Genomic DNA, 227,611 nt, shown 5'->3' with positions numbered 1-227,611 from the left:
GAACTCGGGGAGATCCTGCGGTACTTCGGCCAGTTTCTCAGCGAGGAGCGGCTGCTGCCGAAGTACGGATACGCATCGCCGGGCTCGCTCTACGCGACGCAGATGTACCTGGAACTGAGCGGGGTCGGTGAGCTGCGACCGGGGCACTACTACTACCACCCCCTGCACCACCAGTTGGTGCTGATCCGGGAGACGCCCGATGCCGGACCAGCGGACGAGGCACGGCTCACGTTCCATTTCGTGGGCAAGAAGCGGGCGATCGAGCCGGTCTACAAGAACAACATCCAGGAAGTCCTGCACATCGAGACGGGCCATATGGTGGGCCTCTTCGATGAGGTTCTCCCCGCGTACGGACTGAGCATCAGGGAGCTGGAGCTCACTCCTGAGGCGAAGGACTTCCTGGAGTGCGCGGACGAGGACTACTACCTCGGCACTTTCGAGATGGTTCCGTTCACGGGGCAGCAGCAGGACGACACACTCGACATATGTGTGCAGGCGCACCCGGGGAAGATCGTCGACCTGGCGGCGGGCCAGTACCGGTACCGGGACGGTGAACTGGAGCGCATATCAGGCGAACTCGTCCGCAAGAGGGACGTCATCGCCATCAACCAGCGGGTCTACGAGCGGTCGAGTTTCGGGATCACGGTACTGAGCAGGCCCGAGCGTGGCTGGCAGGGCTACGTCGATCTGGGCCGCAAGCTGCAACGCCTGCAGATGAACGACCTGGGCCTGGGATTCATGTCCTCCGGCTACAGCTCGGAGACCGGCAGTGACCTGCCCTCAGCGAAGCGGATCGCAGGCATCCTGGGAGCACGCGGCGACCGTACGGGCCCCTCCTACTTCTTCGTCTGCGGTCGGGTGAGTGCCGAGCAGGTCCGCAGCGAGGGCATGAAGGAGGACATGATCCATATGCAGGGCCCGGCGGAGATGATCAAGGAGGACCTGGTCAACTTCCTGCCGGACTACATGGTGCCGAACAAGGTCGTCATCCTGGACCAGCTGCCTCTCACCGCCAGCGGGAAGATCGACGTCAAGTCGCTGGAGGCGTCGGACAAGACCGACTTGGATTTCGCCGACCGCCCCTTCGTCCCGCCACGCACGAGGACGGAGCAGCGGATCGGGGACATCTGGAAGACGCTGATGAAGCGTGACGCCGTCTCGGTGCGGGACGACTTCTTCGCGTCCGGCGGTAATTCGCTCATCGCGGTCGCGCTCATCAACAGGGTCAACAAGACGTTCAGGAGTGCGCTCCCGCTCCAGGCGCTCTTCGATTCACCGACGGTCGAGAAGCTCGCGCGCCGGATCGACGGCGACCATGCCGGCACCACCTCGCGGCTGATACGGCTGGGAGGCTCGGGCTCCGGGAATCCGGTCTATTGCTGGCCCGGTCTCGGGGGTTACCCCATGAACCTGCGCCTGCTCGCCGGCAAGCTGGACATGGAACGCCCCTTCTACGGCGTCCAGGCGTACGGCATCAACCCGCTGGAGACGCCGTATCCCACCATCCGGGACATGGCCGCAGAGGACATCAGGGCCATCAGACGTGTACAGCCCACGGGTCCGTACACGCTCTGGGGTTACTCCTTCGGTGCCCGGGTGGCCTTCGAAGCGGCTCATCAGCTGGAGCAGGCCGGGGAACAGGTGGAGAACCTGGTGCTGATCGCACCGGGGTCACCCAGGGTCCGGTCCGACGACGCAATGGTTCACGGCGACGAGCCGACGTACCGCAACAGGGCGTTCGTGACGATCCTCTTCTCCGTGTTCGCGGGCGGCATCAGCGGTCCCCTGCTGGAGGAGTGCCTGCGGCAGGCCGCGGACGACGAGACGTTCGCGACGTTCATCAGCACGGCATTCAGTGGCCTCGACCGCGAACTGGTGCAGAGAATCGTCCGGATCGTGCGTCAGACGTACGAGTTCACCTACACCTTCCGTGAATTGGCGGAACACCGGATCGAGGCCCCGGTGACCATCTTCAAGGCGCAGGGCGACGACTACTCGTTCATCGAGAACCGCAGCGGCTACTCCGCGGAGTCGCCGACCGTCATCACTCTCCAGGCGGACCACTACAGCCTGCTGCGAGACCCTGACATCGACGAGCTGGTCCAGACGATCCGTCGCCGGCTGCACGGTCGGCAGCCACGGCTGGAACAACGACAGGAACAGAAGAAGGAGTTCACCTTGCCTCACGTCAACATCAAGCACTTCCCCGTCGCGCTCAGCGAGGAGCAGGAGTCCGAGCTGGTCGCCGCGGTGGCCAAGGCGGTGCAGTCGGCGTTCAAGTGCGACGAGGGGGTCATATCCATCGCGCTCGAACCGGTCGATCAGGACGCCTGGAACGAGCAGGTCTACGTCCCGGAGCTGGTGGAGCGCAAGGAACTGCTGCGCAAAACCCCCAACTACTGAAGACGCCATATCGCAACATCGAAGTACGACAACGAGGATCGGAGACGCATGACGACGCGCCGCCACCCCGGCGACATCCCCCTGGTGTTCAGCGAGGAGGTCTCGGAGGCACTCCACTCCGGTGCACCGGTCGTGGCACTGGAGTCCAATGTCATCACGCACGGCCTTCCCTACCCTGACAACGCTGCCACCGCCCGGAAGGTGGAGGCGGCCGTCCGCGCCGGTGGCGCGGTCCCGGCCACGATCGGCATCGAGAACGGCGGCATCCTCGTCGGGATGACGGATGCGGACATCGAACGCTTCGCATCGACACCCGGCATACCCAAGGTCAGCAGCAGGGACATGTCTGTCGTCCTGGCCCGGGGCGGCATGGGCGCCACCACCGTGGCCTCCTCCGTGGTCGCGGCGGAGCTGGCGGACATCCCGTTCTTCGCCTCCGCCGGTATCGGCGGAGTGCACCGTGGTGCGGAGACCACCATGGACATCTCCTCGGACCTGATCCAGTTCACCCGGTCCAAGGTGGCGGTGGTCTGCGCCGGTGCGAAGAGCATTCTGGACCTCGGCCTGACCATGGAGTTCCTGGAGACGCACTGTGTGCCGCTGGTCTCCTACCAGTTCGACGACTTCCCGGCCTTCTACTGCCGTACCAGCGGCATACGCAGCCCGCACCGGCTGGACGACGAGGCGGTGATCGCCAGGGCCATCGAAACCCACTGGGCGCTCGGCAACCGCAGTTCCTTCCTCGTCGCCACACCCATCAAGGAAGGGGACGCGATCGACAGCCGGGAGGTCGACGCCGCGATCGCCGACGCGATGATCGCCGCCGAACGCGACGGTGTCAGGGGCAATGGCCTCACCAAGTACCTGATGCGCGCCGTCGACAAGGTGACCGAGGGCCGCTCCGCCAAGGCGAACATGTCCGTCCTCATCAGCACGGCCGAACTGGCGGGCCGGCTCGCCCTGGCGCACGCCCGACTCCGCGCCGAGGGCCTGTCGGACGGTACGTCTGCGCCGGAAGGAGGGCGATGACCGCCGTAGCCGTCTTCGACCTCGACGGAACACTCATCGACACACCACGCGGGATCGTGGACACGTTCACGGCCGCCTTCGCCGCCATGGGACTCGACACCCCTGACCCGACGGAGGTCCGCGCGACGATCGGCCTCCCCCTGGAGCAGGCGTTCGGCAAGCTCATGGGCGTCACACCCGACGACGAGCGGGTGGCCGAAGGAATACGGCAGTACCAGAGGAAGTTCCGCGACATCGTGCTGCCCAGGGCGGTGGAACTGCTCTTCCCCGGCGTCGCGGACGGCCTCGCGGCTCTGCGCGACCAGGGGCTGCCCCTCGCCGTGGCAACGAGCAAGTTCTACGCCAGCGCAGATGCGCTGCTCACGGCGGCGGCGCTGCGGGACCTGTTCGAGGTCGTGGTCGGCGCCGACCAGGTCACCCACCCCAAGCCCCACCCGGAGTCGGGTCAGATGGTCCTGCGCGAGCTGGGGGTAGTGGCCGAGCGGGCGGTGATGGTCGGGGACACCACCCACGACCTGCTGATGGCGAAGGCCTGCGGTATGCGGTCGATCGCCGTGACGTACGGCGTGCACAGTGTGCACGAACTGCGGACGGCCGGCCCCACGTGGCTGGCGGACACCTTCGACGACGTACTGGCGCGCCTCACAGCCGCATCGGCGCAGAGCTGACGGGTGGTCACAGTGTTCGGACGTTCGACCGACTGGCTGCTGGGCATTGCGGGAGGTGTGCTTCTCGCGCTGATGATCCACTACAACAGCCTTCTGGCGAAGTACACGACGCCCACGTTCGCGTCGTGGGTGGCCCACGGCCTCGGCGCGGTGGTGGCTCTGCTGCTCGTGATGCTGGCGGCCTCTCGGCTGTTCCGCCGGACGCGTGCGAGTGAGGGGCCGGAGCGCGTGAAGGCGCCGCTCTGGTTCTATCTGGGCGGTATCCCGGGCGCGTTCACGGTGATACTGGCCGCGATCACGGTGAACGGAAGTCTGTCGCTGTCCGGCACGATCGCACTCATGCTCGTGGGTCAGATCGTCTTCGGACTCGTGTCGGACCACTTCGGGCTGTTCCGCACCCCGAAACGGCGCCTCGTGGCCATGGACGCCGTCGTGGCGCTCTGCGTTCTCACCGGCAGCGCTCTCATCATCTTCGGCGGAGCGTGACCGTGATCCTCTACGTAGTCCTCGCCTTTCTCAACGGCGCGGTCATCGGAAGCAGTCGCGCGATCAACGGGCGGCTCAGTGCGACGATCGGCCCTTTCCGTGCATCGCTGTGGAACCACGTCGTGGGTTTTCTCCTCCTCACCGTGATCCTCGCAGCCCTCGGCCAATGGGAGTTCGGCTCCTCCCCGCCCCTGGCTGCCTATCTGGGCGGTTTCTTCGGCGCTTTGTTCGTGGCCGTCAGCAGCTTTGTGTTCCCCCGGCTCGGCGCGATGAACGCCGCTCTTATGGTGATCAGCGGCCAGATGATCTCCGCCGTCCTGATCGACTGGCAGAGCAAGGGAATGACTCCCAACGGACTGCGGTGTCTAGGGGTGGTCATCGTACTGCTGGGCATCTACCTGTCCAGGTTGTCACAGTCACACCGCGAGAAGGAAAAGGTGCAGTGATCAATTCACCGGTGATCGAGCAACTGTTGGACGACCGGAGTTACCACATCGAGTTCAACGGGCATCTCAGCAATCACTCGAAGCACGCAGTGGTCGCACTGGCTCTGCTCGGGGCGTCTCCGGATCGAATCAAGGAGTATTACGACAACTATGCGAAGCTGACGACGTACGGATACGGCCTGGAACCGCCGAGGCCGTCCAAGTACGTCATTACGGAGGAGAACTGGAAGGAGTTCTTCGGCCAGCGCACCAGCTTCTCGTCCTACTGCGAGTTCTTCGACCGCAAGGAGCGGGAACTCGGCATGGACGAGGTGCTGCGGCGCTATGTGCCGACGCTGCTGCCGGGCTGGGTCGGTGCCTTCACGCACGCCACCATTCACCTGGGGTGGGCCCTGGAGGCAGGCAGCCGGTGGATGACCGTCGAGGGTCTCGCGTACATGGCGTTCTCGTACGTGTCCTGTTACCCGGAACGAGCGTCCTCCGCGGACGCCGGCGCGTCGGGCGTTGATTCCCTGCTGCGTATCGCCGACGCGTGGGACGCCGACCGCGAGCAGCTCCGCAGGTGGGCGCAGGAACTCGGCACCGTCCCCGAATCGGGCGTGCCGGAGGGCATTCACCCCGAACTCGCCCGGTCCGGACTGCAGTACCGCAACGCCAGGATGCTGGCGGAGGGCCATCCGCTGATCTACGACACGCCGTCCTGGATCGCCGACCAGGACGTCGCCACGAGCTGGGAGCAGCTGTACTACACGGCCACGCTGCTGTATCTCTCCCGCCCGGGAGATTTCGTGCTGCTGCATCTGATCACCTCCCTGCACGCGATGGAACAGATCGCCGCGCGCCTGCCCGAGGACATGCACCGGTACGTCATCACCTGTTACTGGACGGCAATGCTCGGCGTTGTCTTCGCCCTCGCCGACTTCCCGAAGCGGGCGAAGCTGGAGGCCCTGCACTCCGCGTTCGAGGACACGGTCGACGCGGGGGGCAACGAGACATGGCGCCCGGACTGGGAGCTGACCGTCGCCCGGTCCTTCGAGGAAGAGGAAGAGCACAATCCCAAGCTCGTCCATGTCATGCGCAGGATGTGGGAGCGAACGGGCGGTCGGTCCATCTACCGGACCGCGGCCGCCCAGTTCACGGCCACGCCTGCGCTGCCCCCGTCCTTCGAACAACCGCCGACCGAGTGACTTCGAACGTTGGAGACCTGAACACCATGCTGAGCACGAAATTACCGTCGATCGAGGAATACCTCGGCAGTAACGTCCATCTACTTCCACAGACCGATTACCTGCGGTCTCTGCACACCGTCATCCGTGACCGGAACGCACGCCGTGACGACTTCGTCCTCACGTCGGAAAGCATCATTCGGATGCTGATTGAAGCCGGCCTCAATCTCCTGCCATTGGAGAAGTGCGAGGTCACCACACCGGTCGGCGCGACCTACGAGGGCCTTCGTCTTCCCTCGCGCATCTGCGGGGTGTCCGTGGTCCGTGCCGGAGAGAGCATGGAGGGGCCGCTGCGTGCCGTCTGCCCATCCATTCGTATCGGCAAGATACTCATGCAGCGGGACAAGAAGACGAAACTCCCACACCTTTACTACACATCACTTCCCAGCGATATCGCCGAGAGTCAGGTGCTGCTCCTCGAGCCCATGCTGGCCACCGGCGGAACCGCGCTCGCCACGATTCAGCTCCTTCTCGACAAGGGCGTCGCGGAGGAGAACATCGTCTTCGTCAACCTGATCACCGTGCCGGAGGGCATCAGCGCGGTCTGCCGGCGCTATCCGAAGGTGCGGATCGTCACGTCCTCCATCGAGGAGCGGCTCAACGAGAACGCCTACATGGTTCCCGGCATCGGTGACTTCGGCGACCGGTTCTTCGGCACCGACATATGACCGAGGTGATCGAGAAGGTGGCGTGGGTCCGGCTGGAGAACGGCCGGATTCTCGTCGTCCGCTCCCGGGGAAAGGACGCCTATTACCTTCCCGGTGGCAAGCCGGAGCCCGGTGAGAGCGATCACGAGAGCCTGATCCGGGAGGTGCGGGAGGAACTGGGCGTCGAGCTGGTTCCCGGGAGCATCGCTCCGACGGTCACCGTCCGGGCCCCGGCCCATGGCGAGCCGACAGGAACCATCGTCCGTATCGCCTGCCACACCGCCGACTACCGGGGGGTGCCGGCACCGCACAGTGAGATCGCCGAGATCGCCTGGCTCACCCATGGCGACCGCCATCGGGTGAGCGAGGCGGCCAGAATCGTCCTGGACCGGCTCGCCGCGAACGGTCGGCTGAGCGGCGGCTGAGCGGACGTCCCGTCAATTCAGTGGTGGTGGCCGCCAGAAGGCGTACCCGACGGCCGGCTGATCAAACGTGCTGCCGTTCGGCGGACCGGGAGCGCGACCGTGTCGGCGTCACGGCGCGCGAATCGCTCGACGGCCCGGCCTCCGGGTGATGCCATCGACGCGGCTACTCGAACCGCGCGGTGTCGCCCGCACCTCGGCGTACGATCTCGACTTCCCCGCCGGAGAAGTCGATGACCGTGGTCGGCTCGGTGCCGCAGTCGCCCGAGTCGACCACGGCGTCCACCACGTGGTCGAGCCGTTCCTTGATCTCCCAGCCCTGTGTCATCGGCTCGTCCTCGTCGGGGAGGAGCAGGGTGCTTGAGAGCAGCGGCTCGCCGAGGTCGGCAACCAGAGCCTGAGCTACGGCATGGTCAGGAATCCGGACTCCGACCGTCTTCTTCTTCGGGTGCAGCAGCTGGCGCGGCACCTCCTTCGTCGCGGGGAGGATGAAGGTGTAACTGCCCGGCGTCGCTGCCTTGATCGCGCGGAACACGTCGTTGTCGACGTGTACGAACTGACCGAGCTGCGCGAAGTTCTGGCACACAAGGGTGAAGTGGTGACGATCGTCGAGGTTCCGGATCGACCGGATCCGGCTGATGCCGTCACGACTGCCCAGCTGGCATCCCAATGCGTAACAGGAGTCCGTCGGGTACGTGACGAGCGCGCCGGAACGGATACTGTCAGCCACACTGCTGATGGTGCGCCGCTGAGGATTCTCGGGGTGCACGTCGAAATACTTCGCCATTCGCCGAGTCTAGGTGATCAGGACATCCGCGCTCGGGTGCCAGGACGGCGCCGCCATGCCGACAGTGTCCCGAGGAGACGGACCTGCTCGGTCGGGGCCGGGCGCTCGCCGGCCGGTGACACGTGAGGGCCCCTGGGGCGGCACGACACGGCTGGGAGCCGGTCCACCTGGGCATCCACCCCGCGTCAAGAGGCGTGCCTGTGCGTCATCCGCTGTCGGACCGGGAAGCCATCTACCGAGTCCGAGTCCATGTGCGAAATCGGCCCGTCGGCGAGGTAGTTGAGGGAGCATCAGCAATGAGGACGATGACGGACGGCAATGGCCAGCCGGGGCGAATACGGCCCGATGGGATCGGCCGATGGAGGGTCCGGAGGGGCCGCCCCGCATCCGTCGGCGAAGTGGGCGGCGCCGTGCCGGGCAGGATATTCCGGCAGGCGGTCAAGTGGATCCCAGCCCCATGGGTGGCAGCCCTTACGCAGCAAGACCGTCACGACCACCCCGGACCGGAAAAGCAGACGTCTGTTCCGTTGACGCCCCAACACGCCGCCGGGAACACCCGAACGTCGGCTTCGGATGACGTCCCACCATCGACAGCGACGATGTATGAGTTTCACCTGCCGCACCTCCCAAGCCGACTTCCCGCGCGCTACCATCCCCAGTCCCCCGAGCTGCAGAAGAACTCCGGAAGCTGGTCCCGCGCGCATCTCCCGTTCGCCGGAGCCGAGGAGCGGCAGCGATTCCTCGAGTACGCCTGCCTCTTCCCGTGTCTGGTGTGGCCGCAAGCCACCTATGACAGGATGCGCGACCTCTGCGACCTGTCCGCGGTGATCTCCCGCATCGATGATGTTCTGCCCAACCCGCACGATGCCGGCCGAAGTGAAGCACACGCCGCGGAATTCGCCCGAGAGTTGGACGCCGTTCTGCAGGGCGAGCCAGTGCCATCCGCTGAGGGGCCCGGGTACGCGTCCGCTCTTTCGGACGTCTGGGGCCGTATCACGGCCAAGGCGGCTCCCGGCGTGCGGCAGCGTCTGTTCGCGTCGCTGCAAATCCTCTTTCGCAGCTTCGTGGCAGAGGTGGCCTCACGGCACGGGGGCGGGTTCACGGACCTCCCCAGCTATTTGGAGCTGCGTGCCCACAGTGTGGGTGCCGACCTGTGCAGCGCGATGGCCGAGTACGGAGTGGGCGTCGACCTGCCCGAGGCCCTCTTCGCCGAGCCGGAACTCCGGGATCTTCAGCGGGAGGTGGCAGAACACCTCACCTTCGTCAATGACTTGTTCACCTTCGCCTACGAACAGCACCGGGGCGAGGCCATGAACGCCGTCCTCATCCTGTGCGACAGAGGCGGCGTGGCTCTGCAGGAGGCCGTTGACCGGATATGCCGGAGGATCGAGGAGGCAGAGCGCCGATTCCTAGTGCTGCGGGACCACCTGCTCGCCGGCACCGCTCGCACTGCGGAGGTTCACACGTACCTGGATGCCCTGGAAAACATGCTCGCCGGCAACTGGCACTGGTCGTGCACCAGTCCTCGCTACCACGGATCCGCCTTCGTCTGGAACCCGCTGACCACGGGAACCGTCACCCTGCGCCCTGGTGGACCGACGTCGTTCACCGCTTCCCCGGGCACGTAACCCGCCAGGGGTGACGTCAGTTCTTGGGGAGGCGGACACCACCCCTCCCCTCACTTGCCCGCCCCCGGCCCGAAGGCCTCCGGGCCGGCCGGATCCGCGCGGGAGGGAACAAGGCTCAGCGATCTGGGTGCCGGCAGCCTAAGAGCCCGCCGCAGGCCGGCTCTGTCCGTCCCGACCTTTCTGTACACGGAGGACAACAACCGGGCCACCTCCGTATCGTCCATCCGCAGTTCCTCCGCGATCAGTTCATTGGAACTGCCCAGCGCGGCCCGTTCGGCTGCCTCCCGCTCCTCCTGGTTCAGTGCCTCCGCCGTCGTGTCTCCGCGCAGTTGTCGCGGTCGCAGCCCGAGGCCGGCAAGCTCGCGACTGGCCGTCGTAACCAGCGCTTCGGCTCCGCACTGCGCCGCCAGGTCCATCGCCAGATGCAGCTGCTCCGCGCATTCCTCGATCCGCCCGGCATGCCGCAGAGCTGCGCCCTGATCCGCCAGTGCCCGTGCGTACTCATAGGCTGCCGGCGACTGCTCGAGGCAGGATACGGCCCGTTCCAGCAGGCGCAGGCCTTGCGGACCTTCGGTGAGGCTTGCCGCGACGCGCAGGGCCATCCCCACCTGTGAGGCGATGCCCGCACGCTCGGCGCGGTCAACCTCCTGCAGGGCCAGAGCCCGTGCTTTTTCGAGGTCTTCCTCGGCCTCGGCCAGCGCCAGATGGCCGAGCCAGGGGCTCAAAGCCGGGTTGATCATCTCTCGTGCTGTGAGCCTCTGCCCCGCTGCCGCGAGGTCCAGCGCCGCTTCCCTGGTGCGGCCCTGGGCGAGGTGCAGCTCCCCGCGCACCGCCTGCGGTGGCGGCAACATCATCGCCCTCGGGAAGTCATCTCCGAAGGCATGGCTCCGGGCCAGCTCCTGTGCGGCGCCGATCTCGCCTTTGGCCAGCAGCACTTCGATGAGGATGGCCACGGCGTTGCACCGCGCGCTCACGCCCTCGCCCACCCGTTCGGCGACGTGCAGCCCCTTCCTGGCGAAGTCCTCCGCCTCGGCGAGCCGGCCCCGTCGGTAGCGGACGTAGCCCAGCAGTGCGTAGCCGTAGGACAAGTGCGCGCCGCGCCACCCTGCGGCCTCGAACTCCGCGATACCCGCGGCGAACAGCTCCTCCGTGCGGTGTGGCCGGTCACAGTACATAAACGTCAGTGCCACCAGGACCGGCACCTCGAAGCCCCAGTCCGGGTCGGTCCAGCTCATCCCGTCACGCAGGGCTCGCTCGGCATAGTCCACAACGGTGTCCGCCCGCTCACCGCGCACCATGGCGTCCCACGCCCGCAGGCCCAGAATATAGCGCTCCGTAAGATCTCGGCCGGTCAGTCGATCAGCAAGGCGGGCCAGGCGACGAGAGCGCGCGGCAGAGTCCGGCTCGTCGACACGGAAGGCGGACCAGATGAAATGCCAGGCCTGCATCCGCAGCCGGGCCCGAGAGTCGACCGCCTCGTGCGCCTCCTTGGCAACCGTCTCGGCCGCCTCCGCGAGCCGGTCGGTGTGTGCCAGAACCTGGGCCAAGCGCAGGGTGATCCCCTCGCGCAGGGCAGGTGGCACCTGCGGCTCCTCCAACGCCGACTGCAAATGATTGACCGTGGCTACGGGCGAGTGCAGCAGCGATGAGCAACCCAGCTCGTAGAGCACGGCAGCGCGCACATCGGCCGGGGGAGGCTCCTGCAAAGCCCTTGCCAGGCAGCGGCGGGCTGCATCCGGCGCGCCGGCCCGCAGATAGGCCCGTGCGGCGTCACGCAAGTGTTTCACCACCGCCGGATCCCGCTCCGGCTGCGTCTCCAGCAGGTGACGGGCCGCCGCGACCGGGCCTTGACCGGCGTCGAGGAGCGCCCAGGCGGCCTGGCCGTGCATGGCCACCCGCACCGCTCCCGGGATCGCCCGGTAGACCGCGGTGGCGATCAGCGGGTGGACGAACTCCAGGGTGTCGCTGCCGGTGAGAATGCGGCCGGCCCGCAGCCGGTCGGCGGCGTCGGCCACTTCCGCCGGGCCCAGGCTCGCGATGTTCGCGGCCAGTTGGGGTGGGGCCTCGGTGCCCAGCAAGGCCACCGCCCAGGCCAGCCGCACAGCCGTCGGGCCCATCCGCCGCAGGCGGGCGACCAGACCGCTGCCTTTGACAGCAGCGGCCAGATCGTGCAGCAAAGGGCTGCTTTCCTCGGTCGGCAGGATGCCGCGCTCCAGTACCTTGGCGGTCAGCTCCACCGCCTCGTACGGGTTGCCACCGGTGACGACCCAGCACTCGCGGCAGAACCCGTACTCGGCATCCTCACCGAGTTCCCGGCGCAACAGTTCGGCGACCGCTTCCTGGGTGAGGGCGGCCAGGCCGAGCGGCCGCACACCGTTCCTCCCGGCCATCCGGCGGAGTCCTTCGGCCTCTTCGGAAAGCTGGTCGGGCCGGTAGGCCAGCACCATCAGCAGCGGCAGGTCCTCAACCTTGGAAACGAAAGAGGCCAGCCAGGCCAGCGACTCGCCGTCGGCCCAGTGCGCGTCGTCCACGATCAGCACGAGCGGCGCGTCGCGCATCGCCAGACGGGTCACCACCCAGTCGAGGCCGTCCCGCACTCCCTGCGGGTCGGGCAGCGCGGCTTTCTCGCCGTCCTTCCCGTGCGCCGCATCATCCGGAGCCGCGAACAGCCCCAGTGCCGGGCCGACGATCTCGTACCACGCGCCCAGGAGTTCACGGCGTTCCACTTCGGACAGCGCGGCCAACGCAGGCTGGAGCAGGCGGCGGACCACGTGGAAGGCGAGACCCTCCTCCTGTTCGCCGCCCCTGGCGAACAGGGCCCCGCAGCCGCGCTCCAGGGCCATCCGCCGTACTTCCGAGAGCATGCTGGTCTTGCCGAGCCCGGCCGCCCCGGTGAACACCACCAGCCTGCCGCCCTTGCTTCTCGCGGCCTTCTGGCCGCAAAGGCCGGCCAAGGCGTCGCTGACGGCATGCAGTTCGCTCTCACGTTCCAGCAGGAGCCCAGATTCAGGCCCCCGACCCCGGCGCCGTCCAACCGCGCCGCCGCCCCGCTGGGCTGCCCTGTCTCGTTCCTTCACGCACGCCCCTCCGCACACTCCCTCGGCACCGAATCAGGGCCCGGAAGCCGGCCCGTCACCAGCGAAGCACTACCCACTGGGCGACGGTACTGGTATGACGTCCCATCAGGTGCAAGATCGACGGTCTTGTCATCCGAAGGGTGGGATTGCAGGCACACGTCCTGTGGCAGGCGGCTTGCCGGCGTGATCGAGGAAGGGCAGTTTTCTTACGCGTTGGGAGGTTGGGCGAATTTCCTCTGCCGAACATCATCCGTGGTCACTGTTTCAGGTGAACGAGCCGGAACTGCTTTTTTACGCAAGGGCCTTGAGGCGACTCGTGATCGCCGAGGCAACGCTCATCGGGCGCAGCCTCCCGCTTCTGGGCCGGGTCGCTTTGAAGTCGCTGGTCCTGGCGGACGGTAAGGCTGAACTCGCCTACTGGATGGTGCCGTCAGCACGCGGCGCTGGACTGTGCCCCAGCGCCGTCATGGTGCTGACGCGCTGGGCCCTGGGGCAGGGCAGGTTCCACCGGATCGAACTTGAGCACTCGACCGCCAATCGGGCGTCTTGCCGCGTCGCGGTCAAGGCTGGGTTCGAGAAGGAGGGCGTCCGTCGCGGGGCGTGGCTGCATGCGGACGGCTGGCATGACGTGCACCTTCACGCCCGTATCCGCGGCGATGAGCGGTCCGGCGCATGTTCCGCTGCCCGGACCGCCTGTGTACCGGGCCAGAACTGAACACCGCCCCGCCGCCGTCAGCGCGCGGCTTCGAGAAGTGCAACGCGGCGAAGAACTGCCCCTGGGACGTTGGGGGTTATGCCGTCCCGCCCACGCGTGCGATTCTGGCGGGCGGTCCGGCCTCGACCGGTCACCATCACGTTTCGCACTGAGCCGAGAGGAAGAAAAGCAGGTGGGACGCACGCCCGGAAGCCTCTTGGGTATCAGTGACCTCCATATCTCCTACCCGGAAAACCGCAAGATCGTCGCCGATCTGCGCCCCGAGTCGGAGGACGACTGGCTCCTTGTCGCGGGAGACATCGGCGAGATGTCGGAGGACATCACCTGGGCACTGCGCACCCTCGCCTCGAACTTCGCCAAGGTCGTCTGGGCACCCGGCAACCACGAACTGTGGACCCCGCACGAGGACCCGCTCCAGCTCCGCGGCGTCACACGCTACGAGTATCTGGTCGAGCTCTGCCGAAGCCTGGGCGTCGTCACCCCCGAGGACACGTACCCGGTCTGGCGCGGCCCCCAGGGTCCGGTGACCGTGGCCCCGCTCTTCCTGCTGTACGACTACACGTTCCGCACCAGCCCCGGACTGAGCAGGGAGGAAGCGCTCGCGGCGGCGTACGAGCAGGGCGTGGTGTGCACAGACGAGTTCCTGCTGCATCCCGATCCGTACGAGAGCCGGGAGGCATGGTGCCAGGCCAGAGTGAAGGACACCGAGGTACGGCTGGCCGCCCTGGACCCGGCGATACCCGTCGTGCTGGTCAACCACCACCCGTTGGTCCGTGAGCCGACGCGCGTGCTGCACCACCCCGAATTCGCCCTGTGGTGCGGTACGGAGCGGACCGCCGACTGGCACCGCCGCTTCAATGTCGCGGCGATGGTCTACGGCCACCTGCACATCCCCCGGTCGACGGTGTACGACGGGGTCCGCTTCGAGGAGGTCTCGGTCGGCTACCCGCGTGAGTGGCGCCGTCCCGGCCACCCACGCACGGTGCCGCCCCGCCGAATCCTTCCGGTCTCGTCCTGAGGCGGATACTGCCGGACGGTGTCGTCGCCGCCGAGTCGACAGGAAGAACGGCAACCGGGCACCACGAGACGGTGAATGCCGAGAGCGCGTGGGCGCGGGTGCCGAAGTCACCCGAGCCGGCCGGGGCGAACCCTGAGCTGATCGCGTGGGCGGGCGGACGCCGACGCGGACATCCTGTGCTGGGCCGCCTCGGGTGACGAGCCGGAATCCGTGACACAACGAGGCCCCTGGCCACTGCTCCCTGGTTCCCCCGTCATGGGCTCGGCTGCGCCGTACTCCTTACAGGCTCGCGCCACAGGCGCACGCTGGGCACCCCCCACATACCAGGCATAGGCTGGCAGAAAATGATGAATACGACATCTGGAGGCCGTCATGGGGGCTCTCCGCTTCGTAATCGAACCGGCCGAGGGCAAGTCGATCTGGCTCGCGGGCATAGGGGTCGACTTCAAGATCTGGGGGGAAGAGACCGGCAACCAGTTCTCGGTCGTCGAGCACCCGATCGAGCCGGGTCGTCTCGTACCGCCGCACGTGCACAGTCGCGAGGACGAGTTCTCGTACGTCCTGCAGGGCAACGTCGGTGCGCGGGTGGGTGACCAGGAGGCCACGGCAGGCCCTGGCTCGTACATCCTCAAGCCGCGAGGGATCCTGCACACCTTCTGGAACGCCGGACCGGAACCGGCGAGGATTCTGGAGATCCTCTCCCCCGCCGGCTTCGAGCGGTTCTTCGAAGAGATGGGTACGGTCGCGGAAACGGCGGCCGATCCTGCCGAGTTCGTCCAGCGGCGCGCCGAACTGGGCGAGAAGTACGGTCTCGGGTTCTCGGACGAGTGGGTCGCCGAACTGACCGAAAGGTACCGGCTCAAGCTCGTCGGCGAGTAGTTGCCCAGACCCGGCACGGTGACACAGCACAGCACGGCTGGCGATGAGCCGAGGCCGCGCGCCGCGAGCGGAGCGAGCCGCCGGCCCAGAAGGCGCCCGCAGGCCTTGGACCGCCTGCCTGCCGGTCCTAGGCCGCCCTCCGTCGTCCGGCTCAGTGCTCCTCGGCCGTCGGCTCCACCACGAAGACCGGGATCTCGCGGTCCGTCTTCTTCTGGTAGTCCGCGTAGTCGGGGTAGGCCGCGACCGCGCGCTCCCACCACAGGGTCTTCTCGTCCCCCGTCACCTCACGGGCCTCCATGTCCTTGCGGACCGGGCCGTCCTGCAGTTCCACCCGTGGGTCGGCGACGACGTTGTGGTACCAGACCGGGTGCTTGGGCGCACCGCCCAGCGAGGCGACCACCGCGTACGTGCCCTCGTGTTCCACGCGCATCAGTGGGGACTTGCGGATCTTGCCGCTCTTTGCGCCGCGGGTGGTCAGGACGACGACGGGCATGCCCCGCATCGTCGTGCCCTTGGTGCCGCCGGAGCTCTCGTACATCTCTACCTGGTCACGTACCCACTTCTCCGGGCTCGGCTCGTACTCACCCTCAAGCGGCATGCCATCCCATCCCATCGTCGAAGACTTCCCGTGGCAGGCTCAACGCCCTGGAGTCAGGCAATCATCCCTGGGGGCGTTCGTAGCGGAGCAGCACCGTCCGCGAGTCGAACGAACGCGAATCGACGAGCTGAAGGGTCAGTCGCTCCTTCGGCTTGCGGAACAGCGGCCTGCCGCCGCCGAGGACCACCGAGTGTACGACGATGTGGTACTCGTCGATCAGGCCGAGCTCCGTGAGAGCGCCCGCCAGGGTCGAACCGCCCGTGAGAAGCAGGTCCTTGCCCGGGCTCTGCTTCAGGGCGGTGACCTCTTCGGCGAGGTTGCCGTCGATCACGCGCACGTTCCCCTCGGGCTGTTGCAGCGTCCTGGAGAAGACGATTTTCGGGGTGCGCCGCCAGACAGGGGCGAAGGCGAGGTCGTGCGGGTCGTTCGACATCGATTCCGCGTTGGGCCAGAAGCCGGACATCATCTCCCAGACCACGCGGCCGTAGAGAAAGGTGTCTACGCGCGCGTTGAGGGCGTCGCCGTAGGCGGCGAGGCCGGGTCCGAGGACGGGCCAGTCGAAGGCTCCGCCGGGGCCGTCGATGTGTCCGTCGAGCGAGGTGTGGACCCAGTAGATGATCTTCCGCATGGCGCTGTTCCTCCAGGTGCGTGGCGCGCCCCCACGGGCGCTCTCACAGGTATGTCGAACGGGATCACGCGCATTCGACATCCCCGGGGAGAAATCCTCCGCGAACGGGCCGCAACGGCATTGCAACCTCGCCGGTGCTCTGCTGGACGGATGACACAGTCCCCGCGCGTGAAGCTGACCCCCGCAGCCGCCGGTCTGTTGCGGCGGCTGCGGACGGCCCACGGTCCGCTGATGTTCCACCAGTCGGGCGGCTGCTGCGACGGCAGCGCACCCATGTGCTACCCGGACGGGGAATTCCGTACGGGCGAGTCCGACGTCCTCCTGGAGATCCTCCGGGTGGAGGGCGTCGAGGAGCCGGTCTCGTTCTGGATCTCCAGAAGTCAGTACGAGGTGTGGAGTCACACCCGGCTCGTCGTAGATGTCGTCGAGGGCCGGGGCAGCGGCTTCTCGCTCGAGGCACCGGAGGGGGTGCGGTTCCTGATCCGGTCGCATGTGGTGGAGGGCTGAGCCTCGGCCGCGACCCAAGTCCCGGACCCGGTCCCGTACCGCCACGATGACGTTGAAGACCTCGGCATGGGCGCCGCGCTGGCCGATGGTGAAGGCGACGGCGGCCGCGCGCCGGCTGACATGCTGGGAGACGTGAACGCCCCCACTCGCGGCGCATGGCTGCGCGCCGGAATCAGCCGCAACAACGGACCGCTGCAGGAGAACGAGCACGTGGTCTGGCTCCAGGTCGACGCCTATTACGCGGACAACCGCGGCTTCGCCGGGGTCACCACGTACGACGGCGAACGGGTCCACTTCCACCATGACGTCGGGGAGCCGGGCGAGGATGCGGGAACGCTGGAGCGGTCGGACGACCGGATGATCGAGACGGGTGTGAACCCCGACGGCAGTACGCTCCTCGAGGTGTGGACGCCGATGCCGGACGGTGAAGGCGCCTGCGGCTCCTGGCGGGTGGGGCCGGCGCAGATCGTCCGCGTCGGCAGGCACGTGGTGCACGTGGACGACGTCGGCGGCAGCTACTTCGAGCTGCCGGAGGACGTCACGGCCTGAGGCTGCCGACCACGTTGGCGGTGGCCGCGATGCCGTCCTGGATGGTCGGCGCCATGCTCGTGCCCGCGAGGAAGAAACCGAGCAGGGCGCAGACAATCGCGTGGGAGAGCTTCAGTCCGCCGTTGCGCAGAAAGATCACTGCGAGCACCAGCAGAAGCAGCACCATCGAGATCGAAATGGCCATCGCCAACCTCCTCCGCCGCGCGGAATTGCGGCATTCGGCGGTCAGTCTGGCGCAGCGGAGGGCCCGTACGGCCGACTGGCGTGTCCGCGTACGGGTGATGTGTGGCGGGGATTGGACGCGGGCTCCCGACTACCGGCCGCGGGCGCGGAGGAAGCGCTCCAGGCCGACCAGGTCGTCCGTGTTGATGTGGTCGACGCGGGCGGCGAGCAGCTCGGTCCACAGAGCGTCGCGCTCCCGCCCGGCGACGTCGGGGGTGGCCCAGAAGCGGACGCGCTGGCCGCGGTCGTGGGCGGCGGCGGCGATCGCGTGCAGCTTCTCCCGCTCGGCGGCGGGAAATTGGCCGACACCGAGCCAGCTGAAGCTCTGCGTCCAGTTGCTGGAGATCAGCGGGATGAAGGAGGCGGGGGCGGCGCTGCCGAGGTCGTCGAGCCGGCCGTCGTAGAAGGCGTACCGGACACGCTGGGCCTCCATGGGAACGCGGGCCGCGCGGTCGCCGGAGATGACGGGGGTGACGGCGCCGAGGCGGACGTGGCCGTGGGAGTAGCTGCTCAGCATCCGCCGGTAGTGCCGCAGCTGACGGTCGAGTTCGAGATAGGCGGCGACGCCGTCCGTCTTGATGTCGATCAGCAGCTGGAAGCGTCGGTGGTAACCGCGGTACACGGAGCCGTGGTTGGCCTTCACGCGCGCGAGCAGCGGGTCGAGGTAGAGCGAGCGCAGCGTGCGGGCCGGGTCGAGGTCCGCGGGCTCGTGGGCGACGAGCAGGTCCCCGTCGACCAGGAAGATGTCGGCCTCGACGCTGGTGAAGCCGTGCGACAGGGCGTCGTGGAGGGGCTGTTGGTGGAGATAGTCGTTGTGGGCGTGGGCTCGGCGGAGGGGGCCGTGTCCCCTGCTCTCGGCCGCGTGGGCGTACGCGGGTGCGGCGACGGTTCCCGCCAGGGCGGTGGCGAGGATGGTGACGGCTCTGCGACGGGTGGGGAGCGGCATCGTGACTCCGGGCGGGACGGGTGGGACGGGACACCGTGGAGTATGCGTGCCGGGGCGGCCAAGGGGCGGAGTCTGGGGAAGAGTTCGGCCATCTGTCACCGGGGCGTCAGCCTGGCGAGGAGTTCGTCGGTGAGGCCGACGGCCTGCGCCAACTCGCTTGCGTCTAGGGCTGTTTCGGCTTCGCCGACCCTCGAGCGCAGCGGCTCTGCGATCAGCTCGCGCAGCGGCGGTCGTGGGTCGGCGGCGAGCCTCGGCCGCTGGAAGACGACGCCGATGGCTGTGCGCTGAGACCGGGCACGGTGCCGCCGGCTGTGGGCCGGGGCGCAGTCGATGGCGACGTGGCCGGCATCCGGCCGGTGGATCTCAGGCTCGTAAGGGCTCTCGGGCTCGTACGCGACGCGACGCGACGCGACGCGACGCGACGACAGCCGAGTCCCTCGCGCCCCTACTGCCGACCGTGCCGCTGCCCGGGTTCGAGCAGGCCGCCGCGCCGGTGGTCAGCGCGGCGGCCAGAAGGGATGCGACTGCCTCCGGCCCCTACGGAGCCTGGAGACCGATCAGTTCGGCCAGTGCCTCCTTGTGACGTCCCGGCGTGCCGAGGGCAATCTCGTCGGCCTTGGCACGCTTGAGGTACAGATGCGCGGGGTGCTCCCAGGTCATGCCGATTCCGGCGTGCAGCTGAACACATTCCTCCGCAGCGTGCACGGCGACCCGGGAGCTGTACGCCTGTGCGACGGCCACCGCCAAAGGGGCCTCCGGGCTGCCGGTGGCAAGGGCGTCGGCGGCATTGCGCGCCGCGGCGCGGGCCGAGACGACCTCGAGCCACACCTGCGCCATACGGTGTTTGAGCGCCTGGAAGGACCCGATCGGCCGGTTGAACTGGTGCCGCTCGCGGGTGTGACGGACCGTCTCCTCCAGACACCACTCGGCGAGCCCCAGCTGCTCGGAGGCGAGCAGTCCGGCCCCGGCGAGCAGTCCGCGGCGTACGGCCTGCTCGGCGATTGCCGCGTCCGCAAGGCGGGTTGCCTGCGCGATGTCGCCGACAGTGACGGCAGCGAGTGGACGGGTCAGGTCGAGCGGGGTCTGCACCTCGACGGTGACGCTCGCCCTGTCGACCGCGTACAGCCCATCGGACTTCAGCACGAGCAGCACATCGGCGACGGCGACGTCCGCGACCCCGGTGATCCTGGGTGCGTCGACGGGAAGCGGCCCGTGCGGAGAGGCCGACAGTGGCACGGCGAGTACGGCAGTCTTGCGGCCGGTCGCCAACTCCTCGAGCAGACCGCCCGCTTCGGGGGCATGAACGTCAAGGGCGAGCAGAGTCTCGGTCGCGATCACCGAGCTGGTGAGGTACGGCGCAGGCGTGACGCTACGGCCCAACTCCTCCAGGACCACCGCGGCCTCCCGGTGCGAGGCTCCCTGCCCGCCGAGCTTCTCCGGTACGAGCAGACCCGCCGCGCCGATGTCACCGGCGAGCGCCTTCCACAGCTCGGGGTCGCACGGCGCGCCCGCCTCGGCGCGCACCAGTACCGACGCGGTGTCGCCGCGGTCGGCGAGCAGGGAGCGTACGGCGGCGCGCAGGTCGTCCTCGGCCTCGGAGTACAGCAGATCGGTCATCGGGCCAGGTCCTTCCAGGCGACGTCCTTGTCGTTGCGCGGCTCGGAGGGCAGACCGAGTACGCGTTCCGCGACGATGTTCAGCAGCACCTCGCTGGTGCCGCCCTCGATGGAGTTGCCCTTGGAACGCAGATAGCGGTAGCCGGCGTCGCGCCCGGTGAAGTCGACGAATTCGGGGCGTCGCATGGTCCAGTCGTCGTACAACAGGCCCTCTTCGCCGAGGAGTTCCACCTCCAGACCGCTGATCTCCTGGTTGAGGCGGGCGAAGGCGAGCTTCATTCCGCTGCCCTCGGGGCCGGGCTGTCCGGCGGCGAGCTGCTGGCGCAGCCGTTCCCCGGCCAGCCGGGCGACCTCGGCCTCCACCCACAGGGTCAGCAGCCGCTGGTGCACATCGTGCGTGCGCAGCTCGGGGCGTTCGCGCCAGGTCTGCGCGATCTGGCCGATCATGCCGCCCTCGCGCGGGATACGGCTGCCGCCGATCGAGACGCGCTCGTTCATCAGGGTGGTCTGGGCGACCTTCCAGCCCTCGCCGACCTCGCCGAGCCGGTGCGCGTCGGGTATCCGCACATCCGTGAGGAAGACCTCGTTGAACTCCGCCTCACCCGTGATCTGGCGCAGCGGCCGCACCTCGACGCCAGGGTCGGTCATGTCGCAGATGAAGTACGTGATGCCGCGGTGCTTGGGCAGATCGGGGTCGGTGCGAGCGATGAGGATCGCCCAGCGGGCCACATGGGCGCTGGACGTCCACACCTTCTGCCCGTTGATGATCCAGTCTCCGCCACTCTCGGCTCCGCTCGAGCGGGAGGTGCCCCCATCGGCCCGTACCGCGCGGGTGCTGAGCGCGGCCAGGTCCGACCCCGCGCCGGGCTCGCTGAACAGCTGGCACCACACCTCCTCGCCGACCCACAGTGGCCGCAGGAAGCGCTGCTTCAGCTCTTCGGAGCCGTACTTGAGGATGGTCGGCGCGGCCATGCCGAGGCCGATGCCGATACGGCCCGGATCGTTGTCAGGCGCGCCCGCGGCCGTCAACTCGGCGTCCACGACGGCCTGCAAGGTGCGCGGGGCGTCGAGTCCGCCCAGCCCCTTCGGGTAGTGCACCCAGGCGAGGCCCGCGTCGAAGCGTGCCTTCAGGAAGTCCGTACGGTCCGTGTCGGCCGGTGGGTGTGCGGCGAGCAACTCCTTGGTACGGCTGCGCAGTTCGGAAGCGTCCGTCATCGACTCTCTCCTTCCGGGATGACGACCAGGCGGCCGGTGGTGGTGCCGTCGGCGACCCGCTGGACGGCGTCGGCGGCGTCCTTCATGGCGACGCGCCCGCTGATCAGCGGCTTGACCACGCCCTTGGCCGCGAGCTTGGTGAGCTCCTCGTGGCAGCCGCGGACGGCTGCCGGGTCCATCTGGTTGTACAGACCCCAGTGGAGGCCGACGATCGAGTAGTTCTTCACCAGGGCGTGGTTGAGACCCGGGGTGGGGATCGCGCCGCTCGCGAAGCCGACGATCACGATGCGGCCCTCGAAGGCGATGCACTTCACGGACTTGGCGTACGCGTCGCCGCCGACCGGGTCGTAGACGACGTCCGCGCCGCGGCCGCCGGTCGCCTCCTTGACCGCGGCGACGATGTCGTCCTCGCGGCGGTCGACGACGACGTCGCAGCCCAACTCCCGCGCGGCGCGTGCCTTGTCGGCCCCGCCGACGACACCGATCACCCGCGCGCCCGCCGCCTTGCCGAGCTGGACGGCCGCGCTGCCGACGCCGCCCGCCGCCGCATGCACCAGCAGGGTCTCGCCCTCCTGGAGGTGGGCGCGGCGGTGCAGACCGAACCAGCCGGTCTGGTAGCCGATGTGCAGGGCTGCCGCCTCGGCGTCGTCGAGGGCATCGGGTGCGGGCAGCACGGCCGCGGCGTCGGCGACGACATAGTCGGCGAGTCCGCCGTTCGGCAGCGCGGGGTTGGCGATCACACGGCGGCCGTCCTCGGTCTCACCGCAGATCTCCACGCCCGGCGTGAACGGCAGCGGCGGCCGGACCTGGTACTGACCGCGGCAGAGCAGCGCATCGGGGAAGTTGATGTTCGCGGCCCGGACCCTCAGCAGCAACTGCCCCTCGCCCGGCGTGGGCCGTTCCACCTCTTCGAGCCGCATCACCTCGCTCGGCTCGCCGTTCCGGTGCACTCGCCATGCCTGCATTTCGGGGCCTCCACAAACCATAGGCAGTACCACGCTCAGTCGCATACTAAGCGGTCGCTTGTCTCTTCGGGAAGACCCTGTCAGCCGCGCTTCGGCCTGGCCCGCACATGCATGCGCTCGCCCTGCGGGCCGAACAGGCTCAGAAACTCCACCGGCCCCTCGTCCGTCGGGCCGAACCAGTGCGGCACACGGGTGTCGAACTCCGCCGCCTCGCCGGCGCCGAGCACCACATCGTGGTCGCCGAGCAGCAACCGCAGCCTGCCGGACAGGACGTACAGCCACTCGTACCCCTCGTGCGTGCGCGGCTCCGGCTCACCGCTGCCGGGTTGCTGCACCACCTTGTACGCCTGGAGGCCGCCCGGCTGCCGGGTGAGCGGCAGCATCGTCCTGCCGTGCCGGACGATCGGCTTCGATCGCACCCGCGGATCACCGACCGGCGGCGCGCCGACCAGCTCGTCGAGCGGCACCTGATGGGCCCGGGCAATGGGCAACAGCAGCTCCAGGCTCGGCTTGCGCCGCCCCGACTCCAGTCGGGACAGGGTGCTCACGGAGATCCCGGTCACCTCCGAGAGCGCTCCGAGCGTGGCTCCGCGCTCCCGTCTGATCCTGCGGAGCCGCGGCCCCACCTCGTCCAGTACGGCATCCAGCCGTGCGTCGTCGTCCATGGATCCATTTGCGGAAACAGCAACGTGGTTTGTCAATCCCACCGGTCCGGAGCGACTGTCGGTGTCGGAGGTGGTCAGATGTACGACGTAGTGGTGATCGGCGGCGGAACCGCGGGCCTGAGCGCAGCGCTGATTCTGGGGCGCTCGCGACGCCGCGTCCTGGTGATCGACGCGGGCGAGCCCCGCAACGCGCCGGCCGCGCACATGCACGGCTATCTGTCGCGGGACGGGATGAGCCCGGCGGAGTTCCTGGCGGTGGGACGGCGGGAAGTGGCGGCGTACGGCGTGGAGTTGTGGGACGACCGGGTGACTGGGGTGTCGGCAGACGGGGACGAGTTCTCGCTGACGGTCGCGAGCGGGCGCAGCGCGCGGGCGCGCCGGCTGATCGTGACGACCGGGCTCGTCGACGAGCCGCCGGACATCGAGGGGGTCGCCGAGCGGTGGGGTCAGGATGTGCTGCACTGCCCGTACTGTCACGGCTGGGAGGTCCGGGACGAAGCCTTCGGGGTGATCGCCTCGCCCGTGAAGGGTGCGTACCAGGCGCTGCTGGTCTCGCAGTGGTCCGACGACGTCACGCTCTTCCTGCACACGGTGGACAAGCTCCCGGACGAGGACTGGAGACGGCTCGCCGCGGCGGGAATCTCCGTGGTGACGGGTGAGGTGGCCGGGCTGGTCGTCGCCGAGGACCGGCTGTCGGGCGTCCGGATGGCCGACGGCCGTGTCTTTCCCCGTTCCGTGGTCTTCGTCGGCCCGCGCTTTCGGCCGCAGGACGGCCTGCTGACGTCGCTGGGCGCCGAGACGGACGACACACCGTTCGGGCGGTTCGTGACGGTGGACGAAACGGGGCGGACGAGTGTGCCGGGGGTATGGGCGGCGGGGAACGCGGTAGGGGCGGGAGAACAGGTCGTGAATGCGGCGGGGGCGGGGTACCGGGCGGGAGTGACGGTGAACAACGAGCTGGTCTTCGCGGAGGTGGACGCGAGGGCGTAGGGGTACGCGGCGGGGTGGACGTGAGGGCGTAAGGGTGTGCGGCGCGGGGCCGCCGGGCGCGGGCAGGGGCCTTTGCCGCAGGAGCGGGTGCGGGGCGTCCGGCGTCGCGCGGCCGACGGCCCGGTCAGGCATCCCCGCGCGCGAGGGCGAGCAGCCGGTCCAGCACGCGGGATCCGCTCGCCCGCACCCCGTCGTGCTCGTACTCGTCGGTGACCCAGGTGCGCAGTCCGCGGATGGCGCGGGCGGTGCGCAGCGAGTGCTCCGTGTCGACGTACATGTCGTCGTGGTAGACGGCCGCGGCGACCGGAACCTCGTTGGCGGCGAGCCGGGCGGGGTCGTACAGCGCGGTCCAGTCGGTGCGGGCGGCCAGCAGTTCGGCGGTCTCGCGCAGCGGACGCAGCGCGGGGTCCACCTCGAAGTGCCAGGGGTGGACGGTCTCCCCCGTGAACAGCAGCGGCCCGTCGCCGGCCAGCGTCTTCGCCGCGTCGAACTGCGGGAATTCGGCGCGCACCCGCTCGGCGGCCCAGGCGGTCGGCCGTGCGCCCTGGGCGTAGATCGCCTCGTGCAGCACGGCGTACAGCGGATGTGCCGCGTGCGAGAGGGCGGCGAGCACGCCCTGCTGGAAGCCGTCGGAGAGTTCGTGGCCCTGTCCCGTACGGACGAAGGCGTCTTCGAGCAGATAGTGCAGCTGGTGGCTGCCGTCGCCGCCGCCGAGCAGGATCCCGAGGGACTGGAAGGCCTCGGGCGTGAGGGCGTAGCCGCCGGGCAGCACGGGCCGGTACTCGGCGAGGTGTTCGGCGATGCGGCGGGCCCGTCGCACATCCTGCGGATAGCGGTCGTAGTGCGCCTCGACCTTGCGCTGAATGCGGGGGTACGCGGCCCGGTAGACGTCATCGGCAGGGGCGTCCAGGGCGGGCAGACCGCCGGTGACGATCACCGTGCGCAGCCCTTCGGGGGCGGTGGAGAGATAGTGCGTGGCGCAGAATCCGCCGAAGCTCTGGCCGAGGACGGTCCAGGGTGCGCCGCCGGTGACCTGCGGTCTGATGGTCTCGCAGTCGCGCACGACGCTGTCGGCGCGGAAGTGGGCGAGGTGCTCGGCCTGGGCCTGTGGTCCGCCGCGCTGCGGCAGGGTCTGCCGGTTCTGGGGTGTGGAGCGGCCGGTGCCGCGCTGGTCGAGGAGCAGTACGCGGTACTCCTGCACCGCCCGCCCGAGCCATGCCTGCTTGCCGATGAAGCGGCGGGCGCCGAAGCCGGGGCCGCCCTCCAGATAGACCAGCCAGGGCAGATCCGCGCCGGCCCGCGCGCTGGAGACGACCTCACGGCCGTAGATCTCCAGCTGCTCCCCTGCTGGGTCGGCGTGGTCGAGCGGGACGGTGAAACGCCGGTCCGTGAGGACGACTCCCGGTTGGCGATAGCTGGTCAATGCTGCTCCTGTCTCCGTGCGCCCCCGCCCGCCCATGGGATCACACGGGCGGGCGCGAGTCGTACGGAACCGGGGTCAGCTCGTCGGGAAGTCGTCCGGGGTCCTGGTGCGGTCACGGACCCAGACGCCGGCGGGCTTGAGCGGCCCGGTGCCGGTCCAGGGACCGTTGTTGTCGCAGGTGCCGCCCTTGAAGACGGCGCCGGAGCGGCTGTCGTCGGAGTAGTTCCAGTTGGACCAGCTGATCTTCTTGCTCGCCATCAGATCGATGTACTGCTGAGCTCTGGTGAAGTTGTTGCCGCCGTCGCCGGATGCGGTCTGGGTACCGAACTCGGTGACGAACATGGGGAGTTTGTCGGCGGCACGGGAGAGGGTGTTGAGGTATTCCGTGCCGTGGGATGCCGCGTAGAAGTGGAACGTGTACATGATGTTGGACGCGTTGACCGGGCTGTTCACGATCTCGGTCTCGTCCGAGTCCTCGGAGACGCCGAGGGAGGACCAGGCGCGGGTGCCGACGAGGACGGGAGTGTCCGGGTCGTTCTGCCGGATGACCGGGATGAGCTGCTCGGCGTAGCTCTTGATCTTCGACCAGCTCACGCCGCTGGGCTCATTGGCGATCTCGTAGAGCAGGTTGTTCTTGTTGGCGTGGCGCTGCGCGATTTCGGTGAAGAAGGTCTTGGCGCGGGAGAGGTTGTAGTTCGGGTCGCCGGGGCTGAGCATGTGCCAGTCGACGATGGCGTACATGCCGCGCGCGGTGGCCTGTTCGATGATCGAGTGGACCAGGTCGGTGAACTTGCGCGGGTTGGTCTCGTAGCCGCCCTCCTGGATGTACATGGAGATGCGCAGGACGTCGGCGTTCCAGTCGGTGGCCAGGGCGTCGAGCGAGCCCGAGGTCACACACTGGCTGTACCACTGCAATCCGTGGGTGCTCATGCCGCGCAGCTGGATGGGCTTGCCGTACTGGTTGCAGAGCTTGGTGCCGCACACCTTGAGCTGCCCGTTGATCTCGACGGGGGTCTTGCCGCCGGGGGCGGGGCCGCCCGCGTCGATCGCGAGATGGTCCACGTTGGGGCCGCCGTTGGCAGTGGTGGCGGTGGCCCGGACGGTGTTGGCGCCGGCCTTGAGATTCGCGGTGATGGTGGTCGTCGTCCAGGTGGTCCAGGCGCCGGTGCCGGGGAATGCGCGGGATGTGGCCGCGGCGGCGCCGTTGACGGTGATGTCCATCGCGCGGTTGGTGGTGGTGCCGTTGGCGTAGCGGATGGTGAGCGACGCGCTCCCCGCCTGGGCGGCGTTCACCGTCCACTGGACGTAACTGCCGGTGTTGTTGTTGTAGTTGACGAAGCCGGTGCCGGTGAAGCCGGTGTGGTTGGACTCCACGACTCCTTGTGAGATGACCGCGTTCTCGGCCTCGTGGGTGACGGCTGCGGCGGGGGCCGCCGCCGGGGCCTCGGACGCTGTGGGGGCGGCCGGGGCGGTGGGTGCCGCGGTGAGGCCGAGGAGCAGGGCGGCGCTGAGCGTGCCGACGCCGCCGAGCGAGCGTAACCAGAACCGTGCCGGTCTCATGGGGGTCTCCGTTGCCTGGGCTGGTGGTGCGGACTCACTTCAAGGACTGGAAGGAAACTTTCCTAACCGGATGGAATAGCAGCGTCCGCCCCGCCCTGCAAGGGCCATGACAAGAATGATCGACGACGGTGGTGAGATCGGGCGCGCCGTGCCGCCGTGGCGCTGAGGAGTGAACGCCCGCTCCGGACAGGCGTGGCGGGGTGAGGACCACACCGTAGGGAGCGCTCGCTGTCTGCGACGTCGGCTACGGTGCTGGGTGTGGTGATCACCGGAGGGGACACAGCGGCGCCGGGGACCGCGCTGCTGATCGCGGCCGCGCCGGTCGGCAAGGGGCGTCTGATCGACGCGAGTTCCGTGCTGCCCGCGCTCGCGGCCGTCCCGCCCAGCGCGCTGACCGGCACACCGGCCGCGACGGTGATCGAGCTCGCCGATCCCCTCGATCCGCAGACCGTCCTGACCCGGATCCGGGCGACGGCGGCCGCGGAGGGGCCGCTGTTCCTGTACATCGCCGGACAGCTCCAACTCGACCGTAAGCAGCGGCTGCTGCATCTCGGGCTCGCCCGCACCACGCCGACGACGATGCGTTACACGGCGCTTCCCTGGCACTGGCTGGCCTCCGAAACGGCGATCCGGCCACCCGGCACCACGACCGTGGTCGTCGACCTGGTCGCCGACGCCGAGGCGTGGCAGCACGTCGCGTCGCAGGGCCTCGCCCTGGGGCGCGGCATCCGTCTGTACGGGCGTGTCGCCCCGGCACCGCAGCGGCGGGGCGCAGCGGCGCCCGACTATCTGAAGGCGTGCGCCGCGATCTGGCGCAGTGGAGCACGGCCGGACCTGGCCGCGCTGCACGAACAGGCCGCTGCGCGGGCCGGCGGCGATGAGGCGCTGCTGCTGACGGCCGGCACACCCGCGGCCGGACAGCAGGTCGCGGCCATGTGGAGACCTGCTACGCAGGTCGCGAACGCCTCGAGCCCGACTACGCAGGTCGCGGCCGTCCCGAGCCCGGTTACGCAGGTCGCGGCCACGCGGCAGGCCACGACCCCGCGGGACGCGACCGCACAAGCCCTGCCCTCGCCCGACGACCCTCATCCGGCGATCCTCGCTGCCGCGCAGGCCGGGCGGCACAGCGAGGCCGCCGCCGCTGCCGCCGCCTGGGAGCAGCAGGAGCTGCGGACCCACGGGCCCGGATCGGTGCAGGCGATCCACTGGCTGGAAGTACGCGCCGATCTCGCCCGGCTCGCCCGGGATCCGGGCCTCAGCTGCCAGCTGTGGATGGCCGCCGCCGAAGCCCGGCTGACGCGTCGGCAGGCCCCGGACGACCCGGACGTCGAAGGCGCGGTCGACCGCGCCCATCACCAGTGGGAGCAGATCCGGGACCTTCCGCGGGCGCGGGCGCTCGCGCCGAGTCTCGTCAGGCTGCGCCGCAGCGTTCCCGGCCGTCAGCGCGGGGCGCTGCAAGTGTTGCAACGGCGGCTCGAAAGCCTGCACTCCGGCCGCCCGGCCTAGGGCCGTCCGGCCTAGTTACACGGGACTGCCTCCGGAGCCGTCGATCCACTTCCTCGGCCGCTTCGCCCTGACCGTGCGGCTGCTGCCGCTGCTGCTCGCCGCCGAGGCGCCGCGTGGCCATCATGAGCAGCGGCACGGCTGTGGACCGAAGCCGAACGCCTCACTGGCGTCGCCCTGCCCGCAGCCGTTGCCGGAGCGCGAACCCCCAGGTGCCAGTACGCAGGCGCTGCTCCAGCTCGGCGCCGTCACCCTCCCCGCGGCCCGACCCGGGCCCCGTCTCGTTTCCTCCGCACAGGCAAAGAGCCAACGAAGACTCTGCTCGATTGGCGGAGCCCGTACCCCGTTCGCACCATCAGTGGGCCGCACCTTAAGCACTGGCCAAGGCTCGCGATCACCGCGGCCCCAGAGCCGCTGCCCCCGGGAAGTACATGCTCGGCATCCCGGCGAACCACCGGTCCGTACCTGCCCGCCCTGCCAGTCGGCCGGGGCACGGCACGCGGCCGGGCTCGGCATGCGGCGTGCGGCCTGCCGGAGCACCCTGGTCCTGGAGCTGCCTGTCCCCCCGGCCGGCAGCCGGGCAGGAAAGGGTTGGCAGCGATGTTCGCGAGGCTGAGCACCTATGAGGGGTCACCAGTTCCTGCGGAGGGAGACCTGACCGCGAACTGGGAGGCGATTCTCAATCAGATCCAGGAGGTTCCCGGCTTCCGTGGCGTCTTCTACCTCGTTGACCGAGCCTCCGGGAAGGCCAAGTCGCTGACCTTGTGGGATGACAAGCAGGCCATGCAGGCCAGCGAGGACCGGGGAACCCGGCTCCGCGAGGAAGTCGCACACCGGGAAGGCCAGCAGATTGTCTCGGTCGAACGCTTCGAGGTGGGATTCAGTCACGTGGAGCCGTAACAGCGCAGCTTCAGCGCCGGACGAGTCACGCCGCCGTCAGCTCACCGACCGCAGCTGGTCCAGTTCCGAGCCGATCGCCTCCCGCAGGACAACGTGCTGCGGGCCGAGCGCGAACCGCCCGTCGCTCCATCTTTCGCGCGGATAGAGCCACACCGGCATGCCCACCAGATCGGGCGGCTCCCACTGGAATCGCGGCCACACATGCGCATGCAGGAAGCCGTCTCAGTTACCGAGGATCTCAAGATTCACCCGCCGGAATGCGGGGTCCAGACGGCGGCAGGCCCGCTCGACTGCCTCTCCGAGCCGATCCATGTCTGACAAGAACGACAGCCGTTTGGCCCTCGGCAGGTCCGACAGCCGCTGCACATCCGGTTCATCCACCAAGAGCACCGAGTATCCCGGCAGGAACTGAACGTCCCCGATCACCGCGAACCCCGCGTCCAGGCGCCGCAGCACAGCAGGGTTCTCCCCCCTCAGCGCACTGCCGATCCGGTCCATCCGCCAGTCATCAGCCATGTCGGGAACCTACACAGCAATGATCACGACGTAGCGGCGCGCGCCGGACCCTGGACGTCGTCGCGCGTCATGGATGCTCACTCATGGGGTATACGAGTGGCCTGGATCCGTTTTCGATCGCGGCCGAGATGGGTTCCTCCGGCTCGCTGACGCACCCGGGGAGCGGTGTTGAGCCGTTCGTGTTGTGATCGATGGCGGAGGACACAACGCTGAAGAGGCCAGGAGGAAATCATGGCTGAGAAGCTGCGAGCCCGAGACATCATGTCCAGTAACGTGCAGTGCGTCGGTGCGCACCAGTCGCTGTTCGAGGCGGCGAAGATGATGCGCGATCTGGACGTTGGCTGCCTGCCCATCTGCGGCGACAACAACAAGCTCACAGGCTTGATCACCGACCGTGACATCGTCGTCAAGTGCTGCGCCGAAGGCGTCGACCCGGCGACCGTGCAGGCCGGATCCCTCAATGCCAAGGTGCACTGGATCGATGCCGAAGCGGGCGCCACCGAGGTCCTGACGACCATGGAGGAACACCAGATCAAGCGGCTGCCGGTGATCGACGTCCAGAGCGGCCACCGTCTGGTCGGCATGATCACGGAGGCCAATCTCGCGAAGAACTTGAGCGATGCACAAATCGCGGAGTTTGCGAGCCGCGTGTACTCGACTGCTCGGATGTCTGGTCAGTCCGGAGGCTGAGGCGACTCTCCGACCAGCTGCTCGACCATCGTTGCCGACCTCGCGCGTGTTCGGTGACGATGTCATGCTCGGATGCCGAGAGCATCATGCGCAGCGTCCACTCAGCGGCCTCCATCTTGTAAACCGATCGCCGCTGCGCAATTGTCTCCGCGTGATGCTGCGCGGCCACCTGCAACTGCGTGGCCTTGAATTGAGTGCGCGCTTGGGTACGGGCGCCGGCCCATCCCATGATCGCGGCTCTCGGCGTTCCCAGGCGAGAATCGGCGAGGCCCCTCGGGATCACAGTGACGGCTACCAGTCCTTCTCGATGCCACCCATCTTGGCGCCGGCGAGGACGCTCACTCGGCCCGTGTCGTCGTACACGTCCTGACGCCACTTGGCGAACGCATCGGCCACCCGCTGCATGTCCTCAGACGTTCCGGAGCCCGCCTGCATCCTGATCTGCGCCTCATTGGTGCCGCCCACCTTGCGGATGATGACCTTGCCGGCCATCGGGGCCAGGACGTCGTCGGTCCTGACGCCGTTCGAGGCGAGGTAGTCGCGGAAGTCGGCCTTCGCGTCGTACCAGCCCGCCATCTCCTCCTCGGATGTCAGAACCGGCTCGCCGTCGCCCTCAGTCGTCAGGTCGGGCTGTTGCGCTCCGGACTCGTCGGTCGTCTCATCCGTACCCCCCTCGGCCGTTCCCGACCGCCCCTGGACGGCACCGTCGTCGGCCACCACCAGACCCGGCTCCGGCCGCTCCTGCCCGCACGACACCAACAGCCCACAGCAGAGCAGGACCACCGCTGTCACAGCACCCGCGCGGCGCGCACCTTGGCCCGTCGTCATCAGGACTCGCCCCCATTCACTCACTGTTCCCCGCAGTCCAGATGCGTACAGCGCCGGTTCCGTTCCACGCGCGGGCCGAGGCCACTGATGAAGTCATTCAGTGGACGAGGGTGTAGCTGCGCCACGCGGGGGCGCGGGGCGCGATGCGGTCGGACGTCGTCGTCGCCAGATACGTCGTCTCATCCCCGGAACAGTCGTGGTTGGGATACAGGACGATGTCGACCAGAGTGTTGTTGGTGACCCAAGTCGCGCCGGTGGACCCGAGGCGGTGGCAGCCCTTGACCGAGGGGTTGGACACCATCACATGGCGGTCCCCCTCGGTTAGGTAAGAGATGGTGCCCACAGCGTCGCGGCCGAGGCCGGAGCAGCCCGCAACGGCGATGGTCAGGAGCGCTGCCCCGGCGGCAACGCCGAGGCGCCGGTGATCGGTCACGGACATGGGCAGTCCTCGTCTGTGCGGAAAGTCCTGCTGGAGGCCACCCTGCCGGGTTCCCGGTGGGGCGGCATCCGGTGAGCGGCCGGCCGGGCTACAGCGCCGCCGCGGCCGGCTCACGTTCGGTGTGGTGCTCAGTGAGGGTCGCGCCCGATCAGACCGAGCAGCCGGTCCTGCAGCGGGGCGTCCCCTGGGACCGACACCTCCGGGCCGAAGACCTTCACGCCCGGACCGAACGCTTCCGGGGTACGCAGCATCTCCAGCACTTCCTTGGGAAGCGCCGAGGTGGACGACCACATTCGCTCGACGTCTGCCGGGTCCATGGTGTCGTCCTGCCCTGTGGCTCGGGCGAGGTCCCACCCGTGAAGCACCATGTCGTCGCTGATGACCTGGTCGATCTGCTGCTCGACCGTCATACGGCCGTTGGGGGTGTCGCATTCCGTCCCGGCGCTCTCGGGGTCGTCGAGTACGGCTTGGACGTCGGCGCGGGCGGACTTGAAGGCTCCCAGCGGGTCGTCCTTCAGCAAGGGTGCAGGGCTGAGAGAGCGGCCTAGGGGGCGCAGCATCACTGCGTGCATGTCGATGATGTGGCCCACGACGTCCCGGGCCGTCCAGTCCTCACACGGTGACTGGTTGGACCACTGATCGGGCGCCGCGGCGGCGACCTTGCGCTCGAAGGCGTCGGCGTGTCGGCGGTAACGGTCGGCGATCGCGTTCATGTTCCTTCTCATTCCTTCGGGCGGGCAGGGGTTGGAACGGTATTGAGGGTGCAGCAGTTGGACTGTGGCCGTGGCCAAGACTCATCGGTCGAACGGCGCAGAACTTGTGAGTGCGACGGGAGCGGGGAAGAGGCCCCCGGGGCGGTGGATCTGGCCGCTGGTCGGTGGCGTGCCGCGCGACAGCCCCCGGAACCGAAGTCAGTGTTGCCTCATCCCGCCGACCGGCACATGCACCCGTGACGTCGGAGCTCACCGGACGTTGACCAAGTCATGAAGAAGCGAAGCATGGCCGCTGTTGCGTCTCTCGTCACCGGCGTCGTGGCATCCCTCATCGCCCCCTCCCCCAGCGCGCACGCCGACACGCTCGACCACCCCTTGGGGCTCCCACTCGCCGTGCCGACCGTCATGGACGGATCCCTTGAAGATGTCGAGGAAGTCCTCTCGTCCGAGTAACCGAGCCACCGCGACCGCCAACGCCGATTCGTCAGTTGACGATGGCGGCAGACCGGCCGTCGCTCTTCGCAACGTGGGACCTCGCGCAGCAGTGCCGCCGCGGCCGCACTTGTCGGGATTGGCGCCAGTGGTGATCCCGATTCCGGGCTCTTCGCGCCCCGAGACCATCCGCGATTCGGTTGCCGCGGTGGATCTGAAGCTGTCCGCCGAGGAGTTGGCCCGCCTCGACGCGGCGTGATGAACCGACGAGGAGCGGGGGCGGCTTTCTCGCAGCCATCGTCCGACCGAACCGGCCGACACGGGGCAAGCCGCCCTGGCCCGGCACACCCGCACAGCACGGACCGGTCTCCTCACACCGTGATGACGACCTTGCCGCATGCGTGACCGGCCCTCAGATACTGAATGGCCTTGGGAACTTCACTCAGCGAGTACGTCCTGTCGACGACCGGAGTGAGTTTGCCGGTCTCGATCAGTTTCCCCAGCAACTGGAGGTCCTCCGCCCGCTCCATGGACACCAGCATCCGCAGACTCTGACGTACGAACGGTGACAGCAGCGCCGCCCGGAGCGCGCGGTCGATGCCCTGCACCCACCGTCCTCCCGCTTCGGATCCGACGATGACGAGAGTTCCCCGCGGGCTGAGAGCACGCCGTAGGTGGGACAGCGAACGACCACCCGCGGTGTCAAGGATCAGGTCGTAGCGGCGCGGGCCGTCCGCGAAGTCCTCGCGTGTGTAGTCGATGACGTCGTCAGCGCCGATCGAGCGGACCAGGTCCGTCTTCTTCGTGCTGCACACACCGGTGACGTTCGCTCCGAACTCCTTGGCCAGCTGCACCGCGAACGTCCCGACGCCTCCGCCCGCACCGATGACCAGCACCTTCTGCCCCGCCTGGATCTGTGCACCGCCGCGAAGCCCCTGAAGGGCGGCGAAAGCGGAGGTGGGGACTGCCGCCGCCTGCTCGAAGGTGACGTTCGCCGGCTTGGGCGCGAACTTGTCCTGGCGCGCGCAGGCGTACTCGGCGTAGGAGCCCGCAGAGGTGCCGAACACCTCGTCGCCGGGCTGGAACCGGATCACGTTCCGGCCGACTGCCTCTACACGCCCTGCGACATCCAGACCGGGAACACGGGTTCTGGGTCTGCGCAGCCCGAATCCCACAATGCGAAGGAGGTACGGCAGGCCCGTGACGAGGTGCCAGACGCCCTGGTCGACACCGGCGGCGTGAACGCGTACGAGCACGTCGTCATCGCCGACAACCGGCTTGTCGATCTCCTTGAGTTCCAGGCCATCGGGTGACTGGTACTTCTCTTGGACTATTGCCTTCATGGCGTCTTTCCTTCGCTGTCCGGGTACTGGAACACAGTGTCGAGCGGAACGCTGAACACCCTGGCGATCTGAAATGCCAATTCGAGTGAAGGTGAATACCTGCCCTGTTCGATGGCAATGACGGTCTGGCGTGACACACCGATGCGTTCTGCAAGATCCGCTTGAGTCATCTCTCCGTGCGTGAACCGGAGGGCGCGGATCGCGTTCGTGACCCTGGTGGGCTTCACCATGACTGAAAACCTCGGCGATACGCGACGATCTTGGCCGTGGAACCGAGGATCGCCGACAGTACGAACGCCAGGTAGACGGCGTTGGCGATCCAGAAGTGATCCAACTCGGCCATCGACATGCCGAGCGCCGCTACTCCCCCGATGACGACGAATGACTGGCCGATGTGTTCGCCGAACCGATTGATTTCCCTGTCGCGCTGGTCCTTCTTGTAGGTGTCCTTCGACCAGAACATCCCGATGAGCATATGGAGCACGATCGACGCTGCGATCGAGACGCCCAGGGCCCACAGCAGCGCCGCCACGTACGGCACGTCGACGAGGGGGGTGTCCCCCGCTCGCCCAAGAATGACGACGAGGTAGCCCGTATACGTACCGACCGCGAGCACCCCCATGACCCATGCGCTCTTCTCTTCGTATGGCATTCCATGAATGTAAAGCAACACAGACATCGTGTCAAAGATTCTTCACATCCGTGCGCAGTGGGACCAACAAGGAGGCCGCCGCCTCCCGGACACCCGGGAGGCGGCGGCCCCTTTTCGTTTGCGGCCCGCTCGGGCCGGGTGGCGCTCAGAGCCGGAGCTGCCAGCTGATGGTGGACTTCAGCGTCCTGGCGATTCCCCGGTCACGCACTGACGGCGTACGGTCCTCGGCGGTGACCGACAACTTGTGCGTGCGCAGGTCGAGCAGCCACAGGGCAACGTCCGACACCCGCACCTGAGTACGGCCCGCGAAGGGCTTCAACTCCCTGCCGTCCAGATACCAGCGGATCCTCAGCTGACGCCCGTCCGCGCCCGTCAGCCGGGGTACGGCGGCCTTCGCGGTGTCTCCCATCCGGAGGGTGCGACCGGTGGGGGTGACCGCGGTGACGACCCTCGCATGCCGGTAGAAGCCGGCGATCATCGCCTCGACACCGGGCAGGTTGAAGGGCTTGCCGAGGACACGCATCAGGGAGTTGTCGGTGGGCCGGTACAGCCCCGTGACGTAGTAGCCCCCGCCCTCGTACGCGCCGACCGTGCCGCCGTCGGGCGACTCCTCGCCGAGCCAGAGGTGCCACTTGGCGCGCTGCCCGGACATGTCCTCGGCTGCCAGTGTGGAGATATTGGAATCGGCGGGCTCGGGGCCCGTGTACTTCTCGTAGTCCGGGTGGCCGGGGTAGTAGTACTCGTCGGCGAGCTTGCCCAGCGAGTGACCGGTCTCGTGGATTGCGACCTGGCCGGACTTCTCGTTGCCCGCCGAGGCGGTCGAGATGCCCTCGTAGCCGAGGGTCGCGCTCGGCTCGTTGTAGCCCGCGCCGCCGTACTTGGCGCTGTTGGCGAGGACGAGCACCAAGTCGGCCTCCGGCGCCTTCGCCACGTACCCGTCGACCTTTTCCTGGTCGATGCACAGCAGCCGCTCGATGTCGTCGCACCAGAAGTACGAGCCCAGGGCGGTGTCCCGGACGATGGCCGGCCCGGGGTCGCCCGAGACGCCGGACTCGTTCGACACGGCGTCCACCGCCCAGACGTTGAAGAGGCTCTGGTACGTCGTGTACGGCTCGACGGCCGCCAGCTCGGCCCATTTCTCCTTGGCGTCGGTGTGGAACTGGGCCAGCTCGGCGGCGGTATAGCCGTCCCCTACGACGACGATGTCCAGCCGGTCGTCGGTGGAGCCGTTGTCCACCAACTTGGTGACCTCGCCGTCGGCGGCCTCCTCGGCCGCCGAGAGCCGGGAGGACGGCTGGTCCCGGCCCTCCTGCGGTACACGCGTGTGGCCGGATCCGGCGACTGTGCCGTGTTCCGGCCCGGGTATCTCGACCTCGACCCCGGCCCTGCCGGGCATCACCGGATCCGCGGCCGCGCCGCCGGGTGCGGCGGCCAGTACGGCCGCGAGGGCCGCGGCCACGCCGACCGCCGCCATAACTCTGCGTCGTGCTGAACGCATGAAGTCCTCCCCCTGATACGGAAGTTAAGTGGCCGAGTAAACGCGATGAACGAGTTGCTTAAACTAGGGGGAGGAACAGGACGTGCGCAATGCCTACTGCCCCTGAATACTGGGGAGTTCGAGAACCAGGGGGGTTCCCATGGACGAACCGGCCGAGATCGGCCGCCGGGTGCAGCAACTGCGTAACCAACGCGGCCTGACACAGCGGCAGTTGGCCGAACCCTCGTACACGCCCGCGTACGTCTCGACACTGGAGTCCGGCAAGGTCCGGCCCTCCGAGACCGCGCTGCGTTTCCTCGCGGAACGGCTCGGCACGTCGTTCGAGGAACTGTCCACCGGACGACCCGCGCATCTGGCCACCGAGTTGCGGCTCGCCCTCACCGACGCCCAGCAGCAGCTCGCCACGGGCGCCGCCGACGAGGCTGCCGTCCGCTACCGCCGGCTCCTCACCGACGCGGAACACCTCGACCTCGCTCCTGAGCAGGCCGAGGCGCTGCTCGGACTCGGTGAATGCGCACTGGAGACAGGTGAACTTGCCAATGCGGGACGGCACTTCGAGGCGGCGGAACGGCTCCTGGCCGGTGAACCGCTGCCACGCCGTGCCCGCGCGATCCGGGGCCGCGCCATCGCGCACCTCCTGGCCGGGGAGCTGCGCTACGCCTGCTATCTCCTTGAGTCCACCATCGACGAGCTCGGCGCGAGCGGCCTGGCCGACCCCGAGGCACTGGTCCTGCTGTACGCCGCCGTCATCGGCCCGTACATCGACATGGGCGCCCACGCCCGTGCCGCGCACGCCGCCGAGCTCGCACTGGCCCTGGCGCCGCAGGTCAACGACCCGGTGCTGGTGGCGGGCATGCACCGGCAGGTGGCCCGTACGTTCCTCGCCGAAGGACGCACGGCCGACGCCGACGCCTCGCTCGCCAAGGCCCAGGCGATCTACCGGCAGCTGAGGCTGAGGACCGATCTCGCGCACTGCCACTGGATGCGCGGCTACGTCCAGGCACAGAACGGCGAACTCGCCCTCGCCGAACAGGAGTTGCGCACCGCCCGGGACATGCTGACCGCCAAGCGCGCCGTGCTCTACACCGCCCAGGTGGAGGTGGAACTGGCCGATGTACTACGGCGGCTCGGGCGGCACGACGAGGCTGCCGGCCTGCTCTCGGCGCTACTGGAACTCGGCGACCGGCACGGCGCGGTGCACGCAGGCGGCGCGCACCGGCTGCTCGGGCTGATCGCCGAGGAGCGGGGCGAGGCCGAGGCCGCCGAGGAGCACTACGTCTTGGCGCTGGCCCTGCTGGAGCGCAGCGGAGCCAGCGGCGACCTGGCCGACCTGTGCCGTCTGCTGGGCGATCTGCTGCGCCGCAGCGGCCGCACCGAGGCCGCTCTGGACGCGTACCGCACGGGACTGGGCCACCGGGCGGCCCCCGGCACCACGACCCTGGGACCGGCCCCGGCGGCTCCGTCGTTCCCGCAGCGCTGAAGGCGGTCCGGCCAATGGCCGGCGGGAACTACCGGACGGCCTCGGCGTCCCGAGCCGGCCCCGCATCGCGCAGGCGGCGGGCCCGTAACACCAGTTCCAGCTTGAAGCGCCGGTCCGGATCGTCCACCTCGTCGCCCAGCAGTGCGCGGATCTGGCGTAATCGGTAGCGCACGGTCTGCGGATGGACGCCGAGTCGTGCCGCGACCTCGGGGGCGCCGCCACGTGTCTCCAGCCAGGCGAGCAGCGTCTCGACGAGTCGTCGGCTGTGCGCGGGGGTGCACTTGTCGAGCGGTGCCAGGCAGCGACGGGCCAGGTCCTCGATCAGCTCCTCGGGCGGCAGCAGGACCAGCGCCTCTGTGTGCTCCGTGCAGTGCAGGACCTGGCCGGCCGGGAGCAGCCCGCGTTCCATCAGGCGTACGGCGGCGAAGGCCCAGTGCAGAGACTTGGCGGCCTCGGCGAGCGGAACCGGCGGTCCCATCGCACCGGACCAGCCCGTCATCGCGCGCTCCAGGAGTTCCGGCCGGCCGGCCGCGTCCGGCTCGGGGACGACCATGCGCGGCTGCTCGTACTCCATGTCCAGCAGCACGTCCTGACCCACGGCCGGGGCGACGGACTCCGGGGCCGGTCGCATCAGTACTCCGACGGCGACCTGTTCGGGCAACGGCCAGCCGATGCGCTCGGCATGCTCGGCAAGGGCATCGGTGGGATCCGTGCGGTGCTCGCTGAGCATCAGGCTGATCAACCGCCGCTGCAGTCGCAGCCGTTCGCCGGCCTGGCGAGCGGCGGCTTCGGCGTAGCCGCGTACGGACTGTGCGACGAGCCCTTCGAGATACTCGAAGCCCGACTCCACCAGCTCGTACATGGCCGGCGGCGGGATCTCCACCTGCTGCCCGATCTCGGAGAAGCGACGCCACGCGAGCCGAACACCGAGCCGGTAGATGGCCTGGAGCGAGTCCAGACTGCGGCCCTGCAGCACTTCGCCGCGGCCGAACTCCTGGAAGACCTCCAGCTGACGCCCGTGCGGCCGGTTCTCCTCCACCACGAGGTGGTCCACGAAGTCCTCCAGCGCCCCGCGGATGCCGATCAGGGCCATGGGCTCGCCCGAGTCGTCGACGACGAGTGGCAGGCCGGGGTACTCCCTGCGGATCTCTTCCAGGATGGCCTGGGCGAGTGCGGGCACCTCGGCCATGGCCAGGGATGCGAATCTGCGTGCCCGCGGGCGGGGTACGTCCCGCCAGGCCGTGCGCACGGCCATGGGTTCCTCCCTCGCTGCTGGTCGGGCTACGGCTGCGGGGACGCCGTCGGCCCGCCCGTCTCGAAGGAGACGAGAGGCACATTGGGCTGCTCGGGTGTGGCGTTCAGTGCGGCGACGATGCCGAAGGCGGCCCCCACGGCGAGGGCGGCAGCGGCCATGGTGGTCAGCACGGCGGCGGTCAGTCTGTGCATGGTTCAGCGAGCCTCTCGGTCGGAAGGCACCCCGCCCCACGGCACCGGCTCGGCGACTGCCCAGTCTGTGAGGGGCATTGACACTTCGTCAAGAGGGCGCCTACGGTCCCGGCCCGTACAGACGCGCACCGTCCTGAATCCACCCTCTGTCCGGGAGTGCCCCCCATGCGTCGTACCGCTTCGCCGTTGTCGCTGGTCCTGTTGGGTATCGGCGTCTTTCTGCTCGTACTGGCCCCGATGCTCGCCTGGTACGTCGAGCCACGCGCCAAACGCACCCCGACCGATGTCGATGTCACCACGGTGTTCACCGGCACCGGCGAATACTTCGACACCAAGAGCCTCCGACCCGTCAAGGAGAAACCGATCACCATCACCCGACGAGTGCTGGGCGATGTCGCCGCGAGCGAACGCAGCGGGCGGGCGGTGTGGGACGTGTCCACGGCCATCGACACCCCCGGCACGCTGGCCTTCCGCGACCCGCGCAGGTCCTACCAGTGGACGCTGGAGCGCTGGGTGACCGACCGCCGGACCAACGCTCCGGTGCACTGCTGCGGGGAGACGCCGGAGTACCAGGGCGAGGCCTACCTCAAGTTCCCCTTCGACGTGCAGAAGCGGGGTTACACCTGGTGGGACAGCACGCTGGGAGCCACGGTCCGGTTGGAGTTCAAGGGCACCAAGAAGGTCGCGGGCTACGAGGGTTACCGGTTCACCGGATCCGTGAAGGACACCAGGACGGGCACCCGGCAGGTACCGGGGCGGCTGGTCGGCCTGCCGAAGCAGAGCCAGGTGCATGCCGAGGAGTGGTACGCCAACGACGGCATCGAGCTCGTAGTCGACCGGCGGACCGGCCGCGTCATGAACGCGAGTATCGCTCCCCGCAAGACGCTGCGCGCGCCCGGTTCCGATGAGGCGAAGGTGGTCCTGCTGGACAGCGCGGGGCTGGAGTTCACCCCGGAGACCCAGCACGGGCAGGTGGCTCTGGCGAAGGCGGACAGCGGCAGACTGCGGGCGCTGGGTGACACGGCGCCGATCGGCGCGGGAGCGGCCGGGCTCGTGCTGGCGGCTGCGGGTGTCGTGCTCGTCGTGCGCGGCAGGGAACGCCCGAATCCCTAGAAATGAGCACAATGTGATGGAGCGTCAGCTCCAGGGCAGGCCAAATTTGTCACCGCCGTGAGTAGCGGCGTCGAACAGCCGGGCGGACACTACCAACCCCACCCCGCCGCCAGCCGCTCGTGCCACCAACATCCCCCACCGTCCCGCACCCGAGGCGAGTTGGAGCTCGAATGCCCCAGCACGTACCCCCCACGTTGCGCGCGCCACTCCCCCACCATCCGCCGAAGTCCCCGCAGCACGGCCCTCCGTCCGGCCGTCCTCCGCATCCCCGCCGGATCGTCTTCCTCGCCCGCCGCGACCTCGGCAATCCGGCCGCCGGTGGCTCCGAACTGCTCATCGACCGTATCGCCGACGGGCTCACCGCTCATGGACACCAGGTCACGCTCCTGTGCGGCGGTCCCGCTGCCTTCCGCGACTACCGTGTGGTCTCGGCCGGCTCGGACGCCGGACACTTCCTGCGCGCCCGCCGCGCCTTCGATCGGCAGGTCGGTGACTGCGACCTGTTCGTCGAGGTGTGCAACGGCATGCCGTACCTCGCCCCGCTGTGGCACCGCGGACCGACGCTCTGCCTGGTCAACCATGTCCACACCGACATCTGGGGCGAGCGTTTCCCCGGCCCCGCCGCCAGGCTCGGCAGAAGGCTCGAGCGCTGGGCACTGACCCGCGCACACAGCGGCAACCTGCTGGTCGCCGTCTCCCCTTCGACGGCCGACGCGCTCCACGGCCTCGGAGTCCCGCGTGAGCGGATCCGGCTCGTCCACAACGGTGTCGAGGAGCCGGGCCCGCTCGCCCCCACATCGGCAGAGCCGCTGTTTCTCGCCGTGGGACGCCTCGTCGAATACAAGCGGATCGAGCTGCTGCTGCGTCTGTGGGAGAGGGTCAGACCGGTCACCGGGGGCCGGCTCGTCATCGTGGGTGACGGGCCGGAACGGGCCGGGCTGGAAGCCCTCGCCGGGCCCGGCGTGACCTTCACCGGCCGGGTCTCGGAGGCCGAGAAGCACCGACTGCTGTGCGCCGCCTGGATTCTGTTGCACCCCTCGCTCGTCGAGGGCTGGGGGCTGGTGGTGACCGAGGCGGCGGCCCGGTCCACGCCTGCCATCGGCTTCGACGTCCCCGGGCTCAGGGATTCGATCGAGGACGGCGTCACCGGCCTCCTCGCCCGCGGCGAGAGCTCGTTCGCCGCGGCCTGGTGCACGCTGGCGCTCAGCCCCGAGCGGCGTGAGGCGCTCGGCCGGGCGGCCGGGCGGCGGGCCGCGGACTTCCGCTGGGGCGCCACGGTCCGGCAGTTCCGGGCGGCGGCCGCGGAGGCCGCCATGCAGCGAAGGTGATGCGGCTGTGAAAGATCCCTCCATACGCAGGTCCATCACGCTCTTCCGGGCGTTCATGGGCGAGCAGACCGACCCGGACCGGTGCTACAGCCTGCTCGCCCAGGACGCGGCCGACCAGCTGGAGCGGCATACGCCCCTGCACGACAGGCTGGTGGTGGATGTGGGCGGCGGACGCGGCCACTTCACCGAGGAGTTCCGGCGGCGCGGCGCGCAGAGCTATCTCTTCGAACCCGATCTGCGGGAACTGGGCGCGCGGGGCACCATCCCCGCGGGCTCGGTGGTCGCCGACGGCTATCTGCTGCCCCTGGCCGACGGCGTCGCCGACGTCTGCTTCTCCTCCAACGTGCTGGAACACGTCGCCGACCCGCAGACCTTCCTCAGCGAGCTGATCCGCGTCACCCGCCCGGGCGGGCTGATCTACGTCTCGTTCACCAACTGGCTCTCCCCCTGGGGCGGTCACGAGTGGGCGCCCTGGCACTACCTGGGCGCGGACCGCGCCCGCGCCCGCTACCTGAGACGGACCGGGCGCCCCGCCAAGCACGCGCTCGGCGAGAACCTCTTCGCGATCCACATCGGTCCGACCCTGCGTCAGGTGCGCGCCCGCGAGGACGTGTCCCTCGTAACGGCCCGCTCGCGGTACTGGCCGTTCCTCGCACAGGCCGTCACCCGCGTCCCTGGCCTGCGCGAGATCGCCACCTGGAATCTCCTCCTCATCCTCCGGCGCCGAACAGAAACGGCAGCAGCGATGAACAGTCCACTGCGAGCCACCCGTGGCTGAGACGACGTTAACCCTCCCGCCGAGCCGGCCCGGCCGGCCCCGGCCCACCGCGCCGCCGCCCCAGCCGGCGGATCGGCCGCGCCACAGATCGTGGCTGCTGGCCTTCTGGGCGGCAATCTTTGTCGCGTTCCTCTCCGTCTCACCGGGCAGGATGACCTTCGAGACCAAGCTCGGAGTGGTCGCCGACCCATGGAAGTTCATCGGCGACCTCGGGGAGCTGTGGCAGAGCCGCGCCGGATTCGGCGGACTCTCCAACCAGTACGCCGGATACGCCTTCCCGACCCTCCCGTACTACGCACTCACCGACCTCGTGCACATCCCGGTGTGGCTGGCCGAGCGGCTGTGGCTCTCGCTGATCGTGGCCACCGCGTTCTGGGGCGCCCTGCGGCTCGCCGAGCGCATGGACATCGGCAGCGCACGGACCCGGCTGCTCGGCGCCGTCGGCTACGCGCTGTGGCCCACCTTCACCATCGTCGTCGGCTCGACCTCGGCGGCCGCGCTCCCCGGCGCGCTGCTTCCGTGGGTGCTGCTGCCGCTCATCGGCACCCGCACCAGCCCACGGGTGGCCGCGGCCACGTCCGCCCTGCTGATCCCCTTCATGGGTGGGGTCAACGCGGCATCGACGCTCGCCGCCCTGCTGCCTGTGGGGCTCTACCTGCTCAGCCGCCCGGCAGGTCCCCGCAAGCGCGCCCTGATCGCCTGGTGGGTTCCCGGTGTCGTGCTCGCCACCGCCTGGTGGGTGATCCCCCTGCTGCTGCTCGGCGTCTACGGCGAGGACTTCATGCCGTACGTCGAGCAGGCCGACACCACCACCGGCACGATGTCGGCGACCGAACTGCTGCGCGGCGCCGGCAACTGGGTCGCCTACCTCCACTTCGGCGAAGCCTGGCTGCCCGCCGGCTGGACGGTGGCGACGGCGACGGTCACCATTCTCGGCTCGGCGTTCGCCGCCGCGCTGGGGCTCGCGGGCCTGGCCAGGCGCGATCTGCCGGAACGCCGCTGGCTGCTGCTCACCGTGCTGGCCGTGGTCCTGATCGCCCTGGCCGGATACGCCGGTTCCTTCGGCGCGCCCTTCCACGACGGGGTCCGGGACTGGCTGAACGGGTCGCTGCGGCCCTTCAGGAGCATCTACAAGTTCCAGCCCGGGCTCGCACTCGCTCTCGCCTTCGGGCTGATGCACCTGGTGGCGGCGGCGAGCGAGAGCCGCGGGGCCCGGCCGTTCCCCGCGCGGCGTTACGCCCCCGTGATCGCCGCGCTGCTGGTGCTGCCCGGTCTGGCCTGGCCGTACGTCAACGGGACGATCCTGCAGCCCGGCGCCTTCAAGAAGCTGCCCGGCCAGTGGACGCAGGCCGCCGACTGGCTGGAGAAGAACTCGCCCGACAGCCGTGCCCTCGTGGTCCCCGCCACCGCCCACGGCCTCTACACCTGGGGCTCCCCCATCGACCAGCCCTTCGACGTGCTCGCCGACTCCCCTTGGGCGCAGCGCGACTTCGTGCCCTTCGGGACGCCCGGCTCGCGACGGGCGATGGACGCGGTGGAACAGGTGCTCATGAGTGGCAGCGAAGTTCCGGGCCTGCGCGACTACCTGTCACGCGCCGGTCTCTACTTCGTCGTCGTACGCAACGACCTCGACCCGGACCAGATCGGATACGTCCCGCCGATCACCGTGAAGCGCACCCTGGAGGCATCCGGCTACCGGCGAGTCGCCGGATTCGACCCGGTACTCACCGGCGGCCGGATCCCCAGCGGCACACCGTTGCAGGTCCAGGGCATCTTCCCGCGGATGCAGGCCGTCGAGATCTACGAGCCGGCCGGCAACACCCGGCGGCCCGGCCAGGTCGGCCTTCAGGCAGTCGCCGACACCGCGGTGGTCAGCGGCGGCCCCGAAGCGCTGCTGCAACTGTCCGCCGATCCGCGACTGCGGAACAGGCCCACCGTGCTCACCGGGGACAATCACCCGGGGCTCGGCACACCCGCGGCGCAGTACGTCGCGGACGGGCTGCGCCGCGCCGACACCCGCTTCGGACTGGTCAACAGCAACACCTCGTACACCTACACCGCGGACGAACGGAACCCCACCGGGAGCCTGCAGGACCCGGGCGAGCGACCGCGGCAGATCCTGCCGATGAAGGGCACCGGGCACCAGACGACGGCCGTCCTGCGGGGCGCCGCCTCGGTGACCGCCTCCAGCAGTGGCAACTGGCTGTTCCACCTGCCGCAGTACGATCCGGTGAACGCCTTCGACGGCAACCCCGGGACCGCGTGGGCTGAGGGCAGTGCCAAAGACGCCGCAGGCCAGTGGCTCCGTATCGGCTTCTCCTCGCCCACCGACATCCCCGCCTCGCTTCAGCTCACTCCGCTGCCCGGCGACGGAATGCGAGCCGCCCCCACATTCGTACGGGTCGAGACCGACCACGGCTTCGAGGACAGCCCGCTGGCACCGAACGGAAACCCGCAGCCGGTCAAGGCACCCGCGGGGCAGGCCAAGTGGCTGAAGATAACCGTCCTCGCGGCCCAGTCCCCGAAGGCCGGACTGGGCGGCGCGGGCTTCAGCGAGGTCTCCGTCCCCGGCGTCCAGGTGACCCGGCTGCTCCGGCTTCCCACCGACGCGCGCGACACCGAGGCCCGGGCGGAGGTGTTCTCGCTCCACCGCGGCAGCGACCCGGGCGGTCTCTCGCCGGCCTCGGCAGAGGAGGGGCTGCACCGCCGGCTCAGCGTCGGCCGGGGCGGAGATTTCGCCGTCACCGCACAGGCGCTGCCGGTGCCCGGCGAGGCGCTGGACCGGCTCGTCACGGGTGCCGATCCGCGGCAGGGGCGGCGGATCACGGCGACCGCCGACTCGACCAGCCGGCTCGGGAACGGTCTCAGCCCACGCAATCTCGTCGATGAGGACCTGACCACCGCGTGGATCGCCGGCGACCGGCCGGTCATCCATCTGCGCTGGCCCGGCCGGAAGACCATCGACGAGATCGTCCTCGCGGCCGCGGGCGGACTCTCGACCCGACCCGAGCAGGTGCTGATCAGCACCCCGAACGGCGCCGTGACGGCCGCCGTCGACGAGAACGGCCTGGCCCGCTTCGAGCCGATCACCACGGACCGGCTCGACATCACCATCAGCCGGGCCGCGCCGATGACCGTCCACAACCCCGTTGCCGACAACCGGATGCAGTTGCCGGTCGGCGTCAGCGAGGTCTACGTTCCGGCGCTCGCCGACCTTCGCACACCGCCCCCGGCCTCGCACTTGAGGTTCTCCGTGCCATGCGGAGAGGGCCCTCCCGTCGCCGTCGACGGCACGCTGCACGCCACGAGCGCGTCCGGTACGGTGCGCGACCTGACCGAGCGCCGGCCGGTCGAGGTCAAGCTCTGCCGGACAGCGGACGGCACTCTTCCGTTGGGCCGAGGGCTGCACCAGGTGGAGGCGGGCGACGAAGGTCCTCTCGCCCTCACCGACATCACGCTGACCCGCGGCGAGGTCCGGCCGCCCGCGGTGAGCGAACAGCGGGAGGTGAAGACAACCGACTGGCGTGGCGACCGGCGGTCCGTGACCGTCGGCGCGGGCGAGGCCGGCTACCTCCAGATGTACGAGAACGCCAACGACGGCTGGAAAGCCACCCTGAACGGCCAGAAGTTGATCCCGTTGCGGATCGACGGCTGGCAACAGGCCTGGCTGATCCCCGCAGGCGCGGGCGGCACGGTCGAGCTCGAGTACGAACCCGTGCTGATCTACGACATCGGGCTGATCGGCGGCGCGGTGGCGGTGGCCCTGCTCGCGGGTCTCGCACTCGTACGCCGCCGGGGCTCCACCCCGGCCTCCGCGGCAATGGCCCCGCCGGCGCCCGGATGGGTTCTGGGCTGCGTGGCACTGACCCTCGTGGTCGCGGTCGTGGCGGGTCCCTTCGCACTGATCGTCCCCGCGCTGGCGGTAGTTGCCCGCCTGCGGCACTCCCTACTGGTGCCGATCGCGGCGGTGGCGATGGCCGGCGCCGGGATCGCGGCCGCGACGGGGGCGGGCGATCCGGTCTCCGCCGGCCAGGGTGCGTTCGGCCCGGCGGCCCAACTGCTGGCGCTCATCGCGCTGTGCGCGGCCGTGGTCACCGTGGACCGGCGGGTTCGGGGCACGCATGCGTCGGCGGCTCCGGACCCGCAGACCCTGCCCCAGCGGGTGCGGTCGGCAAACGGCCCTGCCGAGCGTCCCGGGCCGGGCCCGGCGCCCGACCCTGATCCGCCCGGCATCGCACCGCTCAACACAAGGGAGACCCCTCCGAGATGACCGCCCTGCAACCCGCCCGGCCCGGGCCGCCGCCCGAACCCGCTCCGGGCCGGATTCCGTTCCCGGTCGTCGATGAGATCTCCCGGCACTGTCTCCGTGAGGAGGAGCCCGAGACCGTACACATAGAGGTGCGCCTGCCCCGGCAGCCGGATCCGGAACGGCTCCGGGCCGCGTTCTGCGAGGCCTTGCGCCGGCACCCGCGGATTCTGGTGCGCGAGGCACCCGGCCCCTGGTACCGGCGCCGCTACGAGTGGGAGTTGACCGGCACCCCGGACGTGGATCCAGTGAGCTTCCCCGAGCCGGGGCCCGGTGCGCTGGAGCGGGCGAGAGCCAGAGCGCTGTCCGAAGCTCCGCCGCTGTCCGTTTCCCCGCCCGTCCGGCTGGACGTGGTGAGGCCATCGTCTACGGGCAGCCCGTGTGTGCTGCTGTTGACGCTCAACCACACTGCCCTGGACGGGCCCGCCTGTCTGCGCGTGCTGGCCACGGCCGCCGAGTTGTACGGCGGCGCCGCCGTCTCCTCCACGTCACCCGTACGCAATCCGGTCGGCGCGCCGGGGCGGCCGGTTCCACCGCCGCCCGCACGCACGGTCGGCCCGGCCCGGCCCGCTCGTGTGGCACCCGCGACCGAGATCCGGGGTACCGGCGGAAACGGCATGCTGCTGGCCGATCTGCCGGTGCCGCGCCGGCCGGCCGGTGCCGGCTACACCGTCAACGACCAACTCCTCGTCGCCACCTGCCTGATGATCACCCGCTGGAACCGGCTGCACGATGTCCCGCCCCGCCCGGTGCGCATCACCATGCCCGTCGACGACCGGCCCCGCGGCGCCGAGATGCCCATCGGAAACGGCACCCGTCTCGTGGAGGTCGGATTCGGGGCACAGGAGTGCGCGCGGGAGCCCGGCCCCGAGGTTGTCGCCGCCATGCTTCACCGCACCGCGGAACGCACCCGCGCCCTGAAGTCGGCACCCCGCCCTCAACTCGGCCACGCCGCCGCCCTCCTCACCGCACCCGCCCTGCCCGTCGGTCTGCGGGCCGCCCTGACCCGTGGCGTACGGTGGGCTGCCGCTCCCTGGACCTCGACCACGCTGCTCAGCAATATCGGGCGCATTCCGTACCCGCTGGACTTCGCCGAGGCGGGCCGGGCGGAGGCCGTCTGGTTCTCGGCTCCCGCCGCGATGCCGCGCGGGCTGACCGTGACCACCGCCAGCACGGGGGGACGGCTGCATCTGGCGCTGCGCTGGTCGCGCGCCCTCCTCGACGACGCGGCGGGGCAGCGGCTGTGCGATTTCTTCACGGAGTATCTGGCGGCCATGGCGGCTCTGCCGGCCACGTCAGGAGGTGACGGGCCATGACGGGAACTCTCCCCGCGGGACTGCGCGCGTTCTACGAGAACCCGGCCGTCCCCGTCGCCTCCGGAGACGAGCGCAGCCGCCGCCAGGCACTGATGCTGGCCCGAGTACTGCCCTCTGAGCCCTCCCTCGTCGTCGACGTCGGCTGCGGCGACGGCTCCGCGGCGGCCACCGCGGGTCCCCTCCTCTCCCATCACCGGATCGTCGGTGTCGACTGGTCCCAGGACGCGCTGCGCCGGGCCGCCACCCGGATGAACCATGTCGTGCGGGGTGAACTGACGTCGGGCGGGCTGCCGTTGGCCGACGCTACCGCCGACGCCGTGCTCTTCAGCGAGGTGATCGAGCATCTGGTGGATCCCGACAGTGCGATGGACGAGCTGCGCCGCATCCTCAAACCGGGCGGCCATCTGATGCTCTCCACCCCGAACCTGGCCGCCTGGTACAACCGGTTGCTGCTGGCCGCGGGAGTGCAGCCCGTCTTCTCGGAGGTCAGCCTGCGCGGTATTCACGGCCGGCCCGGATCCCAAGTGGTGGGCCATCTGCGCCTGTTCACCGCCCGCGCCCTGCGGGGATTCCTCACCGCCGCGGGCTTCGAGGTGGTCACCCTGGCCGGCGCGCCCTTCCACGGTATTCCGCGCCCACTGCGCCTTGTGGACCGGGCCGCCTGTGCCGCGCCGTCCGTGGCCTCCATCCTCCTGGTGCACGCCAGGCGGGTGTAGCGCCGTGTGGTGGGGGGTGGCCTCAGCCCTGTTGGCCAACGTCTTCTACAGCACCGGCTTCGTACTCGAGAAGCGGGCACTGTCCGGCCTGCCGCCACTGAGCTCGGGGCAACCGGCCCGAGTCGTACGGCTGCTCATCGGCAGCCCGTTGTGGCTCGGCGGTTCGCTCGCGCTCGCCGCCGGCTTCGCGGCACAGCTCGCCGTCTACCGAACCCTTCCCATCGCAGCCGCGCAGGGCATCTTCGTCTCCGGTCTCGTGCTGCTCCTGCTGCTCTCCGCGGTCGTGCTCGGTGAGCGCCCCAGCGGCCGCGAGCGACGCGGCGTGGTCATGATCACCCTCGCCCTGCTGATGGTGGTGGCCTCCCTCCAGGACTCCGACGCCGTGGGCGAGCATGCCTCGGCCGGCCGTGTCCTGCTGATCTGCCTACCCGCGCTCGCAGCGGGGCTGTGGCTGTACCGGTCCGTGGAACTCCGGACCCGCCGCCGTCACCGGCTGCCGACCGCGGGCGTCGAATACGGCGTCGCCGTCGGGCTGTTGTACGGCGTCAGCTCGCTCGCCATCAAGGGCGTCTCCAGCCATCTGACGACCCGCGGTATCGGGGACGCGGTCGTCGACCTGCTGAGGTCCCCCTATCCGTACATCCTGCTCTTCACCTCAGTCACCGGCCTGGTCCTTTCCCAGACCGCACTGCAGCGCTGCCGGGCATCTCTGATCGTGCCGGTGTGCACCACCGTCACCTGTCTGTTCACGGCGGCGCTCGGCACTTTCGTCTTCGGCGAGTCGCTGCCGGAACACCCGCTGCGGCTCGCGCTGCGCCTCGGCGGCACCGCACTCGCCGTCTCCGTCCTGCTGATGCTTCCGCGTCATGACGAACCCCCCACCCCGGCAAAGGAATTGGCCCATGAAGCATGACGACCCCCTGCTCCGGATCATCGCCTGTCCGATCGACAAGGGGCAGCTCACGCTGCTCCTGCCGGAGGAGTTCCTCTACAACCCGCGGCTGCACCGCCGCTATCCGATCATCGACGGGATCCCGCAGCTGCTTCCCTCCTCGGGTGCACGGGTACCCGACGATGAGCACGAGCGGATCCTCAGGCGGATGAGTCCGTGACACTCGCCGCCCGGATCGCCCCTCATCTGCCGCCCCCACTGGTCGCCACGGGCGTCGATCTGCTCTATCCGCGGTATGAGCCGGAGCTGCGCCGACTGGCCGACTTCTGCCCGCCCGGCGGCTCGGCGGTGGATGTCGGCGGCTGGTACGGCCCGTGGTCCCGGCGGCTGGCCCGGCGGGCCGGCCGGGTGGTGGCAGTCGAGCCGGTCCCCCACCTCGCCCGCCTGCTGGCCGCCACCACTCCCGCCAATGTCGATGTGGTGAACGCGGCTGCCACGGACCGCGACGGCGGCACGGCGCAACTGTGGCTGCCGCCGGACGACCGCGGCCACCGTGGCGTCTCGTCGCTCGTGCGCAGGGACATGCACAGCAGGTCGGTACCGGTGCACTGCGTACGGATCGACAGCCTCGGTCTGCACGGCGTCACCCTGATCAAGATCGATGTGGACGGAAGCGAACTGAACGTGCTCCGCGGCGCGGAGGAGACCCTGGCCGGAGACCGCCCCGTTCTCTTCATCGAACTGGAAGCCCGCATCGGGCCACTGGAACCGGTGCTGAACCTGCTCGCCCACCACGGCTACCGGGGCTGGGTGCTGCCGGGCCGCGACTGGCTGCCGCTGTCCGATTTCGATCTTTCAGGCCACCAGTCGCTGACGGCGCACGTCGCCGAGCACGGCCTCCTGCGCCGAAGCCTCACCCCGTTCCGGCGGCGGTACGTCAATTCGGTGCTCTTCCTCCACGGCTCCCGGCAGCCCGGCGGCGCGGCGGCAGCGGCTCCCGTACGCGGTCGGCGAGGTTGACCGACTGCGGCACGGGCGCATCAACTGCGAGACAGGTGAGCAGTCCGGCGCGCAACGGGAAATGAGCGCCCCATGGGTACCGGTTCGCGCCCCTTGACCCGACTTCGGGGCGGGAGGAACCTGAGAGGGCTCGACGGGTCGCGCGGACATGAGGATGCCGCCGCCGCTCGCGGGCGGGGGGATTTGTGAGACTGAATGTATCGCTGAACGTTGCTGCGACGTGGGTCGGCACCACCGCGCTCGGTCCCGGCGTCCGCTCCGTCGTATGGGTGCAGGGCTGTCCCTTCAGTTGCCCCGGCTGCATGTCTCCGGACTGGATACCGGACGTGCCCGCTCGGCCGGCCGAGGCTGCCGGACTGGCTGCGGAGCTGCTGGCCGACCCCGCAATCGATGGGCTGACGTTTTCGGGCGGCGAGCCGATGCAACAGGCCGCAGGACTGGCGCAGCTGGCCAGGTGCGCCCGCCGCATCCGCGACGTGACCCTGGTCTGTTTCACCGGATACCGACTGGAGCGGCTGCGTGCCCGTCCGCCCGCACCGGGGGTGGCCGAGCTGCTCGCCGAAGTGGACGTGCTCGTCGACGGGTTGTACATCGCGGGGCGCGACGACGGACACGGACTGCGCGGCAGCACGAACCAGCGGGTGCACCAGCTCTCCGGACGACTGGCGGACAGCGGCTACGACTTCACCGGCCGCGCCCGTACGGCAGAGATAGCCATGGACGGCCCCGAGGCGCTGCTCATCGGCGTTCCTCCGCCCGCTCTCCTCACCGTCTTCGACACCGCCGTCGACCGGACACGCCGGGCACGGCGCGACAACGCCGCGCACACCAGGGGGGCACATGAGCGGTAGGAAGCGCATCCAGGTCGAAGAGTCGGAGTGGTACCGGCTGCAGCGCGAGGCATCCCGGCTCAAGGACATCCAGCGGAGTCTGCCAGGCCTGATCAAAGAGGTACGCCGCCAGACGCACGACGACCTGGAGCGGGTCTTCGGTGTCATCGAGGACCGCCAGCGCTCCGTGGAGCAGGTGGTGGAGGGTCTCAGCGAGCAGACGCGCCGCCTGGAGACCGAGACCCAGCAGCGCCTGCAGGCACAGGCGCGCCGCTGGGCAGAGGAGCTCAGGGCCTCCGCGGGCGAACTGCGCAAGGAGACCCGAGAACATCTCGCCGAGCAGACACACAGGCTGCGGGGCGAGATCGCGGACGAGCGACGTCGGCGCCAGGCGGACGTACAGCGCCTGGCGACCGAACTCGGCGAACTGGTCCAGGATCAAGAACGCGCCGCCGTCATCGCCCGCGACGCTCTCTCCGACGCACGCGCCATGCACCGGCTGATCCGGGACACACTGCCGCACCAGCGGTACGCCGCCGGACGTCTCGCGAGTCTGGAGCAGAACCTCGACCGCGCGGACGGCAATATCGCGCAGGCCAGGTTCGACGCGGCCCTGGCCACCGCCCAAGGGGCATATCAGGAGCTCAGCGAACTCCGCCTGGACCTCGAGCAACGCGACCGCGAGCAGCGTTACCTGCAGGTGCAGGCCAGTGAGCAGATCCTGGTCATACAGCTGCAGATCAAAAACAGTGCCTCACAGCCGGTGTACGGAGCCGAAGGTGAGGTGCTCGATGATGTGGACCTCGATGTCGACTACTGGTCGCGCGGCGAACTGACGGCGCTGCGAGCGGAGACGACCGCCCTCGAACAGCGCGTCAAGGACGAGAAGCAGCCCCTGGAGGCGCAAGAGCTGCGCGACATCGTGGAGCACAGGGCACCGGCCCTCGAGCAGCGCCTCGCGGCTATCGTCGGACGGGCCGGTCAGCGGCTGATCGCCTCCCAGCAGCGCGTGAACCTGGCCGAGGCCGTCGTGCAGACCCTCGAAGACATGACCGCCTATGAGCTGGACGAGGTCACCTATCTCGGACAGGACCAGCGGGAGGCGTACTTCGCCAAGCTCGTCCACCGCAACCAGAACGAGATGGTCATCGAAGTCGCCCCCGCCGAGGGCGACTCGGGCGGGTCCGTGCTGCGCGTGCTGTCGTACGACCACGACACCACGGCCCGTGACGAACTGGACGACCGGGGACGAGCGCTGAGCCGGCAGTTACAGGCACACGGCATCCAGGCCTCCGAACCACAGGCCGAGGAAGGAGACCCTGACCCTGCATACCGCGACTTCAAGGCCCTCGGACAGGCACCGACGCAGCCCCAGGGCCAGGCGCTGCCGAGCACCGCCACGGAAAGCTGAGACGGGCGGACCCGGAAATGTCGATGCACGGCCGTCACGGCGCTCTCGTCGAGCGCCTCGAAGGGTTCCGGCTCCCCGTCGGCGACTCGCTGTTCATCGTGCACGGCCGGGGCATGGACGACGTCTTCGTCGGTCACGACTACCGCGGCCGCGGCATCGAGGAACTCCTGTGGGAGCTGCTGCATGCGGCGGGCTTCGAGCGGGTCGTGTACTCGACGCTGTCCCGGCCGCTGTACTTCAGGGACACCCGGTCGCGGGATCTGTCCCGACGGCGCAAACCGGCACCCGCGGCCACCGGCCGCAACCTGATGCGTCCCGAGTTCCAGGGCCCGCTCGGTAGGCGCCTCCTGCCCGAAACGGTTGCCGGCTCGGGGGACGGGCCCAGGGCGCCCTCCCCCGACCCCGGCCCCGTGCACCCCGCACCGGTCACACTGACCGACCAGCACCGTGTGATGATGCTCGACCACTTCATGCGGCAGAGCGGGGTTCGCACCGCCGTCGTCCTCAGCCACGCCGAGGAGTCCCTGCGCTACGACCGGGCGGATCGAGCCCTCGCCGGAGCGCTCGCGGGCTGGGCCGAGCACAGCGACGACCACAACCTCTGCGTCCTCCTCTTCCGCAAACACACACTTGAAGAGGTGCAGCAGTTCGTCGCCGACCTGCGCAGCGTCCCGCGGCTGGAGAGCTACTTGCACGACCAGCGGCAGCGCTCCACCGGCCGCGCCACCGCGGCGATCGGCCATCCGCACGCAGCGGAACTGGACAGGCTCGTCCATGCCACGCGGATCAGGAGCGGACTGCGCATCGGCGACTGGCGCGAACTTCCGCTCGTCGTACGGGCCATGGCCGCAGAGCCGATGCCCGCCAAGAACTGGCAGTCGCTGCTTCGGCAACTGGCCGGCGAGAAGTGCCCGCTGGGCCTCGCCGATCTGCGGAAGCGACAGTGGGTCGGCGGCAGCACGCAGGATGAACTCAGCGTCTCCGACCGGATCGACCGGATGGTGGGCCTCGGCTCGGTGAAAGAGCATCTGGAGGACCTGCGCTGGCGCGTCACCACGGACGCCGCACTGCGGGCCCAGGGTCTCGGCCTGAACGCGGAGCCCGGCTCACCGCATCTGGTGTTCACCGGCAACCCCGGCACCGGCAAGACCACAGTCGCGCGCCTGGTCGGCGAGATCTACCGCGACCTCGGCCTGCTGCGCCGTGGGCATCTTGTGGAGGCCGAGGTCCCCGACCTGGTCGCCGGCGTGGTGGGCCAGACGGCGATCAGGACCAACGAGACCGTGGACCGGGCGCTGGACGGGGTGCTGCTCGTCGACGAGGCGTACCGGCTCAGCGACCAGAGCGGCCGCGGCTTCGGACAGGAAGCCATCGACACACTGCTCAGCCGTATGGAGAACGACCGCGGCAGATTCGTACTGATCGTCGCCGGCTACCCCGACAAGATGGAGGAGTTCCTCGGCTCCAACCCCGGCCTGCGCAGCCGAGCCTCCGCCGCCAATATCATCCACTTTCCCGACTACGAGCCGCCCGAGCTGCATGCCATCCTCCTCGGTCAGATGCGCGACCTCGGCCTGAGCTGGACCCCGGAACTGGAGGACCGGCTGCGCGAGGTCACGCAGGGCATGCATGCCACGCGCGGCGCGGACTTCGGCAACGGCCGAGCCATGCGCGACCTCGCCGACGAGCTCAAGACACGTTGGGCACGGCGCGTACGGGCCGTGGTGAGCGAGCCCATGGAACCGCGGGATCTGCCCGACAGATACCGGACCCATCTGCGGCAGCCCACTCCCCCGGTCGATGAACTCCTCGCCGACCTCGACGGTTTGGTGGGGCTGGAACCCGTCAAGGAGCTGATCCGGGACCTGGTGGGACGGCTGCGGCTGCGCCGGCAGCAGGGCAAGGAGTCCTTTCCGCCGCCCCATCTGCTGTTCGTCGGCCCGCCCGGCACCGGGAAAACAACCGTGGCGCGACTCGTCGGTGGCCTCTTCCACGCACTCGGGCTGCTCAACCGTGGACACATGATCGAGGTCACCCGGGCCGAACTCGTCGCGGGCTACGTCGGACAGACGGCCCTCAAGACGAAGGAGGCGATACGGTCCGCTCTCGACGGAGTGCTGTTCATCGACGAGGCATACAGCCTCTCCCGCCGCGAGCACGGCGGAGACTTCGGCACAGAAGCCATCGACACCCTGACACGCGAGATGGAGGACCTGCGCGGCCGCCTCGTGGTCGTCGCTGCCGGATATCCGGCGCCGATGGACGACTTCCTCGCCGAGAACCACGGACTGCGCTCCCGGTTCACAGAACGGGTGATCTTCCCGCATTACTCGGGGCAGGAACTGGTCGAGATCCTTCGCCGCACGGCCGAGCAGCAGGGGTACGCCCTTCCCGCGCCGGCCGCCCGGCAGGCACGGACCTGGCTGGATCGCCAACGCGTCGCGCACCCACAGGACTTCGGCAACGGAAGAACCGTACGAGTCCTGCTGGACCGTATGGAGGCACGCCTGGCCCGGCGCCTCGGTGGCGGCGAAGGTCCCGCCGCCGGCCCGCTCGCCTTCGCCCCGGAGGACGTGCCCGATGGCGACGACTGATTCCGTCACCACCGCCGCGCCCTTGGCCGACGAAGCGTGCCCCGTCTGCGCCGCGCCGATCGGCGACGGGCCGGAGTGCGGCGGCTGCGGCTGGCTGCTGAGCGGGAAGCTCATCCTCGGCCGCCTCACTCCGAAGATCCGAAACGACTTCGACGATCGGCTCGCAGCCGCCCGACGCCGCTTCGACCTGACCGCCGCGGCCCGTGCGTCCGGCGCGCCGTGGCGGACGGATGTCGTACGCCTCGACCGGCTGGAGGCCCTGGTCCGGGAGGGGCCGCCGCGGCCGGGCGAACGGGAGGAGGTACTGCGCGAACTGGAAGAGGAAGGGAAGCGGCTGGCGGCCGCTTCGCCTGACAGCGCCGGCGGGCAGAGCGATGCGGCTGACGCACGGACGCTGCGGGATCTGGCGCGCGCAGCCCTCGCCACCGGACCCGGGCGCTCGCCGGATGTCATGCTCGCCGAGATCACGGCGAGCGGGCTGACCGCCACCGTCTTCGGCCGCGGGCATGACGGTGAGACCACCGAGCAGGCCGAGGTGCGCACCTGGAGCTGGGCCGAGCTGCTGGCAGGACTGCCGAAGGACCTTGACGCGGCGCTTTTCATCCTCGCGGGCGGCATCGGGCAGTGGACGGGACCGCGGGCAGATACGGACGATTTCGTCATACCCGGGACACTCGAGCACATGGCGGAGCGGACCGTCCTGGTGAACCGCGTATCCGGCTGGCCCCTGCCCGAGTCTCTGCTCGGGTTGCTGGAGCAGCGGCTGCCGGACGCCGAATCCGTACGGCTGCCGGGCGAGGCGCCGCCGCCGGACACGCTGCGGCACGCGGACGGGTTCACCGCGGCGGCCTGGGAACGGGATGCGGACGCCATGCGGCTCGCGGGCGGTGGCGCGGACGGCTCGGTCCGCGTATGGCGGCTGTGGGACCCCGAGCCGGTCGCCGTCCGGTCCCTGCACCAAGGCCGGGTGACCGCCGTCGACATCGCCGACGAGGGCAGAACGGTGGTGAGCGGAGGCAAGGACGGTGTCGTACGGCTGTGGTCGTTCGGCGGCTCCGGGCGGGCGCGGGCATTGGCCTGGCACCAGGGCTGGGTCGACGCCGTACGGATCCGGGCCGGCGTCGTGTTCAGCCTCGGCGACGACGGAATACGCAGATCCACGCTGTTCACGGAGCCGGACGATGCCGCCGCCGGGTTTCCGCTGCGCGTCGCCTGGTCGTCGGCCGCCGCCCGGCTGGCCGTCACCTCCGACGCCCGGATCCTCGTGGTCGGCGGCGCCGTGGAGGCGGTCGTCTGGGACGCCACAAACGGCACCCGGCTGTTCTCCGTGACCACCGGCTCCGCCGTCACCGCCCTCGCCCTGGACGCCGGGGACCGGCTCCTCGCCATCGGTTGCGCCGACGGCACCATCCACATCCACGACCTGCGCGAACGCGACCCAGTCGGCCAATGGACCGGCCACAGCGGCCCGTTGCGCGCCCTCGCCTTCGGGCCCGGCGGGTCCCTGGCGGCCGCCGACGACACCGGAGGCATCCGGGTGCGCAGCGCCGACCCGCGCGGGGCGCCGCCCGGCGAGGTCCAGAGCCTGGCCGTGGGGGCGCACTCAAGCCCGGTGCGTGCACTGGACTTCAACCGGCTCGGAGAACTTCTGAGCGCGGACGGCGACGGGCTCGTTCGGGCCTGGCGCCTCCCGTGCCTGCACTGACACCCGGTACCGCCTCTGCCCGAAAGGAGGGCGCCGTGACCGAAGGCTTCCTGACCTCGGCCTTCAAGCACCAGCGGCCCCAGCTCGAAATGCGCCTCGACGACAACGCAGGCACGGACACCGTGACCGCAGCCCTGCGCGAAGTCCTGGAGCGCCTCGACGCGGCGTCCTACGGCGCCTCGTACCGGGCGCCGGGACAGGCCCCGGACGGCACGCTTCCGGACGCCGCCCGCCAGCAACTCGTCGCCACCGTGGATCTACTGCGCGCCGCCGTCGTCGGCACGCTCTCCACCGTGCGCGCCCCCGCCGTACCCCCGCCCAGACAGCGTCCGCCGGCGCGCCGCTCACCGTTCCCGCGCATCGCTTTCCTCGGTCTGGGCAGCGACGATGAGGACAGGTACGAGGCAGAGGCGCGGGAGGTTGAGGAACAACGCCGACGGCAGTTGTCCCGCCCTACCGTGCACACGCTCTCACTGCTCGACCACGTACAGGCCGCCGTCGAGGCCGCGGACCGACTGCTCGCCGAGGCCGAGCCACCGCCCCCGGAGCGCGTGGCGCTGCCATGGTCCGAGGACGCCGAACTCCTCAATCTGATCAGGGACTTGATGGCAGCGCATGCCGAGTGGGACGGCGAACTCGCGCTGCGCCACATCGACCGGCTGCGCAAGAACCTGGCGCTGCTGCACGACATCAAGGTCGTGGACTTCGACGGAACCAACGAGAGGCTGTTCGCCTTCGGTACCCATCCTGATCCGGAGGAGGAACGGGTGGTGACCGTACAACCGGCCCTGGTGACGGCAGACGGCCGGGTACTGCGCCGGGGAGAGGTCCATGAGCCCGCCCCGCCGCCGCCGGGACCACCGGGCGGCGGGGCCCCTGCCCCTGCCCACGAGCACCCGGACCACGGGGAGCAGGGCGACGAGCACAAGGAGCGCAACAATGGCTGACACGTCCGGCACCGTGGTGGTGGGCTTCGACCTCGGGCACGGCGAGAGCGCACTCGCAAAAGCTCACACCAGCACGACGCTGGCGCCCGAAATCGTCGACATCGGATCCACCGGAGGCGGCAGGCAGCATGTCACCGTGGTTGCGGAACACCCCACCCGCGGTGTCCTCGTCGGCCGGGAGGCCGCCGAAGCCAAGGGCGTCACGTCGCTCTATCTCGCCTTCAAGTCGCCCGAATTCAGCCGTGAGGAAGTACGCCACCCTGTTCTTCTCTTCGTCGCCAAAGTGAAAGCGGATGCCGTCGCCCGCGACGGTGAACTGGGCGACAAGCACCGGGTGCGCTGGGTGTTCGGAGCACCCTCGGGCTGGAGCGGTGACCTGCGCCGCGCCTATGCCGACCTGCTGAGGTCCGCGGGCCTGCAGCATGTGGACGTGGTTCCCGAGTCGCGGGCCGCCATGCTGTATGCCAGAGAGTCCATGGACATCACCATCGGCCAGGACGAGTTGTCGGGAAGCATCGTCGTCACGGACGTCGGGTCCTCCACAACCGACTTCACTCGCGTCCTCGGCTATCACACCGGACCCCCCATCGACACCGGCGTCCAGCTCGGCGCCGGGCTCATCGACCGGACCATCCTGGAGCGCCAGCTCGAACGGCACTCCGAGCGCAAGGCACTGGAGGAGCTGCTCCACAACAACCGGCTGCTGCGGCTGAGGCTGGAGCTGCTGTGCCGGGAGGTGAAGGAGATGTACTTCCGCACCGACCCCAGCCGGTTCGCCGACGACCCCGACGCCACGGTGGGCGGAGTCCACCGGGTCCAGATCGACAAGAAGTCCTTCTATTTCGACATCGAACTGACGGCAGCCGACATGGAGGCCGTGCTGGACGCGCCCCAGCCCAGTCTTGAGGGCCGCTCCTGGCGCCAGGCGTTTCGCGACGCCCTGGACGAGGTCGCCCAAGAGGTGGGCGGGCAGCCGGACGCCGTCCTGCTCACCGGAGGCGCATCGCGCATGCACTTCGTGCAGGAGCAGACCCGGGAGGTGTTCGGGGCGGACAGGGTGCTGCTCGGCCTGGAACCGGAGGTGGCGATCGCTCGCGGACTGGCCCTGGCCGGCCGGATGAGCCTGCGGGCCGCGGGTTTTCGCGCCGACATCCGCAAGCTCCTCGAGGGCGACCGGATCGGATCGCTGGTGCAGGACAGGCTGCCGTCGCTGGGCGCGAAGCTGGGTGAGTCGGTCGCGGACGGAATGACCGAACGCCATGTGATCCCCGCCTTCCGGCGCTGGCAGGCCGGCCAGATCGCGACGCTCAACGACATGGCGGCAGGCATTACTTCGGCGCTGCACGCCGAGCTGACCGATCCCGACAACCCGCGGCTCAAGCAGGTGATCACCGACTGGCAGAACGAACTGCGCCCCGATCTCGAGGAGTTGACCAGACCCATCTGCCGACGCTGGCACATTCCCCCGTCAGCGATGGCACTGCCCGCTGTGGAGGTGAGCGGCGGGCAGCTGGAGGTGCCGTTCGACTCGGCGGCCGCCACGCAGGTGCTGGACAACATCGCCAAGGTCATGAACGTGGTGGTCGCCGGAGTGGTCGCGACGACTCTGTTCGGTGCCGGCACCGCCATCATCGCCGCGACCGGACCGTTCGCCGTGATCATCGCCTTCGTCGTGGTGCTGGTCGGGCTCAGTGAGGGCAAGGAAGCGGCGATGCGCAAGGCGCAGGAGGCCAATATTCCGATGTGGATGCGCAAGGTCGGCGGCGAGAACCGGCTCGTCAACAAGCTGCGGCAGGGGGCAGGGCCCCAGGAGGCGCAGCTGGCCGCGGCGTTCAGCGCACAGTTCCTGGACGACGGTGGACAAAAACTCATGAGTGAGATCGCCAAGGGCATCGCCGATGACCTCGACGCCCTCGCAGAAGCGGCGGAACTGCTCGTCTCCTGAGCATCGAGCTGCTTTTCGCCGCTACGCCGCTCAGCGACGCCCGGCCGGGTCCTCGCCGCTCCAGGCGACGACAGCCCGGCCGGGACCGGCGGCCCGGTCGCCGACCTCCAGCGCGCGGCTCAGAGCCGTGTCGACCTCGTGCAGCCGCTTCTCGATGCCGTCGATCAGCACCCGGGCCCGCTCCAGAGCGGTGAGCTGCCTGCCGTCCGCATGGGCGGCGCCCTCGAACGAGGCCAACGCCTCCATGAGTCGCCGGTTGGCGTCGGCGTGAGCCCCCAGTTCCGCCAGCCGGGCCGAGGCCGCGGCCACCTCCGCTTCGGCGCCCGCCAGCGACTTCTCCTCCGCGGCCAGTTCCGCCTGTTTGCGTGCGGCCTCTTCCAGCGCCGTACGCGCCGAGGGGGCGAGCCGCGACAGCTGATCCTGTGTCAGCCGAAGCAGCTCGGCACTTCCGCGCTCCAGGGTCTGCTCTGTACCGTTCGCCCGCTCCCGCAGCAGCAGAAGCCGTTCCTCGACGACGAGACGCTGCCCCTCGATATCGTCCAGTACCTCGACCAGCCGTACCAGGCGGCGCAGTTCGGTGACCCGTGCCCGCAGCGCGTCGTGTTCGGCGAGCCGGTCCCGCAGCTCGTTCTCGTCCTTGGCCGCCGCGTCCATATGCTGCCTGCATTCGGCAATCCGCCGCCGCACCTCCGCGATCTCACGCTCCCGCCGCTGGACGTACTCCCCCACATCCGGGCCCGGATCCGCGGCCGCGAGCAGCCCGGGCACGGCCCGCGACACGACCTCGGTCTCACTGAGCGCGTCATCGAGGAGAAACACCGCCTCTACAGGGGTCGCGGACTGCTCCCGTGACAGTCGGCCCATGGCCTGTGCCGACCACATCAGGCTCCAGCGCAGGGCGTGGAGGGCGTCGAGGTCGTCACCGCGCCCCACCGCCTCGGCGAGCCGTTCCTTCGCTTCCTCGCTCAACGTCCTGCCTCCGTAGTCGTCACGCCGCGGCCGACGGGCCCGCCGAGCGGCAGCAGAACGGACTCCCCGCCTCCCACCGGACGGAAAACCAGCACTCCGAATCCGGTTCCCGCCGGATGCAGTCCCACCTGGGCGCTGCCCGCAGGCAGTCCAGGGCAGGGCAGTTCTAGGGCTCGGTGCGGCCCCTGCCCGTACTCCTGTACGTCGATCCCGACCCGGAAGCCGCCCGCTGTGGGTACGTCCACGGTCAGGGGCTCGCCTCCGTCGGTCACCGTCATGGGCACGGCCGCTCCGGTCACGGTGAGCGGGATGCGCACTTCCGCCGGCCTGCCGCGGCGGAGCCGGTGGGCGAACAGGGTCAGCGAGTGCCGGGCCGTCTCGGGTGCCCGGACCACGCCTTGGGCGATCCGCAGTGCGCCGAGCGCCGTCGCATGAGGATCGAGCACCTGCGGGCCCGGCTCCGGGGTGGGTTCACCGAGCGAGTCCCGTACTGCGACGAGCGTCAAGGGATGGGCGTTCAGGTCACCACTCACCAGGACCCGGTGCTCTGCCGACGGTCCGGGACCGGGGGGACACCGGTCGAGAAGACCCGTGACCGTAGCCCGAAGGGCCTCCGCGACCGTTTCGAAGTCGTCGATGACAGCTCCGGCCGTCATTGTCCTGCGTCCTTCGGCGGTCTCACAGGCATGCACCGGGGCGGTTCGGTAGCGCGGAAAGGTCCTCGCACGGGCGAGCAGCAGAGCGGCCCTTCGCCCACGGTCACTCCCGGCATCCCGATGGGCCCGGGCGATGGCCACCAGCTCGGCCCCATGGCCGGATACGGGGCGGCTCTCGGTTGCGACGAGACCGACGGAAGGACCGGAGACGCGGCACAGCCCCGCGCCGACCTCGTCCGTGCCGATGCGCAACACCAGTCGGTCGGGGCCCGCGGCGGGCGCGTCCTGAACGCCGAAAGCCGTGGCGGCCACCGTCTGAGGCACGAACTGACGTAACGGAAGCCCCAGTTGGGCGATCAGCTCGCCGTACAGCGCCTCCCGCCGGGCGACACCGTCGCCATCGCCGTCGAACCAGCTGTCCGGCACAGCGAGTACGAGACTCTCGACCTGCTCCGGGGTCCGGCGCAGAAACTCTCCAAGCCGCCGTGGCGCGAACTCCGACGGCCGATCGCCGTCCGCGTCGCCTGTCACGACCGCCCCCGTGCCGACGTCCATGCCCACGAACACGGCCCCACCGCCCGCCCGCCGCCCCGCGCGCCCGCGCGCCTTCCCTTTGGCCGGCTGCTCGCGCACCGGTCCCGCCCAGATTAGCGAGCGACGGCCAACTTCCGGCAGTTTCAAGGAAGATGGTCTCATTTCAGAATCCATGCCGATGATACGGACTACACTCGTGGCGCACTTCGGCCGAGGGGCCGACACCGGGGCTACGGGGGCGGGCGTATGAGCGATCTGGTGCGGTTCGAGACGCGGGACGGCTCGGCAATGATCGTGGAGGTCGAGGACACCGCGCCGGGGCTGGAGAACGTTTCGCGCGACGACAACGGCGTACTGGAGGCCGGCCGACGTCTCGACCAGATCCTTTCCGGAGCCCGGCCGACCATCGAAGCGGTGCTCGGGCTGCTGAGGGGACTGGCGCCCGACGAGTACGAAGTCGAGTTCGGCATCAAGCTCAACGCCGAGGCGGGTGTCGTGGTCGCCAAGACCGCCACCGAGGGTCACTTCAATGTGCGCCTCGCCTGGCAGCGGTCCGAACGGCGGGAGGCTGACGGGCCTGCCGGTGCCGCCGGGACAACCGGCTCGCGTGCTCCCGCAGCCACCGGCTCCACCGGGCCGGAGTGACCCGTCATGGTGCTCTGGGAGAAAGCACCCTGGCTGGTGAGCATCCGACGAGCGCATGACCGGGCGCCCAACGGCGCAGGTGTGCTCGTGACCGACCGTCATGTGCTGACCTGCGCCCATGTCACGGTCCCGAACAATCGGCGACAGCCGCCCGAGGGGCCCCTGTTCGTTCACTTCCACCACGCAGACCCGCACGAACCGATTCCCGCCGTCGTCGTCGAGGGCGGCTGGCACCCTCAGGACAGCGTCCTGCGGACGGGCGACCTGGCCGTACTGGAACTGCAGAACCCGCTGCCGAGAACCGCCGTCGTCGCGCCCCTGGTATCCACCGAAAATGGCGTCTGGGGCCACCGCTTCCATGTGTACGGCTACCCGGAGGGCGACCACAGAGCGGGCGGCGTATCCGCGAACGGCACGATCAGCGGGCGCGCGGGGCCGGACTGGATCCAGCTCGAGTCGACGTCCACGCTCGGCCATGGTCTGGCTCCCGGTTTCTCCGGTTCGCCCGTGTGGGACATCACGCTCGGGGGTGTCATCGGCATCGTCGCCGCCCGTGACAAGCCCGGTGAGAAGCACGATCCCAGGACCGGGTACGCGATCCCCGTGGAAGCGCTCGCTGGATTCTGGCCGCCGCTTCGGGAGTTGATCCGCGAGCCGGTCGCGGAGGAACAGCGCGCCGAGGTCGAGAACCTGCTGGCGCTGGCGCTGCGGCCGGACGGAGAGCTGCCCAAGATCCGCGACGTCCGCATCTACGACATCGGCGTGACGCCCTCCAAGAATCTCGCACGCGACCCGGACCCGCCGTATGTGCCCCGGCAGAACGAAGACGGGCTCCTCGAAAGCGCCTTGGACACCGAGCCGTTCATCCTGCTGGCCGGGGACTCCAAGGCCGGCAAGTCCCGCACTCTGATCGAACTGCTGCGTCGCGCGTGCCCGGACGCCCGGCTGATCGTTCCCAAGGACACTCCTTCGGCGCCCGGCGACCTGGGCAGGTTGTCACTGCCCACCGGCGGGGACCGCGCGGTGCTCTGGCTCGACGACATCCACGAGTACCTGCGGCCGGGCGGCGTCGACCTGAAGGTCCTCGAGGCCTTCGCACGGCACCAGCCGGCCGTCACCGTGGTCGCCACGATCACGTCCGAGGCGTACAGCCGGCTCAAGGCCCCCAAGGGGGAGGTGAATCGCGCGGCACGCCAGGTGCTCGGCAGGGTGACGCCGATCATTCTGCCCCGTCTGCTGCGCGACGAGGACCGACCCGAGGCACAACGCCTCTATGAGCACGAGGACTTCACCGACCGTGGCATCGGCGAGCAGATGATCGCCGCTCCCCTCCTCGAGGATCGGCTCAACGGGGGCAGGGAAGAGTGCCCCGAAGGCTGGGCCGTGGTGCGGGCCGCCGTCGACTGGCAGCGGATGGGGTGCGAGGCATCACTCACCAGAACCGCCCTGCGGCAACTCTTCGTCCACTATCTGGCGGCGGGACCGAGTCACCGGGCCGCCACGGACGCGGCCTTCGACACCTCGCTCGACTGGGCGACCAAGGACGTGGCCGGCAGCATCGCCCTGCTGAGCGAGTACCTGGGAAGCGGAGACGACGGCGAAAACCATTACGAGGCATTCGCCTATCTGCCGGGCTACGTCGACGGCCGCGGCGACCCTGAAACGACACTCGTCCCGCGCTTTGCCTGGGATTACGCGGTGCAGTACGTACCGCCAGACGACCTGCTCGGCATCGCCTTCGCCGCGTTCACCCGCGAGGAACCCGACATCGCCGTCAGCGCCCTGGAGCGCGCCCACGACAGCGCGGCACGCCGCGAAGTCATCGCCTGGGCGGCTCTGATCCTGGGCGAAGTGGCGATGCGCAACGAGGACCTCGAACGCGCCAGGACACTGCTCGAAGAAGCCCATGCCTCACAATCGCCCGACGTTGTGCCGCTGGCGCAGGTCGACCTGGCCGCCCTGTTCCAACTCGTCGGAGAGATCGAGGACGCGCGGCACATGCTGGAGTTGGCGCTCGCGTCCCGCGACCCACAAGCGGCGCCGCTGGCCCAGGCCAGTCTCGGCGGGCTGCTGCTCGCCCAGGGCGAACTCGACCGCGCACGCGAACTCCTGGAATCCGCGCTCAACTCGGGAGACCCGCAAATCGTCCCGCTCGCCGCCGCGAACCTCGGCGGACTCATCGTGCAGCGCGGTGAGATGTCGGCGGCGCGTGCACCCTCCCAGGACAAGCGCGAACCGTCCGCTCCTCCGCACACGTCACCCACCTCGCCGGGACGCCCGGGCAGCGCCGGTGGCGGACCACTGAGCCTGCCGCGCGCAGTCCGTGAATCGGCGATCTCCCAGGCCGTGCCACTCGCACAGGCGAACCTCGCCGCACTTCTGATCGACACAGGCGACCTGGAACGCGCCGGCGACCTCCTCCACGCCGCCATATCCTCCGCCAACCCCCTGGTCGTACCGCTGGCCCAGGCCAGTCTGGGCGGGCTGTTCATCCAGCAGGGCGACTTCGACCAGGCCCGCGAACTCCTCGAATCCGCCGTCCGTTCCGACAACCTCTTCGCCGCGCAGCATGCCGAGGTCACCCTCGGCTGGCTGCTGTGCCTGCAGGGCGAACTGACACAGGCCAGGGAACTCCTGGAACGCTCCCTGGGTTTCAGCAATCCGGAGGTAGTGCTGCGCGCCCGCTGCCTGCTGGGCGGAGTCCGGGCGACCGAAGGGGATCTCGAGGGCGCCGTCGAAGCACTCCAGACGGTGGTCGACTCCAGGCATCCTGGCTGGGCGGTGGCCGCCCGGGCTGATCAGGCCACCTACTGGGCACAGGCCGGCGACTACGAGCAGGCCCGCGCCGCATTCGCCGAGATCGCCGGCTCGGACCACCCCGAACAGGCCCCGCGCGCCGCCGACCTGCTCGGTGACGTGCTGGCCGCCCAGGAGGACTGGGCAGGTGCAGAGACGGCGTACAGGGAGGCCATCAACTCCGGCCACTCTGTGTGGGCCTCCATCGCTCGTATGGACCTTGCAGTGATGCTCACCAGGCTCGGCGACGAACGAGGCCTCGTCATGCTTACCCGAATCGCGGACTCCGCCGAGACGGACCAGGGCCCGCGCGCCGGGGATCTGCTGGGCGACGCGCTGGCCGCCCGGGGCGACTGGGCAGGAGCGGAAGCGGCTTATCGGAAGGCAATCGACTCCGGGCACGAGTACTGGGCCGCGGTCGCCCGCGTGGACCTCGCACTGATGCTCGCGGACATCAACGAGATTCCTCGGTCCGAGGCCCTGCTGGCCGAGGAGGTCAGGACGGAGTCGTCGCTCGCCGACATCGCCGCGAGCTTCCTGGGCATCCTGCGCATCCATCAGGGACACGCCGACGAAGGCCGTGAACTCCTCGAGCGGGCCGCTGCGTCGGACTCGGCCGAGGCTGTGGACCTGGCTGGTATCCAGCTCGCGAAGCTGGCGGCCGACGCGGGTCGGCTGGACGAAGCGGCGGCGCGTTTCCAGGCCCTGCTGGCCTCCGACAGTGGCGTCGCGACCGAGATGGCTCCGCTGGCCCGCGCCCACCTGGGCGCACTTCGGCTGCGCCAGGGCGAGGTTGACGCGGCCCTGGAACTGCTCGACGAAGCGGCCGCCTCCGACCGCCCCGATGCGGCGGCGATCGCCCTGGTGGGCCGCGGTGAGTATCTGCTGGAGGCCGGGGACACCACGGTCGCCCAGCAGTATCTGCATGCCGCACTTGACATGGACGACCCGGAAGCCTCACCCAGGGCCGTCGCGCTCATCGGAGTCGCCCTGCTCGCCGAGAACGACCTCGAGGGAGCGAGGGAGGCGCTCGCGGAGGCGCTCGCCTGCGAGGTGGCCGCGATCGAACCACTGGCCAGGCGCTACCTCGGCAGCGCGCTGGCCCAGCTCGACCGCTGGGCCGAGGCGCAGGAGGTACTGCTTCCCCTGGCCCGCTCCGACGACACGGAACACCGGCCACAAGGCCTCGTCGTACTCGGCCAGTTGGCTGTGTTGGGGGGACGGCCTGACGAGGCACAGGAGTACTTCGAGGAAGCCGCCGCCTCGGTCGACATGGACGCCAGAGCCCAGGCGCTGCTGGCACTGGAGGATTCGGGACACGCGGTCGGACACCGGCCCCCCGTGCGCGCCCTGCCACCGAGCACCAATCCCTGGGCCGAGCCTGCTCCAGAGCTCGCAGCGGGGACATCGGGCAAGGCGGACCTGACGACTGATGCCCGGGTCACAGGGGCGGCCCCTGCGGCCGCCCCTGCCCTGGGGCCGAAGGGGACGGCTTCGCTGCTCGGGCTCCCGCTCGACCTGCTCGTCCTCTTGGGTCGGGCCGCCGAAGGAGAAGGCCTGCCCGACGAAGCGCGTTACTGGTTCGACAAGGCCATCGCCGGCGACCACGGTGCGGATGACACCGTACTGCGCCGGGCAAGGACCCTCCTTGCCGAACTACCCACCGGGGCTTCGGCCGTGTCCGATCCCGGGGACAAGGACGAGGACAAGGACGGATCACGCTGACGCGAAGCGGCTCAGCTCACGGTTGAAGCGTGCCGCATCGTCGTAGAAGGGGCCGTGTACGGACGTTGCGTAGACCGACAGCGTCGCGTGGCTGTTCAGATCGAGAAGGCGCCTCGGCATCTCGGGGCGTGTAATGGCGTCCTTCGCGCCGTAGGTGACGGACATGCGCATCGGCTCGCCGAACGCCTCGCCGACCCCGTCAGCACCGACGCGGCCATAGCCGGTCGCTTCAGGTAGTGCCCGACGGTCCGCCGAACGACCGGAGTCGATGCCCTCCAGGGGACGGCCCGCCGCCCGTGAGGGCGCCAAGCCATCGGCCCGGTCGCGACCCGTTCCTGAAGATCAGCGGCAGTTCGATGTCCATCACAATCGGAAAGACCGTAGTCGGATCCGGGTGGGCGGTTGCGTGAACCGTCACCGGTACCAGGCGTTGCGCCATGGTTCTCTTCCCTTCTCGGGTGTGTCGGCCTGGGGTTACCAGACGACCGGGCCGGTCTTGTCGAAGAAGCCGCCGGTCGGGCCGTCGGCGCCGATGGCCGCCATGCGGACGATGATGTCCGCGCCCGCTTCGACCGTGTTGGTGCCCTGGTGACCGTTGAGGTCGGTGGCGGTGTAGCCGGGGTCGACGGCGTTGAACCTGATGGCCGGGTACGCCTTGGCGTACTGCGAGGTGATCATGACCAGGGCGGTCTTGGAGGAGTTGTAGTCCAGCAGCGCCACGTGGAACTCGATGCGGCCCGGGTCGGAGGTCGCCGCCAGCGAGCCCAGGCCGCTGCTGACGTTGACGACGACCGGGGCGCTGCTGGCCTCCAGGAGCGGCAGGAAGGCGTGCGTGACGCGCACGACACCGAAGACATTCGTGTCGTAGGTGGTCTGCATGTCGGACCCGGTGACCTCGCCGACCGGCTTGCCCGCACCCGCGATCCCGGCGTTGTTGATCAGGACGTCGATGCGGCCGGCGTCCTCGCGGACGAATTCGGTGGCGGCCTTGACGGAGTCCTCGTCGGTGACGTCGATCTGGACGAAGCGGGCGCCGAGCTTGGCGGCCGCCTCCCGCCCGCGCCGGGCGTCGCGTGCCCCGATGTAGACGGTGTGCCCGGCCGAGATCAGGCGGCGGGCCGTCTCGAAGCCGAGGCCCTTGTTCGCTCCGGTGATCAGTGTGGTGGTCATGCGTTCGCTCCGGTAATCGGTGGGGTGGTGATGCCTCCAGCCTCACGGCACCAGGGACGTACAGGCAGTACCCGCCTTTGCCTGTGGACTGCCAGTACCAGGCTGTTCGGGCGCGGTGGCGGGATACTGGGGGCGTGAGTGAATCCAGGGAGCTAGGCACAGCACTGCGCGGCTGGCGCGACCGGATAGCCCCCGCCACGGTCGGACTGCCCACCGGCGGTGTACGGCGGGCAGCGGGCCTTCGGCGCGAGGAACTGGCTCAGCTCGCCTGCCTGTCGGTGGACTACATCACCCGCCTCGAACAGGGCCGGGCAACCTCGCCGTCCCCGCAGGTCCTGTCCTCGCTCGCCCGCGCTCTGCGGCTGTCGGCGGCCGAGCGTGAGCATCTGTTCCTCCTCGCGGGGCAGCCGGCGCCCGGCCCCGGACAGCTGTCGGCGCACATCCCACCCGGTGTCCGGCGGCTGCTCGACCAGCTGGACGGCGCACCGCTGAGCGTGCACGACGCCGCCTGGAACCTGATCCTCTGGAACCCAATGTGGGCCGCGCTGTTCGGGGACGCGTCCTCGCTGCGCGGACGCGAGCGCAACATCGTGTGGCGGCACTTCGCCGGCCTGCCCGGCCGGGTCAGCCACACCCCTGAGCAGGAGGCCCGATTCGAGGCGGCCGTGGTCGCCGATCTCAGAGCGGCGACCGCCCGTTACCCCGCCGACGCCGGCCTGCGCTCACTGATCAAGGACCTGCGGGGCGTCAGCACCGACTTCGCACGCCTGTGGGACACCGGAATCGTCGGAGTCCACGAGACGGACACCAAGACCATCCACCACCCCGACATCGGAACGCTCACTCTCGACTGCGACGTGCTCATCGCCCCCGGCAGCGATCTGCGCATCGTCACCTACACCGCCGCGCCCAACAGCGACGCCGCCGACAAGCTCAAGCTCCTCGTCGTCATCGGCACCCAGGCCATGACCGAGGGCAGCACCCCGGCATAGAAGTCGGCGGCGAATCCGGGACGGCGGCTGCCGTGCCTCGGAGCTGAGCCGAGGTGGGGTCAGCCGCGGCGCGGACGACCACATGCGGCAGGATGGGCGATCGCGTCGGACCGGTCGGTCCGTATGTCCCGACGTGACCGCACACCCGAGAATCGAGCAGACAACAAGGTGACGAAACATCACATCCGGTGCTCTGCACCGAATGCCACCGTCAGGCCTCTCCCCCGTACGACGGGAGCAGGCCGATGAACCGGGCCCTCACGCTGCACGACCTGATCGTCGCCGGGATCGCGTTGGCCGCGGGCATCGCGGCAGGCCTGCTGCTGCGCGCGACCTTGCGATGGCTGGGAGAACGGGCGCGCAGAACGCGATGGAGCGGAGACGACTTCGTCGTCGACGCCTTGCGGACCCTGGTCCCCTGGACGGCGATAGCTGGGGGCGCGGCGGTGGCGGCCACGGTGCTTCCGCTGACCGCCAGAGTCGGACACAACGTCAATATGACGCTGACGGCGCTGCTCATCCTGGCCGCGACCCTCACGGCGGCCCGCGTGATCACCAGTCTGGTGCGGTCCCTGGCACAGTCCAGGTCGGGGGTGGCCGGATCGGCCACCATTTTCGTCAACATCACGCGCGTCGTGATTCTGGCGATGGGCTGCCTTGTCGTTCTGCAGACCCTGGGCATCTCCATCGCGCCGCTGCTCACCGCGTTGGGGGTGGGCGGTCTGGCGGTCGCTCTGGCCTTGCAGGACACCCTGGCCAATCTGTTCGCAGGCGTGCACATCCTCGCCTCGAAGACGGTGCAGCCCGGCGACTACATCCGGCTCAGCAGCGGCGAGGAGGGCTATGTCGTCGATATCAACTGGCGTAACACCGTGGTGCGTCAGCTGTCGAACAACCTTGTGATCATCCCCAACGCCCAGCTCGCCGGCACCAACATGACCAACTTCAACAGGCCGGAGCAGCAGCTGTCGATCATGGTCCAGGTGGGGGTCGGCTACGACAGCGACCTCGAGCACGTCGAGCGGGTGACGACCGAAGTCGTCGAGAACGTGATGACCGATATCACCGGCGCCGTTCCTGACCATGAACCGGCCGTCCGTTTCCACACGTTCGGGGATTCCAGGATCAACTTCACGGTAATCCTCGGGGTCGGCGAGTTCAGCGACCAGTACCGGATCAAGCACGAGTTCATCAAGCAGTTGCATCAGCGATATCGGAAGGAGGGCATCACGATTCCCGCTCCGACGCGAACCGTGACGGTACAGCAGAGGGATGCGCCTGTAGCGTTCCCGCACCAACGCGAGGCGACGGAGTCTGTGCCTTAGCGGGGCGGGCCAGGCGTACGCCGCGTACTCTCCGCACGCCGGGTCCGGCAGCGCACCTCATCGGCTCACATGGTCTCCATCTTGTAGTAGCGCCATGCCTCGGGTAGTTCCGAAAGGACGATCGCGGTCGCCGCTACGGCCAGAGCGCCCACGACGACGCGAACCACGCCGGCCGGAATGAAAATACCGTTCTTCACAGAGACTCACCTTTTCTCGACTCGTTCTTCGTTCGGACCGCCGCTCTTTCAGGAGGTAGGTCGCCGAACCCTCGTACGGGCTCTTTCAGCAGGGCGTCGACGACGGACGCGACGAGCGGCACAGCACGCGCGACGGCGTCCCGCACCGGCTCGCTGAGTCCCACCACGACATCCGGTTCTTCGCCCGTCATGCGTACCTGTGGCTCGCAGCCCAGGACGAGTACCCGCGGGAGGTGTCCGTCGCCCAGCCGCCGAGCCAGAGCAAGCACCTTTACGGGATCCATTGCGTGTGCCTCGGGCAGACCCGCCTCCGGGGGGAGGTCCGGCTCGATGACGGTGAGGGTGCCCGGTGCTTCGCCCCGGGGCGCCGCGTCGACCAGCAGTGCGGCGTCGTAGCCGTCGAGCAGCCGATAGGCCAGGTCCATGCCCCGGATGCCGAAATCCACGACGTGCACGCCCACCGGAACCGGCCACTCCCGCAGGGCGGCAATCACCTCGGGTCCGAACCCGTCGTCGGCGAGGAAGATGTTGCCGATGCCTGCGACCAGTACTCGGGAACGATGCGACACGCTCTCGTGGTCGGGACTCAGAGGTTCCACCTCCTCGGGAGTGAAGAAGAAGCGATGTCCGATCTTCCCGCTCGCTCCCAGATCCCGCCCGGGATCGTCCTGCACCAGCACAGCGAGGTGGAGCCGGCCTTCGAAGTCCTCCTCGACGGCGTCGACTTCGGCCTCACGGCCGACGAGCGCCAGGTCGAGGATGTCGGCCCTGCGCGAGGGCTTGAGTCGCACCCGGGTCCCGCGCCCCACCGTCACACCGTCCACCAGGACGGTCGTCGGAACGGCCTCATCTGCCGCGACCGGCTGTCGTCGTTGATTCATGCGTCCTCCAGCGAGGGGAAGGCCGGCGATGCGGCTGAAGGGCGGAATTCGCGGATCGCGCCGTGCAGCGCCGCCATCGCGCCGGGGTCGAGTCCGGCGCACCGGTCCAGAATCTCCCGGGCCCGGGGGTCGCAGGCTCTGGCCTCGGCCTGCTCCTCCTCGGTCAGGCTGAGCACGCTGAGCACGAGAAGCTGGTCGATCTCCGTACCGTCGAAGAGATCGCCGGGGCTTTCCGGGGCCACCGTGGGGAAGTCGTACAGGGTGATGGGGGAAGCCAGCACGGTGTGCGAGGTGTGCCCGCTCCCCTCCCCGGCGAGGACCGGCCACACACCCCGGTTGACGCACCTCGCGGCGGCCCCGCGCAGCCGCTCCGGCGGGTCCAGGAGCGAGACGAACCGGCCTTCGTCGCTGTGCAGGATCACATGGGTGGACGAGAAGGCGTACGAGGCGGCCCGCTCGCGGGCATCCCGGTCGGCGGGCTCGGGCGCCGGGCAGGCGGTGGTGTTCTCCACTCGCACGGTGAGCCTGTCAACGCCGTGCACTGTCGGCTGCGACTCAAAGGTCAGGATCCCGGTCAGCCGCCGCCAGCTCCGGATGACGCTGCCGACTCGGCACCCGGAGGAATCAGTCAAGTGCTCGGTCTGCGAGCCCTCGGGGATGTCGACGGCGGTGTTCCGGGGCCCGCCGGGAACGGTGACCGTGATCAGGGCTTCCCGTTCGGTGGCCTCCTGCCACGCGAGATGCCGTTCACCGTTGACGGTGAGTTCGTCCACCGGCTCCGGCCCGTGCGGGCCTTCGCGCACCACCTGCCGGTCCACGACCTGGAGGAACCGCAGTCGTACGGCCACCGCTCGCGGCGTGCCGCCGTGCTCCAGCAGCACCTGGGCAGTGATGGACGCGGGCTCACCGAGCACCTCGGCGCACTCGCCCCCGGGAAAGACTCCGCCGAAGGTCCAGCGTTTGGTGTTCTTGAGCGCGGATCTGCGATACGGCCACAGCAGATAGCCCTCGTACAGGCAGGTGCGGGCGATCGTGTCGACGGATGCCGTGGCAGAAGTGGCAGCGGTGACAGCAGTGTTCATGGTGCTCCTGAGCGGTCGAGCAGAGCGCGTACGGCGTCGCCGACGCTGCCCAGTGTGTGCCGTGCGCGGTAGTCGTCGAGCCGGTCGTGGATCTCCCGGGGCAGCCGTAGCCACGGTGTGGTGCCGTGGTAGCGCTCGATGAGCTCGTGCCAGAGGCCGGCGGGCATGTGGCAGAAGGTCTCCGCGGACGAGGGGACGGGAGCGGTCCGCAACATGCCACCCGGCGGCGGACCGGAAGCCTGGTAGAAGACCATGCCGTTGAAGAGGAACCCGAGAGGCACCTCACCGTCCTTGACCGCGCGCAGATACTTCGTCACGGCCAGCTCGGTCTCCGTACCGCACGGCACAAGCAGCGGCACGGACGTGCGGTCGTCGAAGGGCGGCACCTGCACGGTGGTCCGGGCCCACTGAAGCGGCCTCATGGTGCGGCTCCACTCCTCGGGAAGTCCGAAGAGCTCGGTCAGCGCCCGGTGCGCGTCCGGCGCGTACGTCCGCCGGGTCACGTCGATCCGCACCGTGGTCGTGAGAGCCATGCCCCGGACCGGTCCGCCCCCCTCCCGGGCGACCTCCAGCGTGAACCGGAGGGTCGGTACCGCCGCGAAGGGTTCCGCCTCCACGGCGGTGACCGCGAACGTCAGATCGGGACAGGCCCGGGTGACCACGGCATCCTGCTGCGATGCGGTCATGCCGGGGAGAGATTCGGCATATCGGGCATGATCGGCTCGCGGTGCCTGGCGTTGATGCCCGTGGAGCGCCGCGCGGTCGATGTGTCGTCGGGCCGGTGGCCCGGCTGGCGCTTGACAAGACCGCGGTGATTGCCGCGGCGCACCCCCGCGACGTGCGCGGCTCTGTCGGTCCGTACATCCGGCTTGCCTACGGTGATGCCCATGACGCCTCCTGGGTGTCGGGGGAAGGGCGGGTGGAAAATGCCCGGAAGAAACCGTCGACCTGCTGCCACACTTCGGGTCCCCCACCCAGCCCCTTCCAGTGTGCGCGCACCAGGGCGGCGAGGCGGTAGCAGTCGTCGAGCGGCACCAGCCAGTACTGCGGTTCATGGGAGCCGCCGCCGTGGGCGCGGTGAACCAGCAGCGCCTCGACCTCGGGAGCCATGGCGGACAGGGCGGGATGGGCTGCCTCCACTCGCGACCAGTCGGCAAGGTCGACGACGGACCGCATCAGCCCCAGAGGGCTGGGGTAGGCGGCGTTCACCAGCCCAGACGTCGCGGACCGGGTGAAGAACGCGAGGTCGACGGGAACACCGAGCCCCGCCCACACCATGTCGTCGATGCCGCAGCCCTCCAGCCGTCGCCGGGCGGTCGGCAGCAGCAGATACCGTGCTCCCCCTGCTTGCCCGCGGTCGAAGAGCAGCGAGCAGGCAGGACATGCGCAGGAGACCGTGCCCGCGCCCGGGTCGAGCAGATGCCGGTGGTCCGGCGGGATCGGTTCCGCGCACAGGTCGCACCGCTCGTCGTCGGCGCCCTCCGACGCGGTGCGCCGGGCTCGGGACGGCGTCCCTCCCTGAGCCAGTCGGCGCAGTCGGCGGGCGGCGAACGTCGGTGTCGTCATCCCGTCTCCCGGCCGGCCGTGACGGGGCTCCGGAAGAGCGAGTCCACCGGAATCAGCGCCTGGGGTTCGGAGGCCCGTACGGTCTCGATCTCGACCTGCTCGATCTCGGGAGCGTGGCCCATGACCGCGTCCCGCACGGCGGCGTCCGGCGGCTCGGCCGAACAGCCGCAGCCACCGCCGCCGCCTTCCGTCAGCCGTACGCGCGCGACGGCGCCGTCCAGGCCCAGCAGCTCGATGTCACCGTCCTTGCGCCGCAGTACGGACCGCATCTCGGCGATGGCCGCCTCGACACGGGCTGCCACTGGGTCCGGGTGGAGGTCGTGTACGAGGAGCAGATGGCCGACCAGTTCGTCGCCGGCGAGCCGTCGCACGGCCTCGGCCCCGTCCGCGAGTTGGCCCATGATCCGCCGCAGGCACTCCCCGTACAGATCCACGAGCGCTTGAACGGCGTCGTTCGCGCGGGCCGCCGCCGCGTGGTCCGGCAGGCCGCCCAGCGCGGCGAGCAGTTCTTCGAGCCTCAGCACATGGCGGCGGGCTTCTTCATCGTCCCAGGGCATGCCCCGCCTCCTAGGAGAGTGCGCCGAAGGTCGGCGAGTGGGACTGCTTCAGGGTCCGTCCGCCGCCCAGGTACATGTGCACGCCGCACGGCAGACACGGGTCGAAGCTGCGCACGGTGCGCATGATGTCGATGCCCTTGAAGTCCTCGGGGCCGTTCTCCTCGAAGATCGGGCAGCCCTGCACGGCATCCTCGTACGGCCCGGGCGTGCCGTACATGTCCCGCGGGCTGGCGTTCCACGGGGTGGGCGGGTACGGGTGATAGTTGGCGATCTTCTTGTCGCGGATCACCAGATGGTGGGAGAGGACACCGCGGACGGCCTCGTGGAAGCCGACGCCGATCGCCTCGTCGGGGACCGTGAAGTCCTGGAAGACCTTCGTGCGCCCGGCCCGTACCTCCGCGAGGGCCTTGTCCACGAAGTGAAGCGCCATCCCGGCGGCGTAGGCGACGAAGTACATACGGGCGCGGTTGCGCTCGATGGTGTTGGGGAATGCGGGCGGCTTCCACTCCAGCCGCACCTCGGGACTGCTGGGCGTCTTCGGCAGGTCGATCTCGACGCTGTGCCCGGTGGAGCGGACGTAGGGGGTGTGGACCTTGTTGGCGAGGGCGGTCGCCCACAGCCGGGCGATGGGGCCGCCGCCGGTGTCGAGGGCCAGATGGTCGCCGGTGCGCTTGTCGTACCAGCGGGGGCTCATGACCCAGCTGTAGTTGCCGCCGTCGAGATCCCGCTTCTGCGGTGCCGGAAGCGTGGTCTGGTTCCATGGATGGCGCTTGTCAACGGGGTTGCCCAGCGGGTCCTTGTCGACGAAGGTCTCCTCGGCCGTCCAGTCCTCGTAGTAGGAGCTGCCGAGCAGGATGCGCATCCCGAGGTTGATGTCGACCAGGTCGGTGGTGACCAGCTGGTTGTCGACGATAATGCCGGGGGTGACGAACATGGAGTTCCCCCAGGTGTTCATCGTCCGGTAGTCGTAGTCGACGATCTCGGGGTCCTGGAATGCGCCCCAGCATCCGAGCAGCGTCCGTCGGCGCCCGACCTCCTCATAGCCGGGCAGGGCCTCGTAGAAGAAGTCGAACACGTCGTCGTTCATGGCGACGGCCCGCTTGACGAAGTCGAGACAGCGGGTGAGCCGGACCAGGTAGTCGGTGAAGAGCTGCGGCGTGGCGACGGTACCGACCCCGCCCGGGTAGAGGGTGGAGGGGTGGACGTGCCGGCCCTCCATCAGGCAGATCATTTCCCTGGTGAGGCGGCTCATCACGAGCGCTTCCTTGTACGTCGCCCCCTCGAAGGGGTTGTACGAGCGCATGATGTCGCCGATGGTGCGATTGCCGTGCAGTTCGGCGTGCGGTGCCGGAGTGCGCTCGGCGCGTTCCCACACTCCGGGGTTGGTCTCCTTGACCATGCGTTCGCAGTAGTCGACGAAGACCATGTTGTCCTGGAAGATCGTGTGGTCGAACATGTACTCGGCGGCCTCGCCGAGGTTGATGATCCAGTCAGCGAGCGGCGGCGGCTTCACCCCGTACGCCATGTTCTGCGCGTACACCGAGCACACGGCGTGGTTGTCACCGCAGATGCCGCAGATCCGGCTGGTGATGAAGTGCGCGTCCCTCGGATCCTTGCCCTTCATGAAGACGCTGTAGCCACGGAAGATCGACGAGGTACTGCGGCACTCGACCACCTCACGGCGAGGAAAGTCGATCTTTGTATAGATGCCGAGGTTGCCAACGATCCGGGTGATGGGGTCGAAGGCGACATCGGTGAGGTCGCGTTGCTCGGGCGGAACGGTCTCACTCGACAAGGCACAGTCCTTTCGGGGCGTCGACGGGGTCAGCGGCGGGGCCAGCGCGGGGCGTAGCCGGAGGTCAGTTCCGCGCGGCGGTGGCGCCACTTGGGTTCACGGTTCGCCGCCCTGTTGGTGATCGCGCGCAGGGATCGGATGAGCGGGCCGTAGGAGGAGCTGAGGATCGTGGAGGAGACGCTGCCACCAGGGGGCTCGTCCATGAACGGCATGAACTTGTCGGGGAAGCCCGGCATGGTGCAGCCGATGCAGATGCCACCGACATTGGGGCAGCCGCCGACGCCGTCCATCCAGCCGCGCTTGGTGACATTGCAGTTGACGACGGGTCCCCAGCAGCCGATCTTCACCTGGCACTTGGGAGAGTTGTAGTCCTTGGCGAAGTCGCCCTGTTCGTAGTACGCCGCCCGGTCGCAGCCCTCGTGCACCGTCTTGCCGAACAGCCACGTCGGGCGCAGCTGCTCGTCGAGCGGGATGGGCGGGGCGACCCCCGCCGCCTGGTACAGCAGCCAGGTCACGGTCTCCATGAAGTTGTCCGGCTGGACGGGGCAGCCGGGCACATTGACGATCGGCATACCGCCGGCCGAGCGGAAGTCCCAGCCGAGATAGTCGGCGAGGCCCATGGCGCCGGTGGGGTTGCCGGCCATGGCATGGATACCGCCGTAGGTAGCGCATGTTCCGATCGCGACGACGGCGAACGCCTTGGGGGCGAGCCGGTCGATCCACTCGTTGAAGGTGATGGGCTCACCGGTCTCCGGGTCATTGCCCATCGAGGTCCAGTACCCGTCCCCGTTGATGCGCTCGTTGGGCACGGACCCTTCCACGACGAGGACGAACGTTCCCAGTTCGTCCCGGGCGGCCTGGTGGAAGGCCCGCATGAAGTCGTCGCCGGACTCGTAGGACAACACCTTGTTGTGCAGGACGACCTTGGGGAGGCCGGGAATGGCGCCCAGGACGACGTCTTCCAGGCTGGGCAGCGAGGCAGCCGTGACCGACACCGAATCCCCGTCGCAGCTCATCCCTTCCGAGGTCCAGAGGATGTGGACCTCTTCGACGGCGCTCGGAGGAGCCTCGGTTTCGGTACTCATGGCACATTCCTTTCTGCCGAAGGCTTCCGCAGCAGGCTCACACGGGCTGATATTGCTCACAATTCGGACGCGCCCGTGAGGGGGCAGAGCAGGGCGTGGCTGTTTTGCGCACGAACGCCGACCTGAGGGCGTGGTACGGCGAGCCCGGCTCGAAGAAGATCTCCCGCATTCGCGCCAGTTCCGCGGCCCGGTAGCCGCTCAGTGGCCTGACGGCCTCGTCGCGCTCCCGCTCCGCCTTCTTCCGGCCGACCAGTGCGCGGAGCCGGGCGGAAGAAGCGAGGCGCTGAGCCGAACGGGCAATTTCCCCGGCGAACTCCTCAGGCCCGCAATCCAGCACCCGGTCCGCCAGCCCCAGACGCAGCGCGGTCGCGGCGCTCACCGGCGCCGCCTGAGACATCAGCCGCTCCGCCGCCTCGGCGCCGATCCGGCGCGGCAGGGTATACGTCCAGTACTCCGACCCGTAAAGCCCCATCAGCCGGTAGTGGGGGTTGAGCACGGTCCCGGACCTGCACCACACCTCGTCCGCCGCCAGGGCCAGCATCGCTCCGCCCGCCGCCGCGTTGCCTGCCGGCGCCGCCACGACCAGCCGGTCCGTGGTCGTCAGCACCGCCTCCACCAGGTCGTCCATCGCCTGGATGCACGCCCAGGACTCGGCGGCGGGATCGTCGGCGGCCTCGATGACGCCGAGGTGGATGCCGTTCGAGAAGAAGTCCCTGGCCCCGCCGAGCACCAGCACGTCGACCGGCCGGGAGGCGGCGAAGCGGTACGCGCCGAGCAGCCGACGGCACTGATCGGTGCTCATCGCACCTCCGGGGAACGAGAAGCGCAGGAAGCCAACGGTCCCCGCCTCCTCGTACCGGATGTCCGTCCAGCTGCGCCGCCCGGCCGCCGACTGGAGCGGAGCGGGCAGCTCCGGCACCTCGGGCAGCCGGTCACCGAGCGCCATGACCGCCGGGAGCTTGTACGTCCGGGGGCCGCCCGCCCGTCCGCGCGAACGCAGCTGGGGGATCCACACGGCTCCGTCGACAGTGGCCCGGCACACGGCGCCGTAGCGGGTGGCCAGGACTTCGCCCGGTGCGCCCGTCAGCGCGTCCTCCTCGTGCCCACCGCACAGGTACCACTCCCCTCCCAGGAAGGTGTCCAGCACACCGGGATGGGAGTCGGCGGCACGCAGCTTCCGCAGCACCGCGGCGGTCGGCTCCGAGCACCAGTCGATCCGGCGCTCCTCCTGGCGCAGATACGGGCGGAACGAGCCCTCCGAGCCCTGCGGCCGTGGTTCGAACGTGCCCGAGGCGAAGCGCTCCACCGCCCGCAGAACGGCTTTCACGGCGGCATCGGTCATTTCGCCCCGGTACAGATCGCTCTTGCCGACGGCCGGAACGTCAAAGGCCTCTGACGCCCAGACGGGACCGGCATCCATCTCCTCGACAGCCTGAAGTACCGTCACCCCCCACCGCCCGGCGCCCTCCTGCACGGCCCGGTCGAGCGAGGACGGCCCCCGATCTCCCGGCGGCCCCGGATGCACGATCAGACATGTGCGGGCCGACCACACCTCCTTGGGGATCGCGGTGGTGAGCATCGGCGCGATGACGAGATCCGGCGCGTGACGGGTGACCGTCTCCGGGCTCGGCGCGTCACGGGCGGCCAGTTCGACCGCGACCGAATGCCCCCGGTCCCGCAGCTCGCACATGACCCGCTGCGACAGGCTGTTGAACGCGCTCGCGACCAGCAGCACGCGCATGACGTCGCCTCCTCCGAGCCGGTGAGTGAGTGGGAGCGCGTGCACCGGGTTCCGGAGCAGTGGTCCCGGTGGGCACGCGCCACCCTGATGTTCGCTCCCGCGCCGCCGCGGGCCCGCCGGACGCGCCGTGCTTGGGCCACCGGGGGGAATCGGGGACCGCCCCGCCTCCGTCATCCGGGGGCCGCCCGCCGCGGCTGCCTAGCGTGGTGCCCCATGCACGAACTGTCGATCGCGGCGGCCGTCGTCGAGAGGGCCGGGCACACCGCCCGCGCACATGGAGCGACTTCGGTGGAGGCGGTGCGGCTGCGCGTCGGTGAGCTGGCGGGTGTGGTCGGCGACGCCCTGCGGTTCTCGTTCGAGCTCGTCGCCGAGGGCACCGTGGTCGCCGGCGCCGAGCTGATCGTCGAAGACGTGGCCGCCAGGGCCCGGTGCGGCGACTGCGGCAAGGAGTTCGCCGTCGGGTCGCCGCCCCACCTGTGGTGCCCGGGATGCGACCGCCCGGCCGCGCAGTTGCTCACGGGACGCGAGCTGGAACTGGCCGAGGTGCGGCTGCCGGACACCGAACCCTGCCGGGCCGCCGCCCCACGGGGAGCAGGGCTCGGACAGGGCCCAGGAGAGGACATCTGATGTGCCGGAGCGTCACTGTGCGCCAGGCGGTACTGGCCAAGAACGACAGCCTGGCGGCTTCCTTGCGCGCCGAGCTCACGATCCGAGGCGTAACCGTCGTCAACATGCTGTCCAGCCCCGGCAGCGGAAAGACCGCCCTGCTGGAACTCGTGCTGCGCCGTGCCACCGAACGCGGGGTGCAGGTGGCCGCGCTCACCGCCGACCTCGCGACCGAGAACGACGCCCGCAGGCTCGCCAGATCGGGCGCGCCGGTGAAGCAGGTACTCACCGGCGGCCTGTGCCACCTGGAAGCCGCCCAGCTGCGCGCTCATCTCGAAGGGTGGCTGCCGGACGGCGCCCGGGCGCTCTTCGTCGAGAATGTGGGCAACCTGGTCTGCCCCGCCTCCTACGACCTCGGGGAGACGCTCCGGGTGGCGCTGATGTCCGTGACCGAGGGCGAGGACAAGCCGGTCAAGTACCCCACGGCGTTCGGGTCGGCGCACCTGGTGGTGCTCACCAAGACCGACCTCGCGGACGCCGCCGGGTTCGCCGAGGCGGAGTTCACGTCGAATGTCGAACGGATCAACCCCGGAGTTGAGGTACTGCGCACCAGCGCCCGCCGTGCGCGGGGCGTCGACGATCTGCTGGACCGGGTGCTGGCCGTGTGCGACGGCGCCGAACCACACAGCCCGCTGCTCGCCACCGAACACGTCCACGCCCACGGCCACACCCATGGCGAGGAGCCGCACGAGCACAGCGGCCAGGAGAGTCACGCTCACGACCACGGGGCCGTCGGCACCCGCTCCACCGTATGACGAGCACGCTCCCAGACAGTCCGGAACAGGGCGCCCTGCGCCGCAAGGTCACCGTGCGCGGAACCGTGCAGGGCGTGGGCTTCCGCCCCTTCGTCCACCGGCTGGCGTCCGAACTGGACCTGTCCGGCTTCGTACTCAACGGCACGGACGGAGTCTTCACGGAAGTTGAGGGCACGCCGGCGGCGGTCGAGGAGTTCTGCCGCCGGCTGCGGGAACAGCCGCCTCCGCTGGCCGACGTACGCGACATCGGCTACGAGACCGTGGCGCCACTCGGCGGAGGCGGTTTCACCATCCGGCGCTCGCGCACCGAGGGCAATGGCGCGTCGGCGATCCCGCCCGACACCGCGACCTGCACTGACTGCCTGCGCGAGCTCGCCGACCCCCGTGACCGCCGCTACCGCCACCCTTTCATCGCCTGCACCCACTGCGGGCCTCGCCTCACCATCGCGACCGGTCTCCCCTACGACCGGTCCACCACCACCATGGGGGTGTTCCCCCTGTGCCGCCTGTGTGCGAGGGAGTACGACGATCCGGCGGACCGCCGTTTCCACGCCCAGCCGGTCGCCTGCCCGTCCTGCGGGCCCCGGCTCCGCCTCACCCCGGCAGCCGGCACGGAGCCGGGCCCGGCAGATGGTGCGGATGCCCTCGTCCGCGCCCGTGAGCTGCTCGCGCGGGGAGCGGTGCTGGCGGTCAAGGGCCTCGGCGGGTACCACCTCGCCTGCGCCGCCGACGACCCCGGCGCCGTCGCCACGCTGCGCGCCCGTAAGGAACGCGGCGGCAAACCGTTCGCGGTGATGTGCGCGGATCTCGCCGCCGCCGAGCGGATCGCCCGCGTCGGTCCCGCGGAGAAGACGGTGCTGACCGGACACCGGCGTCCCATCGTGCTGCTGCGCCGACGCGCCGGCGACGCAGCGGGCGGACTCGCCGACGCCGTATGCCCTGGCAGTCCGCAGGTGGGCGTGATGCTGCCCTACTCCCCGCTGCATCAGCTCCTGTTCGGTCTGCGCGGCGATCCGCCGGGCCCCCGCGTCCTCGTCATGACCAGCGGCAATCGCTCCGGTGAGCCGATCGTCACCGACGACGCCGAAGCGCTCTCCCGGCTCGCCGGGATCGCCGATGCCTGGCTGTGGCACGACCGGGCCATCGCCGCGCCCTGCGACGACTCCGTGGTCCGGCTGCGCCCCGACGGCTCCGAACTGCTGCTGCGCCGATCCCGCGGGTACGCCCCCGCGCCGGTTCCCCTGCCGGTATGGGTGCCGCCGACGCTGGCCGTCGGCGGAGACCTGAAGAACACGCTGTGTCTGGGAGCCGGCCGTGACGCATGGTTCTCCCCGCACATCGGCGACATGGGTGACCTCGCCACGGTGACCGCGTCCGAACAAGCGGCACAGCGCCTCACGGCACTGACCGGAATCACGCCGCGGCTGCTCGCAGCCGACCGGCACCCCGGCTACCACTCCTCCCGCCGGGCCGCGCGCCGCGCGACCGAAACGGACACCACGCTGCGGCTGGTTCAGCATCACCACGCCCATATCGCCTCTCTCATGGCGGAGCACGGACTCGACGGCAGGAATCCCGTCATCGGCATCGCATTCGACGGCACCGGTTTCGGCGACGACGGAGCGGTCTGGGGCGGCGAGGTGCTCCTCGCCGACTACCGCGGATACCGGCGGCTCGCGCATCTCATGTACGCCCCGCTGCCCGGCGGCGACGCGGGTGTCGGCAACCCCTGCCGGACGGCACTGGCCCGGCTGCGCACCGCGGGCCTGCCGTGGACGGCGGACCTCCCGTGCGTGGCCGCCTGCTCGCCCGAGGAACTCCGGCTCCTCGCCCGGCAGCTGGAACGGAACATCGCCTGCGTACCCACCTCCAGCATGGGACGGCTGTTCGACGCGGTCTCCTCTCTGCTGGGCATCTGCCACCGAGCGCGGTACGAGGCCCAGGCCGCCGTCGAACTGGAGGCGGCCGCCACACTTGCCTGGGACTGGGACGACAGCGGCACTTACCGCTTCGGGCTACGGAGCACATACGGCGACGGGACCACCCGGATCGATCCGGCACCCGTCGTGCGAGCGGTCGTCGGTGACCGACGCGCCGGTGTCCCGGTTCCGGTCGTCGCCGCCCGGTTCCACCGGGCGGTCGCGGCAGCGGTCACGGACATCTGCCTGATCGCGCGCCGTGGGACCGGAATCGGCACGGTCGGCCTGACCGGAGGCGTGTTCGCCAACGCGCTCCTCGACGAGGAGTGCACCGAGCGCCTGACAGCCGCCGGCCTCGCGGTGCTTCGCCACCGGCAGGTGCCGCCGGGAGACGGCGGACTCGCCCTCGGCCAGCTCGTCGTGGCCGCTCAGAAACACGACCGGTAGTCAGGGACCGGTAGTCAGCCAACGAACCAGCGACGAACGGAGAACACCATGTGCCTGGCAGTGCCCGGCAAGGTGGTCGGGATCGGAAAACGGGACAGCACGCCTATGGCGAGCGTCGACTTCGGCGGCGTCGTCAAGGAGGTCTGCCTCGCCTATGTACCGGAGGCAGAGGTCGGCGAGTACGTGATCGTCCATGTGGGATTCGCCCTCCAGCGCCTGGACGAGGAGTCGGCCTTGGCCTCACTGCGCCTTTTCGAGGAACTGGGCCTGTTGGAGGAGGAGTTCGGCGACCCCTGGGGCCGAGCGGCAGCCGAGGCCGGCCTGACCGAGGCGGGTCTGACCGAGGCCGACATCCCCGAGGTGACAGAGGCGCAGAAGGAGCCACGATGAAGTACATCGACGAGTTCAACAACCCGGATCTCGCCCGGAGGCTGCTCGACGACATCCACGCCACAGCCACCGGCGGGCCGTGGGCGATGATGGAGGTCTGCGGCGGCCAGACCCACTCGATCATCCGGCACGGCATCGACCAGCTCCTGCCCGACTCGGTCGAGCTGATCCACGGCCCCGGATGCCCCGTGTGCGTAACCCCTCTGGAGATGATCGACAAGGCTCTGGAGATCGCCTCCCGCCCCGACGTGATCTTCTGTTCGTTCGGTGACATGCTGCGCGTGCCGGGCACCGGCCGCGATCTGTTCCGCGTACGCAGCGCGGGCGGCGACGTCCGGGTCGTCTACTCCCCGATGGACGCCCTCGACATCGCGCGCCGTCACCCGGACCGCCAGGTGGTGTTCTTCGGCATCGGCTTCGAGACCACCGCACCCGCCAATGCGATGACCGTCCACGAGGCGCGCCGCCTCGGCATCCGCAACTTCAGTCTGCTTGTCTCACATGTACGCGTCCCCCCGGCCGTCGAGGCCATCATGAGCGCCCCGAACTGCCGGGTGCAGGCGTTCCTGGCGGCGGGACATGTGTGCAGTGTGATGGGCACCAATGAGTATCCGGACCTCGCGGAACGGTTCAAGGTCCCGATCGTGGTGACGGGTTTCGAACCCCTGGACATCCTCGAAGGCATCCGCCGCACCGTGCACCAGCTCGAACGAGGCGAGCACCGGGTCGAGAACGCCTACGAACGGGCGGTCCGCGCGGCCGGGAACCCGGCGGCTCTGCGCATGATCCAAGAGGTCTTCGAGGTGACCGACCGCGCCTGGCGCGGCATCGGCGTCATTCCCCGCAGCGGCTGGCGGCTGACCGACGCATTCAGGGACTTCGACGCGGAGCGGCGCTTCGACGTGGGCGGCCTGCGCACTGATGAGCCAACGGCCTGCCGCAGCGGCGAGGTGCTCCAGGGGCTGATCAAGCCCCACCAGTGCGAGGCCTTCGGGACCACGTGCACCCCCCGTACCCCGCTCGGCGCCACGATGGTCTCCAGCGAGGGTGCGTGTGCCGCCTATTACCTCTACCGCCGCCTGGAAGTCCCGGCGCGGCCCGTGCATGTCCAGGAGGCGACGACCGTTGGCTGAAACCATGACAGAGACGAAGGCTACGGTCGACCCGGCCACCTGGTCCTGCCCCGCCCCGCTGCGCGACCACCCGGTGATCGTCATGGGACACGGCGGCGGCGGAGCCCTGTCCGCCGAACTCACCCGTCACCTCTTCACTCCGGCGTACGGCAACGAGACACTGGCCGGCCTGGGCGATTCCGCCGTGCTGCCCGTGGACGGATCCCGGCTCGCGTTCTCCACCGACTCGTACGTCGTGCGGCCGCTGTTCTTCCCCGGCGGCAGCATCGGCGACCTGGCCGTCAACGGAACGGTCAACGACCTGGCGATGAGCGGCGCCCGCGCCGCGTTCCTCTCTTGCGCCTTCATCCTGGAGGAAGGTGTCGGCCTCCCCGTCGTGGGAAGGGTCGCGGACGCGATCGGGGCGGCCGCCGCGGCGGCGGGCGTCACTGTCGTCACGGGCGACACCAAGGTGGTCGAAGCAGGGCACGGTGACGGTGTCTACCTCAACACCTCGGGGATCGGCTTCGTCCCGGACGGCGTGGACATCCGCCCCCAGCGGGCCGCTCCTGGGGACGTCCTCATCGTCAGCGGCCCCATCGGCATGCACGGCATCGCCATCATGAGCGTGCGTGAGGGCCTGGAGTTCGGGGTGGAGGTGGTGAGCGACACCGCGCCGCTGGGCGGCCTGGTCGAGGCGATGCTGGCCGTCACCCATGACCTGCACGTTCTGCGCGACCCCACCCGTGGCGGTCTCGGCACGGCGCTCAACGAGATCGCCGCCGCCTCGGGCACCGGCGTCGTCCTCACCGAGCGGGACATCCCGGTACCGGATGCAGTGGCCAACGCCTGTGGGTTCCTGGGGCTGGATCCTCTGTACGTCGCCAACGAGGGCCGTCTGGTGGCATTCGTGCCGCGCACGGACGCGGACGCCGTCCTCGCCGCCATGCGCGCGCACCCCCGGGGAGCGGGCTCCGCCGTGATCGGCGAGTGCGTGGCCGAGCATCCGGGCATGGTGGTCGCCCGCACCGGGCTGGGCGGTACACGCGTCGTCGACCTGCCCCTCGGGGAACAGCTGCCGAGGATCTGCTGACCTCATCGTCCGACGCCAACCGAAGCAAGCGATCGTTTCCCGGTAGACCCGGTAGACCCGGTAGACCCGGAAGACCGGGTACACCCCGAGGGGGGAAGGAGAGGCCTGTCCCGCGCACGGCACGCGCGAGTGCCTGCACCGTCGCATCGAGACCTTCCGCGTGCAGCAGCGGGCGGTGGCCGGACGACACTTCTAGGTGAGGCTCGATGGGACGATCCCGTAACGGCGCATCTTGCGGTACATGGTGGCGCGGGAGATGCCGAGATCCTGTGCGGTGCGCTGGACGTTGGAGCTGCGGTCCATCAGCCCACGCAGAATGGCATCCCGTTCCAGCGCTTCAATGGTGGTCAGAACCTTGTGCGACGATACCCGGCATTCCGGCGGGAGATCTTCTGCTCGGATGATCCGGCCGGAAGGTCGCCGCGCGAGGCCACGGATCACCGACTCGAGCTGCCGGACATTCTCCGGCCAGGGGCAGCGCTGCAGCATCGCAAGCGCATCCGGGGAGCAGCCGCTCTCTCCGCTCGGCCGGTATTTGAGCAGGAAGAACCGGACCAGGTGCTCGATGTCTCCATAGCGATGACGGAGGGGCGGCACCTCCACCGAGGCTTCGCACAGCCGGTCGAGCTCGTCGTCCGTCGTGACCATGGACGGCTGGCTGGTCATGACCAGTTTCCCGATGGCGGTCCCGTCGACGTGCGCCAGGAGGCTTCTCAGCTGCCGGCGCAGGTGGTCGCCCAGCAGGTGGACATCGCGCAGGACGACCACGATCGACGGTTGGGCCAGCAGCTCGCGGACGTTGCGCAGCCAGGGCTCGGTGACGTGCGGTGACTCCGACAGCGGCGCTTCCACCATCTCGAGCCGGCGCCCGGCACCGTGGGCTCGGTGGATGGCATCGACCAGCGTCCTCTTTCCAGCACCGGCTTCGCCCACGAGATGAAGCCACGACCCGGCGACGAACGCCGCTTCGGTTTCGGCGACGGCGCGCAGCCATTGCGGTGAGGAGCCCACCAACCCCAGGCCCGATCGTGTGGGTCCATCGGAAATGACCGGTCCGGGCTGGGGACGTCCGATCACCCGGACTCGGAAGATGGCGCCCGCGTCGCTGTCCTCGCGCCGGCTACGGCTGACCCGGAGTTCGGCGACTCGTCCGGAGGGGAGGGCGATGCTCCGCGTCCCTTCGAACCGGGAATCGTCGGCGACCTCACGTGCGTGGTCGAGCAGAGCGTACTGATCCGGCCCTGTCACGGCCGATCTCAGCTGCTCGTTCATCATGACGACATCACGATTGAGAGCCAGGACGGGTCCGGGGCGCACCGAGGAGCACGCGTCCATGTAGTCCTGGAACAGGGCCCGCTCCCGTCGCGAGCTGATCGCGCCAATCTCACTTTCGATCTGGCCGGCGACAGAGCGGGCCAAGGCCATGAGCATGCCGGCAGAACCCTGACGGACCGTGGTCAGGTTGAACGCTCCCAACAGCGTGCGCCGGACGGGATGCAGGATCGGCACGGCCGCGCAGTGGAAGTCCCGCAGCGCCTCGACGTAGTGCTCGCTGCCGGCGATCATGACCGGGCGGCCGCTGGCCAACGCGGTCCCGATGCCGTTGGTGCCCACATAGCGCTCGGCGAACACGTGGCCCGGGGCCAGTTGCACCCGGTTCAGCCGCGTCGTCAGAGCCTCGTGGGAGACCTTGCGGGACAGCACCACGCCGTTCCGGTCTGTGACCATCGTGGACACCGGGTCGTCGGCAAGCTGCTCGTGCAGCCTGTTCAGGATCGGTAGCGCCGCTCTGGCGAGCGGGCTGTCCAGATTGGGGTTCTCGAAGTAGGGAGCGTCGATACAGCCCGACTTCACTTGGTACTCCATCGAGCGTTGCCACGAGGCGACCACGAGCGGGCGGGCACTCGGATCCTTGGTGGCTTCCTGGTAAAGCTCTCTGGCTGCTGTCAGCGAGCTGCCAGGTTGACGTCGGGGCATTTAACACTCCCGTATCGCACGCGTCATCCATCGGTGGAGTGATTGGAACAGTTCGATGACGCCGCGCCTATGGCCTGTATCACATTGATACATCCGCGGACCGCTTCTGAGACATCGGCCTGCGCACGGCGGGCTGTGTAATCGGCGCACCATCCACCCGCCGATTCGCAGGGAGCGCCATGAAAGCCGTGCAGGTCATCGAGTACGACGAGCCGCCAGTGCTCGTGGATGTGCCGGACCCGCAGATCACCGGTCCGCTGGATGTGATCGTGAAGGTCGGAGGCGCAGGGGTCTGCCGCACCGATCTGCACATTCTCGAAGGACAGTGGAGCGACAAGAGCGGGGTTGTCCTCCCCTACACCATCGGTCATGAGAACGCCGGCTGGGTAGCGGAGGTGGGGCAGGCAGTCACACACGTCAAGGTCGGCGACCCGGTCATCCTGCACCCGCTCATGACGTGCGGTCTGTGCCGTGCCTGCAGGGCCGGCGACGACGTGCACTGTATGAACTCGGCCTTCCCGGGGATCGATACCGACGGGGGCTATGCCGAGTACCTGAAGACCACCGCCCGCTCGGTCGTGGCACTCGACCCGTCCCTTGAGCCGGCCTCGGTTGCGGCCCTGGCCGACGCCGGGCTCACGGCGTACCACGCCGTCGCCAAGGCGGCCCGGGTCCTGCGCCCCGGTGACAAGGCCGTGGTCATCGGTGCCGGTGGACTCGGGCACATCGGGATCCAGGTGCTCCGGGCCCTGTCGCCGGTCGAGATGATCGTCATCGACCGTAGCCCGGAAGCCCTCGCCCTGGCCAAGGAACTGGGTGCCGACCACACGCTTCTCGCGGACGGGAGCGAGGCCGAGCGCGTACGGGAACTGACCGGAGGCCACGGGGCGGAAGCGGTCCTGGACTTCGTCGGCGAGGGGGGTGCCGTCGAGACGGGCGTCGCCTGTCTGCGCCGTAACGGCAACTACTACGTCATCGGCTACGGCGGCCACCTCGACGTTCCGACGATCGACGTCATCTCCACCGAGATCAACTTCATAGGCAATCTCGTCGGGTCCTACAACGACCTGTCCGAGCTGATGGTCCTGGCAGCCCAGGGCAAGGTCAGCCTGCACACCCAGCGGTACCCCCTCGCGTCCTTCCGGGACGCCCTCGACGACTTGTTCACCGGTGCCGTACGCGGCCGAGCGATCTTGATCCCGTGAGCCGAAGGAGCAGTCCCATGCGCAACCGTTCGTACAAGGTCGTGGTCGCCGCCGCTGTCGTGGTGGTCCTCACCGCCACGGGATGTACCTCTCAGGGTCCCGTGGAAAGCAAGCCCGACAAGCCGGCGCAGTTCAAGCCGGGTTCGGAGATCAGCTACAAGAAGTACGGCAAGGACTACCCGGGCACGAAGGTCAAGGACGTCCCGGGACCCTGCAGCTACGAGTCGATCAGCCGTAAGGACTACTCCGGACAGACGCTGAAGATCATCAGCCATGCCGTCCCCGTCATCGGCGAGCCGACCCGGCTGCACGCCAGGCAGTTCGAGGAGATCACCGGGGCGAAGGTCGAGGTGATCAACGTCCCGTTCGGGGAGCTGCACCAGAAGATCCTCACGCCCCTCCAGGCAGGCCAGCCGGCGTACGACGTCATGTTCTACCCGTCCTTGTGGATCGGTGACATGGCCCCGTATCTGTCCCCGGTGCCGAACAAGTATCTGAACACTCCCGGCATGATGGACGTCACCGAGGCCTATATGGACGTGGCGACCTGGAACGGGAGGGTCGTCCAGTACCCCGTGGACGGCGACCGGCACTACCTCAAGGTCCGGACGGATGTCCTTGAGGACCCGAAGAGGCAGGCGGCGTACAAGGCGGCCACGGGCAAGGACCTGCGCACGCCCAAGACATGGGCCGAATACCGGGAGGTCGCGGCGTTCTTCAGCGGCAAGGACGTCGACGGTGACGGCAAGCCCAACTTCGGCAGCGCCGAGGTGACCAAGCGTGACGACCTGACCTTCTCCGCGTTCATCAGTCGTGCGGCGCCGTATGTGAAGCACCCCGACCACAAGGGTGGGCTCTTCTTCGACCTGGAGACCATGAAGCCGCAGATCAACACGCCCGGCTTCGTACGAGCCCTCGACGACATGGTCAAGGCCAAGTCGACCTGGGCACCCGGTGGCGCCAACTTCGGTCTGGGTGACGAGATCTTCTCCTTCGGAGGCGGCCAGACGCTGATGTCCTACTCGTGGGACGACGCCTTCATCCAGGCCCAGTCGCCGGACAGCAGGATCCGCAACAAGATCCAGGCGGCGGAGTTGCCGGGATCCGACGAGGTCTACAACCTCACCAAGAAGGCGTGGGACAAGAAGCCGAACCAGGCCCCCTATTTCACCTGGGGGTGGACCTCGGCGGTGGCCAAGGCCGCGCGCAACCAGAATATGGCCTTCGACTATCTGTGCTTCTTCAGCAACGAGGCCAACACCGCCCTCGACCTGACCATCGGCCGCTTCGGCGTCAATCCCTACCGCAACGCCCACTTCGACGCGGCGTTCTGGGAGAAGCAGGGCTGGGACAAGGCCGTGGCCCAGTCGTACGTCAAGACGCTCTCCGGCATGGAGAAGAGCCCCAACCGCGTCTTCGACCTGCGCGTACCGGGTGTCAACGGATATATGTCCGCGCTCGCCAACGGCGTCGCCGCGGCGCTGGCGGGACAGAAGGCTCCACAGCAGGCGCTGGACGAAGTGGCCAAGGAATGGGCCAAGATCACCAAGCAGATCGGCGAGGACAAGGTCCGCAGCGCCTACCGAAACGTAGTCGCACTCGAGGACAACTCCTGACCCGATAGCAGGACGCCCCGGGTGGCCGCCCAAGCCGGCCGGCCACCCGGGGGCGCCCGCCCACTTCCGCAAGGAGCACCATGGACGGCCTGCGCCGGCACAAGAGCATGTTCCTCCTCCCAGGACTGCTCACTCTCGCACTCATCATCATCTTTCCGCTTCTGTTCACCATTCGTGTCAGCTTCTCGGGCTGGAACGTCAGCAGCCCCCAGATGGACTTCATCGGTGGTGTCAACTACTCCACGATGCTGCACGACAGTCGTTTCTGGGCCTCGATCATGCGCCTGATCCTGCTGGCGGGCGGCACCGTCCTGATCCAGTACGTGATCGGGTTCGGGATGGCCCTGCTCGTCTGGCGCGATGTACGCGGCCGTCGTTTCTGGCGGGTGCTGTTCCTCGTCCCCATGATGACCACTCCCGTGGTGATGGCCGCCATCTGGCAGATGATCTTCCACGAGTCCCTGGGCCCCGTGAACGATCTGCTCGGGATGCTCGGACTGACCAAGATTCCCTGGCTCACCGAATCCGGGCCGGCGCTGGTCGCGCTGATGACCGTCGAGGTCTGGCAGTGGACCCCGTTCATGTTCCTGCTGCTGCTGGCCGGCCTCTTGAGCCTTCCCAAGGAACCGTTCATGGCCGCCGCGATCGACGGCGCCGACGTCTGGCGCACCTTCCGGAAAGTGACCTTCCCGCTCATGGCGCCCGTGTCGGTCGCGGCGGTCATCATCCGGCTGATCGAGGCGTCCAAGCTCTCCGACAGCGTCTACGTACTGACCTCCGGGGGACCGGGCTCCTCCACCGAGACTCCCGGCTACTACCTCTACATCCAGGGGCTGCGGGATCAGCAGACCGGGTACAGCGGGGCGATGTCCCTGACCTATCTGGTCCTGATGATCGTCACGCTCACAGTTGTCGCCGCCTTGCTCACCAGGGCCTTCAAGCTGAAGGGGGACTCATGAGGTCGCACCTTTATCCCGTATTCAAGTACACGGTGATCGCCCTCTGGGCCTGCTTCGTCGCGGGACCGTTCTTCTGGGCCATGACGACCAGTTTCAAGGACGCCAACGGGGTCCAGGGTGGCGCCACTTACCTTCCCTGGGTCCAGTACGAACCCACTGCCGCCGGGTGGCGCAACATCTTCGGCGGAGCCGGTGGCGTCGATGTGATACAGCCTTTCATCAACAGCGCCATCGTCACCATCGCCGCCTCGGCCATCAGCCTCCTGCTCGGCTCCCTGGCCGCCTACGCGTTGTCCCGTTACCGGTTCAAGATCGGCTTCATCAAGAACAGCGACATCGTCTTCTTCTTCGTGTCACAACGAATTATGCCGCCCGTCGTCCTGGTGATCCCCTTCTTCTACCTTCTGCAGTGGGCGGGCCTCCTGGACAGCATCGCGGGCCTTGTCATCGTGACGGTTGCCCTGCTGCTGCCCATCGCGGTGTGGGTGATGGTGGACTTCTTCAACGGCATCCCGCGTGAGATCGACGAGATGGCCATGCTCGACGGATGCGGCCCGTTCCAGACCTTCGTGCGTGCGATCCTGCCGAACTCCCTGCCCGGGCTGACAGTGGCTGCGATGTTCTGTGCGGTGTTCGGCTGGAACGACTTCTTCTTCGCCTTCAGGCTGACGTTCACCGAGGTGCAGACCCTGCCCCAGGCAGTGGTCGCCCTCAACTCGTCGATCCCGCCGTGGTGGACCCTGTCCGCCGCCGCCCTCTTCGGCGTAGCGCCGTTGATCCTGCTCGCGCTCTGGGTGGAGCGCTATCTGTCAAAAGGCAACCTGTCGGGAGCGGTCCGATGAACATGAGTACCACTGATCTGTGCCTGACCGTCGACGGCGTGAACCATCTCAAGGATGTGACCGCGATCTTCGAGCCGGGACGGCTGCATACCGTCATCGGCCGGACGATGGCCGGAAAGACAACGCTGCTGCGGGTGCTGGCCGGTCTGCAGCGGGTGGACTCCGGCTCTCTGACCAGGGATGGAGCCGACTTCCTGAAGACGCCGGTCTGGCGGCGCGACACCGCCATGGTCTACCAGCAGTTCATCAACTACCCGCATCTCAACGTGTTCGACAACGTGGCCTTTCCGCTCAGGCGGGCGGGACTGCCACGGGACGAGGTCAAACGGCGCGTCAGGAACAGTCTGGCGAGTGTCGGCCTGGCCGACTTCGAGCGTCGCAAGCCGTCCCAGCTCTCCGGCGGGCAGCAGCAGCGCGTGGCGGTGGCGCGCGCCCTCGCCCGCGAAACGGGCATTCTCCTGCTCGACGAGCCGCTGGCAAACCTGGACTACAAGTTGCGTGAGCAGTTGCGCGACGAGTTCAAGACCCTCTTCTCGGACCAGGGCGACACGATAGTGGTCTACACGACCACCGAACCCGCCGAGGCGATGATGCTGGGTGACGTGGTGCTGGTCATGCATGAGGGTCAGATCCTCCAGATCGGCCCTCCGCAGGAGGTCTTCGAGCGCCCGGCGACGACCACGGTGGCGTCCATCATCAACGACCCACCCATGAACATCTTCACGGGCCGGATCGAGGGCGGTCAGGTCACCGTGGCCGGCTTCCAGGCCACGCACGTATCCCCGCATCTCGCCGACCTGCCCGACGGCGCCTACCAGTTCGGTCTACGGGCAACGGACGTCAGTCTGGCCTCCGCCGGTGTCGAGGGCGAGGTCACCTTCGTCGAGATCTCCGGGTCCGAGACCTTCGTTCACGCGGTCGTCGGTGAGACTCCGTTCGTCGTGCAGATCGAGGGCATCCATGACGTCGCTCTCGGTGATCTGGTGAAACTGCGGCTACGTCCGGAGCGGCTGTTCGCCTTCGACGAGAAGGGCACGCTCGTGCAGACACCTTCATACGATCTCGCTTCAGTAGAAGGGCGTTGATATGGCGCAGTTGGACATCATCGACGTCGGGCACAACTACGCGCCGGGGGTCGAAGAGGAGCGGTGGGCTCTCAAGCCACTGCAGCTGACATTCGAAGCCGGCAGGACCTACGCATTGGTCGGACCGTCGGGTTGCGGCAAGACCACGCTGCTGAACATCCTGTCCGGACTGGTCAGACCGTCACAGGGCCAGGTCCTGTTCGACGGCGTGGACGTCACGGGTCTGCCCACGAAGGCGCGCAACATAGCCCAGGTGTTCCAGTTTCCCGTCATCTACCAGTCCATGACGGTGTACGAGAACCTCGCCTTCCCTCTGCAGTGCCGCCGCTGGGACAAGGCGAGGATCGACGCCAAGGTCCACCAGGTCGCCGAGGCGCTGGACCTGGATGATCGGCTCAAGCAGCCCGCCCGGCGGCTCACCGCCGACGACAAGCAGCTGATCTCGCTCGGCCGTGGTCTTGTCCGCGACGACGTGGCGGCCGTGCTGATGGACGAGCCGCTGACCGTCATCGATCCGCAGCTGAAGCACTCGCTGCGGCGCAAAATCCGTGAAATCACCGAGCACTTCCAGCCCACAGTGATCTACGTCACCCATGACCAGTACGAAGCAATGAGCATTGCGCAGGAAGTACTGGTCATGAAGGACGGCCGAGCCATGCAGCAGGGCACCCCGAAGCAGCTTTTCGAGGCACCCTCGTCAGCGTACGTCGGCTACTTCATCGGCTCCCCGGCGATGAACTTCCTGACGGTGGACGGGCCACGCGGGAACTTCACCCTTGGCGGCCGGGCTCTGGCCGTGGCGTGGGACATCCCGGATGGCACCACCGAGGTCCAGGTGGGAATCCGGCCCGAGTACGTCAAAATCGTCACGGAGCCCGGGCCCAACACGTTTCCCGCCAGGCTTCGGGGCGTCCGGGACCACGGGCCGCAGCGCGTGCTCGAGATCGAGGTGGCCGGCCGGCTCATCAAGGCGAAGGTGCCGCGGGAGGACGGAGTTCCGGCGATGGAGACATTCCTGGTGCATCTGCCGCGCGCCAAGGCCCTCCCCTATGCGGACGGTCGCCTGGTACTCCAGTCGTAGGTTGTGTTGTTGCCGACGGCAGGTCAGTTGCCGTCGGACAGGAGAGGCGCCCTGCCCTCGACGGCTCTGACGTCGGCGTGTACGCCGTTCACCGCAGCGGACGGCCGAAGCCGAAGCCGATCTCGGCTTCGATGCCTTGCGAGTGCGTCATCTGCCGATCGAGGGGAGGGTGTTTCCCACACCGTCTGGCCAGGCAGCCGATCGGCGACGTCGTTCTGGAGGTTGCGCGACGCTGCCACCGCGGACACCCGGGGGGCGCCTGTCGCGGTGGCAGCTGAGGAGCGGGGAGGGAGGATCAGGGAGCGGTCGCGTTGGCGGCCTGGGCGGCGGCAAGGACATGATCGCGGGAGGCCGTGACTTCGGCGCGCAGCGCGGGAAGGTCGACGTCGAGTACATGGCCGTTGAACTTGCGGACCTGGCCGGCGATCAGAACGGTGTCGATGTTGCGGGCATCGGAGCCCAGGACGACGGTGCCGATCGGGTCGTTGAGCGGCATGTTGTTGATCTCCTCAGCGGTGATCACCAACAGGTCGGCCTGCTTGCCCGGTGTCAGCGAACCGACCACGTCGGCCAGGCCGTTGGTCCGGGCGCCCTGCAGGGTGGCGAAGTCCAGCACATCGGCGGTGCTGATGCGGACCGGCTCACGCTCGGTGCCGTAGACGCCGTTGACGGCGCGCATCCGCTGGATGGCGTGCAGGGCCCGCATCTGGGTGAACATGTCGCTGGCCAGCGCGACTTCGACATCGATGCTGAGGCCGGGGCGGACGCCGACGGACAGGGCCTCGTCCACGGCGGGGATCGCGGTCTCCAGGCCGATCTGGGTGTCGGAGGTGGGGGCCAGCGCGACGGTGGTACCGCTGGCGCCGATGGCGCGCCAGGCCTCGGCGGTCAGGCCCGTGGAGTGGATCAGGGTGAGGTCCGGGCCCAACAGACCCTGCCGCTCCCAGGTCAGGATGGCCTGCGAGGACGAGGTGCCGAAGACCGCGTCGACGCTGACGCCGATGCCCAGCTCCTTGGCGAACCGGGCGAGCTCGGGGCCGTACGCGATCTCGGGTCCGGCGATCTCGTCGGTGGCCAGGGTGGCCAGGCGGAAGGTCAGCAGCTCGCTGCCGTACTCCTTCTGCAGGCGGGCGACATCGGCCGGCCACTGGTGGTCCCACGCGCCGAAGTGCGGTCCCATGGCGGCGTGGACGCCGCGGATGCCGGTGTCCAGCAGGGCGCGGACCGCAGCGTCGGAGTGGACGGCGGTACGGGAGTTGTGGGAGAAGTCCAGCATGGTGGTGATGCCGGAGTCGATGGCGGTGAGCGCCGCCAGCTTCGTCCCGGTGTACATGTCCTGAGGCCTGTAGACCGGGGCGTAGCCGAGGAGAGTGGTGGTGACGTAGGCGCCGAGGTCGTCGACGTCCGGCATGATCCGGCGCAGCTGAGCCTCCCACGCGTGGCGGTGGGTGTCGACGAATCCGGGTGTGACGACGGTGCCGACGGCGTCGACGACGACGGCGCCCTCGGCGGCCCCCTGGGCGCGCAGGTCGCCGCCGACGGCGGCGATGGTGGTGCCCTGGACGAGCACGTCGCCGACCGGGAGGGTGCCGAGTGCGGGGTCCATGGTGACCACCGTGGCGCCGGTGAAGAGGATGCGGCGGTCGGGGTCGGTTGCGGTGTGGCGCAGCTGGTCGAGGACGGTCTGGCGCGGGGTGTGGTCGAGGTTCATGGTCGCGTCCGTTCACGTGTCGGGAGGGCGGGGCGCCTCCGGTGGGCGTCGGTATGAGCAGCCTCCGACGGCGCGCGGGCGAGAACCAGGCCGCCGTTCACCTGGGTGTGTGACACCCCCTGTCGGCCCGGCGCCGGCGTGCCGGACGGGTGTGGCGCGTGCTCGTGCTCGTGCTCTCCGAGCTGGTCACCAACGCCGTCGTCCACAGCGCCACTGCCCAGGTGCAGGTGGAGTTGTGGGCTGAGGACGGCACCGTGACGGTGACTGTGCTCGACGACGGCGCGCCGCCACCGGCCGATCAGCCGGAGTTGCGTGCGGCCGGGCACGGCACCCACCCGTTGACGCTGTCCGGCCTCGCCGACAAGCAGGGCGTGCCGGCCGGGCAGCAGACCCACGTACAGGACATCGTCGACGAGGTCGAACGCCAGGATCTGCGCGACGTCGTCCTGGTCGGGCACAGCTACTCGGGCATCCCTGTCGGTCAGGCCGCCGAGCGGATCGGCGACCGGCTGGCCCGCGTGGTCTTCGTCGACTCCAATGTTCCGGCCGACGGCGAGTCGTTCGTCTCCGGCTGGTGGGAGGGCCCTGCGAAGCTGGAGGCTTCGATCGCCGGGAACGGCGGATACTGGGCACCGCTGACCGCGGCCGACTTCGACGGCCAGGGCCTCACCGATGAGCAGATCGCACGGATCGTGGGCGGCTCGACGCCGCACCCGGGTACCTCTCTGGCCGAGCCGGCCGTGCTGGCACGGCCACTCGGCGAGCTTCCGGCGACGTACATCAAGTGCCTGCTCGACGGCGCCGAGCCGAGCGACGACGTGGCCAAACTGCTCACCGGCGAGCACTGGCGGCTGGTCGAGATGAACACCGGCCACTGGCCGATGTTCTCCCAGCCACTCTGGCACGGATCCTGCACCAGTCAGCCGTGGAATCCTGAGCTACGGCCAGCGCGTGGCGCCACTTCAGTGGCCTGCCCTCCAGGCGGAGGCTCCTGACGGAGTCCACGCTGACGTCCCGGGTGATCGGACACTTCGCGTCGGCCCCGCTCTGGAGTCGGGTCAGGATGAGCGGCGGATTGCGGGGGTACTCGGAAGGCTGGTTGCGCAGGGCCGGCAGGACTGGAGCGACGCCCAGGACGAGCGGCGTCAGGTCGGCCGGTCGCGCCGTTGCGCACAGTGGCGCGAGAGGCGCGATCGGCGCGAGAGGCGCGATCGGCCAACGGCGCCGCTGGCGAGGGCCGTCAGCGCTTGGTGAAGCGGTAACCGGCGTGGTGCAGGTGGTCGTCCTGGAACTCGCCGAAGGCCCAGAAGCCCAGGTCGTCCAGGTAGTCGATGCGGGTGCCGTTGATCCAGTAGCGGCCCTGGTAGGCGCTGGGGCGATCGCCGCGTGCCTCGTCGTAGCGCCCGTCGGGCAGCAGTTCCTGGCGTACGAAGTCGTTCTCGTCGACCCACATGCCCACATAGGCGTGTGCCGGGTCGTGGACGGGTGCCTCGTCGGTGGCGGGGGTGGCGGTCTCGGCCTCGTCCAGGGGTCGGCCGTTCCAGAGGCGGACTTCTCCGCCGACGACCAGGACGTCCAGGTGAGTGCCGCGGCCCGGTACCGCGCCGGGCGGGGTGCCGGGGGCGTCGGCGAGCCGGAGGACGGCGATGTCGGCGGCTTCCCCCGGGGTGAGAGCGCCGCTCTTGTGGGGCTCGCTGAAGTCGGTGGCGGCCGGCAGGACGAGGGTGCCCGCGCAGTCGATGACGATCATGTTGTCGTCGCCCGCTGCGGTCAGCAGGCCCGGGCCGACTCCCACGATCACGGAGCCGCCGATGAGGACGTCGGCCTCCTGCCAGTCGCCCATCAGCCGGTTGCCGGTCACGACCGTTCCGCCGGTCAGCAGCAGCGGCCGCCCCTGGGGGTCTCGGAGTTCGTACAGGGCAGCGTCGTCACGGCGCGGGCTCGTAGCAGTGGTGGCGGTGTTCGTCATGGCAATACCTGTCTCAATGGTTGGTGGGTGGGCCCGGGGGTCTCTATGCGTCCCAAAGGACCTGATGTCAGATTCACGGTTGGCGCGTTGCACATCCAGGCCGTGCATTTCCTGGGTGTGTGCCACCCCCTCTGCGGAGCGTGGGGCTGCATGCGGAGCGTGGGTCGGCGGCTCGGCGGGCGGACACCGCACCGGGGGCGGCGCTCAGTCGGTGGTGAGGTTCAGCACGTGCTCGCGCGAGGCCCGCATCTGCGCGAACATGTCGCCGGCCAGGGCGACTTCGGCGGGAGGCCTGCCCATGTGAGGCCGGGGGCCGGGCGCGCAGACCCGCAGCGCGGAGAGGGGCCGTCCACAACGCTGGGTGCGCGGCACCCGGGAAGCCCTCACCTGGGGTGACTGCGGCCTGGTTGCTCCGCGCCGCAGGGCCGACTGTAGAGCCATGACCAGCAACGAAATACCCCGCGATCCGCATCCGTACGTCGGGATGTGGGTGACCGCGGACGGGTTCATCCGCCAGGAACTGCTGCCGAACGGCCGCTACGACGAGGCGCGCGGCAACCGCCGGAGCGCCTACACCGGCGGCTATACCGTCACCGCCAGCCACATCGACTACGTCGACGACACCGGCTTCACCGCCACCGGTGACGTCCGCGACGGGATTCTCTTCCACGAGCACCTGGTGCTCTACCGCGAAGGTGACCGGCGCGCCCGCGAAGGAGCCTGACCATGGCCGGATCCGGACTGGATGCCCTCAAGCAGTAATCGGCTGCGGCCTTGCCCCCTGATCAGCAGCCGACGCGGTTGAAGCACCGACTCGCCGCGTCGGCTGCTTCCTATGACAGGGGATTCTGTTCATGGCCACGCTGTCGTCGATGCCGCGTTGGTTGCGCAGGTCGCTCAGCGCGGTGCGCTTGATGTCCAGGGGGCCGCCTCCAGCGCGTACACGGCGCTCAACTGCCGCCGCACGCAGCAGACTTCCTCTGAGTACGTGTCTGGCCACACGGACAGGGAACTACGTGTCGCTGGGGACCCGGTCGGCTTCGGTCTGCGGCCGCGCGGGTTCGCGGTGGTCGGCCCGGGAGCGGAGCTCGGCGAAGGCGGCGGCGGTTGTGCTGGCGGGTGCGGCCTGGTAGACGACCAGCTGCTGGTGCGGGGCTTCGTTGACGGTGAAGGCGGAGAACTGGATTTCCAGGTCGCCGACCTGGGGGTGCTTGAGGTTCTTCGCCTGCCGGGTCTTACCCCTCACATCGTGCCGCGCCCACAACTCGGTGAATTCCGCGCTCTTCGCGCTAAGCGTCTCGACGACTTCGGTGATACGCGGGGAGTCCGGGTCATGTCCGTAGGCCGCGCGGATTTCGGCGACGCACGCGTGCGCGGCCTTCTCCCAGTCCTGGTAGAAGTCACGTCCCGCCGGGTCCAGGAACACCATGCGGGCCAGGTTGTCGAACCGCTCGAATCCGCTGTGCAGAGCCGTGGCGAGGGCGTTCTGCGCCAGCACGTCCAGGGCAGGGCCCAGGACGAATGCGGGGGTGTCGGGCCAGCTGTCGAGCAACTGGAGCAGCTGCGGGCTGATCCGGTCGTGGCCGGCGGGAAGGCTCCGGCGTTCCTGGCGTGCCCGGGTGAGTCTGCGCAGGTGGTCGGTGGCCTCCTCATCAAGGTGGAGGGCGGTGGCGACGGCGTCGATGACCTGGGGCGAGGGGCTGGTCTCCCGGCCCTGTTCCAGACGCATGTAGTAGTCGGAGCTCACACCGGCCAGCATGGCGACTTCCTCGCGTCGCAGCCCGGGCACCCGCCTGCGACCATGCTCGGGCAGGCCCACATCCTGTGGCTTGAGGGCTTCGCGCCGTGCTCTGAGGAACTCTCCCAGAGGAGTGCTGTCGCTCATGGTCCCAGGCTAGTCGAGGAAGGAGTGCCGGGCTCAGGCGGTGGGGCCCGGTTCGCTGTGCACGGTGGCCAGCAGCTGGTGGGCCGCCGGGCTGACCCGCTCGCGCGGGGCGGGCCGGGTCTCTCGGTGCTGGATGGGGCGCCGGTTCGCCAAATCGAACAGGTGCGCGCGTTCGGTGTCGTCAAGTCGCAGCGCGGTTCGCCGGCGACTCGAGGATCTCCGGCGAGGCGCTACGGCTGCGGCGCTGTTCCAGGCGCGTGTAGTAGTCGACGCTGGGGCCCGCCGGCTGGGCGAGCTCCTCCCGGCGCAGGCCCGGTACGCGCCGCCGGGAGGTCCTCGGCATTCCCGCCTCGGCGGGGGTGAGCCGGCCGCGGCACGAACGGAGAAACTCTCCCAGCTCCACGATGTGGTTCATGGCGTCATTCTCCTTCGCGTCCACCCTGGTGGGGAGCGGTGAGGGTAGCCCTGGCGCACCCGGGAAACGCAGGGCCGGGCTTCGTCCTCGTGGAGCCGCGAGCGCGCACTCAGTCGGTGCCCATCGCGGTGTCCTGCGCGGGCACGGGGATGGCGCTCAGAGAGCCGAGCAGGGCAAGGGCGTCGGCGGAAGTGCTGCCCGGTTCGGCTTGGTAGACGACGAGTTGCTGACCGGGCGCGCTGTTCACGGTGAAGGCCTCGTAATGCAGCTCCAGGTCGCCGACTTCGGCGTGATGGAAGCGCTTGGCCTCGCGGGTCTTGCCCCGCACGTCGTGCCGAGCCCACAGGGCGCGGAAGTCGGCACTCTTCATGGACAGTTCGCCGACGAGTTCGATCAGTCGCGGGTCCTCGGGGTCGATGCCGGCCGCCCGCCGCAGTATGGCCACGCATGATTCGGCGGCACGGTCCCACTCGCGGTAGAAGTCGTGCGCGGCCGGGTCCAGGAACGTCATGCGGAGCAGGTTGTCGGAGTAGGTGAAGCCTGCGTACAGGGCGCCTGCGAGCTGGTTGCGCGCCAGGATGTCCAGGGCGTGGCCCAGGACGAAGGCGGGCGTGTCGCTCCAGGTGTCGACGAGCCGCCGCAAGTGAGGGGTGACGCGTTCGACGCGGGGCGCGCGGCGCGTACGGCGCGTGGTCGGGGTGGCCACGCGGTACAGGTGAGCCACCGCTTCGTCGTCCAGCCGCAGAGCTCGCGCGACGGCTTCGAGTACCTGCTGGGACGGGTGCCGTTCGCGGCCTTGTTCCAGGCGCATGTAGTAGTCGGCGCTCACCCCGGCGAGCGCGGCGACTTCTTCGCGGCGCAGACCGGGCACCCTGCGGCGGCCGGATGTGGGAAGCCCCCTGTCTTCGGGACGCAGTTGGGCACGCCGTGCGCGGAGGAAACCTCCCAGCGCGTTCTCGGCGGCGGGGCGCTTGTCTGTGTCCATGGTGTCGAGGCTAGGGCGGCCCGACGCCGTGTGGTGGGGGTGAAGGGGGGTGTGCTTCACCTAGGAGACGCACCCCCCGGATATCCACGGGGCGGTCGCCTGCCGGTGGTGCCACGGGGGCTTCGTCCCTCATCCCACGTGAGCCGTACGGGCGGTGGCGGGCAGGTTCGGTGACGTTCAGCCCCTCGGACCGGGTGCCGGGCCCGAGGAAGATCGCCGAGGCACTGTGCCTCTGGGTACCGCCCCACTCCGGCGGCCACGTCGCCAGGATCCGATCTGTCCGGCGGCGACGCGGCGGCAAACATGCCGGCTCAGCGGAAAGGGGGCATCCGCAGCCTGGGAGTGCTACTCCCAGGACACTCGGCCTAGCGTGCACGCACGGTCGCTGGGAGTTCACCGCGACTGCCTGACCGGCTGAGCGGTACATGCTGCGGACCGCCGGGGCGGCTGCCCCCGGCCGTCCCGTCCCGGGCTGGGCGGCTGTGGTGCGGGATTCCGAGACCCCGTCCCGCTCGCCCGCTCGGCCGTCGCTCGACGCCACCGGGGACGACGTGCGGCTTCACCACGCGTGTGATGCATTTGACGGAGTGGACGACCCGCGGTACTACCCGGGCCCGACCCTTGGCGGGCCTTTCTCCACAGGCGGTCTACGCGCAGGAGCGGAGACGGGCTGTGACAAGGAGGAGCCATGTCCGACACGACGAAAGCGGCCCGGCACTTGAGCGGCCTGCGGAACGCTCGCTACGGCGAGGTCCTTCTCATCTCGCCGGGTGAGGACGGTCGTCTCAAGGCAGCCGTCTATAACACCTTCGGTCTCAACGACTGTCCGCCGGAGCGGTGGAACGCTCTCGACCCCCGTGCGCTGGCGGAGCAGTTCAAAGTGCCGATGGTGTTCCTGAACGGACCCCGCTTCTGGACGATCGACGAGGTCACGGCGTTCGAGTGGGGGGACACCGCGATGTTCGACGGCCTGGAGGCCCGCTGCGTGGCCGAACTCCGCATCCCCGCGGAGATCGACCTCACCGGGGCGACGGCCAAGAAGTTCTACGTCGATTCCACGGTGAAACGGGACACCGAGTACGTTCTGTCCAGCGGCAAACCGGTGCACGCGCTGGTCGCCCCGGGCGACCGCACGTACGTCCTGCAGGCGTACTCCCACACCGTGGACGACAGCCAGACGATGGACTCCCTGGCCACGCTCGGCCAACGGCTGCGACTCCCGCATGGCTGGCAGTATCGGGTCCATACCCCTGAAGACGACCTTGTCGTGCGGACTGTCGCGGGAGATGCCCACGTCGTGCAGGACGAACTGGAGAACACCTACATGCTCCTCGCCCACTGAGCCGTGGCCCGGCGGCAGGCGCGCTGCGATCCTTGAGGTCAGGCGCGTAGGCGGGCAGTTGGTGCCGCAGGTCAGCGCACCGTCTTGAGGGCCACCGGCGGCAGTGACGAAGCCCAGTCCAGTCCAGTCCAGTCCAGTCCCAAGCCGCCCGCCGCCATCACTTCGCCCCGCCGACCACGGCCGAGCGGGTCGGCACCCGGGGGTGCCGACCCGTCGGCTCAGGCAGCTCGTGGCGGTTGCGTCGCGCTTACGCGGCGTAGCTCCGTGCGCACTCCAGCACACGTGGCTCCAGCAACTGGCCGAGGCCCAGAGCCTGCTGGGCGCAGGCCACGAGGGTCGTCTCTGCTGTCATCACACCCTCGGGACGATTGACAATGACGGTGTCGGGGTCGAGCCCGGGCAATGCGTCGAGCGCCAACGAGTAGATGTCCGCGAGCATCTCTGAGGACGGGTCGTCCATCTTCATGTCCATATGGTCCGCAAACCCCGCCTTGGGCTGGATGTTCATGACCCAGAGGAGGGTGAACAGCGCAACCCGCGCGACCAGTTCACCGTTGCCCTGACGGTGCGCTGCGCGCCCGACTGCCGTCAGCCACTTCCAGGGCCGGTCGATGCCACTGTCGCCGGTCCGTATCTGCGCCAGACCTGCTTCCTGCAGGCTCAGAGCTCCGGCGGCCTCGGCGATCGCGAGCGCCCCCATCCGCACCCCCCGGTCGTCCGTGGCCACTAGAAAACGCGACAGGAGATGTGCCGCGTTGGCAAGATCCTCGTCGTCGACCGTCAGCGGCCTTGGAACGGCCTGCGGCTGTGTCTTCTTGCTGAACAGTCCCATGTGGGTGAATCCCCCCATCCGGGAACGAGCCAGGCGCAGTTCAGCACCGGCGCGTGCCCCTCCTTGCCCGGCTCCGGAATGCACGCGAAAGCTGCGAGATCCGGCCAGGGTCCAACAATGTCCCGTGGCCGGAAGGGGACGTCAAGGGAAGTCAGGAATGATTGCGAACCCTTATACTCCTGCTCGAATCTGACTGAAGCACAGGTATCGCCAGATCACTCCACATTCACTCCGGCGTGCGCCCCCTTGGTGTACCCGCTCCTCCCCCTGGGACTGCGAGCATGGCACGACCAATGTGGTGGTGCTGAGCGGGCAGATCGGCGTCCACCCCTACCCTCAGGGCCCGCTGGGCGCGCATGGGCGCCCTGCCTCCCCGTCGCGGCCATCACGCTCTAGAAACCGCGAGGGAGCAATGGCAGACTGTTCACTCCACGAGGTCATGCATATGCGACAAGTGAACTGCGGCACGGCGGACTACCGGATCGTGTGGAGGTCACCAGCGTGCAGGAAGCACCACCTTCGTCGCCGGTATCCCCGAGCCTGATCTTTGTAGGAGGAGTACACGGCCGCACAGGCACGAGCGTGGTGAAGCGTCTGTTGTGTACTCATCCCGAGGTGAGTGCCGTCGGCGGCGGTGAGACGCGCATGCTGGAGGCGGTAAACGATCTGTGGCCGATGCTGCTCGCGAGCCTCGGCTATACGCCCGGCGGGGCGAGTACCGCGTTGGCCGCGTTCGCGCGTCACGTGCGGGAGACCCTGGGCGAGGCGAATGATCTGCAGGAGGCGCTGGAGCATCTTTTTGATGGGTGCGGGCTCACGATCTGCGTCTCGTAGGGCGCGCGCGGTCTCCGATGCCGGCGCCGATGCAAGAACCCGATCTGGCACGGGCGTTGGGCAGATTCATTGCTGAGGCGTTCCGCCTGGTGGCCTTGGACCCCTTACGGCCTGTGCTGTGTGAGAAGACGCCGAGCAACGCGCAGTACGTTCGTCGCCTGCAGCTCCTTCTGCCCGAGTCGCGGGTGGTGGTCATGGTGCGTGATCCGATGGCCGTTGCTCTTTCCCATACGCAGCGCGACTGGGGCCCGACCGATCCTGTCGAGGCGGCCGCATACACGGCCGCTTACTTCCGGTGCTGGCGGGAGTTCGCGCCTCACGCCCAGAACTGCTTCGTGGTGCGGCACGAGGACTTGGTCGCCGAGCCGGCTCGGACTCTGAGTGCCGTCATCCGCTTCCTGGGCCTACGTCAGGATGCTGCCTGGTTGCGGTGCGCCAGTGATGAGATCCGCCCCAGCACAGACCGTGTCGGCGCGCTGCCGGACGTGGTGGCCGCGCAGATGCGCGCCCGACTGGCCGAGGAGGCACGGGAGTTCGGTTACCCCGTAGTCAGCGGTGCTCGATGAGCAGCGGCAACGCGCATCTGTCTGTTCCGGGGGCGTGCGGACCGCCGACTCAGCCGTGCTGGTCGGGGAGCGAGCCCGAGTGTGGCTCGGGTTCGCCGGAACATGTTCCCTTGACCCGCCCTTTCATGCCGTCGCTGCCTGAGCTGATTCCCTTGCTGGAAGGAATCTGGGAGCGCGGCTGGGTCACCAATGACGGGCCGGTGCTGGGCCGGTTCGAGGCGGCGCTCCAACAGATCTTGGGCTGGCACAACGTGGCCGCAACGGCTAACGGGACCCTGGCCCTGCAGTTGGCGTGCCGTGCACTTCGGCTTGAGGGAGAGGTGGTCACTGCGGCGTTCACCTTTCCGGCCACGACGCAGGCGCTGCGGTGGAACGGACTGGTGCCCGTGATGGCGGATGTGGAGCCTGCCCATCTGACCCTTGACCCAGCGGCTGTCTCGGCGGCCGTCACTTCCCGCACGAGTGCCGTCCTGGCCGTCCATACTTTCGGGCATCCGGCCGATGTGGAAGGGCTCCAGAAGGTAGCGGATCGCCATGGTCTCGCTCTCCTCTACGATGCCGCGCCTGCGGTGGGTGTGCGGGTGGGTGGTGCTCCTGTCACGGCGTTCGGCGATGCGAGCGCCGTCAGCTTCCATGCCACCAAAGTGATGCATACGCTCGAGGGCGGTGCGGTCTGTACCCGGCATCCTGAGGTGGCCGGGGCTGTGCGCCGGCTGCGCAATTTCGGGTTGGCCTGGGCCGGAGACGCTCTCGAGTACGGCACGAATGCCAAGTTGAACGAATTGCAGTCTGCGGTGGGCTTGTTGGTCCTCAATGCGCTGGGCGGGGAGATCAGTCGGCGCGCTGTTGCGATGGAGGTGTACGGCAGGCTCCTTGCCGGCATACCCGAGGTACATCTCATGCGGCCTGCCCACGGCGTGCACAGCAATCATGCGTATGCGGTAGTTCGTCTACGTTCCGGTGGACACCCACTCGCGGATCGGGTTCATACGCATCTGCTGAGAAACGGAGTCAACAGCAAGCGGTATTTCGGTCCGGGTTATCGGGCAGGAGGAACTGTCATGCGCGAGGCCACACCGGTGGCAGACAGTGCGGCCGAGGACGTGCTGTGTCTGCCGCTGTGGGGGGCTATTCCCCGCTCTGCCCTCGGGCGGATCGCCGAACTCGTCGGCGAGGCCGTGGCATGAAGGGTAAGCGCCGCTTATGGGTCCGCAACCCGCCGTGTGAAGAGCTCCTCGGGCGTGTTGCGAGCGGCGGTGGCGTGGCTTTCGCCAAACGCACCCACGGCGTGTGGGATCACCTCGCCCTGCTCCATACCGGGGGCTGGCGGGCCGATGGCTGGCGACGGTGCGATCAGATGATCTTCAAGCGGCCCATGGAATCCACGGAGCGGGTTCGCGGGGAGCGGCGGGCGTATCTGGGCTACCTGGACGAACTTCTGCAAGATGTGGTGGACCCTCCGGCCGACCCGCGTTGGATACAGACGATCAGCCTCGATCTGGAGTATCTGACCAGGAAACTGCAGCGGCCTGCTTTCGACCTGAGGATCGGCGTAGATCCACGGCTGCTGCGCTATTGGGACTGGGACTACTCCTATGCCGATCTGGTAGATCGATTCGCCCTGACCGACCGGCCCTTCCAGTTCGCTCAGACGCTCACCGCCGGCCTCGTCTCGTGTTCCCTCCTGGAACTCCCGCAGATCGCTCGGGACCGTCACGTCATCCTCGTGGCACCGGAAAAGATGCGTGACCTGGCCGAACGCTGGCGTCTCGATCCTGCTCACTTCACCTTTTGCCCTTCGCCGGCGTGGCCGCACGCACGCCCCAACGGGTCTCTCTTCACCGATCCCGTCCTACCGGCACTGCAGACCCATCGCATCCGGCGCGATCTGTTGGTGCAGCTTCGCTCTGTTCGCTCCACCCGCCCTCGCCTCTATCTGTTTGAGCTGGGAACGTGCGCGCAATGGCTCATCGCACGCCTGTTCCGTACGCAACCCTCTGATTCCTACCTGGACATGGGCCGCTGTCTTGAGGCGTGGTATCCCGACACACCGTGGCCGTTGAAGGCCCCGGTGGCGGCTGTCTACCGGCGTGCCGCGCGGGCCTACTACGGGGACCGCCGCTATCTGCTCCTACGGGCACGAGCATGACCCGCCCTCTCGTCCTGACGAGCTCGACCAGCGGCGTCGGCATCGCTGCGCAGCAGGCCGCCGCGGTGAGCTCTCACACCTACGTCATCACCGGTATCAGTACTTGGCCTGCTCGTCTCCTGTCCGGTCTTCGTGCGCTTCCCAGTCCTGCGACCCAGGACCGTGAAGCCTTCCAGGAACGGGTGCTGACGCTCGTCGAGGAAGTCGGGCCGTGCTTGGTGGTGGCCGGCAGAGATGAGGACGCGACCGTGCTCGGCCAGGTCGCCGATGACCTTGCCGCCCGCGGTGGGGTACTGGGAAATGGGCCGCCTCACACTGTTCAGGCCGCCTACGACAAGGCGTTGACCAGTTCTCTGTTCGCTGGCTCAGCACTCTCGATCGCCATGACCGCGGCCACTGTGCGCGACGCGCTCTGCTTGGCCGGCACGGTGGGCTGGCCCATCCTGGTCAAGCCCCGGTGCGGGAACGCCTCGCGCGGTGTGCGCCTTGCAGACAACGCCGAGACGCTGCGGGCCTGTTTCCGCCCCGGCATCGATATTGCGCAGGAATTGCTGCCTTTTGACTCCCAGGACCGTCGGCCTTGGGACCGCCGTGCTCACCTCTTGAGGCAGGACGGCGAGTACTCGGTGCAGGTCCTGATCGGGCCTCGCGGGCAAGACCTTGGATGCTTTGTCAGCCGCAACAACCTGGTCGACGGTGTCCCCCACCTCGTTGAGATCGTCGATGACGCGTTGAGCAGGCTCGTGTCCCGGCATGCTCGGGAGGCGCTCAGTCATCACGGAGCATGGGGCGCGTGGAACTTCCAGGGTCGGCGAACGCCGGACGGTGACATCCGTATCTTCGAAGTCAACGCCCGGTTCACTGGGCTCACCGGAATGCGGTCATGGCTGGGCTTCAACGAGTTGGACCTGCTGTATGAAGGTCTCGTTCTCCAGCAGGAGACCTGCCCCCCACCCTGTCCTCCGGCGGGGCTGCTGATCGAGCTGTCCACTGCGGCAGGTGGCCGTCCAGCAAAGGAAGCCGCACCGTACGCAGAAGCTGCAAGGTGATCACCGCAGTGAGCGGCGCTGCGGGCTATCTCGGCAGCGCCGTGGCCAGAACGTTGGGAGAGACGGGCAGGGAGAGCCGTCTCGATCTTGGGCGGCTGGAGCGTCTGGCTCCCGGAACGCTCGACTGCCGGGCAGTGGTTCACTGCGCCGGATCCTTGCGCGGCCAACCAGCCACGCGGATTTGGGCCGACAACGTCACCGCGACCGCCGCGTTGCTCGCCGCCGTGCGCGCCGACACCGTGATCGTGTTTTCCTCCTCGCGTGCGGCCGCCGATCCCGCGCAGGACCTCTATGCCCGCAGCAAGTCTGCTGCCGAGATGCTGACCAGTGCGCATCCAGGCCCTGCATGGCTGATCCGCCTCACAGTCCTCGCCGGTCCCTCACCGCGCGGGACCGGCGGATCATTCCTGACGCGCATGGCAGGTGCCGCACTGCGCACCAGCACAATCACCATCCCGCCCCACGACCGCTTTGTGGATCTTCTCGATGTCCGCGAGGCAGCTGCTGTGATGTCTGCGCTCACAGAGCTGCCTGTCGCATGGCCCGGTCCCGTCGCGGCCACCACCGGGCCGTTGGCTCTTGGCGCACTCGCCGAGCTGACGGCCGCCGCAGTCCGGGACCTGACGGGTCGCCGAGTCCGGATTGCGCAGACCCTTTTGTCGGCGGGCCGCCGTCAGCCACCCGCATGCCCCACCGGATGGAATGAACTGCGCTCCCTGGTGCGGATCCCGCCGGTCCCGGTGGAAAGCACCGTGCACGACACCGTAGCTGCCCTCGCCACCCCAACGGAGCATGCCGATGACCGGCGCTGAGAATCCCAGAATAGTCTTCGTTGCCGCGGGGCCCGGTCGCTCAGGCGCCGATGCAACAGTGCGAGCAGTCAGTACCCATCCCGCGACGACCTCTCCCCAGAACTGCGGACTACCCGTGATCGCAGATCTCACCCAACTCCTTGCCCACTCACCATGCGACGGGCAGACATGGCTTCCCCGCCGCGCGGCGCAGGCCTTGACCGATTTCACGAACCGTCTGGCCGCCACATCGGATGCGGGACGTCACGCCGCGGCCAGCCTCAAGGAGGCCACGGGGGCTCAGTCGGTCACCATCCCGGTCTACGGTCACCTACTCATGCCGCGGCCCCTGCCCCGCCCCCGGTGGCAATCACTGGTCCGGCAGTCACTTCTCATGCTGGCGGGCGACGCTTCCCACCTCATTGTCAAAGTCGGACCCCACATAGCCCGACTCATTACGGATATCCTCCAGCCTGAGGATTGCCTGCTCTACGCCATGCGCCATCCGGTCGAAACTGTCATCGGCCTCGCCACGTCCCAGGTGGACGGAATGCGGCCTGCCGAGGCAGTCCACTTTGTCGAAACATCCCTCATCCACGCTCGTACCGTCCTTGCCGCTGTCAGCGCCTCAACTCACGTGGTCCAGCTGGAACAGCTCGTTTCCACGCCGGACACCGTCCTGGAGGAAGTCGCACGCACGGCCCAACTCCCGGGCGCCGACTGGCAGGGACACGCCCGAGACACGCTCCCCCAAGACATCGAATGCATCCCCCGCTGGGAACACCCGCACTGCCGCGGCTATCAGGACCGACTAGCGGCGCTCGCCTCGGCGTGGAACTACGCATGAACGTCCTGCCGACCCTTACGGCCCGCGAACAAGCGACCGCGGAGAGCTGGCTTTCGCTCCTGCGCCAGTACGGCATAGCGGTAGCGCCCGCTTGGGTAGCGGGCAGTCGGCTCAACGGTCTACTGGACGAACACGAGCGCGCCTTCAATGAGGTGACCGTCGGAGTGCGCGAAGTTGACTACCGTCCAGGGATCTCCTCGCGGGCCTTACGGCTCACTGCAGCCAAAGCACACTCCTTTCCAGGAATCCGATCCTTTCTGTACGACAGCACACTGACTGCCGTAGCGGCCGACTACCTCGGAGCCGGCGCCACGGTGCACAAGTTTGCATACCTGACACAAGATGTTCCCGACCTCACTCCGGTCACAGCGCTGCACTATGACCGCAAGCACGCGCTCAAGGCATATCTTTGCCTGACCACCGCGCGCCAGGATTGGGGTGCTCCCTCATTCGTACCGGCAAGCCACCGCCGCAGTCGAATGATTCGCGAGGCACATCTCGCAGTCGGCACCCCGCAGGCACGGCTCCCCATCACTCAGGGACACGAAACGGAAGTTCCGATTCCACTGGCAGGGCCAGCAGGGACGCTGGTGCTCTTCGACACGGATTGCCTGCATCAAGGCGGCGTTGTCGAGCCAGGGAACGTACGGAGAGTGGTGCGCGGCCATTCTCACCCCTCCGCCAAGGACAACAACTGAGATGAGAGTTGACGCTCTCCGCTCTGCGCGTCCGCATGCTGCCGCGCCTCGGCCGGATGGTTGGGCTGCGCCAGTCCGGCTCGCGTCTCACGCCCGGGACGAACCGGAACTACACGGACGAGCCCGTCCGGTGCACACGCCGATGCACCGGAGGGCCCTGCCTGAGGATGCAGGCCGACGTCTTGCGGCAGCAGGCGCCCGACGGCCGGCATCAGAACGCGGAGTGGCTGAACCAGCGGGTGAGTAGGCGCTCGTCGCCCGATACCTCGAAGGCTCTGCTGTCGTAGGTACTCCTTCCGTACATGAGCAGAAGCATGTCAGCGGCCCGACCCCTGACCTTGGCGTGCTCGAGTGTCTGCCCTGACGGGGCCTCCTCCGCTCGTTGCGGCTCGATCCCGAACGTGTCGGGCCGCAGCCGGACGACCCAGCTGTCACCGTCGCTCTCACGGTCGGTGCACTCGAAACGGATGGCCTCGCCGTTCCCGCGCAAGTTCGCCACGTCTGGTGCGAAGGAGCCGGCGTAGGGCAGATTGACCAGGAACTCGTCCACGCCGTCTGCGGCCAGTGTGGCGTCGATGTCCGATGTCCGACCCACGGTCCGTTCCGCGTCGAACCGGTGCACCAGTGTTTCGAAGGCCATCCGCCGCACCCAGAACCGCGCGTGCTGGTCGGCACCCCAAGCCCACATCGGGGCGTCGGGATCGGTGGTGCGCACGAGGGCGAGGACCTCGGAGACCCCAGTTGAGAGCCACTCGGCAAGAGCGTCCTCGCGCTCCGGCAGCCCCAGCTCCACCGTGCGGTCACGTGGCGGCTCCTGGACGACTCGGGTCAGCAGAACGCTGAACCAGCGCTGCGCCGCTCCGAGGTGTCTGGTCAGATCAGCCAGCGTCCAGTCGGGGCATGTGGGGACGGCAGCGGTGGGATCTTTGGCCGTGATGGCGGCTGCGAATCGGGCGGTCTCCCGCTCGATCGCCTCGAGGTAGCGGTCGTACGGCAGCGGGTGCCCGGGGAAATGTGCGATGGTCACTCGTCCTCGCTCTGTTGGCGCGTGCGGGTTGGTCTGACGGCCGCTCGCCAGTCTCACTCCTGGAGTGCACTCGAAGGCAAACCGATCCGCCGGTCGGGGAGGCCGAGCAACAGAAAGACGCGGTGCGCCGCACCCGTTTCGGGGCGTACGACGAACAGGAGGGTGACGGCCGCGGCCACCGGTACGCCGAGCCACCAGCCCAGCAGGTGAACCAGCACACTGGCGGCCACAGCCGTGCCCAGCGCCACCCCGAAGACGGCGCCCAGCACGGCAGCGACGATACGGAGCCGCCCGGCCACCATGCCGCCGTCGGCACCGCCCGCTGCGAGCTGCCCCGACCTGACCCAGGAGACGATCAGCGCCAGCATCGCCGGGACGATCACCGCCCCCATCCCGTACAGCGTCAACGCGACAGGCGAGGCCAGCCAGTCGCCCGCGCGCGACAGTGCCTGCCCGAGGCCCGGATGCCTGGGCCAGGCCGCGAAGGTATCCCGGTCGGCGGAGAAGAACCGCTGGTAGCCCCGACCGTCCCAGCCGTGGACAAGAATGAAGAACATGCCCGCGTACCCCAGTCCTGCCTGGAGGAAGGCTGCGTACACCCGGCCGCGCGCGATCAGCCGCGCCGCGACCCAGTAGCCGAGTACGCCCTGGCTCACATTCGTCGCGGCGAACAACGCGACCAGCCATGGCGGCAGCGAGCCGTGGCCGCCGGCCGTCTGCATCGTCTCCCAGTCCGGAAAGCCCCACAGCAGCCAGGCACCGCTCGGCGCGAACAGCACGGCGCAGTACAGCGTGCTGCCCAGCAGATACGGATCCGACCATCGGCCGGCCCGGCGGGCGTCCGCACTCCTGAGCTGGTACGCAGCGGCGGTGGCGAGGCTCGCCCCTATGCCGTACGACCAGAAGACATCAACCTGGACCATCGTTCTCCCCTTTCCGGAATGACATGTCATTCCGTTCGGAAGGCAAAAGAAATGAGCGGTCCTTGCACCTCTTGCGGCCCGCGGCTCAGGCGGAGCCGAGGCCGTCGAACATGAGCGTCTCCACGGTGTGGATCCACGGCTCGCGCATGGCTTCGGGATCCGGCGCGTGCAGCAGCCGAAGCGCCCCGGTCGTGATCATCCCGTTCACGGCCAGTCCGACCACCGTGGCGTCCACATCGCGGCGCAGGAAGCCCCGGTCCTGCCCGTTGTGGATGAACGCGGCCGTGAAGGCGGCCGCCGACTCCATCACCCTCCCGGCGAAGTCCGCATCGGCCCGGTCGATTGCGATGGCGTCGTAGAACAGGATGCGGCACAACTCCGGCTCTGCGACGACGAGGTCGAACAGCTTGTTGCCGATTCGCCCGACCTGCTCCCGGTACTGCGGCAGGGTCTGCGAGGAACGCGGGTCCTCGTCGGCCAGTGCCTCGCTCACCTGCAGCAGAGCGCGTGACACCACGCTGCGCGCGATGTCCTCCTTGTTCTTGAAATACCGGTAGAACGTGCCATGCCCGGCACCGAGTTCGCGGGCGATGTCGGAGATGCCGGTCGCGTGGTAGCCGCGCTCGGCGAACACCCTCCTCGCCGCGCGAAGGATCGCCTCCCGCTTGTCGACCGCGCCACCCGTGCCAACGGCGCCTGTAGCCACGGGCGTTCCCCTCCTGCCGACGGAATGACATGTCATTCTCAAACCGGCGACCGACCCCCGTCAACCATGCGGACGCCGCGATGGCCGAAAAACCTTCGCGAGTGGCACACGCCGCAGGCTCGGCAAAACCTGATGGAGTGTGCTCCGCACCGCGTATCCGCCGCACCGCACGTTCTCGACGGTGCGTTGCAGCGGGAGAACCGTCGCGTCGCCTGCGGCCGGGACGGGCCGCGCCCGCCGACGCCGGTCTTGCCCTATGACGAGTACCCCTTCGCACAGACGCACGAGGGCGCGAGCCGGAGACCGGGGGTGCGGCGAGGGATGGTCCTCGAGGAGCTTCGGGGCGCATCCCCACGAAGAGGGCCGGCAGAGGGTGGTCGCACACGATCCTGTGGCCTGACGGGAACCGTGAATGAGGAGCCGGACGGCTCCTGCGGGCCGACTCGCCGAGAAACGCAACGCCGCCGTCGAAGCCCAGCCGCTCGGACCTCGGAGTGCATAAAGGTCTGCTTCGCACCGATATGATGCATTTTGTGATCACGTCCGGGCGGCTGCGGCGCCGTCGTCCTCCCTACGGCGGCCGGTGGGAAGCTGCCCGGCTGTCACCGGTGATCCTTACCGTCCTCATCGCCGGCCTGGCGTTCTCCACACCGAGGGAGATCGCCTTCAGCCGCCTCCTGCCCGCCGCACCCGCCCTCGCCGCCGCGATGTGGCCCGTGCTCCCCACGATCCTGCTGGGGACGTTCTGCCTGCTGGTCATGATCAGCCTCAGCTTTTTCTACACCGACCTGGGGACGCCATACACGGCGGCTGCGATCGTCGCGGTCACCCTGGCGGCCGCATATGCAAGCCATGTCCGACTCCAGCGGGAGGAGACACTCTTCCACGTCCGGCTCGTCGCCGACGCAGCCCAGAAGGTGCTGCTGCGCCCCCTGCCGCGCCGCATCGCGGACGTCGAGATCGAGTCCCTGTATCTGGCGGCCCAGGAGCAGGCCCGGATCGGCGGGGACTTTTATGAGGCGGCCGACACACCGTACGGGGTCCGGCTGCTCATCGGCGACGTACGAGGCAAGGGCCTGCCCGCGGTGGGGGCGGCCGCGGCGGTGATCAGCTGCTTCAGGGAGGCCGCGTACGACGAGCCCGACCTGAGGAGCATCATCCATCGCCTGGAGACCAGCATCACCCGCTACAGCGCTGCGTTCCCCGGCCAGGACCTGCCGGAGAGCTTTGCTACCGCGCTTATGGCCGAGATTCCGCACGGCGGCGGCCACGTCAGACTTCTCAACTGCGGGCACCCCCCGCCCCTGCTCGTGCACCGCGGGGAGATCCGCGTCCTGGAGCCCACCGCCGCCTCGCCGCCCCTCAACCTCGCGACGCTCATCGGAGACCGCTACTGCGTCGACACCGCCGCCTTCGCTCCGGGCGACCAGCTGCTGCTCTACACCGATGGCGTATCGGAGACCCGGGACCGCACCGGCGAGTTCTTCCCGCTGCCGGACTGGATCCGGCAGCAAGGCCCGGCGCCGCCCCGCGAGCTGCTCGACCGGCTCCACCGGGACCTGCTCCACTACAGCGGCGGAAGGCTCAACGACGACATCGCGGCCCTCGCCGTGCGGTGCCTGAACACCCGGGCCCAGGAGCACCCCGCGTAGTCGGCGCACCCGTCCGCCTGAACAACCGGGTCCAGATCGCGATGCTCATCCACGATGCCGAAGTCTGACGGCCGACCGACTCCCGTACGGGGGGGGCGGCCGGCCCGGGAACCTCACCCGGGCCGGCCGCATACGCCCGCAGGAAGCAGGCGTCAGCCGATCTCGATGAGCAGATCGCCCGCCTCGACCTGCTGGATCTTTCCGATCGCCAGCCGCGCGACCGTGCCCGCGCACTGGGCGGTGATGGAGGCCTCCATCTTCATCGCCTCGATGGTGGCCACCGTCTGACCCGCCGACACCGAAGAGCCCTCCTCCACCTGGAGCGTCACGACGCCCGCGAACGGCGCGGGGACATGCCGGTCGTTGCCTCGCTCGGCCTTCTCCGCGGCCTTGACCTCAGTGGCGACGGACTTGTCCCGCACCGCCACCGGGCGCAGCTGGCCGTTGAGCGTGGCCAGCACCGTACGGAAGCCCCGCTCGTCGGCCTCGGAGATCGCCTCCAGCTCGATCAGCAGCGTGACACCGGCCCCCAGGGTGACCGTGTGCTCGGTGTCCGGCTCCAAGCCGTAGAAGAAGTCCTGCGTGGGCAGTACGGACGTATCGCCGTAGGCCTCGCGGTGGGCGTCGAACTCCTTGGTCGGGCCGGGGAACAGCAACCGGTTCAGCGTCGCCCGCCGGTCCCGGCCCAGTCCCTGGCGGTCCTCGTCCGACAAGGTCGGGGCCTCGGCCTGCGCGGGGCGGCCCTGGAGTGCGCGCGTACGGAACGGCTCGGGCCAGCCGCCGGGCGGGTCGCCCAGCTCGCCGCGCAGGAATCCGACCACCGAGTCCGGTACGTCGAACTTGCCGGGGTCGGACTCGAAGTCGGCCGCTTGGACCCCGGCTCCGACCAGGTGCAGGGCGAGGTCTCCCACCACCTTCGAGGAGGGGGTCACCTTGACCAGTCGGCCCAGCATCCGGTCGGCGGCCGCGTAGCAGTCCTCGATCAGCTCGAAGCGGTCGCCGAGGCCGAGCGCGATGGCCTGCTGACGCAGATTCGACAGCTGTCCGCCGGGGATCTCGTGGTGGTAGACGCGCCCGGTGGGGGAGGCGAGCCCCGACTCGAAGGGTGCGTAGACCTTGCGCATGGCTTCCCAGTACGGCTCGAGCCCCCCGACCGCGTCGAGTGAGAGCCCGGTCGCGCGCTCGGTGTGGTCGGTAGCCGCGACGAGCGCCGACAGGGACGGCTGGCTGGTGGTGCCCGCCATCGAGGCGACGGCGGCGTCGACGGCGTCGACGCCCGCGTCGATCGCGGCGATCAGCGTCGCGAGCTGGCCGCCCGCCGTGTCATGGGTGTGCAGATGCACCGGAAGGTCGAAGCGCTCGCGCAGCGCGGTCACCAGGGTGCGGGCGGCGGGCGGGCGCAGCAGGCCGGCCATGTCCTTGATGGCCAGTACGTGCGCACCGGCCTCGACGATCTGCTCCGCGAGGCGCAGGTAGTAGTCGAGCGTGTACAGCTGTTCGGCCGGGTCCGAAAGATCCGCGGTGTAGCACAGGGCGACCTCGGCCAGCGCGGTGCCGGTGGACCGTACGGCATCGATGGCGGGCCGCATCTGCGAGACGTCGTTGAGCGCGTCGAAGATCCGGAAGATGTCCATGCCGGTCGCCGCTGCCTCGGCGACGAAGGCCTCGGTCACCTCGACGGGGTAGGGCGTGTAGCCGACGGTGTTGCGCCCACGCAGCAGCATCTGCGTACAGATGTTGGGCACCGCCTTCCGCAGGGCCGCGAGCCGCTCCCAGGGATCCTCGGCGAGGAAGCGCAGGGCCACGTCGTAGGTGGCGCCGCCCCAGCACTCCAGGCTCAGCAGCTCCGGTGCCGTGCGGGCGACATACGGGGCGACGGCCAGCAGATCGCGCGTCCTCACCCGGGTGGCCAGCAGGGACTGGTGCGCGTCGCGGAAGGTCGTGTCCGTCACCGCGACGGCCCGCTGCGCGCGCAGCTCCGCTGCGAACGCCTCCGGACCGAGTGCCGCGAGGCGCTGCCGGGAGCCTTCGGCGGGCGGACTGCCCAGTGAGGCGGGAGGGAGTTTGGCGGCCGGGTCGATGACCTGGGGACGCGGGCCGTGGGGACGGTTGACGGTCGTCTCGGCGAGATAGGTGAGCATGCGGCTTCCGCGGTCGGCGGAGGGGCGCGCCCGGATCAGCTCCGGATGCTCGGCGATGAAGCTCGTCGTGATACGGCCCTCGCGGAAGCCGGGGTGGTCGAGCACGGCGCCGAGGAAGGGCAGGTTGGTGGCGACTCCGCGGATACGGAACTCGGCGATGGCACGCCGTGCGCGGCGGGCGGCGTTGGCGAAGTCGTGGCCGTGGCAGGTCAGCTTGACCAGCATCGAGTCGAAATGGGCGGACACTTCGGCGCCGGTGTGGACAGTGCCGCCGTCGAGGCGGACGCCGGGGCCGCCCGGGGAACGGTACGCGGAGATGGTGCCGGTGTCTGGCCGGAAACCGTTGGCGGGATCCTCAGTGGTGATACGACACTGCAGGGCCGTGCCCGTGAGGACGATGTCGTCCTGCGTCAGGTTCAGTTCCGGGAGCGTCCTTCCCGCGGCGATCCGCAGCTGCCCGATCACCAGGTCCCGTCCGGTGACCTGCTCGGTGACCGTGTGCTCCACCTGGATACGGGGGTTCATCTCGATGAAGACATGGTTGCCACGCTCGTCAACCAGGAACTCCACGGTGCCCGCGTTGACATACCCGATGTGCCGGGCGAACGCGACGGCGTCGGCGCAGATGCGCGCACGCAGCTCCGGGTCGAGATTCGGCGCGGGCGCGATCTCGACGACCTTCTGGTGGCGCCGCTGCAGCGAACAGTCCCGCTCATACAGGTGGACGACATTCCCATGGGCGTCGGCGAGGATCTGCACTTCGATATGGCGCGGGTTGAGGACGGCCTGCTCCAGGAAGACGGTGGCGTCTCCGAACGCCGACTCCGCCTCTCGCATCGCCGCGTCGATCGCTTCCCGCAGCTCGGCGGGCTCGGCGACGCGCCGCATTCCTCGCCCGCCACCGCCGGCGACGGCCTTGACGAACACCGGGAACCCGATGGAGTCGGCGGCGCCGACCAGCGTGTCCACGTCCGTGGACGGCTCCGACGACTTCAGTACCGGAACCCCGGCCTCGCGGGCGGCCGCCACCGCGCGGGACTTATTGCCCGTGAGGAGCAGCACGGAGGCGGGGGGCCCGACAAAGGTGATCCCGGCCTCGGCACACGCGGCGGCGAGGTCGGGGTTCTCCGACAGGAAGCCGTATCCGGGGTAGATGGCGTCGGCGCCGGCCTTACGCGCGGCCTTGATCACCTCATCGACCGAGAGATAGGCCCGCACCGGGTGGCCTTTTTCGCCGATCTGGTAGGCCTCGTCCGCCTTGGCCCGGTGGAGCGAGTTGCGGTCCTCGTAGGGGAACACGGCCACGGTGGAGATGCCGAGCTCGAATGCCGCGCGGAAGGCGCGGATCGCGATCTCGCCCCGGTTGGCGACCAATACCTTGCGGAACATCAATGTCCCCTGTCGTGTTGCTGGCGTGCGGCCTCAATGACTGGCAATGTCATTCCGGCTGCCGGGATCGGCATCCGCTGTTCCCGTGGACGGTACCGATCAGCAGCGGCGGCGTCGATCTCCCACCGGCGGGAGCTACGTCACGCCGGTCGGAGCAGGCGTCGGCACAGTCCAGGGCGGTGGCCCCGGGGCGGGAGCTTCTTGCGCGGCTCCGGCCAGGGCGAGTCCACCGCCTTCCGCACCGTCCGACACGTCACGCCCATCGAGCCTGCTACTGCTCGCGCTGCACGAGGGCATCAACCGCCACACCGAGCTTCCCATCGAGGCGACGGTCACGCAGTTCAAGGCCATCAGCACTGCTCGACGGCCTGCTCCGTCCCGAATGGCGAGGCTCGGGACTCTGCGGACACGGCCTAGGCGCAGGATGGGCAGAGCCCGCGGTAAGTGACCTCGACCTCGGACACCGTGAAGCCGAACCCTTCCTCGGCCGGGAGGCCGGCCAGCGGATTGCCGGTCGGGTGGACATCGCGGATGATGCCGCAGTTGGAGCACACCAGGTGCTGGTGCTGGTGGTGTGCGTTGGGGTCGTAGCGCTTGGCACGGCCGTCGGTGGAGACCTCTATGACCTCACCGAGGGAGACCAGTTCACCCAGGGCGTTGTAGACGGTCGCGCGGGAGATCTCGGGCAGCCGCTGTGCCGCGCGGGCGTGCACCTCGTCGGCCGTGAGATGCACGTGCTCGCCGTCGAGGACCTCCGCAACGACACGCCGCTGGGAGGTCATCCGCCAGCCACGCCCTCGCAGTCGCGCAAGCAAGTCACTCATATCGGTTCACCTATTCAGGTTCGGCGGGATACCCGAAGTTTACCGGTGCACGTCCGGGTTCCGATTGAATACGAGTTTGGCGTGCTTGTTGACCTGGACTCTGTCCATTGTAGGATCGGTTCCGACGATAGCCAAGGGACAGGAAGACTCCAGTACGCCGCCTCGAACCGGCTGGCAGCCAGGCCCGGTTCGAGGGACGCTCCGTTTCGTCGCCGACGTCGACTGAGCGGTCGGCGAGGCCCCTGCCTGACCGTGTCCGACGACCACGGCTTCTCCACCGACGAGGCCGAGGTCACCTACCGGGGCCTGTGCCCCGACTGCTCCACCGCCGCAGTTCCTGAGCAACGTGATCCGCCCAGTCCGGAAGGATTCCCATGTCTGAGAACCATGATGCAATCGTCGTAGACGCGAAGACGGAGGGCGGAGGTGGCTGCCCGGTCGCGCACGGGCGCGCCCCGCACCCGACTCAGGGCGGCGGAAACCGCCAGTGGTGGCCGGAGCGGCTCAATCTGAAGATCCTCGCCAAGAACCCCGCCGTGGCCAACCCCCTCGGCGAGGAGTTCGACTACGCCGAGGCGTTCAAGACCCTCGACCTCACGGCCGTGAAGCAGGACATCGCGGGGGTGCTGACGACCTCGCAGGACTGGTGGCCTGCCGACTTCGGCCACTACGGCCCGTTCATGATCCGGATGGCTTGGCACAGCGCGGGCACCTACCGGATCAGCGACGGCCGCGGCGGCGCCGGGGCCGGCCAGCAGCGCTTCGCCCCCCTCAACAGCTGGCCGGACAACGGGAACCTCGACAAGGCCCGCCGCCTGCTGTGGCCGGTCAAGAAGAAGTACGGCCAGAGTCTCTCGTGGGCCGACCTCATGATCCTCGCGGGCAACGTCGCCCTGGAGTCGATGGGCTTCGAGACCTTCGGCTTCGGCGGCGGTCGTGCGGACGTCTGGGAGCCCGACGAGGACGTCTACTGGGGTCCCGAGAGCACGTGGCTCGGCGACGAGCGCTACACCGGCGACCGGGAGCTGGAGAACCCCCTCGGCGCGGTCCAGATGGGCCTCATCTACGTCAACCCGGAGGGCCCGAACGGCAACCCGGACCCGCTCGCCGCGGCCCGCGACATCCGTGAGACGTTCCGCCGGATGGCGATGAACGACGAGGAGACGGTCGCCCTGATCGCGGGCGGTCACACCTTCGGCAAGACCCACGGTGCGGGCCCTGCGGACAACGTGGGCGCCGACCCCGAGGCCGCCTCGATCGAGGAGCAGGGCCTCGGCTGGAAGAACGCCTACGGCACCGGCAAGGGTGGCGACACGATCACCAGCGGTCTCGAGGGTATCTGGACGAACACCCCGATCACGTGGGACAACAGTTTCTTCGAGATCCTGTTCGGCCACGAATGGGAGCTGTTCCAGAGCCCCGCCGGTGCGAACCAGTGGCGCCCGAAGGACGGCGCCGGGGCAGGCACCGTCCCCGACGCCCACGACGCGTCGAAGAGCCACGCCCCGACGATGCTGACGACCGACCTCTCGCTCCGGTTCGACCCGGCCTACGAGCAGATCTCGCGGCGCTTCCTGGAGAATCCCGCCGAGTTCGCGGACGCCTTCGCCCGCGCGTGGTTCAAGCTGACCCACCGTGACATGGGCCCGGTCGTGCGCTACCTCGGCCCCGAGGTCCCGTCCGAGACGCTGCTGTGGCAGGACCCCCTGCCCGCGGTGACGCACGAGCTCGTCGACGCGGCGGACATCGCCTCCCTCAAGGGCCAGATCCTGGCCTCGGGTCTGTCGGTGTCCCAGCTCGTGTCCACCGCGTGGGCGTCGGCTTCGTCCTTCCGCGGCAGCGACAAGCGCGGCGGCGCCAACGGCGCGCGCGTCCGCCTCCAGCCGCAGAGCGGGTGGGAGGTCAACGAGCCCGACCAGCTGGCGACGGTGCTGCGCACGCTGGAGGGCGTCCAGGAGTCCTTCAACGCGGCCCAGTCCGGCGGCAAGCAGATCTCGCTGGCCGACCTGATCGTCCTCGCCGGTACTGCCGGCGTCGAGAAGGCCGCCAAGGACGCCGGCTTCGACGTCGAGGTCCCCTTCACGCCGGGCCGCGTGGACGCGTCGCAGGAGCAGACGGACGTGGAGTCGTTCGCCGCGCTCGAGCCGACCGCCGACGGGTTCCGCAACTACCTCGGGAAGGGCAACCGGCTGCCGGCCGAGTACCTGCTGACCGACCGGGCGAACCTGCTGAACCTGAGCGCCCCCGAGCTGACGGTCCTCGTCGGTGGCCTCCGTGTCCTGGGCGCGAACTACCAGGACTCGTCGCTCGGCGTCTTCACCACGACCCCCGGGTCCCTGACCAACGACTTCTTCGCCAACCTGCTCGACCTGGGTACGACGTGGAAGGCGACGTCCGAGGACGCGAGCACGTTCGAGGGTCGCGACGCCGCCACGGGCGAGGTCAAGTGGACCGGCAGCCGTGCCGACCTCGTCTTCGGGTCGAACTCCGAGCTGCGCGCGCTTGCGGAGGTCTACGCGAGCGATGACGCGAAGGAGAAGTTCGTGAACGACTTCGTCGCGGCGTGGGACAAGGTGATGAACCTCGACCGGTTCGACCTCGTCTGATCATGACGTCCAGGTCGGCCCGCGCCGGCCGACCTGGACGTCCTCAGCCCGAAGGATCTCGGCACCGTCCGCCTCCAGCGCGACGTCGGGAGGGTCGCGGTCGGTGCAGGGGCGAGCCGGTGAGCGTGCCCGCGCGGTGAGCCGGCCTCCGGACGGCGTCACAGCGCGCCGCCGCTCAAGCGGCCAGGCCCATACCCAGCTTGGCAGCCTTGCCGATCGAGCCCCGGTTTCGGGGCGACGGGCGCGCCCACAGCCCGTGGATCCCAAGAGATCGGACGAGCGCTTCCCGACGCACTGCGTGGCCCGAGCCTGCGGGGACTGCTCGCGTGACATTCTCCTGCTGGGCGCGGTCCGCACCAAGGCGCCTGTCGCGTCAGCGCACCACGTCGGCTCGCACCAGGTAGCGGGCCAGTTCGGACCGCGAGCGCACACCGAGTTTCCGGTAGACGCGAGTCAGATGGGCCTCCACGGTCTTGCGCGACACGAACAGGGCGGCGGCGGCCTCGCCATTGCTCAGCCCGTCTCCGATAGCCAGCGCCACCTGGAGTTCCTGGGCGGTGAGCCGGTCGATCTGCGACACCGGTGCCCGCGTGTCGGCGGCTCGGTGTCCGGCAGCGGCGAGTTCCACGGCGGCACGGGACCGCCAGGGCGCCGCGCCGAGGCCGGCGAAGGCCAACTGGGCGGCGAGGAGCAGCCCACGGGCCGCCGTCGGCCGCCGGAAGCGGCGCAGCAGCTCTCCGCACACCAGCTGGGTCCGCGCGAGCTCGAAGGTCATCTCCTCTCGCGCATGGACGTGTTCCGCGGTCCTGAGCCAAGCCTGTGCCTCGTCCGCGGATTCGGACAGCATGATTCGGCAGTGCGCATGGGCGGCCGTCGGCCAGGCGAGTCCCGTGGACCGGGCCCGGCCCTCGATCCAGTCGGCGAGCCGGGCCGCGCCGTCCCGGTCTCCGGTGCGGATGTGCGCCTCGGCCAGTTCGGTCAGGAACGGCATCAGGTTGGGGTTGCCGAGCCCTGTCTCGTTCGCGAGTGACAGGGCCCGTTCGAGGTGCCCGGCAGCCGCCTCCGGTTCTCCTCCGGTGAGCGCCGCCGAGCCCAGCGCCGCCTGGACGAAGACTTCCAGCCCGCGCACCTTGCCGCAGTGCCGCTCGTAGGCCGTAATACGGTCCTCGCAGCCCGCCCGGTCGCCCCGTAACCCGTCGAGCCGCGCCATGAGAAGCAGGGCGTAGCCGGTCATCGCCCGGTGCCCGAGTTCCTGGGCCCAGCGCAGGGCCTCGGTCCCCGCGGCCCGGGCCATCGGCCAGCGGCTCCACGACGTCACCTCGCACCGGCCGACCAGGGCGTACGGCAACAGGGCGGGAACCCCGTCGCGCCTGGCCCTGTCGATCACCGCGTCGAGCACACCCGTCGCCGCCTCCTTCTCGTCCACCCAGGCAAGGCCCTGGCCGATCTGCACGGCCAACTGCCCTTCTTCCAAGGGCCAGTCGCCGTGCAGGCCCGCCTGTCCGGCCAGCAGCAGCCCGCGCGCCTCGGACACGTTCCCGACGAGTGCCTGCGCACAGCCTCGCATCACATTGGCGAGGTGCCGGGCCGGCATCGTGCCCGGTCCCGGACCGGCTTCCGCCTCGAGAAGGTCGGCCAGGCCCGCGGATCGCGCCGAAGTGTCGGCCGCCCAGGTGATGCGACCATCCATCGCCGCGGGCATGGTGGCCGCCCCGTACAGCGCACAGGCCCGGGAGCGGTCCACCGGTTCCACCGCCTCGGCCGCCGCAACCAGGGCCCGGTGGGCCCGGCCCGGGTCGCCGAGCCAGCCGCAGGCCTGACCGCGCAGCAGTTCGATGTCGGCTGTCAGCCGTGCGTCCTCGCTCCAGCGCAGCGCCTGCTCGCACCAGTCGACGGCGTCGTGCGACGCGCCGCCGTAGAAGGCGTCCCGCGCGGCGTTGAGCAGCCGCTCCGCCCGGTCCGCGACCGAGGGCGACAGATCGGCGGAGCGATGCCAGGCGTGCGCCGCCGCACCGAGTGCGCCGCGGCGACGGGATCGCTCGGCGGCGTCCGCCAGTGCCGCGGCCACGGTCTCGTCCGGGCCGGCAGCGGCGGAGGCGAGGTACCAGGTCCGCATCTCCCCGGACGAGACATCGGCCAACGTCCGGTACACGCACAGCCGTTGAGCGACCGAGCAGTGCCTGAACACGAGGGGCCTGAGAACCGGATGCCTCAGTTCGTAGCCACTGCCCAGGTCATGGATCAGTCCGCTCTCCTCGGCCTCGTCGAGGGTGTCGAGCGACAGCCCGTCCGCGGTCAACGCCCGCTCCAGCACGGCAAGTTCGGCGGTGTGGCAGGCCGCGACGTACACGAGCGCCGTGCGCGTCTCACGGGACAGCGCCCGCATCCGCCCCCACCAGGCCCGTTCGACCAGCGGCCCCGGCGTCTCCCAGGCCGTGTCCGACAGCTCGTCACCGCGCTTCCTGGCCTCCACGAGCGCCGCCGCGTACTCCACCAGGACCAGCGGATTTCCCATACTCAGCCGGACGAGACGGGGTACCGCGGGCTCCGCGGGGTCCACTCCGCCGCGCTCCAGCAGGCGGCGGCAGTCGTCCTCCTCCAGCGGCGCGATGGTGAGTTGGGGCACGCCCTCCCAGGTGACGTCGTCGTCGGGCCCCGGTCGCGTGGCCATCACCAGGGCCACTCGCTCGGTGGCGAGGCGGCGGGCGACGAACTGCAGGGCCCGCCGCGACGAGGGGTCCGACCAGTGCAGGTCGTCCACGAGCAGCACGAGCGGCTCGCTGTCGCCGGCGGCGGCCAGCAGACCCAGCGTGCCGGCACACACCGCGTACGGATTGGGCTCATCGGCCTCCACCAGCGCGAAGCACGTTTCCAGCGCCCTGCGCTGGGTCGGCGGCAGTTCGGCGAAGTGCGACCGCAGCGGAAGCAGCAGGTCAGCGAGCACGGTGCAGGGCAGCACCGCCTCCGACTCGACGCCGCGCGCCCGCAGGACCCTGCTCCCCGCCCGCCGGGCGGCATAGTCGAGCAGGGTGCTCTTCCCGATGCCGGGGTCACCCCGCAGCAGCAGCGCGGCTCCCCGGTCGGGCAGCGACTCCAGCAGTCCGTCCAGCAGCGCGCACTCCCGGTCGCGCCCGACCGGCACCCGCAGCCCGTCGTCACCCGCGACCCGCCCCTTGCGGACAGCACCTCGCAGCGTCGGCTCGTTCATGATTCCCCCGTATGCGCGCCACCGCCGCGGCCCCGCGCCGCCCGACCAGCATGCTCCCCCGCGACGGTCACCGGGAACCGTTCATCCCGCACTACGCCATCCGGCGGATCCCCTTGTCCGGCACGGAAGTTGGGGAGTTCCCCGATGCGCGGCGGCACGAGCGGGCGGTCATCTGTCGGAAGGTGCGTGCTCTGCGTAGGAGGCGTCGCAGTGGTTGCTCAAGACCCGAGGGACGTTGTCGAACTCAAGGTGACCGTGTCCCCGGAGCAGGCGCGTGGGGCGGGGATCTGGGATGCGGTCATCGGGCAGGGACAGGCCCGGCGGATCTGGTTCTGCGAGCAGTCCGGAGCCTCCCCCGCCCGGCTGCCGCTGCTGGACTCCGGCGTCATCCTGCGCCTGCGCGAGACGCGGACGCGGCCCGACGAGACGACCGTACGGCTGCGCCCGTGCCGTCAGTCCCGGCTGACCGCCGACTGGTCCGCGCGGCGGGACACCGGCGACGAGCGGCTGGACTTCGCGTCCGACTGGTCCGGCGACCGACGCAGGCTCTCCGTCTCGGTCACGGCCCGGCACCCTGCAGGTGCGGTGGCACGCGCCCTGGCCGGAGGCGGTCCGCCGGACCAGTTGTTCACCGCCGCCCAGCGGGCGTTCCTCGCCGACTGCGCGGACCGTCCCGTGCCGTTCGGCCAGGTGACGGCCCTCGGCCCGGTGGACGCGCTCTCGTGGCCCGCCCTCATGTGGTCCCACATGCCGCTCGCGGTCGAGCGCTGGGTGGTGACCACGGTGTCGGGGGCACGCCTGGACCTCGTCGAACTCTCCCGCCGCGTCGACCGCCAAGGGGCGGAGATAGCCCAACTCGCCCTGGAGAGCGGTCTGCGCCGCCGCGGCGTCGACCCGGCGGGCTGCGAGCAGGGGTCCAAGACCAGACGCGTCCTCGAACTCCTCACCGCGACACCGTAGGGGTTTCCCGGAAGCCGACGGCGGGTCGAACGAGGTCCGCTGGTACCCGGACCTGTCTGCACACGACGAGGGGACGGTGCTTCCGCCATGACGACTCTGCGCCTGCTGGGGCGTTTCCGCCTCGAGTACGGCGGCGAGGTCGCCGACGTCTCCGCGGGCGGGCAGCGGCTGCTCGCCTACCTCGGCCTGCGGCAGCACGCGACCCGCAGCGTCCTGGCCGGGACTCTCTGGCCCGAGGCCACCGAACAGCACGCACTCGGGAGTCTGCGTACGACGCTGTGGAAGCTGCATCGCGAACGGCCACCTGTCGTCCAGTGCGACCGGGACACCCTCTCGCTGGCGGACACGGTGAGCGTCGACGTCCGCGCGATGAGCGAGTCGGCACTGCGCGTGGTGGGTTCGACGGGGGCGACGGGCGGCACCGGGACGACGGACGCGGACGGCGGTGACCCGCCGCTCGGCTCGTTCCTGAGCGGCGATCTGCTGCCCGGCTGGGACGAGGACTGGGTCCTGCTGGAACGCGAACGGCTGCGCCAGCTGCGGCTGCACGCCCTGGAGAGTGTGGCCGAGGACCTCGTGGCGCGCGGCCAGCACGCGCTGGCTCTCGAAGCGGCCCTGGAGAGCGTACGCATGGAACCGCTGCGTGAGAGCGCGCACCGAGCCGTCGTGGCGGTGCATCTCGCCGAGCACAACCTCGCCGAAGCTCTGCGGCACTACAAGGCGTTCCGAGGACTCCTGCGGACGGAGCTGGGGATCGAGCCGTCGGGTCAGTTCTTCGCGATGCTGCGGCAGGCGCTGGCGGCCTGAGGGCGGCGGTTGCGCCCGGGCCCATCAGGGTGGTGACGAGCGGGTGACGCGGCCCGATGACGCTGATGGCGTCCCATCGGCGAAGCGATGCGAAAGGGGCAATCCGTCATGAGCAACGCCCTGGCCGTGGCCGCGGTCACCGCCACGCTCGCTCATGTGCTCGGTGAGGCGCTCGCGGCCCAGGGGCCCGGCGAGGTGCCCAACGTCAAAGTCTCGACGTTACGGCCGGACATGGACGGAGCCACGGGCGCCGACGCCCGCGGCATCAACGTATTCCTGTACCAGGTGACGCCCAACGCGGCCTGGCGCGGCGACGACCTGCCGACACGACGGTCGGACGGCACGGCTCTGACGTCCCCTCAGCAGGCCCTGGATTTACACTATTTGCTGTCCTTCTCCGGCAACGACGCCGAGCTCGAACCCCAGCGGCTGCTGGGCACCGCGGTCAGCATCCTCAACGCGCGGCCCGTGCTCAGCCGACAGGTCGTACGCGAGGCCATCGCGCACGCGCTGGCGGCTCCCGTGCCACAGACGTACCTGCGGTTCGCCGACCTCGCCGACCAGGTGGACGTGGTCCGCTTCACCATGCTCCCGCTCAACCTCGAGGAACTGTCCAAGCTCTGGTCGACGTTCTTCGAAGTCCCCTACCGGCTCTCGGTGGCCTATCAGGGCAGCGTCGTCCTGCTGACGAGCGACATACCCCGCCATGCCGTACTCCCGGTGCGTACCCACGCCATCGACGTCGCCCCACTGGGGCGCGCTCCGCAGATCGCCCGTGTCATCGCCGACTCCGGGGCGGACGACCCGATCACCGCGGGTACGACCCTCCGCGTCGAGGGGACAGGCTTGCGGAGTTCGGTCATCCGCTTCCGGGTCGGCGGCGTCGAGGACAAGGTCCCGGACGGGGGCCAACTGACGGACACCAGCCTCACGTTCACGCTGCCCGCCGCCGTGCGCGCCGGTGTGCACGGGCTGCAGATCCTTCACCCGCGTGCGGTCGAATCCAACGTCGTGCCCGTCGTCGTACGACCGGTCGTCGGACCGGGAACCGTGACGACCGCGCCCGGAGCGGGCGGGACCGTGGACCTCACGGTGCCGCTCCTGCCGAAGGTCGGCCACCGCCAGCGGGTCGTCGTCCTGCTCAACGGTCACGGGCCCGCGTCCCCACGCGCGCATACATTCGCGGTGCCCTACCGCGGAGAGAATCCGGAGGACTCCGACGCGTCCGTCACCGTCCGGAAGGCGGACCTCGAAGCGGGCGACTATCTCCTACGCGTCCAAGTGGACGGCGTGGAAAGCCTCCTGACGGTCGATAAGGGAATTTACGACAAGCCGCGAGTCACCGTGCCATGACCGCGTCGATGAGCACCACCGAGAGCTGGACCGAGGCCAATCAGCGCTATGTGTCGGCCTCGCTGGGCGTGCTGAAGCACATCGTGCGGACGTCGCCCGAGGAAGGGGACGGGGGCAAGGACGAGGACCTGCTCCGGCTGGAGGAGGAGCGCGTCGCCTCTCGGAACGCGATGCCGATGCCGTCCGCCCTCGACCGCATCGCTTCGGCCCTCGCGCTGTCCGGCTTCGAGCGGGACGTGCTCCTGCTGTGTGCCGGGGTGGAACTGGACTCCGCGGTGGCCGCCGCGTGCGCGACCGCCCATGGTGATCCGGTACGCCGGTACGCGACGTTCGGTCTGGCGCTGGGAGCGCTGCCGGACGCCCACTGGAGTGCGCTGACCCCGGCCGCGCCGCTGCGTCGCTGGCACCTGGTCGACCTCGTCCACCCGGAGGTGCCGACCACGAGCCCGCTGCGTATCGACGAGCGGGTGCTGCACGCCCTCGCCGGCCTCGCCTACCTGGACCCGCGGCTGACCCCGCTGGTCCGGCCGGTTCCGGCCCCCGAAGCTCTGCCGGCCGCCCTGGGGGAAACGGCCGGCAGACTGGCGTCGCTCTGGTCGGCCCCGGACACGCACCCGCACGTCCAGTTGTACGGCCCGCAGCGCTCCAACCTGCTGGCGGTCGCCGCCACCGCGTGCACGAGGGCGGGCCTGCACCCGGTGCGCATGCGGACCACGGGCCTGCCCACCACACCCACCGAACGCGAACTGCTCGCCCGGCTCTGCGAGCGGGAGACGGTCCTCGGCGCGGTGGCCTGGCTACTGGACGTCGACGAACCCGAACAGGCGGCGTCCGCCCTCGACTTCGCCGCCGGCACGGACGCCCCGCTCATCCTGCTGGCCCGCGAGCCGCTATGCGGGCCCGACTCCCGTCCCCACGGGATCGGGATCCCGGTCCCCCGGCTGTCTCCCTCCGACGCGCGGGACGCCTGGACCCACGCCCTGGGCACCGGCACGGCGCTACGTCTCAACAGCCGACTCGAGCGAGTGATCGGCCAGTTCGACCTCGGCGTCGAGGCGATGCGGGCCGCTGCCGAGGAGGTGGACCCCCGTCTCCCCACCGAAGCGGCGGGTCGCCAGTTGTGGGAGGCCTGCGCCGCCCAGGCCCGCCCGACGCTGGACGCCCTCACGCAGCGCATCCCACCACAGGCCACGTGGGACGACCTGGTCCTCCCCGCACCCCAGACCGAGGCCCTGCGCCAACTCTCGGCACACGCACGCCACCGCCTGCGCGTCCTCCACGACTGGGGGTTCGCCGAGCGCGGCGGCCGCGGTCTCGGCACGAGCGCGCTCTTCGCCGGTCCGAGCGGAACCGGCAAGACCCTTGCCGCGGAGGTGCTGGCCGCCGACCTGGACCTCGACCTCTACCGCATCGACCTCAGCCAGGTCGTCAGCAAGTACATCGGCGAGACCGAGAAGAACCTCCGCTCGGTCTTCGACGCCGCGGAAGCCGGCGGCGCCGTCCTCCTCTTCGACGAGGCCGACGCCCTCTTCGGCAAGCGCAGCGAGGTCAAGGACAGCCACGACCGCTACGCCAACATCGAGGTCAGCTACCTCCTCCAACGCATGGAGACCTACCGCGGCATAGCCATCCTCACCACCAACCTCAAGGACTCCCTCGACCCTGCCTTCCTCCGCCGCCTCCGCTTCATCGTCCACTTCCCGTTCCCGGACGAGGAGTTGCGGGCGGCGATCTGGCGCCGGGCGTTCCCCGACAGCACCCCGGTCGACGGCCTGGTCCCCGAGCGACTGGCGTCCCTCACCGTCACTGGTGGATCCATCGCCAACATCGCGTTGTCGGCGGCTTTCCTGGCCGCCGAGGATGACCTGCGCGTGGGGATGCACCATGTGCTGGCAGCTGCTCGTGCTGAATACGCCAAACTCGAAAAGGTCCTCACCGACACGGAGGTGCGGGAATGGATGCGACCGGACGACGACTCTATGAACCCGCAGTCGGGCGGTCAACGCCATCGAGTCGACTTCATCGATTCCCCGGGCCGATCCGAGAAGCACTGACGAAACCAGGTGAACCGCTGCCCTCGGCGGATCGTCACCGGATGTCTCAGCGTTTTGCCTGGGATTTCAGTCACGTGCAAGTGCACACGGATGCGACGGCCGCGGCATCCGCCAGGTCCATCGGCGCGGCTGCGTTCACCGTCGGAAACCACATTGTCTTCGGCGACGGCAAGTTCGCCCCATCCACACCCGCGGGAAACAGAGTCCTGGCGCATGAGCTCACGCACACAATCCAAGCACATCCAGGTCAGACAGATCCAGAGGTCGCCCCACCGAGCGATCCACTGGAGAGTGAAGCAGCGAACAATGCCGATCGAGTACACGACGAAATTCCACTGCAGATAACCCACAATGCTTCACATCGAATTCACCTTCAGTCTCAACAAGGGGACCAGGGAATCGAAATTCGCACGCCAACGGCAAGGGCGATCTATCTCGATGGAAACCTCATAGAGGAGGAGTTGAAGCGAGGAAACGAAAATGTAGCAAAAACCTTGAAAGGCCTCCTGTCCACGGCTGACGTGCGACTCTCGAGATGGACATATCGCGAATTGGTGGAACAGCCCGATCTCCCTCGGACAGCCGTGGCCAACAGGTTGATGATCGAAGAGCTCGTACAGCAGGGCCTGCGCGTGGAGGCCTCCTACCCGCCGCTATCGCAACGTGTGGACCGACGACTCGAGAACGATAGCCCCCGAGCGGTCACCTCGGAGCGCGACCTGCAACTCGTGGCGGCAGCGCGGGCCGGTGGCGGGGAAATCTGGAGTGTCGACAAGGTGTTCACCCGCAACGGAAAGGCAGTGGAGCAGCGTTTCGGAGTGAAGGTCGCCGCCGAGAGTGCGCTCGGGCCCGGGGGCACAGGGGCCAAGGACTATCGTGTCGCTCGACAACTCATGGGACTTGCCCCCATTGAGATCTCGGTGTCCGGGGCCATCCGCAGACCCGGCGGGACAGGAAACGGCTCCGACGGGACCAGCGGCGGACCCTTGTCGTCAGCCGAGGGCGGGGTGTCCACAGCCACGCCAAAGTCGACGCCCCCGGCTCAAGGACGCTTTACGGACGCGACAGGGCCTCGCGCGGGACAAGGCGCCACCCGGGCCTTGGTGGGCTCACCCGACATGTCTCCGCGGGTGGTCTCTGGGCCGTCACCGCGAGGAACCGCCATGGCGCAAGGGGCAGTCGTCGCCCTGCAAGGACTAAATTGGGCACTCAACGCGATCAATGACGCCATAGAGGCAGGCCGCGTACAGGCGGCTCTCGATCGGCTACAGCCACGCATCGCAGCGATACAGCGCCAGTCTCCGTCGCACGGCGTCCTGCTCGTGTTGTTCTTCGCACGATTCCAGCCCATGGCGGACAGCCCGCTGGTCCCCCCTATGGGGTTGACGCACATCGAGGTGGGATCCGGGATAACTCTGGATGAAGCACGCATCCAATGGCGTGAGGACGACCGATTGCGCGACACGACCCCCGGCCGAGAGGTCATCACTGAGGAATTGTGGATTCCCCCGCTGCAATCGGCGGAGGTTTCGTCATACCGTACGCCGTTCGGTAAGTTCGCATTGGCTACCTTCACTGCTGGAACACCCACTTTTCAGGATGTAAATTGGGGCGGGCTCACAGGGTTCGATGACGAAGGTATAACCAAACTGAGTTCACATCGAGAGGCAGTACTGAGATTCTTCCTGCTCCGCGTACCGAGTACGATTCAATTCTTCGCAGGCAGTTTGAACGACGTTTCCATTCCGATAGAGGATCGAACGGCTGCCACAGGGGAACTAATTCCTGTAGTCAATCTCGACCCAATCGTTCCAGGGGATGCCGCAGCAACTTGCGCATTCCCGGCCAACGAGTCGACCGCGACAGCATTTTCAGCTGCTCCAGCGATACACGACAATCACAGACAATTGGATAGATATCCCAACTTCGGGATGGTCCGATGGGTGCCTCCGGAGAATGTGGCCGTGATCCGAAAACTCTGAACCGACTCGAGCATCCAGGGCTGGTGACGATGGAGTGACGGGCGAGTGATGCGGCGCGGAAACCATCGTCCTCAGTGTGGAGTACCACAGAGAGGAGTACCCACTGTGCCCAGTGCGCTGACGTATCCCGGGGTCTACGTAGAGGAGATCCCCAGCGGAGTCCGGACCATCGTCGGTGTGGCGACGTCGATCACCGCGTTCATTGGGAGGGCTCCGCGTGGGCCCATGGACGATCCGCGGACGATCAATGGGTTCGGGGACTTCGAGCGGATCTACGGGGGGCTCTGGGGGAAGAGCTCGCTCGGGTTCGCCGTGCGTGACTTCTTCCTCAATGGAGGGAGCCAGGCGGTCATCGTCCGGGTGCACAAGGGCGCCAAGAAGGCCCAGTTGACGCTGCCCGACGTGTTCAAGCTGGAGGCGGCGTACGAAGGCTCTTGGGGGAACTCGTTGCGGGCCCGCGTCGACCACGACGTGTCCGAGGATGTGGCCAAGGGCTATGGGTTGGCCAAAGCGGACCTGTTCAATCTGACGCTTCAGGACATGGCGACCGGCGTCCAGGAAATCTTCCGCAATGTCACTGTCAAGGAGAGCCCGGTCAGGGTGGACCGCGCGCTGGAGAACGGCTCGGTGCTGGCGCGCGTCGTCGAACCGCTGCCGGACAGCATCCCCAAAGAGAGCGACGCGGATCTCAAGACGAAAGCCGCCGACGCTGACGAGGCGGTGAACAAGCCTGCCAAGGCGGCGCTGGCGAAGCCGCCGTTCGCGTCCAACACCGATCCTCGGTCCGTGGGTGTCGGTGCGGCCGACGCCGACAAGGGGAGCGACGGCGACACGCTGGATCAGAACAGCTTCACCGGAGACGGTTTCGAGAACGCCAAGAAGGGGCTTTACGCCTTCGCGAAAACCGACCTCTTCAACCTGCTGTGCATCCCGGGCTACACAGCCACCGACGATGTCGACACCGACCTGGTCGCGGTCGCGGCCCAGTACTGCGAGCGCCGCCGCGCGATGCTCCTGGTCGATCCGCCCTCCACGTGGAATACCAAGGACAAGGCGCGGGACGACGTGACCAAGGTCGGCACGAGCAGCAAGAACGCGGCGTTGTTCTTCCCACGTCTGCGGCAGCCCCATCCGCTGCGCGGCGGCCAGTTGGCCGACTTCGTGCCCTGCGGCGCGGTCGCGGGCATCTTCGCCCGTACGGACACCCAGCGAGGCGTGTGGAAGGCGCCCGCGGGGCTCGAGGCAACGCTGGTCGGCGTGCCCGAACTCTCGGTTCTGATCAATGACCAGGAGAACGGTGAGCTCAATCCCCGCGGCGTCAACTGCCTGCGCGACAGGCCGCCCGCCGGTCGCGTGATCTGGGGGGCGCGGACCCTGCAGGGAAACGACCAACTCGCCTCGGAGTGGAAGTACATCCCCATACGACGACTGGCCCTCTACATCGAGGAGAGCCTCTTCCGGGGAACGCAATGGGTGGTCTTCGAGCCCAACGACGAACCCCTCTGGGCGCAGATCCGCCTGAACGTCGGCGCATTCATGCACGACCTCTTCGTGCAGGGCGCGTTCCAGGGGAACACCCCGGCGAAGGCGTACTTCGTGAAGTGCGACAGCCAGACCACGACCCAGAACGACATCGACCGGGGTGTCGTGAACATCCTCGTCGGATTCGCGCCGTTGAAGCCGGCCGAGTTCGTGGTCGTCAAGCTTCAGCAGATCGCCGGCCAGATTCAGACGTGAGGGAAGTGAAATGGCCCAGTTCACCGTCAATCAGCGGCGATTCGACCCGTACAAGAACTTCAAGTTCCGGGTCAAGTGGGACGGCCAGTACGTCGCGGGCGTCAGCAAGGTGAGTTCGTTCAAGCGGACCACGGAAGTCGTGCGGCATCGGGAGGGCGGGGACCCGAGCAGCAGCCGGAAGTCGCCCGGGCGTACGGAGTACGAGGCCATCACCCTGGAGCGCGGCATCACGCACGACCCGCGGTTCGAGCAGTGGGCCAACAAGGTCTGGAACTTCGGATCGGGGCTCGGCGCCGAGGTGTCCCTGCGTGACTTCCGCAAGGACATCATCATCGAGATCCTCAACGAAGCGGGCCAGGTCTCGATCGCCTACAAGGTGTACCGCTGCTGGGTCTCCGAGTTCCAGGCCGTGCCCGACCTCGACGCGAACGCCAACGCCGTGGCGATTCAGCACCTCAAGCTGGAGAACGAGGGCTGGGAGCGCGACTACGAGGTCAACGAGCCCACCGAGCCGTCGTTCACCGAGCCGGGACCGTGATGGACAGTCCCGGAGGGTTCTCGCAGCGGTTGCTCGGGGCTTGGGAGCGCGGGGGCCCCCGGCCGGTGACAGGGCGGGCCCTGGCCCTGCTCGCCGCGGCGGAGGAGCACGCGGCGACCGACGACGAGCTCGCCGCGCTGAGCATCGGCCGTCGTGACGCCCTCCTCCTCGCCCTGCGCACCCGCTTGTTCGGCGATCGCATGGTCGCCCTGGCCACGTGCGCCTCGTGCGGCGAGTCCCTGGAACTCGACTTCTCCGGCACCGACATCACCCACCCGTCGTCCCAGGGCACGGACCCCCGCGTGAACGGACCCGTCACTCTGCACACCGACGGATTCGAGCTGCGTCTCCGTCTCCTCGACAGCCGGGACCTCGAGAGCATCACCGGTGAGGCCGACCTCGGCACCTCACGGGACGTACTCCTGCGTCGCTGCGTACTCGGGGCGCATCGGGGCGAAGTCGAAGTTGCGGTCGCCCACCTGCCCGCCGAGGTTCTCGACGCCGTCGACGAGTGGCTCGCCGCCACCGATCCGCAGGCCGATGTACAGGTGGAACTCCGCTGCCCCGGCTGCGCGGCGACCTGGCAGCAGGGCTTCGACATCGTCGGCTTCTTCTGGGCCGAGGTCGACGCGTGGGCACGGCGGACCCTGTACGAGGTCCACCGCCTCGCGGCCGCGTACGGCTGGCGAGAGGGCGACATCCTCGCCATGAGCGCGCCCCGACGCCAGGCGTACCTGGATCTGGTGGGCTCATGAACGGGCCGGGGTCGGGGTCGGGCATTGAGCGTGGCTTCGCGAGCCACCAGGCCGCGCGCGTGATTGATCCGGGTCGGCTGGTACGTCCTCGGGTGGTCTCCCTGTTCGAGCCACTCCCGCCGGACGACGGACTGTCGAAGGGCCGCCCGGGCACCGTCACCCCAGAGCCGATTCAGCCGCCGTTGCCATTACCTGTGCCGTCGCTCTTGCGGTCACCGGGTCAGCCGGCGTTGCGGTCACGGAGTCAGCCGCCGGTGCAGTCGACCGTGGGTCGGCCGAGTACGACGGATACGGAAGTCCCTGCTGCCCAGCCGGTGCCGGTAACCCTCCTCCCCTCGCCGCCGACACCGGAACCGCCCACGCCCGGCCCCGGGGGCGACGAACCCCCCTCACCCTCCTGGGAGCCGGAACAGGGACGAGAAAGAGAACAAGGACAGGTCCAGGTTCACGTACAGGAGCCAGAGTCTCTACCGGTGACGGCGTCCCTGCGGGAGCCGCACTCCCCGCCCGCGACGAAGTCCCTCCCCATGCCGGAGCACCAGGAATCCCCGCTCCACACCGAAGCTCTCGCCTCGACACCCACGATCCCGGTGCTGCCCACGCGCCAGCCCGCCCGACACCAGCCCCTGCCCCTGCCCGCGCCGGCCGTACACCCAGCCTTCACAGCCCCGCTCCGTGCACCCACCACCAACCCCACCGACCCCACCGCCACCGACCATCCGACGCCCCCCGAGCCTCCAGACCGCCGCCCGGCGCCCCCAAAGCCCCCCACCCCCGTTCTCATCACGCCCTCCGTCACCGCCACCCTCACCGCCCAGCCGACGCCCCCTCCCCCACCACAACCACCCCCACCCCCCGTCATCAACGTCACCATCGACCACGTCGAGGTGCGTCCCCCCACTCCAGCTCCCACACCCCCCGCAGCCTCCCTTCCCCCACCCCATCCCCACCGGCCGCTCCCAGTAATGACCATGACCGACTACCTCGACCGGCGTCGCGCACGCGGAGGGAACTGAGGTGAGGACCGTGCCAGAGAGCAAGGGACCCGAAGGCAACGAGCCGGAGATCAACCTCCGTATCCGCCACCTCGTACTGAACGGACTGCCGAACGGCCCTTCCGAGCAAGCCGAGTTGGCCAAAGAGATCGAGTCCCGGCTCGCCCGACCGCTCGGCACCGCCCTTCCACCCGACGTAGCCACGGCCCTCGTCGCACATGGCATCGCCGAGAGCGTCCAGCGGCGCGCGACCCGCGGGGAGGCCCCATGAGCGCCTTCCCCCGTTCTCCGCGCCTGTTGAAGGGCGCACTCGTGGGCATGGACCCCGCGAACCCGCTCGCGAGCGTGATCGTCTTCCAGTACAACCCGGAGCGGATGACACGTCGGCTCGAGGCGCGCTCCACGCGCGGGACCGGTGGCGACGAGGCGGGTGAACGTGCCGAGCCGTTCCGGTTGACCGGGGCGCCGCGGGAGACGATCACGCTCAACGTCGAGATCGACGCGGCGGATCAGCTGGAGAAGGCGGATCCGCTCGCCACGTCCTCCGGTATCTCCCCGGCGCTGTCGGCGCTCGAGATGCTGCTCTACCCGAAGAGTTCGGCCGTGGTCGCCAACACCGTGCTTGCCGAGCTTGGCTTCACCGAGATCATTCCTCCGCAGGCCCCGCTGACCGTGTTCGTCTGGGGACCCCAGCGTGTGCTGCCCGTCCGTCTGACCGGGTTCACGATCACCGAGGAGGCGTACGACACCGCTCTCAACCCCCTTCTCGCCAAGGTCGACCTGACGCTCAACGTCCTCAGCTATTCCGACCTCAAGCGCTCCGACCCGGGCTACACGCTGTTCCTCGCCCACCAGATCGCCAAGGAGATCAGCGCGACGGCGAACGGGACACGTGCCGTGCAGAACTCCGCACCCTTCCTCAAAATCGTCTAGGGGCCTCGTCATGTTCTCGGTGACCAGCCGCTACCGCGGCATCGACATCGCCCACCTGACGCTGCCCGACGGACGCGACACCGTCTACGTACGCCGTCGGTTCCTCCCGGTCGGCCCACCGGCGGCGGTCGTGGCGGAACACACGGTCGCGCAGGGCGAGCGGCTCGACAACATCACGGCGCGGTACCTCGGCGACCCGGAGCAGTTCTGGCAGGTCTGCGACGCGAACGGCGCCATGCGGCCCGGCGAACTGACCTCCCTGACCGGGAGGCGTCTGGTCGTACCGGTTCCGCAGGGAGGCCTGTGATGGTGGACACCGTCGTACGGATGCAGCTGCTGCTCGGCCCGACGGTCGTCCTGCCGGCGCCGTACGAGGTCGTCGACGCGCTGATCGCGGTGGAGGTCTGGGCCTCGGGGCGGCAACAGGACGCGTTCCGGATGACGTTCGCGCTGGGCAAAGACTCGGTCGTCGACTACGGCCTGCTGCGGGGCGGGTACTTCGACCCGCCGGCCCGGGTCAGTGTCGCCGTGGTCATGGGGGCCTCTTTCGAGGTGCTCATCAACGGCATCGTCACCGACCACCAGGTGGTGCCGAGCGACCGGCCCGGGGCGTCGCGGCTGATCGTCACCGGCGACGACCTGAGCTTCGAGCTCGCCCGGGACGAGCGGAGCGCGAGTTATCCGGGGCAGAGCGATTCCGAGATCGTCGAAAAGATCGTGACGGGGTACGGTCTGCGGCCGGAGGTCACGGCCACGCAAGACAGGCCGACCGACACACAGTGGATTCCCAACCAGCAGGGCACCGACCTCGACTACGTTCGCGGGCTCGCCCGCCGCAACGGATTCGTCTTCTTCCTGGAGCCGACCCGGCTGCCCGGTGTGAGCACCGCCTACTGGGGGCCGCAGCCGCGCGGCCGGGGCGGTCAGCCGCCGCTGTCCGTGGGCATGGGGCCGGACGCCAATGTCGACGGCCCGATCACGTTCGACTTCGACGCGGCCGGGCCGGCCGCTCCACAGGTCACGATCCTGGACCCGCGGACGGGACTGACCATCACGATTCCGCTGCCCGCCAACCCGCTGACCGCACTCAGCGGGAGGCCGGCCGCCGCACTGCGCACGGTGACCGCCCGGGACGTGGCCCATCTCGACCCGGTCCAGGCGGCGTTGCGCGCGCTGGCGACGTCGAGCGACTCGGCCGACGCCGTGAGCGGCCGGGGCGAGCTCGACGCCGTGCGGTACGGGAGGGTGCTGCGTCCGCGCCGTTCGGTGGAGGTGCGGGGAGCGGGGCGGGGCTATGACGGCGGCTACTACGTGCAGGAGGTCAGCCACCTCGTCCGGCGGGGCAGCTACCGGCAGAGCTTCGTCCTCAGCCGGGAGGGGCTGGGTGCCCTGTCCACCCGGGTGAGGCTCTCATGAACCGGAGGGGGAAGGCCATGAACGGGGGAACGCCATGAACGGGGACGGGCCCGCCTACTACGGCAAGTACCGGGGCGTCGTCACGGACAACTGCCTCCAGAGCGGCAAGAGCGATCCACAAGGCCGTATCCGCGCCAAGGTCGTCGACGTGTACGGCGAGGACAAGAGTCCCTGGGCCCTGCCCGCGGTGCCGTACGCGGGCAACGGGCTCGGGCTCTATCTCGTTCCTCCGGTCGACGCGCTCGTCTGGATCGAGTTCGAGCACGGGGATCCCCACTACCCCGTATGGAGTGGCTGCTTCTGGGCGGAGAACCAACTCCCGGCCACCACACCGGAGAAGAAGGTACTGAAGACGCCGGCAGGGACCGTCACGCTCGACGACTCGTCGAACTCGGCCGGTATCACTATCGAGACTGCACAGGGGCTGAAGATCACCATCGACAAGAACGGCATCGAGATCAACGCCGGGGCGAAGGGCCTGATCCAGCTCACCGAGAACAAGGTGTCCGTCAACGGCGAAGGCCTGGAGGTGACGTGATGGCCGGGTTCCTGCTGCACTCCGGCGCCACCGTCCAGTGCGCGCACACCGGCGGCGCGCAGCCGACCGCGTCCAGCCCGCGCGTCAAGGTCGCCGGACAGGCCCTCGTCACCCAGCCGACGTCGTACAGCGTCTCGCCCGACTGCAAGGCACCGCGTCCCACCGCGGGCAACGGACCGTGCGTCACGGCGCAGTGGACCTCCGGCGCGACCCGGGTGAAGTCCGCGGGCCTGCCGGTGCTGCTGGACGGCAGTGCCGCGACCTGCGTCCCGACCGGGACGGGGCTGAGCGTGATCTCGACCCAGCAACGGGTCAAGGGGGCCTGATGCGGCACATCGACCACCCCTTCCACATCGACGCGCGTGGCCGTACCGCGGACACCACGGACGAGGACCACATCCGCGACCTGATCGAGCAGTTCCTGTTCACGAGTCCTGGGGAGCGGGTCAACCGCCCGGACTTCGGCGGCGGGTTGCTGCGCAAGGTCTTCGAACCGAACAGCCCGGAACTGGCGACCGCGCTCGAATTCGCGGTCCAGGCCGGTCTGCAGCAGTGGCTGGGCGACCTCATCGAAGTGCGGTCGCTGGAAGTGACGGCGGAGGAGGCGGCACTGCGCGTCGTCCTTCAGTACGCGGTACGGGCCAGTGGCGAGGTCCGCCAGGAGACGCTCGTCCAGGGCGGTGTGCCATGACCGGTCACCCTCTTGAGTGCCGCGACGAGCGGCGCCGGACGGACCCCCGGATCAACGGGCTCGACCGTCTCGAGGTCAGCGAGGATCAGCTCACCCTGACCGTCTTCCTCCTCGGCAGGGCCCCGGCGGGGATCGACCAGGGCACCGTACGCATCGACCACCGACCGGGCGCCCGGGCCGTCCAGGTCGATGACGTCCGCGTCCACCACGAGGAGGACCCCGACACGGACGACTGCGTGATCGTCCGCGTGACGGCACCCGGCGACTACTACTCGACGTACACCTTGCGGCTGGTCGCGGCCGACGACCGGGGCAGGCCCACCGACCGGCCGCTGCCCGGGCTCGATCCGCGGTACGCGTGGCTGGAGTTCAGCTTCGAGGTCAACTGCCTCGACGGCCCCTTCGGCGGTCTGGACTGCAAGACCGAGCCGTCCTGCGACGAGCCGCTGCCGCCCGAGCCGGAGATCGACTACCTGGCCAAGGACTACGCGAGCTTCCGGCGGCTGATCCTGGACCGGCTCTCACTCGTGCTGCCCGAATGGCGGGAGCGGCACATCCCCGACCTCGGGATCGTGCTCACCGAGCTCCTCGCCCATGTCGGCGACCACCTCAGCTACTACCAGGACTCCGTCGCGACCGAGGCGTACCTCGCGACCGCCCGGCAGCGCATCTCCGTACGCCGACACGCCAAGCTGGTCGACTACTCCGTGCACGAGGGGTGCAACGCCCGTGTGTTCGTGCACCTGGAGACGGACGCCGACCTGGTTCTCAACCCCAGGCATCTGCAGTTCCTCGCCGTGCACCGGCCGTCTGAGGGCATTCCCGCCGTCCTCACGCCCGACGATCTCCAGCAGCTGCCGTACGGCGGATACGAGGTCTTCGAGCCGCTCGGCGACGATCCCGTCGACGTCCGGCGCGCCCACAACGTCATTTCCTTCCACACCTGGGGGAACCGCGACTGCCGACTGCCTGCCGGAGCTACCAGGGCGACGCTGCTGGACCGCGGGCGCCGACTCGCCCTGCGCGTGGGCGATGTGCTGATCCTCGAGGAGGTGAAGGGTCCGTGCACCGGGCGGCCGGAGGACGCCGACCGGTCCCGTCGGCATCCCGTCCGGCTCACCGGCATCGACGCGAGCGGTGTGGATCCGCTCTGCGAGCCGCCCGGCTGTCCCGTCGTCGAGATCGAGTGGGCCGAGGAGGACGCCCTGCCCTTTCCGCTGCCTCTGTCGGCGGTCGGCAAGCCGCCCGAGTGCGCGCTCATCACGGACATCAGCGTGGCCCGGGGCAATGTCGTCGCGGCCGACCACGGCCGGACGCTCCACCGGGAGCCGCTCGGCACGGTGGCCGCCGAGGAGACACCCATGGGCTGCGACGGCGAGGGGCGGCCTTCCGAAACGGCCGCCGTGCCACGGCCGTTCACACCGTCGCTGCGGCAGTTCCCGCTCACCCACCGCGAGCCGTACGCCCCTGACGCGCCCGCCTCTCGGCTGGCGGTGCAGGATCCCCGCCGCGCGCTACCGCAGATCACGCTGGCGCAGCGCGGAGACGCCGTGCCGCCGGGCGGCCGACGGTGGAGTCCTCGCCCCGACCTGATGGACAGCGGGCCGGCGGCCCGAGACTTCGTCGTCGAGACCGACAACGAGGGCCGCGCGCATCTGCGGTTCGGGGACGGTCGCCTCGGGTGGCGTCCGGAAGCGGGCACTCGTCTGGTGGCGGAGTACCGGGTCGGCAATGGACCGGCGGGCAATGTGGGCGCCGGGTCCATCTCGCAGTTGCTGCTGCGCGACGGGCGCGGTGACATCGGGGGCATCAGACCCGGCAACCCGCTCCCGGCCTCCGGCGGACAGCTCCCGGAGACACTGGACGACGTCAAGTCCCTTGCGCCGGTGGCCTTCCGCACCCGCCTCGAGCGGGCCATCACCGCGGACGACTACGCGACGCTCGCGGCCCGCGGTGACGACGGGGGCCCCGCGCGGGTGCAGCGGGCGGCGGCCGCGTTCCGGTGGACGGGCAGTTGGTACGAGGTGCTCACCACCGTCGATCCCCTGGGCCTGACGCAGCCCGACGAGGAACTGCTGCGAGTGGTGGAGCGCCGACTGCGCCGCTACCGGCGGATCGGCCACGATCTCGTCGTCGCCCCGGCCGCCTATGTGCCGCTCGACGTCGAACTGCGCGTCTGCGTGGAACCGGGGTTCGTCCAGGGGCGGGTCCGGGCGGCGCTGCTCGACGCGCTCGGCAACCGGGCGCGCCCAGGAGGGCGCCTCGGATTCTTCCATCCGGACAACCTGACCTTCGGGCAGGGCGTGGCGGTGAGCCGGCTCACCGCCACGGCGCTGACGGTGCCAGGCGTGGCGAGCGCCGAAGTCACCAAGCTGGAGCGGCTGTTCGCCGGTCCCAACGGTGAAATCTGCGACGGCATCCTGCGGATCGGCCCGGGCGAGGTCGCCCGGCTCGACAACGATCCCGCCGCGCCGGAACAGGGCCGACTCCTGCTGATACTGCGAGGCGGACGATGAGCGCCCCATGCCGTTGCGGAAGTTGCGGAGGCTGCGGCACCTCGGTCCCGACCGGGGTCGACGTGACCAACCAGCCGGGACTCGACGCCCTCGTCCACCGCATGGGCACCCACGCCTCGTTCTTCGAGACCATGCGCTCGCGGCTGGCCGCCCTGCTGCCCGACCTGCACACCCGGGACCTCGACGACCCGGCCATCGCCTTCCTCGACGCCTGGGCGGTCGTGGCCGACGTCCTGACCTTCTATCAGGAGAGGATCACCAACGAGGGCTACCTGCGTACGGCGACGGAGTGGCGCTCGGTCGCGGAGCTCGCCGCTCTGGTGGGTCACCGGCCACGCCCCGGGGTCGCAGCAAGCGTGTTCCTGGCGTTCACCCTCGAGGACGGCTACCGCGGGGAGATCCCGCCCGGCACCCGCGCGCAGAGCATGCCCGCCCCGGGGGAACTGCCGCAGCCGTACGAGACCGCGAACGCGCTGATGGCACGGGCCGAGTGGAATCTGCTGCGCCCCCGCCTCACCCGTCCGCAGGCACTGATGTCCGACCTGATCCCGGACCCGAAGGAGCCCGAGCCCGGCAAGCCTCCGCCGAAGGTGTACCTGGCGGGTACCCGGACCGGCCTCGAAGCCAACGACGCCCTGCTCGTGGTTCTGGCGGAGAACAGGGAGTCGCTGTTCCGGGTGGCGGCGGTGGCGCCGGATTCCGCGGCCGACCGCACGACGGTCGAAGTGACGCCCTGGGGGCGGGTGTTCGCAGCTCCCAAGGAAGGCGCCCCCGCCACCGGCACCCTCACCATCGGTACCCCCGCCACCGGCGAGCCCGTCGACCGGCTGCGCCGGATCATCGACAACGCACTCGCCCTCCAGGCGGGAGAACGGCCCGGCAGGACCTGGCGGGAGACCGCCGAGCTGTTGCGACGCGTGCGGGCCGGGCTCGACCACCCGGTCGCCCTCACCGATCTCCACGTCCTGCTGGAGCGGCAGGTCCTGCCGGTGCTGCGGGAGAAGCAGGCCGCGGCGGTCCGCAACAGGAACGCCGCCCATCTGCGCGCACGGTTCGCGGGCGTGCTGCCCCCGCTCGAATCGCTGGTGGCCGATCTCGCGAACCGCCCGACGCGGCTCCCGGGCTTCGGCGGCCTGGCCGAACTGGCGGGCGCCCTCGGCAAACCGGCCTCCGTACCGCCCTCCGACGCACGCCGCATGCCACGCAACCCGCGCGACACGTACGCCGCGACCGGTGACGCCGTACCCCGGCTGCTGGCGGCCGTCCGCCCGGAACTCGGCCCGGTCCTCTACGAGGCGTGGCGGAACCTTCCGCGTACGCCGCGGCCGACGGACCAGGTGTACGCGCTGCGGACGCGGGCCCGGCTGTTCGGGCACAACGCTCCCCCGCGCGCGGCCGAGAAGTTCACCGTCTCCTTCCCTCCGACGCACGGCAGCGAGGCGCTGCTCACGTTCCAGGTCACCGTCGCCGGGCACACCATCGCCGTCAGGGCGGCGACCGGCACCACGACCGTCACGCGCTTCGAAGCCGCCGCCGAGACGATCGAGACCACTCTGTCGGGGTTCCAGGAGCTGGGGCCGGCCCCCGTCGCGGTCGTCGTCCTCAAGCAGCGCCGGGTGACGGTGACGGCACATCTGCGCCCCTCCGCACCCCTGAACGTGGTCTGTGCCGGGAGCGATCCCACGACCGTGGTGCGCGAGGTGTCGGACGACGTGATCGGCGCGGTCGGCGAACCGCCCGATCTCAGGGTCAGCGGCGAGATCCAAGCGGAGTTCCCGCTCAGGGAGCAGCCGCGCACGCTCACCCTCGATGCTTCGTACCCGCAGATCCTGCCCGGCAGTTGGGTCGCGGTGGACAAGCCAGGACCCCGCACTCACGACAACCCGGTGATCGCGCGGGTCCTCGAGGTGCGTGAGACCACCAGGGCCGACTACGGCATCAGCACGGCCGGCACACAGCTGGAACTGGACAGGGAATGGCTCCGCCGGGACGAGAACTCGTTCGCCCTGGTCCGCGGAACGACCGTCCACGCCCGCAGCGAGCCGCTCCCCCGCGCGCAGGCCCCCCTCGATCCGGTCGCCGAGGCGATCTGCGGCGACCGGATCGAACTGGACGGCCTGTACGAGGGTTTGGAGCCGGGACGCCGTGTCGTCGTGTCCGGTGAGCGAACCGACGTCCCGGGCGTGACCGGGCTCCCGGCGGCCGAGGTGGCGCTGCTCGCCGGGGTCGAGCAGGTGGCCAGGGACGACCTGCCCGGTGAGACCACGCACAGCGTGCTCCGGCTCGCCAACCCGCTCGCCTACTGCTACCGGCGCGACACCGCGAAGATCTACGGCAACGTCGCCGACGCCTCGCAGGGCGAGACCCGTACGGAGGTGCTCGGCAGCGGTGACGCCTCCGCCGCGTCCCAGCGGTTCGGGCTGCGGCAGAGCCCGTTGACGTTCGTCGCCGCCGGGACACCGTCGGGGACCGAGAGCACCCTGCGTGTTCGCGTGGGTGAGGTCCTGTGGCACGAGACCGGGAGTCCGGCCGAGGCGGCACCCACCGACCACAGCTACAGCACGGCCACGGACGACGAGCGGCGCACGACCGTCCTGTTCGGCGACGGCCGTCGCGGTGCGCGCCTGCCCACCGGAACGGAGAACGTCGCCGCCGTCTACCGCACCGGTATCGGCCGCTCCGGCAACGTGCCGACGGGGCGGATCAGTCTGCTCGCCACGCGGCCCCTGGGCGTGCGGGAGGTCGTCAACCCGGTGCCGGCGACCGGGGGCGCCGATCCGGACGGCCGCGAACTGACCAGGCGCAACGCCCGGTTGGGGGTGACGGCGCTCGACCGGCTGGTCTCGGTCCGCGACCACGAGGACTTCGCCCGGACGTTCGCCGGGATCGGCAAGGCGGCGGCCGTACTGCTCTCGGACGGACGACGGCAACTGGTCCATGTCACGATCGCGGGCGCCGACGACATCCCGATCGCCCCCTCGTCGGACCTGTACGCCGGTCTCGTCCGGGCCTTCCACCGGTTCGGTGATCCGCAGCTGCCGGTGCAGCTGGCCGTGCGCGAACAGCTCGCCCTCGTCGTCGGCGGCCGGGTGCGGGTGGCACCGGACTACCGATGGGAGTCGGTCGAACCCCGGGTCCGTACGGCCCTGTTGGAGGCCTTCGGCTTCGAGCGGCGCGAGCTGGGCCAGGACGCCCTGCTCAGCGAGGCGCTCAAGGTGATCCAGGGCGTGGACGGTGTGGACTTCGTCGACATCGACACGTTTACGGCCGTCGACGAAACCGATCTCTTCGCGTCCCTCGCCCGCGACGACGGCCTCTACGGTCTGCTGCGGCGACGGCAGCGGGTCATCACGGAGCGCGCCCGCACCGACCGTTGCGCCACCGACCCGGCGCGCCGCGTCCGCCCCGCCCAGCTCGCGGTCCTCGACCCCCGGATACCGGACACGCTGATCCTCACGGAGCACACGCCATGACCGACCGCCTCTACGAACTGCTGCCCGCCCTCTACCGCAGCCGGGACGCCCAACAGGGAGAGTCGCTACGTGCGTTGCTGAGTGTCGTGGAGGAACAGGTCCGGCTGCTCGACGAGGACATGGCACGGATGTACGAGAACTGGTTCATCGAGACCTGCCAGGAGTGGGCGGTCCCCTACATCGGCGACCTCGTCGGCTACCGCCCGGCGCCGTCCGCCACCGGCCCCGCGGACGCCCGTACGACGGAGTTCCTCTTCCCGCGCCGTGCGGTCGCCCATGTCGTGGGCGACCGCCGCCGCAAGGGAACCCTGGCGCTCCTGGAGTCGCTGGCGACGGACCTGGCCGAACTGCCCGCCAAGGCGGTGGAGTTCTACCGCCTCCTGTCGGTCACCCAGCCCGTGCGCCTGCTCGGCACCGGCGACGTACTGCTGCGCCATCGGCTCCGGCAGGGCCGCACCGCCGATCTGCGCCGCGGTGAGGCGCTCGACCTCCTCGACGGCCCCTTCGACTCCCTCGCGCACACAGTGGACGTACGCAGGCCCTCGACCGCGGGCCGCCACAACATACCGAGCACCGGCGTCTTCGTGTGGCGACTGCGTTCCTACGCCGTGAGCCGAACGCCCGCGCTGTGTCTGGAGGACGAGGATCCGCACCGCTACACGTTCAGCATCCTCGGCAACGACGCCCCGCTGTTCTCCCGCCCCGTGACCGGTGCTGATACGCCCGATGAACTGCGCTTCCCCGCTCCCCTCCGCCGCAGGGCCCTCGCCCGGCGCCCTGAGGACCAGTACGGCCCGGGCAAGAGCTTCGAGATCCTCCTCGGGGACCCGGCGGCCCCGGTCCCGGTCGAGGACATCGCCGCCGCGGACCTGTCCTCGTGGAGCTACCGACCCCGCGAACGGACCGTCGCCGTCGACCCGCGTCTCGGCCGCATCCTCTTTCCGCACAAGCTCCTCAAGGCGGCCGACGCGGGCGTGACCGTCTCCTACCGGTATGGCTTCAGTGCCGACATCGGCGGTGGCGAGTACGACCGGCCGCTGTCGCAGCGTCCCGGCAGCGTCACCTACCGGGTGAGCGGGCAGCAGGAACTGCACCGGCGGCTCGCGCCGTGGCAGGACGCGGGGCAGCGGGACCGGCAGCCGGCGCATGCCGTCATCGAGATCACGGACAGCGGGGTCTACGACATCGCCCCGCGGGCGATCCGGCTGTCGGCGGGCCACAGCCTCCAGCTGAGGGCGGCGAACCGCTGCCGCCCCGTCCTGCGGCTTCCCGATCACCGGCCCGGACCGGACGCCCTGCGTTTCTCGGGAGAGGCGGGCAGCAGCGTCACCCTCGACGGTCTGCTCATCACCGGCGGCGCGGTGCGCGCCGACGGCGGGCTCGCCGACCTGACGATCCGGCACTGCACGCTGGTGCCGGGCTGGGGTCTCCATGCCGACTGCCGCCCCCACCGCCCGGCCAGGCCGAGCCTGATGCTGATCGACACCGACGCGCGGGTGGTGGTCGAGCACAGCATCACGGGCTCCCTCGAACTCGCCCACGACGCCGTACGGCGGGATCCCGAGCCCGTCCGGATCACCGACACGATCGTGGACGCCACCTCCAGCGAACGCTCCGCGCTGTGCGCCCTCGGTGGCGGTGTCGCCCAGGCCGTGGTCACACTGAATCGGGCAACGGTCTTCGGCGGCGTCTGCGCACACAGCCTGGAACTCGCCGAGAACAGCATCTTCGACGGCCGTATCGAGGTGGCGCGCCGCCAGTTCGGCTGCATCCGCTTCTGCTACGTCGTCCCCACATCACCGACCCCCCGGCGCTACGCGTGCCAGCCGGACCTCGTGGACGCCGTGACCGCCGAGCCGGATCGGGAGCGGGAGCGGTTACGCGTACGGCCCGTATTCGACAGCACCCGTTACGGAACGCCCGCGTACGGCAGGCTCTCCGCGACCTGCGCCGAAGAGATCACCCAGGGCGCCGAGGACGGCTCCGAAATGGGTGTCTTCCACGACCTGTACCAGCCGCAGAGGGCAGCCAATCTGCGTTCCGGGCTGGCCGAGTACACGCCGTCGGGCAGCGACGCCGGTGTCATCGACGCCGGCTAGGAGGAACTCATCATGGCAGGCGACTACTCCAGCGTCGGCTTCGACGTCTACAAGCACTTCAGCGGCGTCCTCATGCAGCAGGGCCGTGTGCAGCTCGACCGGGACTGGAACGAACAGGCCGACATCCTCCGCCATTTGCTGCGCTCCCTCGCCACCGATCTCATAGGGCCGCACGGCGGGCCGGGGACCGGTTTCGCGATCGGTGCACTGTCGGACGTCCCGCGCGACCTCACGATCGCTCCGGGCCACTACTACGTCGACGGCATCCTGTGCGAGAACGACGGCGTAAGGGACTCCTCCAAGTTCCCGCTTGTTCCCTACCGTTACAGTCGGCAGCCAGACCATCCCTCGCCTCCGGAGCTCGAGGCGAACGGCGAGTACCTCGTCTACCTGGACGTCTGGGAACGCGAGGTGATCGCCCTGCAGGACGACGACATCCGCGAGGCGGCTCTCGGCGGCCCCGACACCACCGCTCGGTCCAAGGTGGTCTGGCAGGTCAAGGCTCTGAGTGTGAAGGACGCAACGGACTTCGACCCGGACCGACCCGACCACTATCTGCGCGCGAAACTCCCGGCGAGCACAGGGCGCCTCCGTGCACGAGCCCGGCCGCAACGCACATCGGACGATCCCTGCATCGCGTCACCCGACGCCCGTTACCGGGGGCCGGAGAACCAGCTCTACCGGATCGAGATCCACCGGGCCGGCACGCCCGGTCAGGCCACCTTCACCTGGTCGCGGGACAACGCATCGGTGGTCTTCGCCGTCAGCCACGTGGCAGACCGCTCGGTGACGCTCGAGAGCCTCGGCCGCGACGAGCAGTCGTCACTTCGCCCGGGCGACCGGGTGGAAGTCCTCGACGACGACTACATCCTCCAAGGGCGCCCAGGCCCGCTGTTCCGAGTCGACGACGTCAGCACCGTCGACCGTTTGGTGATACTGGACGGAAGGCCCCCGCAGGCCGATCCCTCCCGCCACCCGCTGGTGCGCCGATGGGACCACCGCAAGCCCGACGGCGTGAATCTCGTCGACGGTGCGCTGCCCCTTCGCGCGGGAAAGTGGCTGGACCTCGAGGACGGCGTTCAGGTCTGGTTCGAGGCCGGAGGCACCTATCGCAGCGGCGACCACTGGCTCGTCGCCGCGCGCACGGCAACCGGCGACCTGGTCTGGCCCGGCCCGCCCGACCACCCGGAGTACCGCTCGCCGCTCGGCGTCCGCCACCACTACGCACCCCTGCAACGCATCGGCCTCGAACCGAACGGCCAGGTCAGACTGGGCAAGGTGTACCGGCGCACGATCACACCGGCGGCGTCGACGACGCCTTGACTCCGGTTGCACGTACGCTCACTGGACAGCCTGAAGGTGTAGGCGGCACCGCGGTCTGCGACACCCCTGTTCGGGGTGCAGACGGCACGTCGCCCTCCCCCAAGCGCTCGAGCCCGCCAAGAGCCAACCTCACCTGCCCGGCGGGACCCCTGCAAACTGATTACCCGTCAGTAGAGTTGGCAAAGGGTCAGCAAGAGAGTCTGATTAGACGTGGTCACAGGCACCAACACCTGAAACTCATTCTCCGCGGCAGAGTGGATCACTTCGAGGCCCGGGCACCTCGTGCCGCATGGCAGGTGAAGGAGCCCGCCACCCTCACCTCTCAACACCGAGGCCAGTGCCCATAGCTCCAGGTCAACGTACTCGTCCGCGCGGCTTCAGGGCCACCGGCGGGAGTTCGGGAGCCGGCAGTGGAGCGCCGTCGTACCCCTTCACCTCGCCGAAGCGGGCCCCCTCCATCCATGCCATCCGAGCCTCATCGATTTCCTCGTGCGACCGCCCGATGAAGTTCCACCACATGACGATCTCCTCTTCGAACGGCTCGCCCCCGAGGAGCATCAGCCCGGCGTCGGATTCGGCCCGCAGCGGGAGTTCCGTACGGCCGCAGCCGAGGTAGAGCATCGAGCCCGGCAGTACGGGCACGCCGTCGACATGGGCCTCGCCGGACATGGCGAGCACGGCGTACTCGAAGTCGGGGTCGAGCGGCAGGCTCGTCTCGGTCCCCCTGGCGAGCGCCAGATCGGCGCCGACGATCGGGGTGTACGTCGTCCCGGGCGAGGCGGTGCCGTCGAGGGCGCCGAGGATGACCGTGGCGGTCAGGCCGGGCGCGGTGACGGTCGGCAGCTCCGTGTGGTGCTGGAACTGCGGCTCGACGCTGCGGTGCGCGTCGGGGAGCGCGACCCAGAGCTGGGCCCCGTGAAGGAAACGCGCGTGCGGCTTGGGGCTCTCCTCGGAGTGGCTGATCGCGCGCCCGGAGGTCATCAGGCCGAGTTCCCGGGGGCGGATGGTCGCCAGGCTGCCGGTGCTGTCGCGGTGCAGCACCTCGCCGTCGTGCAGCCAGCTGACGGTCTGGAGGCCCATGTGCGGGTGGGGCGGCACCTGCATTCCGGGCTCGTCGGCGATGTCGTCAGGCCCGTAGTGATCAACGAAGGCCCAGGCGCCGACCATACGGCGGCCGAGGTTGGGCAGCAGTCGGCGGACCTCGGTGGACTCGCCGAGCTGGACGCGGCGGGGGTTGAGAAGTTCACGGACGGGCTCGGTGACGACGAAGCCACGACCGCCGCAGACGGAGAGGGCGGCCTGACGATCGAGATTGCTCATGGCGCTCAACCTATTCCCGTACGGGTGCGAGCCGGCAGCCCCCACGCCCCAAAGGATAGTGGAATGTTCAACCATCATTCGGTGTTGACGTGGGTGCACGCCGCAGGACGAGTCCTTGACGAGGAGGGCAAGTGAACGACACCTACTACGAGTTCGGCACCGCCGCCGATCGGTGGGACCGCGCACAGATGTTCTTCGACGCCAAGGAGTACATGACGGCAGCCCGCATTCTGGGTGGTCTCGTCGAGGAGGCGCCGGAGCAGATCGCGCCGCGTCTGCTGCTGGCCCGCGCCTACTACCACTCTGCGCGGCTGAGCAAGGCCGAGGCCGAGCTGCGCACCGTGCTGGAACTCAGCCCGGTGGAGCACTACGCGCGGCTGATGCTGGGCCGCACGCTGGAGCGGCAGGGGCGGCCCGAGGACGCCGCGCCGCATCTGCGGATGGCCGCGGTGATGTCCGGGGATCCGGTCCCGGACGGAGTCGCGGAAGGAGTCCCGGACGGAGTCGCGGAAGGCGGTGCTCGCCAGTCGCTGCCCGTCAGGTGAGCAGCCAGGCGATCAGCGACAGCGACCCCATCGACAGCAGCGTGGACAGCAGAACGGTATCCCTGGCGAGATCGGTGTTCAGCCGGTACTCGGACGCGAAGATGAACGCGTTCTGCGCCGTCGGCAGGCCGGCGCAGAGCACCACCGCGAGCAGCTCGCGCCCGCCGAGACCGAACCCCCAGCGCGCGAGCGCATAGGCGAGCAGCGGCTGGACCGCGATCTTGAGCGCGACCAGTACACGCCGTTCGGTGCGCCCTTCGGCGTCCGGCCGCTTCGCCCGCGCGTCCAGGGACATGCCGAGTGCGAACAGCGCGGCGGGCACGGCCGCGCCGCCGAGCATCTGGACGGGAGCGGTCAGTTCGGCGGGCAGCCGCCAGCCCGCCGCGGCGACACTCACCCCGGCGGCGGACGCCGCGATGATGGGGTTGCGCAGGGGCAGCCGCAGGATCCGGCCCCATCGGTCGCGCGCTCCGCGTCGCACGTCGAGATCTATCAGCACCAGGATCAGCGGCGTGATGAACAGCGTCTGGAACAGCGCCGCGGCGATGACGAACGAGGCGTCGTCGAGGACGTGTACGGCAATGGGGATGCCCAGATTGGCGGAATTGACGTACGCCCCCGCCATCGCGCCTATGGTCCGGTCGGCCTGACGCCGCCGGAAGACCCACCGTCCGAGCAGCAGGCCTACGGCGAACACAATGAGGAGGCTTGCCGCGAACACCGCGATGCCCGGGGTGGCCAGATCGGACACCTGTGACCTGGACAGCGTCAGGAACAGCAGCGCGGGCATGGCGAACGCGAAGGCGAACCGCCCCAGCACGGTCTGCGCCTGACCGCCGAGCACATTGAACCGCCCGGCCGCCCAGCCGACAGCGGTGATCGCCCAGATGGGCAGGAAGCCGGAGAGCACGGTCACGCGGCCAGCATGCCCGACGGCGATCATCGCTCCGCGACTGCCCCCGGCGGCCCGTGGCCAGGTGTGGAACCGGCGTACGCCCCACTGCTCGCCCCGCGGCAAGTGCACACCCTCGGCCGAAAAGCGCTCTTCCCAAAGCAGGCCTTGTCACGCTCGGAATTGGCGCGAACATTAAGAGACATGGCGATCGTTGTGCTGGTGGGGAGTCTGGACACCAAGGGCGAGGAGTACGGCTGGCTCCGGGACCGGCTGCTGCGGTTGGGTGTTGAGGTGGTGCTCATCGATGCGGGCGTCATCGGGGAGCCCCTCGTGCCGCCCGACATCCCACGCGACGCGGTGGCCGAGGCAGCGGGCGCCGACCTGGGACTGCTCCGGGAGGAAGGGGACCGCGGCGCTGCCGTGACCACCATGGCCCGCGGGGCCGCCGAGACAGTCCTTCGCCTCTACGCCGACAACCGGCTGCACGGTGTGCTGGCCATCGGCGGCAGCGGTGGCACCTCGATCGCGACCAGGGCGATGCGGGCGCTCCCGCTGGGCGTGCCGAAGCTGATGGTGTCCTCGATGGCCTCGGGCGATGTCTCGCCGTACGTCGGCTCCACCGACATCACGATGATGTACAGCGTCGTCGACATCGCCGGGATCAACACCGTCTCGGCACCGATCCTCGCCAACGCGGTGGACGCGATCGCCGCGATGGCCGACTCATTCGCCGCGGCGTCACGGGCTGTACGGCCGGCGGATCTCGGGGCCGGCGGCAGGCCACTGGTGGCCGCGACGATGGCCGGCGTGACGACACCGGGCGTCGACGCCGCCCGGGAGCGGCTCACCGAACTCGGTTACGAGGTCCTGGTCTTCCACACCAGCGGCTCCGGCGGACGGACCCTGGAGTCCCTCGCCGAACAGGGACTGTTCGCCGGCATCCTGGACCTGACACTCAGTGAGCTCGCCGACGACCTGGTGGGCGGCATCCTGACCGCCGGACCCGACCGGCTCCGGGCCGCCGGGCGCAAGGGCATCCCGCAGGTGGTGAGCCTGGGCGCCCTGGACATGGTCAAGTTCGGGCCGCTCGATACCCTCCCGGAGCGCTTCCGGGACCGCCAAGTCCGCGTGCACAACCCGTCCGTCACCGTCATCCGCACCACCGCGGCGGAGTGCGCCGAGCTGGGCCGCGGCGTCGCCGCGAAACTGCGGGCCGCCATCGGACCGACGACGGTGTGCCTGCCCCGGCGCGGGCTCTCCACGCTCGGCGGTCCGGGAGGCCCGTATCACGATCCGCACGCAGACGACGCGTTGTTCACCTCGCTCCGTGACGGGCTACGGGGCAGCACGACCGAACTGCTCGAATTCGATACCCACATCAACGATCCGGCCTTCGGCAGGGCGGCGTCCGAAGAGCTGCACAGGATGATCACCGCGCACCGGCCCACCGCGAGCGAGGACCGGGTGGCGTAACCCGGTACCGGGACCCGGGCGCGGCCGACGGATCGCACAGGCCGGATCCGCCACTGCCGCGATTGCCTTGTTTTCTCCACAAAGCTCGATTCCTCCATAAAGAGGGCTCTACCGGCACATCGTCGTAATCTGGTAGTACTCACCCTCCACGAGCCTGGGGGAGATCATGGAACTTGGTTTTCTCAAGCCGCTCTTCGACCGTCCAGGCCCCTGGGCCTCTGTGTACATCGACACCACGCGTGCGACCGAGGACGCCCAGAAGCTGCAGAAGCTCCGTGAGCGCTCCGTCGCGTCGCAGCTCATCGACGCGGGCGCCGACGCCTACACCATCAGGGCGCTGATGGACAGGCTCACCCACGAGCCGGTCTCCGGGGCACCACCCGGCCGGGCGCTGTTCGCAGCGGGCGCCGAGGTAGTGCTCGACATACCGCTCAGCGTGACCCCGACCGGCATCGAGGCGACCTGGTCGGTCCTGCCGCACGTCGCGCCGCTGGCCGGCCTGCGGGGCGACGAGCCGTCGTGCCTGGTGGCGTACATCGACCGCACCGGCGCCGATCTGGAGCTGCGCGACGCGCACCGCCGCGAGACCATGGGGCAGGCGAACGGCAAGGAGCAGGGCCGAGGACACCGCAGCGTCCCCACGGGCGAGTGGCACTTCCGGAACAAGGTCGAGAACAACTGGAACGAGACCGCCGACACCATCGCGGGCGAGCTCGCCAGGCAGTGGCCCGGCAGTGGCGCACAGTTGCTGATACTGACCGGCGACTCCCGCGAGCGCAGGGCGGTGTACAACCGGCTGCCCGAGCGCATCCGGGCCGCCACCGTCGAGGCCGAGAACGGCAGCAGGTCCCCGGGTGCCTCGAAGAGCGTGCTCGACCGGCAGATCGCCCAGGCCTGCGAGGAGTACACGCGCGACCGGCTCCAGAGCGCCCTCGAGCGCTTCCGCATTGGACGCGGCAGGCCGGGCGAGCACCGCGCGGCCTCTGTCGACACCGGTCGCGGAGAAGCCGCTGAAGGGGTACCCGCCGTCGTGGACGCTGCCCGCAGCCACCAGGTGGCCACGCTGCTGCTCGCGCAGGACGCGTCCGACGCGGGCCGCGATGTGTGGATCGGACCCGGCGTCGACGAGGTCGCCGTGCAGCGCGGCCAGGCGCAGGCGATGGGCGTCGCCAAGCCCGTACAGGCACGCGCGGACGACGCCCTGCTGCGGTCCGCCGCGGCAGCCGACGCCGAGGTGCTGCTGGTTCCCGAGGGCATGCAGGGCCCGGCGGGCGGGCTGGGGGCGGTGCTGCGCTGGCGCCTCTGAATCGACCGGCCCCATGAGGTTCCGCATCGAGGGGCCCGCGCCACGCGCTCGGCGGGCGGGTTGGCCGTCAGCTGGCTAGCGTGGCAAAAGGGGACCACGCACCGAGCGGGAGGCAGAGCCATGGCCGTACATCCTGAGGGCACGCCGTGCTGGGCTGATGCGATGTTCACCGACGTGGAGGGCGCGAAGAGCTTCTACGGTGACGTGCTGGGCTGGACCTTCGGCGAGGCTTCGTCGGAGTACGGCAATTACACACAGGCGTACGCGAACGGCAAGGCGGTCGCCGCCGTTGTGCCCCCGATGCCGGGCCAGGAAGGCCAGTCGGCGTGGTGTCTGTATCTGGCCTCGCCGGACGTCACCGCCACCGCCGCGAAGATCCGTGACAACGGTGGCGAGCTGCTGATGGAGCCGATGCAGGTCGGCGAATTCGGGTCGATGCTGCTCGCCCGCGATCCGGGCGGTGTCGTCTTCGGGGCGTGGCAGGCGGGTACGCACGAGGGCTTCGAGGCGAAGGCCGTGCCGGGCGCGTACGTCTGGGGTGAGGTGTTCACCCGGGAGCCCGAGAAGTCGGACGCTTTCTTCCCCGCCGTCTTCCCGTACAGCGTGCAGCGGGTGGAGGACGACGCGATCGACTTCAAGCTCTACAACCTCGGCGACTCCACGGTCCTCGGGCGCATGAAGATGGAGGACGCCGACTTCCCGCCCGAGGTGCCGCCGTACCTCAACGTGTACTTCACCGTCGTGAACTGCGACGCGGCGGTGGCGACAGCGACCGAGCGGGGCGGGGCGCTGCGGTTCGGGCCGATGGACAGCCCGTTCGGCCGGTTCGCGGCGCTGAGCGATCCGCAGGGTGCGGCGTTCTCCGTCATCGACATCAACACGACCAAGGGCGACATGCCCAAGACGTCCAACGCGTCCTGAGCCGACCGGAAGCGAAGCCGGTCTGCACGTCATGCACGTGCAGACCGCGGTCGCTGCCTCAGCCTCGATACGACTCCAACAGGCGCAACCACACCTCGCTGATGGTGGGATACGCGGGCACCGCATGCCACAGCCTGTCGACCGGCACCTCACCCGCCACCGCCACCGTGGCCGAGTGCAGCAGTTCGCCGACGCCCGGGCCCACGAAGGTGACGCCCAGCAGGATTTCGCGGTCGAGGTCGACGACCATCCGCGCGCGGCCTCGGTAGCCGTCGCCGTACAGGCTCGCTCCCGCGACCGAGGACAGGTCCTGGTCGACGGCGCGGACGCGGTGGCCCGCCGCCTCGGCCTCCGCGAGGGAGAGGCCCACGGCCGCCACCTCTGGGTCGGTGAAGACGACCTGTGGGACGGCCGCACGGTCGGCGGTCGCCGCGTGGGCGCCCCAGCGGTCGGTCTCCAGCAGCGGGACGCGCTGCGCCCTCGCCGCGATGGCGGCTCCGGCAATACGGGCCTGGTACTTGCCCTGGTGCGTGAGCAGCGCGCGACGGTTCACGTCGCCGACCGCGTAGAGCCAGTCGCTGCCCTCGACGCGGCAGCTGTCGTCGACGGGCAGCCAGGCGCCCGGTTCCAGCCCCACCGTCTCCAGGCCGATGTCGTCGGTCCGGGGGGCGCGGCCGGTGGCGAAGAGGACCTCGTCGGCCTCGATACGCTCGCCGTCCTCCAGTACGAGAGTGACGGGGCCGGCGCCGTCGGAGCGCTCGACGGACTTCACGGAGGTGTTCGTACGGATCTGTGCGCCGCCCTCGGTCAGGGCCTCGGCGACGTGCTCGCCGACGAAGGATTCCATCCGGGGCAGCAGTCCCCCGCCGCGGACCAGCAGGGTGACCTGGGAGCCGAGGGCCTGCCAGGCGGTCGCCATCTCCGTGCCGACCACACCGCCGCCGACGACCGCGAGCCGCCCTGGCACGCGAGAGGAGCTGGTGGCCTCGCGGCTGGTCCAGGCCCTCGCGCCGACGAGGCCGGGGATGTCGGGCAGGACGGCGCGGCTGCCGGTGCACACGACCACGGCGTGCCGGGCGGTCAGGACGTGGTGCTCCCCCTCTGGGCCGTCGACGACGACCTTCTTCGGGCCGTGCAGCCTGCCCTGTCCGCGGTAGAGGCGGGCGCCGATCGAGTCCAGCCAGGCGACTTGGCCGTCGTCCTTCCAATGGGAGGCGTATTCGTCTCGATGGGCAAGGACGGCATCGGCGTCGAGCGGCCCTTGTACCGACTGGCTCAGGCCCGGCGTGCGGCGGGCGTCGGCACGGGCGATCGCCGGGCGCAGCAGGGCCTTGCTGGGCATGCACGCCCAGTACGAACACTCGCCCCCGACCAGCTCGCTCTCCACGACCGCCGTGCTCAGACACGCCGCCCTCGCACGGTCCGCCACGTTCTCGCCGACAGGGCCCGCGCCCACCACCACGACGTCGTACTCCACAGGTTCTGTCATAGAGCCAGTCTGGTCCCGGGTGTGCGTCCTGGCCACATGGGCAGGGGCAGGAATAGCACGGCCCCAGGCACCGTTGTCGGGGGCGAGTCCGCCGGACATCAGGAAGAGGTAGCACGTCATGAGCACTGTTGAGCTCACCAAGGAAAACTTCGATCAGGTAGTCACCGACAACGACTTCATCCTGATCGACTTCTGGGCTTCCTGGTGCGGTCCGTGCCGGCAGTTCGCCCCGGTCTACGAGGGTGCCGCGGAGCGCCACCCCGACCTGGTCTTCGCGAAGGTCGACACGGAGGCTCAGCAGGAACTCGCTGCCGCGTTCGAGATCCGCTCCATCCCCACGCTGATGATCGTCCGTGACAATGTCGCGGTCTTCGCCCAGCCCGGCGCGCTGCCCGAGGCCGCCCTGGAGGACGTGATCGGTCAGGCGCGCGCGCTGGACATGGACGAGGTTCGCAAGTCGATCGAGGACGCGCAGGGCGCCGCCCAGCCGGAGACGGCGACGGAGGCCTGACGCGCACGATCAAGGCCTGACACCCACGACCGAGGCCTGACGCAGGTTCGAAGGCTGTCCGGCTCAGCGCTCCAGGACCAGGGCGATGCCTTGGCCCACACCGATGCAGAGGGCGGCGACCCCGGTTCCCGAACCGGCCGCCGCCAGCTGGTGAGCGACCGAGCCGGCCAGCCTGGCCCCCGACGCGCCGAGCGGATGGCCGATCGCGATGGCGCCGCCGCGCGGGTTGACCAGGGACGGGTCCAGATCCGGCCATTCGGCGAGACAGCCGAGCGACTGGGCGGCAAAGGCCTCGTTCAGCTCAAAGGTGGTCAGGTCCTCGAAGGTCCTGCCCGCCTTGGTGAGCGCCCGCCGCACCGCCTCCACCGGGCCGAGGCCGAAGAGCTGCGGCTCGATGCCGGTGACGGCGGAGGCACGGATCCGGGCGAGGGGCTCGCGGCCCGTCGCCCGCAGTCCTTCCTCGTCGACGAGAAGGAGCGCCGCCGCCCCGTCGTTGAGCGGTGAGGAGCTGCCCGCCGTCACCGTGCCGTCCTTGCGGAACGACGGCTTCAGCCTGGCGAGCGCCTCCATGGACGTCGAGTCGCGGATGCATTCGTCGCGCGGCAGCTCCACTCCCTCGTACGCGACGACCTCACCGTCGTACAGCCCTTTGCCCCAGGCCTCGGCGGCCTTCTGATGGCTGGCGAGGGCGAAGGCGTCCTGCTGCTCGCGGGTGATGTCGTGCTTCTCGGCGATGAGTTCGGCGCTCTCGCCGAGCTGGACGGTCCACTGTGCGGGCATGCGCGGGTTCGTCATACGCCAGCCCAGCGTCGTCGAGTAGAGCTGCTGGTGGCCCGCGGGGAAGGCCCGTTCGGGCTTCTGCAGCACCCAGGGTGCGCGGGACATCGACTCGACACCGCCCGCGATCACGATCGACGCGTCGCCCAGTGCGATGGCGCGGGCCGCCTGGATGACTGCCTCAAGTCCCGAGCCGCACAGGCGGTTGACGGTGACGCCGGGGACGGTGACGGGCAGGCCGGCGAGAAGGACAGCCATGCGGGCGACGTCGCGGTTGTCCTCGCCCGCACCGTTGGCGTCACCGAGCACGACGTCGCCGATACGGGCCGGGTCGAGCTCCGGGGCACGGTCCACGAGCGCCTTGACGACATGCGCCGCGAGGTCGTCGGGACGTACGGAGGAGAGCGCGCCCCCGAACTTGCCGATCGGGGTGCGGACGGCGTCGACAATGTAGACGTCGCGGATGCTCATCAAAACTCTCCCAGGCTTGGCCGTGCGTACAGCGTTGTTCACTTGGTGAACCAACGTTCACCATTGGCCCAGCCCGAGTCTCTGCCGGGCGTCGGCCCATGTCAACGGCCACTGTCGACGGCCCGGAGAGGCACCCGTGTGGAGAAGTCGCCGTCAGCGGTCTGCCACGTCGACGACCCGCACGGAGAGTCCGTAGTCCAGCTCCGACCCGTCGACGAGCAGCGCCTCGACCGTACGCGTCGCAGGGTCGATGTCGGCCACCACGCCCTCGCCCTCATAGCGCGGATAACCGGAGGACCCGCGCCGGCCCGTGGCCTCCACGACGGCGGAACGGATGGCGCTCTTGGCCAGGGAAGCGGCATCGCGGCCCTCGACATGCTCGGGCACCACCAGGATCTCGAAGCGCTGCGGGTCAGTACTCATGCAAGTGACGCTAGACACGCACCGCCCGGCCCGCATGTCGTCACTGCGGCACGCCGGGTCAGCTGGACTCGCGGTGGAGGGCGCGCGTCCCCATCAGGCCGTGCCGCTCCGGCTCGGCGCCCGGCTCGCGTACGACGCGGTCGACGAGTTCGGCCAGCCGCTGACCGGTCGCCATGTCGATCCGCACGGTGCTGAGCCGGGGCCGCAGCAGTCTGCCGAGCAGTAGATTGTCGGCGCCCACCACCGCGGTCTCGCCCGGGACTTGGATACCCGCGTCCTGGAGAGCGCGCATGAGCAGCATGGCGTACTCGTCGTTGTACGCGTAGACCGCGTCGAGGCCGAACTCGCGCCAGCGGGCGGCGAGCTGGGCCGCCGACTCCTCGTCGTACGACAGGGGAAGGGGCTCGATCCGGGCGCCGGTGCCCGCCGCGGCCCGCCGGGCGCCCACCAGACGGGGGTCGGAGAAGAGCTCCAGGCCCGGCTCCTGCGGCATGACCACGCCGATGGCGCGCCGGCCGCGCCCGACCAGGTGGGTCACCGCGCAGCTGCCGATCTCGCTCTGGTCCATGACGAGGGAGTGCGCGCCCTGGACGCGGTGCGGGCCGAGGGTTATGACGGCTTTCGCGCCGGAGCGCTTGAGGACGTCGACACCGTGCGGGGTGAGCGCAACCTCGCCGAGCGAGACGACCGCGACGGGACGCAGCTCGGCCCAGGCGCGAGCGGCCTCGTCGCCGTCGAGGCCGAGGCTGCCGTACTGCACGACGGTGTAGTCCAGGCGGCGCAACGCCCACTGGAGTTCGTTGAAGAAGCGGCTGTAGAGCGGGCCTACCGGGACATGGGCGGTGGGCAGCAGCACCATCCGGGTGTGCCCGGCGCGCAGACTGCGGGCCGCGGCGTGTGGCACATAGGCGAGCTCCTCGGCGGCCTCGCGGACGCGTCGGCGGGTGGGCTCGCTGATCCGTACGGCAGAGGTGTTGTTGAGCACGTACGAGACTGTGGCTCGGGAGACTCCGGCCAGCCGGGCGACGTCGGCGCTGGTCGGAACGGGGCGTTCTGCGGACTGCTTGGGTGTCTGACTCATCGCCCTGGGCATCCTTCCAGACCAGTTCCGCACGGGGTCTGGAGGATGGCCTGAAACGAGTGCTGGACGGTGTCCTACCGTGAGGCGGTGACAATCTTCCCCCGTGCGTCCGGTGCACCAGACGCATACGACGGTCCCTCCGTCCTGCCCGGCAGTAGCGGCCCCGCGGCCACAACCGAGGCCGATCCTGTCGAGGTGGGCCCGGTCCGCACCTCGTACGCCCCGGACCGCGACGGCGATCCCGACCCCGGCGAGATCGTCTGGACATGGGTGCCGTTCGAGGAGAACGACGGGCGGGGCAAGGACCGTCCGGTCCTGGTGGTCGCCCGCGAGGAGGCCGGCACGCTGCTCGCCGTGCAGCTCTCCAGCAAGCGTCACGACCGGGACCACGAGTGGGTGCCGATCGGCGTCGGGCCGTGGGACCGGGCCGGACGCGAGTCATGGGTCGACCTCGACCGGGTGTTGCGGGTGCACGAGGACGGCATGCGCCGCGAGGCATGCGCGCTCGACCGGCCCCGCTTCGACGTGGTCGTGCGGCGGCTTCAGGAACGCTACGGCTGGAGCTGACCGAACGGCTGGAGCTGACCCGCGAAGGTCCGCCGGAAAGCCCCCAGCGTGGTCGTCCCGGCCGTGCGGTCGAGGACCGCGAAGACGATCTGCTCGAAGTGGCCGGCGAACCGGCCACCGTCGGTGAGCAGTGCGTGGAAGGCGCCCGCGACCGCCGCGGGGTCGTTGCGGAAGACCCCGCAGCCCCAGGCCCCCAGCACGAGGCGCCGGTAGCCGCGCGCGGCCGCCGTCTCCAGGACGCGCTCGGCGCGAGCGGCGATGGCGGCCGGGATGCGGTGCGCCTGGTCGGGGGTGCGGCTGGTGATCACCCCGGCGTTCGGCGCGGGCGAGGTCAGGAATCCCACGGTGTACGGAGCGTCCAGGAGCCGTCCGCGGTCGTCGCGGAAGACCGGGACGCCGGGAGAGTGAATGACCCGATCGGTGTAGAACGGGCTGCGGTCTGCGCGGTGGTGGTCGTAGAACTCGGGGGCGCGCAGCAGCGTGGCGTACAGCGCCGAGGCCCGGCAGAGCGCCTCCTCCTGGGCCTGTGCGCCGTTCAGATAGCCGCCGCCGGGGTTGCGTGCGGATGCGAAATTCAGGACAACGACCGGTGCCGCGTCCGCGGAGGTGAGCCGGCGGGCGGCTTCCGTGCTGCTCTCGCCCGTGACCTCGAAGGACGTCGTACGGTCCGTGTCCGCGGTGACCGCCACGGCCTCGGGTCCGTACATCCTCGTGCCCGCCAGCGCGGCGGCCAGCTCCCGCCCGATCTCCACCTTCCGACCGTCGAATGCCAGGTAGTGGCCCTTTTCAACGATGTCTTCAGTCTGCTTCGCGATCCCCCGCAGTCGTGCACTCATGCCGGACATCGTCCTCACCGGCCTCAGCCACGGCAACTGATTTTCTTACGTCCCGCGTACATCACGAGCACTCTTGTGCGAACCAGCGGGCGTGGCTTTAGGTTGGCAGAGTGCCTTCGCGACTGGAGGAGCAGAACATGCACCCACCCGATACCGGCGACTTCGGCCGGCCGATCGACCTGGATGAAGCGGAGGACCTGCTTCGATGTATTTGCTTCAAGAACGGCCCGCCCCGCACCGTCGGCGTGGAGGTCGAATGGTTCATTCATGAGCTGGAGCGGCCCGAGCGCCCCGTCCCCGCCGACCGCATCGCCGCGGCCCACGACCAGGTACGTTCGCTACAACTGAAATCGGCCCTCACTTTCGAGCCAGGCGGCCAGCTGGAGCTCAGCTCTCTCCCCGCCGCCTCCCTTATGGAGTGCATCGACTCCACCGCCGCCGATCTGGACGCCGTACGCGCCGCGCTCCGCCCGGCAGGCCTCACTCTCACCGGACTCGGCCTCGACCCCTGGCATCCGCCGCGCCGGCTGCTCCACGAACCCCGCTACGACGCCATGGAGGCGTATCTGGACCGAACGGGTCCGGCCGGCCGCGCCATGATGTGCACCTCGGCCTCCATCCAGGTGTGCCTGGACGCGGGCGACGAGGAGCCGGGACCCCTCGGGTACGGCAGGCGCTGGCAACTCGCGCATCTGCTGGGCGCGGTGCTGATGGCGGCGTTCGCCAACTCGCCCGCACAGCAAGGGCGTTACACCGGCTGGCGGTCGACCCGGCAGGCCGTGTGGGCCGCGCTCGACGACGTACGGCCCCTGGCGCCGCCACTGGACCAGGAGCCGCGCTCGGCCTGGACCGCACATGCGCTGGACGCCCCGGTGATGTGCGTCCGGACGGCCGAGGGGCCGTGGGAGATGCCCGACGGACTCACCTTCCGCCAGTGGCTGCGCTCGGGGAATCTGCGCCGGCCGACCCGGGAGGACCTCGACTACCACCTGACCACCCTCTTTCCGCCCGTAAGGCCGCGTGGCCATCTCGAACTGCGCATGATCGACGCCCAGTCCGGCGAGGACGGCTGGCTGGTGCCGCTCGCCGTCACCACCGCCCTGTTCGACGACGCCGAGGCGGCGGAGACGGTCTATCGTGCCGTCAAACCGCTGGCGGAGTACGCCGGTTCGCAGCCGGCGCCGCGCAATCCGCTCTGGGTCAACGCCGCCCGGCACGGGCTGGCCGATCCCGAGCTGCATGCGTCGGCCGTGACCTGTTTCGCCGTCGCCCTGGAAGCACTCCCCCGCATCGGCGCGTCCGACGCCGTGCTGGGGGCCGTCGCCGCATTCAATGAGCGCTATGTCCTGCGGGGCCGATGTCCCGCCGACGATCTGCGCATCTCCTCCTTCGGGAAGGAACTGAGCACATGACCGAAGACCTCCGGCGCCGCGCCCTCGATGCGCTGACCGCCGCCCGAGCCCGTACGGCCACGCTCACCTCGTGCGTCGACGACCATGAACTGACCGCCCAGCACTCTCCGCTGATGTCCCCACTGGTCTGGGACCTCGCCCACATAGGCAACCAGGAGGAGCAGTGGCTGTGGCGCACCGTCGCCGGGCGTGAGGCGCTGCGGCCCGAGATCGACTCCGTCTACGACGCCTTCGAGCATCCGCGTGTCCTGCGGCCCACCCTGCCGCTGCTGGCCCCTGCCGAGGCACGCGTGTACGCATCCGACGTACGGGGCCGGGTCCTCGACGTCCTCGACCGCACCCCGTTGGAGGGCGGGCCGCTGGTCGACGCCGCCTTCGCCTTCGGGATGATCGCCCAGCACGAGCAGCAGCACGACGAGACGATGCTCATCACCCACCAGCTGCGCAAGGGCCCGGCCGCGCTCACCGCGCCCGAGCCGCCGGCCGGCAGCGCGCGCGGCCTGCCTGCCGAGGTCCTGGTCCCGGGCGGCCCGTTCACCATGGGCACATCGACCGAGCCGTGGGCTCTGGACAACGAACGGCCCGCGCACCAGCGCGTCGTGCCGCCGTTCTACATCGACACCGTGGCGGTGACCTGCGGCGCGTACCAGGCCTTCATCGAGGACGGCGGCTATACGGACCCCCGCTGGTGGGCGGCCGAGGGCTGGGACCAGATCCGACAGCACGACATCGGCGCACCGCTTTTCTGGCGGCGCGACGAAGGGCAGTGGCTGCGCCGCCGCTTCGGGGTGACGGAGCCGGTGCCCGCCGACGAGCCAGTGCTGCATGTGAGCTGGTACGAAGCCGATGCGTACGCCCGCTGGGCGGGCCGGCGGCTGCCCACCGAGGCCGAGTGGGAGAAGGCCGCCCGCCACGATCCGGACTCGGGCCGCTCCCGCCGCTTCCCGTGGGGCGACGAGGATCCGACGCCGACGCACGCCAACCTCGGCCAGCGCCATCTGCGGCCCGCCCCGGTGGGCAGCTATCCGGAGGGCGAATCGGCGCTCGGCGTACGGCAGTTGATCGGCGATGTGTGGGAGTGGACATCGAGCGACTTCCTGCCCTACCCCGGCTTCGCCGCCTTCCCCTACCGGGAGTATTCCGAGGTGTTCTTCGGCAGTGCTCACAAGGTACTGCGCGGCGGTTCGTTCGCCGTCGACGCGGTGGCCTGCCGCGGCACGTTCCGCAACTGGGACCTGCCGGTGCGTCGACAGATCTTCGCCGGGTTCCGCACGGCGCGGGACGCGGCGCCCGGGGAGGCGTCGTGAGCGCGCGGACGGCGCGCCGCTCGCCGCTGCCCGGCCGCCGGCTCCGCCGAGGGGGCGAGCGCTGATGTGCCGCCATATCGCCTTCCTCGGCCCCGAACTGCCGCTCGGTCAGCTGCTGGTCGAGCCAGCCCACGGCCTGTTCCGGCAGTCCTGGGCGCCTCGTCACCAGCGGTACGGAACCGTCAACGCCGACGGATTCGGCGTCGGCTGGTATGCCGACGGCGATCCGGTGCCGGCCAGATACCGGCGGCCGGGCCCCATCTGGGCGGATCTCTCCTTCGCCGATCTCGCCCGGGTGGTCCGCAGCGGGGCCGTGCTCGCGGCCGTCCGCGATGCCACCGTGGCCGGCGCCGACGGTGAGGCGGCGGCCGCGCCGTACACCGCCGGGCCCTGGCTGTTCAGCCACAACGGCGCGGTCAGGGGCTGGCCCGGCACGCTGGCTCCGCTCGCGCGGTCGCTGCCCGCCGCCGAACTGCTGTCGCTGGAGGCGCGCTGCGACTCCGCGCTGTTGTGGGCGCTGGTGCTGCACCGGCTGCGCCACGGCGACGAGCTGGGCCAGGCGCTGGCCGACACGGTCCGCGAGGCCGCAGAGGCGGCGCCGGGATCCCGGCTCAATCTGCTCCTCACCGACGGCGAGACGATCGCGGCGACGGCGTGGGGCGACACCCTCTGGTATCTCGCCGAGCCCGGCCGCCGCACGGTCGTGGCCTCCGAGCCGTACGACGACGATCCCCACTGGCGCGAGGTTCCCGACCACACCCTGCTGGCCGCGACCCGCACCGATGTCCTGCTGACCCCGCTCAAGGAGCCCACTGCGTGAGCCCGTTCCTGCTGACCCGCACCCTGCCCGAGGACGCCACGGACGCCGCTTTGCGCGCCGATGTGCTGCACGGGCTGACCCGTACGCCCAAGGAACTGCCGCCCAAGTGGTTCTACGACGCCCGGGGCAGCGAACTCTTCGAGGAGATCACCCGGCTGCCCGAGTACTACCCGACCCGTGCCGAGCGGGAGATCCTCGTCGCCCGCGCTCCCGAGATCGCCGCCGCGAGCGGCGCGCGCACCCTGGTGGAGCTGGGCTCGGGATCCTCCGAGAAGACCCGGCATCTGCTGGACGCACTGCCCGCGCTGCACAGCTATGTGCCGGTCGATGTGAGCGAGAGCGCGCTGACCGGCGCGGCCGAGGGGCTGCTCGCCGAGCGTCCCGGGCTCAATGTCCACGCTCTGATCGCCGACTTCACCCGCGGTCTCGCGCTGCCCGGCACGCCGGGACCGCGGCTGGTCGCGTTCCTCGGCGGCACCATCGGCAATCTGCTGCCCGCCGAGCGCGCGGTGTTCCTGCGTTCCGTGCGGTCGCTGCTGGACCCCGGCGACGCGCTGCTGCTGGGGACGGATCTGGTGAAGGACGAGGAGGTCCTGGTCAGGGCGTACGACGACGCGTCGGGGGTGACGGCCGCGTTCAACAAGAACGTGCTGTCCGTCATCGCCCGGGAGCTGGGCGCGGACGTCGACCCCGGCGACTTCGATCATGTGGCTGTGTGGGACCGGGAGCAGGAGTGGATCGAGATGCGGCTGCGGGCGCGCTCCGCGCTGACCGTGAAGATCCCCGAGCTGGATCTGGCGGTGTCCTTCGAAGCGGGCGAGGAGATGCGTACGGAGGTGTCGGCGAAGTTCCGTCAGGAGGGCGTGCGCAGGGAACTGGCGGCTGCTGAACTCGAGTTGACGAAGTGGTGGACGGACACGGAGGGCAGATTCGCACTGTCCCTCTCGACGGCCAGCTGAGCGGCGCGGGCCAGTGAGCGGCGGTCGGGGTGGCTCCCCGCGGGGATGGGCGGCAGCAGCCGGATCTCCGCGGTGAGCCCGCCGGCCGCCACGACCCGCCACAGGGACGCGGCCAGCGGGTCCTCCCCGACGAACGCGGCAGCTCCGGTGGGCAGATAGTTGATGCGTACGGGCTGGACGGCGGCGTCGGCGTCCAGCGCGGCCTGGAAGACGGCGTGCCGGAAGCGGCCCTGGGCGCGGCCGCACCAGGTGGAGCCCTCGGGGAAGGCGATGACGCGGGCGCCGCTGCCCAGCGCGGACGCCATCTCGCGGACGGTGGCGGGCAGCGTACGGAGCCGGTCGCGCTCCAGGAAGAGGGTGCCGCCCCGGGCGGCGAGCGGCCCGAGCACCGGCCAGCGCCGGACCTCGCTCTTGGCCAGCATCCGTCCGGGCAGGGCCGCCGCGATCAGCGGTATGTCCAGCCAGGAGATGTGGTTGGCGACGACGAGGGACCCCCGGGGGCCGTACGGCCGGCCGACGACCCGTATGCGTACGCCGAAGGCGCGTACCACCGCACGCGCCCAGCAGCGGGTCATGGCGTCCCGCACCCGGGTGCCGAGGAGGGCGCCGAGCAGTACGGCCACCGGCGCGAGGAGCAGACCGGCGAGCACGGTCAGCGTCCCGGCCAGCAGCCGGGCGGCGGCCGTGAACGAGCCGGCCGCCGGTCCGTGGTGTGTCGCGCAGCCCCCCGGGGTGCAGGGCGCGCTGGGCAGCCAGACGCTCATCGCACGGGGGCGAGGGAGAGGAAGTGCCGCAGGTAGCGGGGGTTGGTGCGGCGCAGTGAGAGCAGCACGTACAGGTCCGCGACGCCGAAGTCGGGGTCGTGGGCGGGCGCGCCGCACACCCAGGCGCCGAGCCGCAGATAGCCGCGGAGCAGGGCGGGCAGCTCGGTGCGGCCTTCGGGGCGGGTGACGGAGTCGGGGTTCCAGAGCTTGTGGGGGGTGACCCAGTACTCCTCGGGGGCGAGGTTCTTGGCCTTCACGGTGTCCCAGGTGGCGGCCGCGAGGGTGCCGCCGTCCGCGAGCGGGATGGAGCAGCAACCGGCCAGCCAGGTGTGGCCGGTGCGGGTCATGTAGCGGGCGAGCCCGGCCCAGATGAGGGCGATGACGGCCCCGTTGCGGTGCAGCGGGTGGACGCAGGAACGGCCGACCTCGACGAGGTCGTCGCGGATCGGCGCCAGACGGGTGAGGTCGAACTCGGTCTCGGAGTAGAGCCGGCCCGCCACCTTGGCGCGCTCGGGCGGCAGCACCCGGTAGGTCCCGACGACCTCGCCGGTCTCCGCCTCGCGCACAAGGATGTGGTCGCAGTACGCGTCGAAGGCGTCGATGTCCAGACCCGGCTCCGGGCCCTCGAGCCTGGCGCCCATCTCACCGGCGAACACCTGATGGCGCAGGCGCTGCGCGGCCCGTACGTCGTCCTGGTCCCGGGCGAGGGAGACGACGTATCGCGGCTGGTCGCCCTCCGCGAGCGGCGTGGGGGCGGGCGCGGGCGCCGAGAACTGCGAGGGGAGGGAAACGGTGACTGGGGCGGGGACGACAGTTGGCGATGCGGGCATGACGCTCTCCTGTGCCGGACGGTAGGGGGCGGACCGCGGGTGCGGCGGCCCGGCTCCTTACTTCTTCCGTGGTCGGCTGGATTCGACATGACAGCCCGGCGGAGAGTGGATGTGCGAAGGCTGAATGCCGGGGAATGCGGTGCCATGAAGGGAGCACAGAGGGTAGCGGGGGGCGGACGGCTCAGTGAGGCGCGAGGGCCTCGGTGATGCGCGCGGATGCGATCCGTGCGGCGCGCCTGGGCTCCTTGCCCTGCAGAACGTCCGTCATATAGGGCTTGATCGGGTTGTCGGCCTCGACATCGGCCCACTGCGGCGAGTTGGGCGTCGCCCTGCCCCGCGCGGCGCCGGCGGCCATCGCCGCGGTGCTCTCCTCGCCCTCGATGACGCCCGCGAGGGTCGTCTTGTTGGGTACGTAGTGCATGGTGCGGGCGAGGTCGGTCTGCCACTTCTCGCCCGCCAGCGCCTTGACGACCTCGATCGCGGCGGCCCGCTCGCGCGCCTTCTCGGGCACGATCAGATCGGAGCCGCCGGTGAAGACGGCGCCGGGCGCGGCGGCCGTCTTGCCCGGTACGGGGAAGAAGCCGAGCTTGCCCTGGAGATCGGGGTTGTTCTTCTCGATGAGGGTCGCGGCACTGGGCACCGCGATCATCTGGGCGACATTGCCCCTGGCGAAGACTTCGGCCTGCGGCGGGGTCTCCTCGTCCGCGTTCTTGGGCCCGCTGCCGTGCGCCTGAAGCTTCTTGTAGAACGCCATGCCACGCAGCGCCGCCGGGGTGCCCAGCGTCCCCTGCCATTCGCCGCCCTGGTCGACGGCGAGTTCTCCGCCCTCGTCCCAGATGAAGCCGGCGAGGGTGTACCAGTCCTGGCCGGAGAGGTAGATGCCCTGTGTGCCGCCGCGGTTGAGTCTTTCGGAGTCCTTGAGCCACTGGGCGCGGGTTCTGGGCGGTTGTGTGATCCCGGCGTCGGCGAAGAGGTCCTTGTTGTAGATGACGACGCGGTTGGCCGCGTACCAGGGAATGCCGTACTGCGAGCCGTTGATGCTGCCCGGTTCGGCGAGTCCTGGCAGCCATTCCTCGTTGCCGAGGTCCCGCACGGATTCGAGGGTGAGGTCCCGCAGCGCGTCGCTCTCGGCGTACTGGGCGACCTGGGTGTTGCCCACCTCGATGACGTCCGGCGTCTTCTCGCTCCCCAGCGCGGCGGTGACCTTCTTGCCGATGCCGGTCCACTCCTGGAAGGTGAACTCCAGCCGTACGGAGGGGTTGTCCTTCTCGTAGGCGGTGGTGAAGCGCTTAAGGAAGTCGTCGGAGACGCTGTCCTTCATCAGCCAGATCCGGACAGTGCGGGTCTCGGTCCCGCCCAGGACGCCGCAGCCGCTGAGCGTGAGCGCGGACACGAGTAGGACGGACACGATGACGGACAGGTTGTGGGAGCGCTTCTTCACGGAGGTCACCTTCAGCGTGGGAGCACGGGAGTGTGAACCCGACGTGGGGGGAAGCGCGCTCCGCGCTCGCACGGGTGTGACCGGAGTTTGGTCTGTACCAAAGGACCGGTCAAGCCCCGGAAGGTGTGACGGGGTCCGGCCGCGGGGCGGACGCACATCTGGCGCCCGCCCCTCGAAGCGTGATCACTGGCCGGGGACGGTGTCCTCGAAGGCCGTTCCGGCCGCCCGGTAGGCGGCGACCCGGGCGCCCACCTGGGCCGGCGACAGCACCTGGTCCTTCACATGCAGTACGTAGTCGACCTTCTGGTCGTACGCGCGCGGCGTTGTGCTGCTCTGCCCCGCCAGGTCGATCAGCCACTGGTTGAAGATGATGGACATGGGCCGCTCGGGCAGATAGCGGGCGTCGTGGCGGCCGAACTGCTGCCCGTCGATGTAGTACGTGATGTTGCTGTTGTCGATGGTGACGACGAGGTCGTGCCAGCCGACGTAGCTCGCGCGGACCTCCGAGTGCTGGTTGACCGCCTCCCACGGGTCGGGCCGGTAGGTCTCCCAGGAGGTGGTGTAGAGGATGTTGGCCGGCTCGCCCCAGCCTCCGTTGGGCAGACACTCGAAGTCGTACTCCGCGTAGTCGTCCGCCATCGGGGCCTTGAGGTCGTTGATGGTGAGGAACGTCTGGACGAGGTGGTCGCCCTCGGGTCCCGACTTCGGCACGTCGGAGAACTTCACCCGCGCCGCGTAGGTGCCGTTCTTGAACTTCATGGCCCGGGTGAGGACTTCGGTCTGCTTGGTGGACTCGGCGGTGCCCGCCGTGGAGGTCTCCAGGTCCATGATCGAGTTGGTCCCCTCCTTGGCGAAGGTGACGTTCTGCGGCGCCCAGGTCGCGCCGGCACGCCAGGGCCGCCGGAGTTGGAGCGCACGTTCCAGCCGTGGGCCCCGATCGCCGGGTCGGTGTGCGAGGTGTAGTTGAAGTCGTCGAAGAGGGTGGCTCCGTCGGCGGGCGGGTCGGTCGGGTCGGGGTCGGGGTCGTTGCCCGCCGGGGCCGTGCCCCAGACCGTTGTCCCGCCCACGCTCGCGGTGACCTTGGCCCAGTCACCGTACGACGTCTGAGCCGGGGCGAAGGAGTAGTCGTCGCTCTGGTTCAGCTGCTGCCAGTCGGTCCGGTGGAAGCGCAGCTGCATGTCGCCGGTGTCCGCGCCGGGTCGCCGGGCGACTTCGCGCACGGCGACATCATCAACTCGTCGACGACGGGCGACGCGTACTGAGATGTCTGCGCCGGGCATGTTCGGGCACGGCACGGGCGTGGCCGGCAATGGTGTCGAGGAAGGCGGTGGTGAGCGGATCGGGGTGGGGGTGCGCGTGTAGGCGGTCAGCAGACGGCGCACCGGCGGGTCCGCCCGGTGGAGGGAGTTGCGAGTCCGAGCCTCTATGGTGGATGCCATGTCCACCCCTGAGCTGATCCGCATCGTCTCACGCGACTCGCCAATGGCGCTCGCCCAGGTGGAGCGTGTGCGCACCGAACTGGCCGCGCTCCACCCCGGCATCCGCACCGAGGTCGTACCGGTCAAGACGACCGGGGACAAGTGGATGGGCGACCTTTCCCTGGTCGAAGGGAAGGGCGCGTTCACCAAGGAGGTGGACGCCGCCCTGATCGCCGGAGAGGCGGACCTCGCCGTGCACTGCGTCAAGGACGTGCCCGCCGACCGGCCGCTGCCCGCCGGGACGGTCTTCGCCGCCTTCCTCAAGCGCGACGACATCCGCGACGCCCTCATCCATCCCGCGGGGCTCACTCTCGACGAGCTCCCGGCAGGGACGCGAATCGGCACATCCTCCGTACGCCGCAGGGCCCAGCTCGCCGCCTCCCACCCGCAGCTCGAGTGCGTGCCGATGCGCGGCAACGCCAACCGCCGTCTGGACAAGCTCGCCCACGGCGAGGCGGACGCGCTACTGCTGGCCGTCTCCGGCCTGGAGCGCATCGGCCGCACGGATGTGATCGCCGAGGTCCTCGCGCCCGAGGTGATGTGCCCCCCGATCGGCGCGGGCATCCTGGCCCTCCAGTGCCGCGAGGGCGACACCGACGTGATCGACATCGTCAGCGGCCTCGGTGACCCCGACGCCCACCGCGAGGCCACGGCGGAACGTATGTTCCTCCACGTTCTCCAGGGTCACTGCAACAGCCCGATCGCCGGTTACGCCAAGTCCGAGCGCAGCGGCGATCTCTCCCTGCGCGCCTGCGTGTTCACGCCCGACGGCAAGACGGTCCTCAACGCGCACGAATGGGCCGGCCCCCTCGACCCGGCCACCCTCGGCACCTCCGTCGCCGTCACCCTGCTCCGCCAGGGCGCACGAGAGTTGATCGACTCCATCGCGCACTGAACACCGGGGCCTGGGCACGGCCTGGCCTCAGGCGGACTTCTCCCTGCGCTCCCCCGCCTCGCCCGGCTGCTCACGCGGCACGAGGGTCGGGTTGACGTTGTCGAGCACGGTCTCGCGATCGACCACGACGCGGGCCACGTCGTCCCGGCTCGGCACCTCGTACATCACATTGAGCAGAACCTCTTCGAGGATCGCCCGGGCCGCCCGGGCTCCGGTACGTCGGAGCAGCGCCTGTTCGGCGATCGCGCCGACGGCCTCATCGGTGAACTCCAGCTCGACGCCGTCGAGTTCGAGGAGTTTCTGGTACTGCTTGATCAGCGCGTTGCGCGGCTCGGTCAGGATCCGCGTCAGAGCCGTGCGGTCGAGCGGCCGGACACTCGTCACCATCGGAAGCCGGCCGACGAACTCCGGGATCAGCCCGAACTTCAGCAGGTCCTCGGGCATCACCTCGGCGAAGGCGTCCCGGTCCGCCCGCTCCTGGGCGGTGGGGATCGCGGCCGCGAACCCGATGCCCTTGCGCGCGGCCCGCTGCTCGATGATCCGCTCAAGACCGGCGAACGCTCCGCCGACGATGAACAGCACATTGCCCGTATCGAACTGGATGAACTCCTGCTGCGGGTGCTTGCGTCCGCCCTGCGGCGGGACTGAGGCCGTCGTGCCCTCCAGCATCTTCAGCAGCGCCTGCTGGACGCCTTCGCCGGAGACGTCCCGGGTGACCGAGGGGTTCTCGCTCTTGCGGGCGACCTTGTCGATCTCGTCGATGTAGATGATGCCGGTCTCGGCCTTCGCGACGTCGTAGTCGGCCGCCTGGATCAGCTTCAGCAGGATGGTCTCGACGTCCTCACCGACGTAGCCGGCCTCGGTGAGCGCGGTTGCGTCGACGATCGCGAACGGTACGTCGAGCATCCGGGCGAGCGTCTGAACGAGGTAGGTCTTGCCGCAGCCGGTCGGGCCGATCAGCAGGATGTTGGACTTGCCGAGTTCGACCGGCTCTTCCTGCGCGAGGTGCCGCGACTTGGCGCCACCTTCGGACCGGATGCGTTTGTAGTGGTTGTAGACCGCCACCGAGAGCGTCTTCTTGGCGCTCTCCTGCCCGATGACGTACTGCTCGAGGAACTCGAAGATCTCGCGCGGTCTGGGCAGTTCCTCCCACCCCACCTGAGAGAGCTCGCTCGGCTCGTCGTCGATGAGCTCGTTGCAGAGTCCGACGCATTCGTCGCAGATGCACAGCCGGTCCGGTCCCGCGATGAGTCTGTTGACCTGCTTCTGGCTCTTCCCGCAGAACGTGCATGCCAGTAAGGAGCCGCCGTCACCGATGCGTGTCACTCGGAAGCGTCCCCTCGCTGGTTACGAGTTGCAATGTCCTGATCATATGACGTCACCATCTGGATGGCGACGGTATCTTGAACCGCGACAGACGGCAACACGGCGATGAGTGAGGGGCAATGGGCCGGCTCAGCAGAGCGGAGCTGCAGCAGCTCAACCGCGCCAAGGTGCTCGCCGCCGCCAGGGACGAGTTCGCCGGGCGCGGCTTCCGCGACGCCAAGGTGGACGGTATCGCCGAGCGCGCCGGGCTGACTCGCGGTGCCGTCTACTCCAACTTCCCCGGGAAGCGGGCCCTTTACTTCGCGGTTCTGGCCGAACTCGCCGAGCGCGCGCCCGAGCCACCGGCTCCGGATGCAGCGGCACCGGAGGCAGCCCACGAGCCGCCGCATCCGGAGCCGGACAGCACCGTCTTCGAGGCGCTCGGCGCGTTCGCCCGCGCCTGGGTCGCCCGGCTGCCACTCGCCGGGACCGGCGCCGACACCGACGAGAAGCGGGGCTCGGCCCGGCTCGGCATGCACCTGATGCCCGAGATCCTCGCCGACGAATCGATTCGGCGCCCGTTCGGGCAGCTGCTGAAGCTGGACGCGATCCTCCTCGGGCTGGCCCTGGAGCGGCTGCGACCGGCCGACGCGCCACATGGCCGCTTGGTGCGGGTTGCCGAGGCCGCCCTCACAACCCTGTACGGCGCGAGCCAACTGGCCGACGCCGCACCCGGGTTCATCGAGCCCTTCAACGTCGTCAGGGCCTGCGAGCAGCTGGCGAGCCTCGATCTCAACGACGCGTGGCCCCCGCCGTACCTCCCCTACATCCCGCACGCGCAGCCGGCCGACGAGCCGTGGGACCCGCCGCGGGCGGTGGACGCTGTGCGCGGCGCGCCCGCGCGCCTCGCGGAAGACGGCGTGGTGGGCATCCTCGGGCTGCACCGCCTGGAAGCCGCCGAGGAGTTGGTACGGGCTGCACCGCCCGGCGCAACAGTCACCGCCGTCCTGGTCACTGCCAACCCCGGCGAGCTGGCACCCCTGGCACGGCTGAGCGTCGTCGGCCTCCGCGACTGCCTGCGTCAGGCCTTCCCGCCGTCGGCCTGGCCGCGCCTTCAGGTGGTGTGCGACGAGTCGGGCGCCCTCGCCGCGGCGGCCGGCGTGCCCGCCGTGAGCGACGCGACCGAGGCCGCCGTCCGTATCGAATCCGGCCGGATCGTCGCCCGCGCCGACGGCCGCGGCGCGTGCCACGCGGCGGCGTCGGCCGGTGCCGCCGTCCAGGCCCGGACTGAGCGGGCCGGCGGCCGGAGGGGCCGAGGGGGGTACATCAATGAACGACAACCACTCTCCTAAGGCGGTGCTCAAACGCGAACGGGTGCGCGCGTATCTGCTCGCCCTCGTCGAGGACCGCCGGCCCGGTGACGCCATCCCCTCCGAGCGCACGCTCTGCGGCCAACTGAGCGTCTCCCGGCCCACCTTGCGCGCCGCCGTCGACGAACTCGTTGCCACCGGACAGCTCGTACGCGAACACGGCCGCGGCATGTTCGTCGCCCCCGCCAAAATCACTCAGGAGCTGGTCGCGGAGAGCGGCCCGGCCGCGGCCCCGCAGGCCCCTGGTGCCTGGGCGAGCCGGGTTCTCGAATTCCGAACCGTCACCGCCGGTGCGCGCATCGGGCGCAAGCTGCGGGTCTTCCCCCGCAGCCGAGCTGGTGTACGTGGCCCGGCTGCGGCTGGTGGACGGTGCGCCCATCACGCTGGAGTATCTGCACACCCCGCCGTTCTGGTGCCCGGGCTCACCCCTGAGCAGATGGAGGCGGGCTTCTACACGCATCTGCGCGAGGAGCGCAACGTCGTGACCGCCCGGGCCGTGCAGTCGATCGAGCCGACCGTTCTCAGCGAGGACGAGGCCAAGCTGCTCGGCGTCCCGGCCCTCTCCCCCGCTCTGCTGTTCGACCGCGTCACCTCGGACGGCGCGGGCAGGCCGGTGGAGTACGTGCGGTCCCTCTACCGCGGCGACCGGTACCGCATCGTCTCGCGGCTGGCGCTCGGCCCGGCCGCGGACGACCGTCCGGCACCCGACGCCTCGCGGACTGCCGCCTGGTGGGGCACGGTGGAGTGAACGCATTGAGAGGAGTGCGACACACATGTCACATCACACCTACCGGGTCACCGAGATCGTCGGCACCTCCCACGAGGGCGTCGACGACGCCATCCGCAACGGCATCAACCGTGCGTCCCAGACCCTGCGGGGACTCGACTGGTTCGAGGTGACGCAGGTCCGCGGAAATATCGTCGACGGGCAGATCGAGCACTACCAGGTCGGTCTCAAGGTCGGCTTCCGGCTCGACGACGGCGACTGACCGCCGGGTCCGTGCGGCCACCGGGCCGGATCAGGTGCGGCCCTCCCGTTCCTGCGCGTCCTTCATCGCCTCGGACCTGTCGGCCGCCCATCCGGCCCGTACGACCCGGAAACCGGCCCGCTCCGCGTCGTTGCACACCAACTCGTCGTCGTCCACCAGCATCCGGATCTCCCGGTCGCGGCCCAGCCGCCGCAGGATCTCCAGCTTGGTCGTGCGGGCGGGCCCGCGGTCGACGTTGCGCCGCATGAACACCCTGCCCTCGGGCAGTCCCTGCTCGGCCAGCCAGGCCAGGGTGTCCCTGCGGCACCTCTCCGGCCTGCCCGTGAGGTACATGACCTCGCACTCCTCGGCCGCCTGCAGGCACATCTCGATGCCCTTCGCCAGCGGCGGGTCGTCGGGAGCCGCTGCGAAGAAGGCGTCCCAGTCGCGCGGTTTGCGCTCCAGGAAGCGCTGCCGGTGCCCCGAGTCGGCGAGCGTACCGTCCAGGTCGAATATGGCCAGTGGCCTGCTGTTTCGCGTCACAGCCCCCACCCTGGGCAAGGCCGGGGGAATCCCGCTGCGGTGAGCGCGTTGAACTGGGTGTGAGCTCAGTGATCGCGTCCACCCGGCTGTCCGTACTCGACCGTTCCCGCACCCGCGAGGGATACGACGGGCCCGCCGCCCTGCGCGACACGGTTCGTCTGGCACAGGAGCTGGAGGCGCTCGGCTATCACCGTTTCTGGGTGTCCGAGCACCACAGCGTGCCGGGGGTGGCCGGTTCGGCGCCGACCGTCCTCGCGGCGGCCGTCGCGGCCGCGACCTCCGCAATCCGCGTCGGCACGGGCGGCGTCATGCTGCCGAACCATCAACCACTGGTCGTCGCCGAGCAGTTCGGGGTGCTCGAATCGCTCTTCCCCGGCCGGATCGACATGGGGCTCGGCCGTTCCGTGGGCTTCACGGACGGGATACGCAGGGCGCTGGGCCGGGACAAGAAGGACGCCGAGGACTTCGCGGGGCAGCTGGAGGAACTGCTGGGCTGGTTCACGGGTGAGCAGACGGCGCATCCGCAGGTGCACGCCCGCCCTGCGGAGGGTCTGCGCGTGCCGCCGTTCCTTCTGGCGACCGGTGAGGGCGCCCAGATCGCGGCCGCGGCCGGGCTGCCGCTGGTCATCGGCGACATTCGGGGCCGCGAGCGGATGCTGGCGGCCATCGACCGCTACCGGCGGGAGTTCCGGCGGTCCCCCTGGTCCGAGCAGCCGTATGTGGTCGTCTCGGGCACGGTCGTGATCGCCGCCACGGAGGCGGAGGCCCGTCGGCTGCTGATGCCGGAGGCGTGGGCGCTGGCGTACTCCCGTACGCACGGTGTCTTCCCACCGCTCGTGCCGCCGGAGCGGATCGAGGAGCTGACGATGACGGAGAAGGGGCGCGGGTTCTACGAGTCCGGGCTGCGCGGCCATATCGCCGGGACCCAGGAGCAGGTGGCGCATGCGCTGGAGGCGGTTGTGAAGGACAGCGGCGCGGACGAGGTGCTGGTCACGACCAGCACGTATGACCGTGCGGCGCTGCTGGACTCCTTCCGCGGGCTCGCCGGGATCGCGGGGCTGACCAGCTGCGACGCCTAGAATGGATGTGGTCGCGGCCGCGGACTGGGGCATCGGCCTCGGGACCGGCGGGGGCGACGAGGGCGGGCGCGTTGTCGCGGCGGGGACCCCGGCGGAGGTGGCGCGGGCGGCCGGCAGCCGCACCGCGCCGTATCTGCTGTGGTGCCTCCCTTGACGTCTGCTAGGCCGCCGTGTCGAAGGTGTAGTAGCGGGTGTGGTCCAGCATGTCCGCGGGGGTCACGTTGTTCCACGGGCGCATCGTGTCGTTGAGGTCCACCACATTGGCCGTGCCGGCGGCCGGGAGGTAGGCAGAGCCGGGGTGGCGGGCCTGCCAGTCGGCCCAGAGTTTGTCGATGAAGGCGTGGTGGAGCCAGAACACCGGATCGTTCGGCGAGACGCCGGTGGCCATCTGACCACCGACCCAGACGTGCACGCGGTTGTGCAGATTCGGGCCGCGCCAGCCTTCCAGGTGGTTGCGGAAGCTGTTCGACGCGCTGTTCCACGGCACGGCGTCATAGGTGGTCATGGCGAGTACGGAGTCGACCTCGGCCCTGGTCGGCAGCTGCCGTCCGCCGGCGCCGAGGTCCCGGCGAAGATATCCGCGGCCGTCCACGCGGACGCTGACCGGCCACCTGCCGGCGGCGAAGGCGAACGGTCCGTCCATCACCTGGCCGTCCCTGCTGCGTCCGGTGCCGCCGAGGAAGTCGGCCGCCCAGAGCGAGGAGGCGGCGGTGCGGTCCGCGGTCCAGTCCCAGTACGGCAGAGCCACCGAGGGGTCGACGGCCTGGAGCGCCTGCTCGAACTGGATGAGGAATCGGCGGTGCCAGGGCAGGAAGGAGGGCGAACGGTGCCCGACGCGGTCTCCGTTGTCGGTGTCACTCATGATGAAGGCGTTGTGGGTGGTGACGAAGGTGTCGTACTGGCCATTGCGCTTGAGCGCGAGCAGCGCGTCGGCGAAGCGGCGCTTCTCGGTGGCGGTGAGCTGGGCCTGGTTCTTGCGTACGGTCATGGCGGTGCTCCCGGATCAGGCGACGGCGAGGGGGACGAGCTGGGCACCCTGGAGCTCCGCCACGGCGGCGCGGGCCACCGCGCGGGGCGTGGCGAACGTCTCGTAGTGGTTGACGACGCTGATCCAGGTGCCGTCGGCGTTGCGCATGACGTGCAGTTCCTCGCCGTCTATACGCACCGCATAGCCGCCCCCGTGTCCCTCGCCTCCGCCGTGTCCGCCGTGGTGTCCGCCGCTGTGCGACGGCGCGCCCTGTATTCGGCGGCCCCGGTAGACCTCGTCGAAGGACGCGGGATCGGCCGCGGTCGACACCTTCCGCGCGGCAGCGGTGGCGGTGCCTCCTACGGCGAGCGCGGCGGCCGCTCCTGCGGCCGCGCCCAGGGCGCGTCGTCGGGTGATTTCAGGCATGGCAAAACCCCCAGGAATTGCAGTGGTTCGGTTGGTCACGGCGTGGTCGGTTGCCGTGACCCGGCCATGCCTACCGGCTGACCCGAGTCCCGCTGAAATCCCTGAGGACTGGTTGGCTACTAAGCGGACATGTCGAGATATGCAGTGCAGAATTGAACAAAGTTGATCTTGTTGTCCGCGCGCCCAGCCGCCGCCAGAAGCGCAAATCCTCCGGCCGATGTGGCAGTTGTGTGAATATCTTGTTGCGGGGGGCGTGGCGACGTGTTCGGCTTCACATGGGAAAGCTGACCGGATCCCCGCCTCAGCGGCGCACCTTCCGGATGGCCCGCAGCCACTCCTTGTTCATGGCCGAGATCGACGGCAGCGGGATGCCCTTCGGACAGGCCGTCGCGCATTCGCCTGTCAGCGTGCAGCCGCCGAAGCCCTCCTCGTCCATCGTCGCGACCATGTCGAGCACCCGCGTCTCGCGTTCGGGCGCGCCCTGCGGCAGCACATTGAGGTGGTTGACCTTCGCCGAAGTGAAGAGCATCGCCGAGCCGTTGGGGCAGGCCGCGACGCAGGCTCCGCAGCCGATGCACTCGGCGTGCTCGAAGGCGAAGTCGGCGTCCGGCTTGGCCACGGCCGTCGCGTGCGCCTCGGGAGCCGCGCCGGTGGGGGCGGTGATGTAGCCGCCGGCCTGGATGATCCGGTCGAAGGCGCTGCGGTCGACCACCAGGTCCTTCACCACGGGGAAGGCGGAGGCACGCCACGGCTCGACATCGATGGTGTCGCCGTCCCTGAAGGACCGCATATGGAGCTGGCAGGTGGTGGTGCGCTCCGGGCCGTGGGCGTCGCCGTTGATGACCAGACTGCACGCTCCGCAGATGCCCTCGCGGCAGTCGTGGTCGAAGGCGACAGGGTCCTCTCCGCGCAGGATGAGTTCCTCGTTGAGGGTGTCGAGCATCTCGAGGAACGACATGTCCTTCGAGATGCCGTCGACCTCGTACGTGGCCATGGCACCAGGGGCGTCGGAGTTCTGCTGGCGCCAGACGCGCAGGGTGAGCTTCATGCGTAGCTCCGCTGGGTGGGGTGGACGTATTCGAAGACGAGGTCCTCCTTGTGCAGGACGGGCGCCGCGCCGGTGCGGGAGCTGGGCTGTCCCGCGGGGCGACCCCCGGACCCCCGGAATTCCCAGGCCGCGGCATAGCCGAACTCCTCGTCCCTGCGGGCGGCTTCGCCGTCCGGTGTCTGGGACTCCTCACGGAAGTGGCCGCCGCAGGACTCGGCGCGGTGCAGTGCGTCGAGGCACATCAGCTCGGCGAGCTCCAGATAGTCGACGATGCGGTTGGCCTTCTCCAGCGACTGGTTGAACTCCTCGCCAGTGCCCGGCACCTTGATGCGGCCCCAGAACTCCTCACGGATCTGCGGGATGCGGTCGAGCGCCTTACGGAGGCCCTCGTCCGTGCGGGCCATTCCGCAGAACTCCCACATGAGTTGGCCCAGTTCGCGGTGGAAGGAGTCGGGGGTGCGGTCTCCGTCGACCGAGAGCAGCAGATTCAGCCGGTCCTCGGTCTCGGCCAGCACCTCTGCCACCGCCGGGTGCGAGGCGTCGACGCTCTCCGGGTGCGGATTGCGGGCGAGGTAGTCGTTGATCGTGGACGGCAGGACGAAGTACCCGTCGGCGAGGCCCTGCATCAGCGCGGACGCGCCCAGCCGGTTCGCGCCGTGGTCCGAGAAGTTGGCCTCTCCGATCGCGAAGAGACCCGGGACGGTGGTCTGGAGGTCGTAGTCGACCCACAGCCCGCCCATTGTGTAGTGCACGGCGGGGTAGATCCGCATCGGGACTTCGTACGGGTTCTCGGCGGTGATCCGCTCGTACATGTCGAAGAGGTTGCCGTACTTCTCCTCGACCTTCTTCCGGCCCATCCGCCGGATCGCGTCGGCGAAGTCCAGGTAGACGCCCTGCCCGCCGGGGCCGACGCCGCGGCCCTCGTCACAGACGTTCTTCGCGGCCCGCGATGCGATGTCGCGGGGGACGAGATTGCCGAAGGAGGGGTAGATCCGCTCCAGGTAGTAGTCGCGCTCGTCCTCGGGGATCTCGTTGGGCGGCCGCTGGTCGCCACGTGCCTTCGGCACCCAGATACGGCCGTCGTTGCGAAGCGACTCGCTCATCAGGGTCAGCTTGGACTGGTGGTCGCCGGTGCGCGGGATGCAGGTGGGGTGGATCTGGGTGAAGCAGGGGTTGGCGAAGTACGCGCCGCGCCGATGTGCGCGCCAGATGGCGGTGGCGTTGGAGTTCATGGCGTTCGTCGACAGATAGAAGACGTTGCCGTATCCGCCGGATGCCAGCACCACGGCGTCCGCGAAGTGGCTGGAGATCTCCCCGGTGATCAGATCGCGGGCCACGATGCCGCGCGCCCGCCCGTCGACGACGATCAGATCGAGCATTTCGGTGCGGGCGTGCAGGGTCACCGATCCGGCCGCGATCTGTCTCGACAGCGCCTGGTAGGCCCCGAGCAGGAGCTGCTGTCCGGTCTGGCCGCGGGCGTAGAAGGTACGGGAGACCTGGACGCCGCCGAAGGAGCGGGTGTCGAGCAGGCCGCCGTACTCGCGGGCGAAGGGCACGCCCTGCGCGACGCACTGGTCGATGATCTCCACCGAGATCTGGGCGAGCCGATGGACGTTCGCCTCGCGGGCGCGGAAGTCGCCGCCCTTGACGGTGTCGTAGAAGAGTCGGTGGATCGAGTCGCCGTCGTTGCGGTAGTTCTTCGCGGCGTTGATCCCGCCCTGGGCGGCAATGGAGTGTGCGCGGCGCGGCGAGTCCTGATAGCAGAACTGCTCGACGTGGTAGCCCTGTTCGGCGAGTGTCGCGCCGGCCGCGCCGCCCGCGAGGCCGGTGCCGACGACGATGACGGTGTACTTGCGGCGGTTGGCCGGGTTGACCAGCCTCGCCTCGAAGCGCCGGCGGTCCCAGCGCTCGACGATGGGTCCTTGCGGGGCTTTGGTGTCGGCGATCGGTGCGCCGGTCTCGTAGGCCGTGTAGTCGGCGTTCATGTCAGCTCACCACTCCGGTCATGACGGCGACTGGTACGGAGACGAAGCCCGCGGTCAGCACCAGCGCGAGGACGTCTGCGAGTGCCTTGAGCGCGCGGTCGCGGGTGGCGTTGCCGGCGCCGAGGGTCTGGGCGGCGCTGAAGAATCCGTGCCGGATGTGCAGACCGACGGCGAGCATCGCGACGATGTAGATGACGTTGCCGTACCAGGTGGAGAAGGTCGCGACGACGTTCTCGTACGGATGGCCGGGCTGGGCGTTCTCGTTGACGGTGAGCGTTGTCAGGTCGAGCAGATGCCAGACGATGAACAGCGCGATGATGATGCCGCCCCAACGCATGGTGCGGGTGGCGTAGCTCGTGCGCCGGCGCTTGTGCGCGTACGGAGTGGGCCGGGCTTTGAGATCCCGGCGGCTGAGCTGGTACGCAGAAACCGCGTGCCCCACGACGGCCGCGAGCAGCACCACACGGACGATCCAGAGCCCCCACTCGTAGTGCAGGACGGGCTCGCCCATGGTGCGCAGCCAGTGGCCGTAGGCGTTGAACTCCCCCGGGCCGAAGAAGACCTTGAGATTGCCCATCACATGCGCGACCAGATAGCCGAGCATGATCAGGCCGCTCACGGCCATGACCGCCTTCTTGCCGACCGTCGATCCCCAGAAGGTGCGCGTGGGTGGCGGTTTTCGATCCGTCCGCGTTGCCAGAGCCATGTGAGGAACGCTAGGGCCGAAGGTATCCAAAGGTCCAAGACATGATCCGGCTCATCTCCATAGCCATGCCCTATCGTGAATCCCATGCAGTTCCAGCAGCTCCTCTACTTCGTGGCGGTGGCCGAGACCCGGCACTTCACGCATGCCGCCGAGCGTGTCCATGTCTCCCAGCCGTCGCTCTCCCAGCAGGTCAGGGCGCTGGAGAAGGAACTCGGCGCCGAGCTGTTCAGCCGGGCGCGCGGCAATATCGCGCTCACGGACGCGGGCGAGGCGCTGCTGCCGCTGGCCCGGCGAATCCTCGCCGACGCCGACACCGCCCGGCACGAGGTGCAGGAGCTGGTCCAGCTGCGCCGCGGCCGGGTCAGGCTGGGCGCGACGCCCAGTCTCTGCACCGGCCTGCTCCCGGATGTGCTGCGCGTCTTCCACGATCTGCATCCCGGCATCCAGCTGCTGATCGAGGAGAACGGTTCGCACGATCTCGTACGGGAGCTGGCACGCGGCTCCCTCGACCTGGCCCTGATCGTGCTGCCGCTGCCGCCCGCATCGCCGGCGCTGACGACCGTGGAGCTGCTGCGGGAGGATCTGGTCGTGGTCTCATCGGCCGCGGCTGCGGCGCCGCGTCGGCCGGTGCGGATCGCCGATCTGCGCGACCAGCCGCTGGTGATGTTCCGGCACGGCTATGACCTGCGGGAGCTGACGGTCGCCGCGTGCCGCGCGGAGGGCTTCGAGCCGAGCTTCACCGTGGAGGGCGGCGAGATGGACGCGGTGCTCGGTTTCGTACGGGCGGGGCTCGGCGTAGCCGTGGTGCCGAGCATGGTGGCCGAGCGGGCGGGCCGCGACCTCCGGGTCACGCGGCTGGCCCGGCCAGGACTGCGGCGTACGATCGCGCTCGCGCACCGCAGCGACGTGGCACCGCCGCGCGCCGCGCGTGAGCTGCAGCGGGTCCTGCTGAACTCGCGCGGCGCCGTCCTCTAGCTCCGGGGCTCCGCCTCGGACCCCGCGCCTCAAACGCCGACGAGGCTGAATTTCAGCCCGGCCGGCGGAAATCAAGCCCGTTGGGGGTCCCCCGGACGAAGTCTGGGGGGATTGAGGACCGGGGTCCGGGGCGCAGGCCCGAACCGCTACACCGCGTCCGCCAGCGACAGGGCGTGCAGTTTGTCCGGCGGGCCCGGCCGGGCGTAGTACCAGCCCTGCGCGGTGTCGCAGCCGAGCTCCCGCAGCTGTTCCGCCTGAGCGCCCGTCTCCACCCCCTCGACCGTGACGGCCAGCTGAAGGCTGTGCGCCAGCGAGACGATCCCTTCGACGATCTTCAGGTCGACGGGGTCGGCCGGGTGGCGCTGCATGCCCTGGGTGAAGGACCGGTCCAGCTTGAGCACACTGACCGGCAGCCGGCGCAGATTGGCGAGGTTGGAGTAGCCCGTGCCGAAGTCGTCCAGCGCTATGTCCACGCCCATCTCTGCGAGTTGCCGCAGCGGCTTGAGCAGATCCTCGTCGGCGCCGATCAGCGCGGACTCGGTGACCTCCAGGCAGAGCGCGCCCGGTTCGAGGCCGGAGCGCTCCAGGACGTCGACCGTGTCGGCGACCAGACCCGGGTGGTGCAGCTGGGTGGGCGAGAGGTTCACATTGATCCGCAGCGGGCCGCCGTCGGAATGGCGCTCCTGCCAGTACCTGGCCTGGCGTACAGCCTCCTGGAGCACCCAACGGCCCAGCGGCACGATCAGCCCGGTGTGCTCCGCGAGCGGTATGAACTGGTCCGGCCCGAGCACGCCGTGCTGCGGATGGCACCAGCGCACCAGTGCCTCCGCGCCGTGCACGCTCCCGTCGCCCAGGTGCACCAGCGGCTGGTACTCGATGAAGAACTCACCGCGCTCCAGCGCAGCGGGCAGCGCGGTGGTCAGACCGTGCCGGGTGATGGCGCGGGCATCCGCCTCCGGGTCGGCGAGCTCGAAGCGGTTGCCGCCCGCGGACTTGGCCCGGTACATGGTGATGTCGGCGCTGCGCAGCACCTCGGCGGTGGTGCGCTCGCCGGCCGGACCCTCGACGATGCCGATGCTCCCGCGGACGGTGAATTCCCGGCCGTCTACGCAGATGGGCGAGGCGAGTACGGCGAGGATACGGGTGGCCAGCTCGTCGACCTCGCGCTGGGTGTCGGGGCCGGTCGTCAGCGCCACGAACTCGTCGCCGCCGAGGCGGGCGACCATCTCGCCCGGCGCGGTGGCGCAGCTCTGCAGCCGGTCCGCGACCTCCACCAGGAGCCGGTCCCCCGCCGCATGGCCGAGGCTGTCGTTGATCGCCTTGAACCCGTCGAGGTCGAGGTAGCACAGGCCGAAGCGGGCGCCGTCGCCGGCGGAGAGCGCCTTCTCCAGCCGTTCGAAGAACAGCGTGCGGTTGGGCAGTCCGGTCAGCGCGTCGTGCGTGGCCTCGTAGCGCAGCCGCAGATTGAGCAGCCGGCGCTCGGTGGTGTCCTCCATCAGCGCCAGCTGGTACTCCGGCTGGCCCTCGGCGTCTCGCAGCAGAGAGACCGTCAGATTGGTCCAGAGCACGGTTCCGTCGTTGCGGTAGAACGGCTTCTCCACCCGGAAGTGTTCGCGCTCGCCGCGCACCAGCTCCCCGTACAACTCCCAGACGTGCGGCCGGTCTTCGGGATGCGCCCAGTCGGTCACCCTCCTGCCGCGCACATGGTGCTCAAGGCCGCCGAACATTCGCGTCAGGGTGTCGTTGACCTCGAGCACATTGCCCTCGAGGTCGGCGATCCCGATGCCGATCGCCGCCCCCTCGAACACCGCGCTGAAGCGCGCCTCCGTGGCGTGCAGCGCCTGCATCGCGTCGCTGCGGGCCAGCAACGAGGAGCGGGCGATGGCCTCCTGCTCGGCCAGCGTGCGCTCGCGCAGTCCCTGGGCGAAGCCGGCGGCCAGCGCGTGCTGCAGCTTCGCGCAGCGGGCCCGGCTCTCCTCGGCCGACTGCTCGGGGTCACCACTGCCGCAATACAGCACCAGGTACGCGTCGACGACGCCGAGCGTGCGGCTGAGCGCCTCGGGGTCCGTGCAGTGTGCCTCGACGAGGGCGGCTCCAACGCGCTGCGCGACCTGTGGGTCGAAGGGGCGCGCGTGCAGGGAGAGGCACAACTCCCGGGCCAGCGGCAGCAGATGCTCTTCGACCTCGGGCCGCGTCAGCGATGTGGCCGTCACCGGGAAGATGGCCCGGCTCCAGATCGTGGCGAATCTGCGGAGTCTGTCCTCCAGGCCGTCCGGGTCCGCCGCTGAACCCGCCGCCTGCGACGGCGCCATCACGCCTTGCGCCCCACCCCGGCGAAGCCAGCGAAGGCATATGGGTCCTCCTGCTCGGCGGGGCTGTCGGGCCGCCAGAGCGGCATGGATACCAGCCCGGGCTCGACCATCTCGTACCCCTCGAAGAACCGCGCGATCTCCTCGCGCGAGCGCATGACCAGCGGGTTGCGTATGTTCTGGTAGACGTCGACGGCGCCGCCCGCCTGTTCGTCGGGCACCGGGATTCCTTCGTACGAGGCGTGGGTGACGATGACGAGGCTGCCGGGCGCGAGCGCGTCCCGCAGCTCCGCGACGGCGCTGTGCGGGTCGTCCTCGTCCTCGAGGAAGTGCAGTACGGCGACGAGGAGCAGCGCCACGGGCCGCTCCAGGTCGAGCAGTCCGGTCGTCTCGGGGCTGTCGAGTATCTGCTGCGGCTTGCGCAGGTCGGCGGAGACGACGGCTGCCTGCTCGTTGCCGTCCAGCACGGCCCGGCTGTGTGAGACGGCGACCGGGTCGTGGTCGACGTACACGACCCGGGATTCGGCGCTGGCCTTCTGTGCCACTTCATGGACATTGCCGAAGGTCGGAATGCCGGAGCCGATGTCGAGGAACTGGGTGACGCCCTCGCTCACCGCGTAATTCACGGCCCGGCGCATGAACGCGCGGTTCGCCTGCATGATCTTGGGGAGGCCCGGCATGAACTCCATGGCCCTGCGGGCGGCTTCCCGGTCGACTTCGAAATTGTGCGAGCCGCCCAGGTAGTAGTCATAAATGCGGGACACGCTCGGCACCGATATGTCGATGCCCTGCGGGGCCCAGGCGGGACGCTCCATCGATGTCTCCAACAAGTCGCCACGGGGGAGTTCGGCCATGTCCATGGCCAGTGTTCGAGCCGAGGCTACTGATCGCCCGCCAAGAGAGCGAGCCCAAACGGAAATTAGCGGTCCGTTCTTGGTCACACGCCGACGTTACACAGCAACCGGCCCGTCATCACGCGGGGGGCGTGAGACGGGCCGGCCCGGGCCGGACGCGCGGCGTGGGGACTACTTGGGCGCTCCGACCAGCTTGCCCTGGGGAGATACCGCGTACCAGGTGCCGCCAACGCCCTGACCGTTGGTGTCACCGGGCTTGGCGTCGCCCGAGAAGGTGTAGATCGGCCAGCAGTCGATGGTCTGCTGCTTGATTCCGTCGGGACGGTTGAAGGTGACGAAGCCCTTCTTGAGGATTCCCTCGGTGTCGTTCTTGTCTACAGGGTCGACAACCGGCCACTTCTTGAGGCAATCGCCGGTGCAGGCCGTCTTCATGGGCCAGGCGGAATCCTTCTCGAACCGGTAGACCGTCATTCCGTTCTTGTCGACGACGATCTCACCGAGCTTGGGGTCCTTGCGGACCGAGAGCCCGGCCAGGTCGGCGGCGCCGCCGCCCGCTTCCTCACCGGCGCCCGCGCCGTCGCCGTAGTCTCCGGAGCCCGCCCCGGCACCCGCGCCACCGCCGGCCTTCTTGCCGTCGGGGGCGGCGGCGTACCAAGTGCCGCCCACGCCCTGGCCCTTGGCGTCGCCGGGCTTGGCGTCCTTGGCATAGCGGTACATCGGCCAGCCGCCGATGGTGAGCTGCTTGGAGCCGTCGGCCCTGGTGACCTCGCCGATCAGTGAGGCGTCAGTGCCGGGAGCGGCGGAGGCGCCGCCGGCGGCCACGACGGGCCACGCCTTCGCGCACTCGCCTTCGCAATTGGACTTCGGCGGGCTGGCGGTGTCCTTGTCGAAGCGGTAGAGCGTGAAGCCGGCGCTGTCGGTTACGACCTTGCCGAGCTCCTTGCTGTCCCAGACTGCAAGTTGGCCGGCCGGCTTCGCGGCCGCCTGGTCCGCGGCGGCGCCGCCGTAGTCCGAGCCGTAGCCGCCGGCGCCGGGCTGTGCCGCCGGGTTGGCCGCGCCTACCGCCTGACCATTGGGGTTCTCCGTGCCTTTGTCCTGACCGCACGCCGTCGTCAGCGCGAGTACGGCCGCCGCAGTCACCGCGAGCGAGGCGTTCCGCCAGGTGTTCATGTCCACTCCCGTAGTCCATGGATCTTGCCTCGGCGCCAAGGTGCGCCGTTCATGGCCCTAGGTACGGACAGCGGGGCGCGATGTGTTCAACGCGTTTGAAAAAATCTTCCTCAGTCGCAGTCGCGAATCGTCGAAATCCCTCTTCCACCAGGGGAATTCACCCCAAGACGGAATGGCTTGATCTCAACCACACCACTGACTCCGTCAGTCGCTGAGGGAACTCAACCGGTCGAGTGCGCCGCGTACCTGTGCCTGCATCGAAGCGCTGCCTTTGTGCCCTGAGTCGTCGACCACGACGAGTTCGGCGTCGGGCCAGGCGCGGGTCAGTTCCCAGGGGGTGTCGAGCGGGCTGCTCAGATCCAGTCGGCCGTGGAAGAGGACGCCGGGAATTCCCTTGAGTCGATCCGCGTCGCGCAGCAGGGCGCCTTCTTCCAGCCAAGCTCCGTGCGCGAAGTAATGGGAGGCGATCCGTACGAGCGCCAGTCGCGCGGCAGAGGGGCGGCCGCTGTAGGGACTCGGCCCGCCCTGGGGTTCCAGGGACAGTACGGCGTCCTCCCAACGGCACCATTCGGCGGCGGCCCGCTCCCGTACGCCGGCATCGGGGTCCGCCATCAGGCGCGCGTAGGCAGCGACGATGTCGCCCTCTCGGTCGGCCTCGGGAACGCCGGACCTGAAGCGTTCGTGCTCCGCGGGGAAGAACCGTCCGACGCCGCCGTAGAGCCAGTCGATCTCCGACCGCCGGGTCGTGGTGACCCCATTGACGAGGATCTGCGACACCCGACGCGGATGCCGCTCGGCGTACGCGAGGAGCAGCGTCGAACCCCAGGATCCGCCGAAAAGCAGCCAGCGCTCGATGCCGAGGTGCTCCCGCAGCCGTTCCATGTCGGCGAGGAGATGGCCGGTGGTGTTGTGGGTCAGGTCGGCCGCCGGATCGGCGGCGTGCGGAGTACTGCGGCCGCAGCCGCGCTGGTCGAAGAGGACGACGCGGTAGCGGTCCGGGTCGAAGTAGCTGCGTACGCCCGTGGAGCACCCGGAGCCCGGACCGCCGTGGACGACCAGGGCAGGCTTACCGTCAGGGTTGCCGCAGACCTCCCAGTGGACGAGGTGGCCGTCGCCGACATCGAGCATGCCCTGTTCGTGCGGCTCGATCGGCGGATACAGCTCGGACATGCCTGCGCTCCTTGTCTGCCCGGACGGCTTACGTCCCCAGTACACCCCGGTCGTACGCTCGCGGGCACGCGGCCGCTCCCTCAGCCGGCAGCGGAAACGACGCCGTGACACGCCCGGGCGGTGCGCCGCACGGGGGACATCGTTACCCCATTCGCGCGACAGCGATCGCGGTGGGTAACCGCCCCTTTTAGCGTTTCGGTCATCGAGGTGCATTCTCTGCATTTTGTGGAAATCCGTTCCGCAGCTGCTCCTCGGAGACCCGGAGGAATGTCCATGCGTGCGATACGTGTCGCATCCGCCGCTCTGCTGGGAGTGGCCTCATTCACGCTGACCGCCCCCACCGCGGCGGCAGCCGACAACCAGGTGACGTCGCCCGTTTTCAGCGTCAGCCCCTCGACCGTCGCGCCGGGCGGGCGCGTCACTCTGTCCGCCAGCGGATGCAACACGACGGCCACCGCTACTTCCGGGGTCTTCGACACCGTCACCATCCGCCAGGGCTCCTCCACCACTGCCGTTGTCGACTCGGACGCCAGAGTCGGCGCGCAGTACTCGGTCCAGTTCAACTGCCCCGGGCAGGGGACCGGATCGTTCAACCTCATGATCTCGGGTGGAAGGTCCACTCCGACCATCGGCAGCACCGCCACCGCCACCGCACCCGGGCCCGCCAGGGGCGGGGTCGGCGGCAGCATCGGGGGGCTCAACGCCGGGCAGCTCGCGGCCGGCACCGCACTGGTCGTGGCCGCGGCCACCGCCACCATCTTCGTCGTCCGCAGGCGAGGGGAGGGCCGTCGGCACTGAGTGCACTGAGGGCTGCGCCCGTAACACCCCCTGATACGCCCGTCGCCCCGAGTCCTGGCCCAGGACTCGGGGCGACGGGCGTATCGACGTCTGACGAGGATGTTCGGTCGGTCAGGCGTCTGTGCTGACCGTACGGCGGCGACGGGCGACGAAGAGGCTGCCGCCGACGGCCGCGGTGAGCACCAGCCCGCCGCCGATCGCCATCTCGGTGGAGCTGGGGCCGACGGAGCCGCCGAGACCGCCGAGCGCGCCCCGGCCTGCGAGCACGGTGAACTGATCGGTCGCGACCCTCGAGTTGTCATTGCACCTGACCGCCAGGTTGTACTGACCCGGCGCCGCGTCGTTGTGGATCCGCGCGATGGCGGTCGAAATACCGTTGCGGTTCGCGGAGAGATTGGTCTGCGGGAAGGCGTTGGACGTGACCGTGCCACCGCTCTTGCAGCCCTGGACCGAGATCGTCAGGGTGCCGCCCTGGTGTACGGATCGCGGGTTGACGTTGATGCCGATGGCACCGTTGCCCCCCTGACCACCGCCCTGACCGTTGAATCCCTGGTGGCCGTTCCCGCCTTGGCCGTTCCCGCCTTGGCCGTTCCCGCCTTGGCCGTTCCCGCCTTGGCCGTTCCCGCCTTGGCCGTTGTCTCCTCGACCGTTGTTTCCCTGGCCGTTGCCGTTGCCCCCTTGACCGTTGCCGCCCTGACCGTTGTCTCCCCGACCGTTGTTTCCCTGGCCGTTGCCGTTGCCCCCTTGACCGTTGCCGCCCTGGCCGTTGTCTCCCCGACCGTTGTTCCCCTGGCCGTTGCCGTTGCCCCCTTGGCCGTTGTCTCCTCGACCGTTGTCTCCCTGGCCGTTGCCGTTGTCCCCTTGACCGTTGCCGCCCTGGCCGTTGTCTCCCCGACCGTTGTTTCCCTGGCCGTTGCCTCCTTGGCCGTTGTCTCCTCGACCGTTGTCTCCCTGGCCGTTGCCGTTGCCTCCTTGACCATTGTCTCCCCGACCGTTATCTCCCTGGCCATTCCCGCCTCGACCGTTATCTCCCCGACCGTTGTCTCCCCGACCGTTGTCTCCCCGACCGTTATTTCCCTGACCATTGCCGCCCTGACCGTTATCTCCCAGGAAGTATTCTCCCGGGCCGATCCCTCCTAGACCTTGACCTGGACCTGGACCGATTCCCCCTGGATCGACATCGCCGCCCGCGGCGGCCAGCGGGGCAGTGAGCGCGACGGCCGCGACGGCGGCCGCGGCCACTGCGAGAGAGCGTGTTGAACGCATCGTAGAACCTCCTGTGGAAGACGCCCCAAAGCGGGCGCTCCGGGAAAATCGACGAGTACGCCTTCCATGACGAACACTCACTGGGGCGAACAAACCCCGCATTTCGACACTGGTCCACCCCAGTGAGGCGACACGCCGACGACGCGCCGGAGGACCTGACTGAGCCGCAGGTCACAGACCGTCAGAAATTTTTTAATGACTGATTGCTCGGATGGGGCATCGTCCAGGTCCACCACCCGTTCGCCCCTCTCTCCTCGCCGCGTGGACAGAGCGCGCTTAGCGTGCTTACAGACGCCACGAAGGGAGAACCATGGGCCTGCACTACGGCGGCTCGGAGAAGAAGAGGCGCTCACCTTGGGGCGTGCTGGCCCTCGCCCTGCTCAGCGGAATCGCCCTTATAAGGAATGGCTCGGATGTCTCCCTCGGACCGCCGCAGCCTGCGGCGGCCGCCTCGCTGACCGGCCGTGCCCAGGGCGAGACGTTCATCCCTTTCGACCTCGAGCCGCTCGCGTACGCGGCCGCGGAACGCGTGCGGATTCCGGCGATCAACGTGGACGCTCCCGTCGTGAATGTAGGCCTAGACCGGGAAGGCTGGATCGCCGCGCCGCCCGCGAACGACCCCAATCTGGCCGGCTGGTACCAGAACGGCATCGCCCCCGGCCAGCGCGGCACGGCGGTCGTCGTAGGCCACGTCGACAACCTTTCCGGGCCTGCCGTCTTCTACGGCCTCGGCTCCATCCAGAAGGGCCAGCATGTCGAGGTCAGCCGCTTCGACGGCAAGACCGTGGTCTTCGAGGTGTACGGCGTCGAGGTGTTCTCCAAGGAGGACTTCCCCGGCTCCCAGGTGTACGGCGACACAGGGCAGGCGGAGCTGCGGGTGATCACCTGCGGCGGCGGCTACTCCAAGGCGAACGGCTACGACGGGAACGTCGTCGTGTTCGCACGGATGGTCAGGATCCGCTGATCCCGGCCCTTGCGTGCAAGCTGCCGCGTGGCGTCGAGCAGCCGCCGCGCGGCTCAGCGGCGCGGAACGGTGATGCGGTACCCGGCGTCGAGCAGCTCGGGCAGATAGCTGCGCAGCGCGGCGACGCTCTGCGAGCGGTCGCCGCCCGCGTCGTGCGAAAGTACGACGACGCCGGGTCCCGCACCGTCCAGCACGCGGCGGACGATTGTCTTCGTGCCGGGCTCGGTCCAGTCGAGGGTGTCGACGGTCCACGCCAGCGGCTCCATGCCGAGCTGCGCACCGATCTCGAAGGAGTGCTTGTTCCAGGCTCCGAACGGAGCCCGGTACCAGAGCGGCGGGGTGCCCAGCGTCTCTTCGATCACTTCGCTGGTACGGCCCAGCTCGTCGCGGATCCTGGACGGCGGGAGCTTCGGGATCAGGGGGTGCGACCAGGTGTGGTTGCCGACGACATGCCCGTCGTCAGCCATCTCACGGAGCAGATCGCGGTGGTCCGAGGCCAACTCGCCGCAGACGAAGAACATCGCGGGCACCTCGTACTTGCGCAGCGTGCTCAGGATGTCCGGCGTGTAGCGGGGATCGGGGCCGTCGTCGAAGGTGAGCACCATGGTGCGCCCGGCCTCCGACACTTTCAGAAAGGGCCGCTGGCGCACGGGTGGCATCGCCCGCCGGAATCTCGGCGGAGAGTATGCCGTCATGGGCTGCAGCCGGTAGGCCGATTCCTTGGCCGGCGGACGCGCGACGGTCCGGGCACCCGCTGCCGGGCGTGGGACCAAGGTCCTGGCGGGGGCCGACCCCCGCTCGGTGAAGAGCAGCCCGGCGGTGGCGGCTGCGCCGAGGCAGGCGGCGATGCGCAGCACCGACCGACGCCCTGGGAGCATCTGATCCGTTTTCATGACCAACTGCTCGCACGGCTGCCGCCCCGGGCGCCTCACCAACACCGGTAATACAAGCGAAAGCACCCGATGGGAGCAGCGGGAGGGTTCAGGCCGTCAGCTGCGGCGCACCAGCGGGAAGGGCAGCGTCTCACGGATAGTCAGGCCGGTGAGGAACATGACGAGCCGGTCGACTCCGATGCCGAGACCGCCGGTCGGCGGCATGGCGTACTCCAGCGCGTCCAGGAAGTCCTCGTCGATCTCCATGGCCTCCGGGTCGCCGCCGGCGGCGAGCAGCGACTGGGCGGTGAGCCTGCGCCGCTGCTCCACCGGGTCGGTCAACTCCGAGTAGGCGGTGCCCAGTTCTGTACCGAAGGCCACCAGGTCCCAGCGTTCGGCGAGCCGTGGGTCGCGGCGGTGCTGGCGGGTGAGTGGGGAGACGTCGGTCGGGAAGTCCTTGTAGAAGGTGGGCATCCTGGTCCGCTCCTCGACGAGGCGCTCGTACATTTCGAGCACCACATCGCCGCGGGTGTCGTCCGGGATGTGCGGGACGCCGGCCCGGTCGCACAGTCGGCGCAGCACGGCCTCGTCGGTGTCGGCGTCGACCTCCTCGCCGAGCGCCTCGGACACCGCTCCGTACAGCGTCTTGACCGGCCAGGGGCCGGAGATGTCGTGGGCGACGAGTCTGCCGTCCGGGCCGGCCTTGTGCGCGATCGGGGCGCCGAAGGCCGCGGTGGCCGCGCCCTGGATCAGCTCACGGGTCAGATCGAGCATCACGTCGTAGTCGGCGAAGGCCTGATAGGCCTCCAGCATCGTGAACTCGGGGTTGTGCTTGTAGGAGATGCCTTCGTTGCGGAAGGTGCGGCCCATCTCGAAGACCTTCTCCAGACCGCCCACGCACAGCCGCTTCAGATACAGCTCGGGCGCGATGCGCAGATACAGGTCGAGGTCGTAGGCGTTGATGTGCGTCGTGAAGGGGCGGGCGTTGGCGCCGCCGTGGATCTGCTGGAGCATCGGCGTCTCGACCTCGAGATAGCCGCGGTCCAGCAGGCCCTGGCGCAGTGCCTGGACGGCGGTGGACCGGTGGCGTACGACATCGCGGGCCTCGGGGCTGGCCACCAGGTCGAGATAGCGGCGGCGGACCCGGGCCTCGGGGTCGGCCAGGCCGTGCCGCTTGTCGGGCAGCGGGCGCAGGCATTTGCCGGTCAGTTGCCACTCGGTGACGAAGACGGAGAGCTCACCCTTGTCGCTGGCGCCGATCTCGCCGCCGGCGGTGATGTGGTCGCCGAGGTCGACGACGGAGGTGAAGTCGTTCAGCACTCCCTCGCCACAGTCCTCGCGGGTGAGGGCGAGCTGGAGGTCGCCGGACCAGTCGCGCAGTACGGCGAAGACGACGCCGCCGAGGTCGCGTACGGCCATCACGCGCCCGGCGACGGTGGCCTTGCGGCCGGTGCGGGTGCCGGGTTCTGGCGCGGAGGTCGCGGCCCGGATCTCGGCGAGAGTGTCGGTCCGCTGGGCGATTCCGACCGGGTAGGGGTCGGTGCCGTTGGCGCGCAGCCGCTCCAGCTTGCGGTGGCGGATCCGCACCTGCTCGGGCAGCCGCTGCTCCCCTGCCGAAGCGGGCGAGTCCGGACCCACCAGGCCGAGCGAGTCGATGGACGGCAGCCCCTCGGTGGTGACGGGCGTGACCACTCCCTTTGGCCGTCCCTTTCCCTTCCCCCAGAGCTTGCGCAGGCTCGGTACGGAGACGAAGCCCTCGGCGATCCCGGAGGCGAGGCCGACTCGGGCGAGGGAGCCGGCGTCGCCGTAGCAGAGGAAGCGCGGATACCACTCGGGCTGGTACTTGACGTTGGAGCGATACAGGGCCTCCAGCTGCCACCACTTGGAGAAGAAGAGGAGCAGCTTGCGCCAGATCCGCAGGACGGGGCCCGCGCCGATGCGGGCGCCCTCCTCGAAGGCGGAGCGGAAGACGGCGAAGTTGAGGGAGATCCGGCGGATACCGACTCGGTGCACATGGGCGCACAGCTCAGCGACCATGAATTCCATGACGCCGTTGGGCGCGGTGCGGTCACGGCGCATCAGGTCGAGGGAGATGCCCTCCCTGCCCCATGGCACGAAGGAAAGCAGGGCCATCAGATTGCCGTCCCTGCCGAGGGCCTCGACAAGCAGGCAGTCGCCGTCGGCCGGGTCGCCGAGGCGGTCGAGCGCCATGGAGAAGCCGCGTTCGGTCTCGGTGTCCCGCCAGGCGTCGGCCTTGTCGACGATGCGCCGCATCTCCTCGTCACTCAAGGCGGAGTGACGGCGGATCCGGGTGGTGGCGCCGGTTCGCTGCACACGGTTCACGGCCTGCCGGGTGACCCGCATGTCACGGCCATTCAGGTCGAAGCGTCCGACATTCAAGATCGCCTCGTCGCCGAGCTGGATCGCCCCGAGCCCGGAGCGGGCGAAGACCTTGGCACCCTCCTCGGACGCGCCCATCACGGCGGGGGCCCAGGCGTAGCGTCTGGCGACGTCCAGCCAGGCCTCGATGGCGGGGGTCCATGCCGCCCGGTCACCGATCGGATCGCCGCTGGCGAGGCAGACGCCTGCCTCGACGCGGTAGGTGACGGCGCCCTTGCCGTTGGGTGAGAAGACGACCGCCTTGTCGCGGCGGGTGGCGAAGTAGCCGAGCGAGTCCTGGGCGCCGTAGGCGCCGAGCAGGGCACGGATGCGGGGCTCCTCGTCACCGTGCAGGGCGGCTTCCATGCGCTGCGAGCGAAACAGCGTCACAGCGGAACTGAGCAGGGCGATCGCACCGAAGAGGCCGAGCAGGAAGAAGAGCGGGCGCGGCGGGCGGCCGTCGAATTCGTCGCCCGAGACAAGTCCGCCGAGCACTCGGTTGGCGGCCCACAGCAGCCGCTGGCCCTGGGGCAGCCCGCCCGGGAACAGCTCGACAAGCCCCCAGCCGACAAGGATTGCGGCGGCGAGCCCGAGGACCAGGACGAGGAGCGCGCGCCGCAGGGCCCCGCGCCGGGTCTCGGCGTAGAACTCCCCGCGGGCCACGACGAGCACCGCCAGGGCGATCGCGCACAGCACCAGACTGGGGCTCCAGGCCCAGTCCCTGTCGAAGATCAGCACCAGTACGTCGGTGATCAGCAGCAGGGTCAGATAGCCGACGACCAGCCACCAGGCGGCCTTCTTGCGGGCGCCGATGGCCGCGGCGAGCAGCAGCAGGAACGCGGCATAGGCGAGGTTCGCGCTGACGGGGACGGTGACCCGGTCCAGGAAGAGGGCGACCGGTCGCAGCACATGCCGCAGCGGAGGGATGAGTGAGAGAACGACGCAGAACACGCCGAGTGCGCCGAAGAACATCGCGAATGCGCCGGGCACCCTGCTCAGCAAGCTGCCACGGGCGGGAGTCGGCTCCTGCACGGTGACACTCATGATCTGCACTCTAAGGAGGCCATCGGCGGGCCGCCTGTCGGGAGCGACTAGCCTCGTTGGTGTGACAGAGCACCAGCCCCGGCAGCAACCGCACCAATTCGAACGCGGCACCGACGGCCCGAAGGTCATCGTGGTCGGCGTGGACGGTTCCGATTCCTCGCTGCGGGCGGCGGCCTACGCGGGCGGTCTCGCCCGTCGGCAGAACGCTCTGCTCGCCATTGTGTACGTCCAGCCGGTGATGCCGGCGGGCGCGGCGTTCGGCGTCCCGATCGGGGACGCGACCGGGGAGATCGCCGAGGAGCTGGTGGCCGAAATTCGTTCCGCTGCCGAACGGGTCAAGGGGATCTGGGACATCCGCTGGGAGTTCCACACCGTCCGCGGTGACCCGTACAGCGGACTGGTCACCGCGGCCGACGAGCTGAAGGCGGACGCCGTGGTGGTCGGGGCTTCGGAGTCGGCGGGACACCGGATCATCGGGTCGGTGGCGGTCCGTCTGGTGAAGGCCGGGCGCTGGCCGGTAACTGTCGTTCCGTAGCCGGTAGCCCATGCGGGTGGGGGCCTGAACCGCGCAGCCTGCCGCGGCGGTGAGCAATACGACGGTGGCGGCCACCGGTCCCTGACGTGTGCGCCGACCGTTCACCGCACCATTCGCCGCTCCGTGCGACCGCTCGCCGAAGACAACCGTGCGTCATCTGTCCCTGCGCGCCGGGATGCGTTCGTATACGCCACGTAGCAGCGACTCTGCACGAAAGGTGTTGGCAATGGCGACCGCGACCGCTTCAGCGACAACCGACGAGCGGGCCTTGGCGGAGCTGCAGCGTGATCACGGCCCCGCTCTGTTCAGCTTTCTGCTCGGCCTGACCTACGGGGACCAGCAGCGCGCCGAGGATCTGCTGCAGGAGACGCTCGTACGGGCCTGGCAACATCCCGAGGCGTTCGACGGCCCTTACGAGTCGATGCGGCCGTGGCTCTTCACGGTCGGCCGCCGCCTCGCGATCGACGCCCGCCGCTCCCGGCTGGCCCGTCCCACCGAGATCGGCGACGGGGTCCTGGCCACCACGCCGGACCCGGCGGACGTCACAGAGGCGGCCGTCGCCGCGCTCGACGTCCGGGCCGCCGTGGAGTCACTGAGCCCCGAGCACCGCGCGGTGCTGGTGCAGATCTATTTCCACGGGCTGAGCGTCAACGAGGCCGCCGAGGCGCTCGGGATACCGGCGGGGACGGTCAAGTCGCGTTCGTACTACGCACTGCGTGCGCTCGCCCGCTGCCTGCCGGGGTACGCGCGCCCGCGTGCGACGGCGAGCGCGGGCCGTCCCTGACGCCACGCACCGGCCCGCCGTACCGCTCGTCGCGCCCGTTCGACCGTTCGTCGCCGCCCTCGTCGTCCCATTCGGCCGCTGAGCGCCCAGCAGGTCCGTATACGCCAGGTGGCGGATAACTCCGAGGGCACTTCCCGCCACGCTCTGAGGGTCGGTGCGGCCCGGCCGACGGGGTCTTCACCCCACCCGGCCCTCAGAAGGAGAGTTACGGTGACAACCACCCTGGACCAGCAGATCGGCGCCACCGCGACCGCGCCCCGTACCGACGAGCGAGTGCTCGCCGAGTTGCAGCGTGAGCACGGCAGGGCCCTCTTCGGCTTGCTCCTCGGACTCACCTACGGGGACCGGCAGCGGGCGGAGGATCTGGTGCAGGAGACCTTGGTGCGTGCCTGGAAACACCCCGAGGCGCTGGAGACCGACCACGAGTCGATGCGCCCCTGGCTGTTCACCGTGGGCCGCCGGCTCGCGATCGACGCGCGCCGGGCCCGGCAGGCCCGCCCGGCCGAGGTGGCCGCCGAGAGCGTGGAGCACTCCCCGGTGGCCGACGACCACACCGAGTCGTCGTCGACCGCGCTCGATGTGCGCGACGCCGTCAGGATGCTGAGCCGGGAGCACCGCGAGGTGCTTGTGCACATCTACTTCCGGGGGCTGTCGGTGGCCGAGGCCTCCGAGGCGCTCGGCATCCCCGCGGGCACGGTCAAGTCCCGTACGTATTACGCGCTGCGCGCCCTGCGCAAGGTGCTGCCCGGCTACGGCGCGCTGACCGCCTGACCCCTCTCACTCCCCCGCGGCCTGCAGTGCGGCCTCCCTCGCCACCTCGGTGCGCGAGCGCATCTGCAGCTTGCCCAGGATGTGCGACACATGGGTCTGGACGGTCCGCCGGGACAGGAACAGCTCGGTGGCGATCTCCGGGTTGGACCGCCCCTGCGCGACCAGCAGCGCGACCTTCAGCTCGGCGGGGGTGAGCGACTCCCAGCCGCTGGTGGCCCTGCGGCGTGTCGCACGGCTGCCCCGGCGCACCCCCAGCGTGCGCAGCCGCGCCTCGGCCCTGGCTATGTCCCACTGGGCGCCGAGACCGCCGTACGCCTCCACGGCCCGGTCCAGACTGACCCGCGATGCCGCCAGGTCGCCGTGCCAGGCCTGCGCCACCGCGAGATCCTCCAGCGTCTGGCCCAGCAGCAGCGGCCACGAGCCGCCCTCGTAGTACGAGAGCGCCTGCGCGAGAGGCGCGGGATCCTGGGCGAACAGGCCCCTGCAGCGGATCGCCGCGGTCCTCGGGCCGGGGTATTCGGGGGCCTTCGCCGCCTCCGCCTCGCAGGCCGCAACCGCGGCCTCGGCGCTCCCGGCGTCCCCCGACTCCAGGGCGAGCCGGACCACGTCGGGCAGCAGCCAGTGGCGTTCATGGACCATGCCGGCCGTGTACTCGTCGGACAGCACAGGCAGCAGCACCCGCAACGCGTCCCGCGGGCGGCCGTCGCGCTCCGCCAGCAGCGCCCGGGCCAGCAACAGGTGGCCTGCGTCGCGGAGCACCGCCGTGCCGGCGGCCAGGGCGTCCGGCTCGACCCGCTCCAGATGGCGCAGGGCCGCGGCGCGCTGATCGCGGTGGCCGAGGATCAGCGCGTGCATGCCGTGGACCAGCACTGGAACCCACCCGTCCAAGACCTTGAGTTCGGCGGCCCGCTCCAGATGTCCGGCCGCGCAGTCCCAGCGTCCACGCCGGAAGTGGAATTCGGCGGAGCGCGCCTCCATGCCGACCAGCCGGCCCGTGGACCCCACGCGCCGGGCCAGTGTCCGCGCCTCGTCGAGAGCCTGCTCCGTGTCTTCCGGCTCGTCGAGCCTGTCGTGTCCCTCCGCGACATTGGCGAGCATCAACAGGCGGATGTCCGCGGCGGCCGGGATCTGCCGCGCTCGGGCGATGCCTTGCGCGCCGTGGCGGAGGGCCTCCCGCTCCCGGCCGAGCCGGTAGTACACATACGCCATCGCATGGCGCGCCTCGGCCTCGGCGAGCGGGTCCCCGAGCCGCTCCGCCGCCGCGACCGCCTCCTCACCCTCGGCGCGCGCCGCGTCGAGCCGGTCCAGGTCCGCGTGGCAGAGCACCCGGCAGGCCACGAGTCTGAGGTGCCAGTCGGCGGAGAGACCGGGCTCCGCCAGAGCCTCCTCGGTGGCCTTCAGCGCCTGGGCCATGTCTCCCTGCACCATCAGCGCCGAGGTCAGCATGAAGCCGAGGACCGCCCGGCGCGCCGGGTCCTGCGCACGGTCGCGCATGGTGCGTACGAGACCCGCCGACTGGGGGCGGCGCAGCAGCGTCGCCGCCTCGGCGAGGCGCTCTTCGAGGACGGGGCGGTCGGCGTCGGTGGGCCAGCCCTGCTCGATGGCCCGCTCGATCAACTCTGCCGCGAGAACCGGAGACTGGGCGTTGAGGGTCCCGGCGTGCTCCACGAGCCAGCGCACCGCCCACCCCGTCATCGGGCCCGACACTCCCCGCAGCTGCCCGGCGACGACGGGCGGGGACGCTCCGGCGTCGGCCAGGGCACGCGCGGTGTCGTGATGCAGCGCCGACCGCACCGAGCCGGGAATGTCGGCGTACAGCGCCTCCCGGATCACCTCGTGGCGAAAGCGCAGCCGGTCACCGGTGTCGCTCAGCAGCCCGGCGGCAATGGATTCACCCAAGGCGTCCAGGAGCTGGCGGGTGGTCCGGCCGAGTACGACAGCGAGCTGGCCGGCGTCGAACTCCACTCCGAGGAGCGCGGCCTGACGGAGTGTTTCGTACGAGGACGGCGTCAGGAAGCCGATCCTGTCCGCCAGGGAGCACAGATGGCCACGTCCCCCGTCGGGCGTGGTGAGCTCGGCCCGCCCGCCCACGATGTCGATGGCTCCCTCGGCCAGCAGGCCGGTCACCAACTCCTCGATGTAGCGCGGGTTTCCGCCCGCGAGCCCCACGCGGCCGCGCAGTCCGGGCCCCGGAGGTGCACCGGCCAGGCTCTCCACGAAACGCTCCGACTCCTCGGGCATGAGGGGACCGAGGCGGACGGGCAGAGTGCCGCGCTCGACCAACCCGGCGCGCAGCCGGTCGAGTTCGCGGCGCCTGGGCACCGGTCGGCAGGAGGCCACCAGGAGCAACGGCAGCCGCGGTGCGGCCTTGGTGAGGCGCTGCCACATCAGCAGGCTGGCGCCGTCGGCCCACTGCAGATCGTCGAGTGCGACGACCAGCGGACGCTCGGCGCAGAGCTCGTCGACCTGGGCGAGCAGCCGGTCCATGGCCGCCATCAGTGATGTCTCGGAGGTCGGTGTGTCGGCGCCGTCGCCGTTCAGCAGTCCGACGATCTCGCCGCGGCCGCGGTCCCCGGCGGCGCCGTCACCGTAGAGACAGTCGAGCACCGCCCGGAGCGGGTAGCCCTGCCACAGCTCGTCGCCGCTGCCGAGCCGGATGCGACAGCCGAGCCCTTCCGCCGTTGAGAGCGCTTCCTCCAGGAGCCGGGTCTTGCCGGCGCCCGGCTCGCCCTCCACGAGCGCCGAGCCGCCGCGCCCTGCCACAGCCTCGTCGAGCAGTGTGCGCACCATGCCGACGTGCTCTTCCCGACCGACCCACACGGCGGCCACCACCCCGTCCCCCCGACGCGCCACGAAGGCGGAATCTCTCCGCCCAGCGATCGCCGACGCGCGCTGTCCCGCATTATCGGTGCGCCGCGGCTCGCTGGTCCACCGGTGGGAGTGTCGCCCTTCCGGAGCGGGTGTCCCAGTCACGCGCGCCCCGGATGTCCCGCCCGTTTCCTCGTCCCCCTGGGATCACGGCCAAAGGGCGACCGTATGCGAAACCTCACGCTCAAGTTGAGTAAATACGGGCTCCCAGCCGTGTCTCTCGGTGGAGGCTCTTCGTCAGGGTCGGCGCACGAAGCCGCCCAACGAAGTCGTCCGGGAGGAAGGTGGGAAGCGTGCGGCCCGAGAGTTCGAACGGCACCAGCGGAGGCGGGCTGGCAGTCCCCATGGCGTGGCTCTGCGCCGAGTACATCGCCGAAGAGATGCTCCGTACGAGCGCTCTCGTCGAGGGCGGCTCGCTCGAGTTCCGGGCGGGCCGTGAGACGCTGGCGCTCACCATCTATCTGCGTGACAGCGCGGAAGAGCTCGCGGGCGTCCGGGTGGTCTCCCGCATCGACGAGTGGCTGTCCCTGACCTCGTACGGCCATCCCTGGCGGGAGTGGGTGGAGGAGCGGCTGGCCGTACGGCGGCAGCGGGAGAGCGAACTTTGCGACGGCGCCGACCCGGATCTGGCCCTCGCGCTGGGCACCTGGAGCTGGCTGCGGCAGACCGAGCTGCTCGCCGCCGACCTCGGCGAGGGCGGCGATCCGTGGCACGCGCCGAACCCCATGGACGCGGCCGTGGACGAGTACGCGCAGATATGGACGCCGGCCTGGCAGCTGGGACTTCCGCTGAGCCATCTGGCCATCCACCTCTACTGCTGAGCCACCTGGCAATCCACCTCTACTGCTCAGCCACCTGGTCATCCACCTGCTCCGAGGAACCTGGGGAAAAACCACCGGGAATGCCCCGGGAATGCCTAGGCGGCGCCGAGCTGCCTCGCCCCGCGGCTGAGCTGCCGCACGGCGCGGGTGGCCCGCAGATGCACCTCGGTCACCGGAAGCCCGAGCGCGGTGGCCGCCTCGAAGGGGCTGCTGCGCAGCACATGGAGCTGATGGACCACCGCGCGGTCGCCCGGATCGAGCGCGCCGAGCAGGCTGCACAACTGGTCACGGGCGGATCTCACCGTCGGCTGTACAGTGCACATGTCGCTTACTCCCCCACGTAGGTGTCTATTGCCACCGGTTGATACGAACCGGGCAGGTGGCCGACTCAACGCCGCGCAGAAATCTCAGTCCGTGGACTGGCGGCCCGCCGAGGAGTGCACGCCCGCTCGGTACTTGGGGATCCGGATCGTGATCTTCATACCCGCGCCTGCGCCCGTTTCGATGACGAGCCCGTGATCGTCCCCGTACACCTGGCGCAGCCGTTCGTCGACGTTGGACAGGCCGATGCCCGACGACGGCGTCCGCTCCCCCGCGAGGATCCCGCGCAGCACGTCCGGGTCCATCCCCACGCCGTCGTCCTCGATGGTCACCATCGCCTCGGCGCCGGCATCCCGCGCCGCGATCGTGACGCGGCATTCGCTCTTCGAGTCCTCCAGGCCGTGCTTGACGGCGTTCTCGACGAGCGGCTGCAGACACAGGAACGGCAGCGTCACCGGCAGCACTTCCGGCGCGACCTGGAGTGTCACCTTGAGCCGGTCTCCGAAGCGGGCCCCGGCCAGCGCCAGGTACTGCTCGATGGAGCGCAGCTCGTCGGCGAGGTTGGTGAACTCACCGTGTCTGCGGAAGGAGTAGCGGGTGAAGTCGGCGAATTCCAGGAGAAGTTCACGCGCCCGCTCGGGGTCGGTGCGGACGAAGGAGGCGATCGCGGCGAGCGAGTTGAAGATGAAGTGCGGCGATATCTGGGCGCGCAGCGCACGGATCTCCGCCTCGATGAGCCGGGTGCGGGACCGGTCGAGCTCGGCCAGTTCCAGCTGTACGGAGACCCAGCGGGCCACCTCGGTCGCGGCCCGCACCAGGACGGCCGACTCCCGCGAGCCGTAGGCGACGAGCGCGCCGAGCACACCCTCCTCGCCGGTCAGCGGGGCGATCACGGCCCAGCGCAGTGGGCACTCCAGTTCCTCGCACTCGGTGTGCACGCTCTGGCTGCGCCCCGAGTCCAGCATTTCGGCGACGCGCACCATCACGCGCTGCTCGTGGTGGTCGGCGCCCGGACCGTCCCAGGCGAGGACTGAATCGCGGTCGGTGAGACAGAGCGCCTCGGTGCCCAGCAGCGAGCGCAGCCGCCGGGCGGCCTTGCGCGCGGTGTCCTCGGTCAGGCCGGCGCGCAGTGGGGGCGCGGCGAGCGATGCGGTGTGCAGGGTGAGGAAGGTGGCCCGCTCGACGGGCGTGCCCAGGTCGAGGTCGGACTTGACGACGCGCCGCGCCATCAGCCTGCCGAGCGCGATTCCGGCCGTGAGCAGTACCGCTCCGGCCGCTGCCAGTGCGGCCATTCCCATCCCGGTCATCGTTCCGCTCCTTCGGGCTGCGGCCTGCCGACGAGATCTTCCGGCAGGTGGAGCCGCGCGAGGATGGCGGTGGCGCCGGGAGGTATGTGGCTGGGCGTGGCCAGCGAGACCAGCACCATGGTCAGAAAGCCGACGGGCACCGACCACACTGCGGGCCAGGCCATCAGGGTGTGTGCCCAGCCCTCGGGCGCAAGGCCCGCGCGTGTGGCCATCACCGCGGTGAGCGCCGCCCCGCCGCCGACGACGAGCCCGGCGGCGGCACCCGGCGGGGTGAGTCTTCGCCACCAGATGCCGAGCACCAGCAGCGGGCAGAAGGAGGACGCCGAGACGGCGAAGGCCAGCCCCACCGCGTCGGCGACCGGCACATTGGTGGCCACGATGCTTACGGCAAGCGGCACAGCCATGGCGAGGAGGGTCGCGAGTCGGAAGTGCCGTACGCCGCGCGAGGGCAGCACGTCCTGCGTGATGACGCCGGCGACGGACATGGCCAGTCCGGACGCGGTGGACAAAAACGCGGCGAACGCGCCGCCCGCCAGCAGCGCCCCGAGCAGGTCCCCCGCTATCCCGCCGACCATCCGCTCCGGAAGCACGAGCACGGCCGCGTCCGCGTCCCCGGTCAGGGAGAGTTCGGGCGCGTAGATCCGCCCGAGCGCGCCGTAGACGGGCGGCAGCAGATAGAACGCGCCGATCAACCCCAGGACGACGAGGGTGGTGCGTCGCGCGGCACGTCCATTGGGGCTGGTGTAGAAGCGGACGGCGACATGCGGAAGTCCCATCGTGCCGAGGAAGGTGGCGAGGATCAGTCCGTACGTCGCGTACAGGTGGTAACCGTCCCGGCCGCCGGAGAGCGGCTGGGACCAGCTGGCCGGATCGGTGCCCGACGAGGCCCGTTCGGGCACTGCGGCGCCCTGCGGGAAGCCAAGTTTCGTCCCGGCCTCGACGCGGTGGGTGCCCTTGTCGAGAGTGATCTTCCGGTCCTCGTACCGTGTGTCGTCGACGTCGCCGGTGACGGTGAGGGTCAGCGGCTCGTCGAGATCGACGCGGACGGTGTCGTCGATGCGTACGGCGGTGTGCTCGCGGAAGACCGCGGGCGCGTCGAAGCGTGCCCGGGGTGTGTCGTCGCCGGCCCAGGCCGCGACGAGGAACAGCGCGGGCACCAGCAGAGCGGTGAGCTTGAGCCAGTACTGGAATGCCTGCACGAAGGTGATGCTGCGCATGCCGCCCGCCGCGACGGCCCCGGTGACGACAAGGGCGACGACGAGGCCGCCCACCCAGTCGGGTGCGCCGGTGAGGATCTCCAGGGTGAGGCCCGCGCCCTGTAGCTGGGGCAGCAGATAGAGCCAGCCGATGCCGACGACGAAAAGGCTGGCGAGCCTGCGCACGGCGGCGGACTCCAGCCGGGCCTCGGCGAAGTCGGAGAGGGTGTACGCCCCCGAGCGACGCAGCGGGGCGGCGACCAGCACCAGCAGGACGAGATAGCCGGCGGTGTAACCGACCGGGTACCAGAGCATGTCCGGGCCCTGCAGGAGGACCAGCCCGGCTATGCCGAGGAACGAGGCGGCGGAGAGGTACTCGCCGCTGATGGCGGCGGCATTGAGGCCGGGCTTCACGGTGCGGGAGGCGACGTAGAAGTCGGAGGTGGTGCGCGATATGCGCAGGCCGAGCGCGCCGATGAGCACGGTGGCGAGCACCACGACGGTGACCGCCGTCACCGCGTAGGTCTGGTTCACGAGGTCAGCGTCCTTCGACGAGCCTGGTGAAGTCCTCTTCGTTGCGCTCGGCCCGGCGTACGTACCAGCGGGCGGTCAGCCACATCACGGGGTAGACCGCCACGCCGAGTGCCGCCCAGACGAAGGGCTCGGGCGAGGAGAGGGTTCCGTCGAAGACGGCCGGGAGCGCGAAGAGCAGCGGCAGCGAGCCGACGAGCAGGGCGAGGGTGCCGAGCGCGTAGAGCGCGGCCCGCAGCTGGCTGCGCATGAGCGAGCGCACATACGTTGCGCCGAGTGTCGTCTGCTCGCTGATCTCTGACCGGGCGGGGGCGTGCCCGGGTGCGCGCCTGGCGCTGCGCGGCACGCCGGTGACCACCTCACGGCGGGGTTGTTGCTCTGCAGACATCGTCGTCCGCTCCAGCGTCTGTCGGCGAACTCTCCGGAGCTGTGGAGTCTACGCAGGGGCGATTACCTACGGTAGACACCAGCCGTTCCTCGAGACGGAGGGTACGGCGACGCCTCTCAGTGGCCGTCCGTGCGCTGGGCGCAATCACTCAGCGCGATCTCCAGCTCGACGTAGGACTCCTCGGCCCTGCGGAACGCGACTTCGAGGGCGGCTTCGGTGCGCGGACCGGCCAGCCCCTGTGCCGATTCCTGGATCTCGTACAGCACATCCGCCCAGCGCCCGGCCGCGCTCTTCACCGTGGTGAGCAGTGCCTCGAGGTCACGAGCGCTGGACGCCCGGGTCGCCGGCAGGCTCCGGAGTTCCTCCAGCAGTGCTTCGATGTCGGACATCAGGTCCCTTCTCCCCGTACCCGATCAAGGCTAGGCGGCGGGCGGGGGCGGTTACCGCCGAATCCTGGGGCGGCTCGGTCAGCGGATGACGCCCGTCGCCGTACGGCTGTGGTGGGGCGACGAGCGGCTCCGTCCGCCCGTCCAGCGGTCGGCCGGGTCCGGGCAGGGTCCGCCCGCTCAGCCCCGGGCGTGTCGCATCAGCAGGTCGCGCAGCTGGCGCGCATGACGGCGGCTGACGGCGAGCTCGGCGGTGCCGACCCGGACGGTGGTCGTCCCGGCGTCCAGTCGCAGTTCGTCGATACGGGCGAGGGCGACGAGATGGCTGCGGTGTATGCGTACGAACCCGCGCGAGGCCCAGCGCTCCTCAAGGGTGGACAGCGGGATGCGCACCAGGTGGCTACCGTCCTCGGTGTGCAGCCTGGCGTAGTCCCCCTGGGCCTCCACGTAGGCGATGTCGTCGATCGGTACGAACCGTGTGACACCGCCAAGTTCGACCGGTATCTGCTCGGCGGCGGTCCCCCCTTGGGCATGCTGTGCGACGGCCGGTGGGGTGCTGGGTACGGGGGTGTGCACTGCGGGGCCCGCCGGGTCGGGCTGCCGTGGCTCGCGCGCCGAGACGACCAGGTCGCGGACCCGGCGTACGGCTTCGGCCAGCCGCTCCCTGCGCACCGGCTTGAGGACGTAGTCGACGGCCTTGAGGTCGAAGGCCTGGACGGCGAAGCCCTCGTGGGCGGTGACGAACACGATCAGCGGCGGCCGGGCGAATCCGGCGAGCAGTTTGGCGACGTCGAGACCGGTGAGACCGGCCATGTGGATGTCCAGGAAGACGACGTCGATGCCGTCGTCCCCGTCCGGGCCCGCGTCCAGCGCGCGGCCGATGCGGCGCAGTGCCTCGGTCGCGTCCGTGGCTCCTTCGGCGCTCTTGATGCGGGAGTCGGAGCGCAGGAGGTAGAGCAGCTCTTCGAGTGCCGGTTTCTCGTCGTCGACAGCCAGTACACGCAGCATGCTACGGAGTGTAGGCGCGCCTCGACGGCCGGACTACGGCGTCTGGTCGCCGTCGGGCCCGTCGAGCAGATCGTCCTCGGAGAACATCGCCAGCAGCGCGGGGGCGTCGGCCATGTCGAGGTACGCGATCCGGCACGGGTCGCAGACCTGCAGGTGGCCAGAGACCCGGGTGTCCTCGGCCGGGCCGAGCGCACCGAGGACATACGCGCCGAGCAGCAGTTCCACATGGGCGCTGTCGGGGTGCGGCACGATCATGCTGGTCCCCGTCTCTCCACCTGTCACGCACACATCATGCGGGCAGCACTCGCCCGGTCTCAAGACAGTTCCGTAAGCGGGCCGTTCATAGTGCGGCACGGTCCGGGCGGCCCGGCGGTTGCGCTCGACGTGCACGGAGTTGAGCACGGCGCGCACCTGGTCCGTACTTCAGGTCGACAGACCCACTACAGACCCACTACAGACCCACTACGGACCCGCGACAGACGCAGTACGCAACGGGGCGAGAGACGAATCGAGGACGCCATGAGCTTGCAGCAGCGGCACCGGGACGTGGCCGCCTATGCTCTGGGCGTCCTGGAGCCCGCGGACGCGTTCCGGTTCGAGGAGCATCTGGCGGACTGTGTGATGTGCACGGTACAGCTCTCCGACTTCGCCTCGGCCGCCACGGCCCTGGCCGAGCTCGCTGGACCCGACCGGATCGAAGTCCGTCCCAGCAGGCGACTGCTCGACCGGCTGACAGACGAGGTCGACGTGGTGCGGCGGCGCGGCCGCAGGCGTCGGCTGAAGCTGGTCGTGGCGGCCGCGGCTCTGATCGTCGCCCTGCCCGCCGCGGCGGTGGCGCTCGAGGACGCCGGGAGCGGGAAGCCCGCCCTTCAGCAGATCGTGGCGAAGGATCCCACGACGGGCGTCGCTGCGGCCGCCGCGACGCAGGACCGGGCCTGGGGCACGGCGGTCGCTTTGCGTCTGTCGGGTCTCAAGGGGCCTGGCGCCTGCCGTCTTGTCGCCATCGGCAAGGACGGCATCGAACACCCGGTCCTCACCTGGGCGGTGCCGGCAGGTGGCTACGGGATACCGGGTTCTCCGGGTCACGAGGACCCGCTGGACATCGAGGGGGGTACGGACCTGCCGAGCGGCGAGATCGGCCGCTGGGAGGTGCGTACCCTCGACGGACAGCCTCTGATCTCCCTCAAGGGGTAGCTCAGGGCTGTCGGGCCGCTGTCCGGCGCTACCTCAGGTCCTGCGCTACTCAGGTCTTGCCCTACTTCAGCAGGCGGGAGAGTCTGCGGTCTGCGAGCGGCTTGCCGCCGGTCTGGCAGGTGGGGCAGTACTGCAGCGAGGAGTCGCTGAAGGAGACCTCGCGGATGGTGTCGCCGCAGACGGGGCACGGCTGACCGGTGCGGCCGTGGACGCGCAGACCGCTCTTCTTCTCGGCCTTGAGCCGGCCGGCGGCGACGCCGCGCGTGCGCTCGACGGCATCACGCAGCGTGGAGCGCAGGGCCTCGTACAGGACGGTGATTTCGTCCTCGCTCAGGTTCTGCACGGGCTTGAAGGGCGACATCTTCGCGGCATGCAGGATCTCGTCGCTGTACGCGTTGCCGATGCCGGCGATCAGGCCCTGGTCGCGCAGCGCGCCTTTGATCTGTCGGCGTTCCCCGGCGAGCAGCGCGGCGAAGGCGTCCCGGTCGAAGCCGTCGGCGAGCGGATCGGGGCCGAGTCGGGCGATGCCGGGGACCTCGGCCGGGTCGTGTACGAGATGGACGGCGAGCCGCTTGGTGGTGCCCGCTTCGGTGAGGTCGAAGCCGCCGCCCGAGGCGAGGACGGTACGCAGAGCAAGCGGGCCTTTGCCGGGGCGTGGAGGCGCCGCCGGGAACTCGTCCTTCCACTGGAGCCAGCCCGCCCGGGCGAGATGGGTGACCAGATGCAGTGGGCCGACGCTGATGTCGAGCCACTTCCCGTGCCGGTCCACGGCGGTCACCTCGGCGCCCTCTACGGCGGTCAGCGGCGGGTCGTACGTCTTCAGGACGCTGATCGCCAGCGGCAGGACGCGGACGATCTCCTGCCCCACCAGGTGGGTGTCAAGGAACTCTCTCAGCGCTTCGACTTCGGGCAGCTCCGGCATGCATCCAGGGTGCCAAAGGGGCGGGGCAGGCGCAGGTTTACCGGGATTCACCGCGCGGGGGCAGTCCGTAGACGCGGCTCGCGGTGGTCTCGAAGACGGCGCGGCGTTCGTCGTCGGCCAGCCGGTGGGTGAGCGCGCGGGCGGCCGCGACCACCTCGGCGTAGCCCGCGGCGAGCCGGCAGACCGGCCAGTCGGAGCCGAACATCAGCCTGCCGGGGCCGAAGGCGTCGAGGACCGTATCGGCGTACGGGGCCAGATCTGGCGTGGTCCAGGTGGACCAGGCCGCCTCGGTGACCATTCCGGAGAGCTTGCAGACGGTGTTGGGCTTGGCCGCGAGTGCGCGCACCGCGGTCGCCCAGGGCTCCAGGTCCTTGGAGGCGATGGGCGGCTTGCCGAGATGGTCGAGTACGAAGGTGAGCTCGGGCAGCCTGGCCGCCGCCTCGGTCGCCGCAGGCAGCTGGTGCGGGAGCACCACGAGGTCGTAGACGAGTCCCGCCGAGGCGACGGCGGCCAGGCCGCGCAGTACATCGGGGCGGAGCAGCCAGGTGGGGTCGGGCTCGCCCTGGACCTGGTGGCGGATGCCGACGAGGCGGTCCCCGCCCGGGAGTTCACGCAGGGCCGCGAGGGTGTCGGCGATGCCGGGGGCGGTGAGGTCGGTCCAGCCGACGACGCCCGCGACGAGTTCGCTGCCGTCGGCGATGGCGAGGAATTCCGGGGTCTCTTCGGCGACGGTGACCGTCTGGACGAGGACGGTGGCGCGTACGCCCGCGGCGCGGGCCTCGAGGGCGAGATCGTCGAGGGAGAAAGTGCGCCGGATGGGGGCCAGGTCGGGGCCGGTGATCCAGCCCTGGTCCCGTACGGAGAGGTCCCACACATGGTGGTGGGCGTCGATGATCGCCATCGGCTCACAGCTCCCAGACGACGGGCAGTCCGGCTTCGGCGCCGTCCGCGGAGTAGTCGTGCACCACATCGAGGAGTTCGGCCATCCGAGCCTGCCAGGCGATGTTGACGGGGAGTTTCTCCAGTGCGGCGAGCAACTGGGCGTAGTCGGCGCAGTCGAGGAGGTGGAAGAGGTCGGTACCGCTGCGCCAGATGGTCCAGGAGGTGACGCCGGCGGCGCGGATCGCGGCGGTGAGCTCCTTGGGGACTTCGCGGTGCACCGCTTCGTACTCGTCGATGCGGTCGGCGCGGACCGTGGTGTGCAGGGCGACTCTCATCGGGCGTCCCCGTCCTTTCGGGCATCCCTGTCCATCGGGAGCAGTCCTTCGGCGCGCAGTTCGTCCCAGAGCGCGGACGGGACGGCCAGGGCCAGCATGTCGGCCGCGTCCCGCACTTCATCGGCCGAGCGGGCGCCGACCAGGGCGCCCGCGACGGCCGGATGAGCGAGCGGATAGTGGAGGGCGGCGGCGCGCAGCGGTACGCCGTGGCGTTCGGAGACGGCCTTGAGCCGCAGAGCCCGCTGCAGGATGTCGTCGGGCGCTGCGGTGTAGTCGTACGTGGCCCCCGGTCGCGGATCGGCGAGCAACCCGGAGTTGAAGATTCCTCCGACGACAACGCTCTTGCCGCGGGCGGCGGCTTCGGGCAGCAGCTCGGCGAGCGCGCTCTGGTCCAGGAGGGTGTATCGGCCGGCGCACAGGACGGCGTCGACGTCGGTGTCGCGGACGAAGTGGGTGAGCATCGCTGCCTGGTTCATGCCGGCGCCGATCGCGCCGACGACGCCTTCGGCGCGCAGCCGCTCCAGCGCCGGGTAGCCGTGGCGGAAGGCGGCTTCCTCATGCTCGTCCGGGTCGTGCAGATAGACGATGTCGATCCGGTCGAGGCCGAGCCGCAGAAGGCTCTCCTCGATGCTGCGGAGTACGCCGTCCGCGCTGAAGTCCCATACGCGGCGGTGGTCGGCGGGTACGGCGAAGCCGCTCGCGAGGTCGTCTCCGTCGGGCGGGCAGGGTTCGAGCAGCCGCCCGGCCTTGGTGGAGAGGGTGTACGCGTCGCGGGGACGGGTGCGCAGGGCCTCGCCCAGTCTGCGTTCGGACAGGCCGAGCCCGTAGTGCGGCGCGGTGTCGAAGGTCCGGATGCCCGCGTCCCAGGCGGCGTCGACTGCCGCCGCGGCGGCGGCGGCGTCCACGGGGGTGTAGAGACTGCCGATTCCGGCGGCCCCGAAGGACAGTTCGGTGATCTCGACCGCGCTGCGTCCGAGCGTGCTCCGTCGCATTCCGCTGCTGCCCCCTCACTGTGGCGTTCACCGATGACGACGAATATTCATCGGATCACTTGGGGGCGTCAACACCCTTGAAGGGGCGAGATCTTGCGCCGAACCTCTGAGCTGTCCGATCTATCGGGCCGGCATATCGAGCGAGGCCTCTCCAATCAGGTCGAGGAGTCCTACGAGCTCCTCCCCCAGACTCCGCGCCAGGCGGTCGAGATCGGGCAAGGCCTTGCCATCGGCGACCAGGCCGACATGCACCCGCCCGTCATAGGTGGACATGGCAATGGCCAGAGACTGTCCGCGGGCGAGCGGTGCCATCGGATAGACCTCGCGCAGCGGGCAGCCGCCCAGCGACAGGGCCGAGCGCGGCAGCGGCACGCTGGTCACCAGGACGTCGAAGAGCATCCGGGCCGCGCCGCCCGCCAGCGGCGCGCCGAACCGGTGTGCGAGCGGCGGCAGTTGATCGGCGAGCACGGCCAGCGCCCCGGCGCCGCGCGAAGGACCAGCCGCCTTGTTGCGGTCCATGGCGGTACGTACGGCGTCGAGCCGTGAACGCGGATCGGGGTCGGAGACCGGAAGTTCCAGCAGATACGCGGAGAACTTGTTGCCCGAGCCGGGCGGGCTGCCCGGCCTGCGCTGGGAGACGGGCACCAGGGCGCGCGGGTCGGCGGCCGGCAGCCGCTCGCCGCGCTCGTCCAGCCAGCGCCGCAGCCCGCCCGCGACGACGGCGAGCAGCACATCGTTGGCGGTGCCGCCCACCGCCCTGCGTACGCGCTGCACGTCTTCCAGGCCGAGTACCGCGGTGCCGAGCCGCCGTGTGCCGCTCGAACCGGCAGTGAGTGCGGCCATGCCGCGCGGGTCGAGCCTGCTGGCACGTACGACCGAGGCCCCAACTCCGACGGCCCGGCCCAGCTCCTCGATCCGGCCGCGGGCGAAGCCGGCCACCTGCGAGGGACCCGCGAACCAGGACCGGGGTGGCACGGTACGCGCCCGCCGTACGCCGACCGTGCGGGCGTCGGCGATCTGGTCGAAGATGCCCGCCCCGATGGCGACCGCGCGCATGCCGTCCGCCAGCGCGTGATGCAGCTTCACCAGCACCGCGAACGGGCCGCCCGGCTCACCCGTCAGGAGGTACATCTCCCACGGCGGCAGACCTCGTTCGAGAGGCCGTTCCATCAGCTCGCCGGCAATCCCGGCGGCCTCGGTGGCGAAGTCGCCGGCCGGGAGGCGGACATGGTGCACATGCCGTCGTACGTCGAAGTCCTTGGCCACGGTCCAGCGGGCGCCGCCGACGGGCAGCAGGACATCCCTCACCCGCATCCGCAGCCGGCGGATCGCGGCGGCGCGCGTGGCGAGCAGTTCGAGGACGCTGTCGCCGCTCCGCGTCCCGGGAGCGGGCGCGAAGAAGGCGAGGGCACCGAGGTGCATCGGATGACCGGCGGACTCGAGGTGCCAGAACGCCAGGTCGAGGGGGGCAAGAAGCTCGCTGCTCAAGGGGACCTCTTGTCCTAGAAGGTGTCCTAAAGGGTGTCCTGAAGGGCCACAGAGTACGAAGTCAAACGCCTACGGTCGGTTACGGTCAAGTACGATCACTTCACGCACAGTTAACAACAAGTTTCCATCAGTTGGGCGGTCTGTCGGGGACTATGAACTCGCACCAAACGCATTTGCCGCTGCCCCTGGACTCCACGCCCCAGGCCTCCGCCAGTCGGTCCACCAGCATCAGCCCGCGGCCGGACACGCCCGACTCGCCCGCATCACGCCGACGCGGCAGCGCACTGGAACGGTCCTCGACCTCCACCCGCAGCCGCCGCTCCGAACCGGACAGCACCCGGATGGTAACGATCGCGCCGCCGTCCGTGTGCATCAGCGCGTTGGTGATCATCTCGTCGGCGGCCAGCTCTATCTCGTCCGACCGCTGGCGCGCGCCCCAGGCCCGTACGGCCGCCCGGATCATGTGCCGGGCAGAGCGAAGCGCCTCCGGGTCGTTCTGCCCGACATGCTGCTGCAGCCGGCCGCCCGCCTGCGGGGTGTACGCGCCCTTGCGGCGCAGCAGCAGGATCGCCACGTCGTCGTCACCACCCCGCTCGCCCGCCACCTCGCACAGATGGTCGGCGAGCAGCTGCAGATCGCGCGGACCGCCGCGCACCTGCGCGGTCAGCAGCTGCATCCCGTCGTCGAGATCGGCGCCGGGTTGCTCGACCAGTCCGTCGGTGTAGAGGAGCAAGGTCTGGCCGGGGTCCAACTCGACGGTGCTGACCGGGTATTCGAGCTGCCCGAACTCCGCCGAGAGCCCCAGCGGCAGCCCGCCCTCCACCGGCAGCCGTCGGCAGCTTCCGTCGATGTCCCGGATCAGCGGGTCGACATGCCCCGCCCGCACCAGCTGCACCACACCGGTGGACAGATCGGCCTCCGCATACATGCAGGTCGCGAACCGGTCGGTGTCGAGCTCATCGAGGAAGACGGAGGCGCGCGCCATCACGGTGGCCGGAGTGTGCCCCTCGGCCGCGTACGCCCGCAGCACGATGCGCAGCTGCCCCATCACCGCGGCCGCGTCCACGTCATGCCCCTGCACGTCGCCGATGACCGCACCCACCCGCCCGCCGGGCAGCGCGATGATGTCGTACCAGTCGCCTCCGATGTCCCGGCCCATACGGGCAGAGCGGTAGCGCACCGCGATCTGCGCCCCGGGCACAGCGGGGATCCGGCGCGGCAGCATCGCCTGCTGGAGGCCTTCGGCGAGATCGTGCTCCTGTTCGTAGAGCATGGCGCGCTGGAGGCTCTGGGCGATGCTGCTGCCGAGGGCGACGAGCAGATTGCGCTCCTCGGAGCTGAAGCCGGTCTTGTCGCCGTACAGCAGACCGAGCGCCCCTATGGGGCGGGCCTGGGCGATCAGCGGCAGATAGGCGGCCGAGGTGATCTTGAGATCTTTGATGTGCGGCCAGAGCAGCGGATATGACTCGGCGAAGTCCCGTTCGGACTCGATGAAGCGGGGCGTGAGGGTACGCACCACCTCGCTCATCGGGTACCCCTCGTCGACGCGCGTGTAGCGGGTGCCCGGCACGAACGAGCCTTCCGGCCCCTCGGCGACCAGATGGATCCGGCCCGATTCCAGCAGCCCCATGACCAGGCTGGTCGCGCCGAAGTGTTCCAGGCCGTGCGAGTCCCTCAGTACGTCGATGACGTCCTGGACGGTCCTGGCGTGGGCGAGGGCCGCGGTGGTGCTCTCCACGACGCTGGTCTGCCGGCGGCGCTCGACTTCGACTTCGAGGCGCTGCCTGGACTCGGCAAGCTCTTCGGTGGCGTCGCGGACGATGCCGATGATGCGCAGCGGGCGGCCCGTCTCGTCGCGGCGGACGCAGGCCTGCGTGTGGGCCCAGCTCAGGCTGCCGTCGCGGCGGCGGATGCGGAAGTACGCCCCGTAGCGGTCACTGCCATTCTTGAGCGCCTGCGCCACCAGGGTGTCCAGCCGGGCGGCCTCGTCCGACGGCACCCGGGAGGCCAGGCTCTCCGGGCGGCCGTCGTACTCGCCGGGGCGCAGATCGAACACCTCGTGACCGGGCTGGTCCAGGTGCATCAGCCCGCTGACCAGGTCCCAGTCGAAGCTGCCCATGCCGTTGAGGGTCAGGCTCAGATCCGGGTCGGCCGGCCAGTCGTCGGGAAGCGACAGGGCACCCGCTGCCCGATCAACCATAGAGCCACTCTGCCATCATTTGTCGGATTCTTCGACCGGTTCGGAGGGCGCGCTCAGCCCTGGAAGGTGTCCGGCGACGCCGGCTCCTCGTTGGGGATGAGCAGGTCCGGCTGGGACGGTGTGACCCCCTCGTCGGAAGGCACATCGGGGTTGACCGGCGGGGGCAGTGCCTCGCTCGGTGTGTCCAAAGGCGGTTCGGCAGGCGGCTCCACGGGCGGGTTGACCGGCTGCTCCGGTGTCGTCGGCGTGAGACTGCCGTCGCTCGGCACGCCGGAGTCACCGGGCTCGGGCATCACCGGCGGATAGACGAAGACGTCGTCCGGGGTCACCGGCGGGAGCACGTCGGGCCGCTTGTCCAGCTCGCCGTCGGTCCCGGCCTGCCGGTCGATCCAGGTGTTGGTGACGATGTTGACGATGACGAAATTGTTGATGACCTGGGTGGTCGGCTTGATGACGACGACCCGGTCCGACTGGTAGCCCGCCCAGGACTGGCCGTTGTGGACCACGGCGCCCTTGACGGCGACCGGCGGCTTCAGCGGGTTTCCGCAGGCACACCGAACGCGCGGCGTGCCGTACTGGTCCACCAGCACGGCGGTCCCGGCCTGCAGCACGGACTGGTAGGTGGTGGCGGTGCCGTCGCGGAAGCCGTGGCTGGTGACGCGGGTGTCGGCGCGCAGCACGACGGGCGTCAGTCCACGCAGATAGTCCGGGACCTCCGTCTGGGAGACGCCGGCGGCCCGGGAAAAGGCGCGCTCCTTGGCCTGGTCGGCGACGAGGAGGTTCACCTGCTGCTCGACGTCGCAACTGCCCAGCGATTGCGTGCCGCCGTACAGGCCAGGCGTCGAGCCGGACAGAGTGCGCAGCGTCTGCCCCCCTGCGGGGCTGCTCGGCACACCGGACGGGTCGGACGGCGCAGGCCCGATCTCGTTCCTCACCGTGGAGGCGGTGTACGGGTCCGGGCCCCGCGCCGCGGCAGGCTCGAGGTAGACCTCCGAGTCCGTGGCCGCCCTGCTGCTGCCGCCGCATCCGGCGACCAGGAGCGTGCAGGACAGCGCCGCGAACAGCCCGGCGACCGCGGCGTACCGACGGCGAATGGGTGGACGCACAACAAAGTCTCCCGCCTCTTCACCCCAATTGGTTCCTCAAGTTCTGCCGGATTCCCCTCAGCCCCGCGACTTGAACGCGTTCAAGTAAGCGCATAGTCTCGACCGCAAGGAATTGAACACGTTCAAGCCTGGGGTGGTGTGCGTGGTGTCCGTACTGGTCAGCCTGATCGTGATGCTCGGCATGCTGGTGGTCGTGCCCGCGGGACTCCGCCTCATCGACTCCGTCGGGCTCGCGCCCATTCGGCGGACATGGCCGCTGTTCGCCCTCCCGGGAGTCGTCTCCCTCTGGCTGCCGCGCTCGACCACGGCGACCGTGCTCGCGGCCGTATACGCGCTCGGCACGCTGGCTCTCGCCGCGCATGCCCCACGCAGGCTGGCCCGGACCCGATCGCTCGCGCCCGCAGAAATCGCGGTGCTCACAGCACTCGTGACCCCGTCCGTCGCCGGTGTCGCACTCGTCGCGGAACGCTCCGGGCACGAGCTCTTCGGCTTCAGCCTGCCGATCCTGGCGCTGACCGTGCCGCACTTTCACTTCGCAGGGTTCGCGGCCGCGCTGGTGGCGGGCCTGGTCTGTCGCACATCGGCCGGTCCTGCCGGGCGCTTCGCGGCGCTGAGCGTGCCGCTCGGCACCCTTCTCGTCCTGGCCGGCTACTTCCTGGACGACTGGGCCGAGCTGCTCGGTGCACTCGTACTGACCGCGGGCATGTGGGCCGTCGCGCTGCTGACCTGGCGCGACGTCCGGGCCGACGGCCGCGACGGGTTCACCCGCGGCCTGCTCGCCGTCTCGGCCGCCGTGCTGGTGGCGACGATGCTGCTCGCCCTGAGCTGGGCGCTCGGCGAGGCTACCGGTCTGCCCCACCCGACCCTGACCTGGATGGCCGCCACCCACGGCCTCGGCAACGCCCTCGGTTTCGCACTCTGCTCGGTGCTGGCCTGGCAACGACTCAAGGAGACGGCCGCATGAATCGCGTACACGCCCTCAACTATCCCGAGACCGGCGCCACCCGGCTCGGCCCGCTGCCCGACGGCTACCACCATCTCCACCACACCGCCCGTATCGGCCGCGGCCACGCCGTCTTCGAGGCGGCGGGCGCGGCGGTCACCAGCTGGCGGATGCACCGCGGGTCGGGCGCCCGGGTGCGCACCACGGCAGCGCGGGCCGAGCCCGGCGCCCGGCTCGAGGTCTCGCTCGGGGTCGGCCGACTGCGGTTCACCGCGCCGTGCGAGGTGATCTGGACGGCGTACGAGAAGGACCGGACGGGATTCGCGTACGGCACTTTGGCCGGGCATCCCGAGCGCGGTGAGGAGTCGTTCATCGTCGACATCCGCGACGACGGCTCGGTGTGGTTCACCGTCATGGCCTTCAGCCGTCCGGCGAGCTGGTACACCCGGCTCGCGGGCCCGCTCGTACCCGTGGTGCAAAAGTGGTACGCCAAGCGGCTCGGCCGTACGGTGCGACGGCTTGCCGCGGCCGATACTGGAGGTGATGGAGTGGTTCAGCGACGGTGACTACTGGCTCAGCCGACTGGTCTTCCAGCGGGCTCTGGCCGCCGTGTATCTGGTCGCCTTTCTCACCGCCGCCCTGCAATTCCGGGCGCTGATCGGCGAGCGGGGCATGCTGCCGGTGCCCGCGTACGTACGCCGGGTGCCGATGCGCCGTGCACCGAGCCTGTTCCAACTGCGCTACTCCGACCGCCTGTTCGCCCTCTGCGCCTGGGCCGGCGCTCTGCTCTCGGCGGCGCTGGTGGCGGGCGCTGCCGACCATGTCCCGCTCGCGGCCGCGATGGCATGGTGGGCGGCGCTGTGGGTGCTGTATCTGTCGATCGTCAATGTAGGCCAGACGTGGTACGGCTTCGGCTGGGAGTCACTGCTCCTGGAGACGGGCTTTCTCGCGGTCTTCCTCGGCAATGAGCGCACGGCCCCGCCCGTGCTGGTCCTGTGGCTGCTGCGCTGGGTGCTGTTCCGGGTGGAGTTCGGCGCGGGGCTGATCAAAATCCGCGGCGACGAGTGCTGGCGCAAGCTGACCTGCCTGGACTTCCACCACGAGACCCAGCCGATGCCGGGACCGCTGAGCTGGTTCTTCCACCATCTGCCGAAACCCCTCCACCGGGTCGAGGTGGCTGCCAACCATGTGACCCAGCTCCTCGTCCCCGTGTTGCTGTTCACCCCTCAGCCGATCGCGAGCGCGGCCGCCGGGACGATCGTGCTGACCCAGCTGTGGCTGGTGCTGTCCGGCAACTTCGCCTGGCTGAACTGGCTGACCATCGTGCTCGCCCTCTCCGCCGTGGACGGTTCGCTGATCGCGGATCCGCCCGCACAGTCCGCGCCCCTGCTCTGGTACGAGATCGTGGTGATCGCCGTCACCGCCCTGGTCGTCGGCCTCAGTTATCGTCCGGCGCGCAATCTCTTCTCGCGGCGACAGCAGATGAACCGGTCCTACGATCCGCTCCATCTGGTCAACGCCTACGGCGCGTTCGGCTCGGTCGGACGGGTGCGGCACGAGGTGGTGGTCGAGGGCACGGACGAGACGGTGCTCCATCAGGGCACGGTGTGGCGGGAGTACGAATTCAAGGGCAAACCGGGTGATGCACGCAGGCTGCCCCGCCAGTTCGCGCCCTACCATCTGCGGCTCGACTGGATGATGTGGTTCGCCGCGCTGTCCCCCGGTTACGCGGCCTCCTGGTTCGGCCCGTTCATGGAGCGGCTGCTGGACGGCGACCGGGACACGCTGCGGCTGCTGGGCCGCAACCCGTTCCCGGACGCCCCGCCCGCGTACGTCCGCGCCAGGGTGTACCGCTACCGGTACACGACCTGGCACGAACTGCGGGCCACCGGCGCCTGGTGGCACCGCACCTATGTGCGCGAGTTCCTCAGGCCGACCAGGCTGCTTTGAACACCCAGACGTGCTTGCCCGCCCGGCGGGCCGCGGCAGGCACGTCGATCACCAGCTTGCCGCCGGTCGTACGCCAGGCCAGCGGCCGTCCATGACCGAGCATGGTCACGTTGTCGCCGGGCCGGACGGGCACCGGGGCCTCGACGGTGAGCCTGCTGCCCGGAGCGGCGAGCGAATGGATGTAAAAGGCCTTGTCCGGGCGGACGGTGAAGCGCAGATCCTCGCCGAGCTGCGGCATCCGCGCCCAGTACGTACTGCCGTAGATCGCCTCGCCGTTGACCTTCAGCCACTCGCCCGTCTCACGCAGCCGGCGCTGCATGATCTCGGGGATGGTGCCATCGGCGCGCGGCCCGATGTCGAGGAGGAAGTTGCCGTTCTTGGAGACGATGTCGACGAGTGAGTGCACCACTTCCTCGGTCGTCATATAGCGGTCGTCGGGCGTGGCCGCGTTGTAGCCGTAGCTGAACGGGTCCAGCCCGCGGCTGGACTCCCACTTGTCGGTGACGATCGAGTCGTACGTCGTGTACTCGGGCGTCGTGAAGTCGTGCGGGCCGATCCCGGAGCGGTTGTTGACGGTCACCTCGATGGGCCGGGCCCGGTTCTTGGCGTGGTTGAAGTACTCCGCGAGCACCCGGTGGCTGTCGTTGACGCCGCCGATGTCGCACCACAGGACCTCGGGGTCGTATCCGTGGATCAGCTCCAGCATCTGCGGGGCCTGCAGTTCCTTGATGTAGTCCCCTGGCCGGTGTCCGGTGTACGGCACGGGCTCCAGCGTGTACGGATTGCGCGGCGCGTGCCCCGTCCAGGGATTGTCGGGGTTGAACCACTCGGGCATCGAGAAGTACAGACCGCGATGGAGTTCGGGGGCGTAGCGGCGGGAGGCGTCGAAGAGCTCCTTGATGAGGTCCCGCTTGGGGCCCATCTTCACGGAGTTGCGGTCGCTGACCTTGGTGTCCCAGAGGGCGAATCCCTCGTGGTGCTTGGAGGTCAGGACGTGGTACTGCGCGCCGGCGTCGCGGAACAACTCGACCCAGGAGCGCGGATCGAAGCGTTCGGCCCGGAAGCGCGGTATGAAGTCGTCGTACGCGAAGGACTCTCCGTACGTCTGGCGGTGATAGGCGTACGTCGGGTTGTTCGGGTCCTGCATGTGATTCCAGTACCACTCGGCGTACTGCTTGCCGACGGGCGCCCATGCGGGCACGGAGTAGACGCCCCAGTGGATGAAGATCCCGAACTTCACGTCCTGGAACCAGTACGGCGCCTGATGGGTGTTGAGCGACGCGTCGGTGGGCTGATAGTCGGGGACGCCGAGGGTGAGCGCCCGGCGGGCGGCAGCCGCCTGCTGGCCGCGGCCGCGGGCGACCACCGTGCCGTCGTGGGTGGTGCCGGGTTCGGTGCCCAGACTGCGGCGGATGCCGATGCGGACCCTGGCCTGGTCGCCGGGGGCGAGCCGGGTGACGGGTGCGGGCGCCACGGTGCGGGCGCCGGGTACGTCCACGGAGAGGGTGAGCCGGTCGGAGGCGAGGATGCCGACCGTGCCTGCGTTGATCACGGTGGCCTCGACGCTCTGCGCGCCCGAGTCGAGCAGGGAGGTCGTGGAGTGCGCGTCCCGCAGCGCCAACGCCCGCCCCTGGGCGGCCGGTTGCAGGGTGAGCGCGAAGATGTGGAGGGAGCTCTTGTTCGGCTGCGCCGGATTGGTGACCGGCAGCGTGAGTGCCACAGCCTGTCTGGTGGAGTCCATGGCGAGCTCGGCGGTGGCGATGACGACCTGGTGCGGGTCCTTCTGTCCGGCCGGGTTGTAGCGGTAGGGGGCGGTGAGGGGACCGCTGCCGGAGTACCAGTCGGGGCCGCTGAGCACCGCCTGCTGGGTGGTGCCGTCCGCGTAGTGGACGGTCGCCTTGCCGGATGCCGCACCATAACTGCCGGCGACGAGGAACAGGCCGGAAAGATAGCGGCCCTTGGGGAGTTCGATGCGCTGTCCGAGGGCGACGATGTTGTTCCTGGCACCCGCAGTGGCGGCGGGGAAGAGGTACGCGATGCCGTCGATGTCCAGCTGTCCGGAGGGGAGTTCCTCGCCGGGGAAGGTGTAGCCGGAGCCGTCGAAGTTACCGCCGCGGGCTTCCGCGGTGTCGATGCCGTCGTTGTCGAACCAGCGCTCCAGCGGTACGGGCACGGCCGGGGGGGACAGTGCCCCAGTCGCCGTCTCTCGCTTCCTCGTTCCCGTGTGCTGCCGCTGTCCGAGGGGTCGCATCGGCCGTGGCCGGGTGGATGAGGGCGGCGCCGACTGCCGCCCCCGCCGTCATTCCGAGTACATGGCGCCTGGGAAGTTCGGTCATGAGGTCCGATGATTGAAGCGTGACAGTGACCTGTCAATGCTCTCAACCGGACACAAGTGAGACCGTTTCTCCCACCCATCGGATGAATCCGCGTGACCTGCGGGATCTGCGACGGAGTGCGAGCGGCCCCCGAACGCCCCGTACCCCCCGCCGGTGCGGCAGGGGGTACGGGGCGAAGCGATCCGCTCAGTCGATGCCGGGCAGGATGTGCGGCTCGGCCAGGTCGTCCTCGTAGCCGGCCAGCCGGATCGGAGCCGATCGGGCCCAGACTTCCAGGCTGCCGAGTTCTTCGGGCCGGCCGGCCCGTTCGCCGCCGCGTTCCGGCGGTCGCTTCTCGTGCTTCTTCACATCTGATGTCACCGCGCACTCCTCTGTGTCGCGTAACTGGGACAGGGGCGGTTCGGTCGCGGTGGCGCCGGTACTCGGGCGGGACCGCAGCCTGGTTGCAGACCTGTCCCAGGACGGCCAAGGGGGTTTCGTGGGCCCTTTGGTGGCGTCCGTTCACCCCAGAGTAACCAAATGAGCAGAGCTCCGCTCGATGGGGCCTGTAAATCTCCTGTAAACCAGCTCAATTCCGGCCAACGATCTGTTCCTGTGCGGAGCTTCGTGGGATCGTACGCGGATGATTTCCGGGCCTGCGCAGAACTGCCTCGAAGGCAGGACAGCCCTGGTGACAGGGGCTTCCCGTGGCATCGGCTTCGCCATCGCCGGCGCACTGGCCGGGGCGGGGGCCGATGTGGTGGTCACCGCACGGGACCCGGATGGAGTAACGGCGGCTGTGGCCACGCTGCGGGACGCGGATGCGCGGGCGGCGGGCTGTGTCGGCAGCGTGGCCGACCCGTCCCATCTCGATCGCTGCACCGCCCTCGCCGTGCGGAAGTTCGGGCGGCTCGACATCCTGGTCAACAACGCCGCTACGAACGCGCCCTACGGTCCGCTGATGGAGGCCGATCCCGACCAGTGGCGCCACGCGTTCGCGGTGAATGTGGAGGCGGCGCTGCGGCTGGTGCAACTCGCCTGGCGGGCCTGGATGCGCGAGCACGGCGGCGCGGTGGTCAACATCTGCACCGAGGGCACACACGGGGTGGGCCCGCGGGTGGGCGCGTACGGCACGAGCAAAGTGGCGCTGCGGCACCTCACCCAGCAGCTCGCCGGCGAACTCGCCCCGGCGGTACGGGTGAACGCGGTCTCACCGGGTCTCGTACGCACCGAGATGGCACGCTTCGTCTGGGAGGGCGCCGAGCGGCGGATCGCCGACGGGCTGCCGCTGGGCCGGATCGGCGAGCCCGACGATGTGGCGCGGGCGGTGCTGTGGCTGGTCTCGGACGAGTCCGCGTGGGTGACCGGGGCCGATCTGCTGGTGGACGGTGGTACGAGGGTGCGCGCGGCGGCGGGCACGGGCTCGTACGCCGTCCATGACCAGCTGCGGGCTACCAGTTCGCCGGAGCGTAGTCCTTGAGGAAGCAGCCGTAGAGGTCCTCGCCGCCCTCGCCGCGCACGATCGGGTCGTAGACGCGGGCGGCGCCGTCGACCAGGTCGAGCGGAGCGTGGAAGCCCTCGTCGGCGAGGCGCATCTTGTCGGGGTGCGGGCGCTCGTCGGTGATCCAGCCGGTGTCGACGGCGGTCATCAAAATGCCGTCGGACTCGAACATCTCCTGAGCGCTGGTGCGGGTGAGCATGTTCAGCGCGGCCTTGGCCATGTTGGTGTGCGGGTGGCCCGCGCCCTTGTAGCCGCGGCTGAAGACGCCCTCCATGGCGGAGACGTTCACCACGTAGGTGCGCTTGGCCTCGGCCCCGGCCATGGCCGGGCGGAGCCGGCTGATCAGGATGAACGGCGCGGTGGAGTTGCACAGCTGCACTTCGAGCAGCTCGACCGGGTCGACCTCGGAGACGGTCTGGATCCAGCTGTTGGTGTCGTGCAGATCGGGGACCAGGCCGCCGGCGTCGATCGCGGTGCCCGCCGCGATGCGCTCCAGGGATGCCGAGCCGGAGATCAGCGCGAGGCCGGTCACGTCCTGGGCGGTGAGGCCCTCCCCGGCGGCTGACGGCAGCGCGGCGACGGTGTCCACGGCGCCGCTGCCGAAGGTGCCTATGACCTGGGCGGGCGGCAGCTCGCCCGCGGGCAGCGGGGCGGACTCCGCGGCGACCAGTTCGCTGTACGCCTGCGGGGAGCGGCGTACGGTCTGCGCGGCATTGTTGATCAGGATGTCCAGCGGGCCCGCTGCGGCCACCGAGTCGGCGAGGGCGACGACCTGCGCGGGGTCGCGCAGATCGATGCCGACGATCTTGAGGCGGTGGATCCACTCGTCGCTGTCCGGCATCGCCTTGAAGCGGCGGATCGCGTCGTTCGGGAAGCGGGTGGTGATGGTGGTGTGGGCGCCGTCGCGCAGCAGTCGCAGCGCGATGTACATCCCGATCTTGGCCCGGCCCCCGGTGAGCAGGGCGCGCTTGCCGGTCAGGTCCGTGCGGGCGTCGCGGCGGGCCCGGTTCTCGGCGGCGCACCCCTGACAGAGCTGGTGGTAGAAGGCGTCGACCTCGACATAGCGGGTCTTGCAGATGTAGCAGGACCGAGGGCGCTGGAGTATCCCCGCGATCTCGCCGGTGACGGACGAGGACGGCAGCAGGCCCTCCGTCTCGTCGTCGATCCGCTCGGCGGAGCCGGTGGCGGTGGCCTCGGTGACCGACTTGTCGTGAGCGGTCTTGGCGGCCCGGCGCTCCTGGCGGCGGCGCTGCTTCACGGTGCGGTAGATGCCGGCGGTGGCGCGCCGTACCGTGATCGCGTCGGGGTGGTCGACGTCCAGCTTGTCGAGTTCGTCGAGCACGCTGAGGCAGACGGCCAGGCGCTCCGGGTCGATGCCCGGGCCGTACACCGGGCTGTCCTCTGTCACCGTCATTGCCTTGCCGTTCCTCGATCACTCGCGCGCTGTGGGTTTCAAAAGCGCAACTTTACTGAGCAAAAGGGTGACGACAAAATCCCGTGACCGGGAGCTTCGCCCCCGGACCCCCAGGGAGAGGGTCCTGAGGCGAAGTCCCCGGCTGCTCCCACACCGGCCTCACGCAAACAGACCGGTCAGCCACTTCTGCCAGGCGTCCTCGTTCTTCCCCGCGTCCGCGTCACCCGCGAAGTCGTGCACGCTGACGCCGACCGGCGCACCGAAGTGGTTGCGGCCGAAGATCCGGTACATCGCCTCGTCTGTGCGCAGCCCGATGAAATACGCGTTGCGGTAGTCCAGGACCGCGTCCACCGGTCCGGCTCCCGGCACCTCGATCCGTACCGTCGCGCCCTGGGCGGCGTCGTCCGCCAGCCCGAGTCCGCGGCTGACGACTTCGAGGCCACCCGGGGCATTGGAGGCGGCGGGGGCGTCCAGCGTCGCGAACGTGGCGGCCCGGCCTGTGAAGTGCTTGAGGTACTGCCGCAGGGTGTGCAGATAGAAGTCGGTGTGCTTGTTGGCGCCGTCGTACTGGTTGTCCCAGTCCTCGACGAGGATGCCGCTGTGCACATAGCGCACCCATGAGCCGCCGCCCTCGCGCGGCTCGATGACATGCTCGAGCTGGTTGAAGGTCTGCTGGGGCACGCCCTCCGCGTTCTCGGTACGGCCGGTGAGGCGGTGTGGCGGGTCCCATGCGGTGACGGTGCCGCCGAAGGGGGCCGCACCGCCCTCCTTGGGCTCGTACTCCATGGGCCACAGCCAACCCGCCGTGCCGTTGGTGATCGCGTCCCAGACCTGCTCGGGGCTCGCGTCGACCTCGAACTCGCGGACGATCTCGAATTCCTTGGACATGGTGACTCCTGATACTCAGGCGCTCTGCGGCGCGTGGATGATGTTCATGCCGTCCTGCTGCTTCACTCTCATGACGCCTCCTCGATGGCAGGCGGGGTTTTCACGGTGGGGTGGAGAGCCACGACGATGCGGTGCTCGCGGCCACCCGGGGCACTCTCGTCGTGGTACCTGGCGATCAGGGCGCCGACGCCCTGGGTCAGCTCCTCCACGAACGCGGCCCGGTCGGCGGCGGAGGCGAAACGCACCTCGCCGTCGAGCGCGTACGTCGCAAGGCGCTTGCGGGCCTTGGCGGCGCCGGTGATCAGGGTGCCGACGTCGCGCACCAGCCGCGCGGCGACGGCGAGCAGCCAGCGCGCGGAGAGCTGGTCGCGGAAGCGGGCCGGGTCGGGCTGCACCGCGGCCAGAGCAAGCGGGGAGATGACGTACGAGGCCGCGGTGGCCCGCATCAGCCGCTCGGTGACATTGCCCTTCCTGCGCTCGCCGGCCAGCTCGACCAGGCCGTGCCGCTCCAGCGCCTTGAGGTGGTAGTTCACCTTCTGGCGGGGCAGCCCGACCCGGCCGGCCAGCATGGCGGCCGACGCCGGTCCGCCGGCGAGCTCGGCGAGCAGCCGGGAACGCATGGGGTCCAGCGAGACGGCGGCAGCCGCCGAGTCCTCGATCACGGTCACGTCCAACATGTCTCCACCGTCCCACCGAAAACTTTTCTTGTCCAGACTCATTTCATTGTCGGAGGGGGGTCTGGCCGAATCCTGCGAGTAACGCGGAAGAATTTTCATTGGTCCAGACCCTTGACGGTCGCGCCCCGTCCAGGAGTGTCTTCGCGCTCCCTTGACCTGTGCGTCCGGCGTCGGGGCGAGGCGGGACGGACGCCCAACGGCGTGTCAGAGACGGTGATCGGCGACGCACTCGATCAGAGACATTGCATCCGTTTCGCGCCAGGTTTCACAATGCCCACACAGATTCCCCAAATTACGCCCCACTATGTGATCCGACAGAGAGCGGGACACGCGGGGCGTCCTACACGCGCCGACCACCGCTGGGGGGGCAAGGGCATGCCGGACTTCGGTCCGGCATGCCCTTCCGGGGAGGAACCGAACACATGAGGCGCAGCGTCCGCACGGCTGCCTTGTCCACTACGAGCGCACTTCTGCTCGCGTTCGCCGCACCGGCTGCACAAGCAGCAGCGGCACCGGCGCCACGTATCGATCTGAGAGTCCTGGTGGTGGACGACGGGGGCCCTGCCACCGCCGCCATCACCGCCGAACTCGACGGCTCGGGAACGCCGTACACCCTGCTCGAACTGCATCGGGCGGACCGTCCCGTGATCGACGCGGGCTTCCTCGCCGACACCGTGGGCGGGCGGCCGCGAGCCAAGTACCAGGCCGTGGTGCTGCCCAACGACAACCCCTTCGGGGCCGGCTCGGCGGAGATGGCAGCTCTCGCCTCGTACGAGAAGAGCTTCGCGATCCCGCAGGTCGACGCCTACACCTACGCACGCCCCGAAGTGGGCCTGGACTACCCCGTCAACGGCGGTTACAGCGGCTCGCTCGACGGCGCGCGGGCCGAGGTGACCGCCGCCGGCAAGGCGGGCCCCTTCGGCTATCTCGA

At 69.6% G+C, this 227,611-nt stretch carries 202 protein-coding genes and 6 pseudogenes (2 of these 208 only partly in view); 113 read left to right on the top strand and 95 right to left on the bottom strand.

The window, feature by feature from the left end; translation table 11 throughout:
- The 8 genes in view from ACH492_RS05690 to ACH492_RS05655 are tightly spaced (at most 48 nt apart) and all read left to right on the top strand, a layout consistent with a single transcriptional unit that may run on beyond the window.
- Window positions 1-2,403, top strand: the 3' portion of a protein-coding gene (locus tag ACH492_RS05690) for an amino acid adenylation domain-containing protein (RefSeq protein ID WP_398983053.1). Its footprint begins 1,746 nt before the window's first position; the window shows 2,403 of its 4,149 coding nt (coding positions 1,747-4,149); the start codon falls outside the window, past its left edge; it ends in the stop codon at window positions 2,401-2,403.
- A gap of 48 nt (window positions 2,404-2,451) precedes the next feature.
- Window positions 2,452-3,432, top strand: a complete 981-nt coding sequence (locus ACH492_RS05685) for a pseudouridine-5'-phosphate glycosidase (protein WP_398983051.1) — start codon at window positions 2,452-2,454, stop codon at window positions 3,430-3,432.
- The gene (locus ACH492_RS05680; protein WP_398983049.1) at window positions 3,429-4,100 is read left to right on the top strand and encodes an HAD family hydrolase; all 672 of its coding nucleotides are present in this window, start codon (window positions 3,429-3,431) and stop codon (window positions 4,098-4,100) included. Before ACH492_RS05685 ends, ACH492_RS05680 begins: the two co-directional genes overlap by 4 nt.
- A gap of 12 nt (window positions 4,101-4,112) precedes the next feature.
- A complete protein-coding gene (locus ACH492_RS05675; RefSeq protein ID WP_398983047.1) occupies window positions 4,113-4,586 on the top strand; it encodes a DMT family transporter in 474 nt (157 codons plus the stop codon).
- Window positions 4,583-5,032, top strand: coding sequence for a DMT family transporter (locus tag ACH492_RS05670; RefSeq protein ID WP_398983045.1), 450 nt, complete (start codon window positions 4,583-4,585; stop codon window positions 5,030-5,032). Before ACH492_RS05675 ends, ACH492_RS05670 begins: the two co-directional genes overlap by 4 nt.
- Complete coding sequence (locus tag ACH492_RS05665; protein WP_398983043.1) at window positions 5,029-6,219, top strand: questin oxidase family protein; 1,191 nt, start codon at window positions 5,029-5,031, stop codon at window positions 6,217-6,219. Before ACH492_RS05670 ends, ACH492_RS05665 begins: the two co-directional genes overlap by 4 nt.
- A 26-nt stretch (window positions 6,220-6,245) precedes the next feature.
- Window positions 6,246-6,926, top strand: coding sequence for a uracil phosphoribosyltransferase (gene upp / locus ACH492_RS05660; RefSeq protein WP_398983041.1), 681 nt, complete (start codon window positions 6,246-6,248; stop codon window positions 6,924-6,926).
- Complete coding sequence (locus ACH492_RS05655) at window positions 6,923-7,330, top strand: NUDIX domain-containing protein (RefSeq protein WP_398983039.1); 408 nt, start codon at window positions 6,923-6,925, stop codon at window positions 7,328-7,330. The genes upp and ACH492_RS05655 overlap by 4 nt, the downstream gene beginning before the upstream one ends.
- 163 nt (window positions 7,331-7,493) lie before the next feature.
- On the opposite strand, the gene ACH492_RS05650 is transcribed toward ACH492_RS05655, so the two are convergent.
- On the bottom strand, window positions 7,494-8,114 hold the full coding sequence (locus tag ACH492_RS05650) for an L-threonylcarbamoyladenylate synthase (protein ID WP_398983037.1): 621 nt from the start codon (window positions 8,112-8,114) through the stop codon (window positions 7,494-7,496).
- Between the two features lie 599 nt (window positions 8,115-8,713).
- Between ACH492_RS05650 and ACH492_RS05645 the strand changes: the two genes are divergently transcribed.
- Window positions 8,714-9,742, top strand: a complete 1,029-nt coding sequence (locus ACH492_RS05645; protein WP_398983035.1) for a terpene synthase family protein — start codon at window positions 8,714-8,716, stop codon at window positions 9,740-9,742.
- A 50-nt stretch (window positions 9,743-9,792) separates the two neighbouring features.
- Here ACH492_RS05645 and ACH492_RS05640 read toward each other — a convergent pair whose 3' ends face one another.
- A complete protein-coding gene (locus tag ACH492_RS05640) occupies window positions 9,793-12,738 on the bottom strand; it encodes an ATP-binding protein (protein WP_398983326.1) in 2,946 nt (981 codons plus the stop codon).
- A gap of 349 nt (window positions 12,739-13,087) precedes the next feature.
- Here ACH492_RS05640 and ACH492_RS05635 point away from each other — a divergent pair, with 349 nt between their 5' ends.
- The 3 genes from ACH492_RS05635 (at window position 13,088) to ACH492_RS05625 (ending at window position 15,431) form a co-directional block, all read left to right on the top strand.
- Window positions 13,088-13,534, top strand: a complete 447-nt coding sequence (locus tag ACH492_RS05635) for a GNAT family N-acetyltransferase (RefSeq protein ID WP_398983033.1) — start codon at window positions 13,088-13,090, stop codon at window positions 13,532-13,534.
- Between the two features lie 172 nt (window positions 13,535-13,706).
- Window positions 13,707-14,552, top strand: coding sequence for a metallophosphoesterase family protein (locus ACH492_RS05630; protein ID WP_398983031.1), 846 nt, complete (start codon window positions 13,707-13,709; stop codon window positions 14,550-14,552).
- A 372-nt stretch (window positions 14,553-14,924) separates the two neighbouring features.
- Complete coding sequence (locus ACH492_RS05625; protein WP_398983029.1) at window positions 14,925-15,431, top strand: cupin domain-containing protein; 507 nt, start codon at window positions 14,925-14,927, stop codon at window positions 15,429-15,431.
- Between the two features lie 151 nt (window positions 15,432-15,582).
- On the opposite strand, the gene ACH492_RS05620 is transcribed toward ACH492_RS05625, so the two are convergent.
- Together ACH492_RS05620 and ACH492_RS05615 are read right to left on the bottom strand one after the other, a co-directional pair.
- Window positions 15,583-16,029, bottom strand: a complete 447-nt coding sequence (locus tag ACH492_RS05620) for a nitroreductase family deazaflavin-dependent oxidoreductase (protein WP_398983027.1) — start codon at window positions 16,027-16,029, stop codon at window positions 15,583-15,585.
- Window positions 16,030-16,090: 61 nt separating this feature from the next.
- Complete coding sequence (locus tag ACH492_RS05615) at window positions 16,091-16,657, bottom strand: dihydrofolate reductase family protein (RefSeq protein WP_398983025.1); 567 nt, start codon at window positions 16,655-16,657, stop codon at window positions 16,091-16,093.
- 150 nt (window positions 16,658-16,807) lie between these two features.
- Here ACH492_RS05615 and ACH492_RS05610 point away from each other — a divergent pair, with 150 nt between their 5' ends.
- Both ACH492_RS05610 and ACH492_RS05605 read left to right on the top strand, forming a co-directional pair.
- Window positions 16,808-17,164: a DUF779 domain-containing protein gene (locus ACH492_RS05610; protein ID WP_398983023.1), complete on the top strand. Its 357-nt coding sequence runs from the start codon at window positions 16,808-16,810 to the stop codon at window positions 17,162-17,164.
- A 132-nt stretch (window positions 17,165-17,296) separates the two neighbouring features.
- A complete protein-coding gene (locus ACH492_RS05605; RefSeq protein WP_398983021.1) occupies window positions 17,297-17,713 on the top strand; it encodes a hypothetical protein in 417 nt (138 codons plus the stop codon).
- Here the strand turns inward: ACH492_RS05605 and ACH492_RS05600 are convergent.
- The 6 genes from ACH492_RS05600 to ACH492_RS05575 form a co-directional block, all read right to left on the bottom strand.
- Window positions 17,703-17,897 carry a hypothetical protein gene (locus ACH492_RS05600; RefSeq protein WP_215089395.1) on the bottom strand — a complete coding sequence of 65 codons (195 nt, stop codon included), beginning with the start codon at window positions 17,895-17,897 and terminating at the stop codon, window positions 17,703-17,705. The genes ACH492_RS05605 and ACH492_RS05600 overlap by 11 nt on opposite strands.
- A 129-nt stretch (window positions 17,898-18,026) precedes the next feature.
- Window positions 18,027-18,881: a phosphatidylinositol-specific phospholipase C/glycerophosphodiester phosphodiesterase family protein gene (locus ACH492_RS05595; RefSeq protein ID WP_398983019.1), complete on the bottom strand. Its 855-nt coding sequence runs from the start codon at window positions 18,879-18,881 to the stop codon at window positions 18,027-18,029.
- Between the two features lie 537 nt (window positions 18,882-19,418).
- Window positions 19,419-20,498: an acyl-CoA dehydrogenase family protein gene (locus ACH492_RS05590; RefSeq protein WP_398983017.1), complete on the bottom strand. Its 1,080-nt coding sequence runs from the start codon at window positions 20,496-20,498 to the stop codon at window positions 19,419-19,421.
- A complete protein-coding gene (locus ACH492_RS05585) occupies window positions 20,495-21,712 on the bottom strand; it encodes an acyl-CoA dehydrogenase family protein (protein ID WP_398983015.1) in 1,218 nt (405 codons plus the stop codon). Before ACH492_RS05585 ends, ACH492_RS05590 begins: the two co-directional genes overlap by 4 nt.
- Window positions 21,709-22,677 carry an NADPH:quinone oxidoreductase family protein gene (locus ACH492_RS05580; RefSeq protein ID WP_398983013.1) on the bottom strand — a complete coding sequence of 323 codons (969 nt, stop codon included), beginning with the start codon at window positions 22,675-22,677 and terminating at the stop codon, window positions 21,709-21,711. The genes ACH492_RS05585 and ACH492_RS05580 overlap by 4 nt, the downstream gene beginning before the upstream one ends.
- A gap of 80 nt (window positions 22,678-22,757) precedes the next feature.
- The gene (locus ACH492_RS05575; RefSeq protein WP_307659646.1) at window positions 22,758-23,342 is read right to left on the bottom strand and encodes a helix-turn-helix domain-containing protein; all 585 of its coding nucleotides are present in this window, start codon (window positions 23,340-23,342) and stop codon (window positions 22,758-22,760) included.
- A gap of 78 nt (window positions 23,343-23,420) precedes the next feature.
- On the opposite strand from ACH492_RS05575, the gene ACH492_RS05570 reads away from it, so the two are divergent.
- Entirely contained in the window at window positions 23,421-24,332 is a 912-nt protein-coding gene (locus ACH492_RS05570) for an NAD(P)/FAD-dependent oxidoreductase (RefSeq protein ID WP_398983011.1), read from the top strand.
- 124 nt (window positions 24,333-24,456) lie between these two features.
- Here ACH492_RS05570 and ACH492_RS05565 read toward each other — a convergent pair whose 3' ends face one another.
- A complete protein-coding gene (locus ACH492_RS05565; protein ID WP_398983009.1) occupies window positions 24,457-25,755 on the bottom strand; it encodes an alpha/beta fold hydrolase in 1,299 nt (432 codons plus the stop codon).
- Between the two features lie 75 nt (window positions 25,756-25,830).
- Complete coding sequence (locus ACH492_RS05560; protein ID WP_398983007.1) at window positions 25,831-27,315, bottom strand: cellulase family glycosylhydrolase; 1,485 nt, start codon at window positions 27,313-27,315, stop codon at window positions 25,831-25,833.
- A 261-nt stretch (window positions 27,316-27,576) separates the two neighbouring features.
- Here ACH492_RS05560 and ACH492_RS05555 point away from each other — a divergent pair, with 261 nt between their 5' ends.
- Together ACH492_RS05555 and ACH492_RS05550 are read left to right on the top strand one after the other, a co-directional pair.
- Window positions 27,577-28,821 carry a hypothetical protein gene (locus ACH492_RS05555; protein WP_398983324.1) on the top strand — a complete coding sequence of 415 codons (1,245 nt, stop codon included), beginning with the start codon at window positions 27,577-27,579 and terminating at the stop codon, window positions 28,819-28,821.
- A gap of 597 nt (window positions 28,822-29,418) precedes the next feature.
- Window positions 29,419-29,718 (top strand): hypothetical protein, encoded by a 300-nt coding sequence (locus tag ACH492_RS05550; protein WP_398983005.1) that lies wholly within the window; start codon window positions 29,419-29,421, stop codon window positions 29,716-29,718.
- Between the two features lie 36 nt (window positions 29,719-29,754).
- On the opposite strand, the pseudogene ACH492_RS05545 reads toward ACH492_RS05550, so the two are convergent.
- Window positions 29,755-30,234: pseudogene (locus ACH492_RS05545) on the bottom strand (diadenosine tetraphosphate hydrolase).
- 231 nt (window positions 30,235-30,465) lie between these two features.
- Between ACH492_RS05545 and ACH492_RS05540 the strand changes: the two are divergent.
- Entirely contained in the window at window positions 30,466-30,924 is a 459-nt protein-coding gene (locus ACH492_RS05540; protein WP_398983003.1) for a CBS domain-containing protein, read from the top strand.
- Between the two features lie 291 nt (window positions 30,925-31,215).
- Here the strand turns inward: ACH492_RS05540 and ACH492_RS05535 are convergent, their stop codons facing one another.
- The 3 genes from ACH492_RS05535 to ACH492_RS05525 form a co-directional block, all read right to left on the bottom strand.
- Window positions 31,216-31,752: a hypothetical protein gene (locus tag ACH492_RS05535; protein ID WP_398983001.1), complete on the bottom strand. Its 537-nt coding sequence runs from the start codon at window positions 31,750-31,752 to the stop codon at window positions 31,216-31,218.
- 97 nt (window positions 31,753-31,849) lie between these two features.
- Window positions 31,850-32,191, bottom strand: a complete 342-nt coding sequence (locus tag ACH492_RS05530; RefSeq protein ID WP_398982999.1) for a hypothetical protein — start codon at window positions 32,189-32,191, stop codon at window positions 31,850-31,852.
- A 128-nt stretch (window positions 32,192-32,319) separates the two neighbouring features.
- Window positions 32,320-32,904 carry a TIGR03086 family metal-binding protein gene (locus ACH492_RS05525; protein WP_398982997.1) on the bottom strand — a complete coding sequence of 195 codons (585 nt, stop codon included), beginning with the start codon at window positions 32,902-32,904 and terminating at the stop codon, window positions 32,320-32,322.
- A gap of 285 nt (window positions 32,905-33,189) precedes the next feature.
- Between ACH492_RS05525 and ACH492_RS05520 the strand changes: the two genes are divergently transcribed.
- Both ACH492_RS05520 and ACH492_RS05515 read left to right on the top strand, forming a co-directional pair.
- On the top strand, window positions 33,190-33,357 hold the full coding sequence (locus ACH492_RS05520) for a hypothetical protein (RefSeq protein ID WP_398982995.1): 168 nt from the start codon (window positions 33,190-33,192) through the stop codon (window positions 33,355-33,357).
- Between the two features lie 121 nt (window positions 33,358-33,478).
- Window positions 33,479-33,595 (top strand): annotated as a pseudogene (locus tag ACH492_RS05515) (aldo/keto reductase); the annotation flags it as partial.
- Between the two features lie 112 nt (window positions 33,596-33,707).
- On the opposite strand, the gene ACH492_RS05510 reads toward ACH492_RS05515, so the two are convergent.
- The 4 genes from ACH492_RS05510 to ACH492_RS05495 all read right to left on the bottom strand — a co-directional run bounded on the left by ACH492_RS05510 (window position 33,708) and on the right by ACH492_RS05495 (window position 36,829).
- Window positions 33,708-34,679, bottom strand: a complete 972-nt coding sequence (locus tag ACH492_RS05510; protein ID WP_398982993.1) for an NAD(P)-dependent alcohol dehydrogenase — start codon at window positions 34,677-34,679, stop codon at window positions 33,708-33,710.
- On the bottom strand, window positions 34,676-34,909 hold the full coding sequence (locus ACH492_RS05505; RefSeq protein ID WP_307659656.1) for a helix-turn-helix transcriptional regulator: 234 nt from the start codon (window positions 34,907-34,909) through the stop codon (window positions 34,676-34,678). Before ACH492_RS05505 ends, ACH492_RS05510 begins: the two co-directional genes overlap by 4 nt.
- Window positions 34,903-35,331 (bottom strand): hypothetical protein, encoded by a 429-nt coding sequence (locus tag ACH492_RS05500; RefSeq protein ID WP_398982991.1) that lies wholly within the window; start codon window positions 35,329-35,331, stop codon window positions 34,903-34,905. The genes ACH492_RS05505 and ACH492_RS05500 overlap by 7 nt, the downstream gene beginning before the upstream one ends.
- 145 nt (window positions 35,332-35,476) lie before the next feature.
- Window positions 35,477-36,829 carry a M64 family metallopeptidase gene (locus ACH492_RS05495; protein ID WP_398982989.1) on the bottom strand — a complete coding sequence of 451 codons (1,353 nt, stop codon included), beginning with the start codon at window positions 36,827-36,829 and terminating at the stop codon, window positions 35,477-35,479.
- A 139-nt stretch (window positions 36,830-36,968) separates the two neighbouring features.
- On the opposite strand from ACH492_RS05495, the gene ACH492_RS05490 reads away from it, so the two are divergent.
- Complete coding sequence (locus ACH492_RS05490; protein ID WP_398982988.1) at window positions 36,969-38,309, top strand: helix-turn-helix domain-containing protein; 1,341 nt, start codon at window positions 36,969-36,971, stop codon at window positions 38,307-38,309.
- A 28-nt stretch (window positions 38,310-38,337) separates the two neighbouring features.
- Here ACH492_RS05490 and ACH492_RS05485 read toward each other — a convergent pair whose 3' ends face one another.
- Window positions 38,338-39,564 (bottom strand): PucR family transcriptional regulator, encoded by a 1,227-nt coding sequence (locus tag ACH492_RS05485; protein WP_398982986.1) that lies wholly within the window; start codon window positions 39,562-39,564, stop codon window positions 38,338-38,340.
- Window positions 39,565-39,590: 26 nt separating this feature from the next.
- On the bottom strand, window positions 39,591-39,755 hold the full coding sequence (locus ACH492_RS05480; RefSeq protein WP_398982984.1) for a hypothetical protein: 165 nt from the start codon (window positions 39,753-39,755) through the stop codon (window positions 39,591-39,593).
- Between the two features lie 165 nt (window positions 39,756-39,920).
- Between ACH492_RS05480 and ACH492_RS05475 the strand changes: the two genes are divergently transcribed.
- From ACH492_RS05475 to ACH492_RS05405, 15 genes are all read left to right on the top strand, one after another.
- A complete protein-coding gene (locus ACH492_RS05475) occupies window positions 39,921-40,868 on the top strand; it encodes a DUF3068 domain-containing protein (RefSeq protein WP_398982982.1) in 948 nt (315 codons plus the stop codon).
- Window positions 40,869-41,038: 170 nt separating this feature from the next.
- Window positions 41,039-42,196 carry a glycosyltransferase family 4 protein gene (locus ACH492_RS05470; RefSeq protein WP_398982980.1) on the top strand — a complete coding sequence of 386 codons (1,158 nt, stop codon included), beginning with the start codon at window positions 41,039-41,041 and terminating at the stop codon, window positions 42,194-42,196.
- 7 nt (window positions 42,197-42,203) lie between these two features.
- Entirely contained in the window at window positions 42,204-42,974 is a 771-nt protein-coding gene (locus tag ACH492_RS05465; protein WP_398982978.1) for a class I SAM-dependent methyltransferase, read from the top strand.
- 151 nt (window positions 42,975-43,125) lie between these two features.
- Window positions 43,126-47,244, top strand: a complete 4,119-nt coding sequence (locus ACH492_RS05460) for an alpha-(1->3)-arabinofuranosyltransferase family protein (protein ID WP_398982976.1) — start codon at window positions 43,126-43,128, stop codon at window positions 47,242-47,244.
- The gene (locus tag ACH492_RS05455; RefSeq protein WP_398982974.1) at window positions 47,241-48,596 is read left to right on the top strand and encodes a condensation protein; all 1,356 of its coding nucleotides are present in this window, start codon (window positions 47,241-47,243) and stop codon (window positions 48,594-48,596) included. The genes ACH492_RS05460 and ACH492_RS05455 overlap by 4 nt, the downstream gene beginning before the upstream one ends.
- Window positions 48,593-49,312, top strand: coding sequence for a class I SAM-dependent methyltransferase (locus ACH492_RS05450; protein WP_398982972.1), 720 nt, complete (start codon window positions 48,593-48,595; stop codon window positions 49,310-49,312). The genes ACH492_RS05455 and ACH492_RS05450 overlap by 4 nt, the downstream gene beginning before the upstream one ends.
- Window positions 49,313-49,328: 16 nt before the next feature.
- Window positions 49,329-50,225, top strand: coding sequence for a hypothetical protein (locus ACH492_RS05445; protein WP_398982970.1), 897 nt, complete (start codon window positions 49,329-49,331; stop codon window positions 50,223-50,225).
- The gene (locus ACH492_RS05440; protein WP_398982968.1) at window positions 50,215-50,424 is read left to right on the top strand and encodes a Trm112 family protein; all 210 of its coding nucleotides are present in this window, start codon (window positions 50,215-50,217) and stop codon (window positions 50,422-50,424) included. Before ACH492_RS05445 ends, ACH492_RS05440 begins: the two co-directional genes overlap by 11 nt.
- On the top strand, window positions 50,421-51,224 hold the full coding sequence (locus ACH492_RS05435) for an FkbM family methyltransferase (RefSeq protein ID WP_398982966.1): 804 nt from the start codon (window positions 50,421-50,423) through the stop codon (window positions 51,222-51,224). Before ACH492_RS05440 ends, ACH492_RS05435 begins: the two co-directional genes overlap by 4 nt.
- Window positions 51,225-51,409: 185 nt before the next feature.
- On the top strand, window positions 51,410-52,075 hold the full coding sequence (locus ACH492_RS05430; RefSeq protein ID WP_398982964.1) for a 4Fe-4S single cluster domain-containing protein: 666 nt from the start codon (window positions 51,410-51,412) through the stop codon (window positions 52,073-52,075).
- A complete protein-coding gene (locus ACH492_RS05425) occupies window positions 52,065-53,465 on the top strand; it encodes a hypothetical protein (RefSeq protein WP_398982962.1) in 1,401 nt (466 codons plus the stop codon). Before ACH492_RS05430 ends, ACH492_RS05425 begins: the two co-directional genes overlap by 11 nt.
- Window positions 53,466-53,488: 23 nt before the next feature.
- A complete protein-coding gene (locus tag ACH492_RS05420) occupies window positions 53,489-56,059 on the top strand; it encodes an AAA family ATPase (protein WP_398982960.1) in 2,571 nt (856 codons plus the stop codon).
- Window positions 56,046-57,764 (top strand): WD40 repeat domain-containing protein, encoded by a 1,719-nt coding sequence (locus ACH492_RS05415; protein WP_398982958.1) that lies wholly within the window; start codon window positions 56,046-56,048, stop codon window positions 57,762-57,764. The genes ACH492_RS05420 and ACH492_RS05415 overlap by 14 nt, the downstream gene beginning before the upstream one ends.
- A 35-nt stretch (window positions 57,765-57,799) precedes the next feature.
- Complete coding sequence (locus ACH492_RS05410; RefSeq protein WP_398982956.1) at window positions 57,800-58,711, top strand: hypothetical protein; 912 nt, start codon at window positions 57,800-57,802, stop codon at window positions 58,709-58,711.
- On the top strand, window positions 58,704-60,656 hold the full coding sequence (locus tag ACH492_RS05405; RefSeq protein WP_398982954.1) for an Hsp70 family protein: 1,953 nt from the start codon (window positions 58,704-58,706) through the stop codon (window positions 60,654-60,656). The genes ACH492_RS05410 and ACH492_RS05405 overlap by 8 nt, the downstream gene beginning before the upstream one ends.
- Before the next feature lie 30 nt (window positions 60,657-60,686).
- Here the strand turns inward: ACH492_RS05405 and ACH492_RS05400 are convergent, their stop codons facing one another.
- Both ACH492_RS05400 and ACH492_RS05395 read right to left on the bottom strand, forming a co-directional pair.
- The gene (locus tag ACH492_RS05400) at window positions 60,687-61,625 is read right to left on the bottom strand and encodes a hypothetical protein (protein WP_398982952.1); all 939 of its coding nucleotides are present in this window, start codon (window positions 61,623-61,625) and stop codon (window positions 60,687-60,689) included.
- On the bottom strand, window positions 61,622-62,914 hold the full coding sequence (locus tag ACH492_RS05395) for a hypothetical protein (RefSeq protein ID WP_398982950.1): 1,293 nt from the start codon (window positions 62,912-62,914) through the stop codon (window positions 61,622-61,624). The genes ACH492_RS05400 and ACH492_RS05395 overlap by 4 nt, the downstream gene beginning before the upstream one ends.
- A gap of 147 nt (window positions 62,915-63,061) precedes the next feature.
- Between ACH492_RS05395 and ACH492_RS05390 the strand changes: the two genes are divergently transcribed.
- Both ACH492_RS05390 and ACH492_RS05385 read left to right on the top strand, forming a co-directional pair.
- Window positions 63,062-63,460 carry a CU044_2847 family protein gene (locus ACH492_RS05390; RefSeq protein WP_398982948.1) on the top strand — a complete coding sequence of 133 codons (399 nt, stop codon included), beginning with the start codon at window positions 63,062-63,064 and terminating at the stop codon, window positions 63,458-63,460.
- A 6-nt stretch (window positions 63,461-63,466) separates the two neighbouring features.
- Window positions 63,467-67,981, top strand: coding sequence for a tetratricopeptide repeat protein (locus ACH492_RS05385; protein WP_398982946.1), 4,515 nt, complete (start codon window positions 63,467-63,469; stop codon window positions 67,979-67,981).
- On the opposite strand, the gene ACH492_RS05380 is transcribed toward ACH492_RS05385, so the two are convergent.
- Window positions 67,973-68,146, bottom strand: a complete 174-nt coding sequence (locus ACH492_RS05380; protein WP_398982944.1) for an alpha/beta fold hydrolase — start codon at window positions 68,144-68,146, stop codon at window positions 67,973-67,975. The two genes, ACH492_RS05385 and ACH492_RS05380, sit on opposite strands and share 9 nt — an antisense overlap.
- 309 nt (window positions 68,147-68,455) lie before the next feature.
- Entirely contained in the window at window positions 68,456-69,151 is a 696-nt protein-coding gene (locus ACH492_RS05375) for an SDR family oxidoreductase (RefSeq protein ID WP_398982942.1), read from the bottom strand.
- A 134-nt stretch (window positions 69,152-69,285) separates the two neighbouring features.
- Between ACH492_RS05375 and ACH492_RS05370 the strand changes: the two genes are divergently transcribed.
- Both ACH492_RS05370 and ACH492_RS05365 read left to right on the top strand, forming a co-directional pair.
- A complete protein-coding gene (locus ACH492_RS05370) occupies window positions 69,286-70,143 on the top strand; it encodes a helix-turn-helix transcriptional regulator (protein ID WP_398982940.1) in 858 nt (285 codons plus the stop codon).
- 245 nt (window positions 70,144-70,388) lie between these two features.
- Entirely contained in the window at window positions 70,389-71,468 is a 1,080-nt protein-coding gene (locus ACH492_RS05365) for a mechanosensitive ion channel family protein (protein ID WP_398982938.1), read from the top strand.
- A gap of 65 nt (window positions 71,469-71,533) precedes the next feature.
- Here ACH492_RS05365 and ACH492_RS05360 read toward each other — a convergent pair whose 3' ends face one another.
- From ACH492_RS05360 to ACH492_RS05315, 10 genes are read right to left on the bottom strand one after another with little or no spacing between them, the layout of a single operon-like run.
- A complete protein-coding gene (locus ACH492_RS05360; protein WP_398982936.1) occupies window positions 71,534-71,665 on the bottom strand; it encodes a DUF6893 family small protein in 132 nt (43 codons plus the stop codon).
- Entirely contained in the window at window positions 71,662-72,546 is an 885-nt protein-coding gene (locus ACH492_RS05355; RefSeq protein WP_398982934.1) for a hydrogenase maturation protease, read from the bottom strand. The genes ACH492_RS05360 and ACH492_RS05355 overlap by 4 nt, the downstream gene beginning before the upstream one ends.
- Window positions 72,543-73,628 (bottom strand): hypothetical protein, encoded by a 1,086-nt coding sequence (locus ACH492_RS05350; RefSeq protein ID WP_398982932.1) that lies wholly within the window; start codon window positions 73,626-73,628, stop codon window positions 72,543-72,545. The genes ACH492_RS05355 and ACH492_RS05350 overlap by 4 nt, the downstream gene beginning before the upstream one ends.
- Entirely contained in the window at window positions 73,625-74,314 is a 690-nt protein-coding gene (locus ACH492_RS05345) for a DUF6084 family protein (protein WP_398982930.1), read from the bottom strand. The genes ACH492_RS05350 and ACH492_RS05345 overlap by 4 nt, the downstream gene beginning before the upstream one ends.
- Complete coding sequence (locus ACH492_RS05340) at window positions 74,311-74,517, bottom strand: hypothetical protein (RefSeq protein ID WP_398982928.1); 207 nt, start codon at window positions 74,515-74,517, stop codon at window positions 74,311-74,313. Before ACH492_RS05340 ends, ACH492_RS05345 begins: the two co-directional genes overlap by 4 nt.
- The gene (locus ACH492_RS05335; protein WP_398982926.1) at window positions 74,502-75,194 is read right to left on the bottom strand and encodes a DUF5947 family protein; all 693 of its coding nucleotides are present in this window, start codon (window positions 75,192-75,194) and stop codon (window positions 74,502-74,504) included. Before ACH492_RS05335 ends, ACH492_RS05340 begins: the two co-directional genes overlap by 16 nt.
- Complete coding sequence (locus ACH492_RS05330) at window positions 75,191-75,751, bottom strand: NifU family protein (RefSeq protein ID WP_398982924.1); 561 nt, start codon at window positions 75,749-75,751, stop codon at window positions 75,191-75,193. The genes ACH492_RS05335 and ACH492_RS05330 overlap by 4 nt, the downstream gene beginning before the upstream one ends.
- A 10-nt stretch (window positions 75,752-75,761) precedes the next feature.
- Window positions 75,762-77,546 (bottom strand): nickel-dependent hydrogenase large subunit, encoded by a 1,785-nt coding sequence (locus ACH492_RS05325; protein WP_398982922.1) that lies wholly within the window; start codon window positions 77,544-77,546, stop codon window positions 75,762-75,764.
- Window positions 77,547-77,575: 29 nt separating this feature from the next.
- Window positions 77,576-78,631: a hydrogenase expression protein HypE gene (locus ACH492_RS05320; RefSeq protein ID WP_398982920.1), complete on the bottom strand. Its 1,056-nt coding sequence runs from the start codon at window positions 78,629-78,631 to the stop codon at window positions 77,576-77,578.
- A gap of 37 nt (window positions 78,632-78,668) precedes the next feature.
- Window positions 78,669-80,372 (bottom strand): hydrogenase maturation protein, encoded by a 1,704-nt coding sequence (locus ACH492_RS05315; RefSeq protein ID WP_398982918.1) that lies wholly within the window; start codon window positions 80,370-80,372, stop codon window positions 78,669-78,671.
- A 213-nt stretch (window positions 80,373-80,585) separates the two neighbouring features.
- Between ACH492_RS05315 and hypA the strand changes: the two genes are divergently transcribed.
- The 6 genes from hypA to hypE are packed head-to-tail and all read left to right on the top strand — an operon-like array spanning window position 80,586 to window position 86,754.
- Window positions 80,586-80,999, top strand: coding sequence for a hydrogenase maturation nickel metallochaperone HypA (gene hypA, locus ACH492_RS05310; protein ID WP_398982916.1), 414 nt, complete (start codon window positions 80,586-80,588; stop codon window positions 80,997-80,999).
- The gene (gene hypB / locus ACH492_RS05305; protein ID WP_398982914.1) at window positions 80,999-81,793 is read left to right on the top strand and encodes a hydrogenase nickel incorporation protein HypB; all 795 of its coding nucleotides are present in this window, start codon (window positions 80,999-81,001) and stop codon (window positions 81,791-81,793) included. Before hypA ends, hypB begins: the two co-directional genes overlap by 1 nt.
- Window positions 81,790-84,159, top strand: a complete 2,370-nt coding sequence (gene hypF, locus ACH492_RS05300) for a carbamoyltransferase HypF (protein WP_398982912.1) — start codon at window positions 81,790-81,792, stop codon at window positions 84,157-84,159. Before hypB ends, hypF begins: the two co-directional genes overlap by 4 nt.
- Before the next feature lie 48 nt (window positions 84,160-84,207).
- A complete protein-coding gene (locus ACH492_RS05295) occupies window positions 84,208-84,549 on the top strand; it encodes a HypC/HybG/HupF family hydrogenase formation chaperone (protein ID WP_398982910.1) in 342 nt (113 codons plus the stop codon).
- On the top strand, window positions 84,546-85,682 hold the full coding sequence (hypD, locus tag ACH492_RS05290) for a hydrogenase formation protein HypD (RefSeq protein ID WP_398982908.1): 1,137 nt from the start codon (window positions 84,546-84,548) through the stop codon (window positions 85,680-85,682). The genes ACH492_RS05295 and hypD overlap by 4 nt, the downstream gene beginning before the upstream one ends.
- 4 nt (window positions 85,683-85,686) lie before the next feature.
- On the top strand, window positions 85,687-86,754 hold the full coding sequence (gene hypE / locus ACH492_RS05285) for a hydrogenase expression/formation protein HypE (protein WP_398982906.1): 1,068 nt from the start codon (window positions 85,687-85,689) through the stop codon (window positions 86,752-86,754).
- A gap of 192 nt (window positions 86,755-86,946) precedes the next feature.
- Here hypE and ACH492_RS05280 read toward each other — a convergent pair whose 3' ends face one another.
- A complete protein-coding gene (locus ACH492_RS05280) occupies window positions 86,947-88,731 on the bottom strand; it encodes a sigma-54-dependent Fis family transcriptional regulator (RefSeq protein ID WP_398982904.1) in 1,785 nt (594 codons plus the stop codon).
- A gap of 179 nt (window positions 88,732-88,910) precedes the next feature.
- Here ACH492_RS05280 and ACH492_RS05275 point away from each other — a divergent pair, with 179 nt between their 5' ends.
- The 6 genes from ACH492_RS05275 (at window position 88,911) to ACH492_RS05250 (ending at window position 95,519) form a co-directional block, all read left to right on the top strand.
- Entirely contained in the window at window positions 88,911-89,936 is a 1,026-nt protein-coding gene (locus ACH492_RS05275) for an NAD(P)-dependent alcohol dehydrogenase (RefSeq protein ID WP_398982902.1), read from the top strand.
- A 17-nt stretch (window positions 89,937-89,953) separates the two neighbouring features.
- On the top strand, window positions 89,954-91,552 hold the full coding sequence (locus tag ACH492_RS05270; protein ID WP_398982900.1) for an extracellular solute-binding protein: 1,599 nt from the start codon (window positions 89,954-89,956) through the stop codon (window positions 91,550-91,552).
- Window positions 91,553-91,632: 80 nt separating this feature from the next.
- Window positions 91,633-92,511: a carbohydrate ABC transporter permease gene (locus tag ACH492_RS05265; protein WP_398982898.1), complete on the top strand. Its 879-nt coding sequence runs from the start codon at window positions 91,633-91,635 to the stop codon at window positions 92,509-92,511.
- Window positions 92,508-93,353: a carbohydrate ABC transporter permease gene (locus tag ACH492_RS05260; protein WP_398982896.1), complete on the top strand. Its 846-nt coding sequence runs from the start codon at window positions 92,508-92,510 to the stop codon at window positions 93,351-93,353. Before ACH492_RS05265 ends, ACH492_RS05260 begins: the two co-directional genes overlap by 4 nt.
- Before the next feature lie 2 nt (window positions 93,354-93,355).
- Window positions 93,356-94,438 (top strand): ABC transporter ATP-binding protein, encoded by a 1,083-nt coding sequence (locus tag ACH492_RS05255; RefSeq protein WP_398982894.1) that lies wholly within the window; start codon window positions 93,356-93,358, stop codon window positions 94,436-94,438.
- 1 nt (window position 94,439) lies between these two features.
- Entirely contained in the window at window positions 94,440-95,519 is a 1,080-nt protein-coding gene (locus ACH492_RS05250; RefSeq protein WP_398982892.1) for an ABC transporter ATP-binding protein, read from the top strand.
- Between the two features lie 295 nt (window positions 95,520-95,814).
- Here ACH492_RS05250 and ACH492_RS05245 read toward each other — a convergent pair whose 3' ends face one another.
- Complete coding sequence (locus tag ACH492_RS05245; protein ID WP_398982890.1) at window positions 95,815-97,230, bottom strand: amidohydrolase family protein; 1,416 nt, start codon at window positions 97,228-97,230, stop codon at window positions 95,815-95,817.
- A 158-nt stretch (window positions 97,231-97,388) separates the two neighbouring features.
- On the opposite strand from ACH492_RS05245, the gene ACH492_RS05240 reads away from it, so the two are divergent.
- Complete coding sequence (locus tag ACH492_RS05240; protein WP_398982888.1) at window positions 97,389-98,225, top strand: alpha/beta fold hydrolase; 837 nt, start codon at window positions 97,389-97,391, stop codon at window positions 98,223-98,225.
- A gap of 245 nt (window positions 98,226-98,470) precedes the next feature.
- On the opposite strand, the gene ACH492_RS05235 is transcribed toward ACH492_RS05240, so the two are convergent.
- The gene (locus ACH492_RS05235) at window positions 98,471-99,199 is read right to left on the bottom strand and encodes an Atu4866 domain-containing protein (RefSeq protein ID WP_398982886.1); all 729 of its coding nucleotides are present in this window, start codon (window positions 99,197-99,199) and stop codon (window positions 98,471-98,473) included.
- Window positions 99,200-99,638: 439 nt separating this feature from the next.
- Here ACH492_RS05235 and ACH492_RS05230 point away from each other — a divergent pair, with 439 nt between their 5' ends.
- Window positions 99,639-99,923, top strand: a complete 285-nt coding sequence (locus tag ACH492_RS05230) for an Atu4866 domain-containing protein (protein ID WP_398982884.1) — start codon at window positions 99,639-99,641, stop codon at window positions 99,921-99,923.
- A gap of 288 nt (window positions 99,924-100,211) precedes the next feature.
- Here ACH492_RS05230 and ACH492_RS05225 read toward each other — a convergent pair whose 3' ends face one another.
- The 3 genes from ACH492_RS05225 to ACH492_RS05215 all read right to left on the bottom strand — a co-directional run bounded on the left by ACH492_RS05225 (window position 100,212) and on the right by ACH492_RS05215 (window position 102,484).
- Window positions 100,212-101,084 (bottom strand): helix-turn-helix transcriptional regulator, encoded by an 873-nt coding sequence (locus tag ACH492_RS05225; RefSeq protein ID WP_398982882.1) that lies wholly within the window; start codon window positions 101,082-101,084, stop codon window positions 100,212-100,214.
- Between the two features lie 181 nt (window positions 101,085-101,265).
- Complete coding sequence (locus ACH492_RS05220) at window positions 101,266-101,499, bottom strand: helix-turn-helix domain-containing protein (protein WP_398982880.1); 234 nt, start codon at window positions 101,497-101,499, stop codon at window positions 101,266-101,268.
- Between the two features lie 109 nt (window positions 101,500-101,608).
- On the bottom strand, window positions 101,609-102,484 hold the full coding sequence (locus ACH492_RS05215; protein WP_398982878.1) for a helix-turn-helix transcriptional regulator: 876 nt from the start codon (window positions 102,482-102,484) through the stop codon (window positions 101,609-101,611).
- A gap of 688 nt (window positions 102,485-103,172) precedes the next feature.
- On the opposite strand from ACH492_RS05215, the gene ACH492_RS05210 reads away from it, so the two are divergent.
- Entirely contained in the window at window positions 103,173-103,826 is a 654-nt protein-coding gene (locus ACH492_RS05210; RefSeq protein ID WP_398982876.1) for a hypothetical protein, read from the top strand.
- 247 nt (window positions 103,827-104,073) lie between these two features.
- On the opposite strand, the gene ACH492_RS05205 is transcribed toward ACH492_RS05210, so the two are convergent.
- Window positions 104,074-104,658: a hypothetical protein gene (locus ACH492_RS05205; RefSeq protein WP_398982874.1), complete on the bottom strand. Its 585-nt coding sequence runs from the start codon at window positions 104,656-104,658 to the stop codon at window positions 104,074-104,076.
- 582 nt (window positions 104,659-105,240) lie between these two features.
- On the opposite strand from ACH492_RS05205, the gene ACH492_RS05200 reads away from it, so the two are divergent.
- The 8 genes from ACH492_RS05200 to ACH492_RS05165 all read left to right on the top strand — a co-directional run bounded on the left by ACH492_RS05200 (window position 105,241) and on the right by ACH492_RS05165 (window position 111,592).
- A complete protein-coding gene (locus tag ACH492_RS05200) occupies window positions 105,241-105,492 on the top strand; it encodes a hypothetical protein (protein ID WP_398982872.1) in 252 nt (83 codons plus the stop codon).
- A gap of 17 nt (window positions 105,493-105,509) precedes the next feature.
- Window positions 105,510-106,058 (top strand): sulfotransferase family protein, encoded by a 549-nt coding sequence (locus tag ACH492_RS05195; RefSeq protein WP_398982870.1) that lies wholly within the window; start codon window positions 105,510-105,512, stop codon window positions 106,056-106,058.
- A gap of 110 nt (window positions 106,059-106,168) precedes the next feature.
- A complete protein-coding gene (locus ACH492_RS05190; protein WP_398982868.1) occupies window positions 106,169-107,245 on the top strand; it encodes a DegT/DnrJ/EryC1/StrS family aminotransferase in 1,077 nt (358 codons plus the stop codon).
- Entirely contained in the window at window positions 107,242-108,207 is a 966-nt protein-coding gene (locus ACH492_RS05185; RefSeq protein WP_398982866.1) for a hypothetical protein, read from the top strand. The genes ACH492_RS05190 and ACH492_RS05185 overlap by 4 nt, the downstream gene beginning before the upstream one ends.
- A complete protein-coding gene (locus ACH492_RS05180; protein WP_398982864.1) occupies window positions 108,204-109,256 on the top strand; it encodes a hypothetical protein in 1,053 nt (350 codons plus the stop codon). Before ACH492_RS05185 ends, ACH492_RS05180 begins: the two co-directional genes overlap by 4 nt.
- Window positions 109,253-110,068: an NAD-dependent epimerase/dehydratase family protein gene (locus ACH492_RS05175; protein WP_398982862.1), complete on the top strand. Its 816-nt coding sequence runs from the start codon at window positions 109,253-109,255 to the stop codon at window positions 110,066-110,068. The genes ACH492_RS05180 and ACH492_RS05175 overlap by 4 nt, the downstream gene beginning before the upstream one ends.
- Before the next feature lie 115 nt (window positions 110,069-110,183).
- Window positions 110,184-110,894: a hypothetical protein gene (locus ACH492_RS05170; RefSeq protein WP_398982860.1), complete on the top strand. Its 711-nt coding sequence runs from the start codon at window positions 110,184-110,186 to the stop codon at window positions 110,892-110,894.
- Complete coding sequence (locus ACH492_RS05165) at window positions 110,891-111,592, top strand: phytanoyl-CoA dioxygenase family protein (protein WP_398982858.1); 702 nt, start codon at window positions 110,891-110,893, stop codon at window positions 111,590-111,592. The genes ACH492_RS05170 and ACH492_RS05165 overlap by 4 nt, the downstream gene beginning before the upstream one ends.
- 211 nt (window positions 111,593-111,803) lie before the next feature.
- Here ACH492_RS05165 and ACH492_RS05160 read toward each other — a convergent pair whose 3' ends face one another.
- From ACH492_RS05160 to ACH492_RS05150, 3 genes are all read right to left on the bottom strand, one after another.
- Complete coding sequence (locus ACH492_RS05160) at window positions 111,804-112,619, bottom strand: maleylpyruvate isomerase family mycothiol-dependent enzyme (RefSeq protein ID WP_398982856.1); 816 nt, start codon at window positions 112,617-112,619, stop codon at window positions 111,804-111,806.
- A 53-nt stretch (window positions 112,620-112,672) separates the two neighbouring features.
- Window positions 112,673-113,542, bottom strand: a complete 870-nt coding sequence (locus tag ACH492_RS05155; RefSeq protein ID WP_398982854.1) for a hypothetical protein — start codon at window positions 113,540-113,542, stop codon at window positions 112,673-112,675.
- An 85-nt stretch (window positions 113,543-113,627) separates the two neighbouring features.
- The gene (locus ACH492_RS05150) at window positions 113,628-114,248 is read right to left on the bottom strand and encodes a TetR/AcrR family transcriptional regulator (protein ID WP_398982852.1); all 621 of its coding nucleotides are present in this window, start codon (window positions 114,246-114,248) and stop codon (window positions 113,628-113,630) included.
- Window positions 114,249-114,781: 533 nt separating this feature from the next.
- Between ACH492_RS05150 and ACH492_RS05145 the strand changes: the two genes are divergently transcribed.
- Entirely contained in the window at window positions 114,782-115,900 is a 1,119-nt protein-coding gene (locus ACH492_RS05145; protein ID WP_398982850.1) for a PP2C family protein-serine/threonine phosphatase, read from the top strand.
- A gap of 152 nt (window positions 115,901-116,052) precedes the next feature.
- Here the strand turns inward: ACH492_RS05145 and ACH492_RS05140 are convergent, their stop codons facing one another.
- Window positions 116,053-119,430, bottom strand: a complete 3,378-nt coding sequence (locus ACH492_RS05140) for a pyruvate carboxylase (RefSeq protein WP_398982848.1) — start codon at window positions 119,428-119,430, stop codon at window positions 116,053-116,055.
- Between the two features lie 413 nt (window positions 119,431-119,843).
- Entirely contained in the window at window positions 119,844-120,254 is a 411-nt protein-coding gene (locus ACH492_RS05135; protein WP_398982846.1) for a Fur family transcriptional regulator, read from the bottom strand.
- Window positions 120,255-120,628: 374 nt separating this feature from the next.
- On the opposite strand from ACH492_RS05135, the gene katG reads away from it, so the two are divergent.
- A complete protein-coding gene (gene katG / locus ACH492_RS05130) occupies window positions 120,629-122,860 on the top strand; it encodes a catalase/peroxidase HPI (protein WP_398982844.1) in 2,232 nt (743 codons plus the stop codon).
- Window positions 122,861-123,233: 373 nt separating this feature from the next.
- Here the strand turns inward: katG and ACH492_RS05125 are convergent, their stop codons facing one another.
- The gene (locus ACH492_RS05125) at window positions 123,234-126,068 is read right to left on the bottom strand and encodes an AAA family ATPase (protein WP_398982842.1); all 2,835 of its coding nucleotides are present in this window, start codon (window positions 126,066-126,068) and stop codon (window positions 123,234-123,236) included.
- 210 nt (window positions 126,069-126,278) lie between these two features.
- Between ACH492_RS05125 and ACH492_RS05120 the strand changes: the two genes are divergently transcribed.
- The 19 genes from ACH492_RS05120 (at window position 126,279) to ACH492_RS05030 (ending at window position 150,238) form a co-directional block, all read left to right on the top strand.
- Entirely contained in the window at window positions 126,279-127,028 is a 750-nt protein-coding gene (locus tag ACH492_RS05120; RefSeq protein ID WP_398982840.1) for a hypothetical protein, read from the top strand.
- Between the two features lie 87 nt (window positions 127,029-127,115).
- Window positions 127,116-127,835: a BTAD domain-containing putative transcriptional regulator gene (locus ACH492_RS05115; protein ID WP_398982838.1), complete on the top strand. Its 720-nt coding sequence runs from the start codon at window positions 127,116-127,118 to the stop codon at window positions 127,833-127,835.
- Window positions 127,836-127,943: 108 nt separating this feature from the next.
- Complete coding sequence (locus ACH492_RS05110) at window positions 127,944-129,188, top strand: DUF4255 domain-containing protein (RefSeq protein ID WP_398982836.1); 1,245 nt, start codon at window positions 127,944-127,946, stop codon at window positions 129,186-129,188.
- An 8-nt stretch (window positions 129,189-129,196) separates the two neighbouring features.
- Complete coding sequence (locus tag ACH492_RS05105) at window positions 129,197-131,242, top strand: ATP-binding protein (RefSeq protein ID WP_398982834.1); 2,046 nt, start codon at window positions 129,197-129,199, stop codon at window positions 131,240-131,242.
- On the top strand, window positions 131,143-133,224 hold the full coding sequence (locus ACH492_RS05100; RefSeq protein ID WP_398982832.1) for a DUF4157 domain-containing protein: 2,082 nt from the start codon (window positions 131,143-131,145) through the stop codon (window positions 133,222-133,224). The genes ACH492_RS05105 and ACH492_RS05100 overlap by 100 nt, the downstream gene beginning before the upstream one ends.
- Window positions 133,225-133,329: 105 nt before the next feature.
- Window positions 133,330-134,961 (top strand): phage tail sheath family protein, encoded by a 1,632-nt coding sequence (locus ACH492_RS05095; protein WP_398982830.1) that lies wholly within the window; start codon window positions 133,330-133,332, stop codon window positions 134,959-134,961.
- A gap of 10 nt (window positions 134,962-134,971) precedes the next feature.
- Window positions 134,972-135,499, top strand: coding sequence for a phage tail protein (locus ACH492_RS05090; protein ID WP_398982828.1), 528 nt, complete (start codon window positions 134,972-134,974; stop codon window positions 135,497-135,499).
- 65 nt (window positions 135,500-135,564) lie between these two features.
- Window positions 135,565-136,254 (top strand): hypothetical protein, encoded by a 690-nt coding sequence (locus tag ACH492_RS05085; protein ID WP_398982826.1) that lies wholly within the window; start codon window positions 135,565-135,567, stop codon window positions 136,252-136,254.
- Window positions 136,255-137,280: 1,026 nt separating this feature from the next.
- Window positions 137,281-137,520, top strand: a complete 240-nt coding sequence (locus tag ACH492_RS05080; protein WP_398982824.1) for a hypothetical protein — start codon at window positions 137,281-137,283, stop codon at window positions 137,518-137,520.
- On the top strand, window positions 137,517-138,182 hold the full coding sequence (locus tag ACH492_RS05075) for a hypothetical protein (RefSeq protein WP_398982822.1): 666 nt from the start codon (window positions 137,517-137,519) through the stop codon (window positions 138,180-138,182). The genes ACH492_RS05080 and ACH492_RS05075 overlap by 4 nt, the downstream gene beginning before the upstream one ends.
- Before the next feature lie 10 nt (window positions 138,183-138,192).
- The gene (locus ACH492_RS05070; RefSeq protein WP_398982820.1) at window positions 138,193-138,489 is read left to right on the top strand and encodes a LysM domain-containing protein; all 297 of its coding nucleotides are present in this window, start codon (window positions 138,193-138,195) and stop codon (window positions 138,487-138,489) included.
- On the top strand, window positions 138,489-139,598 hold the full coding sequence (locus tag ACH492_RS05065; protein WP_398982818.1) for a phage late control D family protein: 1,110 nt from the start codon (window positions 138,489-138,491) through the stop codon (window positions 139,596-139,598). Before ACH492_RS05070 ends, ACH492_RS05065 begins: the two co-directional genes overlap by 1 nt.
- A 34-nt stretch (window positions 139,599-139,632) precedes the next feature.
- Window positions 139,633-140,136, top strand: coding sequence for a phage baseplate assembly protein V (locus tag ACH492_RS05060; protein ID WP_398982816.1), 504 nt, complete (start codon window positions 139,633-139,635; stop codon window positions 140,134-140,136).
- Window positions 140,136-140,462: a hypothetical protein gene (locus ACH492_RS05055; RefSeq protein ID WP_398982814.1), complete on the top strand. Its 327-nt coding sequence runs from the start codon at window positions 140,136-140,138 to the stop codon at window positions 140,460-140,462. The genes ACH492_RS05060 and ACH492_RS05055 overlap by 1 nt, the downstream gene beginning before the upstream one ends.
- The gene (locus ACH492_RS05050) at window positions 140,462-140,827 is read left to right on the top strand and encodes a GPW/gp25 family protein (RefSeq protein ID WP_398982812.1); all 366 of its coding nucleotides are present in this window, start codon (window positions 140,462-140,464) and stop codon (window positions 140,825-140,827) included. The genes ACH492_RS05055 and ACH492_RS05050 overlap by 1 nt, the downstream gene beginning before the upstream one ends.
- Window positions 140,824-143,343 carry a putative baseplate assembly protein gene (locus ACH492_RS05045; protein WP_398982810.1) on the top strand — a complete coding sequence of 840 codons (2,520 nt, stop codon included), beginning with the start codon at window positions 140,824-140,826 and terminating at the stop codon, window positions 143,341-143,343. Before ACH492_RS05050 ends, ACH492_RS05045 begins: the two co-directional genes overlap by 4 nt.
- Before the next feature lie 62 nt (window positions 143,344-143,405).
- Window positions 143,406-146,816: a putative baseplate assembly protein gene (locus tag ACH492_RS05040; RefSeq protein ID WP_398982808.1), complete on the top strand. Its 3,411-nt coding sequence runs from the start codon at window positions 143,406-143,408 to the stop codon at window positions 146,814-146,816.
- Entirely contained in the window at window positions 146,813-148,915 is a 2,103-nt protein-coding gene (locus ACH492_RS05035; RefSeq protein WP_398982806.1) for a hypothetical protein, read from the top strand. The genes ACH492_RS05040 and ACH492_RS05035 overlap by 4 nt, the downstream gene beginning before the upstream one ends.
- 12 nt (window positions 148,916-148,927) lie before the next feature.
- A complete protein-coding gene (locus tag ACH492_RS05030; RefSeq protein ID WP_398982804.1) occupies window positions 148,928-150,238 on the top strand; it encodes a DUF6519 domain-containing protein in 1,311 nt (436 codons plus the stop codon).
- Between the two features lie 354 nt (window positions 150,239-150,592).
- On the opposite strand, the gene ACH492_RS05025 is transcribed toward ACH492_RS05030, so the two are convergent.
- Complete coding sequence (locus tag ACH492_RS05025; RefSeq protein ID WP_398982802.1) at window positions 150,593-151,558, bottom strand: pirin family protein; 966 nt, start codon at window positions 151,556-151,558, stop codon at window positions 150,593-150,595.
- A 131-nt stretch (window positions 151,559-151,689) separates the two neighbouring features.
- On the opposite strand from ACH492_RS05025, the gene ACH492_RS05020 reads away from it, so the two are divergent.
- The gene (locus tag ACH492_RS05020) at window positions 151,690-152,103 is read left to right on the top strand and encodes a tetratricopeptide repeat protein (RefSeq protein WP_398982801.1); all 414 of its coding nucleotides are present in this window, start codon (window positions 151,690-151,692) and stop codon (window positions 152,101-152,103) included.
- On the opposite strand, the gene ACH492_RS05015 is transcribed toward ACH492_RS05020, so the two are convergent.
- A complete protein-coding gene (locus ACH492_RS05015) occupies window positions 152,096-153,019 on the bottom strand; it encodes an AEC family transporter (protein WP_398982800.1) in 924 nt (307 codons plus the stop codon). The genes ACH492_RS05020 and ACH492_RS05015 overlap by 8 nt on opposite strands.
- Before the next feature lie 180 nt (window positions 153,020-153,199).
- Here ACH492_RS05015 and ACH492_RS05010 point away from each other — a divergent pair, with 180 nt between their 5' ends.
- The 3 genes from ACH492_RS05010 to ACH492_RS05000 all read left to right on the top strand — a co-directional run bounded on the left by ACH492_RS05010 (window position 153,200) and on the right by ACH492_RS05000 (window position 156,698).
- Complete coding sequence (locus ACH492_RS05010; RefSeq protein WP_398982799.1) at window positions 153,200-154,471, top strand: Tm-1-like ATP-binding domain-containing protein; 1,272 nt, start codon at window positions 153,200-153,202, stop codon at window positions 154,469-154,471.
- 166 nt (window positions 154,472-154,637) lie between these two features.
- Window positions 154,638-155,777 carry a hypothetical protein gene (locus ACH492_RS05005; RefSeq protein ID WP_398982797.1) on the top strand — a complete coding sequence of 380 codons (1,140 nt, stop codon included), beginning with the start codon at window positions 154,638-154,640 and terminating at the stop codon, window positions 155,775-155,777.
- Window positions 155,778-155,897: 120 nt separating this feature from the next.
- A complete protein-coding gene (locus ACH492_RS05000; protein ID WP_398982795.1) occupies window positions 155,898-156,698 on the top strand; it encodes a VOC family protein in 801 nt (266 codons plus the stop codon).
- Between the two features lie 58 nt (window positions 156,699-156,756).
- Here the strand turns inward: ACH492_RS05000 and ACH492_RS04995 are convergent, their stop codons facing one another.
- On the bottom strand, window positions 156,757-158,187 hold the full coding sequence (locus tag ACH492_RS04995; protein ID WP_398982793.1) for a dihydrolipoyl dehydrogenase family protein: 1,431 nt from the start codon (window positions 158,185-158,187) through the stop codon (window positions 156,757-156,759).
- 118 nt (window positions 158,188-158,305) lie between these two features.
- Here ACH492_RS04995 and trxA point away from each other — a divergent pair, with 118 nt between their 5' ends.
- The gene (trxA, locus tag ACH492_RS04990) at window positions 158,306-158,698 is read left to right on the top strand and encodes a thioredoxin (RefSeq protein ID WP_398982791.1); all 393 of its coding nucleotides are present in this window, start codon (window positions 158,306-158,308) and stop codon (window positions 158,696-158,698) included.
- A gap of 63 nt (window positions 158,699-158,761) precedes the next feature.
- Here trxA and ACH492_RS04985 read toward each other — a convergent pair whose 3' ends face one another.
- The 3 genes from ACH492_RS04985 to ACH492_RS04975 form a co-directional block, all read right to left on the bottom strand.
- Window positions 158,762-159,946, bottom strand: a complete 1,185-nt coding sequence (locus tag ACH492_RS04985; protein WP_398982789.1) for a thiolase family protein — start codon at window positions 159,944-159,946, stop codon at window positions 158,762-158,764.
- A gap of 153 nt (window positions 159,947-160,099) precedes the next feature.
- Window positions 160,100-160,369 (bottom strand): hypothetical protein, encoded by a 270-nt coding sequence (locus tag ACH492_RS04980; protein ID WP_398982787.1) that lies wholly within the window; start codon window positions 160,367-160,369, stop codon window positions 160,100-160,102.
- Between the two features lie 58 nt (window positions 160,370-160,427).
- Entirely contained in the window at window positions 160,428-161,450 is a 1,023-nt protein-coding gene (locus ACH492_RS04975) for a LacI family DNA-binding transcriptional regulator (protein ID WP_398982785.1), read from the bottom strand.
- Between the two features lie 93 nt (window positions 161,451-161,543).
- On the opposite strand from ACH492_RS04975, the gene ACH492_RS04970 reads away from it, so the two are divergent.
- Complete coding sequence (locus tag ACH492_RS04970; RefSeq protein ID WP_398983322.1) at window positions 161,544-162,017, top strand: type II toxin-antitoxin system PemK/MazF family toxin; 474 nt, start codon at window positions 161,544-161,546, stop codon at window positions 162,015-162,017.
- Here the strand turns inward: ACH492_RS04970 and ACH492_RS04965 are convergent.
- Window positions 162,002-162,853: a TIGR02452 family protein gene (locus ACH492_RS04965; protein ID WP_398982783.1), complete on the bottom strand. Its 852-nt coding sequence runs from the start codon at window positions 162,851-162,853 to the stop codon at window positions 162,002-162,004. The genes ACH492_RS04970 and ACH492_RS04965 overlap by 16 nt on opposite strands.
- A 137-nt stretch (window positions 162,854-162,990) precedes the next feature.
- On the opposite strand from ACH492_RS04965, the gene egtA reads away from it, so the two are divergent.
- The 4 genes from egtA to egtD all read left to right on the top strand — a co-directional run bounded on the left by egtA (window position 162,991) and on the right by egtD (window position 167,351).
- Complete coding sequence (gene egtA / locus ACH492_RS04960) at window positions 162,991-164,265, top strand: ergothioneine biosynthesis glutamate--cysteine ligase EgtA (protein WP_398982781.1); 1,275 nt, start codon at window positions 162,991-162,993, stop codon at window positions 164,263-164,265.
- Window positions 164,262-165,572 carry an ergothioneine biosynthesis protein EgtB gene (egtB, locus tag ACH492_RS04955; protein WP_398982780.1) on the top strand — a complete coding sequence of 437 codons (1,311 nt, stop codon included), beginning with the start codon at window positions 164,262-164,264 and terminating at the stop codon, window positions 165,570-165,572. The genes egtA and egtB overlap by 4 nt, the downstream gene beginning before the upstream one ends.
- Before the next feature lie 64 nt (window positions 165,573-165,636).
- Entirely contained in the window at window positions 165,637-166,392 is a 756-nt protein-coding gene (gene egtC, locus ACH492_RS04950; protein WP_398982778.1) for an ergothioneine biosynthesis protein EgtC, read from the top strand.
- Complete coding sequence (gene egtD, locus ACH492_RS04945; protein ID WP_398982776.1) at window positions 166,389-167,351, top strand: L-histidine N(alpha)-methyltransferase; 963 nt, start codon at window positions 166,389-166,391, stop codon at window positions 167,349-167,351. The genes egtC and egtD overlap by 4 nt, the downstream gene beginning before the upstream one ends.
- Here the strand turns inward: egtD and ACH492_RS04940 are convergent.
- From ACH492_RS04940 to ACH492_RS04925, 4 genes and pseudogenes are all read right to left on the bottom strand, one after another.
- Window positions 167,246-168,115 carry a lysophospholipid acyltransferase family protein gene (locus ACH492_RS04940; RefSeq protein ID WP_398982774.1) on the bottom strand — a complete coding sequence of 290 codons (870 nt, stop codon included), beginning with the start codon at window positions 168,113-168,115 and terminating at the stop codon, window positions 167,246-167,248. The genes egtD and ACH492_RS04940 overlap by 106 nt on opposite strands.
- Window positions 168,112-168,945, bottom strand: coding sequence for a GNAT family N-acetyltransferase (locus ACH492_RS04935; RefSeq protein WP_398982773.1), 834 nt, complete (start codon window positions 168,943-168,945; stop codon window positions 168,112-168,114). The genes ACH492_RS04940 and ACH492_RS04935 overlap by 4 nt, the downstream gene beginning before the upstream one ends.
- A 181-nt stretch (window positions 168,946-169,126) precedes the next feature.
- Entirely contained in the window at window positions 169,127-170,395 is a 1,269-nt protein-coding gene (locus tag ACH492_RS04930; protein ID WP_398982771.1) for an extracellular solute-binding protein, read from the bottom strand.
- 174 nt (window positions 170,396-170,569) lie between these two features.
- Window positions 170,570-171,585 (bottom strand): annotated as a pseudogene (locus ACH492_RS04925) (glycoside hydrolase family 16 protein); the annotation flags it as partial.
- A 238-nt stretch (window positions 171,586-171,823) separates the two neighbouring features.
- Between ACH492_RS04925 and hemC the strand changes: the two are divergent.
- A complete protein-coding gene (gene hemC / locus ACH492_RS04920; RefSeq protein WP_398982769.1) occupies window positions 171,824-172,759 on the top strand; it encodes a hydroxymethylbilane synthase in 936 nt (311 codons plus the stop codon).
- A 27-nt stretch (window positions 172,760-172,786) separates the two neighbouring features.
- Here the strand turns inward: hemC and clpX are convergent, their stop codons facing one another.
- Window positions 172,787-174,085, bottom strand: a complete 1,299-nt coding sequence (clpX, locus tag ACH492_RS04915; RefSeq protein ID WP_398982767.1) for an ATP-dependent Clp protease ATP-binding subunit ClpX — start codon at window positions 174,083-174,085, stop codon at window positions 172,787-172,789.
- A 119-nt stretch (window positions 174,086-174,204) separates the two neighbouring features.
- Here clpX and ACH492_RS04910 point away from each other — a divergent pair, with 119 nt between their 5' ends.
- From ACH492_RS04910 to ACH492_RS04900, 3 genes and pseudogenes are all read left to right on the top strand, one after another.
- Window positions 174,205-175,416 (top strand): TetR/AcrR family transcriptional regulator, encoded by a 1,212-nt coding sequence (locus tag ACH492_RS04910; protein WP_398982765.1) that lies wholly within the window; start codon window positions 174,205-174,207, stop codon window positions 175,414-175,416.
- Window positions 175,394-176,182 (top strand): annotated as a pseudogene (locus tag ACH492_RS04905) (GntR family transcriptional regulator). The gene ACH492_RS04910 and the pseudogene ACH492_RS04905 overlap by 23 nt, the downstream one beginning before the upstream one ends.
- Before the next feature lie 25 nt (window positions 176,183-176,207).
- Window positions 176,208-176,423, top strand: coding sequence for a dodecin (locus ACH492_RS04900; RefSeq protein WP_398982763.1), 216 nt, complete (start codon window positions 176,208-176,210; stop codon window positions 176,421-176,423).
- A gap of 30 nt (window positions 176,424-176,453) precedes the next feature.
- Here the strand turns inward: ACH492_RS04900 and ACH492_RS04895 are convergent, their stop codons facing one another.
- Complete coding sequence (locus ACH492_RS04895; RefSeq protein WP_398982761.1) at window positions 176,454-176,945, bottom strand: hypothetical protein; 492 nt, start codon at window positions 176,943-176,945, stop codon at window positions 176,454-176,456.
- 59 nt (window positions 176,946-177,004) lie between these two features.
- Here ACH492_RS04895 and ACH492_RS04890 point away from each other — a divergent pair, with 59 nt between their 5' ends.
- Together ACH492_RS04890 and ACH492_RS04885 are read left to right on the top strand one after the other, a co-directional pair.
- Window positions 177,005-178,024, top strand: coding sequence for an LLM class flavin-dependent oxidoreductase (locus tag ACH492_RS04890; RefSeq protein ID WP_398982759.1), 1,020 nt, complete (start codon window positions 177,005-177,007; stop codon window positions 178,022-178,024).
- A 1-nt stretch (window position 178,025) separates the two neighbouring features.
- Window positions 178,026-178,178 (top strand): annotated as a pseudogene (locus ACH492_RS04885) (hypothetical protein); the annotation flags it as partial.
- A 6-nt stretch (window positions 178,179-178,184) separates the two neighbouring features.
- On the opposite strand, the gene ACH492_RS04880 reads toward ACH492_RS04885, so the two are convergent.
- The 5 genes from ACH492_RS04880 to ACH492_RS04860 all read right to left on the bottom strand — a co-directional run bounded on the left by ACH492_RS04880 (window position 178,185) and on the right by ACH492_RS04860 (window position 183,156).
- Complete coding sequence (locus ACH492_RS04880; protein WP_398982757.1) at window positions 178,185-179,012, bottom strand: tyrosinase family protein; 828 nt, start codon at window positions 179,010-179,012, stop codon at window positions 178,185-178,187.
- A gap of 15 nt (window positions 179,013-179,027) precedes the next feature.
- A complete protein-coding gene (locus ACH492_RS04875; protein WP_398982755.1) occupies window positions 179,028-179,417 on the bottom strand; it encodes a tyrosinase cofactor in 390 nt (129 codons plus the stop codon).
- A gap of 301 nt (window positions 179,418-179,718) precedes the next feature.
- On the bottom strand, window positions 179,719-180,465 hold the full coding sequence (locus tag ACH492_RS04870) for a succinate dehydrogenase/fumarate reductase iron-sulfur subunit (RefSeq protein ID WP_398982753.1): 747 nt from the start codon (window positions 180,463-180,465) through the stop codon (window positions 179,719-179,721).
- Window positions 180,462-182,450 (bottom strand): fumarate reductase/succinate dehydrogenase flavoprotein subunit, encoded by a 1,989-nt coding sequence (locus ACH492_RS04865; RefSeq protein WP_398982751.1) that lies wholly within the window; start codon window positions 182,448-182,450, stop codon window positions 180,462-180,464. The genes ACH492_RS04870 and ACH492_RS04865 overlap by 4 nt, the downstream gene beginning before the upstream one ends.
- Window position 182,451: 1 nt before the next feature.
- Complete coding sequence (locus ACH492_RS04860; RefSeq protein WP_398982749.1) at window positions 182,452-183,156, bottom strand: succinate dehydrogenase; 705 nt, start codon at window positions 183,154-183,156, stop codon at window positions 182,452-182,454.
- A gap of 84 nt (window positions 183,157-183,240) precedes the next feature.
- On the opposite strand from ACH492_RS04860, the gene ACH492_RS04855 reads away from it, so the two are divergent.
- Complete coding sequence (locus ACH492_RS04855; protein ID WP_398982747.1) at window positions 183,241-184,131, top strand: LysR family transcriptional regulator; 891 nt, start codon at window positions 183,241-183,243, stop codon at window positions 184,129-184,131.
- Window positions 184,132-184,277: 146 nt separating this feature from the next.
- Here ACH492_RS04855 and ACH492_RS04850 read toward each other — a convergent pair whose 3' ends face one another.
- The 4 genes from ACH492_RS04850 to pip form a co-directional block, all read right to left on the bottom strand.
- The gene (locus ACH492_RS04850; protein WP_398982745.1) at window positions 184,278-186,443 is read right to left on the bottom strand and encodes a putative bifunctional diguanylate cyclase/phosphodiesterase; all 2,166 of its coding nucleotides are present in this window, start codon (window positions 186,441-186,443) and stop codon (window positions 184,278-184,280) included.
- Entirely contained in the window at window positions 186,443-187,255 is an 813-nt protein-coding gene (locus tag ACH492_RS04845; protein WP_398982743.1) for an SAM-dependent methyltransferase, read from the bottom strand. The genes ACH492_RS04850 and ACH492_RS04845 overlap by 1 nt, the downstream gene beginning before the upstream one ends.
- A 210-nt stretch (window positions 187,256-187,465) precedes the next feature.
- Complete coding sequence (locus ACH492_RS04840; RefSeq protein ID WP_398982742.1) at window positions 187,466-188,464, bottom strand: SCO0930 family lipoprotein; 999 nt, start codon at window positions 188,462-188,464, stop codon at window positions 187,466-187,468.
- A gap of 204 nt (window positions 188,465-188,668) precedes the next feature.
- The gene (gene pip, locus ACH492_RS04835; protein WP_398982740.1) at window positions 188,669-189,634 is read right to left on the bottom strand and encodes a prolyl aminopeptidase; all 966 of its coding nucleotides are present in this window, start codon (window positions 189,632-189,634) and stop codon (window positions 188,669-188,671) included.
- A gap of 273 nt (window positions 189,635-189,907) precedes the next feature.
- Here pip and ACH492_RS04830 point away from each other — a divergent pair, with 273 nt between their 5' ends.
- Window positions 189,908-190,432, top strand: a complete 525-nt coding sequence (locus ACH492_RS04830; RefSeq protein ID WP_398982738.1) for a hypothetical protein — start codon at window positions 189,908-189,910, stop codon at window positions 190,430-190,432.
- Window positions 190,433-190,543: 111 nt separating this feature from the next.
- Here ACH492_RS04830 and ACH492_RS04825 read toward each other — a convergent pair.
- A pseudogene (locus ACH492_RS04825) lies at window positions 190,544-190,948 on the bottom strand (hypothetical protein); the annotation flags it as partial.
- Complete coding sequence (locus ACH492_RS04820) at window positions 190,891-191,517, bottom strand: hypothetical protein (RefSeq protein ID WP_398983340.1); 627 nt, start codon at window positions 191,515-191,517, stop codon at window positions 190,891-190,893. The pseudogene ACH492_RS04825 and the gene ACH492_RS04820, both read right to left, overlap by 58 nt.
- Before the next feature lie 491 nt (window positions 191,518-192,008).
- Between ACH492_RS04820 and ACH492_RS04815 the strand changes: the two genes are divergently transcribed.
- Window positions 192,009-192,662: a class F sortase gene (locus ACH492_RS04815; protein ID WP_398982736.1), complete on the top strand. Its 654-nt coding sequence runs from the start codon at window positions 192,009-192,011 to the stop codon at window positions 192,660-192,662.
- A 53-nt stretch (window positions 192,663-192,715) separates the two neighbouring features.
- Here ACH492_RS04815 and ACH492_RS04810 read toward each other — a convergent pair whose 3' ends face one another.
- Together ACH492_RS04810 and lysX are read right to left on the bottom strand one after the other, a co-directional pair.
- Window positions 192,716-193,555: a polysaccharide deacetylase family protein gene (locus ACH492_RS04810; protein ID WP_398982734.1), complete on the bottom strand. Its 840-nt coding sequence runs from the start codon at window positions 193,553-193,555 to the stop codon at window positions 192,716-192,718.
- A 96-nt stretch (window positions 193,556-193,651) separates the two neighbouring features.
- A complete protein-coding gene (gene lysX / locus ACH492_RS04805; protein ID WP_398982732.1) occupies window positions 193,652-196,957 on the bottom strand; it encodes a bifunctional lysylphosphatidylglycerol synthetase/lysine--tRNA ligase LysX in 3,306 nt (1,101 codons plus the stop codon).
- A gap of 61 nt (window positions 196,958-197,018) precedes the next feature.
- Between lysX and ACH492_RS04800 the strand changes: the two genes are divergently transcribed.
- From ACH492_RS04800 to ACH492_RS04790, 3 genes are all read left to right on the top strand, one after another.
- A complete protein-coding gene (locus ACH492_RS04800) occupies window positions 197,019-197,492 on the top strand; it encodes a universal stress protein (protein WP_398982731.1) in 474 nt (157 codons plus the stop codon).
- 226 nt (window positions 197,493-197,718) lie between these two features.
- Window positions 197,719-198,276 carry a sigma-70 family RNA polymerase sigma factor gene (locus tag ACH492_RS04795; protein ID WP_398982729.1) on the top strand — a complete coding sequence of 186 codons (558 nt, stop codon included), beginning with the start codon at window positions 197,719-197,721 and terminating at the stop codon, window positions 198,274-198,276.
- 210 nt (window positions 198,277-198,486) lie between these two features.
- Window positions 198,487-199,047, top strand: a complete 561-nt coding sequence (locus ACH492_RS04790; protein WP_398982727.1) for a sigma-70 family RNA polymerase sigma factor — start codon at window positions 198,487-198,489, stop codon at window positions 199,045-199,047.
- A gap of 6 nt (window positions 199,048-199,053) precedes the next feature.
- On the opposite strand, the gene ACH492_RS04785 is transcribed toward ACH492_RS04790, so the two are convergent.
- Entirely contained in the window at window positions 199,054-201,867 is a 2,814-nt protein-coding gene (locus ACH492_RS04785; RefSeq protein ID WP_398983321.1) for an ATP-binding protein, read from the bottom strand.
- Between the two features lie 341 nt (window positions 201,868-202,208).
- Between ACH492_RS04785 and ACH492_RS04780 the strand changes: the two genes are divergently transcribed.
- The gene (locus tag ACH492_RS04780) at window positions 202,209-202,736 is read left to right on the top strand and encodes a hypothetical protein (protein ID WP_398982725.1); all 528 of its coding nucleotides are present in this window, start codon (window positions 202,209-202,211) and stop codon (window positions 202,734-202,736) included.
- 95 nt (window positions 202,737-202,831) lie between these two features.
- On the opposite strand, the gene ACH492_RS04775 is transcribed toward ACH492_RS04780, so the two are convergent.
- The 7 genes from ACH492_RS04775 to ACH492_RS04745 form a co-directional block, all read right to left on the bottom strand.
- Window positions 202,832-203,059: a hypothetical protein gene (locus ACH492_RS04775; RefSeq protein ID WP_398982723.1), complete on the bottom strand. Its 228-nt coding sequence runs from the start codon at window positions 203,057-203,059 to the stop codon at window positions 202,832-202,834.
- Window positions 203,060-203,143: 84 nt separating this feature from the next.
- Window positions 203,144-204,364, bottom strand: a complete 1,221-nt coding sequence (locus tag ACH492_RS04770; RefSeq protein ID WP_398982721.1) for a sensor histidine kinase — start codon at window positions 204,362-204,364, stop codon at window positions 203,144-203,146.
- A complete protein-coding gene (locus ACH492_RS04765; protein WP_398982719.1) occupies window positions 204,361-206,094 on the bottom strand; it encodes a cation acetate symporter in 1,734 nt (577 codons plus the stop codon). The genes ACH492_RS04770 and ACH492_RS04765 overlap by 4 nt, the downstream gene beginning before the upstream one ends.
- 4 nt (window positions 206,095-206,098) lie before the next feature.
- A complete protein-coding gene (locus tag ACH492_RS04760; RefSeq protein WP_398982717.1) occupies window positions 206,099-206,479 on the bottom strand; it encodes a hypothetical protein in 381 nt (126 codons plus the stop codon).
- Window positions 206,480-206,595: 116 nt separating this feature from the next.
- Window positions 206,596-206,868 (bottom strand): hypothetical protein, encoded by a 273-nt coding sequence (locus ACH492_RS04755; protein WP_398982715.1) that lies wholly within the window; start codon window positions 206,866-206,868, stop codon window positions 206,596-206,598.
- A 177-nt stretch (window positions 206,869-207,045) separates the two neighbouring features.
- Window positions 207,046-207,873 (bottom strand): LytR/AlgR family response regulator transcription factor, encoded by an 828-nt coding sequence (locus ACH492_RS04750; protein ID WP_398982713.1) that lies wholly within the window; start codon window positions 207,871-207,873, stop codon window positions 207,046-207,048.
- 33 nt (window positions 207,874-207,906) lie between these two features.
- Window positions 207,907-208,155, bottom strand: coding sequence for a zf-HC2 domain-containing protein (locus ACH492_RS04745; RefSeq protein WP_398982711.1), 249 nt, complete (start codon window positions 208,153-208,155; stop codon window positions 207,907-207,909).
- 237 nt (window positions 208,156-208,392) lie between these two features.
- Here ACH492_RS04745 and ACH492_RS04740 point away from each other — a divergent pair, with 237 nt between their 5' ends.
- Window positions 208,393-209,067 carry a hypothetical protein gene (locus tag ACH492_RS04740; RefSeq protein WP_398982709.1) on the top strand — a complete coding sequence of 225 codons (675 nt, stop codon included), beginning with the start codon at window positions 208,393-208,395 and terminating at the stop codon, window positions 209,065-209,067.
- Window positions 209,068-209,128: 61 nt separating this feature from the next.
- Here ACH492_RS04740 and ACH492_RS04735 read toward each other — a convergent pair whose 3' ends face one another.
- From ACH492_RS04735 to ACH492_RS04705, 7 genes are all read right to left on the bottom strand, one after another.
- Window positions 209,129-209,989: an Fpg/Nei family DNA glycosylase gene (locus tag ACH492_RS04735; protein WP_398982707.1), complete on the bottom strand. Its 861-nt coding sequence runs from the start codon at window positions 209,987-209,989 to the stop codon at window positions 209,129-209,131.
- A gap of 37 nt (window positions 209,990-210,026) precedes the next feature.
- On the bottom strand, window positions 210,027-210,890 hold the full coding sequence (locus tag ACH492_RS04730; RefSeq protein ID WP_398982705.1) for an amidohydrolase family protein: 864 nt from the start codon (window positions 210,888-210,890) through the stop codon (window positions 210,027-210,029).
- Between the two features lie 4 nt (window positions 210,891-210,894).
- Window positions 210,895-211,206: an L-rhamnose mutarotase gene (locus ACH492_RS04725; protein ID WP_398982703.1), complete on the bottom strand. Its 312-nt coding sequence runs from the start codon at window positions 211,204-211,206 to the stop codon at window positions 210,895-210,897.
- Complete coding sequence (locus tag ACH492_RS04720; RefSeq protein ID WP_398982701.1) at window positions 211,203-212,198, bottom strand: aldo/keto reductase; 996 nt, start codon at window positions 212,196-212,198, stop codon at window positions 211,203-211,205. The genes ACH492_RS04725 and ACH492_RS04720 overlap by 4 nt, the downstream gene beginning before the upstream one ends.
- A gap of 120 nt (window positions 212,199-212,318) precedes the next feature.
- Window positions 212,319-213,686: a wax ester/triacylglycerol synthase family O-acyltransferase gene (locus tag ACH492_RS04715; RefSeq protein ID WP_398982699.1), complete on the bottom strand. Its 1,368-nt coding sequence runs from the start codon at window positions 213,684-213,686 to the stop codon at window positions 212,319-212,321.
- Window positions 213,687-213,813: 127 nt separating this feature from the next.
- Window positions 213,814-215,886, bottom strand: a complete 2,073-nt coding sequence (locus ACH492_RS04710; protein WP_398982697.1) for a SpoIIE family protein phosphatase — start codon at window positions 215,884-215,886, stop codon at window positions 213,814-213,816.
- 53 nt (window positions 215,887-215,939) lie between these two features.
- Window positions 215,940-216,992, bottom strand: coding sequence for a DUF6777 domain-containing protein (locus ACH492_RS04705; protein ID WP_398982695.1), 1,053 nt, complete (start codon window positions 216,990-216,992; stop codon window positions 215,940-215,942).
- A gap of 145 nt (window positions 216,993-217,137) precedes the next feature.
- Between ACH492_RS04705 and ACH492_RS04700 the strand changes: the two genes are divergently transcribed.
- Genes ACH492_RS04700 through ACH492_RS04690 form a run of 3 tightly spaced genes read left to right on the top strand, consistent with a single transcriptional unit; the run spans window position 217,138 to window position 219,885 of the window.
- A complete protein-coding gene (locus ACH492_RS04700; RefSeq protein ID WP_398983319.1) occupies window positions 217,138-217,956 on the top strand; it encodes a YndJ family protein in 819 nt (272 codons plus the stop codon).
- Window positions 217,953-218,501, top strand: a complete 549-nt coding sequence (locus ACH492_RS04695) for a DUF1990 family protein (protein WP_398982693.1) — start codon at window positions 217,953-217,955, stop codon at window positions 218,499-218,501. Before ACH492_RS04700 ends, ACH492_RS04695 begins: the two co-directional genes overlap by 4 nt.
- Complete coding sequence (locus tag ACH492_RS04690) at window positions 218,479-219,885, top strand: lipase maturation factor family protein (protein WP_398982691.1); 1,407 nt, start codon at window positions 218,479-218,481, stop codon at window positions 219,883-219,885. The genes ACH492_RS04695 and ACH492_RS04690 overlap by 23 nt, the downstream gene beginning before the upstream one ends.
- Here the strand turns inward: ACH492_RS04690 and ACH492_RS04685 are convergent.
- On the bottom strand, window positions 219,863-222,058 hold the full coding sequence (locus tag ACH492_RS04685; RefSeq protein ID WP_398982689.1) for an alpha-L-fucosidase: 2,196 nt from the start codon (window positions 222,056-222,058) through the stop codon (window positions 219,863-219,865). The two genes, ACH492_RS04690 and ACH492_RS04685, sit on opposite strands and share 23 nt — an antisense overlap.
- Window positions 222,059-222,407: 349 nt before the next feature.
- Complete coding sequence (locus ACH492_RS04680; RefSeq protein WP_307659785.1) at window positions 222,408-222,581, bottom strand: hypothetical protein; 174 nt, start codon at window positions 222,579-222,581, stop codon at window positions 222,408-222,410.
- Between the two features lie 262 nt (window positions 222,582-222,843).
- On the opposite strand from ACH492_RS04680, the gene ACH492_RS04675 reads away from it, so the two are divergent.
- Window positions 222,844-223,680, top strand: a complete 837-nt coding sequence (locus tag ACH492_RS04675; protein ID WP_398982687.1) for an SDR family oxidoreductase — start codon at window positions 222,844-222,846, stop codon at window positions 223,678-223,680.
- Here the strand turns inward: ACH492_RS04675 and ACH492_RS04670 are convergent.
- The 3 genes from ACH492_RS04670 to ACH492_RS04660 all read right to left on the bottom strand — a co-directional run bounded on the left by ACH492_RS04670 (window position 223,652) and on the right by ACH492_RS04660 (window position 226,680).
- Entirely contained in the window at window positions 223,652-225,115 is a 1,464-nt protein-coding gene (locus tag ACH492_RS04670) for an SDR family NAD(P)-dependent oxidoreductase (RefSeq protein WP_398982685.1), read from the bottom strand. The genes ACH492_RS04675 and ACH492_RS04670 overlap by 29 nt on opposite strands.
- 159 nt (window positions 225,116-225,274) lie before the next feature.
- Window positions 225,275-226,003 carry an SRPBCC domain-containing protein gene (locus tag ACH492_RS04665; protein WP_398982683.1) on the bottom strand — a complete coding sequence of 243 codons (729 nt, stop codon included), beginning with the start codon at window positions 226,001-226,003 and terminating at the stop codon, window positions 225,275-225,277.
- Window positions 226,004-226,071: 68 nt separating this feature from the next.
- Window positions 226,072-226,680: an ArsR/SmtB family transcription factor gene (locus ACH492_RS04660; protein WP_398982681.1), complete on the bottom strand. Its 609-nt coding sequence runs from the start codon at window positions 226,678-226,680 to the stop codon at window positions 226,072-226,074.
- Window positions 226,681-227,102: 422 nt separating this feature from the next.
- On the opposite strand from ACH492_RS04660, the gene ACH492_RS04655 reads away from it, so the two are divergent.
- A protein-coding gene (locus ACH492_RS04655; RefSeq protein WP_398982679.1) for a hypothetical protein crosses the window boundary here: on the top strand, window positions 227,103-227,611 show its 5' portion. The gene runs 1,633 nt beyond the window's last position; only the first 509 of its 2,142 coding nucleotides appear in the window; it begins with the start codon at window positions 227,103-227,105; its stop codon lies beyond the right edge, outside the window.

Source organism: Streptomyces sp. NPDC019443, assembly GCF_044389785.1.
In the GTDB taxonomy this organism is placed as follows: domain Bacteria; phylum Actinomycetota; class Actinomycetes; order Streptomycetales; family Streptomycetaceae; genus Streptomyces.
The sequence above is the reverse complement of the archived record's forward strand: the minus strand, read 5'-3'. Positions and strand labels throughout refer to the sequence as shown.

Excerpts from the sequence above, each read along its gene's own strand:
- ACH492_RS05685 (WP_398983051.1), top strand. The coding sequence starts at position 2,452 with ATGACGACGCGCCGCCACCCCGGCGACATCCCCCTGGTGTTCAGCGAG.
- ACH492_RS05680 (WP_398983049.1), top strand. The coding sequence starts at position 3,429 with ATGACCGCCGTAGCCGTCTTCGACCTCGACGGAACACTCATCGACACA.
- upp (WP_398983041.1), top strand. The coding sequence starts at position 6,246 with ATGCTGAGCACGAAATTACCGTCGATCGAGGAATACCTCGGCAGTAAC.
- ACH492_RS05655 (WP_398983039.1), top strand. The coding sequence starts at position 6,923 with ATGACCGAGGTGATCGAGAAGGTGGCGTGGGTCCGGCTGGAGAACGGC.
- ACH492_RS05650 (WP_398983037.1), bottom strand. The coding sequence starts at position 8,114 with ATGGCGAAGTATTTCGACGTGCACCCCGAGAATCCTCAGCGGCGCACC.
- ACH492_RS05645 (WP_398983035.1), top strand. The coding sequence starts at position 8,714 with ATGTATGAGTTTCACCTGCCGCACCTCCCAAGCCGACTTCCCGCGCGC.
- ACH492_RS05625 (WP_398983029.1), top strand. The coding sequence starts at position 14,925 with ATGGGGGCTCTCCGCTTCGTAATCGAACCGGCCGAGGGCAAGTCGATC.
- ACH492_RS05620 (WP_398983027.1), bottom strand. The coding sequence starts at position 16,029 with ATGCCGCTTGAGGGTGAGTACGAGCCGAGCCCGGAGAAGTGGGTACGT.
- ACH492_RS05615 (WP_398983025.1), bottom strand. The coding sequence starts at position 16,657 with ATGCGGAAGATCATCTACTGGGTCCACACCTCGCTCGACGGACACATC.
- ACH492_RS05610 (WP_398983023.1), top strand. The coding sequence starts at position 16,808 with ATGACACAGTCCCCGCGCGTGAAGCTGACCCCCGCAGCCGCCGGTCTG.
- ACH492_RS05600 (WP_215089395.1), bottom strand. The coding sequence starts at position 17,897 with ATGGCCATTTCGATCTCGATGGTGCTGCTTCTGCTGGTGCTCGCAGTG.
- ACH492_RS05595 (WP_398983019.1), bottom strand. The coding sequence starts at position 18,881 with ATGCCGCTCCCCACCCGTCGCAGAGCCGTCACCATCCTCGCCACCGCC.
- ACH492_RS05590 (WP_398983017.1), bottom strand. The coding sequence starts at position 20,498 with ATGACCGATCTGCTGTACTCCGAGGCCGAGGACGACCTGCGCGCCGCC.
- ACH492_RS05585 (WP_398983015.1), bottom strand. The coding sequence starts at position 21,712 with ATGACGGACGCTTCCGAACTGCGCAGCCGTACCAAGGAGTTGCTCGCC.
- ACH492_RS05580 (WP_398983013.1), bottom strand. The coding sequence starts at position 22,677 with ATGCAGGCATGGCGAGTGCACCGGAACGGCGAGCCGAGCGAGGTGATG.
- ACH492_RS05575 (WP_307659646.1), bottom strand. The coding sequence starts at position 23,342 with ATGGACGACGACGCACGGCTGGATGCCGTACTGGACGAGGTGGGGCCG.
- ACH492_RS05570 (WP_398983011.1), top strand. The coding sequence starts at position 23,421 with ATGTACGACGTAGTGGTGATCGGCGGCGGAACCGCGGGCCTGAGCGCA.
- ACH492_RS05560 (WP_398983007.1), bottom strand. The coding sequence starts at position 27,315 with ATGAGACCGGCACGGTTCTGGTTACGCTCGCTCGGCGGCGTCGGCACG.
- ACH492_RS05550 (WP_398983005.1), top strand. The coding sequence starts at position 29,419 with ATGTTCGCGAGGCTGAGCACCTATGAGGGGTCACCAGTTCCTGCGGAG.
- ACH492_RS05540 (WP_398983003.1), top strand. The coding sequence starts at position 30,466 with ATGGCTGAGAAGCTGCGAGCCCGAGACATCATGTCCAGTAACGTGCAG.
- ACH492_RS05535 (WP_398983001.1), bottom strand. The coding sequence starts at position 31,752 with ATGACGACGGGCCAAGGTGCGCGCCGCGCGGGTGCTGTGACAGCGGTG.
- ACH492_RS05530 (WP_398982999.1), bottom strand. The coding sequence starts at position 32,191 with ATGTCCGTGACCGATCACCGGCGCCTCGGCGTTGCCGCCGGGGCAGCG.
- ACH492_RS05525 (WP_398982997.1), bottom strand. The coding sequence starts at position 32,904 with ATGAACGCGATCGCCGACCGTTACCGCCGACACGCCGACGCCTTCGAG.
- ACH492_RS05520 (WP_398982995.1), top strand. The coding sequence starts at position 33,190 with ATGGCCGCTGTTGCGTCTCTCGTCACCGGCGTCGTGGCATCCCTCATC.
- ACH492_RS05510 (WP_398982993.1), bottom strand. The coding sequence starts at position 34,679 with ATGAAGGCAATAGTCCAAGAGAAGTACCAGTCACCCGATGGCCTGGAA.
- ACH492_RS05505 (WP_307659656.1), bottom strand. The coding sequence starts at position 34,909 with ATGGTGAAGCCCACCAGGGTCACGAACGCGATCCGCGCCCTCCGGTTC.
- ACH492_RS05500 (WP_398982991.1), bottom strand. The coding sequence starts at position 35,331 with ATGCCATACGAAGAGAAGAGCGCATGGGTCATGGGGGTGCTCGCGGTC.
- ACH492_RS05495 (WP_398982989.1), bottom strand. The coding sequence starts at position 36,829 with ATGCGTTCAGCACGACGCAGAGTTATGGCGGCGGTCGGCGTGGCCGCG.
- ACH492_RS05490 (WP_398982988.1), top strand. The coding sequence starts at position 36,969 with ATGGACGAACCGGCCGAGATCGGCCGCCGGGTGCAGCAACTGCGTAAC.
- ACH492_RS05485 (WP_398982986.1), bottom strand. The coding sequence starts at position 39,564 with ATGGCCGTGCGCACGGCCTGGCGGGACGTACCCCGCCCGCGGGCACGC.
- ACH492_RS05480 (WP_398982984.1), bottom strand. The coding sequence starts at position 39,755 with ATGCACAGACTGACCGCCGCCGTGCTGACCACCATGGCCGCTGCCGCC.
- ACH492_RS05475 (WP_398982982.1), top strand. The coding sequence starts at position 39,921 with ATGCGTCGTACCGCTTCGCCGTTGTCGCTGGTCCTGTTGGGTATCGGC.
- ACH492_RS05470 (WP_398982980.1), top strand. The coding sequence starts at position 41,039 with ATGCCCCAGCACGTACCCCCCACGTTGCGCGCGCCACTCCCCCACCAT.
- ACH492_RS05460 (WP_398982976.1), top strand. The coding sequence starts at position 43,126 with ATGACCTTCGAGACCAAGCTCGGAGTGGTCGCCGACCCATGGAAGTTC.
- ACH492_RS05455 (WP_398982974.1), top strand. The coding sequence starts at position 47,241 with ATGACCGCCCTGCAACCCGCCCGGCCCGGGCCGCCGCCCGAACCCGCT.
- ACH492_RS05450 (WP_398982972.1), top strand. The coding sequence starts at position 48,593 with ATGACGGGAACTCTCCCCGCGGGACTGCGCGCGTTCTACGAGAACCCG.
- ACH492_RS05440 (WP_398982968.1), top strand. The coding sequence starts at position 50,215 with ATGAAGCATGACGACCCCCTGCTCCGGATCATCGCCTGTCCGATCGAC.
- ACH492_RS05425 (WP_398982962.1), top strand. The coding sequence starts at position 52,065 with ATGAGCGGTAGGAAGCGCATCCAGGTCGAAGAGTCGGAGTGGTACCGG.
- ACH492_RS05420 (WP_398982960.1), top strand. The coding sequence starts at position 53,489 with ATGCACGGCCGTCACGGCGCTCTCGTCGAGCGCCTCGAAGGGTTCCGG.
- ACH492_RS05415 (WP_398982958.1), top strand. The coding sequence starts at position 56,046 with ATGGCGACGACTGATTCCGTCACCACCGCCGCGCCCTTGGCCGACGAA.
- ACH492_RS05405 (WP_398982954.1), top strand. The coding sequence starts at position 58,704 with ATGGCTGACACGTCCGGCACCGTGGTGGTGGGCTTCGACCTCGGGCAC.
- ACH492_RS05390 (WP_398982948.1), top strand. The coding sequence starts at position 63,062 with ATGAGCGATCTGGTGCGGTTCGAGACGCGGGACGGCTCGGCAATGATC.
- ACH492_RS05385 (WP_398982946.1), top strand. The coding sequence starts at position 63,467 with ATGGTGCTCTGGGAGAAAGCACCCTGGCTGGTGAGCATCCGACGAGCG.
- ACH492_RS05380 (WP_398982944.1), bottom strand. The coding sequence starts at position 68,146 with ATGTCCGTCACCTACGGCGCGAAGGACGCCATTACACGCCCCGAGATG.
- ACH492_RS05375 (WP_398982942.1), bottom strand. The coding sequence starts at position 69,151 with ATGACCACCACACTGATCACCGGAGCGAACAAGGGCCTCGGCTTCGAG.
- ACH492_RS05365 (WP_398982938.1), top strand. The coding sequence starts at position 70,389 with ATGAACCGGGCCCTCACGCTGCACGACCTGATCGTCGCCGGGATCGCG.
- ACH492_RS05355 (WP_398982934.1), bottom strand. The coding sequence starts at position 72,546 with ATGAATCAACGACGACAGCCGGTCGCGGCAGATGAGGCCGTTCCGACG.
- ACH492_RS05350 (WP_398982932.1), bottom strand. The coding sequence starts at position 73,628 with ATGAACACTGCTGTCACCGCTGCCACTTCTGCCACGGCATCCGTCGAC.
- ACH492_RS05345 (WP_398982930.1), bottom strand. The coding sequence starts at position 74,314 with ATGACCGCATCGCAGCAGGATGCCGTGGTCACCCGGGCCTGTCCCGAT.
- ACH492_RS05340 (WP_398982928.1), bottom strand. The coding sequence starts at position 74,517 with ATGGGCATCACCGTAGGCAAGCCGGATGTACGGACCGACAGAGCCGCG.
- ACH492_RS05335 (WP_398982926.1), bottom strand. The coding sequence starts at position 75,194 with ATGACGACACCGACGTTCGCCGCCCGCCGACTGCGCCGACTGGCTCAG.
- ACH492_RS05330 (WP_398982924.1), bottom strand. The coding sequence starts at position 75,751 with ATGCCCTGGGACGATGAAGAAGCCCGCCGCCATGTGCTGAGGCTCGAA.
- ACH492_RS05320 (WP_398982920.1), bottom strand. The coding sequence starts at position 78,631 with ATGAGTACCGAAACCGAGGCTCCTCCGAGCGCCGTCGAAGAGGTCCAC.
- ACH492_RS05315 (WP_398982918.1), bottom strand. The coding sequence starts at position 80,372 with ATGCGCGTGCTGCTGGTCGCGAGCGCGTTCAACAGCCTGTCGCAGCGG.
- hypA (WP_398982916.1), top strand. The coding sequence starts at position 80,586 with ATGCACGAACTGTCGATCGCGGCGGCCGTCGTCGAGAGGGCCGGGCAC.
- hypB (WP_398982914.1), top strand. The coding sequence starts at position 80,999 with ATGTGCCGGAGCGTCACTGTGCGCCAGGCGGTACTGGCCAAGAACGAC.
- hypF (WP_398982912.1), top strand. The coding sequence starts at position 81,790 with ATGACGAGCACGCTCCCAGACAGTCCGGAACAGGGCGCCCTGCGCCGC.
- ACH492_RS05295 (WP_398982910.1), top strand. The coding sequence starts at position 84,208 with ATGTGCCTGGCAGTGCCCGGCAAGGTGGTCGGGATCGGAAAACGGGAC.
- hypD (WP_398982908.1), top strand. The coding sequence starts at position 84,546 with ATGAAGTACATCGACGAGTTCAACAACCCGGATCTCGCCCGGAGGCTG.
- hypE (WP_398982906.1), top strand. The coding sequence starts at position 85,687 with ATGACAGAGACGAAGGCTACGGTCGACCCGGCCACCTGGTCCTGCCCC.
- ACH492_RS05280 (WP_398982904.1), bottom strand. The coding sequence starts at position 88,731 with ATGCCCCGACGTCAACCTGGCAGCTCGCTGACAGCAGCCAGAGAGCTT.
- ACH492_RS05275 (WP_398982902.1), top strand. The coding sequence starts at position 88,911 with ATGAAAGCCGTGCAGGTCATCGAGTACGACGAGCCGCCAGTGCTCGTG.
- ACH492_RS05270 (WP_398982900.1), top strand. The coding sequence starts at position 89,954 with ATGCGCAACCGTTCGTACAAGGTCGTGGTCGCCGCCGCTGTCGTGGTG.
- ACH492_RS05265 (WP_398982898.1), top strand. The coding sequence starts at position 91,633 with ATGGACGGCCTGCGCCGGCACAAGAGCATGTTCCTCCTCCCAGGACTG.
- ACH492_RS05260 (WP_398982896.1), top strand. The coding sequence starts at position 92,508 with ATGAGGTCGCACCTTTATCCCGTATTCAAGTACACGGTGATCGCCCTC.
- ACH492_RS05255 (WP_398982894.1), top strand. The coding sequence starts at position 93,356 with ATGAGTACCACTGATCTGTGCCTGACCGTCGACGGCGTGAACCATCTC.
- ACH492_RS05250 (WP_398982892.1), top strand. The coding sequence starts at position 94,440 with ATGGCGCAGTTGGACATCATCGACGTCGGGCACAACTACGCGCCGGGG.
- ACH492_RS05245 (WP_398982890.1), bottom strand. The coding sequence starts at position 97,230 with ATGAACCTCGACCACACCCCGCGCCAGACCGTCCTCGACCAGCTGCGC.
- ACH492_RS05235 (WP_398982886.1), bottom strand. The coding sequence starts at position 99,199 with ATGACGAACACCGCCACCACTGCTACGAGCCCGCGCCGTGACGACGCT.
- ACH492_RS05230 (WP_398982884.1), top strand. The coding sequence starts at position 99,639 with ATGACCAGCAACGAAATACCCCGCGATCCGCATCCGTACGTCGGGATG.
- ACH492_RS05225 (WP_398982882.1), bottom strand. The coding sequence starts at position 101,084 with ATGAGCGACAGCACTCCTCTGGGAGAGTTCCTCAGAGCACGGCGCGAA.
- ACH492_RS05220 (WP_398982880.1), bottom strand. The coding sequence starts at position 101,499 with ATGAACCACATCGTGGAGCTGGGAGAGTTTCTCCGTTCGTGCCGCGGC.
- ACH492_RS05215 (WP_398982878.1), bottom strand. The coding sequence starts at position 102,484 with ATGGACACAGACAAGCGCCCCGCCGCCGAGAACGCGCTGGGAGGTTTC.
- ACH492_RS05210 (WP_398982876.1), top strand. The coding sequence starts at position 103,173 with ATGTCCGACACGACGAAAGCGGCCCGGCACTTGAGCGGCCTGCGGAAC.
- ACH492_RS05205 (WP_398982874.1), bottom strand. The coding sequence starts at position 104,658 with ATGGGACTGTTCAGCAAGAAGACACAGCCGCAGGCCGTTCCAAGGCCG.
- ACH492_RS05195 (WP_398982870.1), top strand. The coding sequence starts at position 105,510 with ATGCCGGCGCCGATGCAAGAACCCGATCTGGCACGGGCGTTGGGCAGA.
- ACH492_RS05185 (WP_398982866.1), top strand. The coding sequence starts at position 107,242 with ATGAAGGGTAAGCGCCGCTTATGGGTCCGCAACCCGCCGTGTGAAGAG.
- ACH492_RS05180 (WP_398982864.1), top strand. The coding sequence starts at position 108,204 with ATGACCCGCCCTCTCGTCCTGACGAGCTCGACCAGCGGCGTCGGCATC.
- ACH492_RS05165 (WP_398982858.1), top strand. The coding sequence starts at position 110,891 with ATGAACGTCCTGCCGACCCTTACGGCCCGCGAACAAGCGACCGCGGAG.
- ACH492_RS05155 (WP_398982854.1), bottom strand. The coding sequence starts at position 113,542 with ATGGTCCAGGTTGATGTCTTCTGGTCGTACGGCATAGGGGCGAGCCTC.
- ACH492_RS05140 (WP_398982848.1), bottom strand. The coding sequence starts at position 119,430 with ATGTTCCGCAAGGTATTGGTCGCCAACCGGGGCGAGATCGCGATCCGC.
- ACH492_RS05135 (WP_398982846.1), bottom strand. The coding sequence starts at position 120,254 with ATGAGTGACTTGCTTGCGCGACTGCGAGGGCGTGGCTGGCGGATGACC.
- katG (WP_398982844.1), top strand. The coding sequence starts at position 120,629 with ATGTCTGAGAACCATGATGCAATCGTCGTAGACGCGAAGACGGAGGGC.
- ACH492_RS05125 (WP_398982842.1), bottom strand. The coding sequence starts at position 126,068 with ATGAACGAGCCGACGCTGCGAGGTGCTGTCCGCAAGGGGCGGGTCGCG.
- ACH492_RS05115 (WP_398982838.1), top strand. The coding sequence starts at position 127,116 with ATGACGACTCTGCGCCTGCTGGGGCGTTTCCGCCTCGAGTACGGCGGC.
- ACH492_RS05110 (WP_398982836.1), top strand. The coding sequence starts at position 127,944 with ATGAGCAACGCCCTGGCCGTGGCCGCGGTCACCGCCACGCTCGCTCAT.
- ACH492_RS05105 (WP_398982834.1), top strand. The coding sequence starts at position 129,197 with ATGAGCACCACCGAGAGCTGGACCGAGGCCAATCAGCGCTATGTGTCG.
- ACH492_RS05100 (WP_398982832.1), top strand. The coding sequence starts at position 131,143 with ATGGATGCGACCGGACGACGACTCTATGAACCCGCAGTCGGGCGGTCA.
- ACH492_RS05090 (WP_398982828.1), top strand. The coding sequence starts at position 134,972 with ATGGCCCAGTTCACCGTCAATCAGCGGCGATTCGACCCGTACAAGAAC.
- ACH492_RS05075 (WP_398982822.1), top strand. The coding sequence starts at position 137,517 with ATGAGCGCCTTCCCCCGTTCTCCGCGCCTGTTGAAGGGCGCACTCGTG.
- ACH492_RS05070 (WP_398982820.1), top strand. The coding sequence starts at position 138,193 with ATGTTCTCGGTGACCAGCCGCTACCGCGGCATCGACATCGCCCACCTG.
- ACH492_RS05065 (WP_398982818.1), top strand. The coding sequence starts at position 138,489 with ATGGTGGACACCGTCGTACGGATGCAGCTGCTGCTCGGCCCGACGGTC.
- ACH492_RS05060 (WP_398982816.1), top strand. The coding sequence starts at position 139,633 with ATGAACGGGGACGGGCCCGCCTACTACGGCAAGTACCGGGGCGTCGTC.
- ACH492_RS05055 (WP_398982814.1), top strand. The coding sequence starts at position 140,136 with ATGGCCGGGTTCCTGCTGCACTCCGGCGCCACCGTCCAGTGCGCGCAC.
- ACH492_RS05050 (WP_398982812.1), top strand. The coding sequence starts at position 140,462 with ATGCGGCACATCGACCACCCCTTCCACATCGACGCGCGTGGCCGTACC.
- ACH492_RS05045 (WP_398982810.1), top strand. The coding sequence starts at position 140,824 with ATGACCGGTCACCCTCTTGAGTGCCGCGACGAGCGGCGCCGGACGGAC.
- ACH492_RS05035 (WP_398982806.1), top strand. The coding sequence starts at position 146,813 with ATGACCGACCGCCTCTACGAACTGCTGCCCGCCCTCTACCGCAGCCGG.
- ACH492_RS05030 (WP_398982804.1), top strand. The coding sequence starts at position 148,928 with ATGGCAGGCGACTACTCCAGCGTCGGCTTCGACGTCTACAAGCACTTC.
- ACH492_RS05025 (WP_398982802.1), bottom strand. The coding sequence starts at position 151,558 with ATGAGCAATCTCGATCGTCAGGCCGCCCTCTCCGTCTGCGGCGGTCGT.
- ACH492_RS05010 (WP_398982799.1), top strand. The coding sequence starts at position 153,200 with ATGGCGATCGTTGTGCTGGTGGGGAGTCTGGACACCAAGGGCGAGGAG.
- ACH492_RS05005 (WP_398982797.1), top strand. The coding sequence starts at position 154,638 with ATGGAACTTGGTTTTCTCAAGCCGCTCTTCGACCGTCCAGGCCCCTGG.
- ACH492_RS05000 (WP_398982795.1), top strand. The coding sequence starts at position 155,898 with ATGGCCGTACATCCTGAGGGCACGCCGTGCTGGGCTGATGCGATGTTC.
- ACH492_RS04995 (WP_398982793.1), bottom strand. The coding sequence starts at position 158,187 with ATGACAGAACCTGTGGAGTACGACGTCGTGGTGGTGGGCGCGGGCCCT.
- trxA (WP_398982791.1), top strand. The coding sequence starts at position 158,306 with ATGAGCACTGTTGAGCTCACCAAGGAAAACTTCGATCAGGTAGTCACC.
- ACH492_RS04985 (WP_398982789.1), bottom strand. The coding sequence starts at position 159,946 with ATGAGCATCCGCGACGTCTACATTGTCGACGCCGTCCGCACCCCGATC.
- ACH492_RS04980 (WP_398982787.1), bottom strand. The coding sequence starts at position 160,369 with ATGAGTACTGACCCGCAGCGCTTCGAGATCCTGGTGGTGCCCGAGCAT.
- ACH492_RS04975 (WP_398982785.1), bottom strand. The coding sequence starts at position 161,450 with ATGAGTCAGACACCCAAGCAGTCCGCAGAACGCCCCGTTCCGACCAGC.
- ACH492_RS04965 (WP_398982783.1), bottom strand. The coding sequence starts at position 162,853 with ATGAGTGCACGACTGCGGGGGATCGCGAAGCAGACTGAAGACATCGTT.
- egtA (WP_398982781.1), top strand. The coding sequence starts at position 162,991 with ATGCACCCACCCGATACCGGCGACTTCGGCCGGCCGATCGACCTGGAT.
- egtB (WP_398982780.1), top strand. The coding sequence starts at position 164,262 with ATGACCGAAGACCTCCGGCGCCGCGCCCTCGATGCGCTGACCGCCGCC.
- egtC (WP_398982778.1), top strand. The coding sequence starts at position 165,637 with ATGTGCCGCCATATCGCCTTCCTCGGCCCCGAACTGCCGCTCGGTCAG.
- ACH492_RS04940 (WP_398982774.1), bottom strand. The coding sequence starts at position 168,115 with ATGAGCGTCTGGCTGCCCAGCGCGCCCTGCACCCCGGGGGGCTGCGCG.
- ACH492_RS04935 (WP_398982773.1), bottom strand. The coding sequence starts at position 168,945 with ATGCCCGCATCGCCAACTGTCGTCCCCGCCCCAGTCACCGTTTCCCTC.
- hemC (WP_398982769.1), top strand. The coding sequence starts at position 171,824 with ATGTCCACCCCTGAGCTGATCCGCATCGTCTCACGCGACTCGCCAATG.
- ACH492_RS04910 (WP_398982765.1), top strand. The coding sequence starts at position 174,205 with ATGGGCCGGCTCAGCAGAGCGGAGCTGCAGCAGCTCAACCGCGCCAAG.
- ACH492_RS04900 (WP_398982763.1), top strand. The coding sequence starts at position 176,208 with ATGTCACATCACACCTACCGGGTCACCGAGATCGTCGGCACCTCCCAC.
- ACH492_RS04880 (WP_398982757.1), bottom strand. The coding sequence starts at position 179,012 with ATGACCGTACGCAAGAACCAGGCCCAGCTCACCGCCACCGAGAAGCGC.
- ACH492_RS04875 (WP_398982755.1), bottom strand. The coding sequence starts at position 179,417 with ATGCCTGAAATCACCCGACGACGCGCCCTGGGCGCGGCCGCAGGAGCG.
- ACH492_RS04870 (WP_398982753.1), bottom strand. The coding sequence starts at position 180,465 with ATGAAGCTCACCCTGCGCGTCTGGCGCCAGCAGAACTCCGACGCCCCT.
- ACH492_RS04865 (WP_398982751.1), bottom strand. The coding sequence starts at position 182,450 with ATGAACGCCGACTACACGGCCTACGAGACCGGCGCACCGATCGCCGAC.
- ACH492_RS04860 (WP_398982749.1), bottom strand. The coding sequence starts at position 183,156 with ATGGCTCTGGCAACGCGGACGGATCGAAAACCGCCACCCACGCGCACC.
- ACH492_RS04855 (WP_398982747.1), top strand. The coding sequence starts at position 183,241 with ATGCAGTTCCAGCAGCTCCTCTACTTCGTGGCGGTGGCCGAGACCCGG.
- ACH492_RS04850 (WP_398982745.1), bottom strand. The coding sequence starts at position 186,443 with ATGGCGCCGTCGCAGGCGGCGGGTTCAGCGGCGGACCCGGACGGCCTG.
- ACH492_RS04845 (WP_398982743.1), bottom strand. The coding sequence starts at position 187,255 with ATGGAGCGTCCCGCCTGGGCCCCGCAGGGCATCGACATATCGGTGCCG.
- ACH492_RS04840 (WP_398982742.1), bottom strand. The coding sequence starts at position 188,464 with ATGAACACCTGGCGGAACGCCTCGCTCGCGGTGACTGCGGCGGCCGTA.
- pip (WP_398982740.1), bottom strand. The coding sequence starts at position 189,634 with ATGTCCGAGCTGTATCCGCCGATCGAGCCGCACGAACAGGGCATGCTC.
- ACH492_RS04830 (WP_398982738.1), top strand. The coding sequence starts at position 189,908 with ATGCGTGCGATACGTGTCGCATCCGCCGCTCTGCTGGGAGTGGCCTCA.
- ACH492_RS04820 (WP_398983340.1), bottom strand. The coding sequence starts at position 191,517 with ATGGTCAGGGAAATAACGGTCGGGGAGACAACGGTCGGGGAGACAACG.
- ACH492_RS04815 (WP_398982736.1), top strand. The coding sequence starts at position 192,009 with ATGGGCCTGCACTACGGCGGCTCGGAGAAGAAGAGGCGCTCACCTTGG.
- ACH492_RS04810 (WP_398982734.1), bottom strand. The coding sequence starts at position 193,555 with ATGAAAACGGATCAGATGCTCCCAGGGCGTCGGTCGGTGCTGCGCATC.
- lysX (WP_398982732.1), bottom strand. The coding sequence starts at position 196,957 with ATGAGTGTCACCGTGCAGGAGCCGACTCCCGCCCGTGGCAGCTTGCTG.
- ACH492_RS04795 (WP_398982729.1), top strand. The coding sequence starts at position 197,719 with ATGGCGACCGCGACCGCTTCAGCGACAACCGACGAGCGGGCCTTGGCG.
- ACH492_RS04775 (WP_398982723.1), bottom strand. The coding sequence starts at position 203,059 with ATGTGCACTGTACAGCCGACGGTGAGATCCGCCCGTGACCAGTTGTGC.
- ACH492_RS04770 (WP_398982721.1), bottom strand. The coding sequence starts at position 204,364 with ATGACCGGGATGGGAATGGCCGCACTGGCAGCGGCCGGAGCGGTACTG.
- ACH492_RS04760 (WP_398982717.1), bottom strand. The coding sequence starts at position 206,479 with ATGTCTGCAGAGCAACAACCCCGCCGTGAGGTGGTCACCGGCGTGCCG.
- ACH492_RS04755 (WP_398982715.1), bottom strand. The coding sequence starts at position 206,868 with ATGTCCGACATCGAAGCACTGCTGGAGGAACTCCGGAGCCTGCCGGCG.
- ACH492_RS04750 (WP_398982713.1), bottom strand. The coding sequence starts at position 207,873 with ATGCTGCGTGTACTGGCTGTCGACGACGAGAAACCGGCACTCGAAGAG.
- ACH492_RS04740 (WP_398982709.1), top strand. The coding sequence starts at position 208,393 with ATGAGCTTGCAGCAGCGGCACCGGGACGTGGCCGCCTATGCTCTGGGC.
- ACH492_RS04735 (WP_398982707.1), bottom strand. The coding sequence starts at position 209,989 with ATGCCGGAGCTGCCCGAAGTCGAAGCGCTGAGAGAGTTCCTTGACACC.
- ACH492_RS04730 (WP_398982705.1), bottom strand. The coding sequence starts at position 210,890 with ATGGCGATCATCGACGCCCACCACCATGTGTGGGACCTCTCCGTACGG.
- ACH492_RS04725 (WP_398982703.1), bottom strand. The coding sequence starts at position 211,206 with ATGAGAGTCGCCCTGCACACCACGGTCCGCGCCGACCGCATCGACGAG.
- ACH492_RS04720 (WP_398982701.1), bottom strand. The coding sequence starts at position 212,198 with ATGCGACGGAGCACGCTCGGACGCAGCGCGGTCGAGATCACCGAACTG.
- ACH492_RS04710 (WP_398982697.1), bottom strand. The coding sequence starts at position 215,886 with ATGGTTGATCGGGCAGCGGGTGCCCTGTCGCTTCCCGACGACTGGCCG.
- ACH492_RS04695 (WP_398982693.1), top strand. The coding sequence starts at position 217,953 with ATGAATCGCGTACACGCCCTCAACTATCCCGAGACCGGCGCCACCCGG.
- ACH492_RS04690 (WP_398982691.1), top strand. The coding sequence starts at position 218,479 with ATGGAGTGGTTCAGCGACGGTGACTACTGGCTCAGCCGACTGGTCTTC.
- ACH492_RS04675 (WP_398982687.1), top strand. The coding sequence starts at position 222,844 with ATGATTTCCGGGCCTGCGCAGAACTGCCTCGAAGGCAGGACAGCCCTG.
- ACH492_RS04670 (WP_398982685.1), bottom strand. The coding sequence starts at position 225,115 with ATGACGGTGACAGAGGACAGCCCGGTGTACGGCCCGGGCATCGACCCG.
- ACH492_RS04665 (WP_398982683.1), bottom strand. The coding sequence starts at position 226,003 with ATGTCCAAGGAATTCGAGATCGTCCGCGAGTTCGAGGTCGACGCGAGC.
- ACH492_RS04660 (WP_398982681.1), bottom strand. The coding sequence starts at position 226,680 with ATGTTGGACGTGACCGTGATCGAGGACTCGGCGGCTGCCGCCGTCTCG.